210 protein-coding genes, 3 tRNA genes and 9 pseudogenes (1 of these 222 cut by a window edge) are annotated in these 230686 nt (G+C 61.1%); 123 read left to right on the top strand and 99 right to left on the bottom strand.

What is annotated here, in order from left to right:
- Positions 1–91 precede the first annotated feature (91 nt).
- The 5 genes from plsX (at position 92) to ACYG97_RS06095 (ending at position 3635) form a co-directional block, all read left to right on the top strand.
- Positions 92–1162, top strand: coding sequence for a phosphate acyltransferase PlsX (plsX, locus tag ACYG97_RS06075; RefSeq protein ID WP_023700539.1), 1071 nt, complete (start codon positions 92–94; stop codon positions 1160–1162).
- Between the two features lie 9 nt (positions 1163–1171).
- Positions 1172–2143 (top strand): beta-ketoacyl-ACP synthase III, encoded by a 972-nt coding sequence (locus tag ACYG97_RS06080; RefSeq protein WP_023734142.1) that lies wholly within the window; start codon positions 1172–1174, stop codon positions 2141–2143.
- A gap of 104 nt (positions 2144–2247) precedes the next feature.
- Positions 2248–2571 (top strand): integration host factor subunit alpha, encoded by a 324-nt coding sequence (locus ACYG97_RS06085; RefSeq protein WP_006201891.1) that lies wholly within the window; start codon positions 2248–2250, stop codon positions 2569–2571.
- 134 nt (positions 2572–2705) lie between these two features.
- A complete protein-coding gene (locus ACYG97_RS06090; protein ID WP_023669374.1) occupies positions 2706–3248 on the top strand; it encodes a MerR family transcriptional regulator in 543 nt (180 codons plus the stop codon).
- Positions 3249–3332: 84 nt separating this feature from the next.
- Positions 3333–3635, top strand: coding sequence for a hypothetical protein (locus tag ACYG97_RS06095; RefSeq protein WP_023734141.1), 303 nt, complete (start codon positions 3333–3335; stop codon positions 3633–3635).
- A gap of 73 nt (positions 3636–3708) precedes the next feature.
- Here the strand turns inward: ACYG97_RS06095 and ACYG97_RS06100 are convergent, their stop codons facing one another.
- Entirely contained in the window at positions 3709–3978 is a 270-nt protein-coding gene (locus tag ACYG97_RS06100) for a hypothetical protein (protein ID WP_023669376.1), read from the bottom strand.
- A gap of 413 nt (positions 3979–4391) precedes the next feature.
- On the opposite strand from ACYG97_RS06100, the gene ACYG97_RS06105 reads away from it, so the two are divergent.
- Positions 4392–4595: a hypothetical protein gene (locus ACYG97_RS06105; protein ID WP_023669377.1), complete on the top strand. Its 204-nt coding sequence runs from the start codon at positions 4392–4394 to the stop codon at positions 4593–4595.
- An 82-nt stretch (positions 4596–4677) separates the two neighbouring features.
- Positions 4678–5151: a hypothetical protein gene (locus ACYG97_RS06110; protein WP_156937210.1), complete on the top strand. Its 474-nt coding sequence runs from the start codon at positions 4678–4680 to the stop codon at positions 5149–5151.
- A 41-nt stretch (positions 5152–5192) separates the two neighbouring features.
- Here the strand turns inward: ACYG97_RS06110 and ACYG97_RS06115 are convergent, their stop codons facing one another.
- Positions 5193–5807, bottom strand: a complete 615-nt coding sequence (locus ACYG97_RS06115) for a hypothetical protein (RefSeq protein WP_023669379.1) — start codon at positions 5805–5807, stop codon at positions 5193–5195.
- Positions 5808–6103: 296 nt separating this feature from the next.
- Here ACYG97_RS06115 and ACYG97_RS06120 point away from each other — a divergent pair, with 296 nt between their 5' ends.
- Positions 6104–6385 (top strand): helix-turn-helix domain-containing protein, encoded by a 282-nt coding sequence (locus ACYG97_RS06120; protein WP_023715403.1) that lies wholly within the window; start codon positions 6104–6106, stop codon positions 6383–6385.
- 77 nt (positions 6386–6462) lie between these two features.
- Here the strand turns inward: ACYG97_RS06120 and ACYG97_RS06125 are convergent, their stop codons facing one another.
- The gene (locus tag ACYG97_RS06125) at positions 6463–6915 is read right to left on the bottom strand and encodes a cupin domain-containing protein (protein ID WP_023734139.1); all 453 of its coding nucleotides are present in this window, start codon (positions 6913–6915) and stop codon (positions 6463–6465) included.
- Positions 6916–7158: 243 nt separating this feature from the next.
- On the opposite strand from ACYG97_RS06125, the gene ACYG97_RS06130 reads away from it, so the two are divergent.
- Positions 7159–7620, top strand: a complete 462-nt coding sequence (locus ACYG97_RS06130) for a YbaK/EbsC family protein (protein ID WP_023689490.1) — start codon at positions 7159–7161, stop codon at positions 7618–7620.
- Positions 7621–7671: 51 nt separating this feature from the next.
- On the opposite strand, the gene ACYG97_RS06135 is transcribed toward ACYG97_RS06130, so the two are convergent.
- Positions 7672–7748: transfer RNA gene (locus ACYG97_RS06135), tRNA-Pro, on the bottom strand.
- Between the two features lie 143 nt (positions 7749–7891).
- On the opposite strand from ACYG97_RS06135, the gene ACYG97_RS06140 reads away from it, so the two are divergent.
- Together ACYG97_RS06140 and ACYG97_RS06145 are read left to right on the top strand one after the other, a co-directional pair.
- Positions 7892–8860 (top strand): glycosyltransferase family 8 protein, encoded by a 969-nt coding sequence (locus tag ACYG97_RS06140; RefSeq protein ID WP_023734138.1) that lies wholly within the window; start codon positions 7892–7894, stop codon positions 8858–8860.
- Between the two features lie 23 nt (positions 8861–8883).
- Positions 8884–9891 carry a glycosyltransferase family 8 protein gene (locus tag ACYG97_RS06145; RefSeq protein ID WP_084023765.1) on the top strand — a complete coding sequence of 336 codons (1008 nt, stop codon included), beginning with the start codon at positions 8884–8886 and terminating at the stop codon, positions 9889–9891.
- A gap of 108 nt (positions 9892–9999) precedes the next feature.
- Here ACYG97_RS06145 and ACYG97_RS06150 read toward each other — a convergent pair whose 3' ends face one another.
- From ACYG97_RS06150 to ACYG97_RS06170, 5 genes are all read right to left on the bottom strand, one after another.
- A complete protein-coding gene (locus ACYG97_RS06150; RefSeq protein ID WP_245260854.1) occupies positions 10000–10689 on the bottom strand; it encodes an FkbM family methyltransferase in 690 nt (229 codons plus the stop codon).
- Between the two features lie 219 nt (positions 10690–10908).
- Positions 10909–12153, bottom strand: a complete 1245-nt coding sequence (locus ACYG97_RS06155; RefSeq protein ID WP_023734135.1) for an O-antigen ligase family protein — start codon at positions 12151–12153, stop codon at positions 10909–10911.
- Positions 12150–13685 (bottom strand): undecaprenyl-phosphate glucose phosphotransferase, encoded by a 1536-nt coding sequence (locus ACYG97_RS06160; RefSeq protein WP_023689486.1) that lies wholly within the window; start codon positions 13683–13685, stop codon positions 12150–12152. The genes ACYG97_RS06155 and ACYG97_RS06160 overlap by 4 nt, the downstream gene beginning before the upstream one ends.
- Positions 13686–13770: 85 nt before the next feature.
- On the bottom strand, positions 13771–14901 hold the full coding sequence (locus ACYG97_RS06165; protein WP_023693282.1) for a glycosyltransferase: 1131 nt from the start codon (positions 14899–14901) through the stop codon (positions 13771–13773).
- A gap of 7 nt (positions 14902–14908) precedes the next feature.
- Positions 14909–15472, bottom strand: coding sequence for a polysaccharide biosynthesis/export family protein (locus tag ACYG97_RS06170; protein ID WP_023682330.1), 564 nt, complete (start codon positions 15470–15472; stop codon positions 14909–14911).
- A 264-nt stretch (positions 15473–15736) separates the two neighbouring features.
- On the opposite strand from ACYG97_RS06170, the gene ACYG97_RS06175 reads away from it, so the two are divergent.
- Positions 15737–17953 carry a GumC family protein gene (locus tag ACYG97_RS06175; protein WP_023734134.1) on the top strand — a complete coding sequence of 739 codons (2217 nt, stop codon included), beginning with the start codon at positions 15737–15739 and terminating at the stop codon, positions 17951–17953.
- Positions 17954–18051: 98 nt separating this feature from the next.
- On the opposite strand, the gene ACYG97_RS06180 is transcribed toward ACYG97_RS06175, so the two are convergent.
- The 6 genes from ACYG97_RS06180 to ACYG97_RS06205 form a co-directional block, all read right to left on the bottom strand.
- A complete protein-coding gene (locus tag ACYG97_RS06180; protein ID WP_050590406.1) occupies positions 18052–18888 on the bottom strand; it encodes a GNAT family N-acetyltransferase in 837 nt (278 codons plus the stop codon).
- A 5-nt stretch (positions 18889–18893) separates the two neighbouring features.
- The gene (locus tag ACYG97_RS06185) at positions 18894–19640 is read right to left on the bottom strand and encodes an aspartate/glutamate racemase family protein (RefSeq protein WP_023700526.1); all 747 of its coding nucleotides are present in this window, start codon (positions 19638–19640) and stop codon (positions 18894–18896) included.
- Positions 19641–19642: 2 nt separating this feature from the next.
- Complete coding sequence (locus ACYG97_RS06190; RefSeq protein ID WP_023669394.1) at positions 19643–20461, bottom strand: ABC transporter permease; 819 nt, start codon at positions 20459–20461, stop codon at positions 19643–19645.
- Position 20462: 1 nt separating this feature from the next.
- Entirely contained in the window at positions 20463–21374 is a 912-nt protein-coding gene (locus ACYG97_RS06195) for an ABC transporter permease (RefSeq protein ID WP_023697429.1), read from the bottom strand.
- A gap of 237 nt (positions 21375–21611) precedes the next feature.
- Positions 21612–22901, bottom strand: a complete 1290-nt coding sequence (locus tag ACYG97_RS06200) for an ABC transporter substrate-binding protein (RefSeq protein WP_023734132.1) — start codon at positions 22899–22901, stop codon at positions 21612–21614.
- Between the two features lie 34 nt (positions 22902–22935).
- Positions 22936–24036 carry an ABC transporter ATP-binding protein gene (locus ACYG97_RS06205; protein ID WP_023734131.1) on the bottom strand — a complete coding sequence of 367 codons (1101 nt, stop codon included), beginning with the start codon at positions 24034–24036 and terminating at the stop codon, positions 22936–22938.
- 264 nt (positions 24037–24300) lie between these two features.
- Between ACYG97_RS06205 and ACYG97_RS06210 the strand changes: the two genes are divergently transcribed.
- A complete protein-coding gene (locus ACYG97_RS06210; RefSeq protein WP_023669398.1) occupies positions 24301–25011 on the top strand; it encodes a GntR family transcriptional regulator in 711 nt (236 codons plus the stop codon).
- A 3-nt stretch (positions 25012–25014) separates the two neighbouring features.
- Here the strand turns inward: ACYG97_RS06210 and ACYG97_RS06215 are convergent, their stop codons facing one another.
- Positions 25015–26244 (bottom strand): GNAT family N-acetyltransferase, encoded by a 1230-nt coding sequence (locus tag ACYG97_RS06215; protein ID WP_023734130.1) that lies wholly within the window; start codon positions 26242–26244, stop codon positions 25015–25017.
- A 91-nt stretch (positions 26245–26335) separates the two neighbouring features.
- On the opposite strand from ACYG97_RS06215, the gene ACYG97_RS06220 reads away from it, so the two are divergent.
- Positions 26336–27394, top strand: a complete 1059-nt coding sequence (locus ACYG97_RS06220) for a polysaccharide deacetylase family protein (RefSeq protein WP_023734129.1) — start codon at positions 26336–26338, stop codon at positions 27392–27394.
- Between the two features lie 15 nt (positions 27395–27409).
- On the opposite strand, the gene ACYG97_RS06225 is transcribed toward ACYG97_RS06220, so the two are convergent.
- On the bottom strand, positions 27410–27625 hold the full coding sequence (locus ACYG97_RS06225; RefSeq protein WP_023669401.1) for a DUF2842 domain-containing protein: 216 nt from the start codon (positions 27623–27625) through the stop codon (positions 27410–27412).
- 150 nt (positions 27626–27775) lie between these two features.
- Here ACYG97_RS06225 and ACYG97_RS06230 point away from each other — a divergent pair, with 150 nt between their 5' ends.
- A complete protein-coding gene (locus ACYG97_RS06230; RefSeq protein WP_023669402.1) occupies positions 27776–28900 on the top strand; it encodes a COX15/CtaA family protein in 1125 nt (374 codons plus the stop codon).
- Positions 28901–28953: 53 nt separating this feature from the next.
- Here ACYG97_RS06230 and ACYG97_RS06235 read toward each other — a convergent pair whose 3' ends face one another.
- The 3 genes from ACYG97_RS06235 to speB form a co-directional block, all read right to left on the bottom strand.
- Positions 28954–29793 (bottom strand): aminoglycoside phosphotransferase family protein, encoded by an 840-nt coding sequence (locus tag ACYG97_RS06235; RefSeq protein ID WP_023734128.1) that lies wholly within the window; start codon positions 29791–29793, stop codon positions 28954–28956.
- A 64-nt stretch (positions 29794–29857) separates the two neighbouring features.
- Positions 29858–30784, bottom strand: a complete 927-nt coding sequence (argC, locus tag ACYG97_RS06240) for an N-acetyl-gamma-glutamyl-phosphate reductase (protein ID WP_023682318.1) — start codon at positions 30782–30784, stop codon at positions 29858–29860.
- Positions 30785–30813: 29 nt separating this feature from the next.
- A complete protein-coding gene (speB, locus tag ACYG97_RS06245) occupies positions 30814–31815 on the bottom strand; it encodes an agmatinase (RefSeq protein WP_023669405.1) in 1002 nt (333 codons plus the stop codon).
- Between the two features lie 98 nt (positions 31816–31913).
- Here speB and ACYG97_RS06250 point away from each other — a divergent pair.
- A pseudogene (locus tag ACYG97_RS06250) lies at positions 31914–32133 on the top strand (glycerophosphodiester phosphodiesterase family protein); the annotation flags it as partial.
- 187 nt (positions 32134–32320) lie between these two features.
- Here ACYG97_RS06250 and ACYG97_RS06255 read toward each other — a convergent pair.
- Positions 32321–33193: an aldo/keto reductase family oxidoreductase gene (locus ACYG97_RS06255; protein WP_023734126.1), complete on the bottom strand. Its 873-nt coding sequence runs from the start codon at positions 33191–33193 to the stop codon at positions 32321–32323.
- Positions 33194–33284: 91 nt separating this feature from the next.
- Here ACYG97_RS06255 and ACYG97_RS06260 point away from each other — a divergent pair, with 91 nt between their 5' ends.
- On the top strand, positions 33285–34184 hold the full coding sequence (locus ACYG97_RS06260; RefSeq protein WP_023693291.1) for a LysR family transcriptional regulator: 900 nt from the start codon (positions 33285–33287) through the stop codon (positions 34182–34184).
- A gap of 266 nt (positions 34185–34450) precedes the next feature.
- On the opposite strand, the gene rpsI is transcribed toward ACYG97_RS06260, so the two are convergent.
- The 3 genes from rpsI to ACYG97_RS06275 form a co-directional block, all read right to left on the bottom strand.
- Positions 34451–34933, bottom strand: coding sequence for a 30S ribosomal protein S9 (gene rpsI / locus ACYG97_RS06265; protein WP_023669408.1), 483 nt, complete (start codon positions 34931–34933; stop codon positions 34451–34453).
- A 1-nt stretch (position 34934) separates the two neighbouring features.
- Positions 34935–35399: a 50S ribosomal protein L13 gene (gene rplM / locus ACYG97_RS06270; protein WP_023669409.1), complete on the bottom strand. Its 465-nt coding sequence runs from the start codon at positions 35397–35399 to the stop codon at positions 34935–34937.
- Between the two features lie 215 nt (positions 35400–35614).
- A complete protein-coding gene (locus ACYG97_RS06275; RefSeq protein WP_023669410.1) occupies positions 35615–36079 on the bottom strand; it encodes a PaaI family thioesterase in 465 nt (154 codons plus the stop codon).
- Positions 36080–36225: 146 nt separating this feature from the next.
- On the opposite strand from ACYG97_RS06275, the gene ACYG97_RS06280 reads away from it, so the two are divergent.
- The 6 genes from ACYG97_RS06280 (at position 36226) to ACYG97_RS06305 (ending at position 40712) form a co-directional block, all read left to right on the top strand.
- Entirely contained in the window at positions 36226–37047 is an 822-nt protein-coding gene (locus ACYG97_RS06280; RefSeq protein WP_023734125.1) for an enoyl-CoA hydratase, read from the top strand.
- A gap of 11 nt (positions 37048–37058) precedes the next feature.
- Positions 37059–37481, top strand: a complete 423-nt coding sequence (locus tag ACYG97_RS06285) for a VOC family protein (protein WP_023689472.1) — start codon at positions 37059–37061, stop codon at positions 37479–37481.
- A gap of 8 nt (positions 37482–37489) precedes the next feature.
- Positions 37490–38272 carry an AAA family ATPase gene (locus ACYG97_RS06290; protein WP_023689471.1) on the top strand — a complete coding sequence of 261 codons (783 nt, stop codon included), beginning with the start codon at positions 37490–37492 and terminating at the stop codon, positions 38270–38272.
- Entirely contained in the window at positions 38269–38790 is a 522-nt protein-coding gene (locus ACYG97_RS06295) for a CoA-binding protein (protein ID WP_023705040.1), read from the top strand. Before ACYG97_RS06290 ends, ACYG97_RS06295 begins: the two co-directional genes overlap by 4 nt.
- Positions 38791–38957: 167 nt before the next feature.
- Positions 38958–40238 (top strand): O-acetylhomoserine aminocarboxypropyltransferase, encoded by a 1281-nt coding sequence (locus tag ACYG97_RS06300; RefSeq protein ID WP_023708656.1) that lies wholly within the window; start codon positions 38958–38960, stop codon positions 40236–40238.
- A gap of 126 nt (positions 40239–40364) precedes the next feature.
- Positions 40365–40712 (top strand): cupin domain-containing protein, encoded by a 348-nt coding sequence (locus ACYG97_RS06305; RefSeq protein WP_023734124.1) that lies wholly within the window; start codon positions 40365–40367, stop codon positions 40710–40712.
- Between the two features lie 21 nt (positions 40713–40733).
- Here the strand turns inward: ACYG97_RS06305 and ACYG97_RS06310 are convergent, their stop codons facing one another.
- The 3 genes from ACYG97_RS06310 to ACYG97_RS06320 all read right to left on the bottom strand — a co-directional run bounded on the left by ACYG97_RS06310 (position 40734) and on the right by ACYG97_RS06320 (position 43413).
- Positions 40734–41471 (bottom strand): transporter substrate-binding domain-containing protein, encoded by a 738-nt coding sequence (locus ACYG97_RS06310; RefSeq protein ID WP_023734123.1) that lies wholly within the window; start codon positions 41469–41471, stop codon positions 40734–40736.
- Positions 41468–42715, bottom strand: coding sequence for a cytochrome P450 (locus ACYG97_RS06315; protein WP_023734122.1), 1248 nt, complete (start codon positions 42713–42715; stop codon positions 41468–41470). Before ACYG97_RS06315 ends, ACYG97_RS06310 begins: the two co-directional genes overlap by 4 nt.
- 107 nt (positions 42716–42822) lie before the next feature.
- The gene (locus tag ACYG97_RS06320; RefSeq protein ID WP_023711520.1) at positions 42823–43413 is read right to left on the bottom strand and encodes a hypothetical protein; all 591 of its coding nucleotides are present in this window, start codon (positions 43411–43413) and stop codon (positions 42823–42825) included.
- 311 nt (positions 43414–43724) lie between these two features.
- On the opposite strand from ACYG97_RS06320, the gene clpP reads away from it, so the two are divergent.
- The 4 genes from clpP (at position 43725) to ACYG97_RS06340 (ending at position 49078) form a co-directional block, all read left to right on the top strand.
- On the top strand, positions 43725–44354 hold the full coding sequence (gene clpP / locus ACYG97_RS06325; protein WP_023682306.1) for an ATP-dependent Clp endopeptidase proteolytic subunit ClpP: 630 nt from the start codon (positions 43725–43727) through the stop codon (positions 44352–44354).
- A 295-nt stretch (positions 44355–44649) separates the two neighbouring features.
- Positions 44650–45924 carry an ATP-dependent Clp protease ATP-binding subunit ClpX gene (gene clpX / locus ACYG97_RS06330; RefSeq protein WP_023682305.1) on the top strand — a complete coding sequence of 425 codons (1275 nt, stop codon included), beginning with the start codon at positions 44650–44652 and terminating at the stop codon, positions 45922–45924.
- 273 nt (positions 45925–46197) lie between these two features.
- Positions 46198–48609: an endopeptidase La gene (lon, locus tag ACYG97_RS06335; protein ID WP_023682304.1), complete on the top strand. Its 2412-nt coding sequence runs from the start codon at positions 46198–46200 to the stop codon at positions 48607–48609.
- A 196-nt stretch (positions 48610–48805) separates the two neighbouring features.
- Complete coding sequence (locus ACYG97_RS06340) at positions 48806–49078, top strand: HU family DNA-binding protein (protein WP_023669423.1); 273 nt, start codon at positions 48806–48808, stop codon at positions 49076–49078.
- A gap of 91 nt (positions 49079–49169) precedes the next feature.
- Here ACYG97_RS06340 and ACYG97_RS06345 read toward each other — a convergent pair whose 3' ends face one another.
- Positions 49170–50192 (bottom strand): aldo/keto reductase, encoded by a 1023-nt coding sequence (locus ACYG97_RS06345; RefSeq protein WP_023734121.1) that lies wholly within the window; start codon positions 50190–50192, stop codon positions 49170–49172.
- A gap of 183 nt (positions 50193–50375) precedes the next feature.
- Here ACYG97_RS06345 and hxlB point away from each other — a divergent pair, with 183 nt between their 5' ends.
- Both hxlB and ACYG97_RS06355 read left to right on the top strand, forming a co-directional pair.
- Positions 50376–50942 (top strand): 6-phospho-3-hexuloisomerase, encoded by a 567-nt coding sequence (gene hxlB / locus ACYG97_RS06350; RefSeq protein WP_023734120.1) that lies wholly within the window; start codon positions 50376–50378, stop codon positions 50940–50942.
- A 3-nt stretch (positions 50943–50945) separates the two neighbouring features.
- A complete protein-coding gene (locus tag ACYG97_RS06355) occupies positions 50946–51689 on the top strand; it encodes a creatininase family protein (protein ID WP_023734119.1) in 744 nt (247 codons plus the stop codon).
- Positions 51690–51922: 233 nt separating this feature from the next.
- Here ACYG97_RS06355 and ACYG97_RS06360 read toward each other — a convergent pair whose 3' ends face one another.
- The 3 genes from ACYG97_RS06360 to ACYG97_RS06370 all read right to left on the bottom strand — a co-directional run bounded on the left by ACYG97_RS06360 (position 51923) and on the right by ACYG97_RS06370 (position 55728).
- On the bottom strand, positions 51923–52840 hold the full coding sequence (locus ACYG97_RS06360; protein ID WP_023669427.1) for a carbohydrate ABC transporter permease: 918 nt from the start codon (positions 52838–52840) through the stop codon (positions 51923–51925).
- 9 nt (positions 52841–52849) lie between these two features.
- Positions 52850–53965, bottom strand: coding sequence for a carbohydrate ABC transporter permease (locus ACYG97_RS06365; RefSeq protein ID WP_023689462.1), 1116 nt, complete (start codon positions 53963–53965; stop codon positions 52850–52852).
- 98 nt (positions 53966–54063) lie between these two features.
- Positions 54064–55728, bottom strand: coding sequence for an ABC transporter substrate-binding protein (locus ACYG97_RS06370; RefSeq protein ID WP_023669429.1), 1665 nt, complete (start codon positions 55726–55728; stop codon positions 54064–54066).
- A 272-nt stretch (positions 55729–56000) separates the two neighbouring features.
- Between ACYG97_RS06370 and ACYG97_RS06375 the strand changes: the two genes are divergently transcribed.
- Genes ACYG97_RS06375 through rbsK form a run of 3 tightly spaced genes read left to right on the top strand, consistent with a single transcriptional unit; the run spans position 56001 to position 58485 of the window.
- Positions 56001–57056 carry an ABC transporter ATP-binding protein gene (locus ACYG97_RS06375; RefSeq protein WP_023697414.1) on the top strand — a complete coding sequence of 352 codons (1056 nt, stop codon included), beginning with the start codon at positions 56001–56003 and terminating at the stop codon, positions 57054–57056.
- A gap of 42 nt (positions 57057–57098) precedes the next feature.
- Entirely contained in the window at positions 57099–57551 is a 453-nt protein-coding gene (locus ACYG97_RS06380; RefSeq protein ID WP_023669431.1) for an RbsD/FucU family protein, read from the top strand.
- Positions 57552–57555: 4 nt separating this feature from the next.
- On the top strand, positions 57556–58485 hold the full coding sequence (gene rbsK, locus ACYG97_RS06385) for a ribokinase (protein ID WP_023734117.1): 930 nt from the start codon (positions 57556–57558) through the stop codon (positions 58483–58485).
- A 411-nt stretch (positions 58486–58896) separates the two neighbouring features.
- Here the strand turns inward: rbsK and ACYG97_RS06390 are convergent, their stop codons facing one another.
- From ACYG97_RS06390 to ACYG97_RS06410, 5 genes are all read right to left on the bottom strand, one after another.
- Positions 58897–59415, bottom strand: coding sequence for a YciE/YciF ferroxidase family protein (locus tag ACYG97_RS06390; protein WP_460221624.1), 519 nt, complete (start codon positions 59413–59415; stop codon positions 58897–58899).
- Positions 59416–59596: 181 nt separating this feature from the next.
- Positions 59597–60817, bottom strand: coding sequence for an O-antigen ligase family protein (locus ACYG97_RS06395; protein ID WP_245260010.1), 1221 nt, complete (start codon positions 60815–60817; stop codon positions 59597–59599).
- Between the two features lie 285 nt (positions 60818–61102).
- Complete coding sequence (asnB, locus tag ACYG97_RS06400; RefSeq protein WP_023734115.1) at positions 61103–63073, bottom strand: asparagine synthase (glutamine-hydrolyzing); 1971 nt, start codon at positions 63071–63073, stop codon at positions 61103–61105.
- A gap of 70 nt (positions 63074–63143) precedes the next feature.
- Positions 63144–63938: a class I SAM-dependent methyltransferase gene (locus ACYG97_RS06405; protein ID WP_023734114.1), complete on the bottom strand. Its 795-nt coding sequence runs from the start codon at positions 63936–63938 to the stop codon at positions 63144–63146.
- A gap of 46 nt (positions 63939–63984) precedes the next feature.
- The gene (locus ACYG97_RS06410) at positions 63985–64503 is read right to left on the bottom strand and encodes an NAD-dependent epimerase/dehydratase family protein (RefSeq protein ID WP_460221625.1); all 519 of its coding nucleotides are present in this window, start codon (positions 64501–64503) and stop codon (positions 63985–63987) included.
- A 402-nt stretch (positions 64504–64905) separates the two neighbouring features.
- On the opposite strand from ACYG97_RS06410, the gene ACYG97_RS06415 reads away from it, so the two are divergent.
- Both ACYG97_RS06415 and ACYG97_RS06420 read left to right on the top strand, forming a co-directional pair.
- Positions 64906–66036: a glycosyltransferase family 4 protein gene (locus tag ACYG97_RS06415; protein WP_023734113.1), complete on the top strand. Its 1131-nt coding sequence runs from the start codon at positions 64906–64908 to the stop codon at positions 66034–66036.
- Positions 66033–66872 (top strand): class I SAM-dependent methyltransferase, encoded by an 840-nt coding sequence (locus ACYG97_RS06420; protein ID WP_023713500.1) that lies wholly within the window; start codon positions 66033–66035, stop codon positions 66870–66872. The genes ACYG97_RS06415 and ACYG97_RS06420 overlap by 4 nt, the downstream gene beginning before the upstream one ends.
- Before the next feature lie 71 nt (positions 66873–66943).
- On the opposite strand, the gene ACYG97_RS06425 is transcribed toward ACYG97_RS06420, so the two are convergent.
- Positions 66944–68752: an ABC transporter ATP-binding protein gene (locus ACYG97_RS06425; protein ID WP_245260009.1), complete on the bottom strand. Its 1809-nt coding sequence runs from the start codon at positions 68750–68752 to the stop codon at positions 66944–66946.
- Positions 68753–68893: 141 nt separating this feature from the next.
- On the opposite strand from ACYG97_RS06425, the gene ACYG97_RS06430 reads away from it, so the two are divergent.
- The 3 genes from ACYG97_RS06430 to ACYG97_RS06440 all read left to right on the top strand — a co-directional run bounded on the left by ACYG97_RS06430 (position 68894) and on the right by ACYG97_RS06440 (position 73206).
- Positions 68894–69802 carry a hypothetical protein gene (locus ACYG97_RS06430; RefSeq protein ID WP_156937208.1) on the top strand — a complete coding sequence of 303 codons (909 nt, stop codon included), beginning with the start codon at positions 68894–68896 and terminating at the stop codon, positions 69800–69802.
- Between the two features lie 116 nt (positions 69803–69918).
- Entirely contained in the window at positions 69919–71181 is a 1263-nt protein-coding gene (locus tag ACYG97_RS06435; RefSeq protein ID WP_084023763.1) for a glycosyltransferase, read from the top strand.
- Positions 71182–73206, top strand: a complete 2025-nt coding sequence (locus ACYG97_RS06440) for a hypothetical protein (RefSeq protein ID WP_155923178.1) — start codon at positions 71182–71184, stop codon at positions 73204–73206. It abuts the gene before it with no gap.
- Here ACYG97_RS06440 and ACYG97_RS06445 read toward each other — a convergent pair.
- Together ACYG97_RS06445 and ACYG97_RS06450 are read right to left on the bottom strand one after the other, a co-directional pair.
- Positions 73136–75211, bottom strand: coding sequence for an acyltransferase family protein (locus ACYG97_RS06445; RefSeq protein ID WP_084023762.1), 2076 nt, complete (start codon positions 75209–75211; stop codon positions 73136–73138). The two genes, ACYG97_RS06440 and ACYG97_RS06445, sit on opposite strands and share 71 nt — an antisense overlap.
- A 5-nt stretch (positions 75212–75216) precedes the next feature.
- Positions 75217–77232, bottom strand: a complete 2016-nt coding sequence (locus tag ACYG97_RS06450) for an acyltransferase family protein (protein ID WP_023734107.1) — start codon at positions 77230–77232, stop codon at positions 75217–75219.
- 359 nt (positions 77233–77591) lie between these two features.
- On the opposite strand from ACYG97_RS06450, the gene ACYG97_RS06455 reads away from it, so the two are divergent.
- From ACYG97_RS06455 to ACYG97_RS06470, 4 genes are all read left to right on the top strand, one after another.
- Positions 77592–78605 (top strand): NAD-dependent epimerase/dehydratase family protein, encoded by a 1014-nt coding sequence (locus tag ACYG97_RS06455; protein ID WP_198029709.1) that lies wholly within the window; start codon positions 77592–77594, stop codon positions 78603–78605.
- 158 nt (positions 78606–78763) lie between these two features.
- Entirely contained in the window at positions 78764–79390 is a 627-nt protein-coding gene (locus ACYG97_RS06460; protein ID WP_245260008.1) for an MraY family glycosyltransferase, read from the top strand.
- Positions 79391–79714: 324 nt separating this feature from the next.
- Entirely contained in the window at positions 79715–80509 is a 795-nt protein-coding gene (locus tag ACYG97_RS06465) for an alpha/beta fold hydrolase (protein ID WP_348626141.1), read from the top strand.
- Positions 80510–80610: 101 nt separating this feature from the next.
- Positions 80611–81246 carry an SGNH/GDSL hydrolase family protein gene (locus ACYG97_RS06470; RefSeq protein WP_023682294.1) on the top strand — a complete coding sequence of 212 codons (636 nt, stop codon included), beginning with the start codon at positions 80611–80613 and terminating at the stop codon, positions 81244–81246.
- A 61-nt stretch (positions 81247–81307) separates the two neighbouring features.
- Here the strand turns inward: ACYG97_RS06470 and ACYG97_RS06475 are convergent, their stop codons facing one another.
- Positions 81308–82321 carry an NADP-dependent oxidoreductase gene (locus ACYG97_RS06475; protein WP_023682293.1) on the bottom strand — a complete coding sequence of 338 codons (1014 nt, stop codon included), beginning with the start codon at positions 82319–82321 and terminating at the stop codon, positions 81308–81310.
- Between the two features lie 92 nt (positions 82322–82413).
- Between ACYG97_RS06475 and ACYG97_RS06480 the strand changes: the two genes are divergently transcribed.
- From ACYG97_RS06480 to ACYG97_RS06500, 5 genes are all read left to right on the top strand, one after another.
- Positions 82414–83346: a LysR family transcriptional regulator gene (locus tag ACYG97_RS06480; protein WP_023689456.1), complete on the top strand. Its 933-nt coding sequence runs from the start codon at positions 82414–82416 to the stop codon at positions 83344–83346.
- Between the two features lie 195 nt (positions 83347–83541).
- Positions 83542–83946, top strand: coding sequence for an MAPEG family protein (locus ACYG97_RS06485; RefSeq protein WP_023682292.1), 405 nt, complete (start codon positions 83542–83544; stop codon positions 83944–83946).
- 582 nt (positions 83947–84528) lie between these two features.
- Positions 84529–85497, top strand: coding sequence for an SMP-30/gluconolactonase/LRE family protein (locus tag ACYG97_RS06490; protein ID WP_156937206.1), 969 nt, complete (start codon positions 84529–84531; stop codon positions 85495–85497).
- A gap of 77 nt (positions 85498–85574) precedes the next feature.
- On the top strand, positions 85575–86738 hold the full coding sequence (locus ACYG97_RS06495) for an alpha-hydroxy acid oxidase (RefSeq protein WP_023734101.1): 1164 nt from the start codon (positions 85575–85577) through the stop codon (positions 86736–86738).
- Positions 86731–87420, top strand: coding sequence for an RraA family protein (locus tag ACYG97_RS06500; protein ID WP_023689452.1), 690 nt, complete (start codon positions 86731–86733; stop codon positions 87418–87420). Before ACYG97_RS06495 ends, ACYG97_RS06500 begins: the two co-directional genes overlap by 8 nt.
- 13 nt (positions 87421–87433) lie before the next feature.
- Here the strand turns inward: ACYG97_RS06500 and ACYG97_RS06505 are convergent, their stop codons facing one another.
- The 7 genes from ACYG97_RS06505 to ACYG97_RS06535 form a co-directional block, all read right to left on the bottom strand.
- Complete coding sequence (locus ACYG97_RS06505; protein ID WP_023669440.1) at positions 87434–88387, bottom strand: response regulator; 954 nt, start codon at positions 88385–88387, stop codon at positions 87434–87436.
- A gap of 64 nt (positions 88388–88451) precedes the next feature.
- Positions 88452–89471: a chemotaxis response regulator protein-glutamate methylesterase gene (gene cheB / locus ACYG97_RS06510; protein ID WP_023693323.1), complete on the bottom strand. Its 1020-nt coding sequence runs from the start codon at positions 89469–89471 to the stop codon at positions 88452–88454.
- 22 nt (positions 89472–89493) lie between these two features.
- The gene (locus ACYG97_RS06515) at positions 89494–91767 is read right to left on the bottom strand and encodes a hybrid sensor histidine kinase/response regulator (RefSeq protein ID WP_460221564.1); all 2274 of its coding nucleotides are present in this window, start codon (positions 91765–91767) and stop codon (positions 89494–89496) included.
- Positions 91764–92438: a chemotaxis protein CheW gene (locus ACYG97_RS06520; RefSeq protein ID WP_245260842.1), complete on the bottom strand. Its 675-nt coding sequence runs from the start codon at positions 92436–92438 to the stop codon at positions 91764–91766. The genes ACYG97_RS06515 and ACYG97_RS06520 overlap by 4 nt, the downstream gene beginning before the upstream one ends.
- Positions 92439–92467: 29 nt before the next feature.
- Positions 92468–93709 carry a CheR family methyltransferase gene (locus ACYG97_RS06525; protein ID WP_023734098.1) on the bottom strand — a complete coding sequence of 414 codons (1242 nt, stop codon included), beginning with the start codon at positions 93707–93709 and terminating at the stop codon, positions 92468–92470.
- Positions 93706–94173, bottom strand: a complete 468-nt coding sequence (locus ACYG97_RS06530; protein WP_023700505.1) for a chemotaxis protein CheW — start codon at positions 94171–94173, stop codon at positions 93706–93708. Before ACYG97_RS06530 ends, ACYG97_RS06525 begins: the two co-directional genes overlap by 4 nt.
- A gap of 23 nt (positions 94174–94196) precedes the next feature.
- Positions 94197–95834, bottom strand: coding sequence for a methyl-accepting chemotaxis protein (locus tag ACYG97_RS06535; protein ID WP_023689447.1), 1638 nt, complete (start codon positions 95832–95834; stop codon positions 94197–94199).
- A gap of 1126 nt (positions 95835–96960) precedes the next feature.
- Between ACYG97_RS06535 and nanR the strand changes: the two genes are divergently transcribed.
- The 13 genes and pseudogenes from nanR (at position 96961) to ligD (ACYG97_RS06600) (ending at position 109219) form a co-directional block, all read left to right on the top strand.
- A complete protein-coding gene (nanR, locus tag ACYG97_RS06540; RefSeq protein ID WP_023734096.1) occupies positions 96961–97668 on the top strand; it encodes a transcriptional regulator NanR in 708 nt (235 codons plus the stop codon).
- Complete coding sequence (locus tag ACYG97_RS06545; protein WP_023734095.1) at positions 97668–97973, top strand: putative quinol monooxygenase; 306 nt, start codon at positions 97668–97670, stop codon at positions 97971–97973. The genes nanR and ACYG97_RS06545 overlap by 1 nt, the downstream gene beginning before the upstream one ends.
- Positions 97974–98020: 47 nt before the next feature.
- Positions 98021–98797: an HpcH/HpaI aldolase family protein gene (locus ACYG97_RS06550; RefSeq protein WP_084023759.1), complete on the top strand. Its 777-nt coding sequence runs from the start codon at positions 98021–98023 to the stop codon at positions 98795–98797.
- Between the two features lie 14 nt (positions 98798–98811).
- Positions 98812–99864: an NAD(P)-dependent oxidoreductase gene (locus ACYG97_RS06555; protein WP_023734093.1), complete on the top strand. Its 1053-nt coding sequence runs from the start codon at positions 98812–98814 to the stop codon at positions 99862–99864.
- Between the two features lie 120 nt (positions 99865–99984).
- Positions 99985–101640: an extracellular solute-binding protein gene (locus ACYG97_RS06560; protein WP_023734092.1), complete on the top strand. Its 1656-nt coding sequence runs from the start codon at positions 99985–99987 to the stop codon at positions 101638–101640.
- A 111-nt stretch (positions 101641–101751) separates the two neighbouring features.
- Entirely contained in the window at positions 101752–102666 is a 915-nt protein-coding gene (locus ACYG97_RS06565) for a carbohydrate ABC transporter permease (RefSeq protein WP_245260838.1), read from the top strand.
- Positions 102666–103514, top strand: a complete 849-nt coding sequence (locus tag ACYG97_RS06570; protein ID WP_023827582.1) for a carbohydrate ABC transporter permease — start codon at positions 102666–102668, stop codon at positions 103512–103514. The genes ACYG97_RS06565 and ACYG97_RS06570 overlap by 1 nt, the downstream gene beginning before the upstream one ends.
- Positions 103515–103526: 12 nt before the next feature.
- Positions 103527–104621, top strand: a complete 1095-nt coding sequence (locus ACYG97_RS06575; RefSeq protein ID WP_023734091.1) for an ABC transporter ATP-binding protein — start codon at positions 103527–103529, stop codon at positions 104619–104621.
- Positions 104622–104677: 56 nt separating this feature from the next.
- Positions 104678–106591, top strand: coding sequence for a hypothetical protein (locus ACYG97_RS06580; RefSeq protein ID WP_245260837.1), 1914 nt, complete (start codon positions 104678–104680; stop codon positions 106589–106591).
- A gap of 155 nt (positions 106592–106746) precedes the next feature.
- Positions 106747–106980, top strand: a pseudogene (locus ACYG97_RS06585) (hypothetical protein); the annotation flags it as partial.
- A gap of 51 nt (positions 106981–107031) precedes the next feature.
- Positions 107032–107526 carry a YidB family protein gene (locus ACYG97_RS06590; protein ID WP_023734089.1) on the top strand — a complete coding sequence of 165 codons (495 nt, stop codon included), beginning with the start codon at positions 107032–107034 and terminating at the stop codon, positions 107524–107526.
- Positions 107527–107581: 55 nt separating this feature from the next.
- Positions 107582–107941, top strand: coding sequence for a DUF4112 domain-containing protein (locus ACYG97_RS06595; RefSeq protein ID WP_032998960.1), 360 nt, complete (start codon positions 107582–107584; stop codon positions 107939–107941).
- Between the two features lie 96 nt (positions 107942–108037).
- Entirely contained in the window at positions 108038–109219 is a 1182-nt protein-coding gene (ligD, locus tag ACYG97_RS06600; RefSeq protein ID WP_023734088.1) for a non-homologous end-joining DNA ligase LigD, read from the top strand.
- A 13-nt stretch (positions 109220–109232) separates the two neighbouring features.
- Here ligD (ACYG97_RS06600) and ACYG97_RS06605 read toward each other — a convergent pair whose 3' ends face one another.
- The 5 genes from ACYG97_RS06605 to ACYG97_RS06625 all read right to left on the bottom strand — a co-directional run bounded on the left by ACYG97_RS06605 (position 109233) and on the right by ACYG97_RS06625 (position 113944).
- Positions 109233–109424 carry a DUF3606 domain-containing protein gene (locus ACYG97_RS06605; RefSeq protein WP_023715431.1) on the bottom strand — a complete coding sequence of 64 codons (192 nt, stop codon included), beginning with the start codon at positions 109422–109424 and terminating at the stop codon, positions 109233–109235.
- A gap of 579 nt (positions 109425–110003) precedes the next feature.
- Complete coding sequence (locus tag ACYG97_RS06610; protein ID WP_023682268.1) at positions 110004–111044, bottom strand: sensor histidine kinase; 1041 nt, start codon at positions 111042–111044, stop codon at positions 110004–110006.
- On the bottom strand, positions 111041–112528 hold the full coding sequence (locus tag ACYG97_RS06615) for an ATPase domain-containing protein (protein ID WP_023734086.1): 1488 nt from the start codon (positions 112526–112528) through the stop codon (positions 111041–111043). The genes ACYG97_RS06610 and ACYG97_RS06615 overlap by 4 nt, the downstream gene beginning before the upstream one ends.
- 174 nt (positions 112529–112702) lie before the next feature.
- The gene (locus tag ACYG97_RS06620; RefSeq protein WP_023669466.1) at positions 112703–112906 is read right to left on the bottom strand and encodes a CsbD family protein; all 204 of its coding nucleotides are present in this window, start codon (positions 112904–112906) and stop codon (positions 112703–112705) included.
- A gap of 273 nt (positions 112907–113179) precedes the next feature.
- The gene (locus tag ACYG97_RS06625) at positions 113180–113944 is read right to left on the bottom strand and encodes a CGNR zinc finger domain-containing protein (protein WP_155923566.1); all 765 of its coding nucleotides are present in this window, start codon (positions 113942–113944) and stop codon (positions 113180–113182) included.
- On the opposite strand from ACYG97_RS06625, the gene ACYG97_RS06630 reads away from it, so the two are divergent.
- Positions 113931–114902: a DMT family transporter gene (locus ACYG97_RS06630; protein ID WP_023734084.1), complete on the top strand. Its 972-nt coding sequence runs from the start codon at positions 113931–113933 to the stop codon at positions 114900–114902. The two genes, ACYG97_RS06625 and ACYG97_RS06630, sit on opposite strands and share 14 nt — an antisense overlap.
- 275 nt (positions 114903–115177) lie before the next feature.
- On the opposite strand, the gene ACYG97_RS06635 is transcribed toward ACYG97_RS06630, so the two are convergent.
- From ACYG97_RS06635 to ACYG97_RS06645, 3 genes are all read right to left on the bottom strand, one after another.
- Positions 115178–115438, bottom strand: coding sequence for a hypothetical protein (locus ACYG97_RS06635; RefSeq protein ID WP_023689435.1), 261 nt, complete (start codon positions 115436–115438; stop codon positions 115178–115180).
- 737 nt (positions 115439–116175) lie between these two features.
- Complete coding sequence (locus tag ACYG97_RS06640; RefSeq protein ID WP_023693342.1) at positions 116176–117066, bottom strand: adenylate/guanylate cyclase domain-containing protein; 891 nt, start codon at positions 117064–117066, stop codon at positions 116176–116178.
- Between the two features lie 415 nt (positions 117067–117481).
- Positions 117482–118510, bottom strand: a complete 1029-nt coding sequence (locus ACYG97_RS06645; RefSeq protein WP_023734083.1) for a LacI family DNA-binding transcriptional regulator — start codon at positions 118508–118510, stop codon at positions 117482–117484.
- Between the two features lie 355 nt (positions 118511–118865).
- Between ACYG97_RS06645 and ACYG97_RS06650 the strand changes: the two genes are divergently transcribed.
- The 14 genes and pseudogenes from ACYG97_RS06650 to ACYG97_RS06715 all read left to right on the top strand — a co-directional run bounded on the left by ACYG97_RS06650 (position 118866) and on the right by ACYG97_RS06715 (position 132763).
- Positions 118866–120479 carry an extracellular solute-binding protein gene (locus tag ACYG97_RS06650; protein ID WP_023734082.1) on the top strand — a complete coding sequence of 538 codons (1614 nt, stop codon included), beginning with the start codon at positions 118866–118868 and terminating at the stop codon, positions 120477–120479.
- An 80-nt stretch (positions 120480–120559) separates the two neighbouring features.
- Positions 120560–121420 carry a carbohydrate ABC transporter permease gene (locus ACYG97_RS06655; protein WP_023669474.1) on the top strand — a complete coding sequence of 287 codons (861 nt, stop codon included), beginning with the start codon at positions 120560–120562 and terminating at the stop codon, positions 121418–121420.
- Positions 121417–122373, top strand: a complete 957-nt coding sequence (locus tag ACYG97_RS06660) for a carbohydrate ABC transporter permease (protein ID WP_023734081.1) — start codon at positions 121417–121419, stop codon at positions 122371–122373. Before ACYG97_RS06655 ends, ACYG97_RS06660 begins: the two co-directional genes overlap by 4 nt.
- Positions 122370–123461 carry an ABC transporter ATP-binding protein gene (locus ACYG97_RS06665; protein WP_023693347.1) on the top strand — a complete coding sequence of 364 codons (1092 nt, stop codon included), beginning with the start codon at positions 122370–122372 and terminating at the stop codon, positions 123459–123461. Before ACYG97_RS06660 ends, ACYG97_RS06665 begins: the two co-directional genes overlap by 4 nt.
- 1 nt (position 123462) lies before the next feature.
- Positions 123463–124524, top strand: a complete 1062-nt coding sequence (locus ACYG97_RS06670) for an ABC transporter ATP-binding protein (RefSeq protein WP_023734080.1) — start codon at positions 123463–123465, stop codon at positions 124522–124524.
- 35 nt (positions 124525–124559) lie between these two features.
- Positions 124560–125657 (top strand): Gfo/Idh/MocA family protein, encoded by a 1098-nt coding sequence (locus ACYG97_RS06675; RefSeq protein ID WP_460221565.1) that lies wholly within the window; start codon positions 124560–124562, stop codon positions 125655–125657.
- 26 nt (positions 125658–125683) lie between these two features.
- Positions 125684–126598 (top strand): sugar phosphate isomerase/epimerase family protein, encoded by a 915-nt coding sequence (locus ACYG97_RS06680; protein WP_460221566.1) that lies wholly within the window; start codon positions 125684–125686, stop codon positions 126596–126598.
- 55 nt (positions 126599–126653) lie between these two features.
- Positions 126654–127595 (top strand): sugar ABC transporter substrate-binding protein, encoded by a 942-nt coding sequence (locus tag ACYG97_RS06685; RefSeq protein WP_023734079.1) that lies wholly within the window; start codon positions 126654–126656, stop codon positions 127593–127595.
- 61 nt (positions 127596–127656) lie between these two features.
- Positions 127657–128661, top strand: a complete 1005-nt coding sequence (locus tag ACYG97_RS06690) for an ABC transporter permease (protein WP_050590412.1) — start codon at positions 127657–127659, stop codon at positions 128659–128661.
- On the top strand, positions 128658–129440 hold the full coding sequence (locus ACYG97_RS06695) for an ATP-binding cassette domain-containing protein (RefSeq protein ID WP_023693351.1): 783 nt from the start codon (positions 128658–128660) through the stop codon (positions 129438–129440). Before ACYG97_RS06690 ends, ACYG97_RS06695 begins: the two co-directional genes overlap by 4 nt.
- Before the next feature lie 10 nt (positions 129441–129450).
- Positions 129451–130626, top strand: a complete 1176-nt coding sequence (locus ACYG97_RS06700; protein WP_023697391.1) for an aldose 1-epimerase family protein — start codon at positions 129451–129453, stop codon at positions 130624–130626.
- A gap of 117 nt (positions 130627–130743) precedes the next feature.
- On the top strand, positions 130744–131838 hold the full coding sequence (locus ACYG97_RS06705; protein ID WP_460221567.1) for a fatty acid desaturase family protein: 1095 nt from the start codon (positions 130744–130746) through the stop codon (positions 131836–131838).
- A 27-nt stretch (positions 131839–131865) separates the two neighbouring features.
- Positions 131866–132043: pseudogene (locus ACYG97_RS06710) on the top strand (Rieske 2Fe-2S domain-containing protein); the annotation flags it as partial.
- Between the two features lie 552 nt (positions 132044–132595).
- Complete coding sequence (locus ACYG97_RS06715) at positions 132596–132763, top strand: hypothetical protein (protein WP_156935602.1); 168 nt, start codon at positions 132596–132598, stop codon at positions 132761–132763.
- Positions 132764–133508: 745 nt separating this feature from the next.
- Here the strand turns inward: ACYG97_RS06715 and ACYG97_RS06720 are convergent.
- The 7 genes from ACYG97_RS06720 to ACYG97_RS06750 all read right to left on the bottom strand — a co-directional run bounded on the left by ACYG97_RS06720 (position 133509) and on the right by ACYG97_RS06750 (position 136776).
- Positions 133509–133715 (bottom strand): hypothetical protein, encoded by a 207-nt coding sequence (locus ACYG97_RS06720; protein ID WP_023734075.1) that lies wholly within the window; start codon positions 133713–133715, stop codon positions 133509–133511.
- A 203-nt stretch (positions 133716–133918) separates the two neighbouring features.
- Positions 133919–134311, bottom strand: a complete 393-nt coding sequence (locus tag ACYG97_RS06725; protein ID WP_023734074.1) for a hypothetical protein — start codon at positions 134309–134311, stop codon at positions 133919–133921.
- Positions 134312–134386: 75 nt separating this feature from the next.
- Complete coding sequence (locus ACYG97_RS06730; protein ID WP_023734073.1) at positions 134387–134743, bottom strand: hypothetical protein; 357 nt, start codon at positions 134741–134743, stop codon at positions 134387–134389.
- A gap of 195 nt (positions 134744–134938) precedes the next feature.
- Positions 134939–135451: a DUF4142 domain-containing protein gene (locus tag ACYG97_RS06735; RefSeq protein ID WP_023734072.1), complete on the bottom strand. Its 513-nt coding sequence runs from the start codon at positions 135449–135451 to the stop codon at positions 134939–134941.
- A 482-nt stretch (positions 135452–135933) separates the two neighbouring features.
- A complete protein-coding gene (locus tag ACYG97_RS06740; protein ID WP_023673160.1) occupies positions 135934–136161 on the bottom strand; it encodes a KTSC domain-containing protein in 228 nt (75 codons plus the stop codon).
- Between the two features lie 41 nt (positions 136162–136202).
- The gene (locus tag ACYG97_RS06745; RefSeq protein ID WP_023734071.1) at positions 136203–136397 is read right to left on the bottom strand and encodes a hypothetical protein; all 195 of its coding nucleotides are present in this window, start codon (positions 136395–136397) and stop codon (positions 136203–136205) included.
- 193 nt (positions 136398–136590) lie between these two features.
- Positions 136591–136776, bottom strand: coding sequence for a DUF3606 domain-containing protein (locus ACYG97_RS06750; RefSeq protein ID WP_023700484.1), 186 nt, complete (start codon positions 136774–136776; stop codon positions 136591–136593).
- Between the two features lie 126 nt (positions 136777–136902).
- Between ACYG97_RS06750 and ACYG97_RS06755 the strand changes: the two genes are divergently transcribed.
- From ACYG97_RS06755 to ACYG97_RS06775, 5 genes are all read left to right on the top strand, one after another.
- Complete coding sequence (locus tag ACYG97_RS06755) at positions 136903–137781, top strand: ATP-dependent DNA ligase (protein ID WP_023734070.1); 879 nt, start codon at positions 136903–136905, stop codon at positions 137779–137781.
- A 71-nt stretch (positions 137782–137852) separates the two neighbouring features.
- Positions 137853–138002, top strand: a complete 150-nt coding sequence (locus ACYG97_RS06760; protein WP_023673151.1) for a hypothetical protein — start codon at positions 137853–137855, stop codon at positions 138000–138002.
- Positions 138003–138025: 23 nt separating this feature from the next.
- Entirely contained in the window at positions 138026–138247 is a 222-nt protein-coding gene (locus ACYG97_RS06765; protein WP_023734069.1) for a DUF768 domain-containing protein, read from the top strand.
- Positions 138244–138474 (top strand): DUF768 domain-containing protein, encoded by a 231-nt coding sequence (locus tag ACYG97_RS06770; protein ID WP_023734068.1) that lies wholly within the window; start codon positions 138244–138246, stop codon positions 138472–138474. Before ACYG97_RS06765 ends, ACYG97_RS06770 begins: the two co-directional genes overlap by 4 nt.
- Positions 138475–138681: 207 nt before the next feature.
- On the top strand, positions 138682–139344 hold the full coding sequence (locus ACYG97_RS06775; RefSeq protein ID WP_023673148.1) for an outer membrane protein: 663 nt from the start codon (positions 138682–138684) through the stop codon (positions 139342–139344).
- A 315-nt stretch (positions 139345–139659) separates the two neighbouring features.
- Here ACYG97_RS06775 and ACYG97_RS06780 read toward each other — a convergent pair whose 3' ends face one another.
- Together ACYG97_RS06780 and ACYG97_RS06785 are read right to left on the bottom strand one after the other, a co-directional pair.
- Positions 139660–139911 carry a hypothetical protein gene (locus ACYG97_RS06780; protein WP_023708906.1) on the bottom strand — a complete coding sequence of 84 codons (252 nt, stop codon included), beginning with the start codon at positions 139909–139911 and terminating at the stop codon, positions 139660–139662.
- 408 nt (positions 139912–140319) lie between these two features.
- Entirely contained in the window at positions 140320–140781 is a 462-nt protein-coding gene (locus ACYG97_RS06785) for a Ros/MucR family transcriptional regulator (protein ID WP_084023775.1), read from the bottom strand.
- A gap of 270 nt (positions 140782–141051) precedes the next feature.
- Between ACYG97_RS06785 and ACYG97_RS06790 the strand changes: the two genes are divergently transcribed.
- From ACYG97_RS06790 to ACYG97_RS06830, 9 genes and pseudogenes are all read left to right on the top strand, one after another.
- Positions 141052–141801 carry a Crp/Fnr family transcriptional regulator gene (locus tag ACYG97_RS06790; RefSeq protein ID WP_023708903.1) on the top strand — a complete coding sequence of 250 codons (750 nt, stop codon included), beginning with the start codon at positions 141052–141054 and terminating at the stop codon, positions 141799–141801.
- Positions 141802–143113: 1312 nt separating this feature from the next.
- A complete protein-coding gene (gene ligD, locus ACYG97_RS06795; RefSeq protein WP_156937204.1) occupies positions 143114–143347 on the top strand; it encodes a non-homologous end-joining DNA ligase LigD in 234 nt (77 codons plus the stop codon).
- 34 nt (positions 143348–143381) lie between these two features.
- Positions 143382–143979: pseudogene (ligD, locus tag ACYG97_RS06800) on the top strand (non-homologous end-joining DNA ligase LigD).
- A gap of 145 nt (positions 143980–144124) precedes the next feature.
- Positions 144125–145091, top strand: a pseudogene (locus ACYG97_RS06805) (ArdC family protein).
- A pseudogene (locus tag ACYG97_RS06810) lies at positions 145088–145309 on the top strand (DUF2958 domain-containing protein); the annotation flags it as partial. The pseudogenes ACYG97_RS06805 and ACYG97_RS06810, both read left to right, overlap by 4 nt.
- Positions 145310–145466: 157 nt before the next feature.
- Positions 145467–145820 carry a hypothetical protein gene (locus tag ACYG97_RS06815; protein ID WP_084023758.1) on the top strand — a complete coding sequence of 118 codons (354 nt, stop codon included), beginning with the start codon at positions 145467–145469 and terminating at the stop codon, positions 145818–145820.
- 188 nt (positions 145821–146008) lie between these two features.
- Positions 146009–146617, top strand: coding sequence for a hypothetical protein (locus ACYG97_RS06820; RefSeq protein WP_352658570.1), 609 nt, complete (start codon positions 146009–146011; stop codon positions 146615–146617).
- Positions 146614–147006, top strand: a complete 393-nt coding sequence (locus ACYG97_RS06825) for a phage holin family protein (protein WP_023693628.1) — start codon at positions 146614–146616, stop codon at positions 147004–147006. The genes ACYG97_RS06820 and ACYG97_RS06825 overlap by 4 nt, the downstream gene beginning before the upstream one ends.
- A complete protein-coding gene (locus ACYG97_RS06830) occupies positions 147003–147845 on the top strand; it encodes a hypothetical protein (protein WP_460221568.1) in 843 nt (280 codons plus the stop codon). Before ACYG97_RS06825 ends, ACYG97_RS06830 begins: the two co-directional genes overlap by 4 nt.
- Positions 147846–147992: 147 nt before the next feature.
- Here the strand turns inward: ACYG97_RS06830 and ACYG97_RS06835 are convergent, their stop codons facing one another.
- The 6 genes from ACYG97_RS06835 to ACYG97_RS06860 form a co-directional block, all read right to left on the bottom strand.
- Entirely contained in the window at positions 147993–149624 is a 1632-nt protein-coding gene (locus ACYG97_RS06835; protein ID WP_031262582.1) for an ABC transporter ATP-binding protein, read from the bottom strand.
- Positions 149614–150498 (bottom strand): ABC transporter permease, encoded by an 885-nt coding sequence (locus ACYG97_RS06840; protein ID WP_023734823.1) that lies wholly within the window; start codon positions 150496–150498, stop codon positions 149614–149616. The genes ACYG97_RS06835 and ACYG97_RS06840 overlap by 11 nt, the downstream gene beginning before the upstream one ends.
- Positions 150495–151541: an ABC transporter permease gene (locus ACYG97_RS06845; RefSeq protein WP_023734822.1), complete on the bottom strand. Its 1047-nt coding sequence runs from the start codon at positions 151539–151541 to the stop codon at positions 150495–150497. Before ACYG97_RS06845 ends, ACYG97_RS06840 begins: the two co-directional genes overlap by 4 nt.
- Before the next feature lie 87 nt (positions 151542–151628).
- Entirely contained in the window at positions 151629–153335 is a 1707-nt protein-coding gene (locus ACYG97_RS06850) for an ABC transporter substrate-binding protein (RefSeq protein WP_245260899.1), read from the bottom strand.
- Between the two features lie 22 nt (positions 153336–153357).
- The gene (locus tag ACYG97_RS06855; RefSeq protein WP_023673824.1) at positions 153358–153711 is read right to left on the bottom strand and encodes a Rieske (2Fe-2S) protein; all 354 of its coding nucleotides are present in this window, start codon (positions 153709–153711) and stop codon (positions 153358–153360) included.
- Positions 153712–153722: 11 nt separating this feature from the next.
- Entirely contained in the window at positions 153723–154805 is a 1083-nt protein-coding gene (locus tag ACYG97_RS06860; protein ID WP_031262580.1) for an amidohydrolase family protein, read from the bottom strand.
- Positions 154806–154934: 129 nt separating this feature from the next.
- On the opposite strand from ACYG97_RS06860, the gene ACYG97_RS06865 reads away from it, so the two are divergent.
- The 3 genes from ACYG97_RS06865 (at position 154935) to ACYG97_RS06875 (ending at position 158777) form a co-directional block, all read left to right on the top strand.
- A complete protein-coding gene (locus ACYG97_RS06865; RefSeq protein WP_023734819.1) occupies positions 154935–155792 on the top strand; it encodes a LysR family transcriptional regulator in 858 nt (285 codons plus the stop codon).
- A 210-nt stretch (positions 155793–156002) separates the two neighbouring features.
- Positions 156003–156959 (top strand): FAD-binding oxidoreductase, encoded by a 957-nt coding sequence (locus ACYG97_RS06870; protein ID WP_198027084.1) that lies wholly within the window; start codon positions 156003–156005, stop codon positions 156957–156959.
- Positions 156960–158081: 1122 nt separating this feature from the next.
- Positions 158082–158777, top strand: a complete 696-nt coding sequence (locus ACYG97_RS06875) for a hypothetical protein (RefSeq protein WP_460221569.1) — start codon at positions 158082–158084, stop codon at positions 158775–158777.
- A 695-nt stretch (positions 158778–159472) separates the two neighbouring features.
- On the opposite strand, the gene ACYG97_RS06880 is transcribed toward ACYG97_RS06875, so the two are convergent.
- The 4 genes and pseudogenes from ACYG97_RS06880 to ACYG97_RS06895 form a co-directional block, all read right to left on the bottom strand.
- Positions 159473–159772 carry a hypothetical protein gene (locus ACYG97_RS06880; protein WP_023726886.1) on the bottom strand — a complete coding sequence of 100 codons (300 nt, stop codon included), beginning with the start codon at positions 159770–159772 and terminating at the stop codon, positions 159473–159475.
- Between the two features lie 567 nt (positions 159773–160339).
- Positions 160340–160642, bottom strand: a complete 303-nt coding sequence (locus tag ACYG97_RS06885; protein ID WP_023670645.1) for a DUF1330 domain-containing protein — start codon at positions 160640–160642, stop codon at positions 160340–160342.
- A gap of 195 nt (positions 160643–160837) precedes the next feature.
- A complete protein-coding gene (locus tag ACYG97_RS06890) occupies positions 160838–161278 on the bottom strand; it encodes a hypothetical protein (protein ID WP_245260903.1) in 441 nt (146 codons plus the stop codon).
- A 427-nt stretch (positions 161279–161705) separates the two neighbouring features.
- Positions 161706–162225, bottom strand: a pseudogene (locus ACYG97_RS06895) (VOC family protein); the annotation flags it as partial.
- Positions 162226–162362: 137 nt separating this feature from the next.
- Here ACYG97_RS06895 and ACYG97_RS06900 point away from each other — a divergent pair.
- The 3 genes from ACYG97_RS06900 (at position 162363) to ACYG97_RS06910 (ending at position 163709) form a co-directional block, all read left to right on the top strand.
- On the top strand, positions 162363–162962 hold the full coding sequence (locus ACYG97_RS06900) for a substrate binding domain-containing protein (RefSeq protein ID WP_280940056.1): 600 nt from the start codon (positions 162363–162365) through the stop codon (positions 162960–162962).
- A 111-nt stretch (positions 162963–163073) separates the two neighbouring features.
- Positions 163074–163388 (top strand): transposase, encoded by a 315-nt coding sequence (locus ACYG97_RS06905; protein ID WP_198029761.1) that lies wholly within the window; start codon positions 163074–163076, stop codon positions 163386–163388.
- A 42-nt stretch (positions 163389–163430) separates the two neighbouring features.
- Positions 163431–163709: a hypothetical protein gene (locus ACYG97_RS06910; RefSeq protein WP_023734835.1), complete on the top strand. Its 279-nt coding sequence runs from the start codon at positions 163431–163433 to the stop codon at positions 163707–163709.
- 109 nt (positions 163710–163818) lie between these two features.
- On the opposite strand, the gene ACYG97_RS06915 is transcribed toward ACYG97_RS06910, so the two are convergent.
- The 3 genes from ACYG97_RS06915 to ACYG97_RS06925 form a co-directional block, all read right to left on the bottom strand.
- The gene (locus tag ACYG97_RS06915; RefSeq protein ID WP_245260902.1) at positions 163819–164007 is read right to left on the bottom strand and encodes a hypothetical protein; all 189 of its coding nucleotides are present in this window, start codon (positions 164005–164007) and stop codon (positions 163819–163821) included.
- A complete protein-coding gene (locus tag ACYG97_RS06920) occupies positions 163997–164221 on the bottom strand; it encodes a hypothetical protein (protein ID WP_023716269.1) in 225 nt (74 codons plus the stop codon). The genes ACYG97_RS06915 and ACYG97_RS06920 overlap by 11 nt, the downstream gene beginning before the upstream one ends.
- Before the next feature lie 584 nt (positions 164222–164805).
- Complete coding sequence (locus ACYG97_RS06925) at positions 164806–165183, bottom strand: class I SAM-dependent methyltransferase (protein ID WP_023734843.1); 378 nt, start codon at positions 165181–165183, stop codon at positions 164806–164808.
- A gap of 964 nt (positions 165184–166147) precedes the next feature.
- Between ACYG97_RS06925 and ACYG97_RS06930 the strand changes: the two genes are divergently transcribed.
- From ACYG97_RS06930 to ACYG97_RS06960, 7 genes are all read left to right on the top strand, one after another.
- The gene (locus ACYG97_RS06930; RefSeq protein ID WP_023734840.1) at positions 166148–166339 is read left to right on the top strand and encodes a hypothetical protein; all 192 of its coding nucleotides are present in this window, start codon (positions 166148–166150) and stop codon (positions 166337–166339) included.
- 562 nt (positions 166340–166901) lie between these two features.
- On the top strand, positions 166902–168143 hold the full coding sequence (locus ACYG97_RS06935) for a pilus assembly protein TadG-related protein (RefSeq protein WP_460221570.1): 1242 nt from the start codon (positions 166902–166904) through the stop codon (positions 168141–168143).
- Positions 168144–168162: 19 nt separating this feature from the next.
- Positions 168163–168588 (top strand): TadE/TadG family type IV pilus assembly protein, encoded by a 426-nt coding sequence (locus tag ACYG97_RS06940; RefSeq protein ID WP_245260130.1) that lies wholly within the window; start codon positions 168163–168165, stop codon positions 168586–168588.
- Positions 168578–168988 carry a TadE/TadG family type IV pilus assembly protein gene (locus ACYG97_RS06945; protein ID WP_023708223.1) on the top strand — a complete coding sequence of 137 codons (411 nt, stop codon included), beginning with the start codon at positions 168578–168580 and terminating at the stop codon, positions 168986–168988. Before ACYG97_RS06940 ends, ACYG97_RS06945 begins: the two co-directional genes overlap by 11 nt.
- A 379-nt stretch (positions 168989–169367) precedes the next feature.
- Complete coding sequence (locus ACYG97_RS06950) at positions 169368–169748, top strand: hypothetical protein (protein WP_023734502.1); 381 nt, start codon at positions 169368–169370, stop codon at positions 169746–169748.
- A gap of 645 nt (positions 169749–170393) precedes the next feature.
- On the top strand, positions 170394–170639 hold the full coding sequence (locus ACYG97_RS06955; RefSeq protein ID WP_460221571.1) for a hypothetical protein: 246 nt from the start codon (positions 170394–170396) through the stop codon (positions 170637–170639).
- A gap of 704 nt (positions 170640–171343) precedes the next feature.
- Entirely contained in the window at positions 171344–171718 is a 375-nt protein-coding gene (locus tag ACYG97_RS06960) for a VanZ family protein (protein ID WP_245260896.1), read from the top strand.
- A gap of 660 nt (positions 171719–172378) precedes the next feature.
- Here ACYG97_RS06960 and ACYG97_RS06965 read toward each other — a convergent pair.
- Together ACYG97_RS06965 and ACYG97_RS06970 are read right to left on the bottom strand one after the other, a co-directional pair.
- Positions 172379–172651 (bottom strand): hypothetical protein, encoded by a 273-nt coding sequence (locus tag ACYG97_RS06965; protein WP_198029757.1) that lies wholly within the window; start codon positions 172649–172651, stop codon positions 172379–172381.
- A gap of 206 nt (positions 172652–172857) precedes the next feature.
- A pseudogene (locus ACYG97_RS06970) lies at positions 172858–173208 on the bottom strand (sigma-70 family RNA polymerase sigma factor); the annotation flags it as partial.
- Between the two features lie 115 nt (positions 173209–173323).
- Here ACYG97_RS06970 and ACYG97_RS06975 point away from each other — a divergent pair.
- Positions 173324–173653: a type IV toxin-antitoxin system AbiEi family antitoxin domain-containing protein gene (locus ACYG97_RS06975; protein ID WP_084023806.1), complete on the top strand. Its 330-nt coding sequence runs from the start codon at positions 173324–173326 to the stop codon at positions 173651–173653.
- Positions 173654–173847: 194 nt separating this feature from the next.
- Here the strand turns inward: ACYG97_RS06975 and ACYG97_RS06980 are convergent, their stop codons facing one another.
- Both ACYG97_RS06980 and ACYG97_RS06985 read right to left on the bottom strand, forming a co-directional pair.
- A complete protein-coding gene (locus tag ACYG97_RS06980) occupies positions 173848–175191 on the bottom strand; it encodes a hypothetical protein (protein WP_156937247.1) in 1344 nt (447 codons plus the stop codon).
- Between the two features lies 1 nt (position 175192).
- Positions 175193–176830: a hypothetical protein gene (locus ACYG97_RS06985; protein WP_023734768.1), complete on the bottom strand. Its 1638-nt coding sequence runs from the start codon at positions 176828–176830 to the stop codon at positions 175193–175195.
- A gap of 473 nt (positions 176831–177303) precedes the next feature.
- On the opposite strand from ACYG97_RS06985, the gene ACYG97_RS06990 reads away from it, so the two are divergent.
- The 7 genes from ACYG97_RS06990 (at position 177304) to ACYG97_RS07020 (ending at position 198437) form a co-directional block, all read left to right on the top strand.
- On the top strand, positions 177304–186456 hold the full coding sequence (locus ACYG97_RS06990) for a hypothetical protein (protein ID WP_023734769.1): 9153 nt from the start codon (positions 177304–177306) through the stop codon (positions 186454–186456).
- A complete protein-coding gene (locus ACYG97_RS06995; RefSeq protein WP_023734770.1) occupies positions 186453–191780 on the top strand; it encodes a hypothetical protein in 5328 nt (1775 codons plus the stop codon). The genes ACYG97_RS06990 and ACYG97_RS06995 overlap by 4 nt, the downstream gene beginning before the upstream one ends.
- 392 nt (positions 191781–192172) lie before the next feature.
- A complete protein-coding gene (locus tag ACYG97_RS07000) occupies positions 192173–192691 on the top strand; it encodes a DUF3238 domain-containing protein (RefSeq protein WP_245260898.1) in 519 nt (172 codons plus the stop codon).
- A gap of 63 nt (positions 192692–192754) precedes the next feature.
- Positions 192755–192964: a twin-arginine translocase TatA/TatE family subunit gene (locus tag ACYG97_RS07005; RefSeq protein WP_023734772.1), complete on the top strand. Its 210-nt coding sequence runs from the start codon at positions 192755–192757 to the stop codon at positions 192962–192964.
- 157 nt (positions 192965–193121) lie between these two features.
- Positions 193122–195653 carry a hypothetical protein gene (locus ACYG97_RS07010; RefSeq protein WP_023734773.1) on the top strand — a complete coding sequence of 844 codons (2532 nt, stop codon included), beginning with the start codon at positions 193122–193124 and terminating at the stop codon, positions 195651–195653.
- Positions 195654–195895: 242 nt separating this feature from the next.
- On the top strand, positions 195896–196399 hold the full coding sequence (locus ACYG97_RS07015) for a PD-(D/E)XK motif protein (RefSeq protein ID WP_198029755.1): 504 nt from the start codon (positions 195896–195898) through the stop codon (positions 196397–196399).
- Positions 196392–198437 (top strand): AIPR family protein, encoded by a 2046-nt coding sequence (locus ACYG97_RS07020; RefSeq protein WP_023734776.1) that lies wholly within the window; start codon positions 196392–196394, stop codon positions 198435–198437. The genes ACYG97_RS07015 and ACYG97_RS07020 overlap by 8 nt, the downstream gene beginning before the upstream one ends.
- A gap of 27 nt (positions 198438–198464) precedes the next feature.
- Here the strand turns inward: ACYG97_RS07020 and ACYG97_RS07025 are convergent, their stop codons facing one another.
- Positions 198465–199145: a hypothetical protein gene (locus ACYG97_RS07025; protein ID WP_023734777.1), complete on the bottom strand. Its 681-nt coding sequence runs from the start codon at positions 199143–199145 to the stop codon at positions 198465–198467.
- Between the two features lie 167 nt (positions 199146–199312).
- Here ACYG97_RS07025 and ACYG97_RS07030 point away from each other — a divergent pair, with 167 nt between their 5' ends.
- Together ACYG97_RS07030 and ACYG97_RS07035 are read left to right on the top strand one after the other, a co-directional pair.
- Positions 199313–199615 carry a hypothetical protein gene (locus tag ACYG97_RS07030; RefSeq protein ID WP_156937248.1) on the top strand — a complete coding sequence of 101 codons (303 nt, stop codon included), beginning with the start codon at positions 199313–199315 and terminating at the stop codon, positions 199613–199615.
- A gap of 293 nt (positions 199616–199908) precedes the next feature.
- Positions 199909–200289, top strand: a complete 381-nt coding sequence (locus ACYG97_RS07035; protein ID WP_156937249.1) for a sensor histidine kinase — start codon at positions 199909–199911, stop codon at positions 200287–200289.
- A gap of 144 nt (positions 200290–200433) precedes the next feature.
- Here the strand turns inward: ACYG97_RS07035 and ACYG97_RS07040 are convergent, their stop codons facing one another.
- Together ACYG97_RS07040 and ACYG97_RS07045 are read right to left on the bottom strand one after the other, a co-directional pair.
- Positions 200434–200727: a helix-turn-helix domain-containing protein gene (locus tag ACYG97_RS07040; RefSeq protein WP_081726104.1), complete on the bottom strand. Its 294-nt coding sequence runs from the start codon at positions 200725–200727 to the stop codon at positions 200434–200436.
- A 324-nt stretch (positions 200728–201051) separates the two neighbouring features.
- Complete coding sequence (locus ACYG97_RS07045) at positions 201052–201351, bottom strand: DUF1236 domain-containing protein (protein WP_023669226.1); 300 nt, start codon at positions 201349–201351, stop codon at positions 201052–201054.
- Positions 201352–202499: 1148 nt separating this feature from the next.
- Here ACYG97_RS07045 and ACYG97_RS07050 point away from each other — a divergent pair.
- A complete protein-coding gene (locus tag ACYG97_RS07050; protein WP_460221572.1) occupies positions 202500–203696 on the top strand; it encodes an IS256 family transposase in 1197 nt (398 codons plus the stop codon).
- Positions 203697–204630: 934 nt separating this feature from the next.
- On the opposite strand, the gene ACYG97_RS07055 is transcribed toward ACYG97_RS07050, so the two are convergent.
- On the bottom strand, positions 204631–204807 hold the full coding sequence (locus tag ACYG97_RS07055) for a hypothetical protein (RefSeq protein WP_023708898.1): 177 nt from the start codon (positions 204805–204807) through the stop codon (positions 204631–204633).
- 885 nt (positions 204808–205692) lie between these two features.
- Here ACYG97_RS07055 and ACYG97_RS07060 point away from each other — a divergent pair.
- Positions 205693–205902, top strand: coding sequence for a hypothetical protein (locus tag ACYG97_RS07060; RefSeq protein ID WP_156937233.1), 210 nt, complete (start codon positions 205693–205695; stop codon positions 205900–205902).
- 164 nt (positions 205903–206066) lie between these two features.
- Positions 206067–207161, top strand: a complete 1095-nt coding sequence (locus ACYG97_RS07065) for a hypothetical protein (protein ID WP_050590419.1) — start codon at positions 206067–206069, stop codon at positions 207159–207161.
- Positions 207162–207206: 45 nt separating this feature from the next.
- Here the strand turns inward: ACYG97_RS07065 and ACYG97_RS07070 are convergent.
- Positions 207207–207283: transfer RNA gene (locus ACYG97_RS07070), tRNA-Asp, on the bottom strand.
- A 218-nt stretch (positions 207284–207501) separates the two neighbouring features.
- Here ACYG97_RS07070 and ACYG97_RS07075 point away from each other — a divergent pair.
- Positions 207502–207577: transfer RNA gene (locus ACYG97_RS07075), tRNA-Val, on the top strand.
- A 42-nt stretch (positions 207578–207619) separates the two neighbouring features.
- Here the strand turns inward: ACYG97_RS07075 and ACYG97_RS07080 are convergent.
- Together ACYG97_RS07080 and ACYG97_RS07085 are read right to left on the bottom strand one after the other, a co-directional pair.
- Positions 207620–208480 (bottom strand): toll/interleukin-1 receptor domain-containing protein, encoded by an 861-nt coding sequence (locus ACYG97_RS07080; protein ID WP_023734511.1) that lies wholly within the window; start codon positions 208478–208480, stop codon positions 207620–207622.
- A 530-nt stretch (positions 208481–209010) separates the two neighbouring features.
- Positions 209011–209574, bottom strand: coding sequence for a hypothetical protein (locus tag ACYG97_RS07085; protein ID WP_031203220.1), 564 nt, complete (start codon positions 209572–209574; stop codon positions 209011–209013).
- 87 nt (positions 209575–209661) lie between these two features.
- Here ACYG97_RS07085 and ACYG97_RS07090 point away from each other — a divergent pair, with 87 nt between their 5' ends.
- Positions 209662–210483, top strand: a complete 822-nt coding sequence (locus tag ACYG97_RS07090) for a M15 family metallopeptidase (protein ID WP_198029739.1) — start codon at positions 209662–209664, stop codon at positions 210481–210483.
- On the opposite strand, the gene ACYG97_RS07095 is transcribed toward ACYG97_RS07090, so the two are convergent.
- The 5 genes from ACYG97_RS07095 to ACYG97_RS07115 form a co-directional block, all read right to left on the bottom strand.
- The gene (locus ACYG97_RS07095) at positions 210484–211254 is read right to left on the bottom strand and encodes an SDR family oxidoreductase (RefSeq protein WP_023697542.1); all 771 of its coding nucleotides are present in this window, start codon (positions 211252–211254) and stop codon (positions 210484–210486) included.
- Positions 211255–211267: 13 nt separating this feature from the next.
- Complete coding sequence (locus ACYG97_RS07100; RefSeq protein WP_023697543.1) at positions 211268–212263, bottom strand: ABC transporter permease; 996 nt, start codon at positions 212261–212263, stop codon at positions 211268–211270.
- A gap of 158 nt (positions 212264–212421) precedes the next feature.
- Positions 212422–213462, bottom strand: a complete 1041-nt coding sequence (locus ACYG97_RS07105; protein ID WP_023684845.1) for a sugar ABC transporter substrate-binding protein — start codon at positions 213460–213462, stop codon at positions 212422–212424.
- Positions 213463–213502: 40 nt separating this feature from the next.
- Positions 213503–214267 carry an ATP-binding cassette domain-containing protein gene (locus ACYG97_RS07110; protein WP_023697544.1) on the bottom strand — a complete coding sequence of 255 codons (765 nt, stop codon included), beginning with the start codon at positions 214265–214267 and terminating at the stop codon, positions 213503–213505.
- Complete coding sequence (locus tag ACYG97_RS07115) at positions 214264–215430, bottom strand: ROK family transcriptional regulator (protein ID WP_023697545.1); 1167 nt, start codon at positions 215428–215430, stop codon at positions 214264–214266. Before ACYG97_RS07115 ends, ACYG97_RS07110 begins: the two co-directional genes overlap by 4 nt.
- 209 nt (positions 215431–215639) lie before the next feature.
- Here ACYG97_RS07115 and ACYG97_RS07120 point away from each other — a divergent pair, with 209 nt between their 5' ends.
- Positions 215640–216821 (top strand): M24 family metallopeptidase, encoded by a 1182-nt coding sequence (locus ACYG97_RS07120; protein ID WP_023734513.1) that lies wholly within the window; start codon positions 215640–215642, stop codon positions 216819–216821.
- Positions 216822–216868: 47 nt separating this feature from the next.
- Here ACYG97_RS07120 and ACYG97_RS07125 read toward each other — a convergent pair.
- The 3 genes and pseudogenes from ACYG97_RS07125 to ACYG97_RS07135 all read right to left on the bottom strand — a co-directional run.
- Positions 216869–217126 (bottom strand): annotated as a pseudogene (locus ACYG97_RS07125) (ABC transporter permease); the annotation flags it as partial.
- 93 nt (positions 217127–217219) lie between these two features.
- Positions 217220–218503 carry a M23 family metallopeptidase gene (locus tag ACYG97_RS07130; protein ID WP_023734514.1) on the bottom strand — a complete coding sequence of 428 codons (1284 nt, stop codon included), beginning with the start codon at positions 218501–218503 and terminating at the stop codon, positions 217220–217222.
- A gap of 164 nt (positions 218504–218667) precedes the next feature.
- Positions 218668–219135 (bottom strand): peroxiredoxin, encoded by a 468-nt coding sequence (locus ACYG97_RS07135; protein ID WP_023697549.1) that lies wholly within the window; start codon positions 219133–219135, stop codon positions 218668–218670.
- Between the two features lie 184 nt (positions 219136–219319).
- Between ACYG97_RS07135 and ACYG97_RS07140 the strand changes: the two genes are divergently transcribed.
- Positions 219320–222706, top strand: coding sequence for a YhdP family protein (locus ACYG97_RS07140; protein WP_023734515.1), 3387 nt, complete (start codon positions 219320–219322; stop codon positions 222704–222706).
- Positions 222707–222723: 17 nt separating this feature from the next.
- Here the strand turns inward: ACYG97_RS07140 and tyrS are convergent, their stop codons facing one another.
- Positions 222724–223977 carry a tyrosine--tRNA ligase gene (gene tyrS, locus ACYG97_RS07145; RefSeq protein WP_023694103.1) on the bottom strand — a complete coding sequence of 418 codons (1254 nt, stop codon included), beginning with the start codon at positions 223975–223977 and terminating at the stop codon, positions 222724–222726.
- Positions 223978–224231: 254 nt separating this feature from the next.
- On the opposite strand from tyrS, the gene ACYG97_RS07150 reads away from it, so the two are divergent.
- From ACYG97_RS07150 to ACYG97_RS07165, 4 genes are read left to right on the top strand one after another with little or no spacing between them, the layout of a single operon-like run.
- Positions 224232–224966 (top strand): glycosyltransferase family 2 protein, encoded by a 735-nt coding sequence (locus ACYG97_RS07150; protein WP_023734516.1) that lies wholly within the window; start codon positions 224232–224234, stop codon positions 224964–224966.
- Complete coding sequence (locus tag ACYG97_RS07155) at positions 224959–225291, top strand: lipid-A-disaccharide synthase N-terminal domain-containing protein (protein ID WP_023669132.1); 333 nt, start codon at positions 224959–224961, stop codon at positions 225289–225291. The genes ACYG97_RS07150 and ACYG97_RS07155 overlap by 8 nt, the downstream gene beginning before the upstream one ends.
- Before the next feature lie 58 nt (positions 225292–225349).
- Entirely contained in the window at positions 225350–226993 is a 1644-nt protein-coding gene (locus ACYG97_RS07160; protein WP_023834182.1) for an ArnT family glycosyltransferase, read from the top strand.
- A 30-nt stretch (positions 226994–227023) separates the two neighbouring features.
- A complete protein-coding gene (locus tag ACYG97_RS07165) occupies positions 227024–227920 on the top strand; it encodes a phosphatase PAP2 family protein (RefSeq protein WP_023734517.1) in 897 nt (298 codons plus the stop codon).
- Between the two features lie 38 nt (positions 227921–227958).
- Here ACYG97_RS07165 and ACYG97_RS07170 read toward each other — a convergent pair whose 3' ends face one another.
- Together ACYG97_RS07170 and ACYG97_RS07175 are read right to left on the bottom strand one after the other, a co-directional pair.
- Positions 227959–228606 (bottom strand): FMN-binding negative transcriptional regulator, encoded by a 648-nt coding sequence (locus ACYG97_RS07170; protein WP_023697554.1) that lies wholly within the window; start codon positions 228604–228606, stop codon positions 227959–227961.
- 212 nt (positions 228607–228818) lie between these two features.
- Positions 228819–229493 (bottom strand): alpha/beta hydrolase, encoded by a 675-nt coding sequence (locus ACYG97_RS07175; RefSeq protein WP_023669128.1) that lies wholly within the window; start codon positions 229491–229493, stop codon positions 228819–228821.
- A gap of 256 nt (positions 229494–229749) precedes the next feature.
- Between ACYG97_RS07175 and ACYG97_RS07180 the strand changes: the two genes are divergently transcribed.
- Positions 229750–230686, top strand: partial view of a cysteine desulfurase family protein gene (locus ACYG97_RS07180; RefSeq protein ID WP_023734518.1) — the 5' portion only. Its footprint extends 227 nt past the window's final position; 937 of the gene's 1164 nt are visible here — the first part of the coding sequence; the start codon lies at positions 229750–229752; its stop codon lies beyond the right edge, outside the window.

Genomic DNA, 230686 nt, shown 5'->3' on the forward strand with positions numbered 1-230686 from the left:
GCCGAACCTTCGCGAGCCCCCGAATTTCGCGAGTTTAGTATTTCTTTCGCGGGCCATGTGCCCTGGCCCAAGCTAGTGAGATAAAGACCGCGTGATCAGGATTTCCATCGATGCCATGGGTGGCGATCACGGGCCAAACGTGGTCATCCCGGCACTCATGACGGTCGCCGTCAGGCGTCCCGACATCCGCTTCGTCATATATGGGCGCGAGGAATTGGTGCGCCCCGAACTCGCCAAATTCCCCAAACTGGCCGAGGTCAGCGAGTTCCACCACTGCGAAGTCGCGGTCAGGATGGACGACAAGCCGAGCCAGGCGCTGCGCCACGGCCGCTGGAAGTCGTCGATGTGGAAGGCTGTCGAAGCAGTCAAGAGTGGCAGCGCGCAGGCCTGCATTTCGGCCGGCAATACCGGCGCGCTGATGGCGATGTCGAAATTCTGCCTGCGCACGATGGCGACCATCGACCGTCCGGCGATCGCGGCGATCTGGCCCACGATGCGCGGCGAGAGCGTGGTGCTGGATGTCGGCGCCACCATCGGCGCCGATGCGCACCAGCTGATCGACTTTGCCATTCTCGGCACCGGCATGGCGCGCTCGGTGTTCGGCATCGACCGGCCGAAAGTCGGCCTGCTCAATGTCGGCGTCGAGGAGATCAAGGGACAGGAAGAGGTCAAGGAAGCCGGGCGCATGCTGCGCGAGGCCAACATGGCCTCGATGAATTATCATGGCTTCGTCGAGGGTGACGACATCGGCAAGGGCACGGTCGACGTGGTCGTCACCGAGGGCTTTGCCGGCAACATCGCGCTCAAGACGGCAGAAGGCACTGTGCGCCAGATCTCAGGCTATCTGCGCGCCGCGATGAACCGCACGCTGATGGCCAGGATCGGCTATGTCTTCGCCAAGGGCGCTTTTGACCGCCTGCGCGAAAAGCTCGATCCGGGCCGCTCCAATGGCGGCGTTTTCCTGGGTCTGAACGGCATCGTGGTGAAGAGCCATGGCGGCGCCGATTCGGACGGTTTCGCGGCAGCGATCGAGCTTGGCTACGATATGGTGCGCAACAATCTGATCGACCGCATCGAGGCCGATCTCGACCTGTTCCATGCGCGCAACCCGCATGCCCAGGCAAGCAGGAAATCCGACGCCACCGTCGACGAAAAGGAATAGGAAAGAGCTTTGATCAGATCAGTCGTGCGCGGCACCGGTGCTGCGCTGCCCCGCCGCATCATGAAGAATGCCGATTTCGAAGGCATGGTCGAGACCTCGGACGAGTGGATCGCCCAGCGCACCGGCATCCGCCAGCGTCATATCTCCGCCGATGACGAGACGACGGCGTCGCTGGGCGAGGCGGCGGGGCGCGCAGCGCTCGACAATGCTGGTCTTACGGCTGCCGACATCGACCTGATCGTGCTGGCGACCTCGACGCCCAACAACACCTTTCCGGCGACCGCCGTCGAGATCCAGAACCGGCTCGGCATGCATCACGGCTTTGCCTTCGACCTGCAGGCGGTGTGCTCGGGCTTCGTCTATGCGGTGACCACCGCCGACCTCTACATCAGAGGCGGCCTCGCCAAGCGCGTGCTGGTGATCGGCGCGGAGACCTTTTCCCGCATCCTCGACTGGAGCGACCGCTCGACCTGCGTCTTGTTCGGCGACGGCGCCGGCGCGCTGGTGCTGGAAGCGGATGAGGGCACTGGCGGCATTGCCGACCGTGGCGTGCTGGCGATGAGCCTGCGCTCCGACGGCGCCCACAAGGACAAGCTTTTCGTCGATGGCGGTCCCTCGACCACCGGCACCGTCGGCCATCTCAGGATGGAAGGCCGCGAGGTGTTCAAGCACGCCGTCGGCATGATCACCGACGTCATCGAGGCGACGTTTTCGCAGGCCGGCATAACCGCCGACGACCTCGACTGGTTCGTGCCGCATCAGGCCAATAAACGCATTATTGACGCTTCGGCCAAGAAGCTCGGGATTGCTGAGCAAAAGGTGGTGGTCACCGTCGATTTGCACGGTAACACCTCCGCTGCTTCCGTGCCGCTGGCGCTTTCGGTGGCCGTCGCCGACGGTCGCATCAAGAAGGGTGATCTCGTGCTCCTGGAAGCGATGGGCGGCGGCTTCACCTGGGGCGCGGTTCTCGTTCGCTGGTAAGTGCCGAACGGTCCGGTTTCGGTCCTTGACCTTGCCGGATCAATTACTTAGGCTCTGCCTTTACCTGTATCGATTTATGTTTTTTGAACTGATGGGACGGTCGCATGGGGGGAAAGACACTTACGCGCGCCGACCTTGCCGAAGCTGTTTACCGTAAGGTCGGCTTGTCACGCACTGAATCGGCAGAACTCGTCGAAGCGGTGCTGGACGAAATCTGTGAAGCCATCGTACGCGGCGAGACGGTGAAGCTGTCGTCCTTCGCCACCTTCCACGTCCGTTCCAAGAACGAACGCATCGGCCGCAATCCCAAGACCGGCGAGGAAGTGCCGATCCTGCCGCGCCGGGTGATGACCTTCAAGTCGTCGAACGTGCTGAAAAGCCGTATCCTGCGCTCGCACCAGAACAGCAAGGCCAAGGGCGGCAAATAGGTTCTGCCGCAGGCTTCGGTTGAAAACGCCGGGCCGTTTTGACGCCGGGCTTGAATATTGTTTCATAAACCGCTGAAATGATACCCGATTCGGCAGACTGGGCCGGATCGCCGTCCAGCGTGAGGATTTCGCCCATGGACAAGAGCCCCGACGCTTTCCGCACCATCAGCGAGGTCGCGGAGGATCTCGATCTGCCGCAGCACGTGCTGCGCTTCTGGGAAACCCGTTTCAACCAGATCAAGCCGATGAAGCGCGGCGGCGGCCGCCGCTACTACCGGCCACAGGATGTCGAACTGATCAAGGGCATCCGCCACATGCTCTACGACCAGGGTTACACGATCAAGGGCGTGCAGAAACTGCTGCGCGAGAACGGCAACCATTTCCTGGTCGCCATCGGCAATGGCGACATGGCTGCCGTCGAAGCGATCTCGCAGCGCAGGCAGGCCGATCAGGTGCCGCTGACGCCAGCCGCCCAGCCGCGCGGCATGGATGACGAGATGCTGGTCGGCCAGCCCAAGGTAAAACCCAGCCGCCGCTTTTTCGGCCTGGGCAAGACCGAGGAGGAAGGTCCGGTCCAGCCCGGCGCATCGAAACTGTCGCGCGACAACCGGGCCTTGCTGCAGGAGGCGCTGTTTGACCTCCTGGAGTGCAAGCGCCTGCTCGACCAGGTGCGCTAACCTTTCCGCTGCCTCGGGCAAGCAGACCGGAACCGGTTCTGCGGCCATGCGTTTGGCCTTCTCTCAAAAAGAAGGAAAACAATCATGGCATCGCTTTCGACCCTCTCCGATCTCGATCTCGAAAAGCAGGTCGCGACCCTTTCCAAAGAGCTCGCCGCCTTGCGCAAAGTCGTGGCCAAACGCGGCGGTGCTTACTACGAGGACGGGCGCGATGCCGCTTCGGACTATTATGGGCAGCTTGCCGACCTTGTCAGCGATGCGCTGCCGGCGATCAGGAAGCAGGGCAGGGCGATGGAAAAGACGGCGCGCGATCGTCCGGCAACAGCCGCTGCTGTTGGGTTGGTCGTGGTCGGCCTTCTCGCCAGCTTGTTGCTCAGCCGGCGCTAAAACAATTCACGAAAACAAAAAGAAAATGGCGGCCGTCCCGCGGACGACCGCCATTTCCCTGATCTGCGGCCGATTACTTGGCGAGCTTGATCTTGGCCTGCGGTGAAACCTGCGCGGTCTGGCTGCACTTGCCATAGACAGTGCCATTCTTGTCCGTGGCGTCGGTATAGGTGCCTTTGCACTCGATCGAGAGCACCAGGCAATGACCGGAGCCCTTGCAAACCGCGCCGCCGTCGCCCGTGGGATGCGTGCCGTTGGCGAAAGCCGAGGTCGGAACGGAAGCCGAACCGAAGGCCGAGACGATGAGGGCCGCGGCGAGCGTGATGCGCTTGAAGTTGGTCATTTGAGCATTTCCTTCTCTGGATCGAGGATCGCCACCATGGCGTCCTTCTGTGTTGGGATCGCCTTCTCGGCGTCCATGCCGGTTAGTGCGGCCTCCAAAGCAAAGGTTCATGCGTGGTTCGAATTTTCTTCGCGTTTTTTCGCGACGTCGATTTTTAGCCTTCGCCAACGGACGGCGCCTGGCGGGGCCGGCATCGATCATGCATTTTCGCGTGAAGGCCGCTGAGGTAGCGGCGCGGCATCCCATGCGAAGGTCACACCGTGGCGTGCCCAAATGGCCGGCCAAGACCTAGTCCGCGCCCGGCTCTTGTCAGGTAGCGGCAGCAGTCATTGCCGCCACTTGGCACCGCGCTTTCTGCCACTCCCGGCTGCGACTATAACGCCAGTCCAAAGGTACCGGCGGAGGAGACGGGCGTGGTCGCAAATTACATCGACGAGTTCATCATGTTCTGCGCTGGGCTGTGGATGACAGGCGTTGGTTTTGGGCTGCTCCAAAGTCCTTTTCAGGCCCAGAAAGGTCAGCAGCCATGGTGGCTGCAGGTCGCGAAGCATTTCAAATGGATGGGACCGCTTTTGATTTTGATCGCAATAGTGCTCGCGTTCGCGGCGCCGTCCTAGCGGGTTCCGACAGCATTGAGAGACCCGTGGTGTCCTGCAACTGGCAACCGCTGTGTTGTCGGCCTTGCGCCTGATACGTTCGTTGGGTGCGCTGTGGTTGCTCGCGTTCTGGCGCATCGGCGCCATCGAATCCTGCCTTCAGCTTTTCCACGTGTCGCCTGGCAAAACCAACGGGAAGGCGGCCTTGGCGAGGACTCCAGGGCCAGCCTTCCCGTTGGGCAAGTCGGCCGTGTCAGGCCTTCTTGGCCTCCACCTTCTTGTGGTGGTGGTGGTGGTGGTGGTGATGGTGATGGCGGTGATGCTTGTTGTGATGATGATGATGGTGGTGATGCTTCTTGTGCAGCGGTGCTGCGTCGGCGCTGCTGGCGCCGATGAGCGGCAGAGAGACAGCCAGGGCAAAAGCCAGCCCGAGAGCCGACAGGAGGGACTTCTTCATGACTTCGTTTCCTTTTCTGCGCGGGCTGAATTTGGCCGTCACCGAGCAAGATCGGTGCCGGTGAACCCCGCAGTCATGACTATCGCCTCCGAACTTTTCGACAGTTTTTCCGGACTGTAGAATTTTGTTTCTGGATTGTGTCTGGCGGCTTCGTCGGCAACTTACATCGGCGGAATGACGCCGTTTGTGCCGACAACGACCCGGCCCGCGGTCAGCTTGCCGTCACTGCCGCGCTCGGCGTTGACGAACACCACAGCGCCAGGCTTGAGGTCGGCGGGCGTCGCCGGCGCGAAGGTCACCACCGGCGTCGTCTGCGGGATCGCGATCTGCTTTTTCTGGCCATTGTCGTAGGTCAGCGTCACCGTGCGACCTGCAATCTCGGTGACATCGGCGACCGTGCCGTTGGTCATCCGGCTGTTGGGCTCGAGATCCCACGGGCGGTCGCCTTCGCCGGCGCCCTTCAGCGCGGCCGGGAAGATCACCACCTCGAGCGCGCCGCTGCCGCCATCGGCCTTCGAAACAGAGGCAATGCCGAGGAAATCGCCTTGCTTGATATCCCCGGCATCCGCCTTGGCGACGCCGGAAATCTTCCACCCTTCAGCCAGCGCGATGGCGTCGGTAGCGCCTTCGCGGGTCTTCACCGTCAGCGTCGCTCCGGCAAAGGCGGTCACCGTGCCGCGAATGCGCACGGCCTCGGCGGCTTGCGCCGCGACCATGCTCGCGCCAGCGAGGCCTGAAATCGTGGCGAGCACGATGGCTGATGTCTTGAATGTCATGGATCTGATCCTCTTGGGAAAAGCTGGCCCGATGCGGCTGCCAGCAACATCAGGCTAACGCGCGAGCGGCGCAAAACCGCTGAACACTTCGGCCTGCGGCCCTTCAAAAGAACTTGATTGGGAGATCGGGGCGGAGATCCTATATGTGCCCTGGCGCCTGCGGTTTTGACGCCGGTTCACGATGCTGTGACGGTCGGTTTGGGCCTTGGCAAATCGCCGTCAAGCGGGCATTGTCCCGGCTCTCAGGCAACACCCTATCATTTGATCCAAAACTCTTTAGCCCCATGGAGTTGCCAATGGCCCAAACTGCAAAACACGAACCCTTCTCCAGGCTGGCGGCCGACGTTGCGCTCGAGCACCCCGGCCTCAAAGCCATCCGGGAGACAAAGGGATACAGTATTGAAGAGCTTTCCCTGACCTGCGGTCTGTCGACCAGCGAGATTGCCGACATAGAGAGCGGCAAGGACACCGATCCGACGAAACTTCGCCGGATCGCCGCAGCATTGCAATTGCCGGAAACGGCCCTGATCGATGCCCCGGCGCCCACGGCGCCTGTGGAAAACCGGTCCGTTTCATAAACAACGGCCAAGCGTCGTTCAACAAGCCCGCCATGGTTTGCCCTGGCGGGCTTGTTGCATTCGCCCAACGGCGAATGTCACTTCTTGCTCGGATCGTCCGCCGGGTTGACGTAGGTGATCGCGAACGGCCCCTCGCCATGAACCTGGACGATCGTAGCGCTTGTCGTCCAGGCGTAATGGTTCATTCCCTGTGGGGCTACGCCGAAGCCGCCGGCGGTCAGTTCGATGCCCTTGGTCTCGTCGAGCTTGTCGCCCATGCCGATATGAAAATTGCCGGAAATCACCGTCACATATTCCGAGGTGGGATGGTTGTGCGCGGCAATCCTGTAGCCGGCCGGCAGCTTCAACCGCAGCACGTAGATGCCATCCTTCGAGGGGTCCCCGGCGATGACAGCCATGTCCGCGCCGGCGGGCAAGACAGCAGGAGCAGGGCCCCATTTGATGGCGTCCGCCTTTATCGGCATGTCGTCGGCAAGCAGCGGCGCCGTCCCGACAAGCAGCAGCGCCAGAGCCGAGGCGAGCTTGAGCATGATGATCTCTCCGGTTGGTCGTGGGAGCACAGCATCAGCGCCGGCCCTGATCCATTGCGACCTACCAAGGCAGCAGCCCGAACACATCTCCCGCACGGGGGATGCGCCTTGCGTTGCTGACATGCGGCGCGACCCGCCTGGCCTGGTATCGCTGCAGCCGTCGAGGGGCGGGAGGTTGCCGCCGACCGAGCGTGAAGCTATCCAGTGTGAACGCTAACCGTTTTCGAATGGGACAATGCCGAGATGAGCCTTGAATCCGTGCGCGCCTTCCTGGCTGCCCATGCGCCCGATGTCGAAGTGCTCGTCACCGAAGCGAGTTCCGCGACGGTGGCGCTGGCGGCTGAGGCGCATGGCGTGGAGCCGGCGCAGATCGCCAAGACCATCTGCCTGCGCGTCGGCGGTGAGACCATGCTGATCGTGGCCGGCGGCATGTCGAGGCTCGACAACCGCAAATTCAAGGACCGTTTCGGCGGCAAGCCTCGCATGCTTGACGCCGACGAGGTTGTCGCGATTACCAGCCATCCCGTCGGCGGCGTCTGCCCATTCGGCCTGCCAGCGCCGCTGCCGGTCTATTGCGACGTCTCGCTGCGCGCCTTCGATGAAGTCGTGCCCGCGGCCGGCGCCACCAACGCCGCTGTAAGGCTCAGCCCGCAGCGCATGGCACAGATTGTCGGCGCCGAATGGGTCGACGTCTGCCAAGGATGAATGTTGGTGATTTGAGAAGCAGGACCTTTGGGGGCAAGTCCTGTCTAAAAATGGTCGGAGTGGCCGGATTCGAACCGACGACCCCTTGACCCCCAGTCAAGTGCGCTACCGGGCTGCGCTACACTCCGGACCGCGCAAAGCCATATATTTTCAAGGGGTATGGTGCAAGCGCTAAAACGGCGCGCCGGGCCTGAAAGTCGCCAGCATTCGGCCTTGTCGCCGCAACGCCAAGGCGATATGGCTCGCGCAGTGTCGATACGAAGGATTGCGCGTGGCAAATTCCTGTTTTTTTCTGGCGGCCGACGCAAATTATTTTCCGTATGCATGCTTGGCGGCGCGCAGAATTCTGGATGTTTCGGGAGAGGCAACACCGGGATTCATCCTGCATGTCGGCGCACGCGATGCCGATATGCGTGTTGCTGAACGCCTGCTGACGAACCGTCTTCGCATAGTGGACGTTTCGGGGCTGTTTGCGGAGGCTGGCCATACTTTCCGGCCAAGCAATGTCGGCACTTTTGTTCGGCTTTTCGCCGACCAACTGCCTCAGTTCGCGGACTATGACCGCATCGCCCATGTCGATTGTGATGTTCTGTTCAATCGAGATATCGCCGACCTGGTGGGCCAGACACTTCATGCTCCGTTGTTGGCCGCTCACGACGATTACATGTATTTCCGCCCGGGCTATCGGAACAAACTGTCGATGCAGCCGGGGGCGCCTTATTTCAACGCCGGCATCATCGTCTTCAACATGCCGCCCGTGCGTCAACAGGGACTTTTGCACCGCGCCAGAGATGTTGCCGTTGCCGGGCAAATGAACGATCAGAACGCGCTGAACATCGTCTTCGAGGGCAAGTGGCAGACGATGCACCCGAACTGGAATTTGATGTCCAACGATACGAAGGAGTTTCGGTTCGCCCAAGCCTATGCGCGGCATTTCGCCGGCGGCAAGCCCTGGGGAAGCCAGGTCGACGTGGAGCCCGAGGCGCTTGCCGTCTGGCGCGATCTGGCAAGGGATACGCCGTGGCTTGAGCCCTTCCGGCAGCGTATTCCCTTCGAGCGGGGCGTCATGAGGCGGTTCGCCCGAAGGTTCGACGGTATCATGGGGATGTTGCCGAACAAGGACCGGTATCGGCGGCGCGCACGGTACGACGGCAGCAAGGTGCATAAGATATATGCCGAGCATGCTGACGCCGGGGCGATGGCTGTGCAGTTTCCGGAAGTACTCGGTGGTTTCGCCTGAGACCCGCAACGGAGCTCTCGCGAATGGGTCAGGCAACAGGTTGTAGCATGCCGCAAAAATCGTGTTTCTTTTTCGCCACCGACCAGAGGTATTTCCCGTATGCCAGCCTGGCGGCGCGCCGCGTGCTGAATGTGTCGGACCACCTCGACGGCTTTATTTTGCACACCGGTGTCATCTCCAACGAAGACCGAGCTATCGGAGAGCGTCTGCTCGGTGGGAAGATCCGCATCCTGGATGTCACGAAATTCATGGAAGCGACAAACTTCAACCGCGGAACGCACCCAACCCTTGCGACCTACATCAGGCTGTTTGCCGATCAATTGCCGGAGTTCGAACCATATGACCGCATCGCCTATTCCGACGCCGATGTGCTTTTCAACAGATCGATAGAAGACCTCTGCAACGTCCCGCTCAACGCTCCGCTGCTGGCCGCACACGATGAGCAGACCTATTTCGACGTAAAGTATCGACAGCATTTACCGATGCAGCCAGGCGCGCCGAAGTTCAATGCCGGCGTGCTGGTGTTCAACATGCCACTGGTCAGGCAGGAGGGGCTTCTGGAGCGTACCCGGCAGTTGGCCTCCGAGCAGGTTTACGGGATGGATCAAGGTGCATTGAACGTGGCTTTCGAGGGCAGGTGGCAGACGATGCACCCGTTCTGGAACGTGATGACCAACTACACCAGCCAGATTTCTTTCAGCCGCTGCTACGCCCGCCACTTCGCCTGGGGCAAGCCCTGGGACCGTCCGCCGATCGGTGTCGAGGTCGACGCCATGGCGATCTATCGTGATCTGGCGAAAGGCACGCCCTGGGCCGGCCGTTTCAGCAGCAGCTGGCCGGTCAAGAGAGGCATATTGAAAAACCTCGGCCGCAAGTTCGACGCCATCAGCGGGATTTTGCTGAACGACGAGAAGCGCAAGCGACGGGCGCGGTTCGACGCCGAAAAGGTCAGCGCCATCTTTGCCAGCCATGCGGACAATTCGATGTTGGCCGTGCAATACCCCGAACGGGTAGCTGGCATAGCCAGATAGAACTTGACGCTCCGCCGGACGCGGTTCCTCCCGCCAATCTTCCTCGATAAGTCTATTGCCTCGCTGGTTGATGCCCTCCGGCTAGCACGCTCAAGGCCGAGCCGATACTTAGCTCCAATCCAGATTGATGTTGCGGATGCCTTCCTGCGCGATCCGGCCCCGCAGCTTGCCGATCCGGTCGGCCAGGTCTGGCGAGAACCGTTCATGTGTCTCGACCAGGATTTGTCCAATCGAACGGTGAATGCTGGCGTCCAGCATGGCTTCGATGCATTCCGCTTCGGCCCCTTCTATGTCCATCTTGACGATGGCGATCGGCTCATGGAGACCTTGCAGGAACTGCACCAGGTCAACCACCTCAACTTCAAAGCTTTTCCCGTTCGTGTGTTCGTGTGTCTGGATCAGGGACGACGATTCGGTCCTGCGGAGATCGCTGACGTCCGGCCTCTGATGGAATGTGGCCGCTCGCGCTGATCCACCAACAGCCTTCGGAATGATCGTCACCCGGTCGTTGTTGCCAAACCTTTTCGTCAAAATCTGGCGAGCAACAGGGTCAGGCTCGAAAGCAATCACCCGCATCCCATAGGCTAGTACATGTCCCGTGACGTCGCCAATATTGGCGCCGAGATCGATGAACAGACTATCGGCGGGAAGCTTTTTCATAAGCTGATGGAAGTCGTATTCGGCCTGCCGCACACGCCGCGGGGGCCTGTGCCATCGGCGATACGCGTACCAGCGCAGCATGAATTCGAAATAGCTTTCCCTCAGCATAACCACGCCCGTCAGATTAGTGGCGCCCACCAACCCGGAATATTATCCAGCCCGGCAAGCACGCCAACTCAATTGGAATTTTGTCAGTCGCGTTTAGCGACGTTTTCCCACCATCACAACATAAATGCGCCGCCGGCAACCCGTGCTCAATTCGACCAGGGGTTGGAGCAAGCAGATCAAAGCCTGCGAGGGCCTGCACAACCCCGGTATTGGCGTGCGCGGCTGTTCCTGTCCTTTAGGATTACTCGGCTACCTCGGTTGCGCCACCGCCCGCAACCCGCGCTGATGCCTGTATTCCAGCGCGATCGCGCCCCAGATTAGGCCGAGCAGCAGGTAGACATGGCGCCAGTGGTCGATGTCGATGAAGGTGCCGAGCCCGATATTGCCGATGAAAGCGACGTAGGCGCAGAGCAGATAGGGCTGCCACGGCCGGTCGCGCAAAAGGATGCGGAAGCCGGCGGCGATCGTCCACAGCGTCAGCGACAGGAACGAGACGAAGCCGAGCCAGCCATAATCCATCAACGTCTTCAGCCAGATGTCGTGCGTGTCTTCGCCAAAAATGGTGCCGAACACCAGCGGGCCGATGCCGAGCGGATATTCGAGCGCCATCTCGAAGCCGATCGTGTAGCGGGCGAAGCGGCCAAGGCGCGCCGTGTCGTAGCTCTGTTCCAGCTGGGCGCGGCTTGAAAACATCTCGCCGACGCCGGGCAGCTGCAGGATGACGATCATGGCGACCACCAGCAGGGTGACGGCGGCAATGGTCATGATGATGACGCGCAGCCGGAACTTGCCGCTGTTGCTTTGCAGGAACAGGGCGCCGGTGAGCAGGATGGCCGAGACGGCGAACATGCCCCAGGCGCCGCGCGAGAACGAAAAGAAGATGCCCGCGGTGATGATCAGCAGCGGCACCGCCAGAAGCGGCATGCGCGCGATTGAGCCGGTCAACAGCAGATAGAGCAGATAGATGCCGGGCAGCACCAGGAACGGCCCGAACACGTTCGGATCCTGGAAGGCGCCCTGGGCGCGGTCGTATCTGGTGAAGACTTCAGCGCCCGGGAAAGCGTGGAAATAGCCGGCAATGCCGAGCAGCGAGGTCACCACCGCGGAGACAACATAGGCGATGAAGATCAGCCGGTAGAGGCCGGGCTGCACCGCCGTCACCGACGAGAAGAACACCGCGGTGACCGCGAGAAACAGCGAGACCGCGAGATAGAGCGGTGTGTTGGCGAGATCGGCCATCTGAGTCATTGCAATCATGCCGCCGATGTTCATCGTGATCAGCAGCACCAGCAGCGGCACGGCCGCGCGCGATATGCGCAGGCCAAACAGCCCCCACACCCCGATCAGCCCGACCATGAAAAGATCGTAAGGCGCCGGCTCGTCGATGACGAAGCCTGACAGGAAGACGCCGAAAAACACCGCGCCCGACGATATCAGCGCGATCAGCTTGGCATTGACCGCAGCCTGCGGCACATCATGGGAAATCGCGCTCAATAGGCGTTTTCCGTGTTGAGCAGCCGCAGCGGCGTCATGAGCAGGATGCGCAGATCGAACAGCATCGACCAGTTCTCGATGTAATAGAGGTCATATTCCGTGCGCATGCGGATCTTCTCATTGGTGTCCATCTCGCCGCGCCAGCCATTGATCTGCGCCCAGCCGGTAACGCCGGGCTTGACCTTGTGGCGGGCGAAATAGCCGTCGACCACCTCATTGTAGAGAAGGTTGTGCGACTGCGCGGCAATCGCATGCGGGCGCGGGCCAACCAGTGACAGCGTGCCGAACAGCGAGTTGAAGAACTGCGGCAGCTCGTCGATCGAGCTCTTGCGGATGAAGCGGCCGACGCGGGTGACGCGCGGATCGTTCTTGGTCACCGTCTGCTTGGCGGTCGGGTCCGAGCGGTCGGTGTACATGGAGCGGAATTTGTAGACTTCGACGATCTCGTTGTTGAAGCCGTGCCGCTTCTGCTTGAATAGCACCGGCCCCTTGCTGTCGAGCTTGATGGCGATGGCAGTCGCCAGCATCACCGGTGAGAACAGGATGATGCCGATCAGCGAGAAGACGATGTCGAAGGCGCGCTTGGCGACCGAATCCCAGTCGTTGATCGGCCTGTCGAAGATATCGAGCATCGGCACCGAGCCGATGTAGGAATAGGCGCGCGGGCGAAACTGCAAAGCGTTCGAATGCGCCGAGAGCCGGATGTCGACCGGCAGCACCCAGAGCTTCTTCAGCAGCTGCAGCACGCGCGTTTCGGCAGTCAGCGGCAGCGACACGATCAGCATGTCGATGCGCGCGATGCGAGCGAATTCCATCAGCTCCGAAATGGTGCCGAGCTTGGGATAGCCGGCCACGATCGGCGGCGAGCGCTTGTCGCCGCGGTCATCGAAGATGCCGCAGATGCGGATGTCGTTGTCTGGCTGCTTCTCGACCGAGCGGATCAGCATCTCGGCCGCCTTGCCGCCGCCGACGATGACGGCGCGGCGTTCCATGCGGCCGTTGCGCGCCCAGCGCCGGATCAGCTTCGACATCACCAGCCTGAGTCCGAACAGCAGAAGCAGGCCGACGACAAACCAGGTGCCGAACAGCAGACGCGAATAATCCTCCGACATTTTCATGATGAAGGCCGTCAGCGCCATCAGCGCGAAGGTGCCGGCCCAGACCATCAGCACGCGGCCGAGATTGGAGATCGGTCGCATCAAGGCGGAGATCTGGTAGCAATCGCTGACGTCGAGCAGCACCACGGCCACGAATGACGCCGCGGCAATGGTCAGCGGATATTGCCAGGCGAGATAGTTGAAGAAGCCGACAAAGTGGAAGTAGAGCGCGAGCCCCGACAGGAACAGCAAGCCGAATTCGACGATGCGCAATACGCCGCTGACCATGACCGGCGACATCGTATCGCGCCGGTATTGCGAGGCGACCTGGCGGGCAACACTGTTCATGCCGCCGGGCGTGGGGCTCTCGGCAGGACTGTCGAATTTGCGCACCGCATCGGCCGAAAAGCGGCGCGTGGGGTCGGTCTCGTTCATCGGGTTTCCCACAAGCTTCCGCGATGACGATAGCAGAAAGAGAGCTAAAAAAACCTTGAGACAACTTGTGGTTTTGGACGGTCGTCTATCTGTTGAGCGCGGCGAAATAGGCCTTTTCGATTTCGGCGGCCATCACATCGGCGCCGAATCGCGCCTTGAGGCTGGCGGTATCGGGCATGACGCGCCGGTAGGCGTCGAGATCGCGCAGCGCTTCACCCATCTTGTCGCCGAGTTGGCGCGGATCGGGACGGATCAGGGCAGGGGATCCCTCACCGAAGATTTCGGGAATGCCGCCGACGGCCGTGGCGATCATCGGCCTGCCGGCCGCCAGCGTCTCCAGCACGATATAGGGCATGGCTTCCGCGCGGGAGGGGACGACGACCAGATCGGCCAGCGAAAATGCCTCCCTGGCCGGCATCGGCGGCAAGAAGCGGACCTGTTTTCCGAGGCCCAGCCGTTTCACCTGCGCATGGTAGCGCGGCAGGTCGTCGCCATCGCCGACCATGACCGCGGTCAAGCGGCGCTCAAGCTGGGACCCGGCCAGCACCAGCGCGTCGATGAAAATGTCAGGCCCTTTGAGGTCGCGCATCATGCCGATGTAGAGCAGGTCGGCCGCGTCGGGCTGTGCGACCACCGGTTCGAACTCGGCGGCGCGCAGGCCGTTATAGACCAGCGTGTTCGGGATAGGCGGTTCACCGACCTTCCTGCGATAGGTGCGCCGCTCATAGTCGGAGACGAACAGCAGGCAGTCGGTGAAGCGCGCCATGAAGCGCTCGAGCGCGAAGAACAGCTTCCCGGTCGTCGTCGTTTCATCATAGTGGAGGGAGCCGCCATGCGGCGAATAGAGGCGGGCTACGCGAGACCTTGATACCCGCAACAATGAGCCGAACAGACGGGCATAGGCGCCACCTTTGGCGCCATGTCCGTGCAACACGTCCGGCTGCAATTCCTTGATGATCCTGTAAGTGCGCCAGGCCGAGGCGAAGTCGCCCGGCCCGACATGGCGCTGCATCGGCGTGCGATGGATGCCGAGCGCCAGGCTGTCCTTCATCTGGTCGAACAGGCGTTCCTCGTATTCGCCGCCGGTGGTCGAATCGCAGACGATGCCGACAACATGTCCGGCGGCGAGCTGGGCCTCCGTCAGGTCGCGCACATGCCGGAAGATCCCGCCGACGGGTGAGCGAAAGCAGTGGACGATCCTGAGCTGGTCCGCCACGTTGATGTCAGAACAGGCGTTCGCGAACGTAGACCGTGTCGCCCGGCAGCAGCGGATCGGAGGTAACCACCCGGCCTGTCATCACCTTGCCGTTGATGTCGCGGGTGATGTCGACGCTTTCCTGGTTGGCGCGCGGCGAGAAACCGCCGGCAATCGCGATGGCCTTCTGCACGGTGAGGCCCGGCACGTAGGAATACTGGCCGGCGGCGCCCACTTCGCCCATGACGAAGATCGGCCGGTAGCGATCGATCTCGACCGACACGTCGGGGTCGCGCAGATAGCCTTGGCGCAGTTTGTCGGCGAGCGCTTTTTCCAGCTGCTGGGCCGTGTGGCCGCGCGCCGGCACCGCGCCGACCAGCGGGAAGGACATGTAGCCGGACTGATCGACACTGTAGGTGTTGGTCAGACCGTCCTGTTCGAACACGGTGACGCGGACACGGTCGCCGGCGCCGAGCCGATAGGGCTGGTCGAGTACCTCGTGGAAGGCCGCCGGCGTCGGCCGGTAGCTGGAGCAGCCGGCGAGGATCGACACGGCCAGCAGAGCGCGAAACAGACCAGCAGCGCTTTTCATGATCGGACACACACCTTCGTCGCTATGGCCGCCAGGACACGGCGGCAAACCTTAAGGATCTGGGTTCGTTATCATCCTGTTAGGGTTAATGGCCGGTAAAGGGACGCGGCCGATTTGGCGGCAATCGACAAAAAGCCGTATAGTTTTGCTGGCTTTGTTTACCGGATGTCAGCAAACCCTAACAGCTGCTTACCGCGATCTTAACGGCTGAGTTACCATAGTTGTTTACGCTACCATCTAGCCTCATGTCCGGAGCAGGAATGCATGTCCGACCAGTCCGCGGCCGCAGATGTCGATGTCGACCTGAGACAGCTCTTCGCCAGCCTGGCGCGGAACTGGCTGCGCATTCTTGTGATCACGCTCATCGTCACCGGTCTCGCCTTCGCCTTCGCGTGGCTTGCCACGCCGCATTATAAGGCCACGACGCAGCTGAAAATCCAGTTGAGCGAATCGGCCTATACGCGGCCTGCCGGTACCAATGAAGACGACAAACCTGTGCTCGATGCGGAAGGTGTAGCAACCGAGGTTCAGGTCATTTCCTCGTCCGACATTCTCAAGCAGGTGGCTGCCGACCTTAAGCTGGGCGACAAGCCCGAGTTCAACGATGCGCTCGGCATGTCGCCGGTCACCCGGCTCCTGGTCATTGCCGGGCTGAAGAGCGATCCGGAAGAAATTCCGCTCGAAGAGCGCGTGCTGACGAAGATGCGCGACAAGCTCAATGTTTATGGCGTGGAAAAGACCCGCGTCATCGCCGTCGAATTTTCCTCTGAAGATCCCCAGCTTGCCGCCGACATTCCGAACGCCATTGCTAAGGCCTACCTGGCCTACCAGGCGGATGCCAAGACCAAGTCGAACGCCGCCGCGACCGCCTTCCTCGGGCCGGAAATCGACGATCTGCAGAAGCAGGTCAGGGATGCAGAGGCCAAGGTCGCGGCCTTCCGCTCCGCCCAGTCGGACCTGTTGATGGCTGGCAACAATTCGGTGCTGGCGACGCAGCAATTGTCCGAGCTATCGACCGAACTGTCGCGTGTGCGCGCCAGCCGCGCTTCGGCCGAGGCAACGGCCGAAAGGGTGCGCCAGGCTTTGCAGAATGGCGGTTCGCTGGACGCTGTACCCGAAGTGCTGTCTTCCGATCTGATCCAGCGGCTGCGTGAGCGTCAGATCGAGCTCAGAACCAACATCGCCGATCTTTCCACCACCTTGCTCGACAACCATCCCCGCCTGCGGGCGATGAGGTCGCAGCTTGCCGATCTCGACGGCCAGATCCGCAACGAAGCGCAAAAAATCATGCGCGGTTTGCTGACGCAGGCGCAGACCGCCCAGGCGCGCGAAAACCAGCTGATATCGGACGTCAACAAGCTGAAAGCGGCGTCGTCGCGCGCCGGCGAGGAGCAGGTCCAGCTGGATGCGCTGCAGCGTGAGGCGAACGTCCGGCGCCAGCAGCTCGAATCCTACATGGCGAGCTTTCGCGAAGTGTCCTCGCGCAAAAACTATCTGCCGGTCGATGCCAGCGTGTTTTCCGAGGCGCGCGTGCCATCGGAGCCCTATTTCCCCAAGCTCGTCCCGATCGTCGGCGCTGCCTTCGTCGGCTCGCTGCTGCTGATGTCGGTCATCACGCTTCTGCAGGAGCTGTTTTCCGGCCGCGCCATGCGTCCGGCCCCAGGGGCTCGCTTCGAGCGTATCGAGCAGGTTGCGATGCCGGCAATGTCGGCGCCGGACGTCGACCCGGAACCGGCTCCTGAGGTCGTGGAAGTGGACGATCAGCCGACGACCATGGAGTCTGAACTGGTGCCAGAGCCCGAACCGGCTCCTGCAGTGCAGGAGGACGCAGCGATCGCCGGTTCCGAACCGCAAGCCGAACCTGAACCTGTCCGCTCCAGCCTTGGCGAGATCGATGTCGAGAAGGCGGCGGAGAAGCTGATCGCCGGCGGTGCTGCGCGCGCCATCTTCGTCTCGCCCGAAGGCGATGAGGCCGCGGCCTCGGCAGTGCTGGTAGCGCGCGAAGTCTCCGACGCCGGCCTGCGCGTGTTGCTGCTCGACCTGACCGCATCGGGCGCGGCGTCGCGGCCGATGCTGGACAGCGGACTTTTCCCCGGCATCACCAATCTGCTGGCTTCGGAAGCGCAGTTCAGCGACGTCATTCACGCTGACCTCTATTCCGACTGCCATGTCGTTCCCGTCGGCACCGCCGATCCGGTTCGCGCCATGCGCGCCGCCGACCGGCTGCCGATCATCATGCAGTCGCTGACCACCGCCTATGATCTGGTCATCGTCGAATGCGGACCGGCCGATGCGCAAGGCATCAGCCGACTGGTCGGCGACAGCACCGAGGTCTTCATGTCCATGCTGCAGGCGGACGATGAGGTGGCGCAGGCCGCCGTCGAGCTGATCGAAAGCGGCTATCCCGACCTCACTCTGGTGACGCCGATCGGCCACGAGACGCCGGGTAACCCGGTGCCGGGACGACGTAGCGCCGCCTGAGACATCGGACAATTCAACTTAGGCGGCGCTACTACAGATTGGCTCGTCCATCGCCCGCCGGCTCCCGAAAAACCAAGCCTGTCAGTCGGCGCCGGGATCTACCCCAACTCCAGGGTTGTCACGCCAAATATTCGGCGCGAGTCGACCTTCGGAGGCGGGCCCTTGTACATGCGCGTGGTGGTGAAGGTCGGCCTGAAACCAATTGCTGAAAGCGCCGTGGTGAAATCGAAATTTTCGGCAGGAACGTCGATATGCAGGTCGCCACCTTCGCATGCGGCAGCCAGACTGCCCATGAGCTGCATCGCCGTCTCGGTGTCGTCGGCAAACAGCGGGCCGATCTTGTAACCCGAACGGCAGGGACGAGCCACGGCGTAGCCTATGGTGCCGAGTGAACTGATCGCGGCGAACCCGCAATTCGGCGGCTGCGCCCAGCGGTGCAGGAAGGCTCGTCGAGGCGCGGGGAAACAGCGGGCGTCATAGGCGATGATGTCGGGCACGAGTTGCGTGGTTATCGTGCGCACCCCTTCGCTTCGGACGGGCGGGGTCGCGATACGGCCGCTGAAGCGGATGGTTTCGTACGCCGAGCTGAATCCCGTGCGGCGATAATTCGCCAGCTGCGCGGCGACCCCGTCGAGGCCGACCGTTCGGCCGGCCAGCCTGGCCATGCCCGCATTCCAGACTGCTTTGCCATGGCCTTTGCCGCGCATGTCTGGTCGGCAGATGTAGAGACCGATGAAACCGAAGTTGCCGCCATAGGCGACAGCCGAGATGGCGGCGGTCATCTCGTTGGCGACAAAAGCGCCGATGAACCCTTCAGGATCGGTTGGCCGGAACGCGGCGGCATCATCAAGGCCAGGGTTCCAGCCTTCAGCCGCCGCCCAGTCGATGAGAACGGTCAGTTCCGGCGGAGACAATGCGCGGACGGTAGGCTTCATAGCGTTCACTCCGCGGCGACCACCCCCGGCGAGAAGGATTTCAGCACGCCGCGATAGGGCTTGGCCAGCGGACTGGCATAGGAGCCGCGCTTCGAGGTCGACAGGCCCAATGCGATCAGCGCCTCGGCCTGTTTGAGGGCGGCGCCGACGCCGTCGATGACGGGCAGGTCGAACTCTTGCTGCAACCGGTGTGCCAGGTCGGCCATGCCGGCGCAGCCGAGCACGATGGCCTCGGCGCGGTCTTCCGCTATGGCGCGGGCGATCTCGGCGCGCAGTTTCTCGACAGCGCCGGAAGCAGCGTCTTCAAGCGAGAGTACGGGAATGTCGGCGGCGCGCACGCGGGCACGCCCGGCCATGCCATAGCGCTGCACCAGCCCCTCGACAGGGACACGCGAGCGTTCGGTGGTCGTCACCACTGTGAATCGCTGGGCAATGTAGGAGGCGACACCGAGTGCGGCCTCGCAGATGCCGATGACCGGAATGGAGGCCATGGCGCGTGCCGCATCCAGGCCGGTATCGTCGAAGCAGGCGATGATGGCGGCCTGAGCCCCGGCACGTTCGCCGGCGGCGATCTCCATCAAAAGGCCGGGCACGGCCAATGCCTCGTCATAATAGCCCTCGATCGAGGCCGGGCCCATCGAGGAGGTGACCGCGATCACCTCGGTCCCGGCGCCGGCAACGCCGCGCGCCGCCGCCGCGATCGTCTCGGTCATGCTCGCCGTCGTGTTGGGGTTCACCACCAGTATCTGCACAATCAAACCCTGGCCCGCCTGCGGCCAACATAGAGGATGGCGCCCAGTGTGGCCAGGATCACCAGGAAGGAGAACACGGTGGTCACCGTGCCCAGCGCGTAGAGCACCGGCGTCGTGACATTGGTGGTCATGCCGTAGATCTCGAGCGGCAGCGTGTTGAAGGTGCCCGACGTCATCAGCGTGCGGGCGAACTCGTCATAGGACAGCGTGAAGCCGAACAGGCCGACGCCGATCAGGCTCGGCGCGATCATCGGCAGCACGACATGGGCGAAGGTCTGCCAGGAGTTGGCGCCCAGGTCACGCGCGGCTTCCTCATAGGCGGGCGAGAAGCGGTTGAAGACGGCGAACATGATGAGCACGCCGAAGGGCAAGGTCCAGGTCAGGTGCGCGCCGAAGGCCGATGTGTACCAGGCTGGGCGGAAGCCGACCTGCTGGAAGACGACGCCGATGCCGAGCGAAATGATGATCGAGGGTACTACGAGGCTGGCGACCGCCAGGTAGAACAAAGCGGTGGCGCCACGAAATTTTTGCCGGAAAGCGAGCCCTGCCAGCAGCGACACGACGACGGTGACGATCATCACCATAAGGCCGAGCACGAGCGAGCGCTTGAAGCTGCCGCCGAAATCGCCGACCGCCTGGCGCTCGAACAGATTGGCGAACCAGTGCAGCGACACGCCATTGAGCGGGAAGGTGAGGCCGCCGGTCTCGCCTTGGAAAGAAAGGATCAGGATCGCCGACAGCGGGCCGTAGAGGAACAGCACGAACAGAGTGAAGAAGACCGCAAGCACATAGAATTCGAGGGTGCGTTTTTCGTGGCTCACCTCAAAGCTCCTTGCGGATGTCGACGATGCGCAGGATGCCCGCGACCATCAACAGTACCAACACCAGCAACACTACGGCATTGGCGGCGGCTGCGGGATACTGCAGCAGCGACATCTGGTTCTTCATCATCAGTGCGACCGACGCGCTCTGGCCGCCCGACATCACCTGCACAGTGGAGAAATCGGCCATCACCAGCGTGACGACGAAGATGGTGCCGATCGCCATGCCGGGCTTGGCCAGCGGGATGACGACGTTCCACAAGACCTGCCAGCCGGACGCGCCGGCATCGCGCGCGGCCTCGACCAGCGAGCGGTCGATGCGCATCAACGTGTTGAAGATCGGCGTTACCATGAACAGCGTGTAGAGATGCACCATGGCCAGCACCACGGCGAATTCCGAATAGAGCAGCCATTCGATGGGTTTTGGCACCAGCCCCAATTGCACCAGCGTCGAGTTGATCAACCCGTTGCGGCCAAGCACCGGGATCCACGAGATCATGCGGATGATGTTGGAGGTCAGGAACGGCACCGTGCAGACAAGGAACAGCACCATCTGCATGGCGGTGGTGCGGATATGGAAGGCGAGGAAATAGGCGACCCAGAAGCCGATGAACAAGGTCAGAGCCCAGACGATGGCAGCGAATTTGATGGTGTTGAGATAGGTCTTCCAGGTGACCCATGATCCCAGCACGTCGGAATAGTTCGTCGTCAGGAAATCCGGATACATGGCGGCGAAGTCATAATCCCAGAAGGAGACGACGACGATCATGATGATTGGCAAGAGCAGGAACGCACCGAGGATGAGCGCCAGCGGCGCCGATTGCAAATAGGGCGTGACGGCGCCAAGGGAGACGCGGCGGCGTCTGGCGGGCTTGGCTGCTGCGATGGCGGGGCGTTCGAGCGCGACTGTCATTGGGAAAATCCTCCGCGTGATCGCGATGACTTGCGATCCTTCGCGCCCCCCTCTGTCCTGCCGGACATCTCCCCAACGAGCGGGGAGATCGAACTCTCATAACGGCCTTCGCCAAACTCCAACGTTGCTAACGAAGAGCCGGCCATGACGCTGCCAATCTCCCCCCAAGTGGGGGAGATGTCCGGCAGGACAGAGGGGGGCGCGAAGGATCGCAACATCACAGTGAACGCGTCCGCTCTACGCCGCGATGAATTCGTTCCAGCGCTTCACCATGTAGCGGTCCTCGTCCATGACCGAGTTCCAGCAGGCGACCTTGCCCATGCGCTCTTCGAACGAGCCGCCGTCGCGCACGGCGCCGGCCTTTTCCATGACGGTGCCGTCCGGCGCCTTGATCTCGCCCTTGGCCGGCTTGCCTTCAATCCAGTAGCCCCATTCGTCGTCGGACATGAACTTCTTGGCCGAGACCATATTGGCGGAATAGTAGCCCTGGCGGTTGAGATAGCCGCCGACCCAGCCCGACGTATACCAGTTGATGTATTCGTAGGCCGCGTCGAGTTCGGCGCCCTTGAGATGGGCGGCAAGGCCAAGGCCGCCGCCCCATGAGCGATAGCCCTCCTTGAGCGGCTGGAAGCGGCAGGCGATGCCTTTGGAGCGCACGGCAGCGACGGCCGGCGACCACATAGACTGGATGACCACTTCGCCCGATGCCATCAGGTTGACGCTCTCGTCGAACGACTTCCAGAAGGCGCGGAACTGGCCGGCCTGCTTGGCCTTGATGAGGAAGTCGATCGTCTTGTCGATCTCTTCCTTGGTCATGTTGCCCTTGTCGGCATATTTGATGCTGCCTGTGGCCTCCATGATCATGGCCGCATCCATGATACCGATGGACGGGATGTTGAGGATCGCGGTCTTGCCCTTGAAGGCCGGGTCCATGATGTCGGCCCAGGTGGTGATGTCGCGGCCGACGAGGTCGGGCCGGATGCCTAGCGTATCGGCGTTGTAGATCGTCGGCACCATGGTGAACCACTTGGTCGGCGCCTTGGCGAAGGTCTTTGAGTCCTGCGCTTCGACATAGCCGACCGTGTGCGGCGCGGTGCCCTGGGCAATGACGCTGTCGGGCGTCAGCTTGCCGGTTTTGAACAACGGCACCAGCTCGTCGTAATATTTCAGCTTACTAACATCCATCGGCTGCAGCACGCCGCTCGGGAACACCTTCTTGCAGATCCAGTATTCGATGTCGGCGATGTCATAGCTGTCGGGCTGGGTCACGGCGCGCTGGGCGGCCGCGTCCGAATCGGTCGCCGTCATTTCCAGCGTGATGCCGAGGTCGGCCTTGCACTTGTCGGCGATCGCGTTCAGGTTCGACACGCCGGTGCCGAACTGGCGCAGCGTGATGTTGGACTGCGCCCAGATGGTCGGGAAGCCTGTAATGGCGCCCGAGCCGGCGGCGAGGCCGACGGCGGCGGCACCTGTCTTGAGCAACGAACGGCGCGAAATTCCGGTCTTTGTTTCTACTGGTTTTGTCATTCCTGTTCCCCTGTTTTGTTTTGCTTCGTTGAATTCATGAATGAAGGCGCCCGAGGACGATGGCGTCCTCGGAATCCCAGGCGAGCGGTACGGCGTCGCCAAGGGCGACGGGTTTGGCGAAGAAGTCGGAATCGTCGATGATAACGGTGAAATCGTCGATGCCGCCGCCGGTGGCCGACAGCTTCACCGTGGCGCCGCGATATTCGATGTTGGAGACGATGCCGGTGAAGCCAAGGCCGGGCGAGGGCGCTTCGCCGATGCGCACATGGTCGGTGCGGATGGCAATGTCGATCGGCGTGCCCACCTCCTGGCCCGCCTCCCGGCCTTGCCCGCGGGCGGCGAGCGAGGCGCCACCATTGACGTCGAAGACGACCATGCCGTCGCGCGCGCCGGTGACCCGGCCGGAGATGACATTGTGGTCGCCCATGAAGCGCGCGACGAAGGCGGTGGCCGGCCTTTCGAACACATCTCGCGGCGGCGCCGCCTGTTCGATGCGGCCGTCATTCATCACCACGATCAGGTCCGCCAAGGCCATGGCCTCTTCCTGGCTGTGGGTGACGTGGACGAAAGTGATGCCAAGCGAGGTCTGCAAGTTCTTCAACTCGGCGCGCATGCGTATCTTCAGGAACGGGTCGAGCGCCGACAGCGGCTCGTCGAGCAGCAGCGCCTCGGGATCGGTGATCAGAGCGCGGGCGAGTGCAACACGCTGCTGCTGGCCGCCGGAAAGCTGCGCCGGCCGGCGCGCCGCATAGGCCTCCATCTGCATCAGCTTGAGCATCTCGAGCGCCTTGGCACGGCGCTGCTCCTTGTCGACGCCCTTCATCTTCAGGCTGAAGGCGACATTGTCGACAAGATCGAGATGCGGAAACAGCGCATAGGACTGGAACATCATCGCCGTGCCACGCTTTGCCGGCGGCAGGTCGGTGACGACAATGTTGCCGAGGCGGACATCGCCCGACGAAATGCTTTCGTGGCCGGCGATCATGCGCAGCGTCGAGGTCTTGCCGCAGCCGGAGGGGCCAAGCAGGCAGCAATAGGTGCCTGCCGGTATTTTCAGGCTGATGGCCTCGACGGCAGTCGTCGTTCCGTACACTTTCGAAACGGACACGATGTCGATCTCGGCGGCTTTGGACATTCAGGCTTCCCCGTTTGGTCGCATTAACCAATGCATTATGCGTGCCAATCGGCGGCAATCGGCCCAAGCGTTTGAATCGTCAGCAAAATCGGGGTTCTTGCCCACTGCCTAGCCGGTAGGCTATCTTGTGCATTGCACAAATTATGGGCGATTGTGCGCGATCTGCACAAGAATCGTATGCAATCTTTTTTGGCTTGGTGTCCACTTTGCCTCTCGTGCGCAGGCGACGAGTTGCGCTAGAAGAGGCTGGGAACCATCATCGCCATGAACATTGCCGATCAGATCCATTCCGCCGACAGCGCCAACCAGGATCGCGCCCAGGCGATTCGCGACAATCTGCGGGACGCCATCGTTGACCGTCGGCTGACGCCCGGCACCAAGCTGTCGGAAGGCGAGGTCGGCACGCTGTTCGACGTCTCGCGCACCGTCGCGCGCGCGGCGCTGCAGATGCTGTCCTTCGAGGGGCTGGTGCGTACCGAACGCAACCGTGGCGCCTTCGTCGCCAACCCTTCGCCCGAGGAAGCGCGCCAGGTGTTCGCATCGCGCCGGCTGATCGAGCCGGGCATAGCCATTGCCGCCTGCGGGCGGGTCACAGCGACCGATATCGCTGCGTTCCGCGCGCAGCTCGACGAGGAAGGCCGCTTCATCGCCGAGCGCGGCCCAACCGCGCGGCGCTCCGAAATCAAGGCATCAGGCGATTTCCACCTGCTGCTCGCCTCCGTCGCCGGCAATGCCATCCTGCAGCGCTTCATGGAGGAGCTGGTGGCGCGTTCGTCGCTGGTGATCGCCCTTTACGGACGATCCGGCGTGTCGGCCTGCGGACACAGTGAGCACACGGAAATGGTCGGCGCGCTGGAAAGCGGCGATTGCGGGTTGGTGAGCCGGCTGATGCTGCACCATATCGACCACATCGAGGCAGATCTCGACCTGCGGGTCAGGGCCGGCCCGGCGCTCCGCGAAGCGCTCAATTTCTGAACGCTAGTTTTCGTCGTCCGCGGGAGCGGGCGCTGCCTGTCCGACGGCCTTGCGGCGCAGCATCTTGGTCAGCTTCCAGACCGTCGGGTTGTTCTTGATGAAGGCTTTCGCCCGTGCGCCCTGCCGCAGCGCCGACGCCAGGGCGCGTCCCTTCAGCGTCAGGGGCGCCAGCACCTCGAAATGCCTGGTCTCGATATCGCACCAGAGCCGCTTGTAGGGCTCGTCGCCGACCGAGAAATCATAGACATCGAAGCCTGTTTGGCAGGCTTCCTCGATGATGTCGAAGAAAAGGAAATCGCCGGGGCTGGTGTGGCCGAGATCGTCCTCGGCGATGGCGCCGAATTCGCAGATCAGGCGTTTGCCCGAGCGGCTCGAGCCGGTGATTGCGCGCAGCTTGCCGGCCACTTCGAGCCCATGCAGCACAAAGGCCGGTTTCTCCTCGGCCAGCGCGCCGGCGAAGAGGGCACGGAAGAAAGCCCGCACCTCCGGCTCGCCGAAGACATTGGCGATGCCCATCTTGGCGAAGCGGAACTCCTTCATCTCGAAGAAAGCGTCGAGCAGCCGGTTCACCTCTTCGGGTGTCTGCGCCTCGATGCGGCGATGAACGCCGACCGCCTCGAACTTGCGTGTCTGCGAACGGTGCTTCTTGCGCTTGCGCTTGCCGCCCACACGCGACAGCAGCGCATCGAAACCACCGTCGAGATTGACGGCGAGCGACAGGTTTGGGCTCGGAAAGTTGGAGAACGCCGCCAGCGGATTGGCAACGCCATCGAGGTCGGGCAGCAGCCTTTCCAAGGCAACGAGATCGATGTCGGGACGCGCCTTGCCGATCGCCGTCACCAGCCTGCGGATCCCCCCAGCATCTGCCTTTGCCAGCCATGCCGGATCGGCGGCGGCGAAATTGCCGTTGGCATGGCGCCCGCCCATGAAGCGGGCGACGCGGAATGGACCAGTTCGCGTGATTTCCAGTGCCAGTGCAAAGACCGGCCTGTCCTCGATTGTCAGCGTGGCGACGACCGCATCGGGATTGGCCTGCGCCGTCCAGGCACGAACCCAGGCCGCGCTTTGCGCCGGCGCAAACAGCGCCGAACGGCAGAATTCGCCGTAAGAGGCGAGCGCGGCAGCATCTGCGATCGACACCGACAGACTGGTCTGGTCGGCAGCCGGCGTGCGCGCAGACGCCTTGCTTGCGGCGAGCCGATTGCCGTCAAATGACGCGGTGGCGTCAACCATACCTCAATCCTTAAGGCGTATTCGTCGCGATCAGGAGTTCGCGTCGGCGCGTTCCGTGCTTGGATCGAGCCTAGGCGCAAAAGGTGAATGAATGATCGACGGTGGTGAGGCAGTTCGGAAACTGGCGCTTAATATCGCCCGCTTTACCGGCCTTGCACCGCTGGCCAAGCCGTTTGTCGGCGGCATTGGCGCCATCCTCATGTTGCATCGGGTCACCGCCACGCCGGAGAAGCCGGACGGCGTTAACCGCCACCTCAACATCGCCCCGCGATTCCTCGACGCTCTCGTCGCCGACATGAAGTCGAGGGGCTATGCCTTCGTCACCCTCGACGAGGCGATCGAGCGCATCAAGGCCGGCGGCAAGGACGGCCAGTTCGCCACCATCACCGCCGACGACGCCTATCGCGACAACATGACCGAAGCGCTGCCAGTGCTCGAAAAGCACGACGCGCCGATCACCATCTATGTCGCGCCGGGTCTGATCGACGGCAGCGCCGATTTATGGTGGGACGTGGTCGAGGATATCGTCAACGCGCGGGAGCGTTTGACGCTGGCGACTCCGAAGGGGCCGGTGACCATAGACTGCTCGACCCACGGCAAGAAACTCCACGCCAATGCGCGTCTGCATGCCTATCTGACGCTCGAGGTGCGCGAGGAGGATCAGCGCGCCGTGCTGCGCGATCTGGCGCACTCGAACGGCATCGACCTCGATGGCTTGCGCCCAAGCACGCTGATGACTTGGGACGATATCCGCGCCGTGGCCGGGCACAGGCTGGTCACGATCGGCGCGCATACGGTCAACCACCGCAATCTGAAGCGGCTCGACGAAGCCAATGCGCGCCATGAGATCGTCGACGTCAGGCGCCAACTGCAGGCGCAGCTCGGCGAAGACCCCCGTCATCTCGCTTACCCCTATGGTTTCGCCAGCGCTGTCGGCTGCCGCGAAGTGGGCTTTGCCCGCGACGCCGGCTACGCCTCGGCGGTGACCACTCGCCACGGCGTGCTGCACGCCGAGCACGCCGGCTTCCTGCACGCGCTGCCGCGCATTTCGATCAACGGCCGCTACCAGAGCGTCGCCCATATCCGCACGATGTTGTCGGGCGTGACGACGCCGCTGGCCAATGCCGGCAAAATGGTCGTCACCATCTAACCTGGGTCGGGCGCTTCAGCCTTTCGGCGGCGGCTCCAGGATCAGCCATTTGATGATGCCCATCGCAGGCAGCACCCAGAACAGGCCGCTGAACAGGAAGAACAGGAAATGCACCAGCGGGCTGGATTGCGACAGCTGCGCGACCGCTATGATCGACGCGACCAGCGCATAGATGATGACCAGCGCCACCAGCAGGAAAGTTCCGATCAGCTTTTTCAGGCGGATGGGCATGAGCGTTCTCGTTGATCGCCTCCGCTTAGGCCCAACCGCGCGCCTGTGCAACCCGGGAGATGCGGCGCGACGGCGTGCCGCGCCGTCCGGTCTTGTCAGCCGGGTTGCGATGGTTCACCAATCCGCCACGTCAACCTGCCGGGACCAACCATGGCCGCCATATCAGCCGCCGCGCCTTACATTGACCGCGATCGCGACTTGAAAAATCGGGCGCTGGTGCGCGGCTGGCTGTATGTCGTGCTTCTGGTGCTGTTTGCGCTGGTGCTGGTCGGCGGCGCCACCAGGCTCACCAATTCCGGCCTGTCGATCACCGAGTGGAAGCCGATCCACGGTGTGATACCGCCGCTCAATGACGCGGAGTGGCAGGAGGAATTCCAGCTTTATCAAAAGATTCCGCAATATGCCGAGCTCAACAAGGGCATGAGCCTGGACGCCTTCAAATCGATCTTCTGGTGGGAATGGGCGCACCGCATCCTGGCGCGCAGTGTCGGCCTGGTCTTCGGCCTGCCGTTGCTGGTCTTGTGGGCGACGCGCCGCATCGAGCGCGGCCTTGGGCCAAAGCTGGTCGGTATTCTGCTGCTTGGTGGCCTGCAAGGCGCCATCGGCTGGTGGATGGTGGCCTCCGGCCTGGTCGACCGCGTCTCCGTCAGCCAGTACCGGCTGGCGACGCATTTGACGCTTGCCGCCCTGATCTTCACTGCCACCATGGTGGTCGCGCGCGGGCTGGCGCCGCATTCGGAGCCTGCCGCCGGCCGGTCGACGCAAAGACTGGCCGGTTTCATCGTGCTGCTGGCGCTGGTCCAGATCTATCTCGGCGGGCTGGTCGCAGGGCTCGACGCCGGCCTGAGCTACAACACCTGGCCGCTGATGGACGGCAAGATCATCCCCGGCGAGCTGCTGCTGCTCGAACCGGCCTGGCGCAATTTCTTCGAGAACCCGAAGACGGTGCAGTTCGTCCACCGGCTCGGCGCCTATACGGTCTTTGCCATCGCGCTCTGGCATATGATAGCGACGCGCCGGCGGCTGCCGGGCACGACACACGCACGCCGCGCAACGCTGCTGTTTCTGCTGGTGCTGGTGCAGGCCTCGATCGGCATCGGCACGCTGCTGATGCAGGTGCCGCTGCACATGGCGCTGACCCATCAGGCCTTCGCGCTGGTCCTGCTGGGATTTGCCGCCGCCCACTGGCGCGGCAACAAGGGCGCCTATCCACTGCCAACGCGGCCGCCCATGAACGCAGGTACATCGTCTACGGTGTCTTGGCCGTCGCAATAATCTATTTCGCGAACGAACTGCCTCGCTACGTCTAACGCGCGAGGCTGCGCCGGTCAGAAGCTGAGCCGCACCTTTCGGATCACTCCCGCAACCGACAGCTCGCGGTTCTCGTCGACCGCATTCTCGTCCTCATGATGCCATGCGGCCGACAGGCAGCCATAGGCGATGGCATGGTCGAGAATGGCAGCCGGCGTCTGGCCGAGTGTCCTGGCGAAGATCTCAGCCATATGCGCGATGCGCTCGGGATCGAGGCAGAGGTCGTCGCGCCCCAGTGGGTTGTAGAACAGATTGGCGGCGTCGAAGCCGGGATCGCCGAGCACGCCCTTCGGGTCGATCGCCAGCCAGCCGCGCGCACCGTGCAAAATGTTGTCGTGATGCAGGTCGCCATGCAGCGGCTTGACCGCATGCGGGGCATCGAGCAGCCGGTCCGCGATTTCGGCGGCCTCGATATAGAGGCTGTGCTCTCCGGCGTCGCGATCGGCTCCGGCCTTTTTGAACAGGCTGGCAAACCGTGTCCGCAGCGGCTGCAGGTCCGGCGGGGCAGGGTGTCTTGAGGGCGAGAACAGTCTCCCCATCAACTCGGCCGCGATTGCGGTCGCGGCGTTGTCGCCTTCCTTGGCCAGAACTTCGGAAAGCAGGGTGTCACCGGCATATTCCAGCAGCATGCGGTGGCCGTCCCGGCCAAGCAGCCGCACCGCGCCTTCGCCGCGCCGCCATGCGAGATAGTGCTCGCCGCGCAACTCGTCCTCGACATCGTCGAATGGTTTGAGCGCCTTGACGATGGCCGGCGAGCCGTCCTCACGCCGCACCTTCCAGATGCGGCTCGAAAACGTCTCGGCAATGAGCTCGGGCGCGCTGATCTTCCAGCGCTTTGGAAATGCAGGCGCGTCCATTCAGAGCGTGATGCCGAAAAGTGTTAAGCGGTTTTCGGGCGACAGAATGCTCTCTCCAACTGAATTAAAGGCCGAGCATCAGATCCATGTTCTGAACGGCAGCACCCGAGGCGCCCTTTCCGAGATTGTCATAGACCGCAATCAGCAGCGCCTGCGCCCGGTCGTCATTGGCAAAGACATAGACCTTCATGCGGTTGGTGCCGTTATAGACCTCGGGATTGATCTCGGGCAGGCGCTCCACGTGCTCGTAAGGAGCTACCTCGACCACGCCGCCCTTGATGGCGGCAAAATGGTCGGCGATTGCCGCGTGCAGTTCGGCGCCGGCCGGCACATGGTCGAGCCCGCCGAGCTGCAGCGGCACCACTGTGATCATGCCTTGGGCGAAATTGCCGACCGCCGGCTGCATGATCGGATCGTGCGACAGCTTCGCATAGGTGCGCAGCTCCGGCACATGCTTGTGCTGCAGGGTCAGCCCATAGACCTGGAATTCAGAGGCATCCTCGCCCTTGGCGACATAGTCCTCGATCATCGGCCGGCCGCCGCCCGAATAGCCCGAAATGCCATTGACCGTGATCGGGAAATCCGCCGGCAGCAGACCGGCAGCGACCAGCGGCCGCAGCGTCGCGATCGGCCCTTGCGGCCAGCAGCCGGGATTGGCGACGCGTTTCGCATTGGCGATGATCCTGGCCTGATCCTTGTCCAGCTCGGCAAAGCCATATTCCCAGCCCTCGGCGACGCGATGCGCCGTGGAGGCGTCGATCACCTTGGTGGTGTCGTTGGCAATCAGCGACACGCTTTCCTTGGCAGCCGCATCCGGCAGGCACAGGATGGCGACATCGGCGGCATTGAGGAACTCGGCGCGCGCCGCCGTTTCCTTGCGGCGCTCGGCCGGGATCGAGATGATCTCGAGGTCGCCGCGCTCGGCCAGCAGCGCCCGGATCTGCAGGCCGGTGGTGCCGTGTTCGCCATCGATGAAGATTTTCGGTTTCATGTGCCCGTCAATTCCCTGCTAATTCAGGCCTATATGCCCTGGCCATGGTTTGCCGCGCCATGGTTGCCGCTGTTCAGCTCTTCCGCCCGCGCTTTTCGCTCGGCCACCAGGCCGAGATAGTGCATGGCCACCATCGAGCCGGCGATCGCCGTTATATCGGCGTGATCATAGGCCGGCGCAACCTCGACGACGTCGGCGCCGACAATATCGACCTGGCCGAGCTGGCGCAGCGTCGACAGGATTTTCGCCGAGGACGGTCCGCCGGCAACCGGCGTGCCGGTGCCGGGCGCAAAGGCCGGGTCGAGGCAGTCGATGTCGAAGGTGAGATAGGTCTTCCTGCCGCCGGTGCGGTCGACGATCGCATAGGCGATGTCGGAAGCCCGCATCTCCTCGATCTCGTGACCGTAAAGGATCTTGATGCCGAACGTATCGGGGGCATGCGTGCGGATGCCGATCTGGATCGAGCGGTCGGGGTCGATGATGCCTTCATTGACGGCGCGGCCGACGAACGAACCATGGTCGATGCGCTTGCCATCGTCAGGCCAGGTGTCCTGGTGCGCATCGAACTGCACCAGCGCCAGCGGCCCGTGGATGGCGGCATGTGCCTTGAGCAGCGGCCAGGTGACGAAATGATCGCCGCCGAGCGACAACAGGAAGGCACCCGATTTCAGGATCTTCGCCGCCTCGCGCTCGATCGTGCCTGGTGTCTTCTGGTGATTGCCCGAATCGAGCAGGCAATCGCCATAGTCGATGACGGCGAGATGCTCGAACAGGTCGCGCGAGAACGGATATTGCGGGTCGTTGTCGAGGATCGCCGAGGCGCGGCGGATCGCCTGCGGCCCGAAGCGCGCGCCCGGCCGGTTGGTGACGGCGGCATCGAACGGAATGCCCCACACGACGGCGTCCGCGCCCTTTGCATCCTTGGTGTATTTGCGCCGCATGAACGACAGCGCGCCGGCATAGGTCGGCTCGAAGGAAGGCCCCGTCTTGGAGCGGGCGGTGAACGCGTTGTCGATGGTCTGGTTCGCCATTACGGGTCCTTCTTTGTTCATCGGGCTGCCACAACTATAGAACCGGCACGCAAGATGCCAGTCACAGCTTGGCGAAGGACTTGTATAGCCAAGGCGCAAGGCCCGGCGGCTTCCTCTCCGGCGGCTGCGGCGATGAACTGGCGGTGCAGGCCGGCATTTCGGCCGAGATCACGGTTTCTGGGCCGAACGCGGCGTCACCATCATCCAGACCGACGAACCGAAGGCTGCGATTGGCTGGCTGGGGGCCAATGGGTTTCGGGTGCCTTATGTGGATGAGGCGAAGCCGGCCGAGCCGCGAATACGGCGAGTATCAATTAGAAATCGTACGTCGGCGCCATCACCCCACCCGGCGCTGCGCGCCGACCTCCCCATCGAGGGGAGGTAGGGCGTTGGCGCTTTAGATTCCGACAGTCGTAGCGATTGCGAGGCATGCAAGGCTGCCGCGACCTCCTACCTCCCCTCGATGGGGAGGTCGCGCCGAAGGCGCGCGCCGCCCGCAAAATCTTCACGCCGCTTTCGCCACCCCATCCAATTCCCTCAGCACATCAGCCGACAGCTCCAGTTCCGCCGCCGCCAGGTTCTCTCTCAAATGCCCGACCGACGACGTCCCCGGGATCAGCAGGATGTTCGGCGAGCGGCGCAGCAGCCAGGCGAGCGCGACCTGCAAGGGTGTGGCGCCGAGCCGCGCGGCCACATCCGACAAGGTCGACGACTGCAGCGGGCTGAAACCGCCGAGCGGGAAGAACGGCGTGTAGGCGATACCGGCGCGCGCCAGTTCATCGATCAACGCGTCGTCGTCGCGATGCGCCAGATTGTACTGGTTCTGCACGCAGACGATCTCGGCGATCCCACGGCCTTCCTCGACCTGCGCTGGGGTGACGTTGCTCAGGCCGATATGGCGCACCAGGCCCTTGCGCTGCAGTTCGGCAAGCGCGGTCAACTGCGCCTCGATCGAGCCCTCGGCCGGACCCATCACCCCGAACATGATGCGCAGATTGACGACATCCAGCACCTCAAGGCCGAGATTCCTGAGATTGTCGTGCACGGCCTGCTCTAGTTCCTTGGCGGAATAGGCAGGCAGCCAGGAGCCGTCGCTGCCGCGCCGCGCCCCGATCTTGGTGACGATGACGAGGTCTTGCGGATAGGGCGCCAGCGCTTCGCGGATCAGCTGGTTGGTGACATGCGGGCCATAATAGTCGCTGGTGTCGATGTGGTTGACCCCGGAGGCCACCGCTTCGCGCAGCACTGCAATGGCCGCGTCATGATCCTTCGGCGGACCGAAAACGTGCGGGCCGGCAAGTTGCATGGCGCCGTAGCCGAGCCGTTTCACGGTGTGGCTGCCGAGGGTGAATGTGCCGGATTTTTGGATGGTGGACATGGTCGGTCTCCTTTGAGGAGGCGAAGATAGACGCTGCTCAACCTCGGGATAATAAGGTACAATCCGTACAGCTTGTGCGGAATGGCGAACAATGATGGACCTTGGCGATCTGAACGCTTTCGTGACGGTGGCGCGTGCCGGCGGTTTTCGCGAAGGGGCTCGCGCAGGCGGCGGCAGCGCGTCGGGCCTGAGCGAAGCGGTGCGCCGCCTGGAGACGCAACTCGGCGTCAGGCTGTTCAACCGCACCACACGCAGCGTTGTTCCAACCGACGCAGGCCTCAGCCTCTTGGGAAGGCTTGGCCCGGCGCTGTCGGAGGTGGAGGCGGCCCTCGACGTGGTCAATGGCTTTCGGGACAGGCCGGCCGGTTCGCTGCGCCTCAACGTCCCGGTCAGCGCCGCGCGGCTGATATTGCCCGACATCGTTCCGGGCTTCCTCGCCGCCTATCCCGGCATTCGGCTGGAGGTCATCGCCGATGAGAACTTCGTCGACGTGTTGGCGGCCGGCTGCGACGCCGGCATCCGCTATGACGAGCGACTGGAGCAGGACATGATCGCGGTGCCGATCGGACCGCGCGTCCAGCGCTTCGCCACTGGCGCCAGCCCCGCCTATCTCGAGCGCCATGGGCGGCCGCAGCACCCGAGCGACCTGCTTGGCCATGCTTGTCTGCGCGGTCGTTTTGCCAGCGGTGCGATGCTGCCGTGGGAATTCGAGCGCGACGGCGAGGTGGTGCGGGTCGACACGACGGGGCCGTTGATCGTGCGGATCGGCGGGGCGAGCGATCTTGCCGTCCATGCGGCCATTGCCGGCAGCGGCATCGTCGCTCTCTTCGAGGGCTGGCTTCGCCCTCACTTCGAAAGCGGCGCCCTGGAGCCCGTGCTCGAACCGTGGTGGCAGAGTTTTCCCGGACCATTTCTGTACTATCCCGGACGGCGTCTGGTTCCAGCGCCGCTACGGGCGTTTATCGATTACATCAAGGCCGGCAAGTTCTGAGACTTGAACCGAGGCCGGCGCCATCACCCCACCCGGCGCTTCGCGCCGACCTCCCCATCGAGGGGAGGTAGGGCGTTGCGCTCTTATGGTCGGGTTTTGGTGTCAGCCGAACCCTCGTGATTGTTCAGGGCGGCAAAACTGCCGTGACCCCTACCTCCCCTCGATGGGGAGGTCGCGCCGAAGGCGCGGTCGGGGTGACTGCCGTGACCGCAAAACAAAAAAGGCCGCCCGGAAGCGGCCTTTCGATTGCTTGAAGCCCGATACGCTTAGCGCTTCGAGAATTGGAAGCTGCGGCGGGCCTTCGCCTTGCCGTACTTCTTGCGCTCGACGACGCGGCTGTCGCGGGTCAGGAAGCCGCCCTTCTTGAGCACGGCGCGCAGTGCCGGCTCGTAGTAGGTCAGCGCCTTGGAAATGCCGTGACGAACGGCACCGGCCTGGCCGGACAGGCCGCCGCCGATGACGGTGGCGACGATGTCGTACTGGCCGGCGCGGTTGGAAGCGATGATCGGCTGGTTGAGGATCATCTGCAGGACCGGACGCGCGAAATAGGTCGCGAATTCCTTGTCGTTGACGACGATCTTGCCGGAACCCGGCTTCACCCAGACGCGCGCAATGGCGTTCTTGCGCTTGCCGGTGGCATAGGCGCGGCCCGACTTGTCGAGCTTCTGGACATGGACGGGTGCTGCCGGCTGGGTGTTGGTGTTGCCGGTGGCGGCGCCCAATTCTGCGAGCGAGGAAAGCTCAGCCATCTTATGCAACCTTCTTGTTCTTGGCGTTCAGCGCGCCGACGTCGAGGGTGACGGGCTGCTGGGCGACATGCGGATGTTCCGTGCCTGCATAGACGCGGAGGTTCTTCATCTGGCGACGGCCGAGCGGCCCGCGCGGGATCATGCGTTCGACGGCCTTCTCGACGACACGCTCGGGGAAACGGCCCTCGAGCAGCTGGCGCGCGGTGCGCTCCTTGATGCCGCCGGGGTGACCGGTGTGCCAGTAGTAGACCTTGTCGGTGAACTTCTTGCCGGTGAACACCACCTTGTCGGCATTGATGACGATGACGTTGTCGCCGTCGTCGACATGCGGGGTGAAGGTGGGCTTGTGCTTGCCGCGAAGATGATTGGCGATGACAGTGGCGAGACGGCCGACGACGAGACCCTCGGCGTCGATCAGCACCCACTTCTTCACCACATCCGCAGGCTTCTGCGAAAAGGTTGCCATGGATTTCTGCTTTCGATTTTGACCTTCCGAAGAAGGCGTTTCTTGTTGCTTGGATTGGCGACAAGGCACTTGCCCGCCGCCAATAACAAAACGGCGGCCTTTGCGGGCCGCTGCTTCGTGACGGCTTATAGGCGAGGGGAGTGGGCACGTCAAGGCGCAGGAAACGCACGTCTGCTCGCAAAGTGTAATAAAAACAAAGGTTTGACCAAAAGGTATTATTTTACCACATCGGCGGCGCGCTTCGGCGGGATCGAATAGGTGCCGGTCGCATGCGCTACCGTGTGTTCCCTCGGTCCGCCGACGATGTCGATATCGAACACCATCAGGCTCTTGCCCAGCTTCAGGATGCGGCAATGGCCGTCGATCGGGCCGGCCTCGGCCTTGCGGACGAAATTGATGTTGAGGTTGACGGTAACCGAAAGCGCATCCGGCCCGGCATGGCTGAGCACGCAGACATAGCCGCCAATGTCGGCCAGCGTGAACAGCGAGGGCCCGGACACCGTGCCGCCGGGCCGCAAATGCCGCTCGTCGGCATTGAGCCGCACCGTGCAGCCGCCCGGAAACACATCGAGCGCCTCATACGACGTGAACTCGTCGTTGAGCTGCGGGTAGACGCTGGCCATCAGCGCATTGACTTCAGCCGCCGTCAGCACCGGCTTGAGATTATCCTGGGCGGGCATGTCGGTCTCTCGTTCTATGCCGGGCCTGTATGAACGCAATGATGCGCTTCTGGCAACACCTCTGGCGCAAGCGATGGGTGTTGATGAAACTCGATCCGATATTAGATAGTCTGGCGGCGCCCGGCGGAATCGCGGAGACCCTTGTCATGGCCGAAATCCTTTCGATCAAACCTGTTGCCATAGACGGGCCGGTCATCGCCGGGCTGGACAAGGGCGTGCTGCGCCTGACGCTCGCCAATCCGCCCGCCAATGCCTTGTCGCTTTCCGTCATGGCGGCATTCAGCGCCGAGCTCGACCGTGCCAAGGCCAACAAATCGGTCCGCGTCATCGTCTTGGCGGCCGCCGGGAAAGTCTTCTGCGCCGGTCACGATCTCAAGGAAATGACCGCGCGCCGCGCCGACGCCGACAAGGGCAAGGGGTTTTTCGAGCAGACATTTTCGGCTTGCGCGGCGTTGATGCAGCAGATCGTGCGCCATCCGCTCCCGATCATCGCCGAAGTCGATGGCCTAGCCACCGCTGCGGGGCTGCAACTGGTTGGCAGTTGCGACCTCGCCATTGCCTCGCATGAAGCGACCTTCTGCACGCCGGGCGTCAATATCGGCCTGTTTTGTTCGACGCCGATGGTGGCGCTGTCACGCAACGTGTCTCACAAGCACGCCATGGAAATGCTGCTCACCGGCGAGACCATCGACGCCGCAACCGCCAAGGAATTCGGCCTGGTCAACCGCGTCGTGCCGCGCGAATACCTGAATCAGATCGTCACCAAATACGCGCAAACCATTGCCTCCAAATCATCTCTGGTGGTCAAGACCGGCAAGGAAGCCTTTTACGCGCAGGCCGAGATGGGGTTGGCGGACGCGTATGCCTATACCGGCCGCGTCATGGTCGAGAACATGCTGGCCCGCGACGCCGAGGAAGGCATCGGCGCCTTCATCGGCAAGCGCAAACCGGAATGGACGGACGAATAGGTTTTCGATCCATGGAACCGCGCATCTCCATCATCACCATCGCCACCGACGATCTCGAGCGCGCCGTGCGCTTTTACGAAGGCATGGGCTTGAAGCGCCACGCCGGCATCACCGATGGCGTCGCCTTCTTCCAGATGGGCGGCGCCATTCTCGGCCTGTTCCCGAGGCCAAGCGCCGAGGAGGATTCAGGCATTGCCTTCGCCGCAGCACCGTCGGCGGTCTACCTCGCCTACAACACCCGCTCCGATGCCGAAGTCGACGACGTGCTGGCGGCCGCCGAGAAGGCCGGCGGCAGGATCGTCAAGCCGGCAGGCCGCGCCTTCTGGGGCGGCTGGTATGGATATTTCGCCGATGCCGACGGCCATGTCTGGGAAGTCGCACACAATCCGGCCTTCCCGATCGCGGATGACGGCACCATCTCGCTGCCGGACTGAGCGTCCGCATGGGCTATCGCAAGCAACTGACCCGGCTTAAGGCGCCTTATCTCAAACGCATCCTGATTGACCCCGAGCGCGTGGAAGATTGGGAAAAATATCCATGGAACCTGCCGCTGTTTCGCGGCCGTGAATTCGAGATCGAATTCACCACGCCGATCACCATCATTGTCGGTGAAAACGGCACCGGCAAATCGACACTGCTGGAAGCCATCGGCGCGCTGGCCGGTTACGACGAGGCCGGCGGCGGCAAGGGCTATCGTCCGGTCGATCATTCCATCGCCATCGACAAGAGCGGTGCGGCACTGGCGAATACATTCCGCGGCCACTGGCTGCCAAAAGTCACCGCCGGCTGGTTCTTTCGTGCCGAATCTTTTTACTCGGTCGCGCGCTATCTCGACCAGGCGGCACTCGAAGACCCGTTCGGACCGCCGCCGCCGGACTTTCTATCGTGGTCGCATGGCGAAGGGTTCATTCGCTTTTTCGAGGAGCGCTGCCGCCGGCAAGGCATCTACATCCTCGACGAGCCCGAAAGCGCGCTGTCGCCGTCGCGGCAGATCGAATTGTTGAAGATGCTGCGGCGCATGGACCGGTCAGGCACGGCGCAAGTGATCATGGCGACGCATTCGCCGCTGCTGATGGCTTGTCCCGGCGCGCGGCTCTTCCGAATCAGCCGTTTCGGCCTCGACCCCACAGATTTCACCGATACCGATCATTTTCGCATGATGCGCGACTTCTGCACGGACCCGCAGTCCTTTATGGAGGAAGCACTGAGGGAGACCGACGAGTGAATCACGATAGCTACGACAATGCCTATATCGGCGGCATCCTCAATTCTGTGAAGACCATCGCCATGGTCGGCGCGTCGGCCAACGATGTCAGGCCGAGCTTTTTCGTGCTGAAATATCTGCTGGCCAAGGGCTTTTCGGTGTTTCCGATCAATCCTGGGCAGGCCGGCAAGGAAATCCTCGGCCGCATGACCTATGCCAGCCTTGCCGATCTGCCGGAGCCGGTTGACATGGTCGACATCTTTCGCGCCTCCGCAGCGGTGCCCGGCATTGTCGATGAGGTGCTGAAGCTCGACCCCTTGCCGAAAGTCGTCTGGATGCAGCTTGGCGTGCGCGATGACGAGGCGGCGACGCGTGCCGAGGCGGCCGGTATCAAGGTGGTGATGAACCGCTGCCCGAAGATCGAATATGGCAAGCTGTCGGGCGAGATTGGCTGGACCGGCGTCAACTCCGGTGTGCTGTCGTCGAAGAAGCCGCTGATGCGGTCGGGATTCCAGAGTTTCGGTGTGCGCCAGAAGTAAGGCAGTGAATGGTGAATGGTGAATAGAAGGATTTTCCTGGAAGCCGGGTAAAGCCGCATATGAGCGGCTTGCAATCAAGGTGGGACTGGCCGACTTTGCGACCACCATTTATCGCTCACCATTCATCATTTCACCATTCACACGTTTACCGCTCAGGGAGGTTTTCGATGACCCGCACGCCCGGTTTCAACACGCTCGCCGTCCATGCCGGCGCCAAGCCCGACCCGGCAACGGGCGCACGCGCCACGCCGATCTACCAGACGACCTCCTTTGTGTTCGACGATGCCGACCATGCCGCCTCGCTGTTCGGGCTGAAGGCCTTCGGCAACATCTACACCCGCATCATGAACCCGACCCAGGCGGTGCTGGAAGAGCGGATCGCGGCGCTCGAAGGCGGCACGGCTGCACTTGCCGTTGCTTCCGGCCATGCCGCACAGGTGATCGTGTTCCACAATCTCATGCGGCCTGGCGATAATTTCGTCGCCGCCACAAGGCTTTACGGTGGTTCGATCAATCAGTTCGGCCATGCCTTCAAGAATTTCGGCTGGGAGGTGCGTTGGGCCGACACCAACGACATCTCCACTTTCGAAAGCCAGATCGACGATAAGACCAAGGCGATCTTCATCGAGAGCCTGGCCAATCCCGGCGGCACCTTCGTCGACATCGAGAAGATCGGCGACATCGCCCGCAAGCACGGCTTGCCGCTCATCGTCGACAACACACTGGCCTCGCCCTATCTGGTGCGGCCGATCGAGCATGGCGCCGACATCGTCGTCCATTCGCTGACCAAGTTCATCGGCGGCCACGGCAATTCGATCGGCGGCGCCATCGTCGATGGCGGCACGTTCGACTGGTCGAAATCCGGCAAATATCCGATGCTGTCGGAGCCGCGCCCCGAATATGGCGGGCTTGTCCTGCACGAAACCTTCGGCAATTTCGCCTTCGCCATCGCCGCGCGCGTGCTCGGCCTGCGCGACATCGGCCCGGCAATTTCGCCGTTCAATGCCTTCCTGATCCTGACCGGGCTGGAGACCTTGCCGCTCAGGATGCAGCGCCATTGCGATAATGCGGTCACCGTCGCCGGCTGGCTGTCCAACCACCCCAAGGTCGCCTGGGTCAACTATCCCGGCCTGCCCAGCGACAAGAACAACGCGCTGCAGAAGAAATACTCGCCGCAAGGCGCCGGTGCTGTCTTCACCTTCGGCCTGAAGGGCGGCTACGAGGCCGGCATCAAGTTCGTCGAGGCGCTCGAACTGTTCTCGCACCTCGCCAATGTCGGCGACACCAAGTCGCTGGTCATCCATCCGGCATCGACCACGCATCGCCAGCTTTCCGACGAGCAGAAGGTCAAGGCGGGTGCGGGACCGGACACGGTCCGGCTGTCGGTTGGCATCGAGGATGTCAACGACATCGTCGCCGATCTGGAACAGGCTTTGGCCAAGGTTTGATTTTTTGAGTGAGTAGTGAGTAGTGGTCGGTATTCACTAGTTAGCAGTGATTAGTGATTAGCCACCCGTTCGAGGGAGCGCTTTCCGCTCACTACTCACTACTCACTAACCTGTTGGAGGCAAACCCTGTCCGCGCATTACCTGGCCATATCGACCGACAGCGTCGACGCCGAGATTGGCGCCCCGGCGCCGAATCGTCTGATTGCGGGCGATCCGAAGTTCCGCACCTGGAATGTCGAGGAGCGCGATGGCCGCCTCTATGCCGGCATCTGGGAAGCGACGCCGGGCAAATGGCGCATCGAATATGACGAATGGGAGTTCTGCCACATCCTGTCCGGCGTCTCGGTGGTTGCCGAGGATGGCGGCGAGGCGCGCACGGTGCGCGCCGGCGACAGCTTCGTGCTCAGGCCAGGCTTCAGGGGCAGCTGGGAAGTGCTTGAAACGACCCGCAAGGAGTATGTGATCAAGCTCTGACGCTCGCGGCGCGCTTGGATTTCACAAAAGCCGATCGATGTCAGTGTCGGAAAAGCCGTATCCGCTCATCATCTCCCTGTGCCAGGGACTTCCAAGCAAATCACTGAGACATGAATCGACGCGCTGGAGCAGGGTGGCACTGCCTTTGGCGAGAGCGAAAGCGCCGGGCGCTGGCTGTTTTTCGACTGCCGGGACGTCGACGACGTCGAGAGGCGCGTCGGGTCGCCGGCTCAGATAGCCGCGATGCGCGAGCGCTGCACTCGCATAGGCATGCACCACGCCGGCCGCGACGGCGTTAGCTGCTTCGGCCTGAGTGGCAAATATCCTTAGCCGTTCGGGCTGAATAGCGTTTTGCAGGGCCGTCCGGTGCTGGATCTGGCCCGATATGACGCCGATCAGCGCCGTCCGATCATTGGCGACGGACCGATAGCCATCGAAGGCGCGGGGATTGTCTTTCGCGACCAGCAATCCATTCGCCAGCATCCAGATCGGCCTTGTGAAGTCGACCAGCTTCCGGCGGTCGTCGGAAATGAACAGGCCGGTGGTTATGTCCCACCGATCTTCGGCAAACCCAGGCAGCAGCTCGGCAAACTCGGTCTCGATGGGCAAAAGTTCCAGCCCGAGCGTCAGGCAGACCCTCTTGGCCAGTGGGCATCGCTGCCGCCCAGACGTCCCGATCCGTCGATAAAGCAGAAGGGTGGTTCCTGTAGAAAGGCGAATCTCATTTTCTCGGGCATGCGTCGGCTCCGCCGTCCTCACAAGCTCACAATGAGCTTTTCCAGCCCATGAAAATGATAGGTGTCGCGGAAGCGCGGCTGCTCCGCAAGATGGAGTTGCGGCTGCCGCTCGAACAGGGTTTTCAGCGACACCTGCAACTCCAGCCGCGCCAGCGGCGCACCGATGCAGAAATGGATACCGGCGCCGAACGAGACATTCTTCTGGTCTGGTCGGCCGGGCCGGAAGGCGCCAGGTTCGGCAAAGGCAAGCGGATCATGATTGGCCATGCCGAGCAGCAGGCCGACCGTCTCGCCCGGTTGTACGACAACCCCGGATGTCACCTCGACCTCCTGATAGGCGTAGCGGGTGAACATGTGCAGCGGCGCGTCGAAGCGCAGGCACTCCTCGACCGTCGCAGCGGTTGCTTCCGGCGAGGTGAAGAAACGGCCGGGGTCGCCGCCTTGCGCCAGCAGCGTGCGCACGGCGTTGCCGGTTTGATGGACGGTCGCCTCGTGGCCGGCATTGAGCAACAGGATAGCGGACGAGACCAACTCGTCTTCCGACAGCTTCTGGCCATCCTCTTGCGCCGCGATCAGCAGCGATAGCAGGTCGTCGCCAGGCTTCTTGCGCCGCTCGGCGACATAGCCGCGCAAAAAGTCGGAAAAATCGCGCGCGGCGCGATTGGCCGCTTGCTCGGTCTCGCGCGTGCGGCCATGCATGTACATGGCCACCATCCGGTGCGACCAGTCGAGCAGTTGCGGCCCCATTTCGACCGGCACACCGAGCATTTCGGCGATGATGGTGATCGGCAAAGGCGCGGCGAAGCTGGGCAATAGATCGACCTGGCGCGTTTCGAAACGGTCGATCAGTTCATTGGCCAGCGCTTCGACGCGCGGTCTAAGCTGCTCTACCTGGCGCGAGACGAAGGCGCGGTTGACCAGGGTTCTGAGCCTGGTGTGCACCGGCGGCTCCAGCTCCAGCATCGAATTGGTCTCGATGCCGTCGAAGGCGATGAGGTGCGAGCGATCCTCGCCGATGCCCCGGCTGTCGGGAATGCCGGCCGGGTTCTGGCGGCCGAAGCGGCGGTCGCGCAACAGCCGGTTGACGTCGTCGAAGCCGCCAAAGCACCAGAAGCCGAATTCCTCCCAGAAGAAGGCATTCGATGCGCCATGCAGAACGGCATAGGCGTCGTAGGGGTTCTGGAAAAACGCCGGTTCGTGCGGATCGAGCCGCAGGCGGCGCGTGGCTGGATCAAAGGCGAGGTAGGGCGGCATGGATTTAGTCATGCCAGACCATTACCGCGGCTTGCCGGCTTGGTGCCAGACCGGATGTTGGCACCCGACGGCCCTATGGATTGAGCCAATCGAGGCGGACCTCGGCGAAGTACCGAAGTCTAATCCTGGCAATGCCTGGCAATATGCACGCGGCGCCAGCTGGTCGAGCCTTCCTGCACCACCACCCGGCGCGCCACCCTCTGGTATGACGGCGCTATCTGGGTGACGTGCCGCCGCTCGGGCCGCACCAGCACTTCATGGGCGACGCTTTCATATTCGGCCGGCAGCACAACCCGGCGTGTGCGCTCCGGTTCAAGCATCACCGTTTCGGCGACACGCGCGTAGCGGGCCTTGCGCCACACCTTGCACAGCACCTTGCGGCCGTGGATGACGCGCCATTCCCAGGCATAGCCGCCATCGTCGACCTGGACCGTGCGGTAAACGGTGCGGGTTCTCGCCGGTACGATGTCATAGGTGACTCGGGGCGGCGCGATCTGCTCGACGCGCTCCATGGTGCCATAGATCGGCGGATCATAGTCGACCAGCTGCCCGCCGGGACTGACCATGACGTCTTCATAGACGGTGTCATAGAGCGCCGGCCTGTGCACCGGCTCATAGCATTCGGCGGCCCGGCCGTCGGCAACCGCATCGGACACCATGCCGAGACCGGCAAGGCCGGAAATGGCGAGGCAAACAGTTTTCCTGATCATGGCACTCCCCCTGTTTGAACGCGAGAAGGTGAGGTTCAACGTTGAACTGTAGGGGATGGTTCTCCGGGGGAAAGCGGTTTCGCCGCGTTTCGTTAAGCGACGCGGTTAAGGAATTGCTACACCGCAAAAACGCCGCTGGCCGCGTTCGGACTTTCCCTTGCGCGGAAACCTTGATTCGACTTAACCAGATGGCTAGGAGGAGGCGGCCTTGCGCTAGGGTGAGCCGGCATCCTATTTACATTCTAACCGTCAAGAACCGATTCTGCCCGATGTTCCGGCGCCGGAATCCCCATCTCCAAAAAGGGTAGTCCATGAAGAACCCCGTCGAAACCTACATGAACCTCGTTCCGATGGTGGTCGAGCAGACCAATCGCGGCGAGCGGGCCTACGACATTTTCTCGCGCCTGCTGAAAGAGCGCATCATTTTCATCACCGGCCCGGTCGAAGACGGTATGGCGACGCTGGTTTGTGCACAGCTTTTGTTCCTCGAGGCCGAGAACCCGAAGAAAGAGATCAATCTCTACATCAACTCGCCGGGCGGCGTGGTGACCTCGGGCATGGCGATCTACGACACCATGCAGTTCATCAAGCCGGCGGTGTCGACGCTGTGCATCGGCCAGGCGGCGTCGATGGGCTCGCTGCTTCTGACCGCCGGCCACAAGGACATGCGTTTTGCCACGCCGAACGCCCGTATCATGGTTCACCAGCCTTCCGGCGGTTTCCAGGGCCAGGCCTCCGACATCGAGCGGCACGCGCAGGACATCATCAAGCTGAAGCGCCGCCTCAACGAGGTCTACGTCAAACACACCGGCAAGAGCTACGAAGACATTGAAAAGACGCTTGACCGCGACCATTTCATGACAGCCGACGAAGCCAAGGATTTCGGCCTCATCGACAAGGTCATTTCGTCGCGCGAGCCGGTCGAAGGCGCTGCGGCATAATCGCTGCATGGCAGTTGGGTGGCGGGATAACGCGCTTTTGCTGGGATTTGCGGCATTTCGGCCACAATTGGCTGTTCCCTCGGTGGATGGGATTGCCTACGTTAAGGCTATGTTGATTTTCGACGGCTTAGCTTTGTGCAGGGTTGGCGCGAATCATTGCGACGTTTTCTGATTTGTGTTTCGTACGGAATGCGTTGCGGGAGCCGGGACACTGGCGGCGGCGAATTCCCGCGATAGATAGAATATGCGCCCTTTCAGCCAGACCATCGGCGGGCGGCCATGAAAGGACAGGAAAATGAGCAAAGTCGGCAACAACAGCGGTGATTCGAAGAACACGCTTTATTGCTCGTTTTGCGGCAAAAGCCAGCACGAGGTGCGCAAGCTGATCGCCGGCCCAACGGTGTTCATCTGCGACGAGTGCGTCGAGCTGTGCATGGACATCATCCGCGAGGAGAACAAGACCTCGATGGTGAAGTCGCGCGAGGGCGTGCCGACCCCGCAGGAGATCCTGAAGGTTCTTGACGACTATGTCATCGGCCAGCCCTACGCCAAGCGCGTGCTGTCGGTGGCGGTCCACAACCACTACAAGCGCCTCGCGCATGCCGGCAAGAACAACGACGTCGAATTGGCGAAGTCCAACATCCTGCTGATCGGCCCGACCGGCTGCGGCAAGACGCTGCTTGCCCAGACGCTGGCCCGCATCATCGACGTGCCCTTCACCATGGCCGACGCGACGACGCTGACCGAAGCCGGTTACGTCGGCGAGGACGTCGAAAACATCATCCTGAAGCTGCTGCAGTCGGCCGACTACAATGTCGAGCGCGCCCAGCGCGGCATCGTCTACATCGATGAAATCGACAAGATCTCGCGCAAGTCCGACAACCCATCGATCACCCGCGACGTGTCGGGCGAGGGCGTGCAGCAGGCGCTTCTGAAGATCATGGAAGGCACCGTTGCCTCCGTGCCGCCGCAGGGCGGCCGCAAGCATCCGCAGCAGGAGTTCCTGCAGGTCGACACCGCCAACATCCTGTTCATCTGCGGCGGCGCCTTCGCCGGGCTGGACAAGATCATCTCGGATCGCGGCAGGAAGACTTCCATCGGCTTCGGCGCCATCGTCGCTTCGCCCGAGGATCGCCGCACCGGTGACGTGTTCCGCCTGGTCGAGCCCGAGGATCTCTTGAAGTTCGGCCTCATCCCCGAGTTTGTCGGCCGTCTGCCGGTCCTGGCGACGCTGGAAGACCTCGACGAGCCGGCTCTGATCCAGATCCTGACCGAGCCGAAAAACGCGCTGGTCAAGCAGTATCAGCGGCTGTTCGAGATGGAAAGTGTCGACCTGACCTTCCATGAGAATGCGCTGTCGGCGATCGCCAAGCGCGCCATCGAGCGCAAGACCGGCGCCCGTGGCCTCCGCTCGATCATGGAAGCGATCCTGCTCGACACCATGTTCGAACTGCCCGCCCTGGAAGGCGTGCGCGAAGTGGTGATTTCGGAAGAAGTGGTGACCGGCAGCGCCCGGCCGCTCTACATCTATTCCGAGCAGAAGGAAAAGAAGGGCAACGTCAGCGCCTGATCTGGCATCTGGCCTAACCTTTTTATGGAACGGCGCCCGCGGGGCGCCGTTTTGCTGTGGTGAGGTACCGATCCTTGTGACGGAGTGGATGAACGAACGTGTCGACCCTTGATCTTTGCCCCTCGTGCATCCAACTAACATCGGAAGGCCGAGGTGCCGAATTCTGTGCTGTAAAACTCCCGTCACAAACGGTGGTAGGCGGAACGATCCCCGGTCGTTAATATGAGATTCGCGGTTGGCTCAATTAGCGGCCGCGACATGAAAGGTTGGACAATGGCCAAAATATCCAAGGCTCCCAGCGACGGCGTCTTCGCAGTCCTCCCACTGCGCGACATCGTGGTGTTCCCGCACATGATCGTTCCGCTCTTTGTCGGGCGTGAAAAGTCGATCAAGGCGCTGGAAGAGGTTATGGGTCAGGAAAAGCAGATCCTGCTTGCCACCCAGATGAATGCCGCCGATGACGATCCCGAGCCCGATGCGATCTTCGACATCGGCACGCTCGCCAATGTGCTGCAATTGCTGAAGCTGCCCGACGGCACCGTCAAGGTGCTGGTCGAAGGCGCTTCGCGTGCCAAGATCGTCTCGTTCACCGACCGTCCGGACTTCCACGAAGCTACCGCCACGGCGCTGGTCGAGCCGGAGGAGGAAGAGGTCGAGGTCGAGGCGCTCGCCCGTTCGGTCGTCACCGACTTCGAAAACTACGTCAAGCTGAACAAGAAGATCTCGCCTGAAGTGGTGGGCGCCGCCAGCCAGATCGACGACTATTCCAAGCTCGCCGATACGGTTGCCTCGCACCTCGCCATCAAGATCCCCGAGAAGCAGGAGATGCTGGCCACGCTGTCCGTCAAGGAACGGCTGGAAAAGGCGATGGGCTTCATGGAAGCCGAAATCTCCGTCCTGCAGGTGGAGAAGCGCATCCGCTCGCGCGTCAAGCGCCAGATGGAGAAGACGCAGCGCGAATATTACCTCAACGAGCAGATGAAGGCGATCCAGAAGGAGCTCGGCGAAGGCGAGGACGGCCGCGACGAGGCCGCCGAGATCGAGGCGCGCATCAAGAAGACCAAGCTCTCCAAGGAGGCCCGCGAAAAGGCGGAAGCCGAGTTGAAGAAGCTGCGGACGATGTCGCCGATGTCGGCGGAATCGACCGTCGTGCGCAATTATCTCGACTGGATCCTGTCGATCCCGTGGGGCAAGAACTCCAAGGTCAAGCAGGACCTGGCGTTTGCGCAGAACGTGCTCGACACCGATCATTTCGGCCTCGACAAGGTCAAGGACCGCATCGTCGAGTATCTCGCCGTGCAAAGCCGCCAGAAGAAGCTGAAGGGGCCGATCCTGTGCCTCGTCGGCCCTCCCGGCGTCGGCAAGACCTCACTCGGCAAGTCGATCGCCAAGGCGACCGGCCGCGAGTTCATCCGCATGGCGCTTGGCGGCGTGCGTGACGAGGCCGAGATCCGTGGCCACCGCCGCACCTATATCGGCTCGATGCCCGGCAAGGTCATCCAGTCGATGAAGAAGGCCAAGAAGTCCAACCCGCTCTTCCTGCTCGACGAGATCGACAAGATGGGCCAGGACTTCCGCGGCGATCCGTCATCGGCTTTGCTCGAGGTGCTCGATCCCGAGCAGAACTCGACGTTCATGGACCATTACCTCGAGGTTGAATACGACCTGTCGAGCGTGATGTTCGTGACGACGGCGAACACACTGAACATCCCTGCGCCCCTGATGGACCGCATGGAGATCATCCGTATCGCCGGCTACACCGAGGACGAGAAGATCGAGATCGCCAAGCGTCACCTGATGCCCAAGGTGATCCGCGATCATGCCCTGCAGCCGAAGGAATTCTCCGTCGGCGAGGACGCGATCCGCGGCATCATCCAGACCTACACCCGTGAAGCGGGCGTCAGAAGCCTGGAGCGCGAGCTGATGAAGCTCGGGCGCAAGGCGGTGACCGAGATCCTGAAGACGAAGAAGAAGACGGTGAGCATCACGGCGGCGAACCTCGCCGATTACCTCGGTGTTCCGCGCTTCCGCTTCGGCCAGGTCGAGGCTGACGATCAGGTCGGTGTCGTCACCGGTCTTGCCTGGACGGAAGTCGGCGGCGAGCTGCTGACGGTCGAAGGCGTCATGATGCCCGGCAAGGGCCGCATGACGGTGACCGGCAATCTGCGCGACGTGATGAAGGAATCGATCTCGGCGGCGGCCTCTTATGTCCGCTCGCGGGCCATCGATTTCGGCATCGAGCCGCCGCTGTTCGACAAGCGTGACATCCACGTCCACTTGCCCGAAGGCGCCACGCCGAAGGACGGTCCGTCTGCAGGTGCTGCCATGGCGACGGCCATCGTATCTGTCATGACTGGTATTCCGGTCCGGGCCGATGTGGCGATGACTGGCGAGATAACGCTTCGCGGCCGCATCTTGCCGATCGGCGGCCTCAAGGAGAAACTGCTCGCCGCACTGCGCGGCGGCATCAAGAAGGTGCTGATCCCGGAAGACAACGCCAAGGATCTGGCGGAGATACCGGACAATGTGAAGAACGGTATGGAGATCATTCCGGTCTCACGTGTCGGCGAGGTTCTGAGGCACGCGCTGGTGCGCATGCCGGAGCCAATCGAGTGGGTCGAGCCGGTCAATCCGCCGGCTTCCACCGATACCGTTGACGATGCTGGAAAGTCGCTTGCACATTAGAAACTACTAAAGTTGCAGTGCACAAAGAGAGAGCCGGGCCTTGAGCCCGGCTTTTTCATGTGAAAAACCCACCATTTCCGGGCTTTTTTCAACTTTTTTCCGGCTTTTTGACTTGGGTTTGCGAGCGCTTCTTTCTAAAGTCCCTCTCCTGCCGGATGAGTCGAAAGTTCCGGTTTTCTCATGGAAGGGAATTTTTATGAACAAGAACGAACTGGTTTCCGCTGTCGCTGAATCCGCGAGCATTTCGAAGGGTGACGCACAGTCGGCGGTTGAGGCGGTGTTCTCCGTCATCACTGGCGAACTGAAGAAGGGCGGCGATGTACGGCTCGTCGGCTTCGGAAATTTCACCGTCTCCAAGCGTGCGGCATCGACTGGCCGCAACCCGCAGACTGGCGCGGAAGTGAAGATTCCGGCGCGTACCGTGCCGAAGTTCTCGGCCGGCAAAGGCCTCAAGGACGCGGTCAACTAAAAATTTTTTCAGAGAATGTTGAAAAGCCGGGTTCGCCCGGCTTTTCTTTTGCCTCGATGGCGGCAGGCCGTCAGCCCGCTGAGGCGAGCCTTCAGCCCACCGGCGCATCCGCGCGCATCAGGCCTTCCTGCTTGAGGTCCGCCCACAGCGCCGCGGGCAGCTTGGCATCGAGCAGGGCGCGGTTGCTTTCGACTTCACTCGGCCGCTGGCCGCCGGGGATGACCGACACCACGGAAGGGTGCAGCAGCGGAAACTGCAGCGCCGCCTCGATCAGCCTGACGCCATGGCGCTCGCAGACGGTCTCGATGCGCCCGACGCGTTCCATGATGTCACTTGGCGCCTCGGAGTAATTGTAATAGGCGCTTGGCTTCGGCCCAGTCGCCAGGATGCCGGAATTGTAGGGACCGCCGAGAACGATGCCGATGCCGCGTTGCTCACAGAGCGGCAGGAAGGTGGCAAGCGCTTCCTGTTCCAGCAGCGTGTAGCGCCCGGCCAGCAGGAACAGGTCGAAGTCGCCACGCTCCGCCAGGGTCTGGCAAACCTCCCACTCGTTGATGCCGCCGCCGAAGGCCTTGATCACGCCCTGGTCGCGCAGCGCAACCAGTCCGTTGTAGCCCGAGGCCATGAATTCCTCGATGCGCTGGTCTGACGCCTCCTTGCTGCCATGGGTGAAGATGTCGAGGTCATGGACGAAAAGGATGTCGATGCGGTCGACGCCAAGCCGTTCCAGCGACGCCTCGAACGAGCGCATGACGCCGTCGTAGCTGTAGTCGTAGACCTCCTTGCGCGTCGGTGTGTCGAAGAACTTGCCGGTGCCGGTTCGTTCCTCCGGCGGGCAGGCGCGCAACAGGCGACCGACCTTGCTCGACAGCACATAATCGTCGCGCTTCCTGCCGCGCAGGAAGGCATTGAGCCGTGTTTCGGCAAGGCCCAGGCCATAGAGCGGCGCGGTGTCGTAGTAACGGCAGCCGGTCGCCCACGCCGCCTCCAGCGTGGCGTTGGCATCCGCGTCGGGGACGGCGCGGTAAAGGTTGCCGAGCGGCGCGCTGCCGAAGCCAAGCTCGGTGAAGTCGAGGCCGCCATTGCCGATGCGGTCGAAATGCCGTGTCTTCATGTCGTGCTGATTTCCTGGATTGATTGTCTGACATGACACTATCACGCCGCTGGCTCAGCAAAAGCCGCCATGGCCGTTGGACAGGCATTTTCGCGGTGATAGCATGAACAAAAACAAGCCTTTTCCGAAAGCGCGCAACCCGAAATCACCGGCCACAAACCCAGCCGGACAGATGGGACTCTCATGACGAATGCCGGCTCGGATATGTTTTCGACCGCCCTGCAAGAGCTGGGCGCCGTACTGGCGCGCGTCGACGAAGCCGGCATCGACACCGCCTGCGAAACCCTGGCTCGCGCGCAAAAGATCGTCGTCTATGGCTGCGGCCGCGAGGCCTTGCAGCTCAAGGGTTTCGCCATGCGCCTCTATCACCTCGGGCTTGAGGTGTCGGTGGTCGGCGACATGAACACGCCACCGCTTGGCGCAGCCGATGTCTTCCTGGTCAGTTCCGGCCCGGGCGAGACGACGACGGTGCTCACCTTGATGCAAGTCGCCCGCAAGGCCGGCGCCACCGTGCTTTTGCTCACCGCCGAGGCAGGCAGCAGTGCGGTCGCGCTTGCCGACTTCACCTTGCTGATCCCGGCGCAGACCATGGCGCGTGACCAGGGGCCGCAAAAGACATCGCTGCTGCCGATGGGCTCGGTCTTCGAAGGGGCGCTGGTCCTGCTGTTCGAGGTCATGGTGCTGAAGCTCAAGGCGCTGACCGGCCAGTCGTCCGAGGCCATGCGCGCCCGCCACACCAACATGGAATAGATCATGCGCTACGAACTGATGCTGCCGCACCAGATCCGCAAGGCGATCGCCGAGAATTGGCCGGTCGCTCTCCCGCTCGGCGTGCTCGAATATCACGGCGAGCACATGGCCGTCGGCATGGACACGCTGGCGGTCATCAAGACGCTGGAGCTCTACGAGAGGGAGGCCGACATCGTCATCCTGCCGGCTTTCTACTACGGTGCGGCGAGCTATGTGGTGGCAGCACCCGAAGGCAACGGCTCAGTGCAGGTCGGCGGCAACCAGCTGGCGCCGTTCGCCGAAGAATTGTTCTACAGCCTGCTGCGCATCGGCTTTCGCAACATCAACGCCATCATCCACCACCAGACCGAGAACTTTGCCGCCGGCATGCCGACCGATCTCGCCTTCAAGGCCGCCGGCCGCCAGGCGATTTTCCGCTTCCTCGAGAAGCAGCGCGGCGAGGGCTGGTGGGGCTCAGACGAGATGGCCGATTATTATGCCGGGCACGCCGCCGGCGAGAATTTCTTCAACTGGGTGCAGGTGCACCCGCTAATGTCGGCTGCCATGAACGGGAAGTATCCGTTCGATCACGCCGGTGTTGGCGAGACATCATTGATGCTGGCACTGTGTCCGGAAGCGGTCGATGCCGGGCGTTTTGGCGAGAATACCGCGTGGTATACGGCCAGTGCGCCGGAGGCCTCGGCGGAGCTAGGGCAGAAGGGCGTCGCGATGATCATGGATCACCTGAGGGCGATATTGGGGCGCTAGCAGACAAAGTCGCTCTGTAGCGATCCTTCACACCCCCTCTGTCCTGCCGGACATCTCCCCCGCAAGGGGGGAGATCAGATGTCATTTCCGCTTTCGCCAATCACCTACGTCGCAAGAAAAGCGATGCAGCCAAAGCTGCCGATCTCCCTCCTTGCGGGGGAGATGGCCGGCAGGCCAGAGGGGGGGTGCTGTCCCGCCGAGGTCAACAGTAGAGGGGCACGCCGCCTCTCGCCCTACTTCACCGCGCCCGCCGTCATGCCCATGATCAGATACCGCTCAAGCGCAATCCCGATGACCGCCAGCGGTGCGATCGCGGCGGTGGCAAGCGCCGCCATCGACCACCAGTTGATGCCTTGCGAGCCGGTCTGGCTCGCCACCATCACCGGGATGGTCTTGGCGTCGGTCGACGTCAGGAGTGCTGCAAAAAAGTACTCGTTCCAGCACAGCACCATCGCCAGGATGAAAGCGGCGACCATGCCCGGCAGCGCAATCGGCATGACGATGCGGAAAAAAGCGCCCCAGATCGAGAGGCCGTCGACCAGCGCTGCCTCCTCCAGTTCGACCGGGATCGAGTTGAACTGGTCGCGCATGATCCAGATGACGATCGGCAGCACCATCAGCGTGTAGAGCAGGATCAGGCCGATGCGTGTGTCGAGCAGGCCGACCTCGCGGTAGAGCACCAGGAAGGGCAGGGCCAGCACCACCGGCGGCAGGATCAGCTGCGACAGGAAGAAGAAGGAGATGTCCTCGTTCTTGAACCAGGCGAACTGATAGCGGTACCGGGTCAGCCCATAGGCGGCGAGGCTGCCGATGACGATGGCGAGGCTCGACGCGCCGACCGAGGTGATGACCGAATTCATGAAGCGCTTGAAAAACTCCTCGCGCACCGTCGAGGTCTGGAAGATCGAATCCGGCGACAGGCCGAGCGAGCGCCAGCCCTTCCAGTCCGGCTGGAAGTCGACGAACGGGATGAGGTGGCCCTGCGTGACGTCGACCGCGGTCTTGAACGAGGTGGTGATCGTCCAGTAGATCGGAAACAGGCAGATGAAGGCCCAGAACGCCAGCGCGCCATAGATGAAGATGCGATTGGCCAGAAAACCCAGCGGTGAGCGGATTTCCGAGGCAGCATAGTCGGTGGTCTGAACGCTCATTGTGCCTCGTCAGTTCACGTTGCGCACGAAGCGATTGGCGAATTTCAACAGCCAGGTCACGAACACGACGATGATGACGAGATAGGCCATCGCCAGCATGGTGCCGTAGCCGACATTCGAGCGGTCGCGGTATTCGCGGTAGATGAAGCTCGACACAGAATCCGTGGCGCCGCCGGGGCCGCCGGAGGTGACGGTAATGATGATGTCGGCGAGCTTCAGCTTGAAGATGATGCGCAGGATCACCGCCGTGACCGACACCGGCAGCATCAGCGGGAAGGTGACCTGCCAGAAAGTCTGCCAGGGCGTGGCGCCATCGACGCGCGCCGCTTCCAGCACGTCGCGCGACATCGCCTGCAAGCCGGCAAGCAGCATGATCATCATGAACGGGATGAAGGTCCAGGCGTCGAGCACCATGATCGAGATGCGGGCGGTGATCGGGTTGGAGAAGAAGGCGGGGTTCTCCCAGCCGAGATGGCGCGCCAGCGTCGCCGCCGGCCCGAAACGGTATTCCATCAGCGATTTGCCGATCATCCAGGATACCGCGACCGGCGACAGCATCAGCGGCATCAGGAAGACGACTCGGAAGAATTTGCGCGCCCGGATCTGCGCGTTGAGCAGCAGCGCCAGGCCGAAGGCAATCACATACTCAACCAGCACGGCGAGCACATAAAGCACCATGTTGAACAGCGCGTTGCGGTAGTAGGGATCGGCCAGCATCTGCCAGAAATTGTCGAGCCCGTTGAACTTGCGGCCGGAAAAGGACGACAGGTTCCAGTCGGTCAGCGCGATATAGAAGCCGAACAGCGTCGGGAAGATCACCATGGCGATGGTGAACAGCAGCGCCGGCAGCAGGAACAGCGCGCGCTGGCCGTCCTCGCCGCGCGTCAGCACCTGGCCGATGCCGAGCGCCACCCCCCACAGAACATAGGCATAGACGATGGGACGCCAGGTCTCGAAGCCGAGCGTGGTGATCTCGTTCTTGTAGAGGATCTCAAACGCGATCACCGCCAGCAGGCCAAGCGTGGCGGCCGCCATCAGGGCAAAACCCGCCCGCTTGCGGGCCGGCGAGATCAGATCGGCTGGGCCGGCGTTGGCCGGCCATGCATTGGTGGTCTGGTCAGCCACGCGTCCCCGTCCGTTTAAAAAATCAAGCCTGCGACCGGCCCGAGCCGGTCAGGTCCGGCGGCTTGCACCGCCGGACCTGTTGTCACGATAGGATCAGCCTACACGCCGAGCGAGGCCTTGTAGAGCTTGATCTGGTTTTCGCGGCCGATCTGGTCGGTCAGCTTCTCCCAGGCCGCGGCAATGGCGTCGGCGCCTTCCTGCGCCTTCATCTTGCCGGCGAATGTGTTGGCCAGAATGTCCTCGGCAGCCGAATAGTACTGGAAGATGCCGGGGATGCGCGGTTCGATCGCCGCGTTCGGATGGTTGTAGCTGTCGGCTTCCGACTTCAGATACGAGGTGATGAAGGCCTCGTCGTAGCCTGCCGCCACCCATTCGGGAATGTCGAAATGCGAGTTGCGGTAGGGCTGGAAGCCGGACGGATACATCGCCGTCCAGATCGACAGGTCCTTGCCGCCGAGATGGGCGGCGGCCGACCATGCCGCTTTCTTCTTCTTTTCGTCAGTATCGACGCGGGCCATGACGTAGACGCCCCAGCCGAGATAGGCGCAGTTCGGCGCATAGTTCGGGCCGCTGGCGAGTTTGTCCCAAGCGCCGGTCTTCGCATTGTAGACGTCGTCGGACCCCGGCAGGATCGAGAAGCCGGTGACGTCGCCGATGACCGAGCTATCATTGGTCTTGACGTTGGAGCCGACGTCGCCCCACCAGGTGACCATCGAACCGGTGCCGGCCAGGAACTGCTGGAAGGCTGTCGTGTTCGGGTCGGCGTTGATCTGGTCGGCGGGCTCCGAAGGCAGCGCGTCGATGACGTCCTGGATGGCTCGCACCCAGGCTGGGTTGTTGATGCGCGGCTTCATCGTGTCGGCATCGAACAGCCAGGCCTTGTCGTCGGGATGCTTGGCATAGGCGGTGGCGCGGCTGCCGAGGAAGTAGAAGCCGAAACCGCCCCAGGCCTTGGGCGCATCGAGATAGCCGAAGACGTCCTGGTCCTTGAACTTCTTGCCCTTGAGGAATTTTGTGACGGCCTGGACTTCCTGCCAGGTCTTCGGCACACCCCATTCGGTGGCCGCGCCGCCGTCCTTCCACGCCTTGGCGAGGTCGGCATCGGCAAAAACGTCGGTGCGGTAATTGAAGTTGTGCGCATCGCCATCGACGGTGATCCGGTACTGCTTGCCGTCCCAGGTGCCGACCGGCGGCTGCAGATAGGCCACGACATCCTTCATGTCGATCTGCTCTTTGACCCAGTCGGGCATCTCGGACGTCAGGCCCTTGCCGCAGACATCGCCTTCGAAGGGCGCGCCCATCTCGATGATGTCGAAGTCGACGGTGCCGGTGGCGATCGACTGCTGCAGGCGGGCATTGTAGTCGGCCTGCGCCAGGTCGATCCAGCTGATCTTGGCGCCGGTATAGGCCTCCCACGGCTTCAGGAAGCCGCGGAACAGCACATTGTGCAGGTTCTGGTTGTTGAGGCCCATGAAGGTGAGCTCGACGCCGGCGAATTCGCCTTCCTTGACGTTGGCCTTGGTGGCTTCCAGGCAGAGTTCGCCGACCTTCTGGAAATCGGCATCCGTCGGCTGACCCTTGCCGACGCCGGGGATCTGCAGAATTTTGGAGCGTAGCTCGCTGGCGGCTTCAGCCGGGCGGGTGAAAGCGCCGAGCCCAGCGCCCGATGCGGCGGCGATCGCGGCCATCGAGGCCGCGCCTTTGAGTATGTCACGCCGGGTGGCACCCGCGCGGACGAGTTTTTCGTACAGACCGACTCTCATCTATTCCTCCCAGAACAACAGTCGTGAATTAAATGCCAATCCCTCCGACGCCGAAACGTCGGCGGTTCTCCTTTATCATACGGGGACGTGGGACCCCACCCTGCGTCGCCTGGAGCTCCGATTTTCGGATAAAAATCCGACTGCCGGATTGGCAACAGCTAATATTTGCGTAATCGATTACCTTGTCAACACGAATGGCTTTTTATCGATAACATACCGACTTGCCCTTGCCGTTGGCAATGGCTAGCTTCACCGCGAGAAAAGGGGGGACGATGGCTCAAGTCGCGATCAGCAATGTGGCCAAGGCGTTCGGAACCGTCAAGGTCCTGCACGAGGTCAGCGTCGATATCGCCGATGGCCAGTTCGTGGTGTTGGTAGGCCCGTCGGGCTGCGGCAAGTCCACGCTGCTCAGGATGGTGGCCGGGCTGGAGACCGTCTCCGGCGGCACGATCGCCATTGGCGAGCGCATCGTCAACAATCTGCCGCCGGCCAAGCGCGACATCGCCATGGTGTTCCAGAACTACGCGCTCTATCCGCACAAGACGGTGGAGCAGAACATGGCGTTTGCGCTGAAGCTGCGCAAGACCGATCCAGCCGTGGTCGCCGAGCGGGTCAAGCGCGCCGCCGACATTCTCGACCTCAATCCGTACCTGAAACGTTATCCGCGCCAGCTCTCCGGTGGCCAGCGCCAGCGCGTCGCCATGGGCCGCGCCATCGTGCGCAATCCGCAGGTCTTCCTGTTCGACGAGCCGCTCTCCAATCTCGACGCCAAGCTGCGCGTGCAGATGCGCACCGAGATCAAGGAACTGCACCAGCGGCTGAAGACCACCACCATCTACGTCACCCACGACCAGATCGAGGCCATGACCATGGCCGACAAGATCGTCGTCATGCGCGATGGCCGTATCGAGCAGGTCGGCGCGCCATTGGAATTGTTCGACCGGCCGGCCAATCTGTTTGTCGCCGGCTTCATCGGCTCGCCGTCGATGAACCTGCTCAAAGGCGTGGTGCGCAAGGGCGACAAGGTCGAGATAGCAGGCACGCTGTTCCCGATTGCTGCCGGCAGCGCCGCCAAGGAGGGCCAGGCCGTGGTCTATGGCGTGCGGCCCGAGCATCTCGAAATCCATCCCGACGGCGTGCCGGCAAAGATCTCGGTGGTCGAACCCACGGGTTCCGAAACGCTGGTCTTCGTGCGCTTCGGCGACAGCGGCGAGATGGTGGCGCTGTTTCGCGAGCGCCACGACTTCAAGCCCGGCGACACGCTCAATCTCAAGCCGCGCCTCGACCAGGTCCATCTCTTCGACGCCGAGACCGGCAACCGGCTCTGATTTCCAATCGACTTTGACCAAACCTGTTTGATGAGGACTGCCATGCTCAAAGGGATCAACCCATTGCTCAATGCCGATGTGCTCCAGGCGCTCAGGGCAATGGGACACGGCGACGATCTGATCATCGCCGACACCAATTTCCCCGCCGATTCGGTGGCAAAGCAGACCGTGCTCGGCAAGCTGCTGCACATCGACGCCTCGGCGGCCGATGTGGTCAAGGCGGTGCTGTCGCTCTATCCGCTGGACACTTTCGTCGACGATGCGGCCGCGCGCATGGAGATCGTCGGCAAGCCGGACGAGATCCCGCCGGTGCAAAAAGAGGTGCAAAAGGAGATCGACAAGGCCGAGGGCAAGGCCTGGCCGATGATCTCGGTCGAGCGCTACGCCTTCTACGAGCGCGCCAAGAAAGCCTATTGCGTCATCCAGACCGGCGAGCGCCGCTTCTATGGCTGCTTCGCCTTTCGCAAGGGCGTCGTGCCGCCGGACGCCGAGTAGGGCCATGGCGTCGGGCAAACCTGTCGTCATTCTGGGCGTTTTCGTCGCCGACACCGCTTACCGGGCCAATCAACAGCCGCGCATGGGTGAAACCATTCTTGGTAATTCCTTCAAGCTGGGACCTGGCGGCAAGGGCTCGAACCAGGCGGTGGCGGCAGGCAAGCTCGGCGCCGACATCACTTTCCTGACCCGGCTTGGCGTCGATGCTTTCGCCGACATGGCCAAGGCGACCTGGGCAGAGGCGGGCGTGAAATCCGCCGTCATCGACACGCCGCAAAGCTATACCGGCGCGGCCTATATCTTCATCGAGGAGACGACCGGCAACAACGCCATCATCGTCAGCCCGGGTGCGGCGATGCTGATCTCGTCTGAAGACATCGAGGCCAATGCCGGCCTGATCCGTGGAGCCGGCGTCTTCGTCACCCAGCTCGAACAGCCGATCGACGCGGCACTGCGCGCACTCGAGATCGCGCGCGGGGCAGGGGTGACCACCATTCTCAATCCGGCGCCCGCGGCCAAGCTGCCGGACCGCATCTACACGCTGTGCGACTATGTGACCCCCAACGAAACCGAGGCCGAGGAACTGACCGGCATCAAGGTTTCTTCGATCGACGACGCTCGCCGCGCCGCCGACAGCCTGCTCAAAAAAGGCGTCGGCTCGGTCATCATCACGCTCGGCGAAAAAGGCGCGCTGCTGCACACGGCCGCTCGGTCCGACCATGTCCCGGTGGTCAATGCCGGCCCGGTGGTCGAAACCACCGGTGCGGGCGATGCCTTCAATGGCGGCCTGGCCGCCGCACTCGCCAAAGGCGTGGAGCCGCTGCAAGCCGTCCGCTTCGCCTGCGCCGTCGCCGGCATTTCGGTGACGCGGCCGGGTACGGCGCCATCCATGCCGACGCTGCATGAGGTCGAGGCGCTGCTGGCCAAGGGGTGACGTCGTTGCGGGAGAGATCGAATTCAGATCCGACCGGATCTGAATTGCCTCATGCAAGATCATGATTCTAGACGATTATGCCACATTTCTCCTGAGGAGAAATGGCGCGAGTGACGGGGCTCGAACCCGCGACCTCCGGCGTGACAGGCCGGCGAAAACGCCTGATTAATCAACGACTGATTCAATTCCTTACGCTCTCGAATTTGCGGGAAAAAGCGCGAAATTGAAACATGCTTATCAGAACTCCTCGTCGTAATCCGCGAGTCATTAACTTCCGATCCTCAGCTTATCGACGACGCGTCCGGGGGGTGCACGATCCTTCTGACGACGACGGGCACTGCGCGCGCGTATTTGTAGCAAGCCGCCAGGCTGAAGCTACACAACCGCCGGGCATGTTACTGCCTCGGATCATTAATTTTTCGCTAGCGTTTGATTAAGCCCCTTAGGGCCGGACGTCTGGGCGTTTTGTAATGCACGGCAATAGCCGGGCGGGCGCCGGTCGCCTCCGTCATGTCGCCGCTGCGCCGCGTCAGGCTTCTTTCTCACCAAGCCCGAAAAGTGTTTTCGAGAACTCCCATATCGTCTCCGCGCAAGGTTTCGCACCAATGCAGCGCGAGAGCTTGGGACAAGGAGCCCGGCATTGATCGCCAGGGCTCCTGAGAGAACGGTAGACTCGGCGTCAGAGTCTCGTCGGTGGCCTTTTCCAAGTGCCAGATTGAGGAGCGACACAGCTTCGTCGCGGCCAAGTTCGGAAGCCCATGTGTTGATCGTGCAAAAGCGCGAAATCTCGTAATGCTCGAGGGCTTGGGAAACAGCTAGAAGGCCGGCATCTAGTGCAGGCGCGCCCTTGTATTCTTCCATGATCTCGGCGCCTTCATCCGTGATGCCGACGATAGCCGCGCAGGTCTTTGCCTGTGGCTTCTTGCCGATCTCTTCGAGAACCTCCGGGGCCTTTTAGCTGCCGTTCAGCATTCGATACGCCCCGAAATCGCGGTCACGCGTCTGGTGCCACCGTCGCCCATTGCTCGCCCAAATTGCAGATCCTTAGCGGGAGACTCGCAGGCACGAGATATTTCGGTGTTGGGCGTGATGCACCTTTTTTCTCCGTCGATCAAAAATGGTGGGGCGGGAGATTCGCTCCCTTTTCGCGCCCCCTAAAAGCAGACGCTTGATTTGTTGACTGACCCTTGGGCGAAATTGTCTGCCCGCAAGCCAAGTATGTTCCGGAAACCAACAAGACCATCAGCGTCGAGTCGAGAATATCATGGCCGACAAGGATGCCTGTCATCCCTCCAGCAACGTATATTATGACGGTGACCACCATTATGGTGGCGCCAAAACGTTCCAGCGGATCAGCACTGATGCGCAGGACTCTTGTCGCATTCCGGATCGTCACGACGAATATTGCAGCCAATGTCAGCGCACCTGCGAGTCCGGCCTGCACCAAAGCCGTAAGGAAGCCGTTGTGAAAGTGGTTGAAGCCTTCGGTGGCGCCAAAGCGCTGTTTGAACCCCTGCCTTGAAAGCATCCGGCCGGCGGCCATTCCGTGACCAAAAACGGGCGCTTGGCGAAAGGCATCGAGCCCGACGTCCCACAACCCGACCCGCAACCCGAGCGGCGTGGTATAATCGCCGTTGACGGCGAGGGCATTCCAGTCCTCGAACAGGACATGTGTGCGATCGGCGACAATCGGAGACGTAATTGCCGTGATGATCAATGTCGATGCGCCGGCAATCACCAGCAACTGCTTCATGTCTGATCGGAAGACCCTTTCGCGATGGGTCACAAGCACCGCTACCAGCGCGATGAGCAAGGCCACCCAGACCATGCGCGAGCCCGAGTAGAGTGTTGCCACCACACCGGCAAGCGCGGCGGCCGTGAGCGGCTTCCACGCTTTCTCGACCCCAGACAGAGCACCTGTAAGACACATCATCACGGCCAGGCAGGTGACCGTGGCAAACACGATGGGGTTTCCGGCCCCACCTTCGGGTCTCAGCATCCCAATCCAGTGGTATTGGACGATGGCCAGCACCAGTGCCCCGACACATGCTGCGGCGCTGGCACGAACGGCAGTGCGTGCGAGGCTCTCCTTGTCCATGATGCTCCACGTCGAATAGGAAATCGGGAACAACAGCAAGGTCATCAGGGGCAAGAAATGAGTGGCATCGGCCCGCAGCGTCCCGTTTACGATCGACGCCAGGATCTGGGCGGCGCAATAGGCATAGATGGCAGTGGTCATGGCAAGCATAGGCCGATCAATGTTAAGGCGCCGCCGGCCGGCCGCCAGCAGCGCCAATGACCAGAGCGCGCCGCCATGGAAGACGAAGCTCACCACCGAACCGAATACCGGCGGCGAAAAGAAGCAGGCGATCGAGAAATACTGGTTGACCTGGTCAGTCGTGAAATGGCGACGGAGCGATTTAAACAGGGTTCAATGCCTTTGCTTCGTTGGCTTCCAGGTCCCTGAGGGTCGGTTCGAACGACCCTGGCGCACGTCGGTTCGCCCTCTCCCTCCCGTATAGCTGCTCGCTTTCGCGTCTGATAGTGCCGAACGTCTCGTCCCTTCCGACGGCATGAGCGGCACCGCAAAGACTAAACCGCCCGGGCTCACCACCCATCACGCTGCGATCGCGTTTGAAAATCCCTTGGTCGCTCCCCGCCAGGACTGGAACATCAACACGTCCCAGAGTAGATATTGGTTGTTTTGGTGCCCGGAGAGGTGCTCGAACCAGGCACGCCGGATCGCTTCAGGCCGGAAGAATCCGTCTTCGCGCAGCCGGCGCTCGTCGAGCAACTCCTCGGCCCATTCGCGCAAAGCGCCGCGCAACCAGGAATCAATGGGCACGCCGAAGCCCATCTTGGGGCGTTCGACAAGCTCTTTTGGAAGATGCCTGTAAAGCAGCTGTCGCAGAGGCCACTTGGTCTGGCCGCCGGCGCGCAGAATTGAGAGCGGTAGCGACAGCACGAAGCTTATGAGTCGATGGTCGAGAAACGGTACACGTGTTTCAAGACTGACGGCCATGGCGGCGCGATCGACCTTCACCAGTATGTCGTCGGGTAGATAGCTCATAAGATCGATGTACATCATCCGCTCGACGCTACCGGGCAAATCCGGCAACGGTTCCAGGCCGGTCAGCATTGTTGGCGGCTCGACCGCATCCGAGATGATCTCGGTCGGATCCCAGTGCGAGCACAGGCGACGGTAGACATCGTCCATGGTCCGCAGCGAAAGCACAGACGCGGCTTTGTGGATCATGTCGCCCACGCGTTCGCGGCGCAGGCGTTGCGGGAGGAGCGGCATGATCCCGCCCGCGAGGTTGTTGTAGAGGCCGGCCGACGGCAATGTCGCCAGGCTAGCAGACGCGCGGCGCAGACCGACCGGAATTCGGGACAACTTGTTCCAGAACGCATCGGCGAGCGCGTAGCGGTTGTAGCCTGAGAACAACTCGTCGCCGCCGTCACCCGACAACGCCACGGTAACGCTGCCACGTGCCAGTTTAGAGACGAGGAAAGTCGGGATTTGCGAGGAGTCGGAGAAAGGCTCGCTATAGATGCCCGACAGTTGCGGCACCACGTCGAGCGCGTCGCGCTGGTTGAGATAGAGCTCTGTATGATCGGTGCCGAGATGGCGCGCCACTTGCTTGGCATGGTGCGCCTCGTTGTAGCCGACGTCCTCGAAGCCGATTGTGAAGGTGCGCACCGGCCGCGCACTGATCGACTGCATGACTGCCACGACCGCGGAAGAATCGATGCCGCCAGATAGGAAGGCGCCAAGCGGCACGTCGGCGATCATCTGCCCTTCAAGTGAGCGGCGCAGATGACGCTCGACCTCGTCGACCACCTCTTCAGAGCTGCCCAGGAAAGGCTCGCGCCGGCCTTGCGCTGCGACGTCGCTGGCGCGCCAGTAATTTTCGACGCGCGGCTCATTCATAGGATCGGAGAGGACGAGTAAGTGGCCGGGTCTCAGTTTCCGTATGCTCTGATAGATGCTGTAGGGCGCGGGGATGTAGTTGTGGCGCATCATCAGCGCCAACGCATTGCGGTCTATCTCCGGGCGCCAGTCCGGCAGAGGTTGAAAGGCGCTGAGTTCCGAGGCAAACGCGAAGGCCTTGCCGACACGGCCGTAGTAGAGCGGCTTTTCACCCACGCGATCGCGACCGAGAACCAGAGTTCTTTCACGCCGGTCCCAGACGCCAAAAGCAAACATACCGGCGGCCAGTTCGAGTGCTTTTTTGGTCCCTAGCTCTTCGATTGCGACCAGGAGGACCTCGGTATCGGAATGTCCACGCCACGCATGTACACCAAATTGCTGGTCAAGGTGCGCCCGCATCTCGCCGTGATTGTAGATCTCGCCATTGAAGACAATGACATAGCGGCCTGTGTGAGAGATCATTGGCTGGGCGCCAGCCGAGGACAGGTCGATGATGGCAAGGCGGCGCTGGCTGAGCGCGACGCCCGCCTCGGCGTCGCTCCAGACCCCGTCGCCGTCGGGTCCACGATGTCGGATGTTGTCGGCCATCCGACGCACAGTATGGCCGCCGCCGCTCGTCGCAGCCGCTCCACCCACAATGCCGACGATACCGCACATCCGCCGTTACAGCTCCATATCGGCTTGCCCAAGTTATCCGCGCGTCACCAGACTGGGAAGAAGCCGGTGGCTATAAATCTATCCGCTCGAAACACCATTCACCACAGCCGGTGCCGAAAAGGCCAACTCCCGGCAGCACATTGAAACGCCGATCCGTGCGAAACCCAAGATTTTCCACAGTCCGCTCCAACTCGCTGGCTAACGCGGATTGATAGGGATAGCCGCCAAGCCAGTCGTCGACATCCGCCAGAAATTCCATGCCTCGGCGCGCGCGGTAGTTCCTTACAAACGATATCGGGTCCCGGTGGCGCAGGGTCCTTGCGACCATATAAGCCGAGACAAAGACCGCCTTGATCGGCGGCCGTACCCATCGATGCGAGGCGTAGAACCTCTTTTCGACCGTCCATAGTCCGCACAGCGGCGTCTTAAGATAGATCGCAATACCCAGTCGCCCAGAGCGGCCGACCAAGCCAGCCGCATTGGCGATCGCTGTCCACATATCTCCGGTATGGTGGAGGACCCCCCATGAATAGACGACATCGAACGTGCCGGTGGGCAGCGAGGATCTGTCAAGGATATCGGCCCGCTCAACGGTCCAATCGGCATCGGGTGCAAACCGGGACAGGACGGCCCTGGTCGTCTCCACGCAATCCGCGTCATAATCGAGTGCTGTGACTTTCGCCGCGCCGAGCCGGAGTGCGGCCGCTGAATGCAGCCCCGAGCCGCAGCCGATGTCCAGAAAAGTCATGCCGTTGAGGTCACCCGCCAGTCGACCAAGATCCTCACACGCCCGGTCCAGATGTTCGGCCTCGAAACGCGCGGCAAGCTCGGACCAGTTGCGGCCGAAATCATAGCGCACGTTCATTTGTCGCCCACCTGTCGTCCTTTTTGCGTGGCACCGCCTCTGCGGATCATACCCGATAATACTCCCGATACCATTCGCAAAGCGGAGAACTCCGACCTCTATTGGAATCCGGCCTGGATCCCGTCGCCTCCTCGAGCGAACTGACATCGACGAAAGTTGCCGGCACGTCACCCGGCTGCAGCGGCATGGGATTGCGGTTCGCCTTTAGTCGGAGCGCGTTCTCCAGCACCGCGATCAGCCGTTCAGCTGAACTGGCGAACTGCCGTCGATATTGTGGATTCTGAACGGCGCGTTGCTGATCGCCGGATCCGGCGACGCTTTCCCACTGCGGGTTGGGTGTCGCGGGCTGACGCATGGCGCGGACGATGCCTTCGACAATATCGCCGACATAAGTGAAATCGCGGTGCATGTTGCCATGGTTGAAGAAGTCGATCGGCTCGCCAGCGACGATGGCCTCAGCGAAGATGAGCAGGGCCATGTCTGGCCGTCCCCACGGACCATAGACGGTGGAGAAGCGTAATCCTGTCGTGGGCAGTGCAAACAGATGGCTGTATGTATAGGCCATCAGCTCGTTTGCTTTCTTGATGGCGGCGTAGAGGCTGAGCGAATGGTCAGCCGAATCGGGCACTCAAACGGCATGCGCGTGCTGGGGCCGTAAATCGAGCTCGATGACGCATAGACAAGATGGTTCACCGAGGCGTGCCATCCCAGGCCGATAACAGCAATGCGTTCGGACATAGGCAGGTTTCCTCAGGTAGTGAGTCGACGTCCTTGTATGGTAGGCGTTACGTCAATTCAACGACACGCTGTTGCCAAGGGGCAAGTCTCCGCTCGAAAGCAACTCTGAGACACTTTTGGCGAAGCATCTGCTCGATGTTGTGGATAACATGCGCCATGATTGGGTTTTGCGTGTCAAAAATCTACAAGGGTCGAATGGGTCGCGAGCAATCTCCCAAGAAATGACTGCATGAAACGAATCGTCGTCATCGTCAGCGAACCAACGTCCCTCGCAAGCACCAGGGGACACTTGCTTCTTGCGCTGCGCGATTCCGGGTACGAAGTTCATGCCATGGCGCCGGTCGACGCCATGACCATTCGTTGGCTGGCCGAGAACGGCGTCCACTTTCATCCATTGCCAATGGAACGAGCCGGGATTGCTCCGTTCGGCGATACGGTGTTGGCTTTTCGTCTCCACAACCGGCTAAGAAAACTCAAGCCTCAGGTGGTGTTGACCTGTGCAATCAAGCCGATCGTCTACGGCATGCCGGCTGCGTTGCTTGCCGGGATCCAGCGACGGCACGCACTTGTCACCGGCCTCGGCTACGCCTTCACGGACCGGCACAAGTCACCACGCTGGAGGATGGTAAACGCAGTGGCTCGGCTCCTCTATGCCGCAAGCCTTCGGGTTGCCACCACGGTCACCTTCCAGAACGACGATGACCGCAACGACTTCCGTCGCCTTGGGCTGCTCGGGCGGACCCAAGCTAATGTCGTCAACGGCTCGGGAGTCGATCTAGACCGATTCAAAGTCGCGCCACTACCCGATCAGCCGCGATTTCTGATGATTGCACGCCTGCTGCGTGACAAAGGCCTCGCCGAATATCTGGGTGCGGCGACGCTGGTTAGGGCTGTCAGACCTGACGCCCGTTTCCACCTCGTCGGAGATATGGATCCAAACCCCTCGGGGTTTCCATTATCGGAGGTTGAGGAGGCAGTCGCCGGCGGAGCCATCCGTTATCACGGACCGGTCGAGGACGTCCGTCACATCATCGCGGATACGCGTATCTTCGTGCTTCCGTCGTATCGCGAGGGGACGTCGCGATCGGTTCTGGAGGCCATGGCGATGGGGCGCCCGGTGATCACAACGGATGCGCCGGGTTGCCGGGCGCCAATCGTGCCCGGGGTCAACGGGCTGCTGGTTCCGGTTGGTGCCACCACATCGTTGGCTGAAGCCATGATCCGCTTGATAGACAACCCCGACGAAGCCCTATCCATGGGCAAGAACAGCCGATCGATTGCCGAACAGCGCTATGATATTCAGAAAGTTACAGCTGACATGATGGGCATCATCGAAGGGGGAGTCCGAGCCGCAGGATGACATTCACAGGCAACCCATCGTCGAATCGGTACGAGTTCGGAGCCAATTGGGCGTCGTTCGTCGACAAACACTACTCGACTGAACGTCGGCAGGTGGCGGCCGACAAGCTTCTGTCCTTCCTCGGCAAGCAGAGCCTGGAAGGAATGGATTTTCTCGATATCGGCAGCGGCAGCGGGCTACACTCGCTTGCCGCCTTCGACGCAAAGGCGGATCGGATACATTCCTTCGACTTTGATCCTCTTTCGGTAAGTACCACCGGCAGGCTTCGCAAATTGGCCGGGGACCCGCCGAACTGGGCCGTCGAACGAGGTGACGTTCTCGATGCCGACTATCTTGAGGCGCTGGGCACTTGGAGCTTGGTCTATTCATGGGGCGTGCTCCATCACACTGGCGCCATGTGGCAAGCAATTGAGAATGCTGCACGAAGGGTAGGGCCTGGCGGCCTTTTCTTCATCGCTCTCTATTCGTCGAATGTCGTAACGCCTTCCGCGCAATTCTGGCTCAATGTGAAACGTCGGTACAATGCCGCCAACCCTCGTCAAAGGCGATGGATCGAATGCTGGTACATCTGGCGTTTCGGCCTTGGCAGAAATCCACTTCGGCTGCCAATGCTCCTGAAGCAGATTCGCGAGAAGAAAAAAGGTCGCGGCATGAGTTACATGACCGACGTCCGCGACTGGCTGGGAGGGTGGCCGATGGAGTTCGCCGACGACCAGGCCGTGATCGACTTCTTGAAGCAACGGTTCGATTTCGAAATCGTCAGGATATCCACCGGTGAAGCCTGCACGGAATTTCTCTTCCAGAACCCTGGCAAGGTGCAATCCAAACCGAACTGACGTGGCGGCCTTGCTGCACCGGCGGCGCCAGCCCGATCAGGCACGTTGCCGAACCCGTCCACGCGATGCATTCAAGCGATCTGTCCGCCGGTTGTCGTCGAGATATGCGGCTGGCGGTGTTCAAGGGTTACGATCTCGTCGCAACTTTCAACTGTCGTGAGACGGTGTGCGATGATCAATATTGTCAGATCGGTGGGCAGTTCTCGGATCGCCTCCATGACTGCCGCCTCGGTCTCCATGTCGAGAGCGCTCGTCGCCTCGTCGAAGACGAGCACAGATGCCTGTTTGTACAAAGCCCTCGCGATGCCTATTCGCTGGCGTTGACCTCCCGACAGGCGGACGCCGCGCTCGCCAACACGCGTCTCGTAGCCCTGCGGCAAGCTTTCTATGAAGTCCGCCAATGCGGCCTGCTGCGCCGCGCTGCGGACGCGCTCGTGGTCGGTCCTGGCAGGGTCGATGCCGAAGGCGATATTGTCTGCGATGGACGCATCCGCCAGGAATATGCTTTGTGGCACATGTGCGATCTGTCTTTGCCAGGCACGTCGCGTAGCGCCGTCCAACGTCTGCCCGTCGATCTCGATCGCTCCGCTGGTCGGTTCCAGCAAACCCATGATCAGATCGACCGTCGTGCTCTTGCCGCTGCCGGTCTTGCCTACGAAGCCGACCTTGGTCCCCTTCGGGATTTTGAGATTGAAGCCTTCGAGTATCGGCGGCTGGTCGGAGGCGTAACGAAACGACACGTCCTTGAGTATGATCGCTTGTTCGAATGGCAGGCGCCTGGCTGGAGGCTCGTTCCATTCGGGGCCAAGTGGTGCTTCCAGCGCCTGGAGCACAACTTCGGCGCCGGCAAGATTGCTGAGTATCAACGCCCAATTGCCGTATACAAGCTGCATCGATGGCAGCAGACGCTGGGCTCCCAGCACGAATGTTCCAAGTATTGGCAGTACCTCGCCGGCATTGTTGGATCGGATGATGAGGAAATAGGCGAGGGCCGCGATGATCACCATACCCGCGGCTTCAATCGCGAAACGCGGAGCGCTGGCTGCAAGCGCGTTCGTTGCGTTGGCGCGTTGCAGGCGCAGGTCGAGTTCGCTGTAGCGGGAAAGAAAATATGGCTGTGTGTCGTTGATAATGACATCGCGGATACCGCCCAGCCCCTCCTGTACAGAACGAATGCCTTCGGCCTGCGCGCTAGCGATGATCCGCGCATTCTGCTTGAGGTGTTTTCGGATCACAAGCGACATGGCGAGATACACCGCACCAAAGCCCGCGAAGATAACGAAGGTGATGATCGAACTTAGTATGAAAAGCGCTGCGACGACGAAGACACCGATGATTATGCCGCTGATTGATTGCAACAGTGGCAGCATCACGCCAGCGGTGATTGCTTGTACCTGTCGTAGCGCCGCCAACACCGAACTGGAGTTGCGCGAAACGTGGTAGTTGTAGGGCTGGCGCAGCACTCGGTCATAGACGGTCACGCCCACCTCATGTCCCAGCGAGAAGACGTATGAATTCGTGGCCCAGGTGAGGAGTATACGCACGGCACCGGCCACGATGGCCACTACGGAAAACAAAACCGTGAGCCCGAGCAGGCTGTCAGAAGAGCCGGTCAGCCGAAAGCCTGCAAGCTGACGCGCCAGAAACGACTGTCCGCCAACCGTCTCAGGATTGGCGATGCGCGCAAGAAACGGCAGCAAGGCACCAAGCGTGGCCGCTTCCGCCAGAGCACCGAACACCATCAGGACAAGGAGGCCGAAAAACTGCCTTTGCCGCCGCTGCGATACCTGCCGCCACAAGCGCCGCATTGTGTCGAAAGTGCTGCCCGAGTCTCGGTTTCCGCTCAACGCCAAATCGATGTCCGTATTCAGAGGGCCCAATGCACACGTCCAGCGGGCCACGACAAGCCACAACCGACGTCGATTGGCAATTTATCACAGAAGCGCCGAAGGTGGTCCGTCCACAAATTTCCTCGCAATGGACTAGAAGCCACGGCCGCGACGAGGTGATAGTCTTCGACCATGAATGATGCCTTTGAGATTCGGTATCAAAAGTTGCGGCCAAGCTTAACTGCTGCATTGCTGTGCTCATTCGGCTTCTTCTCGGCAGGGGTTGGGGCGGCTTTCCTGCTGTTTGTCTCGGCCTATCCGCTCGGATTGATCAGCGCTTACCCGGCACCACCTGCCGAGGCAACCGAAGGGCCGCTGGGATTCCAGCAGAAGGTGGTGGATGTCGATGACCTCTACCGCGCTACGGACGAACCCATGCAGGCCTATCTCGAGCGCCTGACAAAGGCTGTCGCGGGTGGAATGGTGCATTATTGGACGGTAGGCGACAGCTGGGCGGCGACCGACACGTCCTACACGCGCATCAGCGTTTTTGACAACTACCTGCTCTGGATGCTCAGCTTCCGGCCGCAATATCGCGAAACGCTGCAAAATTATGAGTTTGTAACGCCCCGCAAAGGGCTTGCCCGGGGGTATGGGTTCTGTTCCCAGGTGTCCAAAATCGTCTATTCCATCCTTGCCGATCAAGGCATCGAGGCGACGATCTACAGTGTCCCCCAACACACCGTGGTAGTGTCGAACGGCAATATTCTGGATTCCGACTACGGCGTCTTTGTTCCTCGCTCGCTTGAGGACGTGCAGAGGGAGCCGTCAATCATCGACACCTACTACGCGCAATTCGCGCCGATGTTGCCCCTGCTGAAGACGGCTTATGGTGGGGCTTGGCAACCGGCTGGCACCATAGAGGACCTCGACGGCGTGCGTGCATACGAGGCAAAGTTCGAGCGGCTCAAATGGGCACCGCCACTCGCCCTCCTGGCAACCGGAATGGTGCTTGCCACGTTCGGGATGATGCTGCGGCATCGTGAAGGACGCAGCCCGTCTGCTGCGCGGCAGGCTGGAGCTGATCTTGCCGGCTCGTGACCTTTTGTGGATTGTATGCGCAATACGACTTCTTCTTGCCGGCTCTGGACGCTATGTGGAAGCGGGACGGGCGAGAACAGGCGGAGGGGTGAGCGACGCTGCGAGAAGACCTTGCGTTGACTAATGCTGAAAGCCGACAGCGCGTTGCCGCGCCTTCCACCGCGCGCCTGAGAAGGACCCGTCGCAACGTGCTCTTCATTATCGGGACGCTCGATCTCGGAGGCACGGAAAGCCAACTGGTGCTGCTTGCCAAGGAGTTGAAGGCGCGGGGCTGGCAGGTCGAGGTCTTTGCCCTCTCGTCGGGCGGTGTTCTTGCGGAAACGCTGAATCGTGCCGGTATCCGAATATCCTACGGGCTTCATCGCCCCAATCCCTTGCCCGCATCACTGACAGCGGCGGGGGCGGAAGAAAAATCGAGCGTTGCCCCCAAGACGCGGCCGAGCGTCAAGGCAATGCTGGTGCTCGGCGCCGCGATCACTTTGCTCGTTGGTCGCATCATTTTGACCCGGCCACGCGTGGTTCACGCCTTTTTGCCATTGACCAACTTTCTGGGCGCGTTGGCAGGTCGGTTTGCGCTGGCCCCACTCGTCATCACCTCCAGGCGCGGTCTCGGCAACCACCAGGAGCGATGGCCGCGGCTGAAGCGCATGGATCGAATCGCCAATCGGTTTTCACATGTGGTGGTCGCTAACTCGCATGCGGTCGCGGCCGACATGGCGGCCCGGGATGGCTATGATCTCGCCCGCGTGCGCGTGATTGCCAATGGTCTCGATCTGAGCCGTTTCGATGGTATCAGCCATCGCCGTGATGAGATCAGGCGCAGCCTTGGTCTTGAACCTGACGATGTCGGGGTCGTCATCGTCGCCAATCTTATTCCCTATAAGGGACACAAAGATCTTATCGACGCTTTCGCAAGCGCAAGCCAAACTCGGCCGGAGCTGAGGTTGTTCATCGCCGGACAAGATCGAGGTATTGGGCAGGCGCTGATGGAGCAAGCCCAGCGGCTTGGCGTCGGATCGACAGTTCGGCTGCTCGGGGCTCAGGACGACGTACCAGGCCTGCTTGCCGGCATGGACATCGGCGTGATCGCCTCCCACGAGGAAGGCTTTTGCAACGCCCTGATGGAAAAACTCACCGCAGGCCTCCCAGTGGTGGCCACCAATGTCGGTGGAAATCCGGAGGCAGTTTCGGGGATGCCGGGTTGTGTGCTGGTGAAGCCTCGTGACCCTGCCGATCTGGCCCGCGGACTGCTTGCCGTTCTCGAGCGGTTGCCCGAGCAGACAGTGGACCGAAAATTTCGTCAGCGGGCGATGCGCGAACGCTACTCCATAAGGGCTATGGTGGACGCTTATGAAACCCTCTACCTCGCGGGCAAGTGAATGAGCGGGATTGCTCACTTCCAAGGCCCGGTGAATTCGGCGTCTACGCCGCGCAGCATCCTGCCATGTGTCGTCGCCGGGCTGTGTGCATTTGCCATAGTTATCTATCAGTCGTGGTTCATGCCCTATTTTCTGCCGTTCTTTACGGGCCGGGACGAGTTCGCCAGACTGGTTTTCCATGCCCTCTACGGCAGCGTGTTGATTGTTTCGATTGCCGTTCTTGCAATCCGTCGGGACGTGCGTGGCGCGATCCTCCTGCTCGCGATCGCCGGGGCGATGGCGGTTGCCCCGGTTGCGCTTCATCCACTTGGCATCGTCGCAAAGTGTTACCTGATTACCCTTTTCCTTGGCGGCGGGGCGATTGTCCTCATGCTCGCCTCATCGCCCGCAATGGTGCTGCGTCTATGTGCGTCGGTGACGGCGCTCAATGCGGTGGTCTGCTTCCTCGACCTTCTTTTTGCCAACGGCTTCACCAGTACGCTTGGCAGAGCCGCCGGCCTGGCGATCAATCCGAATGTGGCAGCCGCCGGCCTGCTTCTTGGCGCCGCGGCGAGCTATCGCGCCGTCGCGCCAAAATGGCGTGCCACTTTCCTTGTTCTCGTAAGCGCCGCTCTGCTCGTCACGCTTTCCCGCTCGAACATTCTTGCAGCCTGTGGCACCGTGGCGGTGCCGTTTGCCGTTGATATTTGGCAGCAATTTCGGGGTCACCGTCGTTTAAGGCTCGATCCAAGGGGCTGGGGTCGCCCGCTCGCCGTCGCATTAATACTGCTGGGGACAATCGGTGTCGCGCTCGCCACAAATGTTTATTTTCGCGTTTCCGTCGGCAACTCCTTCGCCGGGATGATCTCGGTTGGAAAGGCGCTCGATGAGGCGGCGGATGCTGTCGATTCATCACATAATGAGGTTGCGTCGTCCGCCTTAGACCCGGTTGCGCCGTCGTCTCAACAAGCTCTGGCTGAATCAAGTTCGGCTGCGACGATTGACCAGCCCACGGCAGAACCTTCGATCAGATCAGACCCTCCGCAAGCCGATCCTGCGCGAGCCACTGCCTCATCTGCGCCTCCGTTCAGCGGCCTGCCTTCGTCCGCGACAGGCCAATCCACAAACGCTGCCAAGATCCAGGCGCTAGGCGAACGTCTCGTGGACGAGGGCAAGAGAAATTCGATCTCGGCAAGAGCACTCTTTCTGGAGCGAGGCCTGCTCGCGTACAGAGAAGGCGGCTTCTTCGGTCGCGGCCTTGAGGTGGCGCAGGCTCTCGCGCCTCACAACACCCTTGTCCTTTTCGCAATTGCTTTTGGGCACATCGGCTGGTTGATCCCGATCGGCCTGGTCGCTTCCGCTTTCTGGTATGTCCGCAGCGCCGGCGATCTGGCCCTTGGTGTCGCACTCGTGGGGGTCATGCTGACATCGCATGACCTCTTGCTGACGCCCTCTCTCTTTCTTCCGGTCGCGCTGGGAATTGGTGGGATGCTTGCCGAGCGGCGGGGATTTACTGAAACACATTCCTCAGCAAAAAAAGGCGAGCATCGCAGCTTTGCTTTTGGAGCTAATGCAGGCGTGATGGCCTTTGCGGCTGGCTGCATTGCGATATTGCTCATCACACCGTCGCTTGTTACCGGACGGCTGCAGAACGAGACCATGTTTACCGCAAGAGGCGGGTACGAGACGCTGCTACCACGCTCGCAATTTCCTGGCCTTTTCCAATTTGACAACCTTGTCCTCGATCCCCTGTTGAAGGCTTCAGACCTGCGTGAAGAAGGGACCCCGCTCCACCAAGTTGAATGGGCGCCGAACGCATGGCCGGCTGTTGGCCCGGGCGAATATACTTTTCGCCGGCGGGACGCGGTGCTGTTTTCGGCCACGGATTCGAGCGACCCTCGCCAAAACGGACGAACCTACGCAGTCGCCGTTCCGCTCTCAGTCAGCGCGCTGTGCCTTGCTCTCCTGGGCACAATCATCGCTTGGTCGATTGTGTCGACGTCTGCCTTGACGCCACGGATAAGTCGTCGCGAAGCCTCTCTATGACTTTCGGAACAACAAGGCGTGCCCCGTAGATGGAGAAGTGGTTCTCATCCAGGTAGAGGCTATGCCCTGCGCCGTCCGTCACATCACAGCCATTTGCCGAACAGATGGTTTCGCCGGGATCAAGCAGGTGAAAGCTGGAATGGCTGGCGAAAACCATGAATGCCTGGTCGAAGGCGACGTTCTCCACCCGGGTGGGAACCGGGCAGGGCAAGGAAAGGTAAGTCGGTCTCAAATGGCAGACCACATTGGCGTCCGGCGTGTGCCCGATCAGGATCACCGGACCGCGAAAAGCGGCATAGAGTTTCGCTAAGTCCCCAAGCATGCTCGCATACAGTTTTGCCAGGTCGGGCATCTCGACAGGCGCACCATCCACTTTCCGTTCGAGAAGAGTGCGATATCCGGGCCAGCGCTGCGCTTGGACAATGGCGAGTATGTCACCGGCCTTCAACCAGCGAGCCGCCTGGTCGGTAGCATTCCGGCAGTGCCGCGTGACCGCGCCGTTTGTTCTGGTCTGGAACTCTGCTCCGAAATAGCAATTGCCGGCATCGGCCAGCAGGAAATGGAATTCTTGACCGCCGAGTTCTTGAAGCGCCCGCGTGTATTGGTCGATGTGCGAATCGCCGACCACGAGTATCTTCTTTGGACTTTGAAGGTTGCCGAACTCGCAGAAATCCAAGCAGGCCAACGAGCCGGTGATCGCCTTCAGGGCTGCGCTGTTGGCAAGTTCGTTCCCCGCGACGGAATGAAGACGCCACGGCATTCCGCCCGACATCGCGTAACTGACCACGGAACATGAGAGCAGGCCAGTCAAGGCAAGTCCAAAAGAGGGGAGCAAGCCATGGCCAGCGCGAAAAGGCTGCTCGACGAAATGAAACATCGACATGGCCATGACGAGGGCCAGAAGCCCGACGAAGAGCGCTTCGGTCGGAAGCAGGGGGCGAAGCAAACCGTATTCGCAAAACACGATCAGGGGCCAATGAACGAGGTAGAGCGAGTAGCTGATGCGACCAAGATAGCCGACTGCGCGATTGCGCAAGGCGAAACCTCCCAATCGCGAACGGTTCGCAGACAACACCATCGCGGCGCCGGTGGCAGGGGCAAGCACGTTCCAGGCGGGCGCGCCCGAACGGCTGTCGAAAGAGAACACTGCAAACGCTATGAGGGCCAAGCCCAGCCAGGCGAGCAGCTCGTGGACAAGGACAGGTCGCGGCTTGGGAAGCCAGACCAGCGCCGCGCCACAGGCGAACTCGAACACGCGAAATGGCGTGTTGTAAAACACGGTTGCACGGCCGTCGGCGATCCAGTCCGCCGCCGGGGTCCCCGCAAACGGCCAAAACGATCCGTCCTGGAATGCGACAATGAGCCAGAAACTGAGAATGGCAATCGTGATGATCGACCAAACCATTCGTCCTGGGAATGCGGCAAGCAAAACTGAAAGCAGCATCGGCCAGACGAGATAAAACTGCCACTCCACACTGAGTGACCATGTATGAAGGAGCGGTTTCATCCGCGCGGCGAGATCAAAGTAGCCGGACTCGCGCCAGAAAAAGATGTTCGAAACGCCGTAACTCGATGCCATCAGCGATTTCGCGAAGGTCTCCAGATGTTGAGGCGTAAGCAGAAGAAACGCGGCGATGCATGACAGGGAAAATGTCGCGAAAAATGCCGGCAGCAGGCGGCGAGCCCGGCGCGAATAGAAATGCGCCAGACTGAAACGCCCTGCCTCCACATCGGTGGCCACAATGCGGGTGATCAAAAAGCCGCTGATTACGAAAAACACATCGACGCCGACAAAGCCGCCGGAGAAACCTGCGAATCTCAGGTGGAAAAACAAAACAGCCAGCACCGCGACCGCTCTAAGCCCGTCTATGTCCGTGCGGTGACCGTCCCCAGCCGCTGCCGCACATGACGGGCTGCCGAACTGTCCTCCAACCCGCAACGCGCGGCTGTCTTCCGAACAGGCCATTCCAGCCGTGGTCGAGAGCGGAGCCTGGCCGCTTCGCATCCCGTTCAATTGCTCTTGCCAGCCGTTTGAGACGGGGTGGTGTTGGCGGCCGACAATCGGTTTTGCTCCTGGCCTTTCAGGGCCGGATAGAGACCCATCATTCGCGCGACGGCTTCGTCTGTCTCGGGCTTCAGGTTTCTGCGTATATGCGAACCATCTCGGTAGATGAACTCGCCATTGACGTAGGTTGCGCAGTGTCTGTCTGGACACATCCCTTTGAGCGGATTGACGAAGACGACGTTATTGTCATGAACGAGCGATGCGAGCGCGGACACCATAGGCGACCAGATCCGGAAGACTTGCTCGCTATTCATCTCGGTCGAACAACGCCTTAGCATACCGCTTTCGAGCATCGCTGCGCATGAAGTCAGGTCCAGGCCGGGACCAGGCACTTGGCCAATGATTGCGACGCGCCGATCCGCCCTTTCGACTTCCTGGATGAGGCTACGCAGGCCATCGCGCAACAACAGGACTTTGCTGGTCTGCCTCTCACCATTGTCAGCAAGGACATTGGTGTCGGCAAGGCTTGTCCAGGCTGCGGAGAGCACCACGAGGTAGATGTCATTGCGTTGTTTCAGCATGGCGACCGCGGCCTTTCGCGACGATGAGCAGCTTTCCCGATATCCGGCCAAATCCGGAAAGTCGCGGTGGACACCTTCTCCAAAGGCGGCCGGACAGGCGCGGTAAAGAAAGAAAGCCGTGTTTTCTCTTTTACCTGCGCTGTCTAACAGCGGCGCAAGATGCTCGGCATGGCTGTCGCCCCAGAGCACGGCGTGGCGCGCCGCTTTGTCCCAGGGCGCACCGAACGCGCAAAAGGTACTGCCCAACTCAGCGATGCTGACCATCTGCGGGCATGACCAGTCCCACATCACATCGAGGCTGCGCATTGCCTCGACTTGCTTCGAGATCCTGCTGGTGAAACCACGGGCTTCGAACACGGCATTGGCACTCAGGCAAACCATTGCCACCGCGGCGGCACCAGCGAGAAGCACGCTGGATGGCGGCGCCCGCAGGCGGCGAACGGGTTCCTCGATGAACCGCCAGGACAGATACGCCACCAGCCAGGCAACCGCTACAAGCACGCACGATTCAACCGCCGAGGGCATTGCGGTGCCAATATAATGGCGAAAGAACACGAGGATCGGCCAATGCCAGAGATACAGGCTGTAGGAGATTCTGCCCGTCGATCGCAACGGCGCGCTCGCAAGCACGGCCGAAATCGTCGACTGCGACCGCGGCCAGACGACCAGAGCAGCCCCGATCACAGGACCGAGCGCGAAAACGCCTGGAAACGGTTGGCTCGGCGAGAGAAAAAGGATGCTTGCGACTACAAGACCAAGGCCGCTCAGCTCAAACCATTTGGACGTACGCCCGCGGCCTTTCGGTGGCGCAAAGACGAGCAGGCCGCCGATAGTCAACTCCCAGGCTCGGCTGAAGGGAACATAGAATGCCTGCTTCGGATCGGCCTCCACCAGATTGAGGGCGATCGAGAAGCTGACCAGCGCAACAATGCAGATCAGCGCGACAACGGGGAGCTGGCGGCCGCGTGACAGCCGGTTGGCAACCAGAAGCAACAGCGGCCATACGAGATAGAACTGCTCTTCGACGCCGAGCGACCAGAGATGAAGCAGCGGCAGCAGCGCCGCCTCGCGATCGAAATAGCCGGTATTCCAAAGGAAATAATAGTTTCCCAATCCGAACGTGGAATATGCCGCACTGCGTCCCAGACCTTCATAGTCGCCCGGCAGCAACAGAAACCAGCCGGCAACGAGTGAGAAGCAGATCATCACCAGCATCGCCGGCAATATTCGACGCATGCGTCTGCCGTAGAATTCCACAAGGGACAGTCCGCCGCCTTCAGCCATTAAAAGGCGCGTGATCAGGTAACCGGAGATAACAAGGAAGACATCAACGCCAGCAAAGCCGCCCCGAAAACCGGGCACGTCAAAATGGAAAAAAACCACTGCGACCACTGCGATAGCGCGCAACCCGTCAATATCTGGGCGATAGTCGGACTTCAAAGCTCCCCCCCGGAACAGTCCCTCGGCCTCTTAGCCTAATTGCGCGATATGAGTCGATGGCCTGAGTTATGCAGTGGCGGCACTCGCTGTTGGAGGTGCAAGTTGCATTGCGAGAAACGTGGAGATACCCCCACAATTTGTTTCGGCCAGAACGACGGAAATCTCCACATTGGTGGGGATGTGCCAGAATCAGCTATGGTCTGGTGACCAAAGGACGGAGAACTGGCAGGATTTCGGGTGGGTGTTTGTTCGCTGATGATATCGAGGGCGACGAAAACTCGCCAGCCTTGATATGAAAGTGGTTGTTTGCCCCATCCTCGACTGTATAGATGACGCTCCCGTGGGAGGACGTGGCAACCTTGGACAACCATAGCGCGGACTTGGTCGAATTTGGCCAGCACACACATGTGCTGGTTACTGGCGGAGCAGGCTTCGTAGGGTCGGCGCTTGTCGATCTTTTGCTCGCCCGCCATTGCACCGTAACCGTCATCGACGATCTCTCGAACGGGCTGCTGCCCAATCTGCCCACCGGCAATTCCCGGCTGACGATCCGCACTTTCAGGGTTGGCGATCCGGCATACGGCGCGGCGGTCCACAATGAGGTCGGGTTGGCCGATGCAGTCTTCCACCTGGCGAGTCCGATCGGCGTTCAGCTTGCCCACATGGAGCGTTTTGCCGTCACCAGCCGCATTCTCGAATCAGGCTGTGCGATCGTGGAGGCGTGCAGAGTACACCGACGTCCGCTGCTTTACACGTCGAGTTCAGAAGTCTACGGCTCCGGCCGGGACAGGCCAATCACGGAATCCGATCCGGTGACGACGGACCTGCGACCGAGATGGGGCTACGCAGCTGCCAAGGCCGCGATCGAACATTTAGTGGCGGGACTGTTTTTTGAATTCGGAATCCCGACCTGGATCGTTCGACCATTCAACATGGCCGGACCGCGCCAGCGCTCGGCGACCGGCCTCGTCCTGCCGGTGTTCGTCGATGCAGCGCTGCGTGGTGAACCACTCGTAGTCCATGACGATGGAGAGCAAAGGCGGGCGTTCCTGCACGTTGCCGACGCCGCCGAAGGTCTGCTGCTGGCAATGCAGTGCCCGTCATTGCGTGGCCGGCCAGTCAACTTGGGCGGAAGCGAAGCGATTCAGATTGGAAATCTTGCAAGAATGGTGATTGAGGCCACCGCGACGACCGCGCCCATTATCATGAAACCATCCAGCACGGTGTTTGGTGATCGGTTCGCCGTAACATACGACCGAGTACCTGACACAAACCTGTTAACAACCATGACCGGATGGCGACCCGTGCGAAGCACGAGGCAGATGGTCCTCGACTGCATAGAGCACATGCGTACCGAACGAGTGGTTGCTTGACGTCTGGCTCCTTGGTCTCGTTCATCGGGGCCCTGCTCATCGCGGTTCCCGGCGTCTGGCTGTTTGCGCGTCTTGCGCGGCGTATCGGAGCCGTCTCCAAGGTCACGAAAGATCGGTGGCACACATCAGGCGAGGTTCCCCGGCTCGCGGGGCCCGCCATGCTGATCGCGATGTCACCATGGCTCCCCGTTGAACATACTCTCCTGCTATCAGCCTTCTGTTTGATCGGGGCGCTCGATGACCTCCGATCTCTTTCTGCCGGTGCCAAGGCAGCAGCGTTGGCCGCCGCAGCTGTTTTGGCCGGTATCATTACGCATCTGTGGTGGGTTCCGATCATCATTTGGATCGCTTGCAACGCCGTCAATATGCTTGACCATGCCGATGGTCTTGCCGCGAGCGCAATCGCGGCCGCCTTCCTCGGGCTGGGCGGCGCTCTCGGTATGGCGGGCGTCGGAGCATGCCTGGGATTTCTATTCTTCAACTATCCGCCGGCACGCGTTTTCATGGGCGATAGCGGCAGCCTTCTCCTCGGAGCGGCAATCGTGCTACTCGCGTCGCAAAGAGGGTTTGACGCTTCCCTGGCGTGGATTGCCGTACCGCTGATTGACGCCGTCTTCGTAATCAGTCGCCGCTTGCTGCAGGGGCGAAAACCTTGGATCGGCGGCACAGATCATCTTGGTCACACCTTGCTCCGCCTGGGCGTGAACCGCCGGGTTTTGCCCGCCCTATATGCAGCGACGGCACTGACGATCGGGCTTATGTTCTCGGTCTGGGCAAACACATAGGCACTTGAAGGCGTTGGGTCGAAGCTTCGGACACACGCCAGCGGCGTGTCGGCTTGCCGTGACTTCAGCCTAAAAGCTGACAGTCCGCTCGCGGCCCCAACTTGTTCTTGGGTTGCTATGACCCATCTGGCGGAAGATGCAACGGCAGAGCTTTGCATCTTGTCGGGGTAGCGCGCGTTGATTTAAAAATATGTGCGCTGGATCGCTTTGGCGACAACCGCGTTGCCAGCGATGGTCTCACACGCGCCTGAACATCGGTTTGTCAACACCGGGAGCATTGGGCTTCACGTCGTCCAGGTTGGGCCTGCCGAAGGCAGGCCGGTCATGCTCCTGCACGGCTTTCCCGACTTCTGGATCGGCTGGAGACGGCAGATCGATGCGCTCGCTACCGCCGGATTCCGGGTCATCGTTCCCGACCAGAGGGGCTACAACACCAGTGACAAGCCGAAAGCCATCCGTGAATACACGCTCCCCAAGCTCGTCGGCGATGTCGTTGCCATCGCCGACGCGCTCGGCATCGGAAGGTTTCACCTCGTCGGTCATGACTGGGGCGGTATCGTCGCCTGGGCCGCAGGCGCAAAGCTGCCGCACCGCCTGGAAAGGCTCGTCATCCTGAACGCGCCCCATCCCGAGGTGCTGCTTGCCCATTCCTTGCGATCTCCGACCCAGTTCCTGCGGAGCAGCTATGCGGCCTTCTTCCAGCTCCCCTTGCTGCCGGAGGCTTTTCTGGGGGCGGGGCGCTCGGCTCTGCTGGCACGGGCGCTCATCAAATCCAGCCGAACAGATGCCTTCACGGCGGAGGAAATCGCAGAGTATCGGCAGGCCTGGGAACGGCCGGGGGCGCTGACAGGCATGCTCAACTGGTATCGGGCGCTGCGCTTCCGCCCAAGCCTGAAGGAGCGGATCACGACGCCGACCCTTGTACTGTGGGGGGATGCAGGACCAAGCTCTGGAATATGGCCTGGCCGAGCGCAGTCTGGCCCTTTGCAACGATCGGGGCCTGCAGACGTTCGAGAAGGCGACGCATTGGGTACAGTGCGAAGAGGCCAGCGCGGTGAATGCCGCGCTTCTGGCGTTCCTGGACGGCTGAGATGCCGTTCCGTTCTGCAGGTGGCCTGACTCGCCGTGATCTCCTGACCGTGCTCGCTGCCGCGGTCACAACCCACCACCTTACCTCCTCTGCTGATGCAGCATTGGCAGAGGCCTCAACGGAGCATCCGATGCCACACGTCGTCCTTCTCGGGGATTCGATCTTTGACAACGCTGCCTATGTCGCGCACGGGCCCGACGTAGTGCGCCAGCTGCGGGAGCGGTTGCCGGAGGGGTGGCGTGCAACGCTAAACGCCGTCGACGGCGCCGTCACAAGCGGCGTCGAGCGGCAGCTTGAACGGCTCCCCCAGGATGCTAGCCATCTTGTCGTCAGCGTCGGTGGCAATGATGCTCTTCGTCATGCAGGGATTCTGGAGCAGGGGGCCTGTTCGGTGGCCGAGGTTCTGGACAGGATCAGCGATATCCGGGAGGAATTCGAGCACGACTACTGTACGATGCTCGAGGGGGCGCTGGGCCAAAACCTACCCACCGCTGTCTGCACGATCTACGAGGCGCGCTTTCCCGACCCACAGCGTCGTAGACTTGCCGCAACTGCCCTGACGGTCCTCAACGACGTCATCACCCGGGCGGCGTTTTCGCGCGGTTTGCCGCTCGTCGACCTGCGCTTGGTATCGAATGAGGACGCGGACTTCGCCAATCCTATCGAACCGTCAGTGCAAGGCGGCGCGAAGATCGCGGCAGCCATCGCGGCACTTGTAGTCGAGCACGATTCAGCCGGACGTCGGTCGGTGGTCTTCGTCGGCTAAACGGCGTAATCCCGCCCGATCGTCTGCACTCCCGATGGTCGGTCGGACTGAAAGCAACAATTCAGACGGCCAGCACGATCTTGCCTTGAATACTGCCGTCGGCGGCGCGCTCATGTGCGCGCGATGCCTCGGCCAGCGGGAATGTGCTGTCGATGACGACACGCACAAGGCCGTCGTCGAGCAGGCGGGCGGCTTTTGCCAACTGCGCGCCATTGGATCGAACCTGTGTGGATGAGACCGTGATCCCCAGCCTCTCTGTCTCTTCGTGACCAGCGAAGCCCAGTGGGTTGACCAGGAACAGCGCGCCGCCCGGCTTCAGAACATGGAAGAAGCGCTCCATGCCCGCGCCGCCCACCGCGTCGAGGACAAGGTCGACGTCTCGGACGACATCTTCCGCCGCGGTTGTCTTGTAGTCGATGAATTGATCCACGCCGAGATCGCGCATCAGCGCCTCGTTCTTGGCCGATGTCACCGCGATGACGCGCGCGCCCCGCCATTTCGCCAACTGGACGGCCAGATGCCCGACACCGCCTCCGGCACCATTGATGAGCACCGTCTTGCCGTCGAGGGGCACCGGCTCATGCGGTAAGGGCTGGAACGGATTCGGCTCGTCGTGGCCAAGTTCGATCAAGAACTGCCATGCCGTCAGAAGCGACATCGGCGCACCAGCCGCATGAATATGGTCGATGCCGGCTGGTTTCAACGCAACATGCGATGCCGGCACACTGACATAATGCGCGTAGGCATTGCTACCCGTCATCAAGTTATCGGGGAAGCGAACCATTGCGTAGACCTCGTCACCGATGCTGAACTCAGCGACGTCAGCGCCAACCGCTTCAATGACGCCCGACACGTCCGTGCCGAGAATCAGTGGGAAGGACGCGTTGGGTCGCCATTCTGGCGGCAGTGCGCGATAGCCATCCCGCAGATACCAGTCGGGCGGATTAAGCCCGGCCGCCTGGACTCGGACAAGCACCTCGCCGGGCTTCACACCCGGCCTAGGCGCGTCTTCGTACACCAGCATCTCGGGACCACCGAATGCGTGCAGACGGACTGCCTTCATCTTATCGCTCATTGGTGAAATCTCCGCTCATCCATGTCATTGGAGCGAATCTAGCGGCATGACCGCCGGTTGATAATCGGTCTGGATGGCGGTTAAGTAATGCCATGGCGGAACATATCACTTTGGATCGGCTCACTGGCATCATCGCCTTCGCGCGTGCGGGATCGCTGGGCAGCTACACGGCAGCGGCGCGCGCGCTGTCGATTTCCCCGTCGGCGGTCAGCAAGAGCGTCCAGCGGCTCGAGCGGCATTTAGGAGTGTCGCTGTTTACCCGTACAACGCGCTCGCTCACCTTCACGCCCGAAGGGCGCGACCTGCATGAGCGCGCGCTGCGTCTGCTACGCGAGGCGGAGGAAATCGAGCAGGCGGCAATGACCGCGCGCTCCGAACCATCGGGCACGTTGCGCGTGGCCGCGTCGCTGCCGATCGGACTGCATCTGATCGCTCCGGCTTTACCGGCTTTCCGTCGGCTCCATCCGAACCTGATCGTCGATCTCAGGCTGGGTGACCAGATGGTGGACATGATCGAGGAAGGGATCGATGTCGCCATACGCATCGGTGATCTGGCTGACACCCGGCTACTATCACGCAAGCTCGCACCCCATCGGCTTTGCTGCTTCGCCTCGCCAGCCTATCTCGAGGAACGCGGCACACCGACCCATCCCGATCACCTGGAAGGGCACGACACCGTCAACCTTCGATATCAGAGCACAGGCCAGGCCTTTCGCTGGCCCTTCCGGATTGGCGACCGTGAAATCGAGATCGTGCCCAATTCCGGTGTGGTCGCCGATGCCAGCGATGCCGTGCTCATCATGCTGGCAGCCGGCGGTGGGATAGGCATAGGCGCCTCCTTCATGGCGGCTCCCTATGTGAAGCGCGGCGAACTGGTCCCAGTGCTGTCCACGTTCGCGGTCGAGCGAAACAATGTCACCGTGCTCTGGCCGGCAAGCCGACGCGCCAACCCCGCCGTGCGCGCCTTTCTGACCATGCTCGACGCCGCGTTCACTCTGCGAATGGCAGCTTCAAGCATCGACTGATCTGGCGCGGAAGGGTCGCTAAAGGGCGAAAGCGGTCAATCACTGCTGATTGGCTGAACGGCAGCTATTCCGGGCACAACGTCCAAAAGCTGCTATTCCGTTTCGGTCCCACTACAGGCCGCCCCTCCTCGTCGAATAGCATTAGACTAGTTGATCGGCTACAACGACCTAGAGTGCTAGCAACGGGGAGGGCACATGTCGGCGAGTGCTTACGCATTGACTGGCTTCATCTCGTGGGCGCTGGCCCTGCTGATCGTGATGGAAGTTATCCGGAGCTACCTGGTGATCTCTGGGCAAGTCCCGGCAAACGGCTTTACGCCAGATAACGGAGCCCTCTCCCCGTTTATGCGGAGGTTAGCCCGTGCCCACGCCAACTGCATTGAAGGGCTTCCAATCTTCGGAGGTCTGCTCGGAGTCGCGATCATCATTTCAAAGACAGATGTCACGGATCCCTTGGCCTCCACGATGTTAGGCGCACGTATAGTGCAGTCGGTGATCCACCTCGTCTCAACCAGCCAACTCGCGGTCAGTCTCAGGTTCACCGCGTTCGCTGTGCAAATGGTGATTGGTGCGTATTGGTGCTGGTTGCTGTTGATCTGAAGAGTGGCGGAGCCCCGACGCAAAAGTGGGCCACCTCGATTCCGGGAGCCTTGGCAAACCCACTCCGGATCGTGACCCGAAAGACTGTCCCTTTTGACAAGCGAGCGAACCGCAAAACTGGTAGTGGCAAAACCGCCGTTGAGGCATGATATTGCTGTTGGATTTTGGGGCTACTCCCCAGCTTCGGAGAAGGATCGGCGTTCAGAGAGCAATTTGCACGCCTGGACGCTGCGGCGCTCCCCAGCTTTTGGCCACACGCACGCCCTGCAAACGCTCGGCTCAAGAGCGCCTGGCAGCGGAGCAGAGAATTGTTGGACTTTGTGAGTGTTAGAGTGAGAGGAACTGAGATTCAACCTTCTCCACCTGCACTTGGTCCTTGCACGCTGGCCTCAGCAGCACCTAATCCTGCCACGCAACCTGGAGGAGCAAGCCAGTGCTACCGAGCTATGTAGACACCGATCGGCTCGCGCTGTAGCCATAGGCCTCCGCCCGTCGGGGTTCACCGGCGCCGGGGTGGGGGGCCGGCCTAGGGGGCCCAGCAACGCGCACGTCAGCCTAGCTATCTTTGAGTCGCCGGGTCCGGTGACCGCCAGGCTGGATTATACCCGACAAATCTTGATAGGCTGCCGTTCTGGGGGTCGCACGATGAACGAGGTTGAAAAGATGGCCGTCGAGGTTGTCGCGACCGGCCTTGGCTGGCCCGAGGGCCCGACGGTGCTGCCCGGTGGCCGAATTGTCATGGTCGAAAGCTATCGCAGCCAGCTGACGGCCATAGATCGCGACGGAAGTGCTCGCCAGTTCGCGTATGTTGCCGGAGCGCCCAACGCCTGCGTTCTCGGATCGGATGACCTGCTCTATGTCTGCCAGAACGGCGGCACGACAGGACCTTGGCGGGCCGCGGAGATGACGACACCGTCCATCCAGCGGGTTGCCGAAGGCGGAAAGCCGGAAATCCTGCTGACCGAAGTTGCAGGCATCCGGCTCAATGGTCCAAACGATCTCGTATTTGCTGCTGATGGCCGGCTTATCTTCAGCGATCCCGGCACATACAACCCGGGGAACCCGGACCCCAGCTACATCTTCGCCGTCAACCCCGATGGCAGTGCGTACCTTGCTCTCGGTTTCGACGAGCCGACCTTCCCGAATGGTGTGGCGATCGAAGCCGACGGCTCGATCATTTGGGGAGAGTCCTATACGGGGCGCGTCCACAGGCAGCGTCCGGATGGTTGCGTCGAAGACCTTGGCCGCTTGCCTGGGGTCAATCCGATCCCGGACGGGCTGAAGGTCGGTGCGGACGGCCGCCTTTACGTAACGGATATTGCCGCCAACGGCATTCATGTGCTCAGGCCGGACGGAACAGCGGAAGGTTTCTTCGTCTGCGGCAAGGCAACGACCAACTGCGTCTTCTTTGGCGAGACGCTTTGGGTGACAAATGCCGGCGTGCTGGCGACCGGCAGCGATCCATCCTTTGAGGGAACACTCTCCCGCGTGCGTGTTCCGGGAGGCGGTGGACCGACGCACCACGGTCGCATAGACGGTAAGAAACCGTGAGTAGCTCCTCGACTGTCTCGAACGCAGGTGCTCTGATCAGCAGTGGCGTTGGTGCATCGCCTGCTTCGACGGCGGCGTTGAAGCGCCTGTACAGCGTGGCCGCGGTCCGCGTCGCCGCGCGGCGGACTTTGCCACGCCCGGTGTTCGACTTCGCCGATGGCGGTGCCGAGGATGAGCGAACGCTGCGCCGGAACGAGCAGGCTTTCAGTGAGGTTGCCATTCTGCCGCGACCACTCAACGGTGCAACGACGCGAGACCTTTCCCTTGACCTCTTCGGCGCGAAACTTGCCATCCCGCTGGGCATCGCGCCAACCGGCCTGGCTGGGCTGTTCTGGCCCGACGGCGAGCGCGCAGCCGCCCGAGCCGCAGCGGCCGCAGGGACATTCTACTGCGCCAGCCACGGATCGGTCTGCACGCTGGAGGACATAGCAGCCACCGGAAGTAGCCCACGGTGGATGCAGGTGTTCGTCAATACCGATCGCGGCTTCACCCGAGAAATGGTGGATCGGGCGCGTGCCTCAAGCTACGACGCGCTGGTGCTCACCATTGATAACCAGATGCTTGGCAACCGTGAACGCGACATCCGCAACGGTTTTGCCATCCCGCCGCGCTTCGGTGTGGCCGGAACCCTCGCGGTCGCCACCAAGGCGGCGTGGCTTCTTCGTATGCGCACCCGACTCCCGAAACTGACTTTCGGCAACTACGCGCGCCCCGGAGATACGGCGACGGTCGGTGCATTGGCGGGCCGAATGGCCGCAATGCTCGATCCCGGACTCTCCTGGGCCGATGTCGACTGGCTGCGCACTGTCTGGTCCGGACCGTTGTTGCTGAAAGGCGTCCTGCATCCCAGCGAAGCCGCCGAGGCTGTAGCCCGAGGAATCGACGGCATCATCGTATCCAATCACGGCGGACGTCAGCTCGACGGCGCCGCCGCGTCGCTGGACGCGCTGCCGGCAGTTGTCGCAGCTGTCGACGGCCGCATACCAGTGCTTATCGACGGTGGCGTCAGGCGAGGCTCCGACGTCGTGAAGGCGCTGGCGCTCGGCGCCTCGTGCTGTCTGATCGGGCGGCCGCAGTTGTGGGGGCTCGCGGTCGCCGGCGAGGAGGGGGTACGCCACGTGCTCGAACTCTACCGCAAAGAAATCGACCGCGTCATGGGACTGATGGGGGCGCGGAGCCTGCGCGACCTCGGGCCGGACTGTATTTCGTTCGTTCAGGGAATGGGGCCGCTACATGATTGAAGACCCACCACTGCTCACCATCAAGCGCCGTTTCGAACGGCCCGCAGCAGAAATCATCAGTGCTTTTGCGGGCGTGCCGGTTAGCCAGGTCGTAGACGCGATGGGGGGACGCGGCGCCTTGCATTATGCGATCAAGCCACTGTCGCCAGCTACTGCGACGATGGTCGGCGTCGCCGTGACCTGTCACTGCGGTCCCGCCGACAACCTCGCCCTGTTTGGAGCACTGGATGCCGCAGCAAGTGGCGATGTCATCGTCGCGGCCACCGACAGCTTTGCCGGTACGGCGGTAACTGGCGATCTCGTGCTCGGCATGGCGCGCAACAAGGGGGTCGCCGGCTTCATCACTGACGGCCTCGTGCGCGACGTTGTCGGGATCGAGGCGGTCGGGTTGCCGGTTTACTGTGCCGGGATCATTGCGAACTCGCCTGCGCGCAATGGTCCAGGCACGGTCGGATTCCCGGTGGTGGTGGGAGGAGTGACTATCTCGCCGGGAGACATACTGGTCGGCGACCGCGACGGTCTCGCCGTGGTGCCTCGCCTGGAGGCTGAGACGGTGCTGGCCCGGCTCTCCGCCATCAGGGCGGCTGAGAAAACTCTTGATGGCCTGGTGCGGCAAGGTCTCGAGATGCCCGACTTCGCCAAGGTCGTCCTCAAATCGAACAGGGCGCGCTTCGTTGACTGAGATGTGAGCTTCTCTAGCTGCGGGACATATGAAGCGCAACACGATTTCGTCCTTCCGATTTGGCACGAAACAGAGCCAAATCGGCGGCATTGACGAAATCGTTTGGCGTCTCGTTCTCGGTGGGCACCGCTGTTGCGACGCCGACGCTGATGGTCACGCGATCCGGGCCGTGGGGTATGTTCAACTCTCGCACGCTCTGGACGAGCCGCTCGGCGATCGCACTGGATTGTTCCAGTATGGTGTCGACCAGCACGATGACGAACTCTTCGCCTCCGTACCGCGCAGCGAGATCGGTGGAGCGGCCGGAACCGCTCTGGATGACGCGGGCGATTTGCTTCAGCACATCGTCGCCGGCCATATGGCCATAGGTATCGTTGTATCGTTTGAAGTTGTCGGCATCGATCATCAACAGCGACAGTGGGGACTGTGCGCGAAAAGCGCGTTTCCATTCAGCCGCCAGATATTCGTCAAAATAGCGCCTGTTACCGAGACCTGTCAGGCCATCGATCCGCGTCAGACGTTCAAGCTCTAGATTTGCACTGATCAGCTGTCGCTGGCTTTCCCTCAGCGCTCGGTGTGCCGAGTCTCGCTGGACGTGATCCAGATAGGCCCGCGTGTGATATCGAATGCGTGCAATCAACTCGATACGATCCGGCAGTTTGACGAGATAGTCGTTCGCGCCCGCAGCGAAGGCTTCGCCCTTGGTGGCTGGATCTTCCTTGCTCGACAGCACAATGACTGGAACCGCGCGTGTCGACGCATGCTTCCTGTATTCTCGCACCAGATGTAGCCCATCCACCCCGGGCATGACGAGATCCTGCAGGATGACGGTTGGCTTTACCTCATCCGCGACCGTCATCGCTCTCAACGGGTCGGTGCAGAAGTGTAAGGAAATATCGGGCTCGTTGGCTAGGGCGCGCCTGACCGCCTCGCAAACCATGATCTGATCATCGATGAGCAGAACCATGGATGAATAGTTATCTGCGAGTGGCGGGACCAACTCTGGTTCTTGCGTCATCGGAAGGGGCCTTTCACGTGGAGCGCTCGCAGGCTTCGATTATACGTGAGCCGATCGCACCCAAAGGAAGAATATCAACAGCCGCGCCGATGTCGGCGGCGGCCTTCGGCATGCCATAGACGGCACTGGTTGCTCTATCCTGCGCGATTGTGAGATGTCCCTTGTCACGGAGCTGTCTCAGCCCGCGCGCACCATCCCTGCCCATGCCTGTGAGCAGAACACCAATCACCGAGCCAGGCCACCATTGCGCCGCACTTTCGAAGAACACATCTACCGACGGCCGATAAACATTGTCCTTGGGGCTGGGCGTATAGCCAAGTTGCTGAGCTGACTTGAAAACCAGATGATCCGCAGAACTGGCAACGAGAACGGTGCCCGCTTGTGGACTATCCCTTTCCCCCGCCGGACGGATCGGGAGACGCGTATGCTGCCCTAGCCAATCAACAAGGCCTGGAACGAACTGAGCATCGAGATGCTGGACGAGCACAATCGCGCCGCCAAAATCAACGGGAAACGCGCTCAGGACTGCGGCAACGGCAGCCGGCCCGCCCGCAGAGGCGCCGATTGCTATCAGGCGTCGAGTTGACGGCTCAGCCGCACGTGACATCCGCCTTTTTGCCTGGGTAGGCGCATCGCCGATCAACTTGCCTATCGTTCGTATCTTGTTCGTCAAAAGCCGGGCGGATTGCGAGGACGCGTTGCCTTCGATGCCCACTGACGGAATATCGACTGCGTCAAGCGCGCCATGACCCATTGCTTCGTAGACGCCGGCGAGGTTGGCTTCGATGCTGGCGGTCACCAGAAGGATTGAGCACGGGGTTTCCGCCATGATTCTGCGGGTCGCTTCCACGCCGTCCATCTCTGGCATCGCTAGATCCATGAGTATCAGATCCGGTAGATCACGTCTGCAGACCTCGACCGCCTCACGCCCATTAGTCGCGATCCACGCGACCTGATGTTCGCCGGTCGACAGAACCAGTCGACGCAGAAGTTCAACCGCCATCGGCATGTCGTTGACTACGCCGATTCTCATTCGCTGGCTTCCAATCTCGATCTCATTCAGCCGCCTCGCCAATCATGTCCACGACGGCATGGATCAGCGCCTCGTCCTGAAAACTACTCTTGGTCAGATAATAGTCCGCACCTGCGTCGAGCCCGCGCGCGCGATCTTCTTCCCGATCCTTGTATGAAACGATCATAATGGGTGTGTTCTTGAGATCAGCGTCCTTTCTGATCAAACTCACCAGCTCGATGCCATCCATGCGAGGCATGTCGATGTCGGTGACGACGAGATCGAAAGGACCAGACCGGACGGCATTCCACCCGTCCATGCCGTCTACCGCCACTTCGACCTCATAACCGTAATTGCCGAGCATCTTGCGCTGGAGTTCGCGAACCGTCAGTGAATCGTCAATCACGAGCACGCGCTTGCGCCTGCTCGCTTCGGGACCGCCCGCGGCGCGCCGAAGAGCTCGAAATCCGCTGGACGATGCAAGCTTTTCCACCGATCGGATCAGATCGTCGACGTCGAAGATCAGAACAGGCGAACCGTCTTCCATCAGGGCCGCTGCGCTGATGTCCTTGATCTTGGCAAACCGTGGATCGAGAGGTCTGATCACTAACTCGCGTTCCCCGAGAAAACGGTCAACGATCAGGCCGTACGCATCGCCCCGACCCGCATCCACGACGACGACCGATAGTTCGTTCGGTTCCGATCCGGGCTCACCTCGATCGAGCACCTCGCGAGCGGTGACCAGCCCGATCTGTCGATCGTTCAATCGAAAATGCGGCCGGCCCTGCAGGACGTTGATCTCCGTCCGCTGCAGTTTCAAAGTCTTGGAAATGGCAGCGAGTGGAAAAGCATAGGGCTCTCCATCGACATCGACGAGCAGCGTGCGCAGGACCGACAGTGTCAGCGGCAATTGCAGTTGAAATCGGGTTCCGTGGCCAAATTCTGAGGAGACGCTTGCGACTCCCCGGACTTCCTTCGTCATGGCTTGCACTGCATCGAGCCCCACACCGCGACCTGAGACGTCGGTAAGGCCCGCTTTCATGGAAAAGCCTGGCAGAAACAGAAACGCGAGCAATTCGCTTTCGCTGAGTGTTTCAGCACTTTCCCTCGTTGCAAGTTGCCGGGCGACGACGGTCTCGCGCAGCTTCGAGAGCTCTATCCCCCTGCCGTCGTCCACCACGGCTATCTGCAGCAGCCCGGCATTGTGCCTCGCTTCGAGCCTGATGAGCCCCTCTTCGGGTTTGCCCATCGCGAGGCGCTCCTCAGGCGGTTCAAGCCCATGGTCTACAGCGTTGCGCAGAAGGTGCCCCAAAGGGGCATCGAGCTGCTCGAGGATATCGCGGTCGATGCCGGTCGAGCCGCCTACGATCTCCAGTCGCACCCGCTTGCCAAGGGTACGACCGAGGTCGCGGATCATTCTCGCATAGTGTCGCACGCCGTCCTCAAAAGGCCGCATCCGGCTCGCCAACGTTTCGTCGTACAATCTGTTGGCAAGATCGGTCGCTTTCCGATCCACTGAATCCAACTCATCGAAACGCTCCGCCAGGAACGCTTGGCTCAACCGAAGCTTTCGCTGCGCTTCAGCCAGCGCCTCCACCACCGCCGCATCGTTTGAAACCGGCGGCAGCACTGCATGAAGATTGTCGAACGCACTTGCGAGGTCCGATTGATGTCGCTTCAGCCGTAGCAGCCCGTCAGCGAATGGCCTGAGCCGCCGAGCTTCCATCAGCGACTCGCCAGCCAGCCCGAGCAATCGGTTCAGGCTGTCTGCCGTCACCCGAACCATTCTATCAGAGCCGATGCTGCCGTGGGCTTGCGGTACCGCCCCAACGAGGAGGTTCGCTGAAGAGGTCGTCGCCAGTTGCTCCTGGGCATGATCTGGAGTTGCGAAATCAGCTGCAAAATCTTGGGGCCCGGGCTTTGCCTGGGGGAGGGACAACCCCTCGAACTTCGCGAGAAAGGTTTCGACTTCTGAGTTGGCGCTCTCGCTCGATGATCCCGATGCGATCAATTTCAAAAGGTCAGAACCTTGCAGAAGCGCATCTATATGCTCCCGTCGCACCCTCAGATGCCCGCGTTGCGCTGCGACCAGGCAGTCTTCCATCGCATTTGCAACTTTGACTGCGGGCATCAGGTCGATGATGCGGGCAGCTCCTTTCAGAGAATGCGCGGCACGCATGCATGCTTCCAGGGCGTCGGCGGCGATAGGATCGCGTTCGAGTGCCAGAAGTCCAGAGGTTAGAGCCCGTGACTGCGTCTCCAGTTCGGCCTGGAAGAGGCTGAGCATCGAAACCTGGCTGAAGTCTTCATCTGTCATGCGATGCTCCGATCCAGCATCGTGAGCAGTTGTCGTGGATCGAGACAGCCAACGGCTCGTCCTTGCCATGGCAGCACGGCAACCGTAGCGGCCGACAGTGCCTTGCCAATCATGGCCGGAACAGCGAGAGTGTCGCGTTCCTGGTACCGATGTAAGCCGTGGATCTCATCAACCATAAAAGCAACCCGCTTGTCGCGCTCGCCTACCACGACAAGGCGGCGAAATACCTTGGTTCGTGTGCCTTGTTCCCCTTCCTTGCGCTCGTCTATCCCGAGCAATTCGGCCAGGGACAGGCAAATGAGCAATTCACCACGGACATTCGCAATGCCGAGCAGTGCACTGTTCCTGCGATGTGGAAGTGAATGAACGCGACGAGATTCAGCCACTTCATGAAAAATACCGACCGGAAGGGCCAGCCATTCCTCCCCCAAACGGAAGAGAACGGCCGTCTGCAGCGCGTCGTTGTCTGCCGAATCGATCCCTGCACGACCAGCGTTGTCAGGCCATTCGTCGCGAGATGCCGAGGGAGCTGCACGGTCGAGGAGGCGTCGTGCGATCTTCTTGTAGGTCGGGCAATTGCGGCAGTGGAGATGCTGCTCTAGTAGCGGACATGACTTGTCACCCCGTACGCCTATTTGCCGCCAGCAGTCGTTGATTTCGATCTGCTCCACCGGCTGAGCGATCCTTGTCGAAGCCGCTATCAACTGCCGCTCCTTTTCTGGACCCGACCCAGCCGGCCGGCCAGCGCCTCGGCGCCGTTATGGTCGCCTTGCTTGCTAAGCAGCAAGGCCAGATGGACAAGAGCTTCTCGATGATTTGGCGCGAGATAGAGCGCCTTGCGATAACTTTGCGCGGCTTCGGGTGCAGAACCATCCGCATCCTGGACGAGGCCCAGCAGGTAGAAGATTTCTGCGGAAGGACCGAACTCCCTGAGATGCGCCAGGGCGACCTCCTGTGCCTCCTTTACGCGTCCTGCATTGGCGATCCGTTCAACCGCGATGAGGCTTTCCGAGGCGCGTGCAAGCGGCTTGGCCGGAGCCTGCCCGCGGCCTTCATTGCCAATTGTCGGTCGGAACGGACGAAGAGGCTCGCTCTTGTTGACCTTAGGGCTTGGCGTCCGCACCGGGACGGCGGCCGAAACCTTCGGCGCCGTGGTCTTGACGGGCTCCGATTTCAGAAAGGCGAAGGCCAATGGCCATTCAGCGGAAAGAAAGCCATGCACCCTTGGAAGAGCTGCTTCCGCCGGACCGACCAGAAGAAGTCCGTCTTTGGCCAGCAGGTCCTTCAGGCAGATCAATGCGCGATCCTGCAGCTCTCGATTGAAATAGATCAGCAAATTGCGGCAAAGCAGGATGTCATAGACCTCTTGCCCGAAAGGCGCGTGAGAACCGAACAGGTTTCCTACCATGAACCGAACCTGTTTCAGCACCCCAGCAACAGGCCGCAACCCGCCCTCGGCCGCTTCGAAATAGCGATCCTTGAATTCTAAATGGCTGCCGCGAAACGAATTGCGGCCATAGATGGCGTGTTCAGCCGTCGCGATATTGCGGCTGCTGACGTCCACGCCATCGATCTTGAACTCATGCGCCTCAAAGCCGGCATCGAACATGGCCATGGCGACCGAGTAAGCCTCTTCGCCGGTTGAACATGGCAGGCTCAGGATTCTTATCGGCTGAGCAGGCTTGTGCGCGCGCGCATGCCGCGCCAGCATCGTGAACGCTTCTCGGTCGCGAAAGAACCAGGTCTCTGGGATCACCACCGCATTGATCAGCTCCTGCAGCTCCTGCGAGGAACCGGCCAAGTGTTGCCTATAGGCCTGAGGGTTGGTTATCCGGCATGCTTCCATCCGTTCTCTGACCGCCTGACGAACCACTGTCGGACCAACGCTGGCACTGTCCAGTCCAATGGTTTCCGTCAGGAGCTTTTCTATTGCTCCGGTCATTGATCACCTATTGCCGCCTGGCGGAGCAAAGCGGTACGAATCTCTTCCGAAAGCAGCGCTTCCACTTTGACCCACTGAATGATCTCCAAACCATCGGAAGCCACCGGCCCAAGATAGGGCGGGGTTCCTGGTTCCAGTCCGAACGGCGCGAAATCGGCCGGGTCTCGCTCGATCGTATCCGTCACCCGTTCCGCGATCAGCCCCAGCAGGCGTCGCTCGCCATCATCCGCCGGATAGCGCGTCACAACGATCCGGGTGCTCAACAGGCGCTCCGATGGTCGGCCAAGCGCAAGAAGGGTGACATCGATCAGGGGGATGGGTATTCCGTTATAGCTGACCAAACCCACCACACCAGTTGGCGCACCCGGAAGAACTTTCACGTCGATATAGGGCAGCACCTCTTCAATTTTGTGGACATCGATCAAGTAGCGATCCGGACCCATGCTGAAGGCGAGGAATAGCATTGTCACCTCCTACTGCCGGCTCGCTATGCTCGTAGCTTGAACCTCGATATGCTACTTCGCATGCCGCCTGAGACTTGATTGAGCTCGTCGATCGCGAGCGTCGATTGCTGAAGGGACTCGACTGTTTGCTGAGCTGCCTCGCTTAGCTGGGTTAGCGTGTCGCTGATCTGCCCCGCGCCGGTCGCCTGTGCTTGCATGCCTTCATTGGCGACTTCGAAACGTGGCACCAGCCCCTGAACCTGCTGAATGATCTCGAAGAGTTGCCCGCCGACCTGCTGGATGTCCTGCATACCCCGACGGACCTGCTCGGAAAACTTGTCCATGCCCATCACCCCGGCCGCGACTGCCGACTGGATGTCCTTGACCATTTGCTCGATATCGTAGGTGGAGACAGCTGTCTGGTCCGCGAGCCTTCGGATTTCCGTCGCCACCACTGCAAAACCCCGGCCATATTGGCCTGCCTTCTCCGCCTCGATGGAAGCGTTGAGCGACAACAGGTTCGTCTGATCGGCCACTTTGGTGATGGTCGTCACCACCTGATTGATGCTGCCGGCTTTCTCGCTCAGGATCGCCAGTTTGGAATTGATCGCGCCAGCCGCTTCCATGACCTGCTGCATGGTTTCTTCCATACGGGTCAGCCCCGCTTGCCCCCCGCCAGCCACGGCAGCGGTTTGTTCGGCAACTGTGGAGACCTCGTTCATCGTGCGGACCAGTTCGTTTGATGTGGCGGAGATTTCCTTGGCTGTCGCTCGGATTTCTGTTGTGGTCGCTGCGATTTCAGTCGCAGTTGCCTGCTGTTGCTTGGAGGTGGCGGCGATCTCAGTTATCGACGTGCCGACCTGTATGCTGGACCTTTGAACCTGACCAATGAGGGTTGTGAGATCGTCCGCCATTGCGTTGAAGCCGTCGGCAAGCACGCTGAATTCGTCTCGGCGCCTCAGATCGAGCCGTTCGCTGAAGTCGCCTTGCCGCATCAATTGAACCGCGTCGACCAAACGGGTGAGCGGACCTGTAATGGCGCGAAACAGCTGGTAACCCAAAAGAAGGGCTAGCCCGAGGGCTATCAACAAGCCAACGCTCAAACCGACTTCGGCCGTTCTGACGATCGAGCTGATCCGCTGCGTCGCGCTGTTTGCCTCGCCTCTGTGATCCTCAACCATGGCCTGCAGAGCGGACTGCAATTTTACAAAGATCGGCTCTACTTCGTTCTTGATAGCTGGGCTTTCATTGGGAGTTTCACCTTTTGACAAGGCAGCCCGGCTTGTTTCCAGCACAGCAGTTTCAGCCAGACGGAATTGGTTGGCGAGTTGTTTGACGGCTGCATAATTCTGCTTGTCGATATCGGAGACGATCGTTGCCTCATAGTCGTCCATCGACCGCTGCACCTGGTTGCGATTGGTCGTGATCGCGTTTTCAACCGTGCTTCTGTCTGACGGGTTGTCCTGAAGGGCATATTCCTGAAGCAGACTATGGGCCGCCATCTGGCCCGTCATGATCTCGGTACTGTGATAAAGGTCCGGAAGGATGCCCTTCTCGACCTCAGTCGCCTCCTCCCCCGCCTGAAGAAACCAGGCGTACGCGATGAGGGCTATCACGGACATGACCACCAGAACGGCTGCGAAACTGACGAGGATGCGGTGGCGTATTGTCAGACTCTTCATGGAACCGGTTCACCAATGGGGGGCATCGTGGGCTGCGTGACAAGCGCTCGTTCCGACATATTCGAAAAGGTGCGTCGAAAAGCGGTAGTCTGATGCTGAATGGTTTCTTTTCCGTTCCATAACTAATGATGGCGAGAACTAATGATGGCGAGGCGGCCGCCAATCGGCGCCGCCAGAAGCGGTGGTCAAAGGACGACTGCCGTCCACGCACATCAGCCCGAGATCGGCTGGATGGCACGCCGCGTCAGGAGGAGCGTGGATGAGCTGCTTGAGGCCACGAACTGAATGACTGCTTAGGCCAGGTCGAGGCAAGAAAGCCGACGTCCTGCTTGCTGCCCCTAAGCTGCCAGGCGGGAACGCGCCTCATATCAGCCGTCCAGCATGATCGTCGCTACTGAAAGCGGAATCGCCGAAACCAGATGTCGCAAACTGGCCAGCGCGTAGATTGGCGTCGAGTGCGGGTTCGGCATTTGCAGGTGACGATAACTAAATGGCAAGCGCCCCCGTCTGAGGCCCTCAGGACTAAAAGATCTTGAGAAAACCAGTTTCAAATACGCATCCTCAAGCGGCGGCCGCCCACCGCACGAGGATGGGCACAACGTGACGAGCGCTCTGGAGCCTAGAGAGAACTGACCCGAAACCACCTTCCTTTGCGGCATTGCGGCGGCGCAAAAAGATTACGAGATGGAGCAGGCGTATTGCCAAATGGGTCCACCAGCGAGAGTTCGCGTTTTCCGCCTCGGCTGTGAACCCCACTTCCATTCGCGGGTCTTGCTCAGGTCGAGGTCTACTTTGCCATCGAGGGCTCATGTTGCAGCTCATAAGCAGGCGGTTGGGTAGGTCTCGGCCAGCACACGGCCCGGTGGCACTCACTGCGGTCCACACCGCAGTTGAAACTGACCACCCGACCCAGGGTTCGAAGACGGTCCCCGATCGGAACACCGAGCAGAGTGTGCTCGCGCTCCTCAAGTCACCGATATCCTTGGTGAAGACGTTGAAGGCGTGTGCAAAGGACGCCTCGACATCGGCGGAGTGATTAAACGGCTCGGCTACCGGATGCTTAGACATCGTTGACAAGGGTGCTACGGGATCATAACGTACCTGATTGGTATAACAGGTATGCCACATGATCGGAGTTCTGATCAAGCAGCGGAAGCTTTCGGACGAGGTGGCAGCGCACCTCGAACGGATGATCCGAGAGGGAGAGTTGGCCGAAGCCGACCGTCTCCCATCTGAACGGGAACTCATGCGGCAGTTCGGGGTAGGGCGGCCTTCCATCCGTGAGGCGCTGCTGCATCTGAGCAAAATGGGCCTTGTCGAGGTAAAATCGGGGGAGCGTGCCCGCGTCACTCGACCCACTCCTCAATTCGTGATTGACGCCCTTTCAGGGCCGGCTCGGCACATGATTTCGGCGCCGGGAGGGGTTCACGACTTCCAGAGCGCGCGCTTGTTTTTCGAGGTCGGTCTTGCCCGCAACGCCGCCGTGCATGCTACCCCGGAAGACATTGAGAGCCTCAAGGAGGCGCTCGAACTCAACCGTCAATCAATCGGCGACCTGGCGCGCTTCGAGCGCACGGACGTAGACTTCCATTACGTGCTGGCGGTAATCACCCGCAATCGGATCTTTACAGCTATTCACGCGGCGTTGGCTGAATGGTTGCTCGAACAGCGTCGCACCACATTGGCCAAGGGTGAAGACCGCAAGGCTTACCAGGCTCATCGCGAAATCTTCGAGGCCGTCGCCGCGCGCGATCCAGACGCGTCAGAGGCGGCCATGCGCAGCCATCTCGAATATGTGGCCAAGCGGTATCTGCAACTTGCGAGGCCCAAGTGATGACCGGATTTGTCGTCTGGGTCGATTTCCGCCTGAGGCCTGGTGCCCGGGACAAATTCCGAGAACTTGTCGACGCCAATGCGACCGCCTCGATGCGCACCGAGGCCGGCTGTCGCCGCTTTGACGTGACGGAGGCGCGCGGCGAACCGGATCGGGTCCTGCTCTATGAGATTTACGATAGCGAGGCCGCATTCGAGGACCACTGCCGCACCGCTCATTTCGACGAATTCAATACGCAGAGCGCGCCGCTCGTCGTGACCAAGTTGGTGACGACCTGCGACCTCGTTCTTGAAGCCACGCATTGAAGCGAACATAGGCGGATTGGCCCATTGGGGCGAACGGGAGGAAGTGCATGTCGGAGCCAAGTCTCAGGGCGTTAGCTTCTCACAAGCGGGTCAAGCTCGGTACGCTCGTCGCCGAGTTCGCCACGCCGGGAATCGGTCACATCCTGAAGTCCGCAGGCTGCGATTTCGTCTTTTTCGACATGGAGCATTCGGGATTTAGCTTGGAAACGCTGAAGAGTGCGATCCGTTATTTCGAGGCGGCCGATCTGCCGGTCATGGTGCGTGTGCCGTCGCAGGACTACCATTTCCTCGCCCGCGCCATGGACATGGGCGCCGAAGGCCTGATCGCGCCGATGGTGAGCAGCGTCGAACAGGCGCAGCACATCATCAACTCCATGAAATACCACCCTGCCGGCGCCCGCGGCGTGGCGCTGCAGATCGCTCATGACCGTTACCGTCCGGGCTCGGTCGCTGACAAATTCGAGGCCGCCAACAAGCGCTCGACGTTCATCTGCCTGATCGAGACCGCCGACGGCGTCAAGAACATTGACGGCATCGCGGGACTGGACGGGGTCGATTGTCTGTGGGTCGGACATTTCGATCTGTCCGTCTCGCTCGGCATTCCTGGCGACTTCGCCCACCCCACTTTCACTGCTGCAATGGCCAAAATCGTTGCCGCCGCCAAGAAGCACAACAAATCGCTTGGACGCTTGGTGCCCAACGTCGCCCAGGGACACGAGTTCTATGCACAGGGCTTCGATTTCATTTGTTATTCAGGCGACGTTTGGGTCCTGCACGACGCGATCGCCGACGCGGTTTCCAAGATCCGGGCCGGGTGCCAATAGGAACGGAGGAGACGATGGACAGCGTGAAATTCAGGGTGGCGCTTTCCGGTGATTTCCGCAGGCCGGACGGCTCGCCGACCTACCCAGATTTCGATCTGGAGCCGCTGCGCAATGCGACAGGTGTCGAGATGGTGTTCCTGGAGTCAAACAGTCCGCTTCGCGGCGACCAACTTGAGAATTTCGATGCGCTGATCCTCCTCGCCCATCGTTTCGATGCCACGAGTGTCCCCAGGAGCGGCCGCCTGGCCGTCGTTGCCCGCTTCGGGGTCGGCTACGACACTGTCGACGTTGAGGCATGCACCGCAGCCGGTATTGCCTTGGTCATCACGCCCGATGGCGTGCGACGGCCCGTCGCCGTATCCGTCATCACCTTCATGCTGGCGCTGACCGGCAAGCTGCTGACAAAGGACGCGCTCACCCGCAAAGGGTCTGTTGGTTTTGAGAAGCGCTCCGAACATATGGGGGTCGGCCTCGTCGGGCGTACGCTTGGGTCGCTGGGCATCGGCAACATCGGTGCCGAGGTCTTCCGCTTGGCGAAGCCCTTTGACATGCAATTCATTGCCCATGACCCGTTTGCCGACAAGGGGGTCGCTGCCGACCTGGGCGTCGAGCTGGTCGGGCTGGAGGATCTGTTTCGCCGCGCCGACGTGCTGTCGGTGAGTTGCCCCCTGTCGCCCCAGACCCACCACATCGTCAATGCTGAGCGGATCGCCCTGATGAAGCCGACAGCTTACCTGATCAACACCGCGCGCGGCCCGATCGTCGACCAGAAAGCGCTGACGCAAGCGCTGCAGGAGCGCCGCATCGCCGGCGCCGGTCTCGACGTGCTGGAACAAGAGCCTCCCGAGGCAGACGATGCGATCCTCAAATTCGACAATGTCATCCTGGCGCCGCACGCGCTTTGCTGGACCGACCAGTGCTTTGCCGGCAACGGTGCCGCGGACGTCAAAGCGGTAATGGAGGTGCAGCGTGGTCGCGAGCCGCGCGGCGTGGTCAATCGCGAGGTGCTTTCGAGCGAGCTGTGGAAGACCAGGCTGTCTGGGCTCGCCGCCCGCTTTGGAACCTAGGAGGACACTGATTTTCGGCGCGCCGCCGCGGCCTCTTTGCGGCGACCTTACGGGAGGAAATGCTTGACCGCTGCGCCGGCGGACGAGTGAAGCAAAAGGAAAATGGGAGGACCAAGCACTATGAACGATCGTGAAAAACGTGACTTTCAGGCAGGCCTCGAAGCAGAGGTCGACGCCTTCATGCGCGGCGAAACCACCCGCCGAACTTTCATCACCCGCTTCGGTCAGATGACCGGTATGTTGGCCGTGTCCGGCCCGCTGCTGGGGACAATGACCGATTGGGCGCTGGCGCAGCAAACATTGGAATTGGCGGACGCCACGTCGCCGCTCGGCCAGGCGCAGGCCGCAGCCCTGAAAGCATCGAAGGAAGGGCCTGCGGACGGTTCCGCCTTTCGCGCGGCGGAGGCGGCCAAGGCGCATTCGGGCGTCACCCTCAACATGACCTACGAGGCTGGCCTGCAGGCACTCGACCCGCGCAATTTCAGTGGGCCGATGTGGGAGCAGCTTACCGGGATGAAGTCGAATGTCGTCGAGCTGTCGAACCCGGACCAGTACTCCAAGGCGGTCGCCGAGCACATCGCCGGCTCAGGTGCCTATGACGTCCTCGACATCTCGCCGGCCTGGACGCCGTCGCTTGCCGATGGCGGCGTCATCGCCCCTCTAGACGACTACATCGCCAAATACATGAACCCGGCAGACCTCGAGGACTATCATCCCCTGTACAAGGCGCTGCCGACCTACAAGGGCAAGATCTGGGGGTTCTTCGACGACGGCGACATGTTCGCTCTCTACTACCGCAAGGACATTTTCGAGGATCCTAAAATGGTGGAGGCTTACCAGGCGAAGTTCAACGCCAAGCTTGGACCGCCCAAGACATGGGAAGAATATGCCCAGATCGCCCAGTTCATCACCGACCAGATGGCGCCAAAGGTCTATGGCGCGGGACATTTCCGCAAGGCGGGCAGCCCCGGCAATCAGTTCGACTTTCTGCAGCAGTACCGGGCCAACGGCGGAAAACTCTTCGGCGACGACATGAAGGCAGGTTTGGTTTCGGATGCCGGCATCAAGACGCTGACAAACATGCTCGCCGCAAACAAGGCCTCGATCCCCGGCAACAACGAGCTCGACGCCGTCTCCTTGTGGGCGGCTTTCCTGACCGGCAAAGTCGCGATGATCTATTCCTGGCCTCCTAGCGGCCGTATGGCGGCGAACTATTCGCAGTCGGCCACGGCAATCAACTTCATTCCGCAGTCCCAGATCGCCGGCAAGGTCGGCTATGCCGTGGTTCCGGGAAATCCGGAACATGCCACCGGCTACAACAAGGCACTGTCGGCCGACTCGCCCAACCCTGAGGCGGCGTATCTGTTCATGCAGTGGGTATGCTCGCCACCCGTCTCGCTGGCACGTTGCATGCTGCCCTACGCGTTACGCGACCCGTACCGCATCTCGCACTTCAAGTCCGAGCTCTACGGCGCGCTCTTCCCGAGTGCCAAGGAGTACCTTGCCAACCTCAACAACTCGGCAAACGTCGGTCTGCTCGACCCGATCATGCCAGGCGCGCAGGACTACTTCTTGAGCATCGATCGCATGTGCACGGCGGTGTGGGCTGGTGCGGATCCGAAGGCGTCGCTTGAAACGGCGGCCGCCGAGTGGAACGAGACGACCGACCGACTGGGTGTGGATTCGCAGAAGGGCTTCTACACCGAGTTCTTGAAACTGCCTGGCGCCACCGCCGACAACACGGTGGAAAAACTTGGCATGGCGGTCACCCTCTGAAGGGAGGCGGACTCTCTGGAGCAATTGGTGTTGCGGGCGCTTGGCTCGCAACACCTCCCCGCTAAGCGGCGATAGGATACGCCTATGCAGCCCACCGCCACGATCCGTCATTTGAAGGCCGCCGGCGCACCGCCCCGGCTGTCTGCCTTTGCCCAATGGGCAGACCGTCATTTCAAGTGGCTGCTGGTCGCCCCCGCTGTGCTGCTGATATTGGCACTGTCGATCTATCCGCTTCTGTTCTCGCTGGTGGTATCCTTCATCAACTACGACTTCCAGGTGCCGGGCCACGCCTTTGTCGGATTGAAAAACTTCGAGCGGGTCGTGTTCGATCCCGTAGCACGTTGGTCGCTGTTGCTGACAGCATCGCTGTCGGGCATCAGCGTCGCTATAGAATTCGTTCTCGGCCTCCTGGTGGCGCTGACAATGGTGCGCAGCTTTCCGGGCCGCGGTGTGATCATGTCGATCCTGATCGTGCCGCTGTTCATCAGCCCGGTCATCGTCGGCCAAGCCTGGACGCTGCTCTTACAGCGGCCTTTTGGACCGACCAACTATGTCCTGACGCAACTATTGGGGCAGGAGGTTACGATCGGCTGGATGACGGAGCGCCCGTGGCTCTACGTCTCGCTGATCATCGCCGATGTCTGGCAGTGGACGCCGTTCATGTTCGTCATCCTGCTCGCCGGGCTGACCGCAATCCCACCCAATCTCTATGAGGCGGCAGAACTCGACGGCGTCAACGCCTGGCAGGTTTTTTGGGCGATCACGCTCCCGCATCTCGGGTCGATGATGCTGCTGGCGCTGACCTTCCGTCTGCTCGACGCAATCCGTATGTTCGATACCATTTTCATCATGACAGGGGGTGGCCCAGGAACACAAACCTACACGGCCTCCTATTATCTTTATACCATAGGCTTCACGCAGTTTCATCTGTCGCAGGCAACAGCAGGAAGTTGGCTGTTCCTGATCTTTACGGCGCTCATCGTGACGTTGCTGGTGCGTCGGCTCTTGAAGGTGGAACCGGTCTGATGGCCGCCGTCGCGCCCGCCCGCCGCAGGAAACGCCGGTCGTTGCCGATCGGCCGAATTCTGCTGCTGGGGTTCTTCCTGGTGTTCGTGCTGTGGCCGCTCTACTGGATGTTCAACACCTCCATCAAGCCGAGCGACGACTACCTCACCGTACCGCCTGTCTGGTTCCCCGCCGCTCCGACGCTTGTCCACTACAAAGCTGCGCTGTTCGCCTATCGTGGTCTCGACGGGCTCATCAACAGCCTGATTATTTCGCTTTCGGCCACGGTGCTTTCGGCGCTGCTCGGCACGCTGATGGCCTATAGCCTGGCGCGCTACGACACCGGCGGCAAGCATCTGTCTTTCTGGGTGCTGTCGCAGCGCTTTTTGCCGCCGATCGGGATCGTGCTGCCGGTGTTCCTGATCTATCGCCAGGTCGGGCTCTACGACACTCATGTCGGCCTGATCATCGCCTATACGGTCTTCACGCTGCCGGTCTCGGTGTGGATGATGTTCGCCTATTTCCGCGGCATGCCGAAGTCGATGGAGGAGGCGGCCCTCGTCGATGGCTGCACGAGATGGGAGGCGTTCTGGCGCGTTGCCGTGCCGCTCGCAGCACCGGGCATCGTCGCGGCGGCTGTCTTCGCCTTCATTGCATGCTGGACGGAGTTCTTCTTCGCTCTGATCTTGACCAGCCGAACTGCCTTTACACTGCCAACGGTCTTCCGCGCCTTCATCGGCTTCCAGGGCGCGCAATATGGCGAAGCCGCGGCCCTTGCCATCGTCTCCCTTGTGCCATCGATCGCCCTTGGGGTCCTTGCTCAACGTCATCTGGTGCGCGGGCTGACGCTCGGCGCCGTTCGCGGTTAGGAAAGCTCCCGCATGGCCGAAGTCAAAATTACCGGCTTGCACAAGCGCTACGGCGCGTTCCATGCCGTGCGCGGCATCGACCTGGACATTCGCGACGGCCAGTTCACCGTTCTGGTTGGACCGTCCGGCTGCGGCAAGTCCACGCTGCTCCGGACCATCGCCGGCCTGGAGGAGATATCGGAAGGCACGATCGAGATCGGCGGCGAGGTGGTCAATGATTTCCGGCCGCGCGATCGCGACGTGGCAATGGTGTTTCAAGATTATGCGCTCTATCCGCATATGAGCGTGGCCAAGAACATCGGCTTCGGCCTCAAGGCTCGCAAGATGCCGAAGCCAGAGGTCGAGGTGCGCGTGGCCGAGGCGGCACGCATGCTTGGGATCACTCCGTTGCTGGGGCGTTTTCCGCGCCAATTGTCCGGCGGCCAGCGCCAGCGCGTCGCCATCGGCCGCGCCATAGTCCGCAACCCCCGCATCTTTTTGTTCGACGAGCCGCTGTCCAACCTCGACGCACAGCTTCGCGACGAAATGCGCGGCGAAATCAAACGCCTTCACCAGGACATTGCGACAACGATGATCTACGTCACCCATGACCAGATCGAAGCGATGACGTTGGCTGACCGCATCGTGCTGATGCGCGACGGGTTGATAGAGCAGCAGGGCGCGCCACTCGAGTTGTTCGAGCACCCGGCCTCAACGTTCGTCGCTGGGTTCCTGGGTTCGCCGCGGATGAGCTTCCTGCCAGGTACCCTTGCCTTGGACGCAGGCGCCGCTGCCATCCGGCTCGCGGATGCACTGCTGCCTTTAGCGCCCGGCAGGGGGCTGAAGGGCGTCGCGGACGGACAGCAGGTGCTGCTCGGGTTGAGGCCAGAACACCTCACTCGTGCGCACACTGCCACGCCGGAGCAGGGCACGTTTCGCTATGAGGCAACGATCGACCTGCTGCAGCCGACCGGCTCGCGCAGTTACGCGACATTCCGACTGGCCGGCGCGCCGGTGATGGCTGAGCTGCAGGCGCACGATGTCAGCCGTCCGGGCGAGAAGCTTGCGATCGACATCAACATGAACCGGGCCTCGATCTTCGACGCCACGACGGAGCGGGCAATTTGACCTCGACAGCTTCCCTGCCAGTCCGCTTGTGTGGCACCGAACAACTCGAGGCACCGTTGTGCACGCTGCGCGCCGGATCCTTGTCGGTCGCGTTCGACAATGGCGCCTTGCGTTACATCCGCATCGGGACGATCGAAATCTTGCGCGGAATCTCGTTTCTTGTACGGGACGAAAACTGGGGAACATGTACCCCCGTTCTCGATGATCTGCGGATCGACGAGAGGCCGGATGCGTTCGCCATTGAATACCGTGCAACATGTGCCGCAACATCCGGCCGCCTGATTTACCGGGCGCGCGTCTCAGGCAGCAGCGATGGTGCGCTGTCGTTTGTGGCGGAGGCAGAGCCCGAGACCGACCTTTTGACGAACCGGACCGGCTTCGTCGTCCTTCATCCGATCGAGGCCTTGGCCGGCAAGCCGATAAGGGTGCTGCATGAGGATGGTCACGACGAGCTATCGTTCTTTCCGGACCAAATCGATCCAAAATGTCCGTTCACCGACATCCGGGCGTTGGCGCACGAGATCGCGCCTGGGATCTGGGCGACATGCACCATGGAGGGTGATGCCTTTGAGATGGAGGACCAACGCAATTGGTCTGACGCCTCGTATAAAACATATGTCCGCCCTCTGCGTCGCCCGTGGCCTTACAGACTGCCCAGGGGCCAGAAATTCACGCAGGCCGTCCGGCTTCACGTGTCAGGAACGCTCCCTGCCGGGACGTCTGAAAATCGCAATCCACTCATCAACCTGACCATCGGCGGACCGGTCGGCCGAGTGCCCCGCACTGGCGTCGGCGTCGCCGCCGACGAGGCAAAGCACGCGCTCGAAACCCCCGAGCTCCTACGACGAATGGCTCCGCAGTGGATGGTCTGCCAGGTCGATCTCCGGATCGCACACGGCCAGGACGAACTAGAAAGCTACGCCGCGCTCGCACGGCTGACCGGCGCTGGCGTGGTCCTCGAGATTGTCACCAAGGGCACGCGCGATCCATTCGGCGAATTGGCGCCGGTCGCGGATGCTGTCCACTCACTCGGCCTCAAACTAGAAGCTGTCTCCGTATTTCCGGCGCAGGACATGACATCCGTACAGCCGGGAGCACCGTGGCCGACTATGCCCAGCTTCCACGAAAGCTACTCCGCCGCTCGCCGGGCTTTCCCGGGCATCGCGCTGGGCGGCGGCATGGCCGCGTACTTCACCGAACTCAACCGCAAGCGTCCGCCAGCCGAAGCGCTCGACTACGTGACCTTCACCACCTGTCCAAGCGTGCACGCCGCAGATGATGTCTCGGTGATGGAGACACTTCAGGCAATCCCCCATCTAATCCGCTCCGCGCATGCTTTCATGGGGGAACGCTTGCCACTGCGTATCGGTCCCATCCAGCTCGGCTGCCGTGAGAACCCATACGGAAAATCCACTGCGCCGAATGAAGCGAACGCTCGCGTCTGTCTATCGCGCATTGATCCTCGTCAGCGCGGGCTGTTCAATGCGGCTTGGACTGTCGGATATTTCGCGGCCTGCGCTCGCGAAGGAATCGAGGCCGTCGCGTTCGGTGACTTCGCCGGCCCCTTTGGCCAAATCCATAGGAAGGCTGATTTCGTGCAGCCATGGTATGATCAGCAGGATGGCCCAACGGTCTATCCCGCTTTCCATGTCTTGGCTGGTCTCTCAAAGCTCGGCGGAGCCACCTTGCTGTCCGTAGGAACTTCCGGCGCTGACGGCGTCGCCACGATCGCGGCTGAAAAAGATCGCCGCGTGACCCTGTGGGTCGCTAACCTTACCGCCAAGACGCAATCTGTGCGGCTTTCGGATTCGCCGAGCAGCGCCCGCATTGCTCTTCTCGGCGCCGAGCAGTTCGAGCGGGCGGCAACCGATCCCGACTTCATGGAAAGTTCCGCAAGACCGCTGGATGATCAAAGCATCTCGCTTGGCGCCTACGCCGTCGCGCGAGTCGACCTCAATCGATCGTCTTAGGCCTAGCCGATGTTCGCTGTTTGGCCAAACCCCCGTCAAGGATGAGGGTGATAGTTCCATACTCTAAGGCAGCGCGTGGAATCCATCTCGCTTATACGTTGTACTATCGCGACGGCGACCAGGCTCGCTAGGTTCCGCCTGCCGAGACGCCAAGTTTTGAGGCCGCTCGCGCCGAAGCGATCCGTTGCGGAATCGGCCTGTTGGCTGATCTGGGCGATGACGATATGACCGGATGGTTAGTGCGCATGCGCGATCAGGCAGGCAACGAGCTTTGCACGATCAACGTCTGCGAGGCCGAAGCCGCACCGCAAACGGAAACAAGCCGGTTAGGCAGCACCGCTCACGTCTGTGTCGATACGCCAGCCCTTATTCAATTAGATCGTCGCTAGTCGGAACTTTTGTGATGTTGAGCCCTTGTCCATTGAACAGTGGAGGTACCAATGGCTAACCTGGGAAAATTGGCGATCGCGATGCTCGGCGTCTTGGCATACCAAAATCGCGACAAGATCGGCGACATGATCCGTGGAGCGGGCGATCGCAACCCAAATGATCCGCAAGGCGGGATTCTGGATCAGCTTTCAAAAGGCATTTCGGGGACCGCGCTTGGCGATATTCTCGACCGGTTCAGAGGGGCAGGCGCCGGATCGAAGGTCGATTCGTGGGTAGGCACCGGGCCGAACGAGCCGATCCAGCCAAGCGAGGTGGAAGCAGCCATAGACGAAGACACCCTGACTTCCCTCTCGATGCAGACCGGCCTATCGCGCGAGGAGCTCATAAGCCGGATCACGCGAGATTTGCCTGAGGCCGTCAGCAAGATGACGCCTACTGGTGAATTGCCCGTTGAGGCGCCGAAAAGCTCCGGTGAGACGACCTTGCTCGACGACGTGCCATCGCACAGGACGGAAGCGAATTCAGGCGGCCAAAGCGATATCTAAGGTGACGGCTATCCATCAGGGAGAGATACTAAATCGTACTGGCGCGCGAGTTGGCATGATCGGGCAGGGCGGTCACGGTGGTCATACAGCAAACGTACTTGCCGAGTTGGATCTATTGGCCGCGCTACTCGATTCCCGCTGGCGCATTCCAGGCACATCAATTCGTTTTGGACTGGATGCGCTCGTAGGTCTGGTTCCCGTACTCGGAGATGCGGCGACGGGCATTGTCTCGGCCTACATCGTCTTGCGAGCTCGAAACGTCGGTGCCGGAAATGGGTTGGTCGCCCGCATGCTAGGCAACGTGCTGCTGGATACGCTCGTAGGAAGTGTCCCAATTCTCGGCTCGATCTTCGACGTCTATTTTAAGGCGAACAATCGCAACATCACTCTGCTGCGCCGTCACATCAACAAGTGAGGCGGATAACCAATCGTCGCGATGCAATTCTTCTAAAAGGCTCGGAACCGACAGGGGCGCTGGGGCTTGAGTCGCGATTCCTGGAGTCGCGAGCATATGACCAGTGCCATTGACCGGCTTTCGTTCATCGAGTTCCAATCGCCCACACTGGTCGAGAAAGCTCCCGAAGGCGGAGATTGGCTTCACGAGATCAAATATGACGGCTACAGGACGCAGCTGGTCGTTGAAGGCGGAAAGGCGCGAGCATTCACGCGTCGCGGCTACGATTGGTCCCACCGTTACAAGAGGATTGTTCAGGCCGCGGCAAGCCTGCCGGTCAAATCTGCTATCATCGATGGTGAAGCTGTCGTCCTGGGCGACACCGGCCTGCCGGACTATCAAGCCCTGGAACGTGAGCTGGGCAACCCAAGTTCGCTGCGGATGACTCTCTACGCTTTCGACCTCCTGTACCTCGATGGCCGTGATCTACGGGAACAACCGTTAGTGAAGCGCAAGGCTGCGCTGAAGAAGCTGCTGACCGAAACCGAGCCAACCCTGACTTATGCCGAGCATCTGGAGGTGAACGGCAAGGATATGTTCGACCATGCCTGCCGGATGGGCATAGAGGGAATCGTATCGAAGCGAGCGGATGCTCACTACCGCTCGGGCGTCCAGACCAGTTGGGTCAAGGTCAAATGTGTCAAGAGCGACACTTTTCCAATCGTGGCTTTCGTCGAGAAACTTGGCGCGCAGCCGCGCCGCATCGCATCGTTGTACATCGGCAGGCGAGAGGGCGACCGGCTGCTTTATGCCGGGAAGGCCCAGACCGGCTATACGCTGGACCGGCTCGTCGTCGACCTCGATCCCGGAGAAGGCGTGCCATGGGACGCTGTGATCGAGGCCACGCTGGCGCTACGGGGCATCTTGGAAGCGGCAGGATTGGAGAGCTGGCCAAAGGTCACTGGCGGCAAAGGCATCCACTTGATGGCCCCGCTCGTTGCGAAGATGACCCATGACAGCGCCCGGAAACTGGCCAAGTCGCTCGCCCACCGTCTGGTTGATACCGATCCTGACCGATACCTGTTGTCAGCTGACCCCGCAGCCCGAGGAGGCCGGATCTTTCTCGACTATCTCCGCAACGGACGGGGCAATACCGCAATAGGCGCTTTTTCCCCGCGAGCGCGGCCCGGCTTCCCAATTGCCCACCCGGTCCCATGGAAGCAAGTCGAGGCGGGCATCCGGCCAGACGTTTTCACGCTCGCGCAGCCTTTCAGACCCGCTCGTCGAAAAGCCGCGTGATGCGTCGCGACCATCAGCCGATATCAGCCCGTTTTCTTGCCTCGCGTTCGAGCCTCTTCCGGTCGTTGCCGTGTTCTCTGATTAGTTCGCGGACCTGTTCTGGCGTGATACGATGCTGTTTGGCGAAATAGCGAACCTCATAATCTTCATCGACTGATACACGATTGCGATCTCGAAAATCACGCTTGCTCTTATCGTCTGCCATTATCTTTCCTCCTGATCAGAGAAACAACGACCGACGTTGTATGTTCCCGGCGCCTCACTTCGGCCGCCAGAGGCGCGGGCTGTCCGACCGTACTGGGGCCGCAGGCATTGCGAAGGTGATCTGGCGAAAGTTGGTTGGCCAAAGGCGAGGGTGATTTCGTTTGCTGTTCGGGATAGCTGACCGTCGATCGAGCCTGCCTGCGGGCCTCTTGGTTTTTTACGACGCCAGTCGGAACCCAGACGGGTCGCAGATGATTCAGATGCGCATCCGGGCTATCAACGAGGATCGTGAGCAAAATGGCGGGGGGTGACCACGAAGGCGACAAAACTGCGCTCCGGGAGCCCAAAGTTTCGTCTAGGACGCATGACCCGGGTCACAGCGCCGCGGCACGAGTTCGACTTCATCACCAAGGTCGGCCGCATAGACCACGCCGGAGCTCTCGCAATGTAGCAGAGGCATATGGGAGATATAGAGGCGGTCTTTTTCGGAACTGATGTTTTGGCTAAAGCGCTAGACCAGCCTGCCGAGTGACGCTCAGTTATCCCTATCGCGGCGCCCAGCCAGCCTTTCCGTTGCCGCTCAGTAAGCCGGCACAAGGCGCGTGTTTCGCAACGGCAAGGCCATGGTGAACTGCAAGCCGTCACGATGGTAGTTCAATTCGATCTTGGCGTTGCATTGCACGGTCACGACTTTTTCCAGAAGTGTCGTGCCAAACCCCCGGCGACTGGGCTGCTCGACTTTCGGCCCATCTCGTTCCCGCCAGTCAAGATTGACGATCTGTGTATCGCCGGACCCGCCTAACGACCAGCGGACATCAAGGCGGCCTCCCGTTTGCGAAAGCGCGCCAAACTTCGACGAATTGGAGGCCAGTTCGTGGAAAGCCATCCCGACAGGGACCGCAATGTCGGCGACTAGCGCTACGTTCGGGCCTTCCATAACGATACGCGGCCTGTCGCGCGTCTCATAGTGGTCAAGCTCGCTTTCGAGCAGCTTGTGCAGCGAGGCAGTCTGCCAATAATCGTCGGTAAGCATCGAATGGGTCTGGGCCAGGGAAACGAGCCTGGCTGAAAAATCGCGTACGAAATCATCGACGTTGCCGCTCGACTTGGCCGTCGCGCCCATCATGGCGCGAACGTTGGCCAGCGTGTTCTTGACGCGGTGATGCAGCTCGCGGATGAGCAATTTCTGCCGATCGGCGACCTCCCGCTTCTGTTCGATGTAGGACTGGACCTCACGCTGGCGGGCGCGGGCACGCAAGGCGGAGCGCACCGAGTTGGCGAGGCTCGAAGCCAGAAATGGCCGTTCAAGCACGATCAGATAGCGGTCCAGAAATGCCATCCGCGTGTCGACTTCGTTCCCCCGCATCGTCAGAAGCACGATCGGAAAATCCGACCATGCGGGTTGGGCTTCAAGCCAGGCCGCAAACTGCGTTCGATCGGAACTGAGCAGGGCCTCCTCGGCCACGACAAGGCACTGAGCCTCGTCGAGAAGCGGCACTGCCTCTTCCAAGCTGCCGCACACACGCGAGGCAATCTGGTTTGTAGCCAGGATGGAGGCCGCGATCCTCGCGTCACGGCCAAGCGGCGCCAGCACGAGAACGGCGGGGCTGGACGACATCATAACGCCTTGTCCCTCAGAAGGTCTGTCGGCTTGCCTTCAAATTCCGGAGATCCCATCAGGATACCGCGGAATTGTTCCAGTGGCTCACCTACGGCCACGCCGTTACCGCCGATTTTAAACTCACGAATCGTCTCTTCGTGGGGGCCGACACGTTTCTTGACAACCGAAATCGCGCGTCTCAACTGACCTGCGTTCTCGAAGAAGCGCAGAAGCATGATGGAATCGCAGAGATAGGTCATGTCGACCGGCGCTGCCGTTTGCCCAAACAGCCCATGATTGGCCAACAGCAGGATCGTCGCCACTGCCTTCTGATTGAGATAGGTGAGGATCTCGTGCATCTGAAGCACCAGATGTTGTTCTTCGGACATGGCATTGAGATAGCCAGTTAGGCTGTCGATCACGACGATCCGCACATTGGATTCTTCGACGGCCGCTTGGATGCGCGAAGACAATTCGCCTGGTGAAAGCTCAGCCGGATTGACAGATTCAAGCATCAGCGTGCCGTCCTCGGCAAACGGCTCCAGGTCCATGCCGAGCCCGGCGGCGCGCGCCAAGAAGATGCGCTTTGTCTCGTCAAACAACAGCACCAGCACACGCTCGCCACGCTCGAGTGCGGCATAGCAATAGGTGCAGGCAATTGTAGACTTGCCAACGCCAGACGGCCCCATCAGCATCGTGCTGGTACCACGGGCCAGCCCGCCGCCAAGCAGGGTGTCGATCCGGTTGTTGCTCATGGCCGGCGTATCATGCTCGGCCACCTCATGCTCGGCTGCAACGAGCCGCGGATAGGCGATAACGCCGCCTGGGCGAATGACGAAATCGTGAAAGCCGCCCCGGATCTGCACGCCGCGCATTTTGATCACGCGTAGCCGCCGACGCTCTCCACCATAGACGGGCGACAGCTGCTCCATCCGAATGACGCCGTGACTGATCGAATGCAAATTGAGGTCATCCTGCTCAGCGGTCAGGTCGTCGAGCATAAGCACCGTCACATTGTTGAGCATGAAGAAGCTCTTCAATGCCAACACCTGGCGCCGGTACCGCAGTGACCCTTGCGATAAAAGTCGAATTTCAGAGAGCGAATCGAACACCACGCGATCGGGTCTGACGCGTCCGATCTCGACCATGGCAGACTGCACGGTTTCGCCGAGTTCCAATTCCGAGGAATGGATCAATGTCTGTAGCTGCGCAGGATCGAAACTGAGCTCCGGCGGCACAAGTTCAAGAATTTGCACCCCCTTCAGATCCCAGCCGTGACGGCCAGCAACCGAGAGCAGTTCGCGCTTGCTTTCTGACAAAGTGATGTAAAGGCATGTCTCGCCATTCTTGGCGCCCTCGATCAAAAACTGGAGGCCAAGAGTGGTTTTTCCAGAACCTGGTTTCCCTTCGATGAGATGGGAGCGGTTCCTGGCGTAGCCGCCACGAAGAATGTAGTCGAGGCCGCTAACTCCAGTTGTGATCGCCGAGGCGTCGTCTCTGTCCAACTAATCCCCCAATGTAATTTCGAGAACCAGATAACGACGGGCACCTTTCGCGGTTCCACGTCTCTCGGTGAGCGCCCTTGTCGTGAGACTCACGAAAAGGCGACAAGAAACGCGGCAAAAAAGGGCGCCGTACCTCTCGGAGCCCTTTTTCAAGTTCAGTTTGGAACCGGCGACCTACCAGCCTTGCCGGCCATACCAGTCATCGATGTCGCGCCGGGCGCGGTCCTTCTCAATGCCGTAGCGCTCCTGAATCTTGCCTTCCAACTGATCGCGGTTACCGGCAATACGGTCCAGATCATCGTCTGTGAGTTTGCCCCACTGTTCCTTGACCTTGCCCTTTACCTGCTTCCAATTGCCTTCGACACGGTTCCAGTCCATGGCACCTATCCTTGTTTGTTTCGGACTGAGAAAAACGCCGTCAGGCTAGCGGAGTTCCCGTCAAGTTTGAGCAGATCGACCGATCGAAGCGTGGCGAGGTAGGCGGCCCCGAAGCAACCCGCCCTGGAACGCGATGATGGCTTGCCGCGCCGGCCGTGGTCTCCACCGTCTTGGCCACAGTCGCTCGCGAGACCAGCTTCGTTGAACAAACACCGACAGGGATAGCGTGAAGCCAACTATGCTGCGTTCGTCATCCAAGCCTGGCGTCAGATACTAATTCTTTCTGTTGGGAGCCATGTTCCCTGCGGCTTTTGCCCTGAAGCGCCTTACCCGGCTGCGTGTGCCGCAGCTCTCATCCGAGCACCACCGCCTGCGCCCGCCACGCGAGGTGTCGATGAAAAGCCAACCGCAGTTCGGCCCGGTGCACTCGCGCACGCGGCGGCGGTCATTCCTGGACACCAAAAACTCGGCTGTCTCAAAGGCCACGCGGTGGCCGATAGTGTTCAGACTGGCTGCGTCGGTCCACTGCCAAGCGAGGCGGTCGCCGGACGGGAAAAGCGAGCGCTTCGGCAGGGCTAGGGCGACTGTATCGCGCACGATTTGCAAGGCATCGTCCGGCACCCGCGCGCCTGCCGCCTCGGCCTGGAGAGCCGCGTAAACGGCCTCGCGCAAAATCTTGGCCTTTTCCAATGCCGCCTCCGCAAGGAGCGGGCGGGCGGAAGCCTCCGCGAGCAGTGCTCGCGCCTCATCGACGTCGATCAAATCGGCACGTCCAGCCCAGACGACCAGGTCGGCATAGGTCTGCAAGAGGTCTGGCCCCCACACATCGCGTCGCGCGTCGACCGTGTTGACGAAGTCCAAGCAGGGGTGACCGCCAACCATGCGCATGTCGACGATAGTCTTCGCACCATCCATCCCGGAAACATCGGTTGGCGGAACCGTATTGGCAAGAGGCCGTTGTAACGAAATAAACGTCCTTTGGCCGTTACGACGAACCAACAACGCCCAGCGAAGGCTGCTTCCGATGAACCGCAACACAGCGACATTTCTGGTTTTATATGTGATCTGGGGCACCACGTGGATCGGTATCAAGGCAGGGATCGCCACCGTGCCGCCTCTGATGTTCGCAGGCACGCGTTTTACAGTAGCCGGCTTGCTGATCCTCAGCGCGACGCGCCTAAGGGACGCTGCTCTACCACGGGTGGCGAAAAGGAGTTGGCCGCGTCTTTTCGTTGTTACGTTGTTCATGATTCCGCTTTGCTATGGCCCACTCTTTTGGGGCATGCTCTATGTCGATACGGGCACCGCGGCTGTTCTTGAGCTTTCGCTGACCCCTGTCACGCTGCTTGGATTTGCGTTGCTTCTGGGGGACGAACGCTATGACGGCCGCAGGCTCTTTGCGATTTTGCTCGGTGCGGCCGGTCTGTGCATCCTGTTCGGGCCCGAGGCCTATGCTAGTTGGACACACGCAGACCAGCAGGGCAGGGGGCTCCGGCTGCTGGCGATGACAGCGGTGGCGTCGGCAGCTGTAATCTATGCATGGGGTTCGGTGCTCGCGCGGCCGCTTCTTGAGGTATATTCATCGGACTTCATCGCCGGCTTCACCACCCTTTTCGGGGGCGCATTCCTAATTCTCATCTCACTCGTTGTGGAGCCAGGCGCGGCCGCGGCTCTAAAAGGCGATTGGGGCTGGCCGGCCTGGGTCGGGTGGCTGTTCCTCGTGCTGTTTGGTTCGTTCATAGGCTACACACTCTTTATCCGGCTCCTGCACGAAATCGGCGCCTCGCGCGCCGGAGCATTTGCCTTCGTCTCACCCGTGATTGCCGTCGTGCTTGGCATCATCACCTACGGCGAGGAGGTTAGCCTGATCGACATCATCGGCATGGCTATCATGCTCTTCGCAGCGTTTCTTGCGCTACGCGAGCGCAAACAGGAAACATCATCCGCTTCCCCGCCGTTGATTCCACGCTCCGCGCGGGCCGATGGCAGAATATGAAAGACGGCGCGCGCATCCAGCCGCCAATCAGCCTTGAGATGGAAAAGCACAAGGTTCGCGTCTATGCGAAAAGAGGGCTTTCCCGGCAGCGTATCCCGCCTACACCGGCGGCGAGGAAAGCTCCAGCTCATATGAAAACACTAGTCGGCGAGGGATTTTGCCGAGTTGCTGTCAAGATTGTAGGCGGGATTTGATGGAAAAATCGCGAGGCTGCAATCAGCGACCTATTCGTTCCGATCGCGATGCAGGCTATCCGCTAACGCGTCGACAAAGTGTCAGCCGCATCGCTTCAGTTCCGCCACCTGAACGCCGAGACGGAATGCCTGACCATCGGCATAAGAACGTGCATAGCTTTCTGCTTCGAACGGAAACGTCAGGGTGCTGCCGTAGGCGGTGACGCGGACCGTCCACTTCTTGTCGCGAACGAGTTCGACCGAATTGTCGGGCGACGTCATGATTTCCTCCGGCACCAGCAAGGCGAAGGCACGGATAACGTCGCAAAGGTCGTTTGAATGCAAACAATCCGACACGCTCATGTCGCTTGTTCTATACGCCCAGACTTTCTCTCGATTAGAGCAGCGCCCGGCTGCAATGTCGGTGGCGTTAAGTCCCCTAGCTGCCAAGACCTTTCCCATTGGGTCGGTCCCCTTGCGGCCTCACGCAGCGACCTTTCTGAACCCAATCGCCGAGATCGTCAGCCCGCAGTGTCTTCGAGAGAATAGCCGGCAAGCCGCAGGGTGCGAATGGCAACTCTGCGACGACTGCTTCAACAACTTTCGCGACTGGCTCATGTGAACGTCGACCACCTGGGCGCTCACACTGGCTTTCTGCGACCAGCCAGCTGCGATGAATTCATCACGGCTGATCACCTTTCAGGATTCTCGAGCATGTGGCGCACCAACTTGAACTCGATCGGCCCAAGAGGAATCTCCCCGGTGCTGCAAATACGGTGGTATCGAGCTCCATCTCGAGGTCGCGATGTGTCAGTGGTCTGCGCTTCTGCGCCAATTTCGTGACGGTAGCCCAATCGCGAGCCTTCGCAGGTGGTCGAGGAGCTATTGCGGCGCAAATGGTCTGATGAAGCGTTCGTCGAGGGAGATGCACCGGCCGCGGCTCCGTCGAACTCAACGAGGGAAACGGAAGTCAGACGTTCCTGGATTGGCCTTGGCACATTTGTGAACGGTCGATTCCAATGGCTGTCAAAGAATACAGCGCGACATTGAGGGCGCCAGCGAACCAGCTCGAAACCGGTCGAGCTAGTAGCCGGGCCGGGTCAATCCGAGACAATTTCGTAGTGAAGAAGCTGGGCTTCGTCGAGTGCCGACTTCACTCCAGGCGAGATGACGCCGGAGCCGAAGAGGACAATATCTTCACGGCGTACGAATACTTCATGGCCGAGTCCCATGGAAACAAATGTGCCCGAAGAGCTTCGTTCGAGAAGCCGAGCTCTGCCATTCAATATGGTGAAGGCGGCGTGGCGCCTCGATACCCAGGGCCGCTCGACGATGATATCGCATTCCGCCGATCTGCCGATTGTCACGGATTCGCCGTTTCGACAGGATCGCAGCTGATCTCTGTAGCGGATGACCAGATGAATCTGCCGCGGCAGGACCGAGCGTCTATCTGTAGTGGCGCCATGGCTGGTGATCTGCGTACCGGGGGCCCCATCGTCGCTCCACAGGGTATAGACATCGAAGAACTCTTGCTTCCCTTTCAAGGCCATTTTGTCGAGGAGCCGCAGGCCGTTGCGGCTTCTCGGGGAAAGGGCTTCGCAGAAGCTCTGGCTGATCAGCACCTCTCCGGGGTTCGCCGTGGTGGACAACCTTGCGGTGACATTGACAACGTCACCGAATATCGCGCCCCGCGCGCGAATGACCGCCCCGAAATGCAATCCGATACGGGCGCTTAACGGACCTTTAGTCAGTTGGTGGCTGATTTGGCAGACGGCCCTCAGCGCCATTTCCGGGCTCTCGAAGAGGCTGAGTATGTCATCGCCCTTCGAGTAAATGAAATCACCACCGTGCTTGGCGACGATCTCGCGCATCGTGTCCAGGCAATGCGAGACCTGCTGTAGAGCGGCATCGTCTCCGATCCGCTCATAGAGTGGCGTGCTGCCCACGACATCAGCTAAGAGGACTGCGGCAAGAAGCGTTTCCTGGTCCATCGATCTCGTGTCCGACCCAAAAAGTCAGCGTGCGTGTATAACACACGAGGTTGCCTGCGACATATCTGCTCGTGCGCCTGGGGCCGGGGCGATGCCTCAGGTGATCGTCGCGGACGGTCGGGCATATGCCATTCGTCGGCTTCGTGCCGGCATCCAGAACCCTCTTCGCCCCAATCGTTCGCGACTTCGGTGCTATGAGTGGACTTGTCTTTTTAGGTTCGGAAAGGCTGACCGAGTTGCAACGGGCGACGGCCTTCTCATGCACCATCAACCACGACCCGATCTCGGCCCTCCGACTTCGCACGGAATAGTGCCAGATCGGCGGCTTTGACGAGATCATTCGGGCTCTCGTTCGTATTTGGGACCGGTGGCGACGCCAACGCTGTGCTTTGCGATAAGATCACGGATCCATTGATCAGATTTCAGGTATATTCTCTTTGAAGATCACCTGAAGTCGTGGTTGGTGCGGTTCATAGTTCAGGTGCCTGACAGAGTGGCTTAAAATGTTGAGCGCTTCCCGCGCCTCAACGCGCGGATTTTGATCTATGACCGCATCGAGCGTCCCATCCAACAAAAGTTCCTTGGTGCCGTCTGTCACCTCGTGGCCGAGAAAGAGAATGTCTTTGGCGCGTCCACGCTCCTTGAGCGCCCGAGCGATGCCGGTGTTGCCGGCGCCGACATTGTAGATCGCGGCAAGATCGGGGTGCCGGTCCAGAAGCGCTGATGCTTCTGAATAAGCCTTCTCTCGGTCATCCAGCATTTCGCGCATCTCGACGATCTTGAGATTGGGCGACTCCTCGGTCAAGATGTGCCGGAATCCCATCTCGCGTTCCTCATGGCCGCGATAGGACAGCGAACCGGCGAACAGCGCCACCTTGCTTGGGCGTTCCGATGCCATGAAGCGGTTGAGCAGATAGCCGGCCAGCCGCCCCGCGGCGCGGTTGTCGATGCCGATATAGGCCACTCTCGGAACATGCAGGATGTCGGAGGCGATGGTCACCACCTTGACGTCATTGGCTGACAGCGAGCGGATCGCCTCGCGCACCGTTGGATGATCGAGCGCGATCACGCCGACGCCTTGTGTCTGTCCACGCAATTCTTGCAGCAGGCGGGCGAGCCGGTCGGGGTTGAAGCCCTCTATGGTGGCGATGTGGACGTCGAGATCGGGGCGCGCTAGGGCCTGCGCCTCGATGTGTCGATGCAGCATCTTGATGAAGGAATTGGTGCCGGCCGGCAGAGCGAAGTCGAGACGGATGACCTCTCCAGGTGAGGGCCTGGGCGGCGCTCCGTTCGGGCCTTCCGCGATGTAGCCGAGGCGCTGCGCCATTTCGAGCACGATCTCACGCGTGCGCGCCCGCACACCGGGCCTGTTGTTCAGCACGCGGTCGACGGTGGCGGCGGAAACGCCGGCTTCCCGGGCTATGTCAGTCAAGGTGGAACGCACCGTCTTCATCTCCTCAATGCATCAGATCGCACAATGCCGCTAGCCCGTCCGACGGCCACAGCTGCCAGCCATCAGCGATTCTGATGGGAAATGATGTATCGAGCCTTAGCCGATGCGCAAGGAGGTTGGGCTAAATCGCGTCGCCCGGCGTGATAGTCGCGTGCCAGAAAGGCAGATTTCCCATCAAATCGAGGCATTGAGCCCGTGTGTCGACCTTTGCATGCCGTATTTTCTCCGCGGTTGCGGTGTTACGATGTATTTTGAGTATTTATGATGTTGACAGCCTTCCGGTGCTGCCGTCAATATCCCTCAACGGGCTCGTGGAGGAAACATCGGCCCTGAGGGAGGAATTCCAATGTCTGATTTGATCCGCATATCGCGACGCGGCTTGTTGGCGTCCGGAGGGAAGGCGGCGGCGTTCGTGGCTGCGGCCGGTATCGCACCGCAATTCATCCGTCCCGGCCGTGCCGTTGCGGCCGACGCGCTGGCGCCAGGCATGGTCGGCGGTCCCACCGGTTTCGAGGGCGCCGAGCGCTATCAATATGGCGCCGACACGCCGGAAGCCCGTGCCGTTGAGGCGGCCAAGGCCTTGAAGGGAGCTGGCAAGGCACCGGCCAAGATCGTGCTTGGCCTGTCGGATGGCTCGATTGGCCAACTCACACAGCCTTTCCCTGCGGGTGCGCCGTCGATCAAGGAGCTGTGGGAAAAGGAAACCGGCATCCAGATCGAGATCGTCGGCCTGCCGAACGGCCAGGAATTCACCAAGACGATGCAGGACATCTCCACCAAGGGTGGGGCCTATGACATCTACTCGACGGAATGGAACCGGCTCGGCGACCTCGCCGAGACCGGCGGCATCGCCAAGCTCGACGACTTCGTCGCCCAGTACAAGCCCGAATGGGACGATCCCAAGACCGGCTATGTCGACGGCGCCAAGGGCGTGTCGCTGCTCAACAAATATCGCGGGTCCAACTATGGCGTGTCGCTGGACGGCGACTTCCAGACCTGGGTCTACCGCAGCGACCTGTTCGGCGACGCCGCCGAGCAGAAGGCGTTCAAGGACAAATTCGGCTACGATCTGGCGCCGCCGAAGACCTGGAAGCAGCACAGTGACATCGCGGGCTTCTTCCAGCGCCCCGACAAGGGCCTGTTCGGCTCCACCGACCTGCGCAACCAGGGCTGGGGCTACACCAACTGGTATCAGCGCTATGTCTCGATGGCATCGCCCAACCAGTTCCTGTTCGGCGACGACGGCAAGCCGCTGATCAATTCCGAGCACGGCATTGCCGCCACCAACGAATATGTCGGCTCGCTCGTTCATCACTCGCCGGACGCGATCTCCTGGGGCTGGCCGGAGCAGTATGGAAATTTCGCCAAGGGCGGCGCGGCGATGACCTGCGCCTTCTCGAACCTGCCGAAATTCCTCGACAATGCCGGCAACAAGGATTCAGCCGTCACCGGCAAGATCGGCTCGATGCTGCCGCCCGGCCGCGAAGTCGACGGCAAGCTCATCAGCCGTTCCGTGCTGTGGTTCTCGCTGACCGGCATGGTCTCGTCTCAGTCGAAAAACCAGGAGGTCGCCTACCTTTTGCTGCAGTGGCTGGGCTCCGCCCGCATCTATGCCTGGATGAGCGCCAATCCGGGCGGCTATCTCGATCCGTTCCGGCTCTCGGATTTCTCCGATCCGCTGGTGCGCCAGACCTACCACGCCTACCACATCGACGTGGTGCGCGAGACCGTCGCCCGCACGGTGCCGACGATCAACTATCCCGGCGCCACCGCCTTCCACAACGCATTGGACGAAAACCTGATGGCGTCGCTGACCAAGGCCAAGACAGCGGAACAGGCGATGGCCGACACGGAAGCGGAGTGGAAGAAGATCGCCCGCCGCATCGGCGAGGACAAATTGCTTGAAGCCATAAGGACAAACAAGGAGGCCTGGCCGACTGTTCTCGATCCAATCAGCTGATCCGTCTCCCTGGATCAGCGCTGGAGGGGAGGAGCATCTGTTCCTCCCGCCGCAGTCAACGCCACCAGCAAAGCAGCCAGATGAAGCGTTCCGTCCCCTTCGAGATATTCCGCTACGCCGCGATCTTCGCGGCGATGGCCGTGACGCTGGTGCCGATCCTTTGGATGGTGTCGATGGCCTTCAAGCCGATCGCCGAATGGTCGGCGACCGGCGCCGACCTGACATGGTGGCCGAAGAACCCGACGCTGGGCAATTTCCAGTTCGTCTTCGGCGAGTCCAACAACAATCTGATCGTGGCGCTCGACCGCACCGCGCTGAAGCCGATCCTGTCGTCGCTGCTGTCTTCGGTGTTCGGCACGGCGATCGCAATGTCGGCGGGCACGGCTGCGGCCTACGGGCTGTCGCGTTTCGGCTCCGGCCAGAACCTGCCGCTGGCGCTGATCCAGCTCAGGCTGTTTCCGCCAATGGCGGTGATGATCCCGGTCATGATCATGTGGGCCTTCCTGAACTTCACCGACAGCTGGTTTGGCCTGGCCTTGATCTACGGCATCGTCACCCTGCCATTCGCTTTCTGGCTCATGAAGACCTTCTTCGACGACATGCCGCGCGAGATCGAGGAAGCGGCGCTTGTCGAAGGTTGTTCGCGGCTGCGCGTCTTCACGCGCATCACGCTGCCGATGATGCGCGCACCGCTGGCCAGCGCCGCCCTCTTCGTCTTCATCCTCAACTGGTCGGACTATCTGATCGCGCTGCTGCTGACGACGCGTGAATGGGTGACGATCCCCGTCTACATGGCCTCGCTGTCCTCCTCGATGACCGGGCAGCTCTATGGCGCCAAGGCCGCGCTCGGTCTAATCGCCGCGGTGCCGCCGGTCATCATGGGCATCGCCATCCAGCGCCATCTGGTGCGCGGACTGACGTTCGGCGCGCTCAAGCAATGAGCGCGGTGACCGTGACTGTCTCGAAGGACGCAAAGGCCGCGCTTGGCAAGCCCGCGCTGCGGGACGAGGGAGCGCGGCTGGGATTCCGGCTGACGCTGCCGGCGCAGGTTTTGGTGCTCTTCATCTCCGTCTTCCCGCTGCTGATGCAGCTCTACATCAGCGTCACCGACTGGTCGCCGCTCTCCGGCCTCGGCTGGTGGAACGCATGGGAGATGTGGAACAGCTTCGCCAACTACACCGACCTTGCCGCCGATGCGCGCTTCTGGAGCGCGCTGAGGCGCACGGCCATCGTCATGGTCGTGTGCGTGCCCGTCGAATTCCTGCTTGGCCTGGCATTGGCGACGCTGTTCGCGGACGATTTTCCGGGCAAGCGGATCTTCTATTCGATCCTGCTGATGCCGATGATGGTGGTTCCGGCGGTGGCCGGCTACATGTTCTTCATGCTGTTCCAGTCGGGCGGGCCGCTGAACGACATCCTGTCGGCACTCAGCGGTTCCCGCGTCACCATCGCCTGGCTGTCTGACCCCACACTGGCGCTGATCGCGGTGATCATCGCCGATATCTGGCAGTGGACGCCGCTGATGTTCCTGATCCTGCTTGCCGGCCTGGTCGGCGTGCCGCAGGACCAGATCAAGGCGGCGACCCTGCTCGGCGCCAACCCGTGGCAGCGCTTCGTCACCATCGTGCTGCCGAAGATGAAGACGATCATCATCATCGCGCTGGCGATCCGCGTCATCGAGAACTTCAAGATCTTCGACACGCTCTACATCATGACCGGCGGCGGCCCCGGGGTCGCCACGGAGACGATCTCCGTCTACATCTACAAGGTCACGACGCAGGACCTGATCTGGGGCTATGTGGCGGCGATCGCGCTGGCCATCCTGGTCGTGCTTTCGATCGTTGCCGTATTCGCCATTAAGCGCATGGCGCGCGCAAGGCTGGTGCCGGCATGAGTGCGATCCAGCTGCGCAACCTGGTCAAGACCTTTGGCGAGTTCACGGCGCTGAAGACCATGGACCTCGACATCGCCGATGGCGAGTTCATGGCGCTGCTCGGGCCTTCGGGATGCGGCAAGTCGACGACGATGAACATGATCGCCGGCATGGAGGAGCCGACCAGCGGCAAGATCCTGTTCGGCGAGCGCGACATGGCCGGCGTGCCGATGGGCCGGCGCGGCGTCGGCTTCGTTTTCCAGAACTACGCCATCTTCACCCACATGACGGTGCGCCAGAACCTTGCCTACGGGCCGCGGATGCGCGGTGCGGCGACAGCCGAGATCGACCGCCGCGTCGGCGCCATCGCCGAGCTGCTGCAGTTGACGCCGCTGCTCGACCGCAAGGCCGACCGGCTCTCGGTCAACATCCTGCAGCGGGTGGCAATCGGACGCTCGGCGATCATGGAGCCGGCCATCTTCCTGCTCGACGAGCCGCTGTCCAATGTCGACGCCGCCTTCCGGGCGGTAATGCGGACCGAGCTCAAGCAGCTGCAGCGCCAGTTCAGGCAGACGATGGTCTACGTCACCCATGACCAGCTCGAGGCCATGACCATGGCCGACCGCATTGCCGTCATGGATCACGGCGTGCTGCAGCAGGTGGGAACGCCGCTGGAAGTCTACAACAATCCGGCCAATGTCTTCGTCGCCCGCTTCATCGGCGCTCCGGGCATGAACCTGCTGAAGGGAAGGCCGGCGGAGAGCGACCGGGGCCTGGTGGTCGATCTCGGGTCGCTGGGGGTCACGCCGACGCTGCCGGATGCGCTGGCCGCCACCTTGCGCGGATCGCGCTCTGAGGTGCTTTACGGCTTCCGGCCCGAACAGGTGTCGCTGGTGCCGAGCGGGCAGGGCCTCGCCATGCCGGTGAGCTTCGTCGAGCGGATCGGCGCCAGGACCATCGTCCATCTCGGCGATGGCGAGACCGCCGTGAAGGCGGTGTTCGACAATGCTGTCGGACTTTCGATCGGCGAGCTTGCCGTCGTCGCCCCCGTGGCATCGTCCGTGCGTGTCTTCGATGCCCGCAGCGGCATTGCGATGAAGGCAGGTTGACATGGCCGGTATCGTCTTTCGCAATGTCAGCAAGCGTTACGGCACGACGCTCGCCGTCGACGACGCCTCGTTCACCGTCAATGACAACGAATTCTTCTGCTTCTTCGGGCCGCCGCTGTCGGGCAAATCGACAATCCTGCGCCTCGTGCTCGGTCTGGAGACGCCTGACGCCGGAGAGATCCTGATCGGCGGCAAACCGGTCAACACCGTCTCGCCGGCCGAGCGCAATGTCGCCATGGTGTTCCAGAACCTGGCGCTGTTCCCCCATATGAGCGCGCGCGACAATGTGCGTTTCCCGCTGGTCGAGCGCAAGGTCGCCGAGGCCCAGATCGAAAAGCGTGTCGCCGACGTCGCCGCCAAGCTGCATATCGGCCACATCCTTCACAAGCCGCCGGCGCAGCTTTCCGGTGGCGAGCGGCAGCGCGTGGCCATAGCCCGCGCCCTGGTGCGCGACCCGAACGCCTATCTGATGGACGACCCGATCTCTGCGCTCGATGCGCGGCTGCGCGAGGAAACGCGCGTCGAGCTCAAGCGCATCCAGCGCGAACTCGGCAAGACGCTGATCTACGTCACCCATGACCAGGAAGAGGCGATGTCGATCGCCGACCGCATCGCCATTCTGGAGAATGGCAGGATCCGGCAGATCGGCGCCCCGTCCGAGATCTACGACCGCCCGGCGAACACCTATGTGGCGCGACTGCTTGGTTCGCCGATGATGAACATCCTCAAATCCGTTCGCGGCGACGGTGGCATCGAGGCCGCAGAAGGCACGGTCAGCATCGCCGATCGCGCTGCTCCGGCCGACGCGATCGAAATCGGGCTGAGGCCGGAGGACATCCAGGTCCGGCCCTGGGTCGAAGGGGGCGCTGGCCGCCCGGCGCGCGTGTTCGAGGTCGAGCCGCTTGGCGGCTACACGGTGGTAACGCTCGCCGCCGGAGAGGCGCGGCTGAAGGCGCTGCTGCGCGGCCAGCCCGACATCAGGCCGGATGCGGTGGTAGCGATTTCCTGCGAGCCGGCCCGGGTGCATTATTTCGGGCAGGACGGAGGCGCGTTGGCGAGATGATCGCGGCTGCGAAAACAGAATTGCGGGAGGAAGACATGGCGAGCGAAGGCTTCGAGCCGGACGTGAAGGTCCGCACGAAAGAATACCGTATCGGCTGCATCGGCGCCGGCATGATCATGGCCGAGTGCCATCTGGCAGCCTATCGCGAAGCGGGGTTCAACGTGGTGGCGATCGCCTCGCGGACCCGTTCCAATGCGCAGAAGGTCGCCGCGCGTTGGGACATCCCGACCGTCCACGACACGCCGGAACAACTGATCGAGAATCCCGAGATCGAGATCGTCGACCTTGCCTTTCCACCCGATCTGCAGCCGGCGCTGATCCGCCATGCGCTGAAGCAGCCCCACATCAAGGCGATCCTGGCGCAGAAGCCACTGGCGCTGTCGGTCGATGAAGCCGTGAAGCTGCGCGACGAGGCAGCCAAGTCCGGCAAGATACTCTCGGTCAATCAGAACATGCGCTACGACCAATCGATGCGCGTCTTGAAGCAGATCATCGACAGCGGCGCACTCGGGGACATCGTCTTTGCGCAGATCGACATGCATGCCATCCCGCACTGGCAGACTTTTCTTCAGGACTACGACCGGCTGACGCTCGCCAATATGAGCGTGCATCATCTCGACGTGCTGCGCTTCCTGTTCGGCGATCCCTCGGAAATCACCACGCTGACACGCAAGGACCCGCGCACGACATTCGAACATACCGACGGCATCACCGTCTCGACGCTGCGCTTTCCCTCCGGCGTGCTCGCCGTGTCGCTGGAGGATGTCTGGTCCGGCCCACGTCAGGAGGGCTATCTGGACGACCAGCACATCAACTGGCGCGTCGACGGCACCAACGGTGTCGCCAAAGGCACGATCGGCTGGCCGAAAGGCGTGGCCTCGACGCTGACCTATGCCTCGACCGAGACGACGGATGGCAAGTGGGTCAGCCCGAGCTGGGACACGATGTGGTTCCCGCATGCCTTCATCGGCGTGATGGAGCAATTGCAGCATGCGGTAAAGACAGGCGCGCCGCCGGCATTATCGGTTGCCGACAACGTCAAGACGATGGCGCTGGTCGAGGCCGGCTATCGCTCGATCGACGAGGGCCGCACCGTCAAGCTTTCCGAAATCTCGATAAAATCAGCCAACTGAATCGCTTACAGGGAGGAATTCACATCATGATGCAGGCAGGTATTTTCACGGGCTATTTCCCGTACGGCCTCGAAGAGACGGCAAAGAAGATCCGCGGGCTCGGTTTCAACACGGTGCAGCTCGACCTGCATTTCAGGGATGTCGATCTCACGGCCGGGCAGATCACCGGGGACAAGGCGAGGACAGTGCGCGACACGTTTCGCGACCACAATCTGCCGGTCTGCTGCATCTCGGGCTACACCAACATCATTCATCCCGACAAATCCGAGCGCGACAAGCGCGTCGGCTATCTCAAGGAAATCATCCGCAATGCGCGCGCCTTCGGCTCGCCCTACGTGATCTCGGAGACCGGAACCTACAACACCGAATCCGACTGGGTGCATCACCCCAGGAACAAGACCGAGGAAGGCTTCGAGGAATGCCGCAAGGTGATCTCGGACCTTGCCCAGACGGCTTACGACCACGGCGCGGTCTTCCTCCTCGAGACCTACGTCAACAACGTCGTGGGCTCGGTCGAGGAGACGGTGAAGATGTTCGCCCAGGTCGACCATCCGGGCCTCGGCCTGCTGATGGATCCGACCAACTATTTCGAGACCCACAATATCGACAAAATGGACCAGATCCTCAACCAGGTGTTCGATACGCTGACCGACAAGATCAAGATCGCGCATGCCAAGGACGTCAAGCGTTCGGGCAGCGACAAGTCGGAAAAGCATGCCGACATCGGCGACGAGGATGCGATGGAGAGCCACACGTTCCGCGGCGTCGGCGAGATCGAGCTGCCGGCGCCCGGGCTGGGATCGCTGAATTACGATCTCTATCTGCAGCGGCTCAGTGAGAAGCACCCGAACATCCCCGTCATCATCGAGCATCTGACCGAGGACGACGTGCCGCGGGCGAAGAAATTCCTCGACGGGAAGTTCCGCGCCAACGGCCTGTGAGCGCCGGTTGCGCGGCCGGGGCATGGCGGCGCAACTCCAACCAAGGGAGGAATGAATGTTGAAATTCGCGTTGAAAGTGGCTGCCGCGGCAACGCTGGTAGCCGGGGTCTCCTTGAGCCTGCCGGCATTCGCGCAGGACGGCCAGAAGACCTTCTATCTGCTGTCGCATGGTGGCCCTTCGGACGCGTTCTGGATCGACTGGAATGCCGGCGCGACCAAGGCCTGCGACCAGCTCAAGGTGACCTGCAAGATCTCGTTCAGCGGCGGCGACATGGCGGCGCAGAAGGAGGCTTTCAACTCGGCGCTCGCCGCCAAGCCGGACGGCATCGCCACCACCTCGGCTCAGCCCGGCCTGTGGACGGAGGAGGTGAAGGCCGCCAAGGCCGCCGGCATACCGATCGTGTTCTTCAACACCGACGATCCGGCGACCGGGCGGCAGGCCTATGTCGGGGCCGACCTCAGGGAAGCGGGCGTCATCTGGGCCAAGTATCTCGTCGACCACAAGATGGTGAAGCAGGGCGACAAGGTGTTCCTGCCGGTCGAAGTGCCGGGCGCCAGCTACCAGCAGCTCGAGACCGGGGGCATCGCCAGCGTCTTCGATCCGCTCGGCATCAAGTACGACGTGGTCGATTGCGGCACCGACCCGGCCGGCATCATCGCCAAGATGACCGACTACATGGTCGCCAACAATCCGCCGGCAATCATTGCACTCGGCGATTCCGTGGCAGCAAGCATCAAACGCGTCTTCGACGGGGCCGGTGTGTCGGCCGGCAAGGTCCCGGTCGTCGGCTGGGGCAACTCAAAGGAGACGGCCGAGGCGGTCAAGTCCGGCTTCGTCAATGCTGCGGCCTGGCAGTACCCGTCGGCGCAGGGCTTCATGCCGGTGGCGCTGCTCGGGCTTGCGGCCTCTGGCGAGCCGATCGGCTACGACATTCACACATTCAGCCTCTACGACGCCTCGAGCGTCGAGCCGATCCTGAAACTCTACAACAAGTGACGACAATCGGCGCCCGCCGCGAAATGGCGGGCGCCGGACGAAACGCATGGTCCTGACAGATATGGCAATCACAGCAGACGACGACACGCAGCGAGCGAAGGGCAGGTCTGCGCTGCTGCGTTCGCCGCAATTCTCCTCGCTCATCATCCTCATCGTGCTGCTCGTGGTGTTCGCCATCGCCGACGGCAACTTCCTGTCGCCCCTCAACATATCCAACATGATGGCGTTCCTGCCCGAGCTCGGCATCATCGCTCTCGGCATGACGCTGCTGCTGACGGCGGGCGAGTTCGATCTGTCGGTCGGCGCCGTGTTCGGCCTTGCGCCCGTCGTGGTGATGCTGCTGGTGCAGAATGGCGGTATCGACATCGGCGTCGCCCTCCTGGCCGGGCTTGTGCTGTGCATCGCGATCGGCGCCATCAACGGGCTGATCGTCACCAAGATCGGCATTTCCTCCTTCCTGGTCACGCTGTCGATGCTGCTCGTCGTGCGCGGCGCGGCGCTCTACATCACGCAGGGATTCCCCCTGAAGTCGTGGGACCAGCCCGGCTTCTTCGTCACGCTGCTGGCCGGCAGCTTCAATGTAGGCTCGTTCCGGTTCTACACCTCGCTCTGGTGGTTCATCGGCCTGTCGCTGCTGGCGATTTACATCCTGCGCTACGCCAAGCTCGGCAACTGGATCAGCGCCATCGGCAGCAACCGCAACGCAGCGGTGGCGCGCGGCGTGCCGGCCGACGCGGTGAAGATCTGGCTGTTCATCCTGACCTCGGTGGTGGCCGGGCTGGCCGGCATGATCAGCGCGTTCCGGATTTCGGCCGCCTCGCCGGTGGCCGGCACCGGCTACGAACTCGAAGTGATCGCCATGGTGGTGGTCGGCGGCACGGCGCTCACCGGCGGGCGCGGCACCATCCTCGGCACCATCGTCGGCGCGCTGATGCTGCGCGTCATCCGCAACGGCATCGTGCTGATCGGCGTGCCGGGCTTGGCATACAACATCTTCGTCGGCGTCATCATCCTCGCCATGCTCATCCTGCACGCTTTGCTGCAGAAGAACGCCGCAAGGAGCTGACGATGGAAGTGCTGCGTCTGCAAGACCTGCAAAAGTCCTTCGGCAACGTGCGTGCGCTGAAGAACGCCTCGTTCACCCTCAACGAAGGCGAGGTGGTTGCCCTGCTCGGCGACAATGGCGCCGGGAAATCGACGCTGATCAAAGCGATCTCCGGCGTCTTCCCGGCCGACCACGGCGACATCTTCGTGCGCGGCGAGAAGGCATCGATCCGCTCGACGCGCGACGCGATGGACCTCGGCATCGAGACCATCCATCAGGACACATCGCTCGCGCCGGACCTCAGCATCGCGCGCAATCTTTTCCTGGGCCGGGAGCCGGTCAATTTCGGTTGGCTAGGCGTGTTCGCGCCGCTCGATCTCGCCAAGCTTCGCAACGCCGCCTCGGCGCTGCTGAAGCGGGTCGGCATTTCGAAAAAGCTCGATGCCGATGCACTGGTGAGCACGCTCTCGGGCGGTGAGCGGCAATCGATCGCGATCTCGCGCGCCATGCAGTTCGCCGCCAAGGTGATCATACTCGACGAGCCGACCAACAATCTTGGCGTCGAGGAAACCCACGGCGTGCTGCGCTTCGTCAAGGAGGTGCGCGACGCCGGCCACTCGGTGCTGCTCATCACCCACAACATCCACCACGTGTTCCAGGTCGCCGACCGCATCATCGTCATGCGCCGCGGCGAAATCGTCGCGGAACAGACGGTCGCCGACACCGACCTGTTGACGGTGGAAAGCATCATCACCGGCGCCGACATGTCGGCCTTGCTCAAGGAGGCGAGGGCAAAGTGAAGGACGTCGCATGGTAGAGCTTTACGGCAAGACGCTGTCGCGAAGGCAGGTGGCCGAGCGGTCCGGCATGCTGTCGCAGTTTGCCGGCGTGCGGCTGATGACGCTCGGCGACGGCGTGGAGCGCGGCATCCGGATGCTCGAGTTCCGCACCGGCTCCGGCCTGCGCTTCACGGCGCTGGTCGACCGGGCGCTCGATATCGCCGATTGCGACTTCCGGGGCCAGGCGATCGGCTGGCATTCGCCGAGCGGCTTTCGCCAGCCCGGACTGCACGAGCATGAAGGGGAGGACGGTTTCGCCTTTGGCCGGTCGTTCTCGGGGCTGCTCGTCACCTGCGGCCTCGACCATATACTGGGCCGGCAAGACGTGCCGGCCGAAAGCTACAATTATCCGGGGCGCAAGCGGGTATTGCACTCGCTGCATGGCCGCATCGGCACCGTGCCGGCGCGGCTGACCGGCTACGGCGAGGCCTGGGACGGCGACCGCTGCGTGCTGTGGGCGGAAGGCATTGTCCAGCAGGCAACCGTGTTCGGCGAGGATCTCCATTTGCTGCGCCGCATCGAGGCCGATGTCGGCGGCAGCGAGATCCGCCTTTCGGACCGCGTCGTCAATCATGGTTTCAGCCGCACGCCGCACATGTATTTCTATCACGTCAACGTCAGCCATCCCTTGCTCGACGAGGGTTCGCGCTACCTGGCGCCGATCCGGGATGTCGTCTGGGCGGCGCACGCCGGCGATCGTTACGAGGCGCAGAAGGTCGGCTACCGAACCGTGCCGGCGCCGCAGCTGGGATTCAGCGAGCAGGTCTGGGAGCACGAGCTTGGCGCCGATGCGGCGGGCGAGGTGCCGGTGGCCGTCGTCAATGACCAACTGGGGCTCGGCTTCGAGGTCGTTACCCGCAAGGATCAGCTGCCCTGCACCTATCAGTGGCAGAACTTCCAGGCAGGCCTATATGCGTTGGGAATCGAACCCTCGACGCATCATGTTCTGGGCAATCTCGCCGCGCGCGAACGGGGCGAGATGATCTGGCTGGACCATGGCGAAAGCCGCTCCTATGACGCCGTGTTCCGGGTGCTCGACGGTGCCGGTCAGATCGCCCAAGCGGAAGCGAGGATAGGGTCGATCGCCCGGCAGCCGCAACAGGATTACCCTGCGCCGTCGGGCGCTTTTGCGAGACTGCAGGCGTGACCGGCTTGAAACGCACGATCGGTTGCCGCGGCGGGCGGGAAGTGCGCCGGAATACGGAAGCAGGCGCGGCCCGGCCGACCCCAGGCGGCCCTTGCGGAGCGCAGGCGGGAAACGGAGATGACGATGACGGCAAGCAGGAAGCGCGACTACAGCCTGGTCGGTGAAAGCACCAAGCGCGCCATCGAGACCGGATTGGCTTCGGCCGAATGGTATCACACCGATGTCCCGCGCAGGGCGATCAAGGAGTTGATGCAACGCTCCGACGGGCCGGCGATCCGCGACACGATCATCTGGGTCGCGGCGATCCTGGTGTCGGCCGCCGGCATCGTATGGTTCTGGGGCACTTGGTGGGTGGTGCCGTTCCTGTTCGTCTATGGCGTGCTTTACGGCTCGTCGAGCGACTCGCGCTGGCACGAATGCGGCCACGGCACCGCGTTCCGGACGCGCTGGATGAACGATGTCGTCTACCAGATCTCAAGCTTCATGCTGATGCGCAACCCCGTGCAATGGCGCTGGAGCCATGCCCGCCATCACACCGATACCATCATCGTCGGCCGCGATGCCGAAATCGCCGTCATGCGCCCCCCAGATCTGCTGCGGGCGGCGCTGGCCTTCACCGGTATTCTCGATTTCCGCTATTCGCTGCCGGCGCTGGTGCGCCAGGCGTTCGGCAAGCTGTCCGATGAAGAGAAGAGCTATATCCCCGAGATGGAGCAGCACAAGGCGGTGATCGCTGCGCGCTGGCATGTCGCCATCTATGCGGCGACAGTCGGGCTGGCGTTGTTCACGTGGTCGCTGCTGCCGCTGGTGCTGATCGGCCTGCCGCGCCTCTATGGCAGCTGGCACATGGTGCTGACAGGGTTGCTGCAGCATATCGGCCTGGCCGACAATGTCGTCGACCACCGGCTGAACACGCGCACCGTCTACATGAACCCGGTCAGCCGCTTCATCTACTGGAACATGAATTATCACGTCGAACACCACATGTTCCCGATGGTGCCCTATCATGCGCTGCCAAGACTGCACGAGCTGATCAAGCACGACCTGCCGGCGGCGAACCCGTCCATGTGGCATGCCTATCGCGAAGTCTGGCCGGTGCTGCTGAAGCAGCTGCGGTACGAGGATTATTTCCTCAAGCGCGAATTGCCGCCGACGGCGCGGCCCTATCGCGGTGAATTTCACGAGCTCGATATGTCGGCGGCGGCTGAATAGCCATAGCGGATGGTGCGGGAGCCGGAGATGGCCGACTGGATTGAAGCGTGCGCGGTCGATGACATCGAGGAAGAGGATGTCATCTGCTTCGATCCTCGCGGTTTGCCGCTCGCCCGATGACGAGCTCTTCGCCACCGACGGATATTGGACCCATGAGAAGGCGCATCTAGCCGAAGGGCTGGTGATCGACGACGTCATCGAATGCCTTGAAGCACATTGGCCGCTCTGCGACGTTTTCCTGAGCCGAAAGAGACAGACCGTCGCCGACGGGCGCGCCATGGAGGGTAAGCGCCAGCTGACCATGCTGCGCGTGCTGGTCATGGACGTGGCCGAGGGCCGCCGACCGGGCTGAGGTCGATCGTCTCGATGCCGCCGGAGTTGTGCTGAACCCTAGATCGCGATGCGGCCCCCAGCCTGTTCACCGTGCCGGGCTAGAATTCTTCGAGATCGGCACCGCCGACTGTTTTCTTAGTTGGGCTTTCCGGCTCCACAAGACGGGCACCGACGCCGTCATTGCAGTGCCGGCTATGCCACGGTCACCGTGCCCAGACATATGTGCTTGGCCCTTTGACCCTGATCGACGAGGTCCTGATTCACTGCTGCTTCTGCTGATCAGCTTTGAGGTGCTGATTGTGCGGTTTGATCTGGCAGCGTTGATACTGGGCGCTACCGCGATCGAAGCGGAAGGACAGCGCCTACCGCAGCGGCAAAACGACCGCCTGAACAAGATCAGTGTGAGGGAAGGAGATGGAATTTATTGGTGCGCAGCGAGCGCGGCAAAGCTGCGCAGGTGATCGTGGCTGGAAAGCGTCGCTACAAAGGCGGTGCGTTGTCAGTTTGGAAGCCGACACGCGTCCGGCAGACGACGGTGATCTCGCTGGCTGACTGCGGCGCGGGATTATTATTGAACGACGGCAGGAAGTAGGCTCGGTGCCACGCCGTGCGTCCAGGACTCGGGTTGGAGTGGATTATGGTTCGGGGTGACGATAGCCGATCTGCGCAGCCTCGAACCTCCAGCGCTTGCCGCATGTTGGGCAGGGGTACAATTGTCACTTTCACGCTCGACCTGCTCCGCGTGTGCGTCAGGATGATGCTACACTCAAATTCTCACCACGGCTCAAGGTTCTCCTCGGCAGCGAGGCTTCATGCCGTAAGCGAGCCGCCCCGGGAAACTGATTTCAATTCCTTCGCAGCCGCAACGAGGCGCGGTCATTCCCGACGGCTTTGATGAGCTCCATCACCTGCTCAGGCGGATGCCGTTCTGCTGGGCAAAATGGAAGAGTTCGTTGCGTTCGTTGGACGAGACCCGGTTCCTGTCGCGAAAATCACGCTCGGTTTTGTTGTCCGTCATCATCTTCTCCTTTCAACCTCAATTCGCCGGCCCGAACCGCCCGCTGGAGCAAAACTTCCGAGACCGCCGAACGCCGAGGCTGATCGAGCCTCGCTAGGGCTGCTGCGAGTAGACGAAAGCTCCAACTGGCGAAAGCTGGGGGGAGCTTGTCCAATGCCGGGGTGGGCTCGGTGCACGCCGTGGCATCGCTTCGGCGACTTTAACCACTTGCCCAGAACACGGATGGGAGCAGCCTCGGAAAGATCCGCCCACCAGGCAATGAAGCTACGCGAACACCGAGTTCCTCGTCCTGTAGCATCAGCAGACGCTCGTGGATGTCTTACCCGGCATTCTCGCCGGAATGATCGAAGTGGATGGCGAGGCCAAAGGCGAGCGCTCGCTCGGCGATCATATTGACAAGATGGCTTTCGCCGATCGACAGCGCCGGAACGGCCTCTTTCAACGCCTCGAGAGCGTGCCGTGTCGACAAAAGACCCCGCCGCTTGCGGCTGCTCACATATTGATCGATCAGGTATTCCAGTGGCATCTGCCTGCCTCCGCTTCGGACAGGATCTCGTAGCGTTGCTGCGGAGCAACAGCATTCACATTGGTTAAGAGATGGCGGCGAACGCCATCATGCATGCCGCCAAAAACAGACGGCGGTGGGGCTGGCTGATTTACCCCGGGTTGGAGCGCTACCCTCGGGTAAGCATGGCACGACCGTCGCGCCGGGTTCGGACATTTTCGGTGCTACCGCTCCGGTACCGCGGAGGTTTGTGGATGGTTGCGTGCCGCCTCGGCGATTTCCGGAATGAATTTCGTCGCGGTGCAGCTTCGGTTTACATTGGCGCGGGCGGTAAATACCTCTTGCCCGCAGACTTGCGAAGCGAGCGCGATCGGTACGTGCACCGCCAGTGGCAACTCGGTCTCAGCCACTCCCAGATGTCTTGCAACCTGTTGCTTCACCTCCGGCCGGCCGAGCGAGACGTCAACGCCGACATCATCCTTGGCGGTCGGCGACGATCCTTGCGCCGGCAGTCGACCCTGCTTGGCTGTATGCGACGAGTCGCCGGATTGTTGAGCCGGCTGACTTGTCTGCGCAGATGCCTCGACGCCCGAAGTCAGCGAGGCCGCCAGTCCCAAAAAAGCCCGGAGCCCCAAAGACGCAACCCGAAGTCCGAATGTGCTTATTGTCATGTTCCTCACCGTGCGGGGCGCTCAGAGTTCGGTGTTGCTTCGGCCTCTTTCGAAGACAGGGATGTCTTCCTCCTCCTCATCATTGTCACCGGTTGGTATGTCCTCGGCGTAGCTGCGGGTCAGTTCCTCGGTTTCGCTTAAGCCGTCGATCGTGTCATTGGCGCCTGCCCCTTCATCATGACGACCGGTAATTTCGCTGCGGGGCCTTGCGCCGATCGGCTGGTCGACATCGTCGGCTCCCACGAAACCTGGCTCCGCGCCGTGCCTGTCTTCGTGGCCCACGGGGCTGTCCAACACGGCGGCATCCTCCGGGCGAATGGGTTCATCATTGGCGAAGTCACTTCGTCTCGAATGCGAGGTCTCGTTTTGCTTTGGCATGTCAGGTCTCCTGTTCGTTTGGCAAATTCGACGACGCTGGTGCTTGCACGCCGGACTACCTGAGCGACGCACCTTTAGAGTTCCTGCATCGACGACCGCTTGAAGGTTGCAGCGTCCCTGGGGGCGGAGGCAGTGCCAGAGGGTTGGCACAGACTCCACAGCGCCGCGAAGAACCAACGTCGTGGCCAGATCCACTCAGCCCTGAGAACCGCTCTTGCTCAGTTGCTGGGCATGTTTGAAATGCTGCCGGATGACCGGCGCGGTCTTTTTCGCATGGGCCGCCAGATGTTTTGCCTGACCGTTTTCCGCATAGGAGGTCATCAGCGTCAGGGCTTCCTGGTGCGCTGCAACCTGGGCGTCGATGTAGGCGTTATCGAACGCCCCGCTGCTGTCGTTGCTCAATGCTTCCAATTGGGCAGCATGCTTGCTTGTCATCTCCGGTGCCACTGCGACGTCGTCCTTCTTTGCCGCCGCAATGAGCCGCTTGGAAGAATTCGTGTGGTCCTTGATCATCATGCGAGCGAATTCCTTCACTCGTGATGTCTTCGATTTCCGCAGCGCCAACTCACTCGACTGGATCTCGAACATGTCTGAACTCGCAGCTGCTTTGACAAATTCCTGCGGGGACGTGGTCGCCGTCTGAGCCATTGCCCCCGGGCTGATGAGACCGATGGCGATCGCAGCCAAAAGCACTTTGACGAAATGCATGTTGTGCTCCTGCAATATTGCTTAACTGGCCCAACACGGCCGAGCTGCCGTTGTTCCCCTTTTTGTGACAATAAATACCGGGCGGCAGGCGTAGACCCCGAATGGCTCCTGCTCAGCGCTTTGATCATAGATCCGGCCGTATTGCAGGACCGGTGACTGCGCGGAGCTCAGCGCGGTTCTCCGATAAGGCACTATGATCGCAGAGCAGCCGACCGACTTCGTAAGCCCTGTGGATGCGCAGGAGTGCGCTGTTTGCCGACCCGTCGCCGTGGGTCACGCCCGTCGTGGCAGACCTGTCCGACAGGCCCATGAAAACTTCTGCAAAGCTGCGATGATGATGGGCAAATAGGCCCAGCACCTAGCTTAGTATAATACGCGCCCGCTGGCCCGGCCGGCCGGCTTTTCGTTTGCCCTCGGAACCTGGTCAATTCGCACAGTTGCTCCCCTGCGATGGCGCGGGCCGCCTCGAATCTGAAATTCTGTCAATCGCCCGACGCGGCTGCTGCCCTCCCTGCCGCGAGCCGGAATGCATAACGATTGCGGATGTGGCTGTTAAAATAGACGCCCTTGGCAAAGGCAGCTTTGAACGCGGCAACGGCCTCAGCAGGTACGTCCAAAAACTCGTAATGCTTCCCGCTCGCTACAAACCAAACCGAGAGAACCCTGGTGTTCGGGTCATAGTCGAACTTGCGTATCGAAGTCGACGGCATGGTATGCCATCCAAACTCAGCTAGCCGGGTTGGATCGCCAGCTACAGGCTGAAACTGTATTCGAAGACGTGGCCGCGCCTCTCGTCGGCAACCCTGATCCAAATGGGTTCGCTGGTGAGCAGGGTGACGTCGCGCTCCGTCGCTTCCCGCGCCGCCCTGATCGGCGTTGTCGCGTGGACGATGTGGGTAGCCGTCACGGTATCGCCATCCATTTCCTCAACGTGGTATTTCGGCACTTGTGTTCCTAAGCGTCTAGTTCGAGAGGCTGATCGTGATCCGGATCGGCATGATAAGCGACCTGGCGAAAGTCGCGCATATCGATCTGTTGGCCGCAAACAGGGCAAGGCATGAAATGATCGAGCTCGCTCGCGGGCGGGCCTTCATGTCGGTGCCCAATTATTGGTCTGCCGAGATCCGATAGCCTGGTCATTATTTCCGCAGAGCCTTCGCTTCTCGCTCCAGCGTTTCGCGTTGGTTGCCGTGCTTCGCGATCAATTCCTTGACCTGCTGCGGGGTGATCCCGGCCTTGGCTGCGAAATACTCGACTTCATAATCCTCATCGGCCGAGACCCGGTCCCGATCGCGAAAGTCCCTCTTGCTCTTGTCGTCAGCCATATCTCGATTCCTCCTGCGAATATCGAGCAACGTTCAGTCAGCGTGTTTTGTTGCACCAAAGCCAACTTCCGGCTTCGGAACCATTTTAGCTTAAGCTTATTGAATCGCCGGAGGGCGGATTAGTGCATGCGTTTGAAGTTCATCGAGCCGTTGATGCCGACCCTTGTGGAGAAGCCTCCCGAGGGTGAAGGCTGGACCCACGAGGTCAAGTTCGACGGCTACCGCTCGCAGATGATCATCGATGAAGACGGCACACGCATTTATACGCGCAACGGCCACGACTGGACCGCGAAATATCGCGACCTGGTGGGGGAGGCAAAGAGTCTTGGTGCCGAAAGCGCGATTGTCGACGGTGAGATCATCGTCTTGAACGAAGCTGGCCTTTCGGACTTCGGCGATCTGCGCAAAGCGATCACCCGCCGACAGCAAGACCTCTATTTCGTCGCCTTCGATCTATTGCACCTCAATGGGCACGATCTGCGCGACATGGCGCTTGAGGAGCGGCGCGAGATCCTGGCCAGCATGATCAAGCCCGGGCGGCGTATTCAGTTCAGCGAGCCTCTGCCCGGCGAAGCCAAGGCGATCCTCCACTTGCTCGACCAAGCCGGACTTGAAGGCATGGTGTCGAAGCGGAAGGACAGCAAATACCGCAGCGGTCCGTCGGCCAACTGGCTGAAGGCCAAGTGCTATGCGATCGACGAGTTCGATCTGCTCGGCGTCGAGCGTGAAGCGGGCAAGCCGGCTATCGCTCTCATGGCCGAGCGGGGCACAGGGCGCTATGTCGGCAGCGCGTTCGTCACCTTGAACCGGGAAATGCGCGAGAGGCTATGGAAACGCGTCCAAGAGCACCCAGGCACGGCGCCCAAGGGCGTCATGAAGCGGCCTGCGACGCAATGGGTCAAGCCGGGGCTGATCGGCCGCGTAAAGCACCTGCGCGGCGAGGATGACCTGCGCCACGCCTCACTGCAGGACTTCCGAGAGGATGACACAGATGGCCGTGGCTAGGAAAGACCAGGAGCGCGCCACCTACGCCTGGATGTACGCCCAAGCGAGCAAGGATGGCAAGGAGACGTGCGGTGCCAGCCTACTGGGGAGAGCATGCCGACGCGTGGCTGCAGGGCTTTGACGGTGAGCCGGTGGCCGCCTTCGGCAAGACCAAGACTGTCAACGACGAAATGGAAGCCGAGGTCGACGAAGCTGCCGTCGAGCGCCCTGCTGGAACCTAAGCGCTGGATCGAGCTTAGGCTTCATGAGCACACGCGGCGTCAACTTTCTCGATCGCTGGATCGGCAACAATTTCCCCGAAACGGCTAAGACCGACGCCGTTTCGGTAAGTGAGTACATACACAAATTGTATGCCGACGCTAAAGCCTTGACGATCGAGCGCGAAGAGATCGACGAAGAGGTTGATAGCCTATATCGGACGCTGGTCGATGCCGTCGTGCACTTTGCCCCAGGTGTTCCCGAATGAGCAAGCCGGCCGTCCTATTTTTGAACCAATGGATAAAAAAACACGATCTATCCGACGCCGGTGCGCCGAAAGAGCGAGCGGAGATCGAGCAGCTCGCAAAGCGCCTAATCGCCGACGCGGAGGCTGAGGGGATTGCGGAAAGCGAGCTGACCGAGGCGTTTGACGACAAGGAGGTCGACAGCCTTTATCGTACCCTCCTCGATGTTAATTCTGGGATACCGAAATGAGTGTTCCCGGCCTGAAGGTTCTGGACAGTTGGCTGGCCGAGCAGTTGCCCACTCTGGCGAGGGGCGATCCGATCGCCACCAGCGAGTTGGCATAAGGTTCTCATGTAAGTGCGGGCGGCCGATTTGAATTCGGCCAACTGTGGCAGAAAAACAACTGCATCAATCGGCGCGCTCTGCTACCAAAAAGGTAGTTACAGGAGATCACCTATGAAGAAGCTGCTTCTTGGTCTGTCGTTGTCTCTGCTGGCTTCGTCGGCGTATGCTGCCGATGCCATCGTTGCAGAAGCCGCGCCGGTCTTTAGCTGGACGGGTGGGTATGTCGGCCTACAGGCAGGCTATGCTTGGGGGAATGGCAACATAGACGAAATCGGTGGGCCGGGCTTTGTCGACACAGATCCTGACGGGTTCCTTGGTGGCGTCTACGCCGGTTACAACTATCAGATGTCCAATAACATTGTGATTGGCGCGGAGCTGGACGTCGTATATGCGAATGTTGATGGCAGCGGCCAAGTCTTCAGCGCTCCTGGTATCCCGATCCCGGGCGGCATCGCCACCGAAGAACTCAACTGGAGTGCGGCGGCAAGACTGCGCCTAGGATATGCCGTTGATCGCTTTCTTCCTTATATTGCGGGTGGCGTTGCGTTTGGCGATGTCGACATAAGTAATAATGGAGGCGGACCTTCGTTCGGAGATACATTCACAGGATGGACGATAGGCGTGGGCTTGGATTATGCCATGACCGACAATCTGCTGCTGCGAGGCGAGTATCGCTATACCGACTTCGGTACAGAATCCTTTGGTGGTCTGGTCAATGCCGACGTTGATCTGAAGACCAACGAGGTTCGCTTCGGCATCGCCTACAAGTTCTAATCCCCTGATGTCATAAGAGCCTGTCGCTCACCGCGACGGGCTTTTTTGTGCAAGAACCGTTTGCGGCGATCCCCTCAACGGAGTTCGCTACCATGGTCAAGACGAAAACCCCTCACAACACGTTTCGCAGGAACAGCTCGCCCGCTTCAAGATCGAGGCGGAACGGCTGCACAAGGCAATCGTCGGCCCGATTGTCGCCGATCTGCGACAATCACCAGGCCGTGTAGGATCCGCATGAAGTGCTGCTCAAGAACGTGAACAATCACCGACAGGGATGCGCTATCCGATGGCCTCTTACAGGTCCGGCGTCGCTGCCTACTGCTGAATAGGTGGAGTCACGAGACCCGGAAAGGGCAACACGTTGCCGCCCGTCCCCCGCCGGCGGCGCAGTTCAATCTCGCGATAGACCAGGGTGCCCATCACCATTTCCGCGCTGGCGATTTCCGATCTCGATGGCAACGACTTGAGCAATTGGTGCAGTTGTCGCGTTTCCATGGTCGCAATGTGGGCGGCAATGGCTTCGATGCTATCGCCCAAATTCGCCAGTAACCCTGCGGACATCTGCATCGCGCTACTCTACAGCCGGGAAAACGTGTTGAGATGCAGACGCGACCTTTGGCCTTCTGCAAAGGCCAAAGCATAGGATTCGAGCTTGAATGATCGGGTGAGTTCCTGGTCTTCCTCGACCACTCGCCACAGGCTTCGCCAACTTCGACACAAGGGCGTGCTTTGCGAATTGGAATGATATCAGCCAGGGCGTTGCCTCCCAGCAATCAGGCCAAACGGGATTGTAACGTCGTAAGCGGTCTTCAACAAGAAGAGTTTGGGCAGCAATACGAAACTGAGGTGTGGGCCACAAATGGCCGGCGCCATGGGTTGGGGAACCTGGGTGGGCACCGGCCAAGAGCGGACAGGTCCGCCGCGATGCATACATCGTCGATTGGTGCCGCAGTGGTAATGGTGTGATCGCGGAAGCTACGCTTTAGCCTTAGCCGCCGGCCTTGCCTTGCCCGTTACAGTTGCCGTGGGCTGCGGTGCCTTCCTACCCAGACCGATCGACTTCGCCATGGCAGACCGTGAGGCCGCATAGTTGGGAGCGACCATCGGATAAGTGGATGGCAAGTTCCACTTTGTTCGATACGCGTCAGGAGTGAGACCGAAATCCACGCGCAGATGTCGCCGAAGGGTTTTGAACCGCTTACCATCTTCAAGACAGATGATGTAATCGGGAAATACTGACTTCTTTGGATTTACCGCAGGCACTGGTTCTTCGGTCGCGGCAGCCACGCGATGGCCAATCGCAGACAGCGACGCGTGCACTGAGGCTATCAGGTCCGCCAAACCCGCGACCGGCACGGGATTGTTGCTGACGTACGCCGATACCACATCCGCCGTGAGTTCTACCAGTTCAGGGGCGTGGTCGGGGGCGTCGGTGATGGTGTGAGTCCTCGAATTTGAGAACGATCTATTATAGCTGCTGCCGCAGCTGCGCAACTCGAGGCCCGATGATGGGCCGCTTCCCTCGTAAGCACCAATCCTGTTGAGCCTGTGTTTGCCGATGGAGGAAAGGACCATCCGAAGCAGTGCCAGACTTATCACAGGTTAAGTCGGTCCGGTGTTTATGATATAAGGTCGGGCATCATTCGCGTTCTGCTGGCCGCGGGTGACTGAGAGACCATAGCGCTCCCGCCCAAACGGAGAGCCGACATGCTTTATCAAAGCCCATTAACCGCCAAGTTCCATCGTGCCTTCACCCTCACGTCAGGTGAGCGTCAAGCTCTCGACGCGGTAAGAATAAGGATCGTTGCGATTGGCGCAAACCAGAACTTGGTTCGGGAAGGCGACCAGCCGTCCCGGTGCATAATGGTCCTGGCTGGCTTAGCCAGCACCTCGAAGGTAACAGGAGACGGGAAGCGTCAGGTCACTGCTTATCATGTGCCTGGCGACATGCCCGATCTGTTGAGCCTGCACCTCGATCTGTTGGATAGCGACGTTCGAACGGTGAGCGCTTGCAGTGTTGGCTTCATAGATCACTCGGCTATACGGCTGCTCTGCGAACGCCACCCCAGGCTGGCGGCAAATCTTTGGCGAACGACACTGGTTGATGCATCGATTTTCCGCGAATGGGTGGTCAATGTCGGGAAGCGCCAAGCGCTTGGCCGAGTGGCCCACCTTCTCTGTGAAATCATGCTACGTATGGAAGACGCCGGACTCGCGTCCGATCAAACCTGCGCTTTTGCTGTGACTCAAGCTGACCTTGGCGAGGCGACAGGGCTGTCGGCAGTCCACATCAACCGCACGCTCAAGTCTCTTCGGGAGAAGCGCCTTACATCACTTGTGAATGGCCAATTGACCATCCATGATTGGGAAGGACTGGCCTTTCTTGCTGAGTTCCGGCACGATTACCTGCACTCAGCAAGGACCAATAAAACGGCCGAGTTCATGTCAATGCACTGATTGCTCCAGGGGAAAATCGCCAGAAATGCGGATTGGCTCCAAGGGTAGCCGGACCACTTGTTGGCCTTCGCTGACCATCAGCGGTGCGATCGCCCCCCAACATGGTCAATGCTTTGATGGCGCGTCGAAGCGTTAGCGCAAGGGGTTCACTTGCGCGCAGAGTGCATTCGGATGCTTACCGGCCCACATGGGCGTTGACTGTCCGTATGGCCGTCTGCGTAGCACCATCCATCCCCTCAACTGATACTTCGGCACTACAGGGTTTCCACCTCTCTTCATGGCTTTCGATTGGCCGCGCGATCGACCAATTTGTGGGCTCAGCCGCATCAATTCGAGCCCCGCTATTGGCTAGCGACTGTGGAAGAGGTTCCTGGGGCACACCATGCCGGCGCCCAAGGGAATAAATCTCGGCGACGCAATGGGTCAAGCCCGGGGCTCATGCGTCGCTGCAGATTTCGGGAGGACGGCGGATATTCGCTTTTCTCCGACCGAAAGCGTGCCAAGGGACGTCGCCAGCTAAACAGCAACCGGCGTTGACGCTTGGGAGCGCCTGGCAGCGTTCACGGTGGCCTGTATGGGCGCTTGACATTTCGCGAGTGGCATGTGTTGCGAGCTTGTTGCAGATCATGTTCGCACCATGCAACGGCAAAACGCCTCATCGAGCGCTATGGAAAAGCCGCATTGTCAGTTCGGTCGAGCGAGCGCTTTTCTGCACGAGTTGTGACAGGGGAGGGCCTGTCAGGCTTGGAATTCACAAGCTGCAACGCAATTGAGGAAGAAGCCGAAAGGGTGCAAGACCAGATCGATTCTTGCAGCCAAACTCGGCTCTGGTGTGGTTCAATCCTGTTTGCATCATCGCGGATCAGCGGTCGGACTGTCGAGAACTGAACTGCGCGATCTCAGCCGGTGGGCTTCGAACCAAAACATGCGGACCACCGCGGACGGGGACAGTCGGTCCCGCGTCCCGTCCTGCGGCCGGCGCTATGCTGACGCTCCTACGGCTGTCCTGTTCACCGCCCGCGGCGGGGGGCGAATTTCCTCCGTCCTGCGCGTGACAATTGTCCGCTGTTGCGGCCGCGCGCAGGAACTGCGGCTTATGCGCCGTTCTTCCTTGAGCGCCGACGGTCGCCGGCGCGGTGCTTGGGCATGGAACCGAATCCCAGGCAGCGTATTGACATGTATCCGAGTTCCTTGTCCGAGTAGACGGCACTCTCAACAAAAGGCGCAAACGGCCCAGAGACTCGGCCAATCTCGATCCGGCAACGAGATCGCCGCTGCTGTCGGCGTCAAGTTGACGCATTCGGACAAGGTCATGTATCCAGGCACCAAGGTGACCAAATCCACGCTCGCCGCCTACTACGCAGTGGTCGCCGAGAAGATGCTGCCGCACATTCAGGATCGGCCGCTGTCGCTGGTGCGCGATACTCACGGCGACCTGCAGCAGACCTTCTTCAGAAGCACAACCTGCCAGGCGTGCCCAGGGCCATCCATGATGGCCACTTGGAGAAGGTGTCCGGTAAGGAAAGCCGCATCTCGTGGTCGATGACTTGGCTGGGCTGATCGCGGGCGTCCAGACCAACGTGCTCGAATTCCACATCTGGGGAAGCCGTCGCCAGCAGCCGGATCTGCCGCACCGCATGATCTTCGACATCGACCCCGACAGGGCTTGGGCTTTGCTGCCGTCAAGCAGGCAGCCCTCGACATTCGGAGCATTCTGGAAGCGCTTGGATTGCAGTCGTGGCCGTTGCTGTCCGGCGGCAAGGGCGTTCATGTGGTCGTCCTGCTCCTCCGGAGGCAGACTGGGACGAGGTCAAGAGCTTCTGCCAGGACTTCGCCGAACTGCTGGCCCGTACAGATCCGTCGCGCTTCGTCGCCAATATGAGCAAGGCGAAGCGCAAGGGCCGAATGTTTCTCGATTACCTGCGCAACGGCCAGGGCTCCACTGCAATCTGCCCCTGGTCGACTCGGGCACGCGCGGGGGCGTTGTGCGCGGTGCCTGTCAGCTGGGATGAGTTGCCCACCTGCGAAAAACGCCAACGGCTTCGATGTCTTCGCCGCCGCCGCGCGGGCTCAGTTGCGCGAAGCCTGGGAAGGTTATTTCGACGTCGCACAAACGCTTACCGACCGCATTCGGCACGCAGTCCGGCAGCAATAACCATAGGTCAGCGACACTACTGATTGGCGCGGACCGCCTTTGCCCCGAGTTCAGGAGCGTCCCCTTCGAGGCCTGGGCTATGCCTCTAGAGTGAGAGTACGGACCGGTTTGCCGTGACGGGTTGAGAGCTGGAGGAGAGGCCTCCGGCGCCCGTCGCGGAGAAACCCGATGTCCAGACATTACGCTCGCGCCGGCGCCGACCGGACAAGCCTCTATGATGATATCACCAACAAGATCATCGCCGAGCTGGAGGCTGGGCGCTTTCCCTGGGTGCCCTGGGGCACGGCGGCGGCGCAAGCACCCCTCGCCATGCCGGCCAATGCCGCCTCTGGCCGTGCCTATTCGGGGATCAACGTGCTGATCCTGTGGGGTGCGGTCGTCGAGCATGGCTTTCCCGTCCAGGGCTGGCTGACTTTCCGCCAGGCGCTATCGCTGGGCGGCCATGTCCGCAAGGGCGAACACGGGACCACCGTCGTCTATTCTGACCGCTTCATCCCTGACGACGAGAAGAAACGCGCGCGGGAGACCGGCGAGGCAGCGCGGGCCATACAGTTTCTGAAGCGCTTCACCGTCTTCAACGTCGCGCAATGCGAAAATCTGCCCGACGATCTGGCGATGTTTCCGCCCGCACCAGAGCCCGGACTGATCGAACCGGCCGTCGAGGCACTAATCAAGGCGACAGGGATCGATTTCCGCATCGGCGGCAATAGCGCCTATTATGTGCCGGCGCACGACTACGTGCAGGTGCCGTCTCCGCAGGCGTATTTCGAGACCATTGACTGGCACCGCACCGCCCTGCACGAGCTTGGCCATGCGACCGGCCATCCCTCCCGCGTCGGCCGTGACCTCGGCGGCGCCTTCGGCACAAAGCGATATGCTTTCGAGGAACTGGTCGCCGAAACGGACGCAGCCTTCTGCTGCGCCTCGCTAGGTATTGTGCCGACCGTGCCACGCCGATTACCTGGCCTCCTGGCTCGATGTCCTGCGCGAAGACAACCGCGCCATCGTGCGTGCCGCCTCCCAGGCCAGCAGGGCAGCCGACTGGTTGCTCGCCTTCCTTCCGCAACCTGACAACGGAACCAGGGCAGGACCCGCCAACGTCGATGAAGTCGAAATCGAGAAGAGGGCGGCATGATCGTTCTCACCGAGGAACTGCGCGTGCCTGCTCGCCAATAGCCGCGATCGCGACGCCGGTGGTGAAGCTCTTCAAATCAACTCGGCGAAGGAATTTGGCTCGCAACCGCGCTCGAAATGACGTCGATCCGGCTACCTTTCGGCATCGGCATCGAGCGGGACATGCTCTTTGGCACCGACCTGCCGATTTCCGTCTGGGCAGAGAGGCGCGACGATACCAGGCAAAATTCTGGGCACTCCGCCCACGTCACGAGTCCTCGAAGCGCAGGCCGATCTTTCCCGCTGCATGTTCCTGCACGCGTTCGGAAACGCAGATCCTGCCAGGCTCGGCGATCCTCTCTAGACGCGCGGCGATGTTGACCCCCGCGCCCAAGACGTGACCGTCCTGTTCGATGATGTCGCCGACGATCTTGCCGCGATGCGTGGCAATACAGGGATCGAGGTGGTCACGTTGATGGCTGTTCAAGCGCTCGAGGGCACCTTCTTCGTCAGCGCCCATCAGTTGACTGTACCCGGCGAGGTCAGCCGCAAGGATCGCCGAGAGCTTGCGCTCGACCCGACCGATTTCCATCCAGTCCCTCTGCAAGGCGTCAGGATCATATTTGCCCAGGTCAAGCGATCCAAGTCCGCTCTTCCGGTTTTCTTTGGGATCGCGTCAACCATGTCGGGCGCACCCGTTCGTACGGAGCAACTGGGGCTCCGCACGAGGGACAGGGCAACTCACTGGTGACTGGGTGCGTGCCTGACGAAGCTCTTCGTTTCGGCTGAGATAAATGCTCTCACTTACGGAACATCGCAGGTTCGTCGAAGTTGGAAAGCTACGGAGGACGTGCATATGAACAGTGTCATTTATCTTATAGGCCTTATCGTCGTCGTGCTCGCGGTCCTCTCCTTCCTCGGTTTTCACTAGGTGGCCTCATGCAGCATGAGAAGGATCAGGGCGGACAGCCCACCGAATTCGACAAGGCGAAAAGCGACGTCTCCGAAAGACTTCGCCAGGAAAATGAGCGTGCCAGCGAGTTGCTTCACGACGCGCGGGACGAGGTGACCCGTAAGGCTGGCGACTATGCATCTGAAGCCACGCAGGTCATCTCCGACAAGGCGGAGGAGGCGCAGCGCGACATCGGATCGAGCTTGGCGGCGTTGGGTGGTGCACTGCGAGCGGCCAGCGATCACCTTGCCAGCAACGATGAAAGGAACGCATCGAAGTTCGCTTTGGATGCTGCCAGTGGCCTTGAGCGGCTTTCATCGTCCTTGAAACAGAAGCCCTTTAGCCAAGTCCTTGATGACGTCCAGTCCTTCGGCCGGCAAAATCCCGGTGTCCTGCTTGCGGGATCGGTGTTGGCCGGATTGGCTCTCGGGCGGTTCATCAAGGCTTCTCCGCCGGCAAGGCCCGATTCTGAGGCCGCTCCGGGAGGCCTCAAATCACACACCGATCAGCCACAGGGTTGGTCCGCTGATCGTCCACAAGATTTTGGCGTGGTCGGCGATGATGGGGCCACGCAGATCGCGGAGCAGGACAGATGAACAACCAGGACAATCCCAGCCTTGCCGGGCTAGTCACCGATTTGGCCCAGAATGTCACCACTCTGGTGCAAACCGAGGCGAGGCTGTTTCGGGCCGAGCTCTCTGAAAAGCTTACCAAAGCCGGAGCAGGTGCCGCGGAAGTGCTGGGCGGCGCGATTTGCCTGCTCGCCGCGCTCTTGGTGTTGCTGCAGGCGCTCATTATCGCACTGACGCGGGCAGGGCTTGGCGCGGGATGGTCTTCCCTGCTGGTCGGTGTGGTCGTGGCGGTCCTCGGCGTCATCCTGCTGCGGACGGGGACGGCCAGCATGGCGCCTTCGGAACTTACCCCCGACCGGACCCAGGGACAGCTCAAGCGCGACGCGAGCGCGATTAAGGAACAGGTGAGATGAACGAGAAATCCGCAGCCGAACTTGAACGCGAGGCCGAGGCTGCTCGCGCTCGGGTGATGGAGACCGCCGAATCCATTCGAGGCAAGATGACGCCTGGACAATTGCTGGATGAGTTCACCGGGCTGTTCTCGGGAGGGGAGAGCGCGGCCATGCTCAGAAATCTCAGAACGCAGGTCCGAGACAATCCTTTGCCGGTCACCATGGTGGGCGCAGGTCTGGCCTGGCTGATGTTCGGCAGCGGTACCTCAAACACAGCCCACCGTTCGGCTGGCTATCCATTGCCTTCAGCGCCGGGACGACATGATGTAGCAGGGGAGCGCGGCGGCTTGGGCGGCACGCTCTCCGACGCCGCGGAATCGCTCTCCTCGAGCGCTGCCAGCGTCGGCGACACCATATCGAGCACCGCAAGAGCCGCTGCGGCGGGTCTGACGGGAAGCGCTGCCAATGCAAGCTCGACGACTGGGGACATGGCGGCGAAAGCCAGCCGCTCCGCGCAAGATCTGTTGGAGGACCAACCCTTGGCCGTAGCGGCCGTCGGTCTCGCCATCGGCGCCGCTATAGGTGCAATGCTGCCCCATACCGCAACGGAGGACGAGCAACTAGGCGCCTATGGCGACAAGCTTCGCGATTCCGCCGAAACTTTGCTCGACAGGGGCCTCGATGAGGCCAAGCAGGTCGCCGCCGACGCCTATCAAACCATCAAGCAGGAAGCTGGCCGGGAACATATGGAAGCAGACACGATGGCCGATCAGATCGGCGAGATCGTGAAGTCCACAGCAGACAAGACCGAGCATGCCTTGCGCGAACGTATTTCCGATACGTCTCAGCGTCAAACCTAGCCTGATGGTCCTGGATCAGCGATAGACGGTTCCAGAAGGCGTGCATAATGGTCGCGCTGATCGCTGCGCGTGGAGCTCGATCATGCCCTTCAAAGCACGTGGAAGATGGGCGGACGGGGACTTAATTCCTGACCACCTTGCAACCTGTCAGATTTTCCGACTGGCCAGCAATCTTGTCAGCCAGTCAGGATCCATTTCGGGAACAGAGGACAAAAGCCGTTCGGTGTAAGCGGCATACGGAGGTGTGAGAACCACGCTCTTCAATCCCTGCTCGACGACTTTGCCGCCGTGCATGACGACAATCTCGTCTGCTATCGCGCGCACCGTGGCAATGTCATGGGTAATGAAGATGTAGCTCATCCCGAGTTCACGCTGTAGGCGCATCAGAAGCTTGAGGATCTCCTCCTGCACAATTTGGTCGAGCGCGGATGTGATCTCGTCGCAGATGATAAGCTCCGGTTCGGCAGCCAATGCCCGCGCAATGCAGACGCGTTGTTTTTGGCCACCTGATAGCTCGCCAGGTAGACGTTCCAGAAAATCCTCGCTCATCTCGACCATGTGCATAAGTTCGCTTATCCGGCGATCTCTCTGCGCGCCTTTGAGGCCGAGGTAGAATTCGAGTGGCCGATCTAGGACTTCTTCGACCGTTTGGCGCGGATTAAGGGCGTTGTCGGGCATTTGATAAATCATCTGGACGCGACGCAGGACCTCCTTGGGCCGCGCCTTCAGGCTCTTGGAAAGGAGCTGGCCTGCGAAAGAAATCGAACCCGAACTTGGCGGCAAGAGTCCGGTAACGACTCGAGCGAGCGTCGATTTCCCAGAACCGGATTCGCCGACCACAGCGACTGTTCTTCCGCGCGGAACCTTGATGGAGACATCCTGGAGCACCTTGACCCCTCCGGCATAAGCCGCGGTGACGTTGTCTATCGTCAAGAGATAGTCATCGGCTGGAACTTCGGGCTTGGCGAGCTTGCGGACTGCCCAGAGCGTCCTCGTATATTCCTGGCTGGGCGAGGCCAGCATCTGACGTGTGTCAGCCACCTCCACGGTAACTCCGTGTCGCAGAACCATGATGCGATCCGCCATTTGCGCCACCACCGCCAGGTCATGCGTTACGTAGATTGCAGCAGTACTGAATTCCTCAACGATGTTGCGAATGGAGGCAAGGACTTCAACCTGCGTGGTCACATCGAGCGCCGTTGTTGGCTCGTCGAATATTATGAGGTCCGGTCGACAAGCCATTGCCATCGCTGTCATGGCCCGTTGCAACTGCCCGCCTGAGACCTGATGAGGATAGCGAAAGCCTATGCTCTCGGGTTCTGGGAGCTGAAGACGCCGATAAAGATCCACGGCGCTCCGGTTCGCCTCTTCCCGGCTGACGATTCCATGCGCCACCGCGGTTTCGATGGTTTGTTCCAAAAGTCGATGTGCCGGATTGAAGGAGGCCGCCGCGCTTTGCGCGACATAGGCAATGCGGGAGCCCCGGAGACGACGGCGCCCCTTTTCATTGACTGCCAGGAGATCAATCCCGTCGAACAGGACCGAGCCCTGTGTGATCCGGCAGCCCGGTTTGGCATAGCCCATTGCGGCAAGGCCAATGGTGGACTTGCCGGCGCCTGACTCGCCGATTAGGCCAAGAACCTCCCCCCGCTTCAGCGTAAGATCGATCCCGCGGACGATGGGATGCCACTGTTCGTCCGAGGATCCCTCCACATGCAGATTGCGGATTTGCAGTAGATCCTTTCCTTTTTCGCGTGAGCCTGGATCGCTACTTTTCATCCCGCAACCCGCTTGTTGCGTGCAGGTACCAGTCCACAACGAAATTTACGGATACGGTAAGAAGAGCTATCGCGCCGGCCGGAAGCAGCGGCGTGACATCGCCGTAAGTGATCAGGGTTGCGTTCTCGCGCACCATTGATCCCCAATCGGCCGTCGGCGGCTGAATACCGACTCCGAGGAACGACAGCGCCGCGACTGTCAGGAACACGAAGCAGAATCGCAAGCCGAACTCGGCGACCAGTGGAGGCATGACATTGGGAAGGATTTCCTTGGCGATGATCCATCTCGGTCCCTCGCCGCGCAATCGCGCCACCTCGACATATTCCATCACGGCCACGTTAAGCCCAACGGCGCGAGAAAGCCGAAAGACACGGGTAGAATCGAGAAGCGCAATGATAACAATCAGGCTGGTGATCGACGAGCCGAAGATCGACAGAAGCACCAGCGCGAAGATCAGACTCGGGATCGACATCAGCACGTCCACCGCACGCGACAAGATCTGGTCGAGCCACCCCCTATACAATGCGGCAAGGAGGCCGAGCGACACGCCTACCGCGAAGGAGAGCAATGTAGTCGCGACCGCGATAGCGATGGTGTTGCGCGCACCGTAGATCAAGCGGGTGAGCATGTCGCGGCCGAGCTGGTCGGTTCCCAATTTGAATTCCTGATTCCACGGCGCGAAGGCTTCGCTGAAGACCTGCGTCTCGCCATATGGGGCTATCCAGTGCGCGAAGACCGCAACAAGGACGTAGCCAACGATCACCACGATGCCGAACCATGCACTAAGCGGTGCCTTCTTCAGCGCTGTTTTCGCCCGGCTGGCACGCGAGCGCCTCAGCCTCTGAACCGCCGCGATAGATTGGGATCTGGTCATCGTGGGTGCAAGAGCCTGGGGTTGGTGGCGATGGAAATAATGTCGGCCAGCAGGTTGAGAAGGATGTAGGTCGCGGCGAAAATCAGGGCACAGGCCTGGACAACCGGAACGTCCCTGGATTTTACCGCATCAACCATCAGTTGGCCGATCCCGGGATAGACGAAAACGACCTCGACCACGACCACTCCGACGATGAGATATGCCATATTGAACGCCACGACAGTGACGATGGGAGCCCAGGCATTGGGCAGGGCATGCCTCAGCACGATCACCATCGGGGACATTCCCTTGAGGCGCGCCATATCGATGTAGGGACTTGCGAGCATGTTGATGATGGCCGCTCGGGTCATGCGCATCATGTGGGCCACGATCACGAGTGTAAGGGTGATTGCCGGCAGCGCCACTTTCCAGAGGTGCTCCCAAAATGGGGTATGATCGTTCACATTCGACAGTGTCGGAAATTTGGGAACCGCATTGAGTGCCCAGGTCAGTGAGATACTGAGCCAATGGGGCAGGGATTGAGCGAAATCGGATGCAATGAACGTGTCGCGCGAGATCACCAGGTAGGCGAGCATATAGGCGACGAAAAACTCCGGGAACGAAATAGTTGTCAGTGTCACGGCATTCACCAGCCGGTCGAACCAGCCGTTGCGGTACAGCGCGGCGAGAATGCCAAGCCCGAGCGCCAGCGGAACCGCTATCAGCGCGGTCACCGCTGCAAGAAACATCGTATTGTAAAGGCGTGGCGCGATGATCTCAGCCACGGTACGCCGATATCCGGTGCGGCTCGCGAACGAAGAGCCGAAGTCGCCGTGAAGCATTTGCGCGACCCAGACGAAATAGCGCTCGACAGGCGGACGATCGATGCCGATTTCCCGCTGAAAGGCGGCGACCGTTTCGGGCGTCGCCGACTGCCCGAGCGTGGCCTTGGCGAAGTCGCCCGGAAGCATCGCGATGGCAGAGAAGATGATGATGGACACGATGAACAAAGTGACCAGGCCGAGGCCAAGGCGCTGCAGAACCGTTCTTGCGACGGGGTTCATTTGAGTGCCGTCTCCCTTTGGGCGGCAGTCCTGCACTCGGAGCAAGCCGACCGGAGCCTCACAACCATCGTGGCCCCGGCCGCCTTTTCATGCCGTGGCGATCCACCAGCGTTCGGCCATTTTCAGTCCATCGTTCTCCCAGTTGGGCGCCACTTCGCCATGTGCGAGCTTTTTGGATTGGGCGCTGACGAAATTGTTGAAGACCAGCACGATGCTGCCGCCATCGTCGTGGGTTAGTTGCTGCATCTCGGCATACATTCCCGCTCGCTTGGCCTCGTCCGTCTCGGCCCGCGCCTTAACAAGCAATTCGTTGAAATGGGGATTTTTCCAGAACGACTCATTCCAGCTGGAGTCCGCGGCGAAGGCTTGCGTGAACATCCAGTCGGCCGTCGCTCGACCGCTCCAATAGGATGCGCACCAGGGTTTCTTGAGCCAGATATTGTCCCAATAAGCGTCCTCGGCCTCCCGCACGACATTGACGTCGATGCCGCATTGGGCTGCCGTCTCGCGAATGAGCGAAGCCGCATCCACCGCGCCTGCAAAAGCGGCATCGGCGACCGAGAGATCCACCTTCAGGTTCTCCATTCCGGCCTTTTTCAGGTAGTGCTTGGCTTTTTCCGGATCGAAGTTGTGTTGCGGTTGCGGATCCTTGGCGAATTTGATCGCTGGCGCGATCGGGTTGTCGTTAGCCACGGTGGCGTGGCCGAGAAAGATCTTGTCGACGATTTCTTGGCGATTGATCGCCCATTTCAATGCCATTCGCACGTCTGGATTATCAAACGGCGCCATCGCGGCATTCATCGGCAAGGTATAATGTCCGTAGCCGGTGACCTCGACGATTTCCACCTTCGGATTGCGTTTCAACATGCCGAGGGTCTTGAGGTCGGCGCGGCCGATATAGTCCACCTCGCCCGTCGACAAGGCCGCCATGCGAGCGGCAAGATCAGTGATGGCGATGAATTCCACCTCGTCGAGATAGGGCCTGCCGTTTTTGAAGTAGTTTGGATTGCGCTTGAGTTTCGCCGAAACGCCGGGCTGGAAATTCTCAAGGAGGAAAGCGCCGGTGCGAACCCCTGAAGCCCAGTCCGCCTTGCCGTCCTTGGCTGGCATGATGACCAGATGGTAGTCACTCATGATGTAAGGGAAATCGGCGTTGCCGCTCTTGAGCGTGAAGACCACCGTTTCCGGGCCGTCCGCCTTGATCCCGGCGACGGACTCCAACAGCGACTTCGCCGCCGACTTTGTGTCCTTGCCCATGTGATATTGCAATGACGACACGACGTCATCCGCCGTCACAGTCTTGCCGTTGTGGAAGGTTGCGCCTTTGCGCAGCTTGAAGGCCCAGGTCTTGGCCCCATCCGAAGATTCGAAGCTCTCGGCGAGGTCCGGTTGGACATTGCCTTTGGCGTCGACCTCAGTGAGGCTGTTGGATAGCGAGCCCGAAAACGCGGTTTGTGTGAACGTATCGGGGTAGCCGGCCGGATCGATTGAATCCGTCGTCGCGCCATGAGCCATGCCGAGCTTGGCGAAGCCGCCGTGCATCGGTTCGGCACGCGCCCTGGCGACGAAGAGCGTGTCGGCGGCGGCGACCGTCAGGCCTGCGGCTATCCCAAGATGAATGAAGTCGCGGCGGGAAACTTTGCCGCCACCGACCAGGCTTTGCGGGATACCAAGCTTGTATTCAGATTCTGACATTTGACTCTCCCATTGCGGAGTTCTCCGCGTTATTTTTTTCAAGCACCTGCGAACAAATCTGCTAGTTGGCTTCGGCCATCTTTCTTCGAATTTTTCCAATCCCAATCGGCTTTTGGGCCAATCAGGCCGTCACATAGATGCTGCCGGCTTCGACGGTGACTGGAAATGTGCGAGCGCGAATGGACGGATCGACCAAGGCTTCACCTGACTTGATGTCGAATTCCCAGCCATGCCAGGCGCATCGAACGATCTCGTTTTCGCGATGATAGATGAATTGCGCTTGTTCAACGGGCGCGGTTGTCCCGCATTGCGGTCCCTCGCAAAGTGGAGCGCCGCGGTGCGGACAGACATTCAGCAGCGCGTGGAATGAATCTCCGATGCGGAAAATCCCGACCGAAAGGCTGCGGATCTTGGCGATAAACGGAGATCCTGTTTCGATCTCGTCGACGCGGCAGATATATGTCTTCTCGGGCATCGTATGCTTCCTCAGGCAGCATTCGCAGCTTGCGCGCGGGGGATGCGTTTGTAGACTTCCAACGCATTCAGTCCCATGATCTTGCTCTTCCAGGCAGGAGGGATTTGCAGCGTGTTGGCATCGTCGTAATCCCAGTGCGGATAGTCCGACGCAAACATCAGCGTGTTTTCCCCGTCCATCGCTTCGAGCGTGGACCAGAGATGTTGGATGCTTGCAGGTTGCTCCAGCGGCTGCGTGGAAAAGCGGATGTTGCGCCGGCAATATTCCGATGGCAGCATCTTCAGCCATGGCGTCTCTTTACGCAGCGCTTTGTAGTCGGCATCCAGGCGCCACAGGACCGACGGAACCCAGGCGACACCGCACTCGATGATCACGAAGTAGAGGTCCGGCCACTTCTCGAAGACGCCATGGGCGATCATGCTTGCCACGTGCGACATCGCGGACATGTGCAAAATGGCATGCGTTTCCCAGAAGAATGTCGTGGGCGCAGGCGCAATGGCAGTTGAATTCACGCCGCCATGCCCGCCCAGATGTATGGCGAACGGCAACCCTACTTCAGCGCAAGCTTCGTAGATCGGATGGTAGAACGGGTCTCCATACGGCTTGACGGACCCTTGGGAAGCGAGAACCTGGACCATACGCGGATGACTGCCCAGACGGCGTATCTCGGCGGCAGCGAGCTTCGGATCCTGTGGTGCGATGATGATCGAACCCATGAAACGATCGTCTTTCGGCAGCCATTGGTTGATCTGATAGTCATTGTAGGCGCTGACCAGGGCGCTGGCATAGTAAGGATTGGCGAGGGTCGACGCCTCGATCGGCTCATCGCCGGTGAGGATCGCCACGTCGACTTTGTACTTGTCGAGGTGCTTCTCTTTCATGATGAGATAATTGTCGGCTTCCGTCTTCGGACGGACGTCCTTGCGGGAGAAGTCCTGCGGATGAAACCAGGGGCGATGGCCATGCGGAAATGCGCCGACTGGACCTGTTTTCTCGCCCTCGGTGAACATGTCTTTCCACAAGCCGGAAAGGTATGGCGTCAACACGGTGGCGCTTGACCAGTAATTGTGACAGTCGCAATCAACTATGAACACTTTGTTCCGCTCCGTGGCCCGTCCCGGCGGTGCGCCGGCCGATGATCTGGTGCAGCTTCCCCCTTGAGAATTGTTTGATCAAGCTTATGGTAAGCAGGAACATGATCGAATTTTTCGATCGGGATTTCCATGCAGCTTGATCACATCGAAACCTTTCTCGACATCATCGAATCGAGAAATTTCAATCGCACCGCAGATCGGTTGGGCTTAACCCAATCGACAATCAGCACCCGCATCAAGAACCTGGAGAGCGCAATCGGATCTGAACTGTTCCAACGCGGACGCGCCGGGGCAGAGCCGACTGCCGCAGGGCGCCGGTTCGAAGCCTACGCAAGATCTCTGGTATCCACTTGGTCGCAGGCTCGCCACGATGTCCGGGCCTTCAACCGTTTCGAAGGCACCTTGCGCGTTGCCGCCCAAGTGGGCATGACCCGCTCAGTCCTGCCCGGGTGGGTCGAAACCCTGTGCCAAGCACTTCCGAAGTCCTCAATCCATGTCGAGTCGGATTATTCGAACCAGATGGTCAGCGACCTCAGCATGGGAAACCTGGATATCGCGGTGCTTTATGCCCCCCGCTACTTGCCTGAGATCGCATACGAGCACCTGATGGTCGAGCAATATTTAATGGTTTCGACTGCCGCCAGAAACCTGTCGGACGTCGATCCCGACACCTACATCCGCCCAGGCTACACCGTCGTGTTGGAGAAAACGCACGCAGAGATGCTGGCTCAATTGGCGATCTGCCGACTTTCGACCGGATCGGAAGCTCTGGCGGAGATCATGCTCCGGCGAACGGGCGGCACTTGCTACATGCGCAGCGATGATGCGCGCAGGTTTACCGGTGAGATTCCATCGTTCCTGGTCGAAGGAGCGCCGACCTTGCACCAGCCAGTCCATACGGCGATACTGGCACGCCGCAAACACGAACCGATCATTCGCAAAGGCATCCGTGCTCTCCATCTCGCTGTTATGTCGCTGGAGGTTTAATCGATATTCCCGATCATAACGCTGGAATAATATTGCTGTTCAGCGGGGTAAGAACTGGCATGTTCGCTCGACCTAACGCCGAGCCGCACGATGAATGCATACGCCTCCATCCAAGCCTCAGATGTCGTGCCCACCATGCGTCAGCGGCGATGGGCACAAAAGACGCGAGATATAGTGCTCTGCCGTCGCGTGATAGACGAGACGCACGATGTGAAAACATTTGTTCTCACATCTGCCGCTGGTCGGATGTTCTGCTTCAGCGCGGGCCAGTATGTTCTCGTGCACCTCAGGATCAACGGCGCCACAATAACGCGCGCCTACTCGGTATCGTCACCGCCGACGCGACCGCTTGATCTTCAGATCACCGTGAAGCGAACGCAGGGCGGGCTCACTTCCAACTGGATCCATGACCATTTGACGCCGGGCAGCGAGATCGAGATCGAAGGGCCGCTCGGTTCGTTCAATCTGGATAAATTGCCGTCGGAGAAACCTGTTTTCCTTTCGGGCGGGAGCGGCGTGACTCCGACCATGTCAATGCTGCGTGCGCTTACAGACCGCGCAGACGACAGGGAGATCCGCTTCATTCACAGCGCGAAAACCCCAGGCGACATCATCTTCCGAGCGGAACTGGAAGCACTTGCCGCTCGCTTTCCCAATGTTCAAGTGACTTTGGTTTGCGGCCAGGGAGGTCCCGCTTGGACGGGTTCAACCGGCCGAATTGATGGTCGGATGCTGCTGAGCCTGGTTCCCGATCTTCACAAGCGCACCGTTTTTGCCTGTGGGCCCGAAGGATACATGAAGACGGCACGCGCCTGCCTTGATGCAATAGGCTTCCCGCCGGCGCAGTATCACGAGGAGAGTTTCGGAGGCAGCAATGGTTCTCGGTCGGAATTGGGCTTGGCGATTTCGTCTTCGGTCCGTTTTGTCCGCTCGGGTGTGGAGCATCGCTGCGCGCCCGGAGAGACCCTGCTGGACGCGGCGCGGAACTGTGGCATCTACATCCCAACCGCCTGCCAGCAGGGCGTTTGCGGAACGTGCCGAATAGCCAAACTATCCGGCGAGGTTACCATGGACGATTTAGGCGGACTGAATGCTAAAGAGAAATCTGCCGGCTATGTCCTGGCATGTTGCAGCCGCCCGCGAGGGACGGTTTTGCTCGACGCTTAGCTCGGCGTTGTTGACTGTTGGAAGATTCCGTCGGCGCACGCATCGGCGTCAGGGCCTAACCCAACGGCTCGACGCTCGAAGCTGTCAGTCCGTTATCGGCCCCCAAATGAGACGTTGGAAGCATTGAGGGCAGGGGGACAGTTCGTGGCGCAGACGAGATAGCAGCTCCGAGTAGTCATCGCTGTTCGCGAAACGGTCGATTTCTGGACATCGCAATGTCGGGTATGGACTAACGCGCTATCTCGGCTCGAGGACCAATTCAGGTACGCGCCTGACATTAGGTATTGAGCATAGATCCTCGCGTCCCGGAAAGCGGACGCGGCACGATCCGGGTTAGGCGAGTAAGATACGCTCGATGACGGCGGCGCGCGCGGGAACGTCGCAACCAAGGATGAAGCTGTTGCTGGAGTCGAGCGGGCATTCACGCGGCCATGCCGGAGCAGATCGGCGCTACGACGGCCCAGCAGCCTTTGTCGCGGGGGGACACCTTGCGGCGGGCGGGCCGCTGGGCCCGACCGGTGAGACTCAGCGCCCGCCGGCAAACAATATGCGCACGCCTGCCAATGCCAACGAATCATACAAAAGGAGGAAGGAAGCGATCTAACCAGCGATCGCCATTTCCGATGCCAGCGCCTAAGCCTTTTATGAGACCTAAGCGCAGCTTGCCGGCCGCAGCATGGTCCCAATTTGGGACGAATAGTTTGGCACCCATATTGCACCCACATCTTTCGCCGGCTGATCCCCGGTCCTGATCGCGTACTCTGATCAGGTGTAAGGCTCGCCGGGCTCGAGGTAGTTGGGGTCTTCGCCCGGCGAGTTGTCTGCCAATGCGCAGTCACAGCCACATGGTGACGCCATACTCCGCAATGCCGCAAGCATTCCGCAGTTGTGCATCGCCCGACCAAGGTCCGATCGGTATGGCGACTTCAGTCGCGCAAAAGGCCGATACGGTCTGCGACTCCGAATTTTTTGTTAAAATTCAGTCGGTTACAAAGAGCTTCGCAGTCGTCAGTCGCTCATTGCAACAAGCATTTATCTAAAGTTCATTCAGTCGGATTAGGAAACTCTTACAAGCCGCTCTATAACGAATCGTCGAGGTGGCTATTCGCCTGAGGAGGTACCATGACATCCCGAAAAACGCTGTTGGCAGCGCTTGCCGCGCTTGCGCTAGTGACCGCTCCTGCTTTCGCTGGCGCGGGTGGAAACGGTGGTGGTCACGGCAATGGCGGTGGTCACGGCAATGGCGGTGGTCAGGGCAATGGTGGCGGCAAGTCCAGCAACAGCGCTTCGCACGGCAAGTCGGCATCGGCTCACGCCGGAAAGAAGGCCTCGGGCGAAGACCAGGTCGCCGTCGACGACATTGAGGTCGCCGCGACGCCTAAGGACAAGAACATTCACGCCAAGCTTGGCCGGCTGAACTCGCTGCAGCGCAACATCAACGCATATATGAACTCCAAGAGCAAGAAATTCGCCGGCATTCAGGCTTATGTGACAGCGTCGGCGGCCGCGAAGAGCGCCCAAGCCGCGGTGGATGCCGCCCAAGCCGAAGTCGACGCTTTGAACGCCAAATTGAACGACCCGAATACTCCGGCTGACCAAGTCCCGACCCAGGAGCAGATCGATGCAGCGCAGGAAGCGCTCGATGCGGCCAATATAGCGGCGGCCGATGCTGCTGCCGCCGTCCCATCGCTGGATGACGCGCTCGCCGATATGGCCAACAAGCCGGTCGACGCCAAGGTCACCGAATGGGCCAACGGCGTGCTTGCCGAGAAGATCGACGAGATGGCTGCCAAGCAGACTCCCGCGGCAACGCCGTAAGGCGGTCACAGCCGAGCGATCCTAGCCGAACGTCCAAGCCGCCGGGTCACACCCCCGGCGGCAGGGCGACGACGAGCTTGCCACCTTATTCTCCTCTTTGAGGGCGACCCTAAACAAGCGGAGTCGCTACCGACGCGTAGGAACAAAGTGCCGAAATACCGTGTTGAGGAGATCGCAGCCGATGCCGTGACGGCCACCCACACCGTCAACGCGAAAACTCCGATCAGGGCGGCGCGCGAAGCGGCGGAACGCGACGTCATTCTACGCCCGGCCACATCATCGAATACAGCTCAGCCTGTAGGGCGGTCCATACCCGGCTGGCCGGCTCACGCTGGTTTCTTGAGACGCACCATGCCGTCGACCACGATGAGTTCGACTATTGACCCGGACCAGGGTTCTCTCGGTCTGGTTTTGAGCGAGGGGGGAAGCAATACGATTTCCTGGACGTGCCGCTTGAGGCGTTTGTCGCGTTCAAATCTGCCTTCACCAAGGGCCGCTATTCAACAATCACATCCGCAACCAACTATGCATTCCGGCTTGCCCAAGAAAAGGCTGCAGGCTCCTTGGACGATTAAGGGAGGTGCTTTCAGAAAAAGGGCCCGCGCTGATCGAAGGGCGCGGGCCGGTCCGTTGCCGCCGGTCGGCAGCGGGAGGCATCCATTCCGGCCGGTGCAAACCGGCCTCTCCCGGCACAATTAGCAACCTTCGGCAGTCGTTTTCATCTGTCCAGGGGCTGCGGACTTGGCACTGGTGTCATCCTGTTGACCAGGAGCGGCCTGCTTGGCACTGCCACTCTGCTGGCCCGGCGCACAGTCCTTCGCTGAGTTCGAATTGGTCGACTTCGTTGTGGTCGAATCCGTGTTGTTATCTGTCGTCGGCATCGTTGTGGTAGTGGAGGAGCCACTCGACGTCGTCCCTGTTGTCCCTGTCGTCCCCGCGAACGCAAGCCCGCTGGAAACAGCCATCATGGCAGTGGCAAAAAGAAGCCGCTTCATTCTTCATCTCCTAATGACAAGTAATGTCCCTTCCATTCGATAACGGGGGATGCGAAGGATCGGTTCCAATGCGATCTTGTGTTGACCGGCAGCTTTGGGGCGGCCGTTAGCGGACTGGCAGCCTTCACGCGGCGGATCTTCGGTAGCTGACATTCCGGCTAGCGCGGACATCGCCTTCCCCATGGGCAGAAATTAGTCTCCTGGGGCCCGCCCACGTTTCTCTCAAGCCACCGATTTCATGGCCGACAGGTTATCACGATGTGTCTGAAGGTGGAGAAGCTGATCGTCGCCCTTGGTTGTGCAGCCCTTCAGCCGTGGGCCAACCTCCGAACACCCTTGAAAAAGAACTTGAAGTCGTCCCGCACCAGAGCGAACGTCTTCGGATGATCGGGATAACACGGCGGTCACGAGACACCTGTTCCCGCGTTTTTTGCTCGCTCGCCGGCGCAGCGGCAAATTGATCATAGACGGTACTAAGTGGTCTTGCTGCTCCGGCATCTCGCCGTGAGGAAGAAATGACGCCGAGAATGCCCAACTGTCGTCGGGTCCGCTGGCCGCGCTTATGGGTCACGCCGCAGGCGTTGCAATCCCTTCTAAAGCGATGATCCTGGTGTTAGCGGAACGTTTGCGGATCTCGATCAGCCGGGCGTATTCCGGCGAATTATACCAGCCCATCAATGACGCCATGTCGGGGAATTCGACAATGACCAGTCGGTGTGGATCCCAATCACCTTCCAAAACCTTGGTGGCGCCACCGCGGCCCAGGTACCGCCCACCGTACCGCTCTTCGGTAGCGGGAACGTCCCGCCGATATTCCTCGAACAAGGCAGCGTCTTTTACGTCTACATCCGCTATCAGATAGGCAGCCATCTGTGTTTCCTCCTTAGACCCCGCTCGCCCTCCTCGGCTTCGGCGTCGTCGGTCCGCACCCTAACGACGATCTCCGTGGCGACATCCAGCGCCAGCGCGCTTTTCGATGATTGTTGGCGCTGCCACGGCTTTCCTTCTTTCGCATGGTTCGCAAACATTAGCATGATCGCATGCTCTCGTGTCTGGCGGTCTCCCTCAAAGCGTCATCGAGCGCCCTTCAGATGAGACACCGCCGTCTCGACAGGTAGGCTCGGCAGGGTTCGGTATTTCTTCGGTTCTTTTCAACCAAAGCTTGTCGAAAAGCGCGAATGAAAATAGGAAATATGCAACCTGAAAGATGATAAAAATCAGCAAGGTCCATGCAAGGGACTTCCAGAACGAATCGGTTGCTAGGTAAATCCAGGTCGCTACCACGGTCGACGTGGCAAACATCCCAATCAGTAATCGCGGAAAAAACATCATGTTCAATGCCGCCCCATAGCTGGACCGACCGGTCTCACGTCTACTCCCCAGAAGAACGTAAGGTTTCACTAAATTAGTAATTGCGCAAGCACCAATGGCCAGAACCAAACCTTCCGAACAGCTTTCCCGGGCTGAAATCGAGCGCTTCCTGGCGGCAGCCGAAGCGCTGCACAAGAGCGTATTCGGGTCGCTGTGCGTACCACAGCGAGCATGCCAAGCTCTGTGAGGTCCATCGACCCCTTTTGAAGGCGATCGAGAACATCACCGGCCACAAGGCGCAGTTCATCCAAAGGAACGGGACAGGGCCGTCTCAGCCGCGCGGGAGCCGTCTGGCTAGCCGCCGGTCAAGTCCTATAAGCTCGGATGCGAAGCTTCGCTTCTCTTCCCGCAGGGTATTGCGATGCATTTTAAGCGCTTGAGTTTGCCGGCGGTCTTCTCGAAGCGTACACTTTAATACCTGGGGGGCGAAGCCCGCCAGCCGAACGGTTGCCCTCCGCTCGCAGCCAACCGGCTCCGTGGCTCGGTGAATGGCTAGCACTGTCGCAGCAGTCCTCCGAACGCAGCCCGCCATGGCGGTGGCCGGCTTAGCAGTCTGATCCCCCTCGCGGGCGAGATTGTCCACGTCGAGCGGATTGCTGACCAGTTTCAGCGCGCCGTCCGGGTTGCGCGGCCATTCCGCTTCCGGGCGATCCCAATAGAGTTCTACCCCGTTGCCGGGGATCGCGCACATAGATCGCCTCCGAGCCGCCATGGTCATTCGCGCCGGTGAGCGTCACCCCTGCTGCTCGCAGGCGGCGCAGCGCAGCCGCCAACGCCGCCCGTGTCGGATAGAGAAAGGCGACATGGTGTAGGCCCGTCGTGCCAATCGGGGGCGCGGCGCCGCCGCGGCTTTTCCAGTTAGTGAGCGCCAGATGATGGTGATATCCGCCCGCCGCGAGAAAGGCAGCCTCCTCGCTTAGCGACATGGTGACGCCGAACCCGAGGGCACCGCAATAAAAGGCTAGCGATCGCTCGATGTCGGCGACGTTGAGATGGACGTGACCGACCCGAACGCGCGGGTTGATGGCATATTTTTCGACGACGCTGGCGGCGTCATTGGGATTGATCGATTGATCGTTCATGGCCTCCGCTCCCCTGCTGGCGATTTCCACAAGCGAAATCATCGCGCAAATGCATTGCCCGGAAAATATGAGATGACTGGAATGAGCATCCCGTTTTCTGCATAATCCGGGAATGCGCATCGACGAGATATGTTCGGCTGACGGCGTCAGTGGAAATCGCGCAGACGCTTCTACCGCCTGTTATTGCAGCGTTCCGTAAGGCTTATCCGGCGGTTGCCGTTGATCTCGTCGTCACCGACCGCGTTGCCGATCTCGTCGCCGACGGCATCGACCTCGCCGTGCGCGTCGGCCCGTTGCGCGATTCCAGCCTGATCTCACGCGCTTTCGTGACGGGTCCTTCAGGACTGTTTGCTTCCCAGGCCTACCTCGACCGCCGGGGCACACCTGTCTCACTGGAGCAACTCGAACATCACGATCTCATCGCCCTCAGCAAGGCATGGGCGCGACCGCTGCCGATGCTGGCGGGCGACCGGAAGATCGGTGTTGACCTGACAGGGGGCCTCGCCTGCGATGATCTGCTAACGGTGAGGGCGCTCGTGGCGATGGGATTGGGCATCAGCTTTCTTCCAGGCTATCTCGCCCATCAGCTCGATCTGGTGCGGGTACTCCCCGAACTGCGTTCACCGTTTACCGGCCTATTCTTTGCTTATCCGGCACAGAAGTTTGTGCCCGCACGGGTCAGGGAGTTCATCGATTTCGCCGCTTCTTCCGTTAAGCGTCTGGGACTTCATCCCTAGCCGCGGTGGGCGCAACGACACGGGTATTGGTTTGAGAGGAATCCGGTGTGATTCATAGATTGCCGACTGATTCTGGAGGTCGGCAATGTCTACGAAGATGACGGAGATGGATTGGTTGGCGGCGGTGGAGGTGTTCCGCGGATCGCTGCCACGGCGCGGAGCCAAGGGTCGGGACGACCTGCTATTCGTGGAGGCTCTGCACTATTCTCAGTCCACAACATTACATGGCGAGCGCTGCCGGAGCGTTTCGGCAAATGGAACAGCGTTTGGAAACGCTTCGACCGGCTGAGCAAGGCGGGCGTGTTCGAAACGTTCTTTGATCATCTCGCTGCGCTCTCGTCGTCGGCGCACCTGGTGCAGATGTTCGACAGCTCCGTGGTGCGCGCTCATGTCTCGGCGGTAGGGGCAAAAGGGCATAGGCGATAAGATAGGTATTGCCCTGCGGAATCCGGTGGGATTCTAACTGGGATGACACACGAATTGCTTGCAGACGACGGTTGGACCGAGACGATTGAGCTTCTCGGCGGCGAAGATTTGCTTACGCGGAGCGCCCGCGAGACGAAGGCGTTCCTGCGTCCGCAGGGCGTTCAATCGGCGCCCGATCTGTTGCGCCTGACGCGCGGCGGCTTCTCGACCAAAATCCATCTGAAGACACCTAACGCGTCATTTGGACAGCGACCCATTACTTGGCCCGCCGGCTCATGCTGGCGGGCTTTTTTGCGTCAGTCGGGAACATCCTCGCTCTGAGGCTGTTCGGTCACACCCGGCTCGTTCTTCAGCGATTCCTGCCGGTGACCAAGATGTCCTCTCCACTCGTCATGGTCGGCCCGCGCAGCCTCGGAAGCAGGCGCGGGCCTCATTCGCCGTCATTGCTGTGTTCTCGGTGCGCAACCGCTTCTTTGAATGCGCGTGCTGCTGCATCCCAAGCGACACGTGAGGAGCCGTTCACGGACAAGATGATTTCGGCTGCCTTCACGGTCAAACCGTGTTTTTCGGCGAACTCTGCGGCTGTGTATGCGAGTTTTGTTTTTTCGCTACTCCGCATTTCTGACTCCATAGATCTCTTGCGCCTCGTGCAAGCTCTGTCGGGCCTGTTGCAGTGATCGATGCAAGTTCGCCAGCAATTCGTCGGCGTCGGCCGTCGGACTGCCTTCGTGATCCAGTAAGCCGACGATAATATCCTGCTTGGAAACGATGCTCTCGTTGTGAACGAGTTGGCCCATAAAATACATGAGCCGGCTCTGTGCCTGTGTGGGCATGGGCCTTCTCCCTGGTCGGGCGAAAGCCTGATGATCGCTCCCAAGCGCCTCGTGCCTGTTTGTTTTTGATTTTTCGAGGCGACCGCAGCAGTGTGCGCTCGTTAGCAGGCCATGGCAACCGGCCAGGCAATTTCAGCATCCACGCTGCGCACGCCGCCCTGACCGCGCGTGCCGGCCCCTGGCGTCGCTCGGCCGCTACTTCAGTGTTTCCGGTTGACAATCGTGGTCGGCGCACCGCATTTTCGCATTGAGGGACAAACGTGGGGAACCCTGCATGAAGAAGCCTTATCAGAAGCCGGACCTAAGAAGCGCGAGAAGCTCTCGGCCGTAACGGCTGTGTGCACGCCATCAACCTGCACCGATGAGTGAGAACCTTTAGGCCCAAGGCGCTTTGCCGAAATTCGCTAGAGAGGGACTGCAGTGAAGAAAGAATACAGCAAGCCAGTACTGACCAAACGTGGGCGTCTCAGCGCAGTGACGGCGCAATTGGCACCCAGTGTTGAACCCAGAGGAGCCTAGGCAAACCCCTGCAACAAAGCCAGTTGGCTTCGGCGGCGGGCTTTTCCGCTTCCAGGCGCCGAAACTTATCTTCGCGTGCCTGTCACAACGAGCCATGCGGTTTCCGTGCTCGGTCTCCGCACTTCAGGGTCGCTGAGCCCTGCATCTCGCAAGGCAGCAATGACCTCATCCGGCTCGCGAGGTGTAAAAATGTCGGCCGGCATGTTCATCCTGTCCATATGCGCCTTCGGAAGGAAGCCAAGCACGACGCGACCGCCTGGTTTGAGGACGCGAGCGAGCTCTGCGGATCCAGCTCTAAGGCTTTGCCAGAAGTACACTGTGTGGACGCTGAGAGCCTTGTCGAATGTGCTATCCGGCAAGGGCAAGTCCTCGACTAGCCCGACTCGGAACTCGGCTCGTCCGGCGCGCACTGCATCGGCGAACCGGCGGCAGGCAGCGTTCACGACATCTGCGAGCGGTCAACCCCGCAAACGAATGCTGCCTCACGGCGAAATTGCGGCAGTAAAACTGCGCCGCCGAAACCGACCTCCACGGCGCGATCTTCCGGGACCAGTTGCACTTGATCGAGAGCGTAGCCGTTGAGCCGGGCATTGCCCCGGTTCATTCCGGCCCGGACCAGCCAGCCGCCGGTTCGGTCGGCCAGGACAGTGGTTTCGCATAAATCGTGGCGCCATCCGATCCCACCCGTATTCGGGTCATCTAGCCACCATGCGCCTAGAAGCGGCCGCCCCGCAAACGCTGCTTCGATAGCGATGACCAGTTGGGTTGTGCTGCGCTCTTAGGCGTCGAATTCCAGCGGCTGGTGGTCCGGTTGCTCGTGCCACATCACCTGGCGGAAGTCGCGACGGTCTACCTTTTGCGCGCAAATGGGGCGCGCATAGAAATGCTCTTCCCAGTCAGGTCATGTGGCTTGCCGGGGATGGGCGGTCCGAGGTCGGCTATTCTGGTCATGCCCGACCGAACCCGTCGCAGCGACAACAGTTCCGGAAAGGCGTGCCTGTTGCCCGATCGCCCGCTCGCATTTTTTGTACCATATATTCGCGGCCTCCATTAGCGTCCTCTCATGGCAACTCTGCGGTACGGGGTAAGGCGGGAACCGGATGGGACGTGGACGGTATTCGACGTGTTCACCGGGCTGCCGGCTATTGTAGCGGGCCACCCATCTGTCGACCTTCCCGACATGGAGTATGCCGAAGAGCTGGCGGCCATCCTGAATGCCAACGACCCAAAGCAGAGGCTATCTCACGGAAGGTTCCCGGGAGGGTTCGCCTGACTGAGGTGTGATTCGCCCGCATTCGTACTGCCCATCCAGGGTGGTTCGTCCGATCCGCACAAGGATTTGTTATTGAACTACCGACTACCAGGGTCTTAAATCGACTTGCCATTGCTTTTCGTAGGGAGGATGTGATGAGCAACGTGGTGCCAATCCGCAAGGCGTTGCCTCGCGTGGAGGTGGTCGGAGCCAGTGGCGAATGGGTCGTGCGCATCATAGAGACCGACCAGGAAATTACACGCTCATTCGGCCTGGAATCGTTTGCGCTGTCCTTCGCTGAAGGCCAGCGGATACGGCTACATCTCGACAAGATTGTGCGGCTTTAGGACCCTCCTGCGGCTGGGTAACCTCAGGGCCGCGACGGTGATGGCCCATGGATATGCTTGAACAGGAGACTGCCGATCTCCTGCATTGCCGTCTATCCGGGTAAGCCGCTAAACGGAGACTTCACCGCAGACGCTGCCGATCATCGGGATCAACACGAAGCTGTCATCCCGAACTTGGTGGTGATCGTGAAATCTTGTGCTTCACAAACCACACCCATGAGGAGAATGCTTCCGCTGTCCGAACTCACGACCTGGCAATTTGGCGCCTTGCGCGAAGCGCGATCGACCCAAGATATGCGTGTGTGGATCTAGGACTCCTGTCGAGGCTCAATGGCGGAACAGCCGCGCAGCCATGTGGCTCTCAATCACGGACGGTCAGGTTGCGGCCCCAAAGCTGCCGGTCAGCAATGCGCCTCCGTTGGCCGTAATGATGACGCCGCGTGAAGCACATGCGAGGCGAGGAGGAATTGCAGCACATCTACTTCGTCTGGCAGGTCGGACTTCATCGAATCGGAACGGGTTTTTTACACATTCGTTTATCTATTCGTGGTTCCTAATACATATGGCATCCAACGCGTTCACCCGGATCTGGTTTGCTTTGGGCCGCCTAAGGCGCCTCACGAACGGTAACGTTGCCGTCATCGTTGCCTTCACCTTGCCGGTCGTGGTCGGCGGCGCCGGCCTCGGTGTGGAGACATCCTTCTGGTATTACAGCAGCCTTAAGCTGCAGGCCGTTGCCGATGCCGCGGCCTATGCCGGCGCGCTCGAGAAAGTCGCGGGTTCCGATAACCCGACCATCATCGCCGCCGCCACGCAGTCCGCGACCTCGAACAATTTTGCCACGCCGGGCACGATCCAGGTCAACACGCCGCCATTGTCCGGCCCGAACACCGCGAAGAAGGCAGTGGAGGTCATCGTCAAGCAGAACCTCGATCGCTACTTCACGGCGATTTTCAACCAGGCGCCCGTTGCCGAACAGGCAAGGGCGGTGGCGCTGATCAATGACGCCTCCAAGGCTTGCGTGCTGGCGCTTAGTCAGTCGGCCTCCCAGGCTGCGCTCTTTTCCGGCAACACCACCGTCAACCTCACCGGCTGTTCGGTCATGTCGGACTCGATTGCCTCGGACGCCATAAAGACGCAGGGCTCGGCGGTGCTCAAGGCCGACTGCCTGATCACGGTCGGCGGCATGGTGCTGAACAATCCGGCGACCACGGTCTGCAAGTCCAACATCACCCAAGCCTTGCCGGCAGCCGATCCTTTCTCCAGCTTGGCGGCGCCGACGGCCGGGAACCCGTGCAAGTCTGTCAACGGCAACAAGACGTCGCAAACACTCCAGCCTGGCACCTACTGTAGCGGCATGAGCCTCAGCGGCAACGTCACCCTGCAGCCCGGCGTCTACGTCGTGCAGGGCGGTATGAAGGTCAACGCCAACGCGGTCGTCGCGGGCAGCGGGGTAACCATCTTCATGGCAGGCAGCAACACTGTCAGCATGAACGGCAACGCCAAGGTGACGCTGAGCGCGCCTACCTCCGGAGCCTATTCCGGCGTGCTGTTCTATGGCGACAGGACCGGGACTGCGGCGCAGAGCACCTTCAATGGCACAGCGGACTCGCTTTTGACCGGCGCCATCTATTTTCCCAGGCAGCAGGTCAACTATCTTGGCAACTTCTCGGGGAACGGTGGCTGCACTCAGGTCGTCGCCGACACCATCCAGTGGTCCGGCAGTACGACCATCAAGCAGGACTGCACCAGCCTCGGGATGAAGAACATTCCGGCGACGCAATCCGTTCAGCTCGTCGAGTAGCGGGATGGGTGGGCGGACCTTGCGCATTGTCCTGGACAAATCCGGGATAGCTGCCGTCGAGTTTTCCATGTTGCTGCCCATCCTGTGCCTCGTCTGCCTCGGCATCGCCGACGGCTGGTCCTACGTAACGAGTTACCTGCAGATGCGCGCGGGCGTTAAAACCGCGGCCAATCTCGTAATGGCCGGCGCGTCCAATGACACCGGAACGCAGGCGGTCGCGCTTTCGAGCTGGAACGACAAGCCCGAGGACGCCGCGGTCGTACTGGTCCGCTCCTATTTGTGCGGCGCCACGGTCGTGGATGCGACCACCATTTGCGGCGGAACGAAGCTGCCGACCGTCTTCGTCCAGATAACGGCGACGGGCACCTGGGTGCCCCCGTTTAACTTCGGTGTCTTCCCGGACCCGCGCGCGATCAGTCATCAGCAGGTGATCCGTGTCCGCTGAAAGGATCGGATCCAGGTGGCGCCGTGACTGCTCCGGCGCAGCCGGGCTGGAATTCGCCTTGATCGCGCCTTTCCTGGTGATGCTTTTGTTCGGAATCTTCGCCTTCGGCTGGGCCATGAATGCCGTGTCGACCGTCCGCTATACACTGGAAACCTCTTCTCGGGCGCTGCAGCTGAACAACACGCTTTCGCAGAGCGACATCCAGGCTATCGCCACGCAGAAATTGGTGAACCTGGGTCTGAAGAACGTCATTGTGACGATCGCGACCGACCCTGCCAGCGGCGGTTTCAAGATGGCGCATCTGACCGCCAGCTATGCCTTCGTCATCGCTTTCCCGTATTTCGACCAGTATCCGATAAATTACGCCACGACCGTCACGGTGCCCCTGGTTGCCAGCTAGGATACGGCCCGCTTGGTTGAGTTGGCGGCCCTGTATTCAGCTTCCCAAGGCAATGCGTCGAAGTCGGGCTTGTGCCCCGCTTCACGGTAGGCGGCCTGAGTGAGGAAGCCTGCTTTGTCCCGCTCCACAACGCAAACAAATGGCGGAGTGCCCGGGCACCTATAAACGCCTACAGCTTTTTCCATGCAACAGGTGTGCTACGGGTGCTCGGAGATGTCGTCCTTCATTACGATGACAGAACAAGAGCGAGGACAGCAGCGGCCCGGCATCACTGAAAGGGTGCGGGTTGGTAAAATTCGTACAACTCTTTTCATTGCGGAGAGAGTTTCGGCGAGCTTATTAATGTGTCGTTTGCCATTGCCTTTTCTGGGAGGCTGCGATGGTTGCAACGCCCATAGATATCGCTCGAGCGGCCACTACGGCCACCTTGCTGATGCGCCAGAAGTCCATGGCGGAACCCGCCACATTTCGCCGGGACATGGATCAATCGCGCAGGGCCATCCGAGCCTCACGCGAGCTTCTGAAGCGCCTTGGTCAACGTCGTCATGACGTGGCGCTAGGCTGGGAAGATGGCGACCCGTCTACTGTTGCCGTCTCCGCATTTCAAGCCGACGTTCTCCGCTCTGCATTCCGAGCCCTAGTAGGGGAAACGGGTACGCCTGAGTGTCAATGGCGCGATTTAGCCAAGGCCCTGGTGCGCGATTTCACTGGGTGCGAGCTGATCGAAACTGGCTTGGTGGATTGGATCGTCAGCAAGTAGCCGCTGCCCGCCAGCGGCCCAGCAGCGGTCTGCGGGGACTTTGCAGCGGACGCGCTGGGCCTGACCGGTGGGGCGGTGTGGTATCCGCCGGCTGGCGAACATATGCGCCTCCTGCCAACGCCAGCGAAACATCCAAACGAACGAGGCGATCTAACCGCGATCTCGCCATCCAAGGCCAACACATAGGCCGATAGCAAAGGCCTATAATAGCTGAGAGAACGAAAATGGCCGACGCCATGGTTGGGGAACCCGGGTGGGTAGGCGCCGGCCACAAGCGGAACAGGCCCGCCGCGCCACACACATGGCTGATTTGTCATCACGTGGTTATGGTGTGATCGCGTAGGGCTAGACTAGCGGAACCTAGCGATCCTCGACGCAATCGTTCATCGCCACGACGACTTGGGAAACTTGACGGTTGCAGCCCTCTGCGATGTAGGTCAAGTCATGTACATCGGCCCTCCGATCATGAGCAGGCATGCGCCCATCCTACCATATCGCGCTGCCGGTATCGCAAGGCGCCGGCAGCAAGGGGGAGGCGACCAGAGCCGATGTGAAGGGACTAGGCAGCTAATATTCGCTTGCGCTAATTTAAATGTGCCGTAACGTCATGCTCAGCGTTTTTGGGGAGGAGCAACGGTGGGGAGTATGATGAGATTAGCTGTGTTTTGCGCGGCGATCGTGATCGCTGGGACTGGTGTCGCTGTTGCCAAGGAGAAGAAGGTGGTGGTGAGTCACGCCACGGACCTTTGCTCTACGAAGCACTCGGCCAAGAAGCAGGTGCTCGAGCTGGACTGCAGGCCGACCGGAACCGCCAAATTGCCGGCCGATGGAACGCCGGAAAAGCCGCGCCTCGGATACGACACCAATCCGTGGCTGGTTAAAGGCCTTTAGAGACTAGCCGATGGCAATACAGCGCGGCTAAGGGGAATGTGCGCTGGCGGTGAAGCCTTCTTTGTTCTCTGATCGGTGGAACATTGTCGCCTGGAAACGCTTCGGACGGTGCACTGCCCCATCAGTGCAACGTTCCCTTCCTTGTTTGCACTGGCCGGCTGCCGAAAGGTGGCCGGCTTTTTTGTATATAACCGCGACCTGATGTTTGGGGCTTGTTGATTGGACAGCAGCGAGTGGCCGCTGCTGGCTTAGCGTCCAGGATTGGAATCTGTAAAGGCGAGATCACCAAGGCAGGGATGACCAGACTAAACAGCGGTTTCGTCTGTTAGCCGCGACGCCGGCGATAATTGAATTCAGAAGGGCGTCGGCCCGGCTGCACAGCCGGGCCAAGGCTGGAAGAGTTCCGCTCCCGCCCAGCACGATACGCATCGCACCTGGGCGCAAGCGGTACCAATGGCTCGCCTATTCCGCCGCGCCTTTTCGGCAGGAAACCCTCGGCCTCATCACAATGGAGGGCGACATTCGCAGCGCCCTATGGAACCATCCAGAGTGACATAGGCTGTTTCATGGAACTTCCTGATGACATCAGGAGGCCTGTTAAGCATGCCAGTTGTTCGCGCTCGTAGCTCAGATGCAGGTTGGAGCTCTGCCTAGTGCACCAGTATCGGAAGCGAGAACTAGGAACCGGGAGTGCTGCGGATAGATTGCCGCAGTCGAGCTTTTATCAGAGCATGGCAAGGGCTGCCTTTCTCTCCACGTTGGCGGTCGTCCTGTTGCTCGCGCTATTGCCAGACCACTTGCTGCACGCCCTCGGATTGGCCTTTACGTCTCATCACGACAAGCTCAACCACGCCGCCGCGTTCGCCACCTTGTCGGCTTTGGGTAGCCTCGGCTGGCCCCAACAGGTGGTCCGGCTGGCGGTTCTACTTGCTTTAACGGGCGCAGCGATCGAAATCCTTCAATGCGTCACAGGGCGTGACATGAGTGTCTTCGACTGGTTTGCCGACTGCGCCGGAATGGCATACGGGCTGAGAACTATGAGCTGGGTGAACGAGATTCTGGGCGAACCGGTTATTTGATCGCCACAGGCTCCGCTTTACCGCCGCCGTCTTGGCCCCACTTGCCAGCCTCACGCCCGGGGCCGCCTTCGATCACCCTCGCTATTTCAATTTCCGACGCAAAGGCCGATAGCAAGGCGAATGGGTTTCAGGCCGCTCACCATTTAGACTTAGGTCCGATTCTTTCGCGCAAATGGCCGAAGCCGGAAACATTTCTCCTTCTACTTTGTTGCAGTGGCCGTGCCGCTGAGGAGAACATGCACAGTGCCTCTATCAAATGAACTGCGCGACGTACCTTTAGAATTCCAATGCCCCTCCTGTTCACGCCCTATGGTGAGAAGGGGATCCTGGCTGAAAACGATTGCCGGTTTCAAATGCGATAGCTGCAGGTCCAGAGTGCGGCTCGGCTACGAAGAGAAGCTGGCCATATTCGACCGGCACCTTAAGCGAGGCGCGCCGGATCTGGGCCGACGACCAATGGAGTGCGATCCCGGCAACGGTTCCTGAGAGTGTGTCGGCAATTCAAGCTCCAACTGCTTGCGGTCTGCCGCAAGTCCAAGCTTTCATCTGGTCGCAGGGTCAGGCGGCTCTTTCGTCCGTACGGAACCGATGATGGCGAGAGGTTTCGATGCGTCGGAGCACCGAGCAGGTCTACACGTTTTTCGTAGCGACCACCAATCTCTAGCTGGCCACTCCAACGCTTTGACGAGGTGCGAGCAACTTGATTTTCAATAGTCTTTTTCGGGCCAAGATGCGCGCCGCCTCTGCGATGCGGCCTCCGTAAGCATCGGCGACGAATGATAGCGTCGACAGGTCAATAATGAGGTCACCGACCGCGCCCGCCAAGACATTGGACCCGGGCCCAAATTGATGCACCAGCGCCCGCACTTCCTTAAGTGCCGTCGAGGCTTCACCCGCATCCAGCAGCGCCTCGATGTGATCGAAAATCTGCATCCCGACCCTCCCGCTTTGCACCTCACACGCTGAGCCCCCTCGAATGGAAAGGAAAACGATGGCAATATCGCGCGAAAAGAAAGCGCCTGCCAAGGTGCTCGCGGACGAGGCGGCCCGCGACATCGTATCGCATCGCCGCAGGGAGGCGGTGCTGAAGGATATCGTAGCACTTGCCGACCGCTTGGCGTCGCGAGCGTTTCTCGAAAGGGTTGCGGCAGAGCGGCGATCGCCGCCTCCAGGGCCGCCACGTCTGCCTTGGCGATCAGGCTCGCCTCCGGGCTTTCGCTCTCAGTCAGATCGACTGCGTGAGCGGCGCTCACCTCGTCGAGATCACCGAGGTCGCCCACCGAGACGATGCTGCGCGGTCGATTGCGCGACAGCCATGTGTAGCACGAGTTGCGAACGATGGTGAGAAGCCAGGCACGTGCATTGCCGCCGGCATAGCTTGCGATGTTGGCGTGTGCCTTCATGCAGGCGTCCTGCACGACATCCTCGGCGTCGGTGGCATTGCCGGTCAGCCAGCGGGCCAGCGAAAGCGCGTCGGCGAGATGGGGCATTACCACTTCGCCGAAGCGGTCGGCCCGCGCATTGCTGCTCAGTATCGGTACACCGTCACATGCGCCTCGCCTGGAGCTCGTGTCCTAATTTGGCGAGAATGGTTCTGCCTTGCGATTGAACCCAGCGCAAACATCCCGGGTCGCCGGGATCGGCGAAGCCGCGAATTACGAATTCTCCATAGCCCTTCGCCAAGATGCGCAGCAAGAACCCAAGAAGCGAAAACGCGACCGAGACCGCGCCGAAGCACTTCGCCTTGCCGGGGGTCCCATACCGTCACTTCGCGACCGAGCTGTTGCTCTCGCTCGGAAGAGCGGTGAAGTGCGGACCTGTGACCTGGCGAGCGCGGGAATACCCCGGTGTTATCTGTCCCGGATGTGCAAAGAGGGTTTGCTTGTGAAGATCGGCTATGGGCGGTATCGCGCCGCGGAAACCAAAGCCCTGTGATCTTGAGCCGAAGCCAGGGCTTATTGATCGCGAATGCCCGTCGCCTCTTCTATGCAGGCGCGGTTGAAGGCTGGGGGCGGCCTGACCGCACATGGTCACCCGATCGGCAGCGAACACCAGATGTCCGATCAAAGCCAGTCGGCATCCATGGCTTCGCCATGAGACGGTGAAGCCGTATGCATGTTCTCCTCGGGTTACTCGCGCGGTAAAGACAGGTCGTTTCGCGTGCGCTGTGCCTCCAGCACCTTTTTGGCGCCCTGCTGAACGCATTGCGGTCCGGCATAGTAATCGGCCTTGACGCAGACGTCAGGCGTCTTGCCCTGCATCGCGCCATCCTCGCAGGCTTGGCAGAGGCGTTCAATCGCTGCCCGTATCTGCAGTGAATAATCCAGTGCGGCAACGGCAGGAGGATCGTTTGGCTCAAAGACTTCGCCCGGTTTGATATTCTGGAACCAGAGTTTGACATGCGCACTGACAGCCGCGGCATCGTTCAAATCGACCGGATTCTTGCCTGGCCTAGCAATACCTACGGAGGCAAGCGGCAGCCTGGCCGCCGCATGGCAGGAGATGCAGGACGAGTTGCGGTTGTCGGCCGGCCCGTTGCCACGTCCGAGGAAGCCAAGGAACGGGCGTTCGGCCCAACCGGACAGTGTGGAGGCGACAGAGGGGTTGATCCAGCTTTCCTTGATCGCTTTGGTTGTCACGTCCTTGTCGTTCGCCCAAATCAGCACCGCCGGCATCAGATTGTCGAACAGCCCATCGCCTTTCTTCGGCCCCATCCACACGAAAGTCCCGAAGACCCATCCGGTCTCACTGGCATTGCTGTCGCGCACGCTGATGTCGAGCTGCAGCAAGTTGACGTCTCGTGTCACGCGGCCAGTGGTATCGGCAGGCCACCCAGTCCCTTCGCGGTCAATGTGCGCGTGGTAGATGGGCCCTTCGTTCAGGTAGTCAATCTGGCCGGAGAACTTGCCGAGATTGGCGTCAGTGAAGAGAAACTTGATCGCGACAGAGCCCTCCAGGAACATAAGTTTTTGCGGAACCACCGGTAAGCATGGATCGGCGAACACCTGATGAAGAGCTACAGCGCCTGGTTCGTTGTAAAAGTTGACTGCCCACACTTGCGAGCCGGCTTCCGATTTCATTGAAAGCTGCCGTTTGAGTGGGGCCAACTCCTTGGTAAGGCCCATCAGCGACTCGCGACCTAGCTTGTCGTAGTCCATCCATTCCGACATCCACCAAGGTTCGCTTCCAGTAGAGGTCAGCGCATTGTCCTCGTAACGGAAGTATGGACGCACGGTGCTCAGCACGGCATTCATGTAACGTGCCGGCTCTGTGGCAAACGGGACGTCGTGCCAAGGCGGTGGTGCGGACGTTGCAGTCGAGGGATAGTCAGTACGCCACGAGGCAATCGGCGAAACGCCGGCGTCGTACATGGTGCTTTGCGAGAAACTCCTGCATCGCGCGTCGGCTTTCGTGGCTGTCAGCGGGAGTATGAACAGGATAGCGGCGAGAGCAGCAATAGCAGTGGCGCGCATGTCAATGCTCCAATAGGCTGGGCAAGTCGCAACGCAAACGTCGTTCAACGCTGCTCATCAATGCAATTCGCCGCATCGTGTTAATGGGATAATTGCTGTCGAGTAGCAATTTGGCCTCGAAGAAGGGCTCGATCGCCTGCAGGCTCCGCAAAGCCGAGCGAAAGCCTTTACCGTCATTAGCGGCCGCCTTTAGTGCCACCAAATAGCGTCGCGGAGCGGCAAAACGCGGAGCGAGCCGAGTTGAAGTTTGTGCATGCTCCGTTGCCAATTGGTAGTCGCCGAGCCCGGCCGCCGCGATGCAACAATAAAACTCGAAAAAATATCCAACGGACGTTCCAGCGCTCAGATCGGCAGCTCGACGTGCTGAACGATAGGCGCCTCGGTGGTCGGAGGTCGCTGTCTGAAGGTTGGCAAGCGCCGCCCAGGCCAAGGGATTGAGCGGATTGCCTCGGGTAGACAATTCGGCCATTCGAAACGCCGGCCGGATGCCACCACCGAATAGATATTCGGCATGCGCACCCATACACAGGGCCAGCGAGTCTTGAGGGAACTGGCCAAGGGCAGCGGCCGCGAATCCGCCTTGTGGCTGCCGGGGCAAAAACTCACAGCTCATATGCTGGAAGTGGCTTATCTGGCGGATAAAGGACCGCCACGCGAGATAGCTCCCGCGCTGTACGATCTGAAAGGCGGTGTCGCACTGCTGATCAGCAATCGCCAGGTTATCCTTGTCCAAGGTCATGGTCAGGATTTGGGCGCTGCGGAACAGCCTGAGCGCCGTCGTTGGCTCGTGGTCGTGAACGCCACCGCGCATCAATGCATCGAGCGCCATCCACGCTGTTCGAAAGGCGAGCGTGTCCAAGCGCGGAACGGTCGGGGCTACGCGTTCATCCCATTGGATCTCGTCGGTCCAGGACACGCAACCAGTGCCGGGATCGGCAATTGTCACCGAAATCCAGACGATCGGGACATTGACGGCGATCCGAACGGCAACAATCTGATCCACAGGGTCAATGTCATGGTTGTTGGTCAGATCGGTGCTGTAGGTGAATTTGACGTCGGCATCTGAACCGACCGCGGTCGATGCCAGAGTGAAGAGCCGGCGGGCAATCTGATCGCCATACTCGCTTGTACCGACATTTGCCCTGAAATGTACGATCCTGGGGCGAGGCTTGGCATATTGTCGATGCATTGCCAGGCGACTGTTGTCGTGGCTGCAATTCAAGTTGCCTGCCGCCGCTCGCTGGCGTTCGATCCAATCCTTGAATCGACGGTCGAGAACGCTGAGATCCTCGAACAATTCCGATTCCGCGCGAGCCCGGCCCGCGGGCGATGGAGGTTCGAACGAAACGCGCAACATAGAAGCATTCAGCGAAACGGATGCCCGGTCACCGTCGAGGGCGTCGCAGTTGGATCCAAGGTGCCGGCGGATATCGCGGAGGGCCTGGCGCAGGCTGGCCGCTGCCTGCTCATGGCCACGGTCGCTCCAAAGCTTTTCCTGCAACCATGTCCTGCTTCGAGAAAATCCCGGCGAGAGGGCCAACAGCGCGATGACCCCGCGTGCCTTGAGCGATCGCGGGCTATAATCAACACCGTCGCCATCCAGAAGCGCAAATCTCCCCATTGCCCGCAATGTGAGCATACCCAAGCCTCCGATCCCGACTGGACAATACAGGTAAATAATCGAAGTTTCCATAGGATTAGACGCGCGAGCATATGCCTCCGCAGCACTTGTGATGGTAATACAAATATCAATATGATAGAAGTAGTGCCCAACGATAATTAAGATTAAAGCAAATCCAGAGCACCGCTAGACGAATATGATGTTCATGACTTCTGTAATAATTGCACGATATGTTGTTCATTGATCGAGCGTTTGGGCCTCTTTTTGGCCTGAATAATGCCTGGTGCATACAAATGCTGCCTTTCGAAGGTCATCGGCTCTGTCGGGATGGTTTTTCACGTTTATTTCACGCGTCGCAGATCGACAGAGCCGCTATCGTCAAGCTGGGGTGGATCTGAGAGGGCACGATGGACGGGGGCGAACGATCGGGTCGGGAAGGGGGCCGCAAACGAAGACTCGGGATCACCCGTCGGGGTTTTCTGGGGGGCGCCATGTCAGCCCCCATCGTCGCCGCCACCAGCAATCTTGCTGCGATTGCCCAGGACTCTGAGGCAGATTCCAGCGCTGATCTGCTGTTCATCCTGTCTCAGGATGAAGGCAGCGTTGTGGTACGACGTGTGCCCCCGAAGGATTCCCCGATTTCAAGGTACGATGACTGGACCCTGGACGCGACGGCGTTTGGTCCGAAAGCATGGTTCGATCTCGATCCGCGCGAGTACGCGCAGTGGGACACGCGCACCCAGGCATTGAAAACTGATGACGGCGTGCTTCGCCGACTGCTGACGGTCCGAGAAGCGTCATGGGGCCGGCATGTCCAAGACGCGCGGGGCCAGCAACTCGAAGTTACCTTTGTGTTCGAGCGCATCGGAACCGAACACTGGAGTGTCGGCATCGAAACAAATGTGTGGTCGAGCGCGACCGGGAACCCGGTCGTCCATACAGAGAATGCCAACCGCAAGCCGCTGCATTCGTTCATTGCTGATCGAGACAAATCGATCCTGGCCGAAATCCTGTCGAAGGGTCGAATTGAATCTGCCTTGGGGCCTATGTTCGACGGACAGGTTTCGGTCAGTGGCGACATGAAGGTTGGCTTGAATGCCAACCTCGACTGGATTCTGCAATCGATCAACGCGGACGATCGCGCGATCACGGCATTTGACGGATGCGTAGAAGGGCCCGACGCGCACGGTGGAAATGAGGAGTTGCCGTTCCTAACGTTCCGGTGGGAGCAGCGGGTCGGTGAAGGCGTCGCTGCGGCGGGGCGGCGCCTTACCGCACATTGTCCGGCCCGGTGGACCTCGGCATTCCGATTGACCGCAAATGGTGAGGCGCCTTCGGTCTCGATTACGCCCAATGGCTCTCAGGAACAGAGCTTCACGGCCGCTGGCGATTTCTTTGTCGGCCAACTAGATCCGGTGTCGAGGGTGGTGAGTGAGGGGGGAGTGGACTCCGCCTCGGTCATCGCGCTTTTCTCGACACCGTCTGCCGTCCTCGATTGCTATCTGCGGGGCGGTGCAGAAAAGGTCGGCCCGCTCTGCGTCGGCGTTCCGCTCGACGATGTAACCTTCACGCGAATCGTGACCGGTAGCGCAAGGGATCAATGGCGCGATGTCGTGGTCGCCGACGCCGGCGGCAAGCGCACGGCAACACCCGCCAGCGAGGAAGCCAGGCCTTCCGGCGAGGAGCCGAAAGCCGCTCCCCCTCTGGCAGAGCTGGTCCGCGTCGCCACGACGATCGGCCGGATGGATGTTGCAGCGCTGCCCGTCGATACGGCAGCCCTTATCAACCAGCCTGACGAGACGGCAAGCGAGGCACTCAAGGCCTTGCGCAAGTTCGACGCGGTATCGGCGGCGGCGATCGGCGACCGTGCCGGCGTATCGGAGCGGACATTCTTCCTGCTCGTTGATCGCCCTGGCGGGTCTGGCCTCAGCAAAGCAAGTGGGGAGGGGTCAGACATCCTGCGCAGGCTCTATGCCGACGTCGCCCTGTACAGTCTGGACGCCGCATTGCCGGATACGCGTGACAGCACCCTTGCCGTCGCAGGCAGCCATTTCAGATTCAATTACAGCGACGGCGGCAAGCTACCCGGCCTCGTTCTCCCCGAGGTTGCCTGGAACACCCCTGACGGTCATCTTTGGGTCGGCGAACTGACGGTGCCAGGCGAATTTGCGTGGCTTGATCTTGGCGGCTCGACGCTTTGCGCGCGCCGTGATCACGATCTGGTCGACGTCAGATTTCGCTTTGCCGACTTCGTCCTCGGATTCTCGGTCGGTTGGGACATGAATGGGGAGCCGCGCGGGATCGAGAGCGCACTGCGTCCGTCGGATTCCGCTCCCCGCCAGACCTATGTTCAAGGTCCAGATCTGATCGGCGGCGCCAAGCGTGATCGGAACGTCGAAAAGCACGATACAAGGCCGATCCTGGCTGTCGAGTTCCCGCCGCAGCACGTGATGGAGGAAGCGTTCTTCCGTCAGAGCCCGGGACCGCTCCCGGACACGGATTGGCCGAAAGACGAGGGCACTCTCGAAACCTTCCTGCACAAGCTGAGGCTGGAACCGGACGAAGCCAAGCGAACCACAGAGCGTAAAAGAATCGGCATCAAAAAGGTGGCTCTCGAGGCCAAGCTGTCAGGGACAGAAGATGCGAAGCCGTTCGCCGCCCTGCGCGATGTCCTGTTCAACGATGCGACCTTGCCCGCCGACGAGCGTGAGTATTTCGGCCCGTATGCGATGGGGCTGAAGGCCATCAAGGTCGCTCGCGACTGGCAGACCACTCAGCTGGAAGAATCGCTGCAGAAAATAGTCGCGGGCATGCTCGCAAGGGCCAGCGACGTCCAGCCTGCGGGCATCACGAGCTGGCGCATGGAGACCCTGCTGCAGGCGGAAGCCGATGCCGAAAAAGTCTATCCGCTATACAAATTGTGGCGCGATGCGTTTCGCGCCTACGTCATCGAGATCGCCATACCGGCCGGCGCAACTCCCGACCAGGCGACACCTGAGAAAATGCTCGGTCAGACCGAATACGTGAACCGGTTGAGGAAGCCTGTTCCGGGTGAGGACGTCCTGCCTCCTCCTAAGCTGGAGGCGGATTTCACCCAGCGGTTCTACAAACAGATATCTGGCAGCGAACCTTATGACCGGCTGGCCATGGCCAGGCTTTCCGGGCGCAGCCTTCTCGCTTTCAGCGTCAATTTCGAGGCAGCGCCTGGGGATTCAGGGGAAGTCAACGGCCTGCCCGCCTATCCAACGGACAATCCGAATGCGCCCGGTCCGGGCGTGCAGCGCTTCGGCGCCATGCCGTTCACCTTCGCGGCGCTGACCGACTGGTCGCGTCATGAGCCGTATGTGACGCAGCGGGCGAGCAAGCTCTACGAGCCACTGGCCTCTGGCGTCTTGCCTCCCGTTGCGGGCCGAGTTGCCAGCGTGGACGACCAGGCTATTCTTGTTCAGCAGGGCTTCGACCGGGGGGCCAAGTCATCGGAGATGCATCTCGGGCAGGTTCGCGCGAGCCTTGCCACGCGTCCGCACGGACTGGAGACACAGATCGAGATACCGTCGCGGCTAATTTTGTCGACGGCCCAAAACGCGATCTGGCAATCGCCGCGAAAGGTCAGCCGCTCCCGGACCGAAGGCGGGGAAGCCGATGTCTTCGACACCGATCCCGTCCTGCCGGATGACGAGCGCGACTATGAGGCCTACGAACCGCTCTGGACCGCCCGTCTAATTACTGGAGATGCCGAGCCTGGTCTGAGAGCTGTATGGTCGCCCGACATGCGACCCGAGGCCGTCGGAGTGGTCAGGTCGAGCGAGGCCGGCGTTCCAAGGGTCGCGGGAGCTCCGCCGCGCGGCCCATGGGCGCCCTGGATACTACGGCGCGAGCAGGTCGACGGCGTCCGGCTGTCGCCGCTTGTGGTCGGCACGCTGATCAAGGCGAACACGCCCACCGACCCCACGGCGCTGGCGGCAACACCGGAGCCGCCGCCAACGAATGAAAGCGTCTGTCCGGATCCGAAGTTCGAAGAACTGCTCGGCCGCAACAGGACGCCGAGCATGTTCGAGCGGATATGCGAGATTTTCAGGATTCGAACGCTCTACAACAACCAGCCCGACCTTCATACCTTCCGCACCTCGCTCGACGCTTATGACCGGCATGAGCTGGTGCTTCTGTCGTCCGCATATGGATTGCCGGTCACTGGCCGCCGGCGACAGATCGGAAGCAACGACACCGATGCCGGCGAGCTGGTCGAAAAGTCGGGCCAGTTCGAACCCGGCAATGATTTCCACCTGACGGATGCGACTTCCGATCTGGCATACTACCGCCCAAAACCGCTTGATGTGAGCGAGCTGTCACTCAGCGCGCTTGGCGGCTTTCTCAACCACGACACCAACTTCCTGCCGCCTGCTCCGGCCGTCACTTACGACGGCAGGTCTCTGTTTGATGGCTTGTCGATCGAGCGCTGGCAGCATTTGATCGTGCTTGGACGCGACGTGCTCGCGACGGTGGTGTACTCAGGCTATCTGTTTCCGATCGGGCACAAGGCGTCGCTGGTCAAGATCACCGAACGCATCTTCGTTCGCATGAAGGGCGACGGAGCGAAAGATCCGGACTTCGGCATCAAGGCGGTGCTGCGCCAGCGGATCTTCGTGCGGGTCTCGACGCCGTCGAAGAAGTTCCCCGCGGTCGGGCAGCCAAACAAGGGCCGGCAATGGTGTTCGGAAAACGTGACAATGCTCACGCGCGAAACGCCTGATATCGTCGACCCGACCCTCGAACTGACCACGTCGCCCACTAAGGTCAGCCTGAGTGGCCGCATCTTCCTCGACGATCAGCCGGGCCTGGCGTTTTGGCCTCAAACGGCCATGACGGACGAAGCACGCTTCCGCTTCGAATTTCTTCTCGACGGCCGGCGGAGCAAGATGCCGCTGATTTTCGTGGATCGGATCGCCGCCAAGAACAAGACTTCGCTCAACGCGCTGCTCAGATACTACAGAGATCTCGATGAGGAGAAGGGACGTACGGCCCTGCTCGGCGGGCAAACCCTTCGCTTTGCAGAGTCCGTCAAGGAAGGCGATACCTCCTTTTCCACCGACCGCATCGTCCTCAGCGTTGACGGCAGGGCCAGCGGCGACGGCAGCTGGGAGGGTCGCAACGATCTGATGACAAACACCGGCGTGCTGGAAGGGGCGGATCAGCCGCCATTCTACCCAGCCCTGTCGTCGGCCGACATCCGTCTGGAGCAGGCCGAAAATATGTCGGGCGCTGGCATAGGCAGGGTGAAGGTGCGTTTCGACGGCAGCTATGTGCGCGGTGGTTTTCCACCCAGGCAAGCCGCGGAACCGCAGTCCAAAGCAGCCAAGCAGGATGGTGCCGAACAGCAGGCCAACCAGGCGCGTGCCGACAATGCGGCAGAGGTTTTCCTCTATGTGGATATGGCGACGCCGCCCAAAATGAGTATGGGGCCTAACGGCAACCAGTCCGGCGGTGTCGGGCGGCCGAACATGGACATAGTCGCGCTCAGTCGCTCCAAAGGTATATTGGGCGCGCAGCCTGGCCAGGCAATCTATCAGAGCGATCCGACGCAGCCGCCAATCGCCCATGAGATTCGCAAACCGCTGTCGTCGGTGGCGAAGTACTTTTCCTTGCCCGCGCCCGCACCGGCTCAACAAGCTCAGCAGAACGCCGGCCCTGCCGCCGCGCCTGCCGTCGACAACGCGCCAAACACGTCCGTGTTCGAGAGCTTTTTCAGCGCCGACGCGAAGCTGCTCGGCGTCATTTCATTCCAGCAGCTTATGAAGCTGATGAAACTGGCCGGCGGCGTCGATGCCATGCCGGCCCTCAAGGAAGCCGTCGACTACGGATCGCAAATGTTGGATCAGGTCGAGAAGGGCGCGGCCGGCGCCCTCGATCTGCTGCGCAACGAGGTTCTCGCGCCTCTTCTGCAACTGGTGCGCGAGGCGCGCAAGGAGTGGTCCAAGCTCGACGGGCGCCAGGTCGGTGCACAGCAGAGCGCCATCGACCAATTGAAGGGTGTTTTTCCCGGCTTCCAGACGACGTCGCTTCGCACGCTTTACCCAGAGATTGACCGCGGCCTGAAAAACCTTGAAACGGCGCTGCTCGACGCTATGGGAGAAACCGATGCTCTCGCTATTCTCGGCCGTCTCGCGGCCGTGCATGAGGCGGGTCGGCAGTTCATGCGTGAGCTTGCCCGACTGGCAGCGAATCCGGTCGAGCGGATCGAGCAAGCGGCGCGGGCGCAATTCGACAATGTGGCGACCGACATACAAAAGCAGATCAGGGCCTATGAAGGAGCCGCGGCCGACTTCGTTGTGAAACTGAAAGCCGCGGGCCTGCAACTGAGCGCGGAATTAAAAACCTACCTCCTCGACCAACTGCCCTGGGACGAAATCGAGGCGCTGCGCCGAACATCGGCGAGCGGCGAGGCGATGTTCGATCTCGCCACAAAAACGCTTGGCGAACTGAGGACGGTCGACGTTTCCTTCGAAAAAGTGCTTGCCGACCTCGCCAGCGGAAAGACGGACCCTGCGTCGGCACTAAAAGCCATAGCGGCCACATTCCTGGACGCGGCGATCGTTGCTGCCACAAAGACCGAGGCCGGACTGCGCGACCCGTCTTTGTCCGAATGGTTCAAGAATCTGTTCAACGGCTACACGTCGGGCGACCGGGCCGCAGTAGCGGACGCGGTAAAGACCTATCACGAACGCCTGCGGGTCGCCAAAGACAAGATAGACACATGGATCAGCGACAAAGTCGTCGATGCGCCTGAATGGGCCGAATGGGTGGCAAGGGTTCGCGCGCTGCGGCAGTTGATTGCATCTGTGCAGGAACTTTTGGGTTCAAAAAACCCGGCGCGCGTCTTCGAACTGCTGGTTCAGATCGGGCGGGATTATCTTGGCGTCGACGTCAAACTCAGTTCTGCGGAGATCGAGGCCCAGATCAAGGCCCAGGAGGCCGAACTCAAGGCCTGGATCACGACCATTCTCGGCCGGCTTGTGGCCGTCGCCAGCGGCACCATTGCGGCAGATGCCAAGATCAACCCGCAACTGCCGGCCCCGGTGGTTGCATCCTGCATTGCCCATCGTCCGGTCGACGACAAGGACGAGGCGGCCAGCGTTGCGCAGCAGATTGGCCAGTTGTCGCCACAGCATTTCCTCACGGACCTCGCCAAAAACGCCGCCGACACGTTCGATATTGGCGATGGACTCGCCGAAGCCGATGTAAAGCTGAAAGCCGACAACGGCACCAAGGTCTTTCAGGACGCCGTCGCAGACATCGCGAAGGCCCTCCGGATCTATCGTGAACTGTTCTGCGACGTCGCAGCGGTTGTCGGTCAGGCTCAACGCGCTCATGCCGAATTGACGGAACTGTTGCAAGGCCAGGGAACCCCTCCGGTCGTGACCCCGCAAGCGATGGGCAAGGCTCTGGATCGACTGCGCATTCTTGCTCAGGAAATCCAGGATGGTCTGCGGCGGATACGCGTCAATGTGCAGGAGATATTCGACCTCCTGGCCGACAACCTCGACGTCATTGCCCAGGCGGCGGCCGTTGCCTCCTTCTCCAACGATCTCAAGGCGCTGCTGTCGTCATGGGATGTGACCGCCGCATCGAGCCTCAGGCTTGCTATGGACACCATGTTCCGCTGGACCGGCGTGGTTGCGACTGCCGCGCTGCCGGAAGGTCAGGCGGCGCTTGCGTTCTGCGCGCGTCAAGTCCGCGAGAGGATCCCGCGCCAGCTTGATCCCCAGCGTGAAAAACTGGCCGCATCTATCGCCATCTTGAGCGAGGCGATCGGCAAGAGCGCCGGAAGTATCGCGGCGCTGAAACTTCCGCCGCCGGCAGCCAACGAAACCGTGGCGCAACTGCTCGAGGCCGAACTGCCAAATGCCGTCAAGGTCAAAGACCTGCTCAGCGCTCGAGGCAGCATTGCGCGGACGGACGACGTCGAGGAGGCGCTTCAAGCGCTTTCAGCCAGCTATGCCGCGCTGGTCGATCGCGCCACGGGACTGCCAGCGAGCCTTGTTGGCCTCCTCAACCAACCGGTGGCGGCGCTGCTTGTTACATTGAGCGACGCCTACCACCAGGTTCTTTTGGCGCGCAACGCGATTGTCGAGAAAGCCGACAAGTTTCCGGCCTTACGCAAGGCTCTTCTCATCCAGCCACTTTTCACCACCTGCGATCCGCTTGCGCCGGGATGTGACGATAAACTGACCGAGGAGAGCAAGGCGCTCGCGGCGCTCGCGGGCAAAACCGAGCCGATGACCAAGCTGCGCGCAGAGTTGCAGGCCTTTTGCGATTCCATAGCGGGCGGCCGCTCGGCCGTAGAGACCATCTTCGACAATATCCAGGCGATCTGGGACGACATCTCCCGGGGCGACCTCGCGTCCCTGGTCGATATTGCGGCGCTGCGCGATCAGGTCGAGGAGCTGATCTCGAAGCTGATCCCGGTCAAGCGGACGCTGCGCTATGATCTGAATTTTGATTTCGATGGCGACAAGATAGCCAAGCTCACAGGAGGCGTCTTCATACCGAAGACGCCGAGCCGCTTCGAACTTGGCATGGTCGCCACCATCGATTTGTTGAAGGCCAAGGCGGACATGAAGGCCAGCGGCCGCATTGGACCGTTCAACATTCAATTGCTTGGCGGTGTCTTCGACGCGGTCACCCTGATCTTCGACGGAGTCGATTTCGAATTCAAACAGGGCGGATCGCCCCGCTTCGACGTGCATTACCGCGATTTCCAGATCGGCAAGAAACTGGAATTCGTCAAGAAGCTACAATCCTATATGTCGCCTTCGAAGGACGGCAGCGGATTCTTCATCGAGGCGATGCGCGGCAGCCCCGGCATCGTGGCAGGGTATGGCATCAATCTTGGCACAATCCAGCTGGGCGGCGTCGCCTTCTCCAACGTCTTATTGAATGCCGCGGCCGAGTTGCCGTTTGATGGCGAGGCCGCGCTCTTCCGCTTCGCGCTAGGGCGCACGCTGGCGCCGTTCCTGATCTCGGTTCCGCCCTATGGCGGCGGCGGTTTTGTCGCGATCTACGCCGATGCTCAAGGTTTTCGCGGTTTTGAGGCATCGTTCGAATTCGGCGGTGTTGCCGACTTCTCCACCGGACCGCTTGTCGCCCAAGGGCGCCTGACCAGTGGTTTCTACATCCGTTCGATGAAAGTGAAGGTCAACGACCAGTTTCGCACGTTGACGGACATCTACGGCACGTTCTTCGTCGGCGGCGAAGCCAGCATCTGGATATTCAGCTTCTACGCATCGCTCTATGTCCGGTTGGGAATGAAATCGGGCGGCGAAATGGAGGGCGAAGCGACCTTCACCTTCTCCTTCTCGATGGGCATTGTCGACTATGATTTCACGGTGACCGTCACCCACAAGCAGGCCGCGTTTGGCGGCGGCGGAACGAACTCGATCAGCAATGGATCGGCGCTCGGCGACGACGTGCCTTCGGACGATGTGGATCGATCGATCATCACGCGAAGCACCCCGAAAGTCGTGCCGCCTGGCAAATCCTCGGTCCCCAATGTCCTCGCGGATACGACATCCTTCGGCACAGCCACGGTTGCCGAATATCTCGCCTATTTCGACAAAACTCTGCTCGTTCCGGAGACCAGCCAATGAGCGCGCCAAAGGTCAAACCCGTGCTGCGGCTGGTGCCGAATGGCACCGTTGGCGGCCGCCTTCGCATGACTTTGATCGCGACGCCGGTCGGCGCGGACGACGGTTTCGAATTCGATCAGTGGCCCCAGATGATCAGGAACCGCATTCTCGCGTCAGTTCCGCAGGACGAGGAGGGGCGTGACCAGATATCCATTCGCCTCAGCGGCACGCCCAGCGAGGCGGCAAGCAGCGAGGATTTCGGATTAGTACTGCAGCCCCGAGCATCGGAGGATTTTCAGAAAAAGCTCGACGACGCCTGGAAGGCTATCGTCCCGCGGGGGAAGGATGAACTTTGGGACAAGCTGCTCGAAACCATCCATTTGTCGCTCGCCTCGCGGAGTTTTCAAAACGCGCTGGACGACAAGCCGGCAGCGAACCCAGCGGCGCCCGCCGAGGGGACGCATTCAGCTCCGGCCATAGATCCGGCAAAACAGCTGACCATCAAGACGGTCCTGCCGGTAAAACACGGCGATCTTGCGCTGTTGCTGGAGTTTGAACGGGCAAGGCGCGTAATCGATCTCCTCGATGGCAAGGTCAAGAGAAAACCGGCACATATTAGTCGCGCGCCGAGCCTGGGCGATCCCGACGCGGGCAAATTGGTGGACGACGCCAAGAACCAGGCAAAGCAGGACAAAGCCACCGGTAAAACCCTTGATGACGAAGTCGTCAAACAAAAGCGCGCCGAACTGCAGAACGCAATCGATGCCTTGCGCGACGAACGGGCAAATTCGGCAAGCGCTGTTTGCCAGGTCCTGAAGAAGCCCGATGTGACGGCTCTTTCAAGGGAGGACAAGTCCGGCAAGACCGCGCTTGCAAGTCATACGGCCGCGACCTGGGAACAGCAGGCGGCGCGTGCGCCGGCGGCGGACAAGCCCGACGAACAACGCGACTTGGTGATTCAGTGCTATCAGGCAATCGTCTCTTCGCCCGCATGGGCAAGGTTCTTTGGTTTCGCCTTCGACATAGAGATGGAACTGACCAGAGGTCTGCCTAGCTGGATCTCGACCGGCCCGGCTTCGGTCAAGGTCAAGATGAAGGACGCGGAGCAATCCGTCGGCCGCGCATGGGCGGCTCTCGATGAAGCAGGATGGCCAAAGTCTGACGACACGCGCGGCGGACTGAGCCAGGGATTGTTCCTGATGGGTGCCGACTGCCAGGCCGACGACACGTTGCCACGCTATGATGTGGTGACGCTTGATGTGCGCCAGGCGACCGAAGCGCTGGTGCGCCCGCTCGACTATTCCGGGCAACAGGATCGGGGTTTTCAAACTGCTGGAATGACCCTGATCGACCGCCGCCGGGCCGAGGACGTTCGCACGCAGATCCGGCGGACCAGCGACGAGAAGGACACTCAGGAGATCCAGCTCTTCGCACAGGATCTCGTCATCGGCCGCCGCCTTGACGCAGGCATCAGAACCGACGCTGGAATCGTATGGCGCGCGCTGGGCAGCAAGCTCGTGACGTATGGATTGCGCAGGGACGACGCGGCTGGCAATGACGATTTCGACGTCATCGACAGGTCGATCGCCGACACCGTGCTTCAGCGGCAGGCGGCCGGGGTCCTTACCCTGGACGAGGCGATCGTAAGTCCTTCGGCGCGGCTCACCCCCACGCCGGGCGGTGGCGCTTCGGACAAGGATGTCTACGTGGATGAAGCGTTCGCCACGTGGAGCGGTGCCCCGATGGGCGTCAATACCGCGCCCAAGATTGGGCCCGACGACAAGACCACGCTGTCCTTTCTGCAAAAACAGTCTCTTCCGTCCACCCGGGCCGAGGCTGGCGCGTTGGCTCCGCCATTGCGTTATGGGCGCAGCTACCGGTTCGGGATGCGCGCGGTGTTTCTCGGCGGTCAATCCAGAAGCGTCGCCGACGCCACCAAACTGTATGAAGACAAGACGCAGTCGTACACCTATCCACGCGATCCCAGCGAGAACAGGCAGATACCCCTGCGGCGTTTCCTGAGGCAGGAGCCTATCGGCGCGCCGGTGGTCCTGCTGCCCGGTTCGGTTCTGCGTGAGAAAATCAACGAGATGGATTTCGGATATGTAGAGTCGGCGATCCTGAGGAGCTTGCCTGACGACTACGAAACGCCGGATCTGCCGAAGATCGTGAATGGCCGCCCATATGTGCCGGCAAAGGATCGCGTCTCGCCGGACGAGGTGGTTCGTATCTTCGTTCCACCCCAGGCGGCCTTGGACCAGCTTCTGCGGGCTGGCGTATTCGATGCCGAGCAGGGGCGCGGGGATGCGGCTCTTGGTGGACTGCGTGACATTGCATTTGGCGTTTTTGAACCCTTGGTGAAGACCAAGGAGCCGAGCAATTCCCAAGGCGCGTTTCCAATTGCGATGATCGACGAACAGCGTGCCTTCGACCAGATGCCAACGCGACGCAAGCTGGCGCCTGGGTGGAGCGCAGCTCCGCCGGATAATCAACAGCCGGCCGTCCGCGGCGCAGCTATTTTTGTCGGCCGATCGACCTTTGCCGGCTATGGCGGCCCGAACTTCGTGCCCAAGCCCTACTACCCCGACCCATATGCAAGACAACTGATCCTGCGGTTACGCAGCCGCAGCGACGATCGCTATCTGGGCCCGGCAGCAAAGGTGCCCGTCTACGATGGGAAATCGGTCTATCCCCATGCGATGCCGACGATCGTCGTCATCAAGAAAGCCCAGGAGCAGTCGTCTGCGGCCGCGATCGCCACGCCCACGCTGACATACACCGATGGCACCACCTTCAGCGGCAAGGTTGGACAGCGGGCGCAAAGGGTCGAGGTCACGCTGACGCGCGGCGATGATCTATACCTTGAAGCGTTCTATTTGACCGACGAGAAAAGTCTCGCCACACACTTCGCACTCACGGAAACGATCGGAGCTTACAAATTTTCCGAGGCCGGCGGCGCCGAGGCGGTCGCCGATCACGTTACAACCGGCTTCTTCGACGTGCCGGATGACGACACACTGATCAACCATGCCGCCGATCTCGTGAGCTTTGCATGCGGCGAAGGCAAGTACGTGGGTGCCGGCGCACCGCTCGAGGAATTGGCGGGCGTGTTTTCGATGCGCATTGCCCATGCGGTAAACAGGCCACTTGCACCGGCCTCGTTTCAGGATCAGGCGGAAAGCTACCGTATCTATCGCAAGGGCTTCGATACTTCCCGATGTGTCAACAAGCTCGCCATCGATCCGGATTTTGACGGCACCCCGCCAACCAACACAAGTCCCGATGCCGAACGGCGGCATAGGCCGTCGGGCCTGGGCCTGACCGAAATCAAGCTGTCCGACCTCGCCAATCTCGAGGCCGATCTCAAGGATTCAACCGACACCCATAATTATGTGCTTTCCGGTCGAATTGCGTTCGATCGGCGAACCACCTCGGCGGTGGAGATACTCGCCTCCTGTGTTTCACCGCGGGAAGTCCTGATGGACGATCCGTCACGGCGCCGTCCGCCCAAGGCCCGCGTCGCAGGGGCGTGGCCAAAGGAGACCGTGACAGTCGACGAAAAAGGCAACGCGATCGCGCCCGAGAGAAGACCTGCCAGTGAACTGGGGGTCTATGGGTTCGAGAAGATCGACGTGAAGACAGGTTCAGTGACGCTCCACCGCTCCGAAGTTACGCTGCTGCGCATAGACAGCATCGGTGATCCCGGAGCTGGCCCGCTTACTGTCGAACCCCCGGGGTCGGCGAGCGGAACCCCGTCAGAGAGCATGATTGAGCTTTCGCTCGCTCATATTTCCGCGCAGATCGGCAAGCGCGTCACCGACTCCACGAGCGGAGCCCAGCTTTTTAGCGCCTCACAACAGCATATCTTTCCCGACGGCAAGGCGCGTCAGTTGCGCCTGCGTCTTAGGGCGGTGTCCCGTTTCGGTCCCGATTTCGAAACCACTGGCCGCTGGACGGGCGCCGACGGACGCTCGCAGCCGGTGGTAAGGCTGCGTCAGCCCTTGGCGCCATCCGAACAATCCGTGGAAAGCATGGCGGCAGTCGCCGCGCTTGGAGAATCGCAGGACAATGACGGAAAGACCATCACCATTTGGTTACCCTCCAGCAGCCGTCCCGCCAAATGCGCTCCTTTGTCGCCGGTTCCGGTTTTTCGATTTACCTCCGGCAACGACGGCGCTGCCGTGTCGACGAAGCGCATCAACGGGGTACGAATCTATCTTGAGCGAGGATGGTTTTCGTCCGGCGAAGGCGAGCGGCTGGGTGTAGTCCTCCTGCCATCGGACGTGGTCAACCAAGCAGGTGACGAATTCCTTGCAGACGATCGTTTTGGGCCAATAGGCTCTTATGTGACGCGTTGGGGCGGCGATCCCATCCGCAAGGATTATGCTCCTTTGACAACCGGCTTGACCGCGGCGGCGTTCATCTCTCCCGAGATGCCGGCGTCCCAGCGTCCGCAGTTCGTGACAGGCGTGGCCATTCCGGTCCAGATTCCGAAGCCGCCCGGCGCCGCCGACAATGTGACGGTGCTGGAGACGGCCGACCTTCTCACCTACGAGCCGCGTTTCGACGTCGATCGCGAACAATGGTTCGTCGACCTGGATCTTCAGTGTCCAGAAACTCCAAACCTGTTCGTCCGTTTCGGGCTTGTCCGCTATCAGGAAAACACGATTGACGACGACCTCCGCGCTTCGGAACCCGTGGTGGTCTGGAGCCAGCTTCTTCCTCAAAGGACGTTGACTGCGAGGATGAGCAAATGCCTGCGACCTCCAGAAGCGATGGACAAGCCAAGGACCGTCGGGGGGAACAAACCGGACAGCGCCGGCATCTCCATGCTGAAGATCATCGCCAGAGTGACAGGCCCAACTCATCAATCCGTACGCGTGCCGCAAAAGCCTGTCCGCAAGGGAATGCCGGAGGACGACCTGGCCGCGCTCCAGCGTCCCAAGGTGCGGTTCCGGCTGGTGCATGAAAGCGGCGACACGACCGCTCTGCGGCGCGTCCAGATCGGGGACGACGGTGAAGCTGCTCTTGCCAGCGAAAGCCCCACGATCAAGGATTTCGAGGCTTGCAAGCCCGGGAAAAAGGTTCTTTCCGGCAACAAGAACAGCCACACCGAAGACGTTTGTGTCTTCGATGTGGATCAAGCCGACTTTGCCGCGTTGGGGCCAGGCACGGTCTATGTCTACGCCGAAGAAATCGAGACGTTCATGCCTGCCACTTACGCAAGCGAACCCGTCACCGTCGAGGACATCTTCGGGCCACAGACTTTCACCGAATCCGGGCCCAGATTCGCGGCAAGACTGAACCTGTTCAGTCTGCCCGAAGTCGATCCGGCGCTGAAGTAGCAAGGCCGGAGCGGGGCGCATTGAATTGGACTGATCTTAGGGTGGCCTGAAGGCCGAGCAGGAGGAAGATATCGAGGAGATCGAGAGGCGCTTGGGGGTAACGCGGCGAAGAATGAAGCAACAGCGCTACTTTAGGCCAGCCAGACGGAACTGTCCCCGCAAAATTGGGCGGATCGACAGCTAACCCATGATTAGAAGCCGTACACAAAACGTCAATTCCAGGGAGACTCAACATGTACAAACCACTGTTTCTAGCCCTCAGCATTTCAACATGCCTAGCGCCTGTGGCACGGGCCGAGCAGGTTTCAATTATCATCCGAACGTTCATCCCCGGCGAGCATCCCGGGCGACCAGGCTATATGCTGCCTGTTCCCGGGCATCCCGGCTTGACCATGCTTCCCGAAGCCCCTGTTGGACAATGCTTCGGCACCGACAGCAGGAGTTTCTCTGACAAGCCGAATGCCTCGTCCCGGTTCGGCGGAAAGATCACGGTCGACATTGGATCGGGCGCGGCGCCGCAGCTGGATCCCATTCTGGGCGTAACCCACGAATATGATTGCGACGACGGGACCGTGCTCTGCGAGAAGACCGCCGGCACCGACGGCTTTTCGATCTCGGACGTCAACGTTTCGGCGGATGTCGTGACCTTCAGCTACAATGGCGCTGCGAGCAATCCTTGCTTGATGATTGCGCCCAACATCCGGTTTACCGGCACCGTCCGTGTAGACCGCAAGACCAAGAAGGTGACGATCGACGGCAAGAATGACGTTTTTCCGTCCTTTGAGGCGGTGCTGCTCACGTCTGCGGGTGCGAAATCGCTGTTTCGCATGACGCCAGACGGCGATGCAACACCGGCCAGCCTTGTCACCTCGTCCGCCAGTCGGCCGGCATCCGGGTCAGCCTCCTTTTAAGTCAACGGTTCGCACTTGATGCGGGCTTGCACGGGTCAAAACCGAAACGAATAGGAGTGTGAAATGGGAACGCTAAGCGTATGGCACTGGCTGATCGTCATTTTGGTGGCGATGCTCTTCTTCGGGCGGGGTCGCATTTCAGCGCTCATGGGAGACGTCGGAAAAGGCATCAAGACGCTGCGGCATGAACTGCGCGAGATCGACGAAACGAAATCCGCTGCGCCCGAGAGCGAGAGCCGGAGACAATCGGCGGCAAGCGTTTCTGTCGAGTAGCTTTTTCGCACCAGGGCTCTCACCATTGGCTCGAGTCTGTGTTGGCTGGCAAGGAGCGCTGGAAAAGCCTCAAGCTTACGTATCAGGGGATTCATCGGTTTTGTCGGGGGTAGCATTGCCGTCTTTTCTGTCTGATGCGCGACACGTCGTGCTCAAAATGGCCAATGACGTGCGCTGGGGCTACTGGTGCGTGGCCGTAACGATCGCGCCGGCCGCGGCGATCGTGGCTCTCTATCCGACAAGCTGGATCCTCGGGTCCGTCGCCTTCAACGCGAATGCCGTCGAGATCGGCTGGCTGCGCATGTTCATGATCGTTCCGCTCCTGGCGGGAGCGTTCGTTGCTCAGGCAAACAGGAGCTGGATCCTAGCTGTCATGCTAACACCTGGGCTGCTTCTGATGCTAAGCGTTCCCGACCACATCGGGGCGTTCCGGACATCGCAACTCACGGAATTCCAGTACTACCCCGACGTCTACGATGCCGAGAAGGTTAAGGCAGATATTGGCAGGCTCGATCAGGCAGTCGCGGATGGAGGCTGGCTGCTTTCTGTCGTTCCGCCACAGATCCCGTCGACCGACAAGCTCACAAACCGGAATGTCACTGCTGCGGATGCCAAGAGGTTCTGGCAAGAAGCAGTCGCCCTCGTCGACGCCGCCGCAGCAGTACAGACGCAAATTGGACAGATCCAGGCACAGAACCAAGCCCTGAAGCCACAGCTTTGTGCCCGTAGAGGGGTCGGGTTCGGGAAGTGCTGGGCAGAGGTGCAGCGAAAAATTTCGGCAAACAACGCGCAGCTCAAAGCCCTTAGTCAGCAGCTCGCCAGCATGCAGGCTGCTCCGAGCCCGGAGAACATGTATTCCATCGCCGTAGCGGCCGGGTCGGGTGCGAAAGTGGAATTCCAGATGCTCGAGCGCCAGATCCTCGAGAAGCAGGCCTTCGTCGGTGCTTTCCCGTACATTCTAGCGTCCTCGCTGGCCTTTATTTTGCTCGTCTACGTGGCGGGGTTTCGCAGCTCCACCCTTGTGGTCCTGGTAGTCTCAACGATTGCGGTCGGTGTAGTTTCTAGTCTGCCGGTCAGCCTGGATGATCAGATCGTCGACAGCATCCTAGTCCTTTATCCCGCATTCATATGTATCGCTTCGGCCTTCGTGCTTCGATTCCTCTATCGATCGTTCCTTGACAACAGGGTGATCCCGGAACGCTTTCCACATGGCTGGGTTCTCAACTCGCTGCTCATAACCGCACTGCTCTGGTTGCCATTTCCGATCGTGGTGGTTGCGATCATCGGGTTCAACCAGACGGTATATTCGGCCGTGTCAGATGTTATCTACTGCAATGTGGAGGTCGCGTGCGGGTTGGAGAAGTCGAGCTTCCCCGTATACGACAGCGATCCGTCTCGAGACACGCTTCGGGACGACGTCAACGCAGCGATCTCGCGGCAGTTTGCAAGGTTCGAAGCGGAGGCGCTTGGTAACGCAGCAATAGCAAAAGGCAAAACGCCTGAACTGGTTAAGGCGGCGATCACAAAGGTCATGGAAACCTACGACCGCATCCTCCCCGCAAATATCTACGACATCTTCCCCAATCTCAGGCCGCCGAGCATGAGCGACTGCATAGGATGGCTCTACGTCCGGCCGACCTGCTTTGCCAAGAAGATCGCCCTAGAGAAGTTGAACGATGCTTATCGGGGACCGCGAGACAAGTTTCGAGGAAACCTGCTCACGAAGGTAACCAACATCGGAAATCAGGTCACCGCGACCGTCGATCAGGCTGCCGACGCCTTGCAGGCGGGTGTAAAAGGGGAGTCCGAGGCAGCTGCGGCATACGCTTCCAAGGCCGTCGACGCGACCTTCCTCGGATTCAATGTCATCTCCGTAGGCCAGATGGCGATCATGCTGGCTGTCCTGATGCGAGCATACCTTCTTGCGCTCGGGCGCGTCCTATACAGGGCTCCGGGACGCGTTTTCAAACAGAATGTCGCCACGCCCTATCTGACACTGGGACACACCGATCCTATTTCCCCGGGAGGGGATGAGATGCGGGAGTACGACGACAAATGTAAGGTCGCGTACGACCACACGCCGCTACTTGTGAAACGAGCCTACAGCGCGGCCGACGCCGTCCAGTCGACATTGATTTGCAAGTCACTCACGACACGCTGGCACTTGCGACGGCTTCGAAACAGATGCCTGTTCCTCAAGCGTGTGCAGCCAAGTAGTTCGAACAAACGCCTTTCCTTCAGCTCAGGTCAGGGCCGAAGCTATGTCGCCTGCACGATTCCTCCGGGCTCAAAGGTGTTCTTCGATTGGGCCAAGTTCGTGGGAATGTCGGAGCATCTCGAACTCAGTAAGGAGATCACTCTGAGAATTGGCGGACTCACCCTTGGAACCACAATGCACGCGTGTCTGACTTCCCACCAGAGAGAGGGCGTCTTGATCCTGGAGAGCGGCGGCAAGGTGACGTTCTTCCACGAGCATGCCAATCCTCCCGTGGATTCCCCGTTCCGACTGATGGCGTGGCGAGACGACGCCGCCTTCAAGATCGTTTCTCCGATCCACATGGCCAACGTGTACCTCGACGCCCCGTCTCTTGACCCCCGACCGAAATCGGCTAGAGGAGCCTTGGACACGGGACGAAACATCCCAACGCTTGGTATCATAAGGGAGTTGTGTATGCTCCTGCGCCCATAGGCGGCATTGTCGGAGGGAGATCTTTTCGGTGGTCGGCTTCAGGCCATCGTCTTCCTCAGTCTCTGCCGCGGTCTCGACGTCCGCGGTGAGGTGATCGTCCTTATGCTCCGTTCGCGCCCGGACGATGCCTGTGCCGTCCTCGGTCCCGGGAGTGAATTCCGGCTCGGAGCGTAGGGAAAAATCGCACGCTGGCGCGCAATATCGGGCCATGGTGTAGGAAAAAGCGCATTAAAGCCCGGTCCGTGACTGCATGGGGTGGCCCGGATTCAGCCCATCAGGATTTCGTCCACGTCGGAACTGCTATCGAGGTGAAGACCAGTCTCGCGAAGCGCCATGCGCGAATCCTCATCGCCAACGAGAAGCAGCTTGACGAGCGACCGCACGTGGCACTCGTTCTCGTGCACCTGCGAATGGACGAGAGCGCCAGCCTTGGTCAGTCGCTTCCGACGGCCGTCGATCGGCTGCGTCAGGCGCTTGCCCAGGATCCCGCAGCCGCACGGGAGTTCGACGATCGACTTATGCTTGGCGGGTATCTCGATCTGCACGCCCCCCTCTACGCGCCGAACAGGTGGCGTTTGTCATCGGCGCACTATTATCGGGTACAGGGAGAGTTTCCACGCCTGACAGAAGCCAACCTTCCAACCGGGGTCGGAGATATTCGCTACTCGATCATTGCCGACGATCTCGGTGCCTATGAAATCACCGTCCAACAGACGGCCGAGCTTCTGGAGATCGACCATGTCTGAAGCAGAGGATCTTCAGGCTTTCGCACTCAACATTCAGCAGGATGTAATCGCGCGCGCCGACGCTGCGGCGGACGGGGCTCTTCGAGCTGAGGCTTTCGCGGAGCTCATGTTCGAGCATCTCGTCGACGCGGGCGAAATCGACGACGGGATTCCATGCGCCGTCGAGGGACGCGGCATCCGGTGCTCCGGATACTTTCTTTCGGAGGACAACGATCGCCTGGACCTGTTCCTTGTGATCCCCCGCCTCGATGGCGCAGCTTCGAGCGTGCCGAAGGCGGATATCGACATCGGATTTCGGCGATTGAGTGCTTACCTTGAGAAGGCCGCCGCTGGTCTCCACAAGGAACGTGAGGAGGCACTGACTGGATACGACATGTCGCGTGCCATCTGGGAAGCGCGGGATGATCTGAGCCACGTCCGGCTGTTTGTTGTGACCGACGGACTCGCCACCGTTGAGCAGATCGAAAGCACCATGTTCGGTTCGATCGAGGTTTCCAGCCATCTCTGGGATCTTCGTCGGCTGCATCGGGCGGGGTCCTCCGGCGCAAACCGTGAGCCCATCCATGTGGATTTCTTAAAGCTGGGCGGATCAGCCGTTCGCTGCATCATCGCGAGTCCACCGGACAGCGGCTACCGCTGCCTTTTGACCATGTTGCCGGGTAACGTGCTCGTTGAAATGTACAGGCAGCATGGTCCGCGGCTCCTCGAACGCAATGTCCGAAGCTTTCTCCAGCTCAAGGGCAAGGTGAACCAGAGCATTCGGAAGACAATCATCGATGAGCCGGAGATGTTCCTTGCTTTCAACAACGGCCTTTCGATCACCGCGACGGGTCTGAAGCTGATCGAGCACGGCGATGGAACAGCGGACCTCGTCGCGGCTGATGACTTCCAGATTGTAAATGGCGGTCAGACCACCGGTTCGATTTTCCGCGCATGGCGGAAGGACAAGGTCGACGCGAGCCGGCTGCAGGTCCCGGTCAAGATCACCGAGATTCTGGTGGATGGCGACATAGACGAGATTGCACCACGGATCTCTCAGTCCGCGAACAATCAGAACAAGGTCAACATGGCCGACTTTTCGTCTAACCATCCGTTCCACAGGAAGCTGCAGGAGCTATCGCGATCGATCTGGGCTCCGCCGGCGGCGGGCATGCAGCGTCAGTCGCGCTGGTTCTATGAACGCGCGCGGGGCCAATATCACGATGCGCTGGCGCAGAACCGCACGGACGGCGAACGCAAGGCGTGGGAGGCCATCCACCCGCGGAGCCAGTTGATCACCAAGACCGACCTCTCCAAGTACGAGCATACGTGGTCCCAGCTTCCGCACATCGTCAGCAGAGGCGGTCAGAAGTGCTACCTGGATTTCATGGACCACGTGGAAAACAGAGGTTCGTTCGAGCCGGACGAGCGGTACTTCGAGCGTTGCGTCGCCAGGGCTATTCTCTTTCGACGGGCCGAGAAGATTGTCTCACGTCAGAAGTTTGGCGGCTATCGGGCCAACATTGTCACCTATGCGCTGGCTTGGCTCTCGCATCATACCGCGAAGCGGGTCGACCTGGAGGCGGCTTGGGGCGCGCAGCAACTTTCGCGCGCTCTTGAAGAGTTCATCGAGACGTTGAGTGTGCATGCTCATGAGCATGTAACCACGCCACCGGGCGGGCAGAACGTCACCGAGTGGTGCAAGAAGGAGGTCTGTTGGGAACAGTTCCGTGAGCGGTCGATACCTATCCCCGCTGGCCTGGAGGCGGAACTGCTCTCGCGTGACAAGGCACATGTTGCCGGATCGACCCATGCGCTTGAGGAGCAGACCAGCGTCGCCGAGACTGAACAGGTCGCTCGGGTCGCGGCCTTCCCGGCGCAGACTTGGTTCGATCTGGCAGCCTGGGCAAAGGACACTCAGACATTGCAGCCTTGGCAGCGGTCGCTCTCGTTCAGCCTGGGCAAGTTGGCAGGAAGTGGGAAGCAGCCGACCCGAAAGCAGGCAATGCACGGAGAAAAGATCATTGCCGAGGCGAGATCGCTTGGCTTCAGGGGATAGAGGTCGGGTCAACTCTGCCCGATAGCCTTATCCGAGGTCCAAGGTATGGGCGGGAAGTTGATCGACGAAGTTGCCGTGCATGGCCTGGAGCATGTGCATGACGGCATTCGACACGTCGTTGACGAGCACGCTCACCTGCTCGAATTCGGCTTCGGTGAGAAGCGTGCCCTCCCGGAAACGCGGCGGATACAGTGTCGTGAACGGGTGCCCTTGCTGGTCGCTCGAGTGTATCACGACGGGCATCGAGTACTCGACATGGTCTGCGTCGCTGTGCGCAAAGAATTTGTTCCGCCTAGCGATGAGGCTATCATGCAGCGCCTTGACGAACGGCGACAGATTGATGCCGAGCGCTTTGTAGGACAGCCGCGGGATGCCGCCCCGCGACTCCGAGAATGGGCGGCAGTAGGACACTATCAGCGTCGTTTCATAGCACTGGAAACGTCGAAGTTCTGCGAGGTCATACTTGGCCTCGAAATCCACATCCTCCCGCACGAACGTGATGGCACTCCGCGCGTGGGCGAAGTCCCGTAGGGACAGGAGCAGCCGTTGGAAGAGCGCGTAGTCCCTCAGCCGCTCGGCATGTACCTTCGACGTGTCGACAGGCGGGAAGCATCGGATACTGCCATATCCAGACTGCGGGCCGGTTTCGACGTAGTAGAACCAGTCGTCGGGGAAACCGTATGGGTGCGGTTGTGGTGGCTCGTCCATGTGGTCCCTTTCTGGCCGATTGCGGAGGTTACCTCAGTCGGCACGAACCTCAAGGTTCCCGCGCCTTTAAGGCTGCGCTAGCGTAGCGTTAAGTCCGAGGGTCGCCAGTGGCACCCAGGTGCCGCCTCGCCAAATCCACCGCAACGTCCCCTTTCGGACGCCGCAACGTGAACTCTTTGACCGAGATGGGCGCGAGCGGACTTCAGTCACCGACCGCGTTTGCTGTTAATCGCAACCAAGCCGAATTAGGGTTGAGCGACATCGCTGCCGTCCTGACGGATCCAGCAAAACTCAAGCGTAGTCAGATAAACTATCGCACCAAGCGGTGCTCCGATGAGCTGGAGATATTGGGCAAGCTGCCCCTTGTGCTGGCGGCGGGTCGCATCAGTGGGCGCAACATCGCTCTTCCAGTCGAAGCCGGCCGACACCGCACCGCGCTCATCGACTGCTATTGCATCGGCACGAGCTGAGATAAGAACATTCTCCGATCGGCGGATAAAGGATCATCCGCGCTCGTGGCGTGAGATGAGACACACTCCTCTCCGTGCCACTCTTCCACGTGGTACTCTGGCATGCCGGCCTACCCATTGCCTCTCTGAGCCTTCGCTTCCCGCTCCAGCGTCTCGCGTTGGTTACCGTGCTTCGCGATCAATTGCTTGACCTGCAGCGGGGTGTCCGAACGGACGGATCGAACAGCTTTCGATGCTGCTGGAACGAACGCTCGGGAGTGCAATCAAAATTGAACGCAACTTGGACGCGGCGCTTGGCCCTGTTCTGGTCGACCCCAACCAGCTCGATGTCGCCATGCTCAATCTGGATGAACGCCAAGGACGCCATGGCCGGCGTGGGAACGCTCACAATCGAGACTAGCGATGTCCCTGACGACATCGACGACGTGCATTCACTGGCGGGTTCGTGCGTTCGTATGACCGTGCGCGATGCCGGTTGCGGCATGAACAAGGAGATTCTGGCGCAGGTCTTCGAGCCGTTCTTCACCACCAAACCCGATGGACGCGGGACCAGACTTGGACTTAGCCAGGTTTATGGCTTCGTCCAACAATCCGGCGGGCACATTCGGATCGAGAGCGAAGCTGGTGAAGGAACAAGCGTCCATCTTTTTCTGCCGCGTGTGCAGAAACAGTAACCAAGCTCTGCCGGGATCGTCTTTGCATTGGGTATCGCGGAAGTGACGTGGCCAGTCCGCCAAAGCAATCCCGTAGAGCGACATAATGGGTGGTTAGCGGCCGCTTTAGAGATCGGGTGCAGAGGGTACACGGGCTTTTCCCCTTTATCCTTTTTTCTCCCGGCCGCGCCACCGTCTATTATCGGCGGCTAGGCCGCTATCACCTTCTGAGCGGGTTAGCGATGGAGTGCCTTGGACGGTGAAAACGATTCCGGCATCCTCAAACGCTTTGCGGATGGCGGCGATGTTGTGGGGACGCGGTTTCCTGTATCCGTTCTCAAAAGCGCTGATCACCATCTCGCTAAGATTGGCCTTGGCGGCAAGTCGCACACGCGGCCAGTTCAATAGGGCTCGTGCTGCTCTGACTTGATCTGCTGAGAGTAGGGTTCGGCTGTCCATAGCCAGTCGAACATTTAGTATCGCTAAACTGTTCCTCTTGACCTTCTGCAATTTCTAACGGTGTGAGGCCGGCCTGTCGCAAGCCGTCATCGATTATGGCTGCAACCTTTCGGACGGTTGTTACCTCGGCTCCAACAAGACGTGCTGCCTGCATTCTTGCTTGGAGATCAGCCAAGCGGGCAACCAGGGCTTGCGTCCTCTCGAGTTCAGGGTTCGTCATGTTCATTGTCCAGCTGAGTGGCAATTTGAATTTGTACGGCTGAGTAGCGTTTGAATGCACACACTCGCCACCCAAGGGTGGCGAGCGTGGGTTCGTTCGAAATCTCAGTCGTAAACTTTCACGATCTTGCGGGTGCCCGGATCGACCAGGACCGTGCGGTTGTCGACCACCACGTAACGGTATTTGACGTTCGGGACCTCGTGGATCTCGACAGTTTCCGGCAGAGCTGTCCCGACGTTCAATTCCACGCCGGGAAGGTTCACCGAAGCCAAGGGCTGCTTCTTGACATACTCACGGATGACCGTGTCCTGTTCCGGCTGGATGATAATGTCGTCAGCGGCGGCGGAGCCGATCCCCGCCAAGAGCAACATGGCTGCGGCGGTGTTCACAAAGTGCATCTTCATATCTTCTCTCCTGCAAGGACCGGCACACGACGATCATCGTCCCGCACTGCCCGGCAACCAACTTTGAACCGGGGTAAACGTTCCCGCCTACGCACCTTTGTCTAATCCGATTGGTCTAAAGTCCGACCGTACAACGCAATGGTCTTACCTTTGGACTAGGCGGAACGGATTAGGGCTTCAGGTTGTTGGTTCTCCACAACGGGAGAGAACAAATGGATCAAAGTGTTGGCCAGGCGCGATGGTTGCTCGCACCGATTTTTGCAACGGCCGTTACCTTTCTGGTAATGGCGGTCGTCCTTAGCTGACATGTCCTGGATCGGCGCAGCCAGGTCCCTTCCTGCGCTGATAGGATTCGCGAGTTGCTTGAGCGGCTGGCGAATCCTCTGTTTTACCGTGCGCTGGGCCTGCTCCTTCAGCAGGCGGGGCGCTTCGTTCAGCTCATGTAAGTTGGGAGGTTTACTATGGATCGGCGATCCTTTTTGACAGCGATATTTGGCGTTGCAGGGGCAGCAGCCTTTGCAAGCGCGGTTCGGCCTATCAACGCATTAGCCGGGGTTCCAGCGGCCAAAAGCGGCATTCTCGAAGAACTCGACGCGCCAGACGCCTTCGACAACGAAGGTACTCACGCGGAAGTGGAGCCGGTCAACCATCGGCGCTACTACGACCAAGATTACGACCCAGACTACGACCCAGATTACTACCACCGGCGCCGCCGCCGCCGGCGGGGCTGGAGAAGAGTCTGCCGTAGTTACTGGCGACACGGGCGCCGTCGGGTCCGGTGCTATCGCCGACGTGGTCCTTCGGTCGTCTTGCGATTTTAGCTAGTCGGCTGCTTCTGCCCATGGCCCGTTCCGGCTGACGTGCTGAGAACGGGCCGGTACGATTCCTTTTTCGTGGCAAACGCAATCCATCTGAGGGCACTCATCAGCAGGGTCGATGGACCTGACTTACAGCTTGGTGGTGCCGCTGTGTGTGGTGCGCCAGGAGCGGTCTGACGATCCCTCTGTGCAGCGCTTCGGCTGCCGTCAGCCTGGGAAAGCTTTTCGGAACGGGTAGTGTGCTGAGAGTTCTGCAAATCGCTGAGAGGGGGCGGTCATGGCAGGCTGGTGATTGTTCACGTCACCTGATTCCCGCGAAGGAACGCCACCATGACCAAGACTGAAGTTAAGACCGCCAGCGCTGCCGTCAAAGACATTTTGCTTTCGAACCCGGATGGATTGCACGAAGTGCTCCGTGCGGTGATGCAGGAGGTGCTTGAGGCCGAGATGGACGAGGCGCTGGGTGCCTCGAAGAGCGAGCGCACGCCCGAACGGCTTGGCTATCGCTCGGGCTATTACGGCCGTACCCTTGTGACGCGGGTCGGCAAGCTCGAGCTGCGGGTTCCGCAGGACCGGGCCGGCCGCTTCTCCACCGAGCTGTTCGAGCGCTACCAGCGTTCCGAGCGGGCCTTGGTGGCGACACTGGCGGAGATGTATGTCCAGGGCGTGTCGACCCGCAAGGTGAAGGCGATCACGGAAGAACTGTGCGGCCATGCCTTCTCGGCCTCGTCGATCTCGGCCATCAACAAGCGGCTGGACGAGAGCCTCGCTGCCTTTGCCAGGCGCCCCCTTCAAGAGCCGTTTCCTTACCTCATCCTCGATGCGCGCTACGAGAAGGTGCGTGAAGCCGGTGTTGTCATGAGCCAGGCGGTGCTGATCGCGGTCGGTATCGACTGGGACGGAAGGCGCCAGATCCTGGCCGTGGAGATGGCCAATCGCGAGAGCCGCTCGGCCTGGAGGGACTTCCTCGTCGGCCTCAAGGCGCGCGGCCTCAAGGGCGTCGAGTTGGTTGTGTCCGACGATCACGCCGGCCTGGTGGCAGCGATCGGCGAGGTGATCCCCGAAGCCGCCTGGCAACGCTGCTACGTGCACTTCCTCAGGAACGCGCTCGATCATCTGCCGAGGAAGCACGGCGACGACTGCCTGCAGGAATTGCGCTGGCTCTACGACCGGCGCGATCTCGCAGAGGCCAGGGCTGATCTTGCCGCATGGCTTGCCAAATGGTCGGCACGCTATCCGCGCCTGACAGGCTGGGCCGAGGATGCCATCGAACAAACCCTGACCTTCTTCAGGCTGTCGAGACAGCACCACAAGCATCTCAAATCCACCAACATGCTGGAGCGGCTCAACGAGGAAATCCGCCGGCGCACCTATGTCGTGCGCATCTTCCCCAACACCGAAAGCTGCCTGCGCCTGGTCAGGGCGTTGGCCGTCGAGACCAATGAAAACTGGATGGAGGCCAACCGATACATCAACATGGACGACCTGCGCGAGCACAAGAAGCTCGCTCTGCGCCAAGCCGCATGACCAGCATCATGGCTGCCCCATTTTGCAGAACTTGACGCACACAACCTCGGAACGTTTGGTTCTGGCCGTTAGGCCACGGGGCCAAGCTCAGCCATCAGGACACCCCGCAAGCGATGAGCAGCGGGGCCTGGTAAGGCCCGGCGACCTCCTTTTGACATACGGGGAGAAACCAAGAAGGGCGCCGAGCCTTACCGGCGCTGCTTTGAGGGAGACGACGCCGGACGAGATGAGAGTAGGCGATCATGCTAATTTCTGCGAACCATGCGAATGAAGGAAAGCCGTGTGCGATTCTTCGCTATCCAGCCACGAACCTCTGCCTTTCGGGCATGGCGGTCCGTCGCTCGATCGAAGATGAAGAACGCCTGTAGCGCTCGACTTCGTAGAGCCCGACCCGGATCTCGAACCCTGTCTGGCGGGTGGCATCGAAGTCACCGGGACCGATGACAGGGAAGGCGACGACGATGGCGAAGCGGACGACGAGCGCGAAGCCAACGATGCCGAGTATGGCTTCATGGAGGGAGGGCAGGGGCCTATAATTGTCCGGTCGAGAATGAATAGCCCGCTGCCTCACGGTGGCTGGCTTCAGTTTTTGTGTGGCACGATGTAGCGACTGCTCACCGCACCCGCCCCTGTGCCCCGCGTGACGACAATCGTGCTATACCCGGCTGGAACGGAACCTGTAGCGGAGGGGTCGATCGAACTGCATCGCCCGACGATCTCCCCGTTGGGAGCGCCCTCGAGCCTCACGGCTAACGCCAACTGGCATGTGTCAAGGGATCCGAACATGGCCGGTGATGTATCGAGTGGCTTGCAGACTCCCTGGGCGGGACTGCAAGAAAGCAAAATCATCACAGCTGCAGTTGCCGGATCCATTCGTGAAGCTCCGTTGTTCGACGAGCCTCAACGCAGAATAGCGAGCTTTGTTTCGTCGGTGCTAAAATACGAGTTTTCTGGTCTGGCTCACGGTGGCGGGCTTTTCATTGTCACAGCTTTCGCCTCTCAATTGTCCCGATCCCGAACGGTAAAACAGCCATCCGACGAGACACACCGAGGGGATTGCGATGGCCAGAAGGATGCCGCCGGCAATGTTCACCATCAACATGAAATCCATCGGACCTCTCCCTCTTATATGCCGACAGTCGGAAACTCGTGAAATCAACATGGGTGAACAGGTTGCGAACATGCTGCTACGGTTTTTGCAGAGCCACGAGATGAGACGAGACCGACCAGCACGACAGGGACTAGCTCTCGTCGCAACAAATTGACAGACAAGGACTGGACGGAGTCGAACGGCAAGGGCAGGGACGCCATCAAGCGAATTTCAAAACAGATGCCTTGGCCGACGGGTAATCGCTGAAAAGATCAAGGTATGCCCTGAGGTGACGTCACAAGGCAGTGTGCTTGGGTGTCGATCGGGCGGGCGGGTCGGAGAGGAACGGCAAATTCGGTGATGTCGCAATCGTCGACATCGCGAGGCCGCTGTATGGCGCTTAGAGCTTCGAACTCCCGCTTCGGCGCGGTGTCCATTTCGTTGCCGAAGCAAGTTCGTGACCGTGAGAACAGCTAATCGGGCGCCGGAGGAGCGTCAGCATGGCGACGCCGCAGGCGAGACGCCGGGCCGCCGCCCCAAACGAGGGTGCCGTTTCAAGGCTGGTGATTTCGCCAGAGCACAGGGTGCGATTCTGACTACGCACAAGCCAGACGCTGTCATGACGCATACCGGGTTGGCCGGGCGTAGCGGCTTCGAGGCCGCCGATTATAAGTATTCTCGCCCTGTGGCTGCCGATTCTGCGATTAAAGGACTGGAGGAATGGGCATGGGGGAGAAAGGCCGCTATTCTAAGCCTCATTGACGCTCGATGCAGGAATAACGAGATCATGGAGTAGGAAAATCTCATGCTATGCGGCGGAGGTGCTTACAAGGGCGAGATTCACACCCGCCCAACGACAAGGCGCCCATCCCCTGCCCGATGGACGGTGGATAGAGTTTTGGTGCCATGAGCCAAACCCACACATTACAACCGTCATCTATCCGCTTCCCGGTACAACCACGGCTGGTGCCGGCGATCAAGGCGGCGCGTTATCTCCACCTGACGCTGCGGGAATTCATGGAATTTCTGCCCGCGTTGCAGGATCAAGGCTTTCCCAAGGCCTGCCCAATCACCGGCAACTACGACATGGTTGCGATCGACGCCTGGCTCGATTAACGCTCGGGTCTTGCAGGATCGGGATCGGGCGCGCAGTCTAGCATTGACATTGCAAGAGCGAGGCTGGCGATCCTTGGGTAAGATCAAATTGAAGCACTACGTCATCCGTAAGGGCAAATACGGCTACTGGCTGCCGACGCCGAAGATGGTCGAAGCTGGCTCAGATGCTTTCCTGTGGAATCGACGGGCCTGAGGCTTGGACGATAGCCCGGGAGTGGGAAGACCGCTGGCAGGAACTCCGCAAGGGCAGGGAGCCGTCGCGCCTGCATGTATGGCCAAAGGATTCCATCGGCGACGCCTTTGCACGCTACCGCCGCATGGATGCATGGAAGCGCAAGCCACCGCGCACCCGCGAGGATTGGGAGCGCGGCTGGACCTTCATCGAGCCGTACTTCGCCGACCTGCCGCCAGCCGACATCACCCTCGAGCTGCTCGACGACTGGTATGGCCGTCTGCTGCGGGTCAAAGGTGTCGACATCGCCTACCGTGCCGTAAAGACGTGGCGTTCGCTCTACAATGTCATGGCCGGCATGAAGCTATGCCCGCCCGGCTCCGACCCATCGCAGGCGATCCGCCGCCAGACGCCACCACCGCGCCACCAGACCTGGACGGCAGGCGAGGCGGTGCGCATGGTCAAGTGCGCCTGGCGCGCCGGCTACCGCGGACTGGCCTGCATCATCGCCGTTGCGTGGGACACGAGCTTCTCACCCGTCGACGTGCGCACGCTCACACCGGCGCAGGCAATGCAGACAGCGCAGGAATGGGGTTTCCTGATTGCACGCAGCAAGAGTGGCGAGGCGGCTTTCGGCACGCTGTCGTTACGCACGCAACGCCTGGTGCTGGCCTATGTCGAATCACTAGGCGTCACCCTGCTCGACGATGCGCCGATCTTTCGCTCGCGCGGTTTCGCGCCGGGCCCGAAGGGCGGCCGGCCGCGCGCCGGCGTGCCTTACACGAAGGATTCTCTGGTCGACGACTTTGCCGATCTGCGCACGCTGGTGTTCGGGACATCGGAGAAGCGGCGGCTGATGGACATGCGGCGTTCCGGCGCGGTCGAGGCGAATGCCGGAGGCGCGTCGGTCGAGGCAATCTCGGCCAAGATGGGCAATTCGATCGACGGGAACAAGGCGCTGCAGAAGACCTATATGCCGGTCAATCTGGCCGCCGTCCGCTCAGCTGATGCCAGCCGCCGAAAGGGCAGAAAGCTGCTTGGCCTGGAACGGAACGAATACAGAAAGTTGAAACTCTCCGGAGAATGAGAGTTGAAACTTTTCAAGGGGCGGTAGCTAACCCCTTGAAATTAATGGCGCGAGTGACGGGGCTCGAACCCGCGACCTCCGGCGTGACAGGCCGGCACTCTAACCAACTGAGCTACACCCGCGCATCGGACGAGCACGTGTCAGCCGTGTTCGTCGTTGGGGGGGTGGATAAGGGGTTCGCCACCGGGTGTCAAGCGTAGCTGGACAGCATAAACGCAAACAGGAGAAGGTTTTTTGACAGGCGGCACTTTGCCCGCGAAAACCAGTATGCGGCTAAGCTCGCAGCTGTTCATTTGGCCTTGCGAAGCCGGTTGCGACCGCTTAAAGGTCCGGCCGGAGCGGGCGATTAGCTCAGTTGGTAGAGCGCTTCGTTTACACCGAAGATGTCGGCGGTTCGAGCCCGTCATCGCCCACCACTCAATCTCTTGATAAATCGGTGCTTGCCTGGAGTTACGGTCTCATATCCGGTTGTATGCGTTGTCGGCATTCTGCTTCCTGGCCTTGTCGCGTTCGAAAGGGGTGACGCAGACCAAGTCGCTCTCGAACGCTTCACGCCAGACGTAGCCGTCGCGGCAGGTGCTGTCGCCGTAAGGTCCGCCGGTCGGCGAACGATTGTTGCGGGCATTGGCATTCTGCGCCTGCACCTCGTCGTAGTCGGCAGGACTCACGCACACGCTGTCGCCGAAGATCGCCGATCGCCAGACGAATCCTTCCTTGCACCCTTTGGCCTCGATCGCTGCGGGCACGATAGGCGACGGCAAAGGGGAGGGCCTCGGCCACAACGCCGCCGTTGTCCCGCCGATGCCGAGCGCGATCGTCGCGACCAGCCCGTACAGCAGCCAGAGCCTCGGCCGCCGCGCCGCTGGCTTCGCTATCGCCGACGCAATCGCCGCCATATCGTCGTTGAAGCGCTCGTGGCGGACCTCCATGGCTTGACGCTTGGCCAGGTCCTGCAGATCGGGTGGCAAGGCGCTTTTCTTTGGCATGCTGGCGCCGTTGACGAGCACGGGGATGACGCGCACCCCAGCCTGGAGTGCCGTACGGATCTCCTTGCGCACGAAGTCGTCGGGGGACTCCAGCCGAACCTGGCCCTGCTCATCGGCAAGCGCGGCCCACTGCGGCCCCACGATCGCCAGCATGATTTTGCAGCTGGCCAAACTGCGAGCAAGCGCCACCTCAAAGTCATCGCCGGGGTTGAGCTTGTCGACGTCCATGAAGATGGATGCATCAGGAAGCGCGCTGTTCAGATTATCGTAGACGCGGCCCGCCACGCCGGAATCGGTCTGCCGTCGGTAGTTGATGAATACGTCGCCAAGCAAGGCCTGCCTCTTCCCACATCAACGAGACGGCCCCAAAATAGCATGAGCGGTGACCTCGCAGCTAGTCTGGCGATAGACTGGCCATTACTGCGGGTGCAGTCCGTTTCATGTCTCGCCAGAGGACACATGCACCGGCCCTTCGCGTCGCACGGTGGACTAAGTACAAGAGGCCATTACGGCGCGTCGCCAAAGCGGAATATACACAAATGTCTTCCGTCTGGATGGCAGCTGCAGAGCAAGTTCGACCCACGCCCGCGACGATCGGCTCCGCCACTTCTTCCTGTTTCGGCTCGCAGATGCGGGCAAGCGTGTACTTGTCGACGTTGTTCGCATACGGCTTCGATATCGGCGTAGGTGCCGTGTCACCGTGCCGCGATAAGGGTTCACAGCGGTCGAGTTGACGATAGCGTTCTCAGCGAAGATGTCGGCGGTTCGAGCCCGCCATCGCCCACCATATCCGGCCCGCATATCCCGAATGCCGGGCGCGGCCGCAATGAGCCGCAGCCGCCGTTCTTTCCTGGCGCGCTAGTCTATCGCTTGACGTAGCAGTTCTTCTTCACGCGGCGGATGGGATCCTCGCCAAAGGCGTCGACGCTGCATGTGACGCCGTTCCTGAATACGCCCTGGACGTACTGGCCACGCGCCCCGTATCTCACCACTTTGCGGCCACGGAACTCGCAGAACCGCCCCTCCGAGGCGCAGGCCACCCATCTGCCGCGGCCCTGGCCGTAATCATTATCGCCGTAATTGTCATCATTGCCGTAATTGTCGTCGTCGTTGTCACCATAATCATTACCGCTATCGCGCCTCGCAATATAGCAGGCCTTGTCGCGGCCGGGCGCCGGGTCGCCGAAGACGCGATTCGAGCAAGGCACGGAACGACGATCGAAGAAGCGGGAGGTGGTCTGGCCGCGCGCGCCGTAGACCACTTCCGAGGGGTAGGGCAGGCGGCACGTGCCGCCTTCATCGGCGCATTTCTGCATGCGCTGGGCCGACGCGGTGGCGGGGAAAAGGATAGAAACTGACGAGGCCAGGCCGACCAGGCAAATGAATGTAAACGTCATCCGGATCAAAGCAGTGAAGGTTTTTGACATGATTTTGTCTCCCGTTCGATTCGACCAGCATGGTACAGCTGCCTTGTTAAATGCACGATGAATGAAAGCCCTCGCGGAGGCAGCACAATGATCGACCATCCACGGCGGCTGATGTTACAGCTGCTATTGGCATTGGCAATCTCTGGTATTGGGCGCTTCGCCTATGCGGGGAATGTGGGCGACGGCGTCGACCAGCCCGCCGCCAAGGCAGCCTTGCTCAAGGCCTATCCCGGCCTTTTCACCATTTCGGGCAATGTCCTGACCTGGACCGACGGCACCACCATGGTGTGGAACGACGGCAAGGCGCGCGACGCCGATGAGCTGCTTGAGAGCCCCGACATCGAAGACATGTTTCGCTACGTCTATCCCAGAGCAGCCGAGGGCGCGCTGGTCCCGGCGGAGGATTTCGATCCCGGCCGTATCCGCAATGAACCTTTCTTCGAGAAGCTCTACGGGGCAAGTGCCGCCGAGGTGGGCAAGCACATCGCCAACGTCAAATGGTTGCCGAAGCTCGGCAAGAAGACCGTGCAGGTCACCAGGATTTTCGGCATCAACGACCGGCTGGGCAAGGTCTCCGCTGCGCTTGAGGCGATGCCCGCGGAGCTGAGCCGTTACGGGCTCAAGCCCGGCGGCGGCTTTGTCTGGCGGCCGATCGCCGGCACCGACCGGTTGAGCGTTCACTCGTTCGGAGCGGCCTTCGATATCAATGTCGGCTTCTCCGACTATTGGTACAACAACAGGAACAAAACCAACCCGAAGGCCCACATTCCCTTCAAGAACCGGATTCCGCTGGAAATCGTGGAATTGTTCGAGAAAAACGGCTTCATCTGGGGCGGGCGCTGGTATCACTACGACACCATGCACTTCGAGTACCGGCCTGAGTTGCTGCTGTACAAGAAATCCGGCTGATCACGGCGGCAGCAGCCGGAAATCCTTGCCTTCGGGGAGCAACTGGCCGCCGTCGACGACGATGGTGGTGCCGGTGATGTAGCTGGCATCGTCGGAGGCGAGGAACAGGAAGGCGTTGGCGACGTCGCGCGGACTGCCGAGGCGTCCGAGCGGGATCGAATCCTCCATGTTCTTGATGTAGGCGGCGCCGCGATGCAGCTCGATCGCTTCGGTCAGGATGTTGCCGGGCTCGACGCCGTTGACGGTGATGCCGTAGCCCGAAAATTCCAGCGCCGCCGAGCGGATGAAGCCGTTGATGCCGGCCTTGCTGGCGGCATAGTGGCCGTGGCCGGGGCTGGTGACGTGCGGACCGGTGATCGACGAGGTGTAGAGCATGCGCCCGTAACCTTGCGCCTTCATCGGCGCCAGCGCCGCCAGCGTGGCGTTGAACGTGCCGCGCAGATTGACCGCCATCACCCGGTCCCAGTCGTCCGGGCTGGTGTTTTCGATCAGCTGCCAGGGATAGATGCCGGCATTCTGCACGACGATGTCGAGGCGGCCATGGCGGCTCAGCGCCAGCGCCACCGCAGCTTCTGCATCGGCCATTTGCGAGATGTCGGTGCGAATGAAATCCGCGCCGAGCTCGTCCGCGGTCGCCTGGCCGGCTTCGGCCTCGCTGTCGGCCAGGACCAGCCTTGCGCCTTCCTCGGCAAAGCGCAGCGCAATGCCCTTGCCGATGCCGCGCGCGCTGCCGACGATAAGCGCGACCTTGTCTTGCAGCCGTCCGGTCATGTGAGCTGTCCTGTCATGCGAGTCTTTGGCGAATGGTTTGCTTGAAGGCGTCGAGCAGCACGGCGGCGAGCACCAGCAGGCCATGGATCACCTGGGTGAAATTGGCCGGCAGGCCCATCAGGTTGATTGCCGTGTTGATGGAGGAGAGCAGCAGCACGCCGGCATAGACGCCGGGCAAGGTGCCGACACCGCCTTTCAGGCTGACGCCGCCGATGACGACCGCGGCAAAGGCGTTGAACAACAGCCCGGTGCCGAGATTGGCGGTGGCGCCCGAGGTGCGGATGGCGAGCAGCCAGCCGGCGAGGCCGGCAATGGCGCCGGCAAGTACGAAGGCGATGATCAGATTGCGGTTGACGCGGATGCCGGCGCGGAAGGTCGCTGTCTCGTTGCCGCCGATCATCACGAGGTGGCGGCCGAACGGCGTCTTGGCCATGATCAGCGAGAACAGGACGAAACAGGCGACGGCGATCCAGGCGGTCAGCGGCAGGCCGGCCAGCCGCTGGATGCCGAACCAGCGGATGGCCGGCGCCAGATCCTGTGCCGACCGGCCGCCGGAAATCACCAGCACCAGGCCGCGCACCCAGATGTAGGACGCCAGCGTAATGATAAAGGCGCTCATCTTCACCTTGACCACCAGATAGCCGTTGAAGGCGCCGATGAGGCCGCCGACGGCGAGCGCAACCAGCAGCGAAACCGGAACCATCAGCCACTGCGGATTGAGCTGTATGCCCATGCCGATGCCCGACGAGCAGAACAGGATGCCGACGGTCATGGCGCTGAGTGCGGCCACCGATTCTACCGACAGGTCCATATGGCCGGCAATGATGACCAGCGACAGGCCGATCGACATCACGCCGAGAACGCTCGAGGCCTCGATGATGTTGGCGAAGATGCCGAGCTGGAAATAGTTGGGGACGAAGATGGAAAAGACAACCAGCACAAAGATCAGCATGAACCAGACGAGGTTGTCGAGGACGAACTCCAGGGCTTTGCGGCTGCGCGGGTTCATGGGCTGATCCGGTTGGCGCCCCCGAGAAAATCAGGCTGAGAAATCAACTCGATTTCGTCGGGTTCAGGCGCGGGTTTAGGTTCGCCACGGCGTCCTGGACGCGGCGTCGTGAAGGGCAGGCTCCGGGCCGCAATGGCCCGGAGCGCTTCGCTAGGCGACTATTCGACAGACTTGATCGTGTCCGTCGGCGGCTTCTGGTTGCCCCAGAAGGCCGGATTGTCGACGTTTTCCTTGGTGATGGCGGCGCCCGGGATCTTGATGTTGGGGCCCCAGCTCTCCTTGGTCACGGTCGACTTCAAGCCGAGCACGTCATACTCGCCAGGCTTGATTTCCTGCTTGCCGGCGATCTTGTCCATGAACATGGCGACGGCTGCGGCCTGCGCGTAGAGCGGTTGCTCGACTTCGACATTGAGCCAGCCCTTGCGGATCAGGTCGAGACCGACCGGAGCGCCGTTCGAGCTCATCAGCATGACGTCGCCCGGCTTCTTGCCGGCGGCCTCGAGCGAGGCGACGGCTGCAACCGAGAGGTGCGCGGCATGGCTGAAGATCAGGTCGATGTCGGGGTTGGCGAGCATCTGGTCGGCAACGATCGTGCCGGCGTTGCTGGCTTCCCATTGCATGGCCGGCAGCGAGATGATCTTGACGTCAGGAAACGCCTTCAACTTCTCCTCGAAACCCTTCTGGATGTCGAGCGTGTAGGGATCGCCGGGATCGCCGAGCACCTGCAGGATCTTGCCCTTCACCGAACCGTTCTTGGCGGTCAGAAGCTTTTGCGCCTGCTCGGCGGCGACGTAGCCGATCTCGACCGTGCCCGCCACCGAGGTGAAATCGGACGGGGTCGAGGTGATCTGGCGGTCGAACTCGACCACCGGGATGCCGGCCGCACGCGCCGCTTCGATGGACGGCTTCAGCGCGTTGAAATCGACGGCGGCCAGGATGATCGCCGCCGGCTTCAGCGCAATGACGTCGTTCATCTGCGATTGCTGCGCGTCGGTCTTGTTGTCGGCGTTGAGTGTTTTCACCTCATAGCCGACCTGCTTGAGGAACAGCTCCAGCGCGCTCACCGAGCCGGTCTGGAATTCATCGAGCAGGGTCGGGACCATATAATAGACGGTGCCCTTGGTCTGGGACATTGCCGGCGTGAGCGAGGCAAGAGCCAGTGCCAGGATACCGAAGACAAGAACCAGTATTCGCTTCATGTCGTTCGCTCCTCTTTTATACCGGACCCCTCTTTGTCCCTCAACCTGCCGGTCCGGCACCGGCAAGCGTCTCACCGGTGATCATGTTGATCACCGCATCGGGACTTGTTTTGTTGCGCGCGACATCGCCGGCCACGACGCCTTGCCGGATCACCACGATCCGGTCGGCGACCTGAAAAGCCTGTTGCATGATGTGGGTGATGATGACGACGCCGATGCCCTGGTTGGCCACTTGGCGGATCATCTCGAGACCGCGCCGCGTCTGTTCGACGCCGAGTGCCGCGAACGGCTCGTCGAGCAGCACAAGCTTGCCGCCCCAATGCACGAAGCGGTTGAGCTCGATGGCCTGGCGTTGGCCGCCCGAGAGGTGCTCGACATTGGTGCGTAGCGATGGGATGCGGGTGCCGGCACTTGCCAGCGCCTTGCCGACCACGGCCTCCATGGCGCGCTCGTCGAGGATGGGGACACCGAGAACCTTGCGGGTAATCTCGCGGCCCATGAAGAAATTGGCGACAACGTCGACATTGGTGCACAGCGACAGGTCCTGGTAGACGGTCTCGATGCCGGCAGCCTTGGCCTCGGCCGGCGATTTCGCCAGGAACTCCTTGCCCTCGAACAGCATGCGGCCGGAGCTCGGCTCGAGGCCGCCGGCGATGATCTTGACCAGTGTCGACTTGCCGGCGCCATTGTCGCCGAGCAGCGCCACGACCTCGCCCTTGCCGATCGAGAAGCTGATGCCTCTCAGCGCATGGATGGCGCCGTAATTCTTGGTGACGTTTTCGAGTACCAGCAGCGGTTCGGTCATGCCGCCACTCCTTTGCTGTGCATGAGGTCGGACCGGCGCTCGCGCTCGGCGATGAACATCTGGCCGAAGCGCGGGGAAAGCACACCGGACACTGCAAGGGCGGCAGCGCCGCGCAGCACCGAATGCTTGCCGCCGGTCGCCACCGTCACGCGCGGTGTCTTGCGGTCGCGCCGCGCCGAGACCGAATTGGGAAGCTGTCCCGCCGCGCCGACCAGCTTTTCGAGCAGGTCGGTGGGCGCAAGCCCGCCGAGGATGACGGTTTCCGGGTCGAACACATTCTCGATGGTGACGATGGCGTTGCGGAAGATCGGCGCGATCTCGGCCACCCAGGCGGCGTCGCTGATGTTGCGGCGGCGACGTGCTTCGAGCGAGAGATACCGTTCGAGGCAGCCGCTGTTACCGCATGGGCAAGGCTCGCCGCCCGGAACGGCAGGGATGTGTCCGATTTCGCCGGCATTGCCCCAGGCGCCGCGCATCACCGCGCCGTCATGCACGATGACGCCGCCGAGGCCGACGCCGAAATAGAGGTAGTAGTATTCGGAATAACCGGAGCCGAGACCGTAAAGCCGTTCGCCCATGGCCGCCGCGGCCATGTCGGTTTCGAAGAAGGCCGGCAGCCCGGTCGACGCGGCCAGCCGTTCCGGCAGCGCGACATCCTTCCAGCCGGCCATGGTCGTCGGGCCGACGAAGCTCATCGACTCCACGCCGAACGGTCCAGGCAGCGCCATGCCGATGCCGAGCACGCGTCCGCCGGGCCGCAGCGCGGTCAGCTCGGGCACCATCGCGCCGATCAGCTCGAAGGCATGGTCGGGCGTTGCATGCGGCGCCTCGCGATGCATGCTCTCGATCACATCGCCGCTGAGATTGATGAGCGCCGCGTCGATCCCCAGCGGGGTGAGGTGGACGCCCACGGCATAGCCGCCCTCGGGGTTGATCCTGAGCGTCGCCGGCGGCAACCCGCGTCCGCGCGGCTCCTCGCGCAGCGACAGCACATAGCCATGCTCTTCGAGTTCGCGAACGATGGTCGATACGGTCTGGACGGTGAGGCCGACCCGGCTGGCAATGTCGCCGCGAGCGATGGGACCGTGAAGGCGGATGGACTCCAGCACGATGCGCCGATTGTAAGGCCGCCCGAACTCCTGATTGGTCCCCCGCAGTGCCATGTCCGCGCCCCTTAGGAAGGCCAAGACTTGCACAGGCAATTTATTCAGTCAAATGGAATTCAAAAATAATTCGTGACGGTTCCGAACGCGGTGCAGGACCTGTCCCATTCGTCGCGCTGGCCGATTGCAGCCGGGCTGAAACCACCGCAATGGTGAATGACGTCAGGCGGGCGCGGGGCTCGCCGGCCAACAATCCAGCAGGAAAACCGATGATCGAATTGCCTTTTGCGCGCGATGAGTACCAGCGGCGGCTCCAGAAGATCCGCGCCGAGATGGCGGCGCGTGGGCTCGAACTGCTGGTCGTCAACGATGTCGCCAACCAGCATTACATCACCGGCTATGACGGCTGGTCGTTCTACACGCCGCAGGTCGTGCTGGTCCCGATCGAAGACGAGGCCGAGCCGGTCTGGATCGGCCGCGCCATGGATGCGGCAGGCGGCTTGCTGACGGCCTGGATGAAGCCGGAGAATGTGGTTGGTTTTCCCGAGGACCATGTCCAGCGCGCCGATCGCCATCCGATGGACTGGATAGCGGCCTGGATCGTCGCCAAGGGCTGGGGCGCGAGACATATCGGCGTCGAGCTCGAAGCCTATTATTTCTCGCCGAAGGCGCATGCCCGGCTGGTCGCCGGCCTGCCCAATGCGAAATGGCACGACGCCGATCTCCTGGTGAACTGGATCCGCGCCGTGAAATCCGCGCCGGAAATCGCCTACCTGCGCAAGGCGTCGACCTTGGCTGAAGCAGCTGTCGCGCGGGCCTTCGAAGTCATCGCGCCAGGCGTGCGCGAATGCGATGCGATTGCCGCGATCCAGGCGGCGCAGATTGCCGGCAGTCCGGACTTCGCCGGCGACATCACGGCGCTTCCGCCGACAATCCTCGGTGGCGAGAATGCATCGGCTCCGCACATCATGTGGAGCGATCGGCGCTTCGGCAAGGACGAGACGATCGCGCTCGAACTTGCCGGTGTCTGCCGCCGCTATGCCGCAGGCCTCGCCCGAACGATGCAGCTCGGCAACACGCCGGCCCGTGTCGCCGACACCGCAAAGGCGGTGATCGAAGGCATGGATGCGGTGCTCGACGCGGTCAGGCCGGGGACCACAGCCGAAGCGGTCGAGGCCGCTTGGCGCAAGGTTATCCAACGCTACGGGCTGAAGAAGGAATCGCGCATCGGCTATTCCATCGGCGTCGCCTATCCCCCGGATTGGGGCGAGCACACGATCAGCCTGCGGCCCGGCGACAAGACCGCGCTGCAACCCGGCAATGTCGTGCACTCCATTCTTGGCATGTGGATGGATGGCTGGGGCATCGAGATCAGCGAGACCATTCTGGTGACCGAGACCGGCCATGAGACGCTGACCAAATTCCCGCGAGACATCCATGTCAAATCCTGACCGGTCAGCCACGACGGACGCCACCGCGACCCGCCTGACGCATCTGCTCAATATTGGATCGTCCGGCGCTCGATCAGCACCACAAGACAAAACAGGACGATCGACAGGCCCGATGACAGCACGATCGCCGCGTAGAGGCGGTCCGACTGGTAGTTGAAGGACGCCTGGACGATCAGCGCGCCAAGTCCTTGGTCGGAGCCGATCCATTCGCCGACAATGGCGCCGATCACGGCGGTGGCCGAGGCAATCCTCAGCGATGAGAACAGCATCGGCAAAGCGCGCGGCAGCCGCAGGCTCCAGAACGTGACGCCGGAGCACGCGATGTCGGATTGCCAAACAACAGGATGGTACAACGGGTGAAGGAGGCGGGGGCGTGCAACCAGCCGCCTGGCTTGACCCTACAGATACTGCTCGACCTTCTTGCCGACGGTCAGGAAGCGCAGCGGGTCGATGGCCTCGCCATTGTGGCGGACTTCGTAGTGCAGGTGCGGGCCGGTCGAACGGCCGCTGCTGCCGGTTTTGCCAATGATGTCGCCGGCTGCGAGTTTTTGGCCGACGGCAACGTCGATCTCGCTCAGATGGCCGTAGCGCGTGGCAAAGCCGTTGCCGTGATCGACCTCGACCATGCGGCCATAGCCGCCGTTCCAGCCGGCCTTGGTAACGATTCCGGCCGCCGTGACCTTGGCTGCCATGCCGACCGGCGCGCGGAAATCCATGCCTGAATGCAGGGCAGCGGTGCCGAGGATGGGGTCGGTGCGCACGCCGAACGGGCTGGTGACGGAGTGGCCCGGCGCCGGGTTGGCGAGCGGCAGCCGCCGCGCCTCCTTCTTCAACTGGTCGAGCGTATCCAGCGCCTCGTCCAGTTCCTTGACCTTGCTGTCGAACATCATCGAGCTGTCAAGCGGGATCAGCGGCCCGCCGACATCGCTTTCGTTCTTGCCGAAATCGCTGTCGACCGGCAGGCCGGCCGCCTGGAGCGCCTGGGTGATGGCGTCGGCGTTCTTGTAGGCATTGTCGGCCAGGGTCTCGATGCGGGTGAGTTGCTGGCTTTCGATAGCCTTCAGTGAATCATTGATCGAGACGAACAATTTGTCGGCGCGGTCCGCAGCCGTTTCGCTGGGCAGCGGGTCGGAGCGTGTCGACCACAGCGAGAATGGCCTGGTGTCGCCCGAACCGAGGCTGGCGACCGAATAGGCGAGTGGCTCGCCGCCAGTCAGTTCGGCATGTTCGTCGGGTTTTGTTGTCGCTGCGGCATCAGCGGTTGGCAGCGTCCCGACTTCGTTTTCGGCCCGCTCGAGAATCGGGCCGAGGCGGCCATGGCGCTGGCTGAGCTGGCTCTGCCGCTCGATCAATTCGCTGACCTTGGTTTCCATCAGTTTTTGGTCGAGAAGCTGGCGGCTGGTGATGCGGTCGACCTGCGCGCGCAATGCGGAAATGCGATCTTCATAGGCCTGCTGCATGCGCGCCTGCCGGGCCGTGGTGGCGCCGATCAGATCGTCGCGCAGTACGAGATAGGAGGTCGCCAAGAGATAGCCGATGGCGATCGCCGCCAGTGCCGAGCCGAGAAAGGCGACGAGCCACGGCCGGATGGTGAAATGCCGTATTTCATTGCCCCGCGCAATGATAACCGTATGCGGCTCCTTGCGCCTGCCGAAGACCGCTGACTGACCGGTTAGGTTCACGGGACCAAGCTTTCGTTACGACACCAACGAAGCCCGATTACACATTATTAGGGTTAACAAAGTTTTGCCGTCGCGGGCGCGCTAGTGACCAACGGTGTCAGCCAACCGCATATATGTCTTATGCCCCTAATGCACTGCGCGGCGTTGGCCAGATCGGTGGCGCCTCAGAGCGCGCGGACCGCCTCCAGCACTGCTTCGGCATGGCCTTTCACCCGGACCTTGCGCCAGATCCCGGCGATCCGCCCGTCCTTGCCGATCAGGAACGTCGCCCGCTCGACGCCCATATAGTTGCGGCCATACATCGTCTTCTCGACCCACAGATTGTAGGCCTCGATCACCTTGCGCTCCTCGTCGGCAACCAGGTCGACGGTGAGGTCGTATTTGGTTTTGAACTTGTCGTGCTTCTTCACGCTGTCCGGCGACAGGCCGATCACCACGGCGCCGGCCTTTTCGAACTCCGGCTTCAGCTGCGAAAAGCTGATGGCCTCATTGGTACAACTTGTGGTGTCGTCCTGCGGATAGAAATAAAGTACAACGGGCTTCCCCCGCATCGAGGCAAGGCTGAGTGAGCCGCCGCCGTCGCGCGGAAGATCGAATTGCGGCGCAACGTCGCCAACGTCGAGATCAGCCATATCGATGCCCTTGTTTGAGGTTACGCGGCCCTAAATCAAAGAGATAGAGCATGATGTCTGGACAAACGGAAACCGTTTGTCCGAGAAAACCGCCTCACACTTTTCGGCATCATGCTCTAGCCTGCGTCGTTATAGTGTCGGGCGGGGATTCGTCCACGATCGAATTCGCACAACGGAAAATTGCGTGGATCAGGAAGAACCGCAGCACGAGAAAATCCGGTTCAGGCGTGACGAGATCACCGACCTGGGGGCTTTCCCGTCCGCTTGCCGCGTGCCGCCGCTCGGCAAGGCACGGATCGGCCGCGGCTTTCGCATCCTTGCCCGGCTGTTTGCCGGCATTGGAGCCCTTGTGCTGCTGGCAGCGGCCGCCGTCTACGTCATCGGCGCCACCGGCATCGGCAACGAACGGCTGCGGTTGGAAGCCGAAACGGCGATCGAGAAACTGGCCGGTTTCGACGTCAAAGTCGCCGTCGGTCCTGCCAGCCTGACACTTGACGGATCGAGCTTCATTGCGCTGCAGGTCAAGGATGTCAGCGTCGAGACGGCCGACGGCAAGCCGATGGCCGATGCCGGGCGCGTCCGCTTCGGCATCCGGCTGATCCCGCTGCTTTCGGGCGAGGTTCGGCTGACCAGCGCCAGGATTTCCGACGCCCATATCGTCACCGCGGCAATGCCGTCGGGTGGTGACTGGACAGCGCGCCTGCGCAATCAAGACGGTCTCATCGATCCGGAAAAACTGGCCGCCGCCGTCTTCAGTGACGTCAATCGTGCACTCGATGCCGTGCGCGAGGATTCGATGCGCCGCATCGATCTCAAAAATGTCGCATTCGAGCTGCCCGAGGCCGGATCGGTCAAGCTGGTCATGATCGCCAACGCGACGGTGCTGCAGTCGGGCCCCGGCAGCGTGGAGTTCTCGTCCGAGGCGGATGTCGATGGCCGCGCGCTCACCGTCACGGCCACCGCCACCCGCGATACGAGCTCGATGCGCGTCACCGCCTTGAACGCCGCCATCGACATGGCGGATGTCGCGGAGACAACGCCGGCGGCCGGCGGGCGAACCGGCGCGATTGCTTTGAAGCTCACCGGATCCGAAGGCTCGGGCGAGACCGATTCGCGGCTGACGGGCTCGCTGTCGCTAACCGGCTCGGTGCTCGACCTCGGCACACGCGGGCTGTTGCCGGCCGATGTCGATGTCGACGCCGCCCTTGTCTCCGGCTCCAACAAGATCGATGTCGGCAGGCTGGTTCTAAAGACCGGGCGCTCGGCGTTCAATTTCGCCGGCTCGATCGGGCCAAAGCCGTCGACCGGCGCGGCCGGCGAGGAGCCTTCCTATCGTTACGACCTGACCAGCGACGGCTCGACGCTGGCGCCTTCGGAATCGCCCGAGCCGGCGCTGAATTTCTTCGCCCGCATCGCCGGCGTCTATCAGATCAAGAGCCGCAAGCTTGTCGCCGACCAGATCGGCATCAGGTCGGGATCGGGGAGCGAAGTGCTGGGAACCGCTGCGGTTTCCTTCATCGACAACGGACCGCCGGGTATCTCGGTGTCGCTCAACGTCCACGACATGGCGGTCTCGCACGTCAAGCAATTGTGGCCCTGGTTCTCCGCCAAGAACGCGCGGCTGTGGGTGCTGCAGAACCTGTTTGGCGGCCGCGTCGTCGATGCCAGCCTGCAGTTCCAGGTCGTGCCAGGACGTCTCGGCAACGGCGTGCCGCTTTCGGCCGACGAGGTGTTCGGCCGCTTCCAGGTCGAGGGCTCGCGTTTCGACACCGCCGGCCGCATCCCGCCGATACGCGATGCCGTCGGCGTCGTTTCCTTCCACGGCAACGATGTCGACGTCGCGCTGTCCTCGGGCAGCGTCTATATGCCGAGCGGCCGCACCGTGGCGGCAAGCAATGGCACACTGTCGGTAAAGGCGGCAAACCACCCGCCGGTGATCGGCGCGCTCGACATCGACGTCGCCGGTGAGGCGCCGGCCATCGCCGAACTTGCCTCCTACGAACCGATCAACGCCATGCGCCATGTCGGCATCTTGCCGGACGACCTGTCGGGCACGGTGACCGGCCACGTCAAGGCCGACATTCCGTTGCAATCCGGCGTCGACACGTCGAAGCTCGATTGGCTGGTATCGCTCGACTACAAGGACCTGTCGCTCGCCAAGCCATTCGAAGGCCAGATGGTGACCGATGCCGACGGTTCGATCGAAGTCGGGCCTGACAAGGCGGTGATCTCTGCCAAGGCGCGGCTGAACGGCATTCCAGCCGAGCTCGATCTGGTCGAGCCGCTCAGGGATGGCGGCCCGCCGCGCAGCCGCAAGGTGGCGCTTGTGCTCGACGACAAGACGCGCGCCATCGCCATGCCTGGCCTGTCGCCGCTGATTTCCGGCACCATCAAGGTGGCAATCGACAAGAGCGGCGAAGGCGGCAGCCAGAACGTCGACGTCGACCTGACGAGCGCCAGGCTGGACATTCCCTGGGCAGGCTGGAGCAAGGGGCCGGGCATTCCCGCCAATGCCACTTTTACCATGAGCAAGTCCGGCGATACCACGACGCTGTCCGACTTCGACCTCGACGGAAAGAGCTTTTCGGTCGAAGGCGATGTCGTCCTGGTCAAGGGCGCGCTGTCTTCGGCCCGCTTCAGCAAGGTCGCCTTGAACCGTGGCGACGATGTCGCCGTGACGGTGAAGCGGTCGGGCAAGGGCTTTGCCGTCGATGTCAGCGGCAACGCGCTCGATGCCCGCTCGCTGATCAAGCAGTTCACCTCCGATGTCGATACCGCCACCAAAACCACCGGCACGGACGCGGTTTCGGTCAGCGCCGACGTCAATTCGCTAACCGGGTTCCATGACGAGGTCCTGTCCAATTTGAAGCTCGACTACAGTGCCGCCGGCTCCAGGGTGAACAGGCTCAAGGTCAGCGCCGCGGCAAGTTCCGGCGCCGCCATCACCATCAGCAATACGGCAGGCAATGGTGCTCGCGCGCTCACCATGAAGTCGGCCGACGCAGGCGCCATATTGCGCTTCCTCAACATCTACGAGCATATGGAAGGCGGATCGATCACGCTGGCGCTCAGCGGCGCAGCCGACGGCCCGATGCGGGGCCAGGTCGATTCGAGCAACTTCTTCATCGTCAATGAACCGAAGCTTGCGTCGATCGTATCGACCACGCCAACCGGCGACAGCCGCAGCCTGAACGAAGCGGTCAAGGGCAAGATCGACACCTCGCGGGTAAAATTCGAGCGCGGCTTTACCGAGATCGACAAGGGGTCGGGCTATTTGAAATTGGCGAATGGCGTGCTGCGCGGCCCGCGCATCGGCACCACCTTCCAAGGCACGCTCTACGACCAGAACAACAATATGGACATGACCGGAACCTTCATGCCGGCCTATGGCCTCAACCGCATCTTCGGCGAGTTGCCGTTGGTCGGCGTTCTGCTCGGCAACGGCCGCGACCGAGGCCTGATCGGCGTCACCTACCGGCTTAAGGGCAACGCCAACAAGCCGGTGCTGGACATCAACCCGCTATCGGTAATCGCGCCGGGCATTTTCCGGTCGATCTTCGAGTATCGCTGAGGATCCCAGAAGACGGCTCAGGCAGGCCGCACAAGCACGTGCTTTTTCTTGCCCACTGAAAGCTTTGCGACGTTTTCCGGACTCAAATCCTGAGGCGTCACCATCCGCCGGTCGTCCGCCACCGGCTGGTCGTTGAGGCGCACGGCGCCACCCTGTATGTGACGCCTTGCCTCGCCGTTGGACCCGGCAAGGCCCCCGCTGACCAGCAGCGACAGGATGCCGATGCCGGCTTCCAGCGCGGCGCCGTCCACTTCCACGGTCGGCAGCGTTTCGGCTGTCACGCCTTCCTCGAAGGTCTTGCGCGCGGTCTCCTCGGCTTGTTGCGCCGCCTCGCGGCCGTGCACGATGGCCGTGGTTTCGGTGGCCAGCACCTTCTTGGCCTCGTTGATCTCCGAGCCGCCAAGGGCGGCCAACCGCGCGATCTCCGAAAGCGGCAGCCGGGTGAAGATCTTCAGGAAGCGCTCGACGTCGGCATCCTCGGTGTTGCGCCAGTATTGCCAGAAATCATAGGGCGAGAAGAGGTCGCCGTTCAGCCACACCGCGCCCTTGGCCGATTTGCCCATCTTGGCGCCCGACGATGTCGTTAGCAGCGGCGTGGTCAGCGCATAAAGCTGCGGCGTGCCCATGCGGTGGCCGAGATCGACGCCGTTGATGATGTTGCCCCACTGGTCCGAACCGCCCATCTGCAGCCGGCAGTCGTGGCGGCGGCTGAGCTCGACGAAATCATAGCCTTGCAGGATCATGTAGTTGAATTCGAGGAAGGACAGCGACTGTTCGCGCTCGAGCCGCAGCCTGACGCTGTCGAAGGTCAGCATCCGGTTGACCGAAAAGTGGCGGCCGACATCGCGCAGGAACTCGACATAGTTGAGCTTCATCAGCCAGTCGGCATTGTTGACCATGATGGCGTCGTTGCCAGTGTCGCCGAAGCGCAGGATGCGGCCAAAAATTCGCTTGATGCCCTCGATGTTGGTGGCGATCGCCTCGGGCGTCAAAAGGCTGCGCTGGTCGTCACGGAAGGACGGGTCGCCGATCATCGAGGTGCCGCCGCCCATCAGTGCGATCGGCCGGTGGCCGGTCTCCTGCATCCAGTAGAGCATGGTCGCCGATATCAGATTGCCGATGTGCAGGCTGGTCGCCGTGGCGTCGTAGCCGACATAGGCGGTCACGGTTTCCTTCGCGAAAAGTTGATCCAGCCCGGTCTCATCCGAAATCTGGTGGATGAAGCCGCGCTCGCTCATGACGCGCAGGAAATCGGACTTGAAGGCGGGCATTGTTTCTTCCTGAAAGCGCCGGGTCCGAACGGCCCGGCATGGCCTGAACGCGGGCGTTTAGCATCCAAGCGCGTCAAGCAAAAGTGGTTTCCGATTTTGCGCCGGCATGGACAGCCTATTCTGCACTGCCGCGCATGCTTGCTTCATCCTGTCGGCTGGCGTAATGAGGCGCCGCGCCAACGGGTTCGATCCGCTGGAACGGCACCGCACGGCATCCACCGAATGCCATATCTTGTGACAGAGCCCGACGCGATATGCCGGACGCATTAATATCCATCGTCATTCCCTGCCGCAACGAGGCGGCGAACCTGCCGCTGCTGATCGACGAGATCGAGGCGGCGATGACCGGGCGCGACTTCGAAATCATCGTTGTCAATGACGGTTCGACTGACGACACCGCTTCGGTGCTTGCCGCTGAAGCCGCCAAACGTCCGTTTCCGCTTCGGCAGCTTCGGCACGAAAAATCCGCCGGCCAGTCGCTTTCGGTGCGCTCGGGCGCCTGGGCGGCGCGCGGCTCGATAATCGCCACCATCGACGGCGACGGCCAGAACGACCCGCAATATATCCCCGTGCTGGTCGATGCGCTGCGTCAGGCAGGGCCCGATTTCGGCGCCGCGCAGGGGCAGCGGTTGAAGCGCCGCGACAGCAAGATCAAGCAATTGGCATCGCGTTTCGCCAACTGGCTGCGCGGCGCGATCCTGCATGACGACACCCGCGACACCGGCTGCGGCCTGAAGGCGATCCACACCGATATCCTGCGCAAACTGCCCTTCTTCGACGGCACGCATCGTTTCGTTCCGGCCCTGGTCATCCAGGAAGGCTACCGCGTCGTCCATTGCGACGTCGTCGACCGCTCGCGCCGCCACGGCAAGTCGAATTACGGCATCTTCGATCGCGGCCTGCAGGGCGCGCTCGATCTCGCCGGCGTCTGGTGGCTTCGGCGCCGGCGCCGCAGAATGCCAAAGGTAGAGGAAATCACGCATGGCTAACGTGTTTCAGGAATTGGCGACCTGGCTGCACCAGGTTTTCGTCAAGCAGTTCGACGCCTGGGTTCTGCTCGGCTTCGTTGCCCAGTTCTTCTTCACCATGCGCTTCCTGGTGCAGTGGATCGCTTCGGAAAAGGCCAAGCGCAGCGTCGTGCCGATCGCTTTCTGGTTCTTCTCGCTGTTCGGCGGCGGGCTGCTGCTCGTCTACGCCATCCAGCGTGAGGATCCGGTGTTCATCGCCGGCCAGGCCATGGGCATGGTGATCTATGTCAGAAATTTATGGCTCATCGCCAATGAGCGCAAGGCGGCGATGACCAAGGTCGACTGAGCCACCAGTCCCGCCAAATCCAGTCTGTCCGGTGTTGACCAGTCTGTCCGGTGTCGAAATGAGCAGGAACTACATCTTTCTCTTCCTGTTCAGCCTGGTGATGACGGCGTCGGGACTGGCCTCTTTGCCGCCGCTCGACCGCGACGAGCCGCGCTTCGTCCAGGCGACCAAGCAGATGACGGAGACCGGCGACTATGTCGACATCCGCTTCCAGGATGCGTCGCGCTACCAAAAGCCGATCGGCATCTACTGGCTGCAATCGGCGGCGGTGACGCTGAGCGGCGAGGGGGCACAGGCGCCGATCTGGATTTACCGGCTGATCTCGGCGCTGGGCATCGCCATCGCCGTCGTCGCAATCGCCTGGACCGGGGCCAATCTGTTCGGCGCCAATGCCGGTCTTGCCGCCGGCCTGGTCATGGCGGCGATTTTCGCCACCGCCTTCGAAGGCCGCGACGCCAAGACCGACGCGATGCTGCTTGCCTGCTGCGTTCTGGCGCAAGGCGCGCTGGCGCAGATTTATCTGGCATCGCGCCGCAACGAGCCGGTCGCCGGCCATCTGCCGTGGATTTTCTGGGCTGCGCAGGGCGCGGCGATCCTCATCAAGGGGCCGATTGCACCGCTGCTGTCGGCGCTGACGGTGCTCACGCTGGTTGCCTTCGAGCGCGACTGGCGCTGGCTGGCGAGGCTGAAAGCCGGGCGTGGGCTGATTCTGGTGCTGTTGATCGTGCTGCCCTGGCTCGCCCTCATCACCTGGAAGAGCAACGGCGCCTTCCTGCAGCAGGCCGTCGGCAAGGATATGCTCGGCAAGGTCGCGCAAGGCGAGGAGTCGCACGGCGTTCCGCCGGGCTTCTACGTGCTGACCTATTGCCTGTTCATGTGGCCGTTCGGCCTTATGGCGCTCGGCGCCGGACTGCAGGCGCTCAACCGATTGCGCGACGATCCGCGCCTGCGTTTCTGCATCGCCTGGTACGTTCCGTTCTGGCTCGTCTTCGAATTGATCCCGACGAAACTGCCGCATTATGTGCTGCCGGCCTATCCCGGCATGGCCCTGCTCATCGGCTGGCTCTTGACGCTGACACCGCAAGAGGCAAATGCGCCGCTCAGGCGCTGGCAGACATGGCTGTGGTGGGCGACCGCATTCGGCACCGTTCTGGTGACAGTCGGTCTCGCCGTGCTTTGCGTCGGTGCGCCGATCTATCTCATGAAGACATTTTCATGGTGGAGCGTTCCGGCCGCCGCGGCAGCATTGGGCGCCGGCTACCTCGCTGTTTCGCGCCAGATGCTGGTGCCGCTGGTCCGCATCGGCGGGGCTGCGGTTTGCGCCGGTATAACCTACGCCCTGCTGTTCGGTGTCATCGTGCCGTCACTGAAACCGATTTGGATGAGCCGGGAAATCGAGGCTGCGGTTCGCGCCGATCGTCCCTGTGAGATGAGCGTGCTCGCCTCCGCGCAATATCACGAACCGAGCCTGGTATTTCTGGTGGGCACAAAGACGGTACTGACCGATGTCGATGGGGTTGCGCAACATCTGCTTGGCGATCCGGCCTGCGCTTTGGGCCTGGCGCCGGTCGGCGATGAAAAACGGCTGGATGACCTGCTGGCAGGGCAAGGCAAGAAGGCCAGCCGCGTCGCTGAAATCGACGGCATCAACTATTCGTCAGGTGATAAATTGTCGCTCGGCCTGTACCGTGTGGCGAACTGATATCTCTTCGATGATCGCTTCGAGCTCCGCATGTTGACGAAGTCGCCATCACCGGCGCGTGCCGCTATGCCTGCCATGCTCCGGCAGTCTGTCGATAATTTCCGCGATACTTTCGGGATTGTACGGCATCGCCTGGCGACGCGCCCGGCGCGCTACCCGAAAATCCTGTGGTCGGTCTGGGTCGTGGCCTGGCTTTTGCTGACGGTCGCGGTGTCGCTCCGTTTCGACCATCTTGCGGGCACCATGGCGAGGCAGTGGGCTTTAGGCTCGACCAATGTCTTCCGCATCGCCGAGTTTTTTACCTTCTTCGGCCTAGGCGGCTGGTATCTTGTCCCGTCGGTACTGGTGCTGATTGCCGCGAATCTGACGGATTGGCGCAGCCTTTCCCGGCGCGCGCGGATGACCTTCTACAACTGGACCTGCTTTGCTTTCATGGTGCTGGGTTCGATCGCACTCTCGGCCATGGTCGTCAACGTGCTGAAATATGGCGTGGGCAGAGCCAGGCCGATGAATTTCGACAAGCTCGGCGATCTGTCGCTGCATCCTTTTTCCTTGGAGGCGCGCTTTGCCAGCTTCCCGTCCGGCCATGCCACGACCATGGGCGTCATTTTCGGCATTGCACTGCTGTTGTTGCCCCAGCGCAGATGGGTGCTGCTGGCTGCAACCTTGTCGGTCGCATCGACCCGGATCTTTATCGGCGCGCACTATCCGAGCGACACTGTCGCCGGCTTCGGCCTTGGCTGTGCTGTTGCCATCGTTTGCGCGATGGTGCTTGGCCGGCTGGGATGTATCTTCCGCTACACGGCGTCGGGGTTGCCGGTGGCAAAAACTACGTTCCGCCTATTCCGTCGGGCTCGCAAACCAAACCAAAACGATGCGCCGAGACAGACGAATTTCCGCATTGGAGCAGCGCCGGCAAGCAACTGAATTGCTGACGCCTTTGGAACCATCTAAGACCACCCCAGCTAGCTGTCGATGCCACCCCAGCTCCGCACCAGCCGAGCCATGTCAGGCGCGCCGGCGGCTTCCTTCTCCAGCCCTTCGGCGACACCGACGCGGTCGGCGACGGGCCGGTTCTGGCTGACTTTCCACTTGCCGCTGATTTCGGCGATCTCGATCTCAAGCCCGATGATGCCCTTGATCTGCGACTGGATGAAGGTCGGCGGCGCATCGGTCACCGCCCAGGGTGCCTCGCGGGCGCCTTCCTGTGACAGCGTCAGCTCGGTGATCTGCTGTGCGATCCAGGCGGAATCCTCGATCACTCTGACCGTTCCTCGCACCTGGACAATGGCGTAGTTCCAGGTCGGCACGACCTTGCCGGTCTCGCGCTTGGTCTCGTACCAGGACGGCGTCACGTAGGCGTCGGCGCCCTGGAAGACGACCAGCACCGGCGATGTCGGATTGTCGGCCAGCTGACGCCATTGCGGGTTGGCCCTGGCCAGATGGGCGCGCAGCCGGCCATTCGGCCCAACCTCGGCATCAAGCAGGAAGGGAATGGCATTGGCGACCGGGCCATCGGCGCCGTTGGAGATCAGCAACCCCAGCGGATGCGTCCGGATCAGCCCGTGCAGGACGTCCGGCCGCGTTTCCTGGAAATGGGGAGGCTGGTACATGATCGGTCATGCCTTCTTGCGCTGGCTGAACCGGCATTGTGCACCGTTCAGCCGAGCCGCGCCACATGTCAGGCTGGCTTCACCGTTTGGATCAGCCGAAATGGCATTGTCGCGCCCATGATGGGCACGACTGTGACGGCATCGGACCGGGAGTTTTTGTTTTGACGCAATTCCGGACGGAAAACCCGTTTACACTTTTCCTGGAATTGCTCTTAGCGCAGCCGCTTCGGCCGCGGATCGGACAATTCGCCGGCCAGCCGTCGGTCGAGATAGTCGGCGCATTCCTCGAGCAGCAGATCGGCGTCGTTGGCGAAGAAGTGGTTGGCGCCTGGCAAGGTCTTCTGCGTGATGGTGATGCCCTTTTGCGTGTGCAGCTTGTCGACCAGGCCCTGCACATCCTTGGGCGGCGCCACCTTGTCGGCATCGCCATGGATGATCAGACCCGATGACGGGCAGGGCGCCAGGAACGAGAAATCATAGGTGTTGGGCTGCGGCGCGATCGAGATGAAGCCCTCGATCTCGGGCCGGCGCATCAGAAGCTGCATGCCGATCCAGGAGCCGAAGGAATAACCGGCCACCCAGCAGCTCTTGGAATCCGGATGCAGCGACTGCACCCAGTCGAGCGCTGCGGCGGCATCCGACAATTCGCCGGTGCCGTGGTCGAATTCGCCCTGGCTGCGGCCGATGCCGCGGAAGTTGAAGCGAAGCGTGGTGAAATCGCGCTTCTGGAACATGTAGAAGAGGTCATAGACGATCTTGTTGTTCATCGTGCCGCCGAATTGCGGATGCGGATGCAACACGATGGCAATCGGCGCGCTCTTCTCCTTGGAAGGCTGGTAGCGGCCCTCCAGGCGGCCGGCCGGACCGGTGAAAATGACCTCAGGCATGAACTACTCCAAATGGCATACGAATGCGCGGCGCCCGGAACAACTCTTTACTCTAGCCCCAGCCCTTCCGGGCCTTGACGCAGGGCAAGCGTCTTCTTAGAAGCTAGTTTAGAATTGTTCAAAACTGGATAGCCAGCCGTGACGGCCCGGCCATCCTCGCCGCAAGCCGCGTAAATAGGACGTCTTGCCTTGCAATTTCAAGGAAATAACGCGCTATCCTTGCGGAAAGGGTCTTGACGGGATCGATTGGGTGAAAATGGCCGCAGCACGCGCCTATCTCGACTACAATGCCAGCGCGCCGCTCATTGCCGAGGCGCGCGAGGCGATGATTGCCGCGCTCGATCTCGTCGCCAATCCGTCGTCGGTGCATGCCGAGGGGCGCGCGGCGCGGCGCCTGATCGACACTGCCCGGCGTGATGTGGCAGCACTTGTCGGCGCCAAGGCCGAGCATGTCGTCTTCACCTCGGGCGCGACGGAAGCCGCATCGACGCTGCTGACGCCGGATTGGCAGATGGGCCGTGGCACGGTGCGCATGAGCCGGCTCTATGTGTGCGAGGCCGACCACCCTTGCCTGTTGAACGGCGGCCGCTTCCCGGCAACACAGGTTTCGCGGATCGGCGTCGACGCCGATGGTATCGCTGTGCTCGCTCATCTGACAGCCGCTCTGGCCGCGCATGACAAGGCCGAAGGCCTGCCGTTGGTCGCGATCCATGCGGCCAACAACGAGACCGGCGTCATCCAGCCCATTGAAGCCATCGCCGCGATCGTCAAGGCGGCGGGCGGCATTCTGGTGGTCGACGCGGTGCAGGCTGCGGGCCGTGTTCCAATCGATATGTCAGCGGCTTACGCCGACTATTTGATTCTGTCTTCGCACAAGATCGGCGGCCCCAAGGGTGTCGGCGCCGTCGTTGCGGCAGCCGATCTGATGATGCCGAAGCCGCTGATCAATGGCGGCGGCCAGGAAAAGGGCCATCGCGGCGGCACCGAAAACCTGGCGGCCATCGCCGGCTTTGGCGCCGCGGCGCGGCAGGCTTTGGCTGGACTGAAAGACGTCGAAGCGATCGCGCAACGCCGCGGCGAGGTCGAGAAAACACTCAAAACGCTGGTGCCGGACGCAGAAATCTTCGGAACCGGCGCGCCAAGGCTTGCCAATACGACATTCTTCGCTATTCCCGGCATCAAGGCCGAGACGG

The sequence above is a fragment of the Mesorhizobium sp. W067 genome (genome assembly GCF_054719525.1).

Excerpts from the sequence above, each read along its gene's own strand:
- ACYG97_RS06085 (WP_006201891.1), top strand. The coding sequence starts at position 2,248 with ATGGGGGGAAAGACACTTACGCGCGCCGACCTTGCCGAAGCTGTTTAC.
- ACYG97_RS06090 (WP_023669374.1), top strand. The coding sequence starts at position 2,706 with ATGGACAAGAGCCCCGACGCTTTCCGCACCATCAGCGAGGTCGCGGAG.
- ACYG97_RS06095 (WP_023734141.1), top strand. The coding sequence starts at position 3,333 with ATGGCATCGCTTTCGACCCTCTCCGATCTCGATCTCGAAAAGCAGGTC.
- ACYG97_RS06100 (WP_023669376.1), bottom strand. The coding sequence starts at position 3,978 with ATGACCAACTTCAAGCGCATCACGCTCGCCGCGGCCCTCATCGTCTCG.
- ACYG97_RS06115 (WP_023669379.1), bottom strand. The coding sequence starts at position 5,807 with ATGACATTCAAGACATCAGCCATCGTGCTCGCCACGATTTCAGGCCTC.
- ACYG97_RS06120 (WP_023715403.1), top strand. The coding sequence starts at position 6,104 with ATGGCCCAAACTGCAAAACACGAACCCTTCTCCAGGCTGGCGGCCGAC.
- ACYG97_RS06125 (WP_023734139.1), bottom strand. The coding sequence starts at position 6,915 with ATGCTCAAGCTCGCCTCGGCTCTGGCGCTGCTGCTTGTCGGGACGGCG.
- ACYG97_RS06130 (WP_023689490.1), top strand. The coding sequence starts at position 7,159 with ATGAGCCTTGAATCCGTGCGCGCCTTCCTGGCTGCCCATGCGCCCGAT.
- ACYG97_RS06145 (WP_084023765.1), top strand. The coding sequence starts at position 8,884 with ATGGGTCAGGCAACAGGTTGTAGCATGCCGCAAAAATCGTGTTTCTTT.
- ACYG97_RS06160 (WP_023689486.1), bottom strand. The coding sequence starts at position 13,685 with ATGAACGAGACCGACCCCACGCGCCGCTTTTCGGCCGATGCGGTGCGC.
- ACYG97_RS06170 (WP_023682330.1), bottom strand. The coding sequence starts at position 15,472 with ATGAAAAGCGCTGCTGGTCTGTTTCGCGCTCTGCTGGCCGTGTCGATC.
- ACYG97_RS06175 (WP_023734134.1), top strand. The coding sequence starts at position 15,737 with ATGTCCGACCAGTCCGCGGCCGCAGATGTCGATGTCGACCTGAGACAG.
- ACYG97_RS06180 (WP_050590406.1), bottom strand. The coding sequence starts at position 18,888 with ATGAAGCCTACCGTCCGCGCATTGTCTCCGCCGGAACTGACCGTTCTC.
- ACYG97_RS06195 (WP_023697429.1), bottom strand. The coding sequence starts at position 21,374 with ATGACAGTCGCGCTCGAACGCCCCGCCATCGCAGCAGCCAAGCCCGCC.
- ACYG97_RS06200 (WP_023734132.1), bottom strand. The coding sequence starts at position 22,901 with ATGACAAAACCAGTAGAAACAAAGACCGGAATTTCGCGCCGTTCGTTG.
- ACYG97_RS06205 (WP_023734131.1), bottom strand. The coding sequence starts at position 24,036 with ATGTCCAAAGCCGCCGAGATCGACATCGTGTCCGTTTCGAAAGTGTAC.
- ACYG97_RS06210 (WP_023669398.1), top strand. The coding sequence starts at position 24,301 with ATGAACATTGCCGATCAGATCCATTCCGCCGACAGCGCCAACCAGGAT.
- ACYG97_RS06215 (WP_023734130.1), bottom strand. The coding sequence starts at position 26,244 with ATGGTTGACGCCACCGCGTCATTTGACGGCAATCGGCTCGCCGCAAGC.
- ACYG97_RS06220 (WP_023734129.1), top strand. The coding sequence starts at position 26,336 with ATGATCGACGGTGGTGAGGCAGTTCGGAAACTGGCGCTTAATATCGCC.
- ACYG97_RS06225 (WP_023669401.1), bottom strand. The coding sequence starts at position 27,625 with ATGCCCATCCGCCTGAAAAAGCTGATCGGAACTTTCCTGCTGGTGGCG.
- ACYG97_RS06230 (WP_023669402.1), top strand. The coding sequence starts at position 27,776 with ATGGCCGCCATATCAGCCGCCGCGCCTTACATTGACCGCGATCGCGAC.
- ACYG97_RS06235 (WP_023734128.1), bottom strand. The coding sequence starts at position 29,793 with ATGGACGCGCCTGCATTTCCAAAGCGCTGGAAGATCAGCGCGCCCGAG.
- argC (WP_023682318.1), bottom strand. The coding sequence starts at position 30,784 with ATGAAACCGAAAATCTTCATCGATGGCGAACACGGCACCACCGGCCTG.
- speB (WP_023669405.1), bottom strand. The coding sequence starts at position 31,815 with ATGGCGAACCAGACCATCGACAACGCGTTCACCGCCCGCTCCAAGACG.
- ACYG97_RS06255 (WP_023734126.1), bottom strand. The coding sequence starts at position 33,193 with ATGTCCACCATCCAAAAATCCGGCACATTCACCCTCGGCAGCCACACC.
- ACYG97_RS06260 (WP_023693291.1), top strand. The coding sequence starts at position 33,285 with ATGATGGACCTTGGCGATCTGAACGCTTTCGTGACGGTGGCGCGTGCC.
- rpsI (WP_023669408.1), bottom strand. The coding sequence starts at position 34,933 with ATGGCTGAGCTTTCCTCGCTCGCAGAATTGGGCGCCGCCACCGGCAAC.
- rplM (WP_023669409.1), bottom strand. The coding sequence starts at position 35,399 with ATGGCAACCTTTTCGCAGAAGCCTGCGGATGTGGTGAAGAAGTGGGTG.
- ACYG97_RS06275 (WP_023669410.1), bottom strand. The coding sequence starts at position 36,079 with ATGCCCGCCCAGGATAATCTCAAGCCGGTGCTGACGGCGGCTGAAGTC.
- ACYG97_RS06280 (WP_023734125.1), top strand. The coding sequence starts at position 36,226 with ATGGCCGAAATCCTTTCGATCAAACCTGTTGCCATAGACGGGCCGGTC.
- ACYG97_RS06285 (WP_023689472.1), top strand. The coding sequence starts at position 37,059 with ATGGAACCGCGCATCTCCATCATCACCATCGCCACCGACGATCTCGAG.
- ACYG97_RS06290 (WP_023689471.1), top strand. The coding sequence starts at position 37,490 with ATGGGCTATCGCAAGCAACTGACCCGGCTTAAGGCGCCTTATCTCAAA.
- ACYG97_RS06300 (WP_023708656.1), top strand. The coding sequence starts at position 38,958 with ATGACCCGCACGCCCGGTTTCAACACGCTCGCCGTCCATGCCGGCGCC.
- ACYG97_RS06315 (WP_023734122.1), bottom strand. The coding sequence starts at position 42,715 with ATGACTAAATCCATGCCGCCCTACCTCGCCTTTGATCCAGCCACGCGC.
- ACYG97_RS06320 (WP_023711520.1), bottom strand. The coding sequence starts at position 43,413 with ATGATCAGGAAAACTGTTTGCCTCGCCATTTCCGGCCTTGCCGGTCTC.
- clpP (WP_023682306.1), top strand. The coding sequence starts at position 43,725 with ATGAAGAACCCCGTCGAAACCTACATGAACCTCGTTCCGATGGTGGTC.
- clpX (WP_023682305.1), top strand. The coding sequence starts at position 44,650 with ATGAGCAAAGTCGGCAACAACAGCGGTGATTCGAAGAACACGCTTTAT.
- lon (WP_023682304.1), top strand. The coding sequence starts at position 46,198 with ATGGCCAAAATATCCAAGGCTCCCAGCGACGGCGTCTTCGCAGTCCTC.
- ACYG97_RS06340 (WP_023669423.1), top strand. The coding sequence starts at position 48,806 with ATGAACAAGAACGAACTGGTTTCCGCTGTCGCTGAATCCGCGAGCATT.
- ACYG97_RS06345 (WP_023734121.1), bottom strand. The coding sequence starts at position 50,192 with ATGAAGACACGGCATTTCGACCGCATCGGCAATGGCGGCCTCGACTTC.
- hxlB (WP_023734120.1), top strand. The coding sequence starts at position 50,376 with ATGACGAATGCCGGCTCGGATATGTTTTCGACCGCCCTGCAAGAGCTG.
- ACYG97_RS06355 (WP_023734119.1), top strand. The coding sequence starts at position 50,946 with ATGCGCTACGAACTGATGCTGCCGCACCAGATCCGCAAGGCGATCGCC.
- ACYG97_RS06360 (WP_023669427.1), bottom strand. The coding sequence starts at position 52,840 with ATGAGCGTTCAGACCACCGACTATGCTGCCTCGGAAATCCGCTCACCG.
- ACYG97_RS06370 (WP_023669429.1), bottom strand. The coding sequence starts at position 55,728 with ATGAGAGTCGGTCTGTACGAAAAACTCGTCCGCGCGGGTGCCACCCGG.
- ACYG97_RS06375 (WP_023697414.1), top strand. The coding sequence starts at position 56,001 with ATGGCTCAAGTCGCGATCAGCAATGTGGCCAAGGCGTTCGGAACCGTC.
- ACYG97_RS06380 (WP_023669431.1), top strand. The coding sequence starts at position 57,099 with ATGCTCAAAGGGATCAACCCATTGCTCAATGCCGATGTGCTCCAGGCG.
- rbsK (WP_023734117.1), top strand. The coding sequence starts at position 57,556 with ATGGCGTCGGGCAAACCTGTCGTCATTCTGGGCGTTTTCGTCGCCGAC.
- asnB (WP_023734115.1), bottom strand. The coding sequence starts at position 63,073 with ATGTGCGGTATCGTCGGCATTGTGGGTGGAGCGGCTGCGACGAGCGGC.
- ACYG97_RS06405 (WP_023734114.1), bottom strand. The coding sequence starts at position 63,938 with ATGAACGTGCGCTATGATTTCGGCCGCAACTGGTCCGAGCTTGCCGCG.
- ACYG97_RS06410 (WP_460221625.1), bottom strand. The coding sequence starts at position 64,503 with ATGGCCTATACATACAGCCATCTGTTTGCACTGCCCACGACAGGATTA.
- ACYG97_RS06415 (WP_023734113.1), top strand. The coding sequence starts at position 64,906 with ATGAAACGAATCGTCGTCATCGTCAGCGAACCAACGTCCCTCGCAAGC.
- ACYG97_RS06420 (WP_023713500.1), top strand. The coding sequence starts at position 66,033 with ATGACATTCACAGGCAACCCATCGTCGAATCGGTACGAGTTCGGAGCC.
- ACYG97_RS06430 (WP_156937208.1), top strand. The coding sequence starts at position 68,894 with ATGAATGATGCCTTTGAGATTCGGTATCAAAAGTTGCGGCCAAGCTTA.
- ACYG97_RS06440 (WP_155923178.1), top strand. The coding sequence starts at position 71,182 with ATGAGCGGGATTGCTCACTTCCAAGGCCCGGTGAATTCGGCGTCTACG.
- ACYG97_RS06445 (WP_084023762.1), bottom strand. The coding sequence starts at position 75,211 with ATGCGAAGCGGCCAGGCTCCGCTCTCGACCACGGCTGGAATGGCCTGT.
- ACYG97_RS06460 (WP_245260008.1), top strand. The coding sequence starts at position 78,764 with ATGCTGATCGCGATGTCACCATGGCTCCCCGTTGAACATACTCTCCTG.
- ACYG97_RS06465 (WP_348626141.1), top strand. The coding sequence starts at position 79,715 with ATGCTCCTGCACGGCTTTCCCGACTTCTGGATCGGCTGGAGACGGCAG.
- ACYG97_RS06470 (WP_023682294.1), top strand. The coding sequence starts at position 80,611 with ATGCCACACGTCGTCCTTCTCGGGGATTCGATCTTTGACAACGCTGCC.
- ACYG97_RS06475 (WP_023682293.1), bottom strand. The coding sequence starts at position 82,321 with ATGAGCGATAAGATGAAGGCAGTCCGTCTGCACGCATTCGGTGGTCCC.
- ACYG97_RS06480 (WP_023689456.1), top strand. The coding sequence starts at position 82,414 with ATGGCGGAACATATCACTTTGGATCGGCTCACTGGCATCATCGCCTTC.
- ACYG97_RS06485 (WP_023682292.1), top strand. The coding sequence starts at position 83,542 with ATGTCGGCGAGTGCTTACGCATTGACTGGCTTCATCTCGTGGGCGCTG.
- ACYG97_RS06500 (WP_023689452.1), top strand. The coding sequence starts at position 86,731 with ATGATTGAAGACCCACCACTGCTCACCATCAAGCGCCGTTTCGAACGG.
- ACYG97_RS06505 (WP_023669440.1), bottom strand. The coding sequence starts at position 88,387 with ATGGTTCTGCTCATCGATGATCAGATCATGGTTTGCGAGGCGGTCAGG.
- cheB (WP_023693323.1), bottom strand. The coding sequence starts at position 89,471 with ATGAGAATCGGCGTAGTCAACGACATGCCGATGGCGGTTGAACTTCTG.
- ACYG97_RS06515 (WP_460221564.1), bottom strand. The coding sequence starts at position 91,767 with ATGACAGATGAAGACTTCAGCCAGGTTTCGATGCTCAGCCTCTTCCAG.
- ACYG97_RS06525 (WP_023734098.1), bottom strand. The coding sequence starts at position 93,709 with ATGACCGGAGCAATAGAAAAGCTCCTGACGGAAACCATTGGACTGGAC.
- ACYG97_RS06530 (WP_023700505.1), bottom strand. The coding sequence starts at position 94,173 with ATGCTATTCCTCGCCTTCAGCATGGGTCCGGATCGCTACTTGATCGAT.
- ACYG97_RS06535 (WP_023689447.1), bottom strand. The coding sequence starts at position 95,834 with ATGAAGAGTCTGACAATACGCCACCGCATCCTCGTCAGTTTCGCAGCC.
- nanR (WP_023734096.1), top strand. The coding sequence starts at position 96,961 with ATGATCGGAGTTCTGATCAAGCAGCGGAAGCTTTCGGACGAGGTGGCA.
- ACYG97_RS06545 (WP_023734095.1), top strand. The coding sequence starts at position 97,668 with ATGACCGGATTTGTCGTCTGGGTCGATTTCCGCCTGAGGCCTGGTGCC.
- ACYG97_RS06550 (WP_084023759.1), top strand. The coding sequence starts at position 98,021 with ATGTCGGAGCCAAGTCTCAGGGCGTTAGCTTCTCACAAGCGGGTCAAG.
- ACYG97_RS06555 (WP_023734093.1), top strand. The coding sequence starts at position 98,812 with ATGGACAGCGTGAAATTCAGGGTGGCGCTTTCCGGTGATTTCCGCAGG.
- ACYG97_RS06560 (WP_023734092.1), top strand. The coding sequence starts at position 99,985 with ATGAACGATCGTGAAAAACGTGACTTTCAGGCAGGCCTCGAAGCAGAG.
- ACYG97_RS06570 (WP_023827582.1), top strand. The coding sequence starts at position 102,666 with ATGGCCGCCGTCGCGCCCGCCCGCCGCAGGAAACGCCGGTCGTTGCCG.
- ACYG97_RS06575 (WP_023734091.1), top strand. The coding sequence starts at position 103,527 with ATGGCCGAAGTCAAAATTACCGGCTTGCACAAGCGCTACGGCGCGTTC.
- ACYG97_RS06590 (WP_023734089.1), top strand. The coding sequence starts at position 107,032 with ATGGCTAACCTGGGAAAATTGGCGATCGCGATGCTCGGCGTCTTGGCA.
- ACYG97_RS06595 (WP_032998960.1), top strand. The coding sequence starts at position 107,582 with ATGATCGGGCAGGGCGGTCACGGTGGTCATACAGCAAACGTACTTGCC.
- ligD (WP_023734088.1), top strand. The coding sequence starts at position 108,038 with ATGACCAGTGCCATTGACCGGCTTTCGTTCATCGAGTTCCAATCGCCC.
- ACYG97_RS06605 (WP_023715431.1), bottom strand. The coding sequence starts at position 109,424 with ATGGCAGACGATAAGAGCAAGCGTGATTTTCGAGATCGCAATCGTGTA.
- ACYG97_RS06610 (WP_023682268.1), bottom strand. The coding sequence starts at position 111,044 with ATGATGTCGTCCAGCCCCGCCGTTCTCGTGCTGGCGCCGCTTGGCCGT.
- ACYG97_RS06620 (WP_023669466.1), bottom strand. The coding sequence starts at position 112,906 with ATGGACTGGAACCGTGTCGAAGGCAATTGGAAGCAGGTAAAGGGCAAG.
- ACYG97_RS06630 (WP_023734084.1), top strand. The coding sequence starts at position 113,931 with ATGAACCGCAACACAGCGACATTTCTGGTTTTATATGTGATCTGGGGC.
- ACYG97_RS06635 (WP_023689435.1), bottom strand. The coding sequence starts at position 115,438 with ATGAGCGTGTCGGATTGTTTGCATTCAAACGACCTTTGCGACGTTATC.
- ACYG97_RS06640 (WP_023693342.1), bottom strand. The coding sequence starts at position 117,066 with ATGGACCAGGAAACGCTTCTTGCCGCAGTCCTCTTAGCTGATGTCGTG.
- ACYG97_RS06650 (WP_023734082.1), top strand. The coding sequence starts at position 118,866 with ATGTCTGATTTGATCCGCATATCGCGACGCGGCTTGTTGGCGTCCGGA.
- ACYG97_RS06655 (WP_023669474.1), top strand. The coding sequence starts at position 120,560 with ATGAAGCGTTCCGTCCCCTTCGAGATATTCCGCTACGCCGCGATCTTC.
- ACYG97_RS06660 (WP_023734081.1), top strand. The coding sequence starts at position 121,417 with ATGAGCGCGGTGACCGTGACTGTCTCGAAGGACGCAAAGGCCGCGCTT.
- ACYG97_RS06665 (WP_023693347.1), top strand. The coding sequence starts at position 122,370 with ATGAGTGCGATCCAGCTGCGCAACCTGGTCAAGACCTTTGGCGAGTTC.
- ACYG97_RS06670 (WP_023734080.1), top strand. The coding sequence starts at position 123,463 with ATGGCCGGTATCGTCTTTCGCAATGTCAGCAAGCGTTACGGCACGACG.
- ACYG97_RS06675 (WP_460221565.1), top strand. The coding sequence starts at position 124,560 with ATGGCGAGCGAAGGCTTCGAGCCGGACGTGAAGGTCCGCACGAAAGAA.
- ACYG97_RS06680 (WP_460221566.1), top strand. The coding sequence starts at position 125,684 with ATGATGCAGGCAGGTATTTTCACGGGCTATTTCCCGTACGGCCTCGAA.
- ACYG97_RS06685 (WP_023734079.1), top strand. The coding sequence starts at position 126,654 with ATGTTGAAATTCGCGTTGAAAGTGGCTGCCGCGGCAACGCTGGTAGCC.
- ACYG97_RS06690 (WP_050590412.1), top strand. The coding sequence starts at position 127,657 with ATGGCAATCACAGCAGACGACGACACGCAGCGAGCGAAGGGCAGGTCT.
- ACYG97_RS06700 (WP_023697391.1), top strand. The coding sequence starts at position 129,451 with ATGGTAGAGCTTTACGGCAAGACGCTGTCGCGAAGGCAGGTGGCCGAG.
- ACYG97_RS06705 (WP_460221567.1), top strand. The coding sequence starts at position 130,744 with ATGACGATGACGGCAAGCAGGAAGCGCGACTACAGCCTGGTCGGTGAA.
- ACYG97_RS06720 (WP_023734075.1), bottom strand. The coding sequence starts at position 133,715 with ATGCCACTGGAATACCTGATCGATCAATATGTGAGCAGCCGCAAGCGG.
- ACYG97_RS06730 (WP_023734073.1), bottom strand. The coding sequence starts at position 134,743 with ATGCCAAAGCAAAACGAGACCTCGCATTCGAGACGAAGTGACTTCGCC.
- ACYG97_RS06735 (WP_023734072.1), bottom strand. The coding sequence starts at position 135,451 with ATGCATTTCGTCAAAGTGCTTTTGGCTGCGATCGCCATCGGTCTCATC.
- ACYG97_RS06740 (WP_023673160.1), bottom strand. The coding sequence starts at position 136,161 with ATGCCGTCGACTTCGATACGCAAGTTCGACTATGACCCGAACACCAGG.
- ACYG97_RS06750 (WP_023700484.1), bottom strand. The coding sequence starts at position 136,776 with ATGGCTGACGACAAGAGCAAGAGGGACTTTCGCGATCGGGACCGGGTC.
- ACYG97_RS06755 (WP_023734070.1), top strand. The coding sequence starts at position 136,903 with ATGCGTTTGAAGTTCATCGAGCCGTTGATGCCGACCCTTGTGGAGAAG.
- ACYG97_RS06765 (WP_023734069.1), top strand. The coding sequence starts at position 138,026 with ATGAGCACACGCGGCGTCAACTTTCTCGATCGCTGGATCGGCAACAAT.
- ACYG97_RS06770 (WP_023734068.1), top strand. The coding sequence starts at position 138,244 with ATGAGCAAGCCGGCCGTCCTATTTTTGAACCAATGGATAAAAAAACAC.
- ACYG97_RS06775 (WP_023673148.1), top strand. The coding sequence starts at position 138,682 with ATGAAGAAGCTGCTTCTTGGTCTGTCGTTGTCTCTGCTGGCTTCGTCG.
- ACYG97_RS06780 (WP_023708906.1), bottom strand. The coding sequence starts at position 139,911 with ATGCAGATGTCCGCAGGGTTACTGGCGAATTTGGGCGATAGCATCGAA.
- ACYG97_RS06790 (WP_023708903.1), top strand. The coding sequence starts at position 141,052 with ATGCTTTATCAAAGCCCATTAACCGCCAAGTTCCATCGTGCCTTCACC.
- ligD (WP_156937204.1), top strand. The coding sequence starts at position 143,114 with ATGTATCCAGGCACCAAGGTGACCAAATCCACGCTCGCCGCCTACTAC.
- ACYG97_RS06820 (WP_352658570.1), top strand. The coding sequence starts at position 146,009 with ATGCAGCATGAGAAGGATCAGGGCGGACAGCCCACCGAATTCGACAAG.
- ACYG97_RS06825 (WP_023693628.1), top strand. The coding sequence starts at position 146,614 with ATGAACAACCAGGACAATCCCAGCCTTGCCGGGCTAGTCACCGATTTG.
- ACYG97_RS06830 (WP_460221568.1), top strand. The coding sequence starts at position 147,003 with ATGAACGAGAAATCCGCAGCCGAACTTGAACGCGAGGCCGAGGCTGCT.
- ACYG97_RS06835 (WP_031262582.1), bottom strand. The coding sequence starts at position 149,624 with ATGAAAAGTAGCGATCCAGGCTCACGCGAAAAAGGAAAGGATCTACTG.
- ACYG97_RS06840 (WP_023734823.1), bottom strand. The coding sequence starts at position 150,498 with ATGACCAGATCCCAATCTATCGCGGCGGTTCAGAGGCTGAGGCGCTCG.
- ACYG97_RS06845 (WP_023734822.1), bottom strand. The coding sequence starts at position 151,541 with ATGAACCCCGTCGCAAGAACGGTTCTGCAGCGCCTTGGCCTCGGCCTG.
- ACYG97_RS06855 (WP_023673824.1), bottom strand. The coding sequence starts at position 153,711 with ATGCCCGAGAAGACATATATCTGCCGCGTCGACGAGATCGAAACAGGA.
- ACYG97_RS06865 (WP_023734819.1), top strand. The coding sequence starts at position 154,935 with ATGCAGCTTGATCACATCGAAACCTTTCTCGACATCATCGAATCGAGA.
- ACYG97_RS06875 (WP_460221569.1), top strand. The coding sequence starts at position 158,082 with ATGACATCCCGAAAAACGCTGTTGGCAGCGCTTGCCGCGCTTGCGCTA.
- ACYG97_RS06880 (WP_023726886.1), bottom strand. The coding sequence starts at position 159,772 with ATGAAGCGGCTTCTTTTTGCCACTGCCATGATGGCTGTTTCCAGCGGG.
- ACYG97_RS06885 (WP_023670645.1), bottom strand. The coding sequence starts at position 160,642 with ATGGCTGCCTATCTGATAGCGGATGTAGACGTAAAAGACGCTGCCTTG.
- ACYG97_RS06910 (WP_023734835.1), top strand. The coding sequence starts at position 163,431 with ATGACACACGAATTGCTTGCAGACGACGGTTGGACCGAGACGATTGAG.
- ACYG97_RS06915 (WP_245260902.1), bottom strand. The coding sequence starts at position 164,007 with ATGCGGAGTAGCGAAAAAACAAAACTCGCATACACAGCCGCAGAGTTC.
- ACYG97_RS06920 (WP_023716269.1), bottom strand. The coding sequence starts at position 164,221 with ATGCCCACACAGGCACAGAGCCGGCTCATGTATTTTATGGGCCAACTC.
- ACYG97_RS06930 (WP_023734840.1), top strand. The coding sequence starts at position 166,148 with ATGAGCAACGTGGTGCCAATCCGCAAGGCGTTGCCTCGCGTGGAGGTG.
- ACYG97_RS06935 (WP_460221570.1), top strand. The coding sequence starts at position 166,902 with ATGGCATCCAACGCGTTCACCCGGATCTGGTTTGCTTTGGGCCGCCTA.
- ACYG97_RS06950 (WP_023734502.1), top strand. The coding sequence starts at position 169,368 with ATGGTTGCAACGCCCATAGATATCGCTCGAGCGGCCACTACGGCCACC.
- ACYG97_RS06955 (WP_460221571.1), top strand. The coding sequence starts at position 170,394 with ATGATGAGATTAGCTGTGTTTTGCGCGGCGATCGTGATCGCTGGGACT.
- ACYG97_RS06965 (WP_198029757.1), bottom strand. The coding sequence starts at position 172,651 with ATGCAGATTTTCGATCACATCGAGGCGCTGCTGGATGCGGGTGAAGCC.
- ACYG97_RS06980 (WP_156937247.1), bottom strand. The coding sequence starts at position 175,191 with ATGCGCGCCACTGCTATTGCTGCTCTCGCCGCTATCCTGTTCATACTC.
- ACYG97_RS06985 (WP_023734768.1), bottom strand. The coding sequence starts at position 176,830 with ATGCTCACATTGCGGGCAATGGGGAGATTTGCGCTTCTGGATGGCGAC.
- ACYG97_RS06990 (WP_023734769.1), top strand. The coding sequence starts at position 177,304 with ATGTCAGCCCCCATCGTCGCCGCCACCAGCAATCTTGCTGCGATTGCC.
- ACYG97_RS06995 (WP_023734770.1), top strand. The coding sequence starts at position 186,453 with ATGAGCGCGCCAAAGGTCAAACCCGTGCTGCGGCTGGTGCCGAATGGC.
- ACYG97_RS07000 (WP_245260898.1), top strand. The coding sequence starts at position 192,173 with ATGCTTCCCGAAGCCCCTGTTGGACAATGCTTCGGCACCGACAGCAGG.
- ACYG97_RS07005 (WP_023734772.1), top strand. The coding sequence starts at position 192,755 with ATGGGAACGCTAAGCGTATGGCACTGGCTGATCGTCATTTTGGTGGCG.
- ACYG97_RS07010 (WP_023734773.1), top strand. The coding sequence starts at position 193,122 with ATGGCCAATGACGTGCGCTGGGGCTACTGGTGCGTGGCCGTAACGATC.
- ACYG97_RS07020 (WP_023734776.1), top strand. The coding sequence starts at position 196,392 with ATGTCTGAAGCAGAGGATCTTCAGGCTTTCGCACTCAACATTCAGCAG.
- ACYG97_RS07025 (WP_023734777.1), bottom strand. The coding sequence starts at position 199,145 with ATGGACGAGCCACCACAACCGCACCCATACGGTTTCCCCGACGACTGG.
- ACYG97_RS07040 (WP_081726104.1), bottom strand. The coding sequence starts at position 200,727 with ATGGACAGCCGAACCCTACTCTCAGCAGATCAAGTCAGAGCAGCACGA.
- ACYG97_RS07045 (WP_023669226.1), bottom strand. The coding sequence starts at position 201,351 with ATGAAGATGCACTTTGTGAACACCGCCGCAGCCATGTTGCTCTTGGCG.
- ACYG97_RS07050 (WP_460221572.1), top strand. The coding sequence starts at position 202,500 with ATGACCAAGACTGAAGTTAAGACCGCCAGCGCTGCCGTCAAAGACATT.
- ACYG97_RS07055 (WP_023708898.1), bottom strand. The coding sequence starts at position 204,807 with ATGGATTTCATGTTGATGGTGAACATTGCCGGCGGCATCCTTCTGGCC.
- ACYG97_RS07060 (WP_156937233.1), top strand. The coding sequence starts at position 205,693 with ATGAGCCAAACCCACACATTACAACCGTCATCTATCCGCTTCCCGGTA.
- ACYG97_RS07065 (WP_050590419.1), top strand. The coding sequence starts at position 206,067 with ATGCTTTCCTGTGGAATCGACGGGCCTGAGGCTTGGACGATAGCCCGG.
- ACYG97_RS07085 (WP_031203220.1), bottom strand. The coding sequence starts at position 209,574 with ATGTCAAAAACCTTCACTGCTTTGATCCGGATGACGTTTACATTCATT.
- ACYG97_RS07090 (WP_198029739.1), top strand. The coding sequence starts at position 209,662 with ATGATCGACCATCCACGGCGGCTGATGTTACAGCTGCTATTGGCATTG.
- ACYG97_RS07095 (WP_023697542.1), bottom strand. The coding sequence starts at position 211,254 with ATGACCGGACGGCTGCAAGACAAGGTCGCGCTTATCGTCGGCAGCGCG.
- ACYG97_RS07100 (WP_023697543.1), bottom strand. The coding sequence starts at position 212,263 with ATGAACCCGCGCAGCCGCAAAGCCCTGGAGTTCGTCCTCGACAACCTC.
- ACYG97_RS07105 (WP_023684845.1), bottom strand. The coding sequence starts at position 213,462 with ATGAAGCGAATACTGGTTCTTGTCTTCGGTATCCTGGCACTGGCTCTT.
- ACYG97_RS07110 (WP_023697544.1), bottom strand. The coding sequence starts at position 214,267 with ATGACCGAACCGCTGCTGGTACTCGAAAACGTCACCAAGAATTACGGC.
- ACYG97_RS07115 (WP_023697545.1), bottom strand. The coding sequence starts at position 215,430 with ATGGCACTGCGGGGGACCAATCAGGAGTTCGGGCGGCCTTACAATCGG.
- ACYG97_RS07120 (WP_023734513.1), top strand. The coding sequence starts at position 215,640 with ATGATCGAATTGCCTTTTGCGCGCGATGAGTACCAGCGGCGGCTCCAG.
- ACYG97_RS07135 (WP_023697549.1), bottom strand. The coding sequence starts at position 219,135 with ATGGCTGATCTCGACGTTGGCGACGTTGCGCCGCAATTCGATCTTCCG.
- tyrS (WP_023694103.1), bottom strand. The coding sequence starts at position 223,977 with ATGCCCGCCTTCAAGTCCGATTTCCTGCGCGTCATGAGCGAGCGCGGC.
- ACYG97_RS07150 (WP_023734516.1), top strand. The coding sequence starts at position 224,232 with ATGCCGGACGCATTAATATCCATCGTCATTCCCTGCCGCAACGAGGCG.
- ACYG97_RS07155 (WP_023669132.1), top strand. The coding sequence starts at position 224,959 with ATGGCTAACGTGTTTCAGGAATTGGCGACCTGGCTGCACCAGGTTTTC.
- ACYG97_RS07160 (WP_023834182.1), top strand. The coding sequence starts at position 225,350 with ATGAGCAGGAACTACATCTTTCTCTTCCTGTTCAGCCTGGTGATGACG.
- ACYG97_RS07165 (WP_023734517.1), top strand. The coding sequence starts at position 227,024 with ATGTTGACGAAGTCGCCATCACCGGCGCGTGCCGCTATGCCTGCCATG.
- ACYG97_RS07170 (WP_023697554.1), bottom strand. The coding sequence starts at position 228,606 with ATGTACCAGCCTCCCCATTTCCAGGAAACGCGGCCGGACGTCCTGCAC.
- ACYG97_RS07175 (WP_023669128.1), bottom strand. The coding sequence starts at position 229,493 with ATGCCTGAGGTCATTTTCACCGGTCCGGCCGGCCGCCTGGAGGGCCGC.